Genomic DNA, 202,936 nt, shown 5'->3' on the forward strand with positions numbered 1-202,936 from the left:
AAGAAATTCTTTGAAGTTGTTTCCCAGGCTATCCCCTACTGTAAGTAGGTGCTGTTTCGTCCCTTGCTGGCGACTCTTACTACTTTAACAGGTTTCTGCAAAGCTGTCAACAGCTTTTTTCTTTTTTAAATAAATTTTGTTTTTATATAAATTACTTTTATTGCTTTTTGCAACTTTATTTGCCTCTCTCAGAGGCGACTTTTATAGAATAACATGACACCAATCTATTTTCAACTGGAATTTTTTGCTTTTATCCCTTATATTTCTCACTTATTTCTATAAGGTGTTTAATAATAACTCCTAGGGTTTCTGCGTTCATTCTAATCTTTGGTACTGCTACGGATAAAGAAGCAATGACATTGCCCTTCTCCGTGAAGAAGGGTATAGCTACCACCATGACTCCTAAAATAGTCTCATTTTCATCTATAGCGTATCCTTTTTTCCTTATTTGGTTTAATTCTCTCTCCAAAGACTCTTTATCTTTTAAACTCTTTAGTAATTCATTTTTAGTCTTTAAGGGGAGAAAAGATAATATGGCTTTATTGGCTGCTCCTATATGAAGAGAGCGTTTTGTCCCGATTTCTTCCACTGCTCTTAGGGGCTTGTCGCTATCCATCTTATCAATTATCCTTCCCCATGTCCCTTCTCTTATTGTAATAAAGCAGCTCTCCGAAGTTTTTTTGTATATAGCTTCTAAGGGTTGGGCAAGCATATTCTCAACAATATGAAATTCTTTTACCGCTTCAGCATAATGTAGAAATTCCAATCCTAAAGAATATTTTTTATTAACTGGATCCTGTGCCACAAATCCATGGCGTTTTAAGGAGGATAGTAGGCGATGTACAGTAGAAACGTGAATATCTAATTCTCTACTAATATCCGTTGTTCTCCACCATTGTCTTGATTCTATAGGAGCAAGTAGGTGTAATATTTCGCTAACCTTATCAATAACTTCCATTTCTACTATCATCCTTTCCCATTGGAGTAATGGTTATTTCACTGTTGCTGTAGATTCTCTTTCAATAATATCATGGCGCATGATAATATTTTGATTTTCTACTTCTTCTTTATTTATCATTTTAATTAACATTCTTGCACAAACCGCTCCTATATCGTACATAGGCTGAGCTACAGTGGTAATAGAAGGTTGTACCCATTCGGAAATATTAAAGTTATTAAACCCACTAATACTTATATCCTTAGGTACACTCAGGCCTTCTTCCCCTGCTCTTCTTATGGCCCCTAGGGCAACTTCATCATTGGTGGCCATCACAGCAGTAGGTCTATTGTTTTCCTTCAATAGGGCATCCATCATTTTATATCCACCCCGAATACTGATCTCCCCCATTAGCTCCCATTCTTTAGGTAGGGCTAATCCTTCTTCTTGCATGGCTCTTCTGAACCCTTCTTCCTTTTCCCTTGCAATCAAGGAGTTGTGATGGCCATCAGAGAAGTGGGCAATTTTTTTATGTCCTAAGGAAATCAAATATTTAGTCATATCATAGGCTGCTTTTTCATTATCTACCATTACGCTGGGAATGGAGTACTCGTAGTCATGTATAGCCCCAGTAACTAATGGCACTTTGCTATCTACCATTTTCTTTTTTAACTCTTGGGAAATTCCCCTGCCTATATAAAGAATACCATCACATTGTTTCTCTATTAATACATCCAAATAAGTTTGCTCTTTCTGTTCCTCAGAATCTGTGTTACACAAGATGATATTATAATCATACATATTGCAAATATCCTCAACTCCCCGTACTACCTCTGTGAAGTAGGAGCTCGCTATATCTGGAATCATAATACCAAAAGTGTTGGTTTTTTGCATTTTTAGACTTCTTGCAATAGCATTGGGTTTATAACCGGTTCTCTCTATAGCCTCTAGTACTCTTTTTTTTGTTTCTTCATTTACCAATGGCACATTATTTAATACCCTGGAAACAGTCGCCACCGAAACATTGGCTTCTTTAGCAACATCTTTAATTTTTACACTCATTTTTCCATCCTCCCGCTTTCTAATCTCTTTAACTATATCACAAAAAATTATTTATCTACATTGTTAAATGCCAATCAATGTGAAAATTGTTTTTATTATGAAAATGTTGTTAACTATTCTTATTATACCAAAATTCATAAAGTTATATCGAAAAAGACTTTTTTCTTCTTTCTACGCCAAAGGAATTAAAAATTTTGTTAGCATGAGTAAAAAGACGGTGCTTAAGTTAAAGATAAAATGCACTGTTATTGCTCCCCAAAATCCTCTTTTATGATAAATATAGCAGGCAAAAAGTCCTAATCCGAAAAAAGTAGGGATGCCTACAACATTATAATGTAGTAAAGTAAATAATGCACTACTTAAAATAGCCGCTATGATTTTCCCTGTTTTAGGGGTTAACACCTTATGAAACAACCAATGACGCATGGAGAACTCTTCATTTATTGGGGCCATAAAGACAATTAACACAAATAAAAAGATGTTTAGCAATAATTCGTTGGAACTCACAAAAATATCTACGACCTCTTGTTGTTGGATATTAACTCCAAAATTTTGGAGGATGATCATAAACACAAAATTTACTATGCCCAAAGGAAATCGGAGGAGTAGGGTAAAGAGGGCTATTTTGAAAAAATCCTTTATCCCATAGGGTTTATTCTCCTGTCCCCGAGTAAACTCTCCTGAATCTCCCTTCCTATTTTTATATTCTTTTATGATCAAGATCATAATTAATATAAAGGGTACGACCTGTTGAGTATACAAGGTACCCGCCCAATAAATAATACTCATTATTCCTAAAATAATAGGGTTTACCTCTCTAAAAGTTTTTAGGGCAACCAGAAAAGGAGGAAGGCCTATAACAATAACAATTAATAATAGCTTTAATAATTCTGTTCCTTGTACCATAAATTTAGCTCCTTTTTTATATATAATTTTATTCCTTCTAAAGTACGTGAAAATCCTTCTATTGCTTTGTCTACCCATTTCTTTATGGATTCTTTATCTTGAAGTATCCTGATGTTTTCCTGTACTCTCATATCCTTTTCTTGGGGTGTATATTCCTCATGGTTTAATTCTGTGACCATTGGTTGTTCAAAATCAATAGTTAGAATATTCGAAGAGACAATATTTCCATATTCATTCATTGTAAACACTCGAATGTCCTTTGGAGTTTCTGTAAAATGGTCTGTATAATACAGAATTTCTAGGCCTTTTTTCATTTTCACACTGCCTATCACAGCCTGTAATTTCTCCCCTGTTTTTACTGTTTTTATGGGAATAGCTTGCTGATTGTGTTCATCAAAGGCTACTACAGTATAAAGTAGTGGGGAAGTCTTTGCATCAATGCCCTCTGTCCATTCTATAATGAATTGTTTTTTATTATATCCTAGATCCTTAACCTGGGTCAAAGCTATATGGGACGTTGAAGGTATGGGATGGATTTCTAAATCTTCCAAACCTGCCAATTCACGCCAATAATCAGCTACACCAGGAATGTCCTGAGCTAGGGGAATATTAAAATTTTCCTGGGGATATACATTGAAAATATGATTGTTCCATCTTATAGTCTGATCCAATTGCTTTTTTTCTTCTCTCTTTATAATATCATCGTAAGTTTTAGGGATTTTTGCAGTGGGCGAACCAAAAATTTGAATATAATCCTCCGCTGCAATTTCACTAATATTCCATTGATGTCCATTTTCATAGTCATTGCTTACTCTTTCATCTTCCACTAATCCTCTTATGGCAGCATATTGGGTGTCCTGCCACTGATCAAATGTTTTATTTTCCCCTTTAATCAAGTAATACAAGGTAAAATGATGACCGTATTCATGGGAAAGGGTCTTTGCTATTTCTTCTATGGTATTTTTATCCTTCATACTTAATAGGTCAATCTCTGCTTTGTCCTTCATTTTATATCTAGATTTATTGATAAAATTATTTCTTTGATAAGCTCCCCGATACAATCCTTCCTCGTCCCCTCCATAGGGATTATCGGGGTAGAGGTTTATGCTAGCTAAATACTTTATCTCTTCTCCATAGGTGTTGTTTAATAATTCTTCATAGATATCCTTTAGTTTTTCCCCTGTCCAGTTGGAGGTATAGCTTTTAATTTCTATGCCCATAGGCCCCTCATACACATCATATAAAGTATCATCCCCTTTGACAGCCTGGGGAGAAATAAAAATCAACATTAATACAATGAACAATGTGATTAAAATAATGGATAGTTTCCTCATAATTTTTCCTTTTCTATTTTTTATTTTTCTAGACAATGCCTACTATACAATCCATACCCTTAGTTATATAAATATAATCTTTTATAGAAAATTATGAACACTACTATTATACATTAAATACAGACAAAAAAGAAAAGCGTGCAAAGCTCGCACGCACTTTTAAAGCCAAATATGTTGAGTAACTGATTATGCCCGTTGAATGAAGATTTTATTGTGAGTAAAAATCAACTAGCCTAATCAACTGGTTTATTCTTGGTCTATACTGGTGAGGACATCATCAAATACATCTATTTGACATCTGTTATTTTCCCAATAATGACAGTTTTCACAGGATTCACTATATTTTCCCCCAATAGTTGCTGAAAATCCTGGATTTATCGCATTATACTCAGGACAATTCGTACCGACAATCATTAATTGTTCTTTACTTACCATTTTTTCACCTCTCCCATGGAATGTATATAGTCATATTTTGCTTTTAAAATCAATATTTTATTCATCTATTTAGTAATAGGGTAGAGAGGTGTTTTCCATGTCCTTTCTATGGAAATCCTTTAAAAACTCCGATAATAGTCTCCCTAATTCCTCCAGTCCAGGAAGTATATCTTGGGTTTTAAGATTTCCGTAGGTAATCCTAAAATAGGAACTATTTTTATGCTCTAGAAAAAATTCTTTCCCTGGCGTTATGGCAATACCTCTTTTCATTGCCTCATAAAATAGGGCTTGGGAGTGATATCCTGGGGGAAGTTTTAGCCAAAAATAGAGAGTGCCTTGGGGTATAGTATAGGAAATTTCCTTAGGAATATATTTTTTTATTCCCTCCACAGTTTCATAAAAACCTTTTCTATAATACTCTTCCATTTTTATTAATTGCTTTCTCCAGAAACCTCTTCTGAAAATAAGATCAAAACTTCTTTGGACCAATCCCATAGTAAATAAGTCAGCACTTTGCTTTGCATCTATAATTCTTCTTTCATATTCCCTAGGACTTATTAAAAATCCTAATCGAAAGCCCGGCATAAAAATCTTGGAGAAACTTTTAATATAGATGACTCTATCTAATTCATCCAAGGCCTTTAGGGGTATTCTTTTTTTATATCCAAAATGAAAATCGCTTAGATAGTCATCTTCAATGATAATGCTATCGTGTTGCTCAGCCAACTCCAGCAGTCTTTTTCTTTTTTTTAGGGAATAGCTTATCCCAGTTGGATTATGAAAATTTGGCAGCACATAGATAAATTTTGGAAGGTATCTTTTCATTGCTTTTTCTAAATCATCCATATTCATTCCATCTGCTTCCATGGGAATTTCAATAAGTTTTGCCCCTCTCGCCTCAAATGCCTTTCTAGCACCAGGATAGGAAGGTCTTTCAATAATCACTACATCTCCTAATTCCAACAAGCCCTTGGTGACGATATCAATTCCCTGTTGAGCACCGGAAATAATATGTATTTCATGAATATTGCTTTTTATAGATAATTTTTTTAAGTATTGGGCAATAGATTCCCTTAGGGGATAATAACCCTCACTAGCCTGATAAGTAAAGGTATCTCCTCGATCTCTATCGAGTATTTCATTGATGATTTTTTTAAATTCTTCTACTTGGAAGGTTTCTGGATGGGGACTAGCGTTTGCAAAATCCCAGATAATATTATTTTCTCTTCTCCCTCCCTCCTTTAATTCTTTATCACTAGATTTTACATAGGTTCCTTTCCCTCTATGGCTAAGGACCAATTCCTCTTGTTCCAACAATTTATAGGCCTGTACAATGGTATCATTGTTTACTTCTAGTGTAGCTGCCAATTGCCTTATGGAGGGAAGTTTTTCATTGGCTTTCATCCTTCCCTGTAAAATCTCATTTTTTATTTGAAGAAATACTTGAAGATACAGAGGCTTGTTCCCTGTTTTATCTATAGTGATCTCCTTCATCTAAGCTCTCTCCTCACGGCTAATTTTTGGTATATTATTACATAATTGTTACAATACATATACACTTTACATATTTTCGACAAATTTTGCTGCTTTTTTCTTTGTTCTACCATAATAATATTATATACTATAAGAGTAAGGTTTTAATAATTTTAATAAAAAGGGGGCGTTTTTTTGACATTAAAAAGAAATGGTTTTAAAAGTGCAGTAGTGGCCTTCACTGTGGCAGGAATGCTATCTATTAGTGCAATACCTGCTTATGCAGCTCTAGGCGATAGAGTGCTAAAGAAGGGAATGACCCACGGGGATGTAAAAGTACTTCAACAGCATCTTAAAGACTTAGGGTTTTTCAGCTATAAGGATACAACTACATATTTTGGAGATATTACCCGAAATGCAGTTATGGATTTTCAAAAATCCAAAGGGTTAGCTGTAGATGGTTCTTTTGGCCCTGCATCATTTAAGGCATTGCAGACTTCTATTCAACCTACAAATCCAGGTTCCTCTAGTTCCTCTGTCTTAAATTATAGTCGTCCCTTAAGACTAGGACTTAGCGGAGCAGATGTTCATGGGTTGCAGGAAGCTCTTAAAAAGTTGGGCTACTTAAATATCGCTAATTGCACCAATTATTTTGGCACTCAAACCCAACAGGCAGTGAAATCCTTCCAAGCAGCCCAAGGACTTGCGGTAGATGGTTCCTTTGGGCCAGCTACATATAAAGCATTGGAATCTGCCCTAAAAGGTACTAACTCTAATCTAAAACCAACTCAGCCTACAAATCCGGCGGGTACTTTGACCTACAATCGTCTTTTGAAGTTAGGTATTAGTGGAACAGATGTCAATGCATTACAGGAAGCTCTTAAGAAATTAGGATATTTAAACATTGCTAATTGTACCAACTATTTCGGTGCACAAACCCAACAGGCTTTACGATCTTTTCAGCAGGCCCAAGGTATAGCTGTAGATGGGTTAGCCGGACCCCAAACAATTCAAACCATCAATAATGCCTTATCTGGTAAAGGCTCAAGCACTTCTCCCTCAACCCCTAACCGTGGCGATGAAAACAGAAGAATCCTTACCAGCGGCATCATTAACACAGCCAAGATATACCTTAATCCAAAGGTGCCCTATGTATTTGGCGGTTCTACCACAAAGGGCTTTGACTGTTCTGGCTACACACAATTTGTCTATAAACAAAATGGGATAAGCATACCTCGCACCTCTGAACTACAGGCCAATGCGGGTAGTTATGTATCCAGAGCCAATCTGCAACCGGGCGATTTAATTATTTTTAGCAATACCTATCGATCCGGTCCTAGTCACACAGGTATCTACCTAGGGGATGATCAATTTATCCATTCTAGTTCTAGTAATAATGGAATTACCATTTCAAGCTTGAATACTGCTTACTATAGGGATCATTTTTCCTATGGAAGAAGGGTGTATTAATATTTCTACATTAAATAGAATATAAAAGGGTTGTGCCCCATGGGGCACAACCCTTTTATATTACGAACTTTTCTCCATGTATTCTTTCCATAATATGGCCTTCCCTTCCCTGAGGGAAGAACGGATATCAATAATTCTTTGATTCTCTGAACCCCTAAAGGCTAACTGTAGATTTTTTTGTTTTATCTGAAAGGGCCCATCTACCAATACATCTCCACAACTTAAAAATTCCAACCAGTCTTTTCTTTGCTTCATCAACAAAAATTCAAAAGTATATCCAGTATAGATCCATATATTCAGCCCAATCCTCTTGGCAGCCTTTGCGATTTCTATACAAGCTTTAGCTTGCTCAAAGGGCTCTCCGCCGGAAAAGGTAATTCCTCGATGAATTCCTCTAGATTGAATCTCCTGAATAATGTCCTTGCAATCTGCCTCAAAGCCTTCCATGGGATGATGGGTTTGGGGGTTATGGCACTGAGGACAATGATGGGGACAGCCCTGGGTCCAAACCACCATACGCAAGCCCGGACCGTCTACAATGGAATTCATTTGAACCTTACTGGCCAATCTGATTTTCACACGCTCACCTTCTTGTCACTATATTCAACAAATAGTTTGCACATTTTTACAAAATAGGTACCCTACCGTGTATAATCATTAATTTAATTTGCCTTTCACTTTCGTACAGTCTGCGTAAAGTTTATGATTATACACTTTTGCTTGTTTGCCATTTTAAATTATTTCATACCATGTTTCACCCGGTCCAGAACCTCTGCTTTTTTAGCATCATTAAAACGGGTTTGATAATCCCCTACTAAGTATCCTGTTATTCTTCTAATTCTCTCAAAGGGAATGCCCTGACTTCCTTCTTTTCTGCCACATTTTGGACATTCTTCAAAAATAATGCCATTATATCCACATACAGGATCCCTATCTAGGGGATGATTGATAGATCCATATCCTATGCCTGAATCAGCCATTAGGCGTACTACATCTTCAAAGGCCTCTATATTCATAGAGGGATCTCCATCTAATTCTATGTAGCTAATATGTCCGGCATTGGTAAGAGCATGATAAGGAGCTTCCTTGGAGATTTTATCAAAGGCTGTAATAGAATAATACACAGGAATATGAAAAGAGTTGGTATAATATTCTCGATCAGTAACTCCTTCTATAGATCCAAATTCCTTCCTATCCAGTTTTACAAATCTTCCTGATAATCCCTCGGCCGGGGTTGCAATTAAGGTGAAATTCAAGCCATATTGTTGAGAATAGTCTTCCATCTTGTTTCTTAGGTAACCAATAAGCTTTATTCCTAACTCTTGGGCCTCTTGGCTTTCTCCATGATGACTACCTACAAGGGCCTTTAAAAACTCTGCTAAGCCAATAAAGCCCATACTTAAGGTACCGTGTTTAATGACCTCATCTAAGGTGTCCTCCCATTGCAAGTCCTCGCTGCCTTTCCATATACCTTGCCCCATTAAAAAGGGGAAATTCTTTACCTTTTTGGCTCTTTGTATTTCAAAACGTTCCAATAATTGTTCTGCTATAAGATCTATTGTAGGCTCCATCTGGGGGCTTAAAAGGTCTACTATTTCTTGATATATATTTTCCCTCTGGACACCAGAGGATACTAAGGCTTTTTTCCATAGTCCATGGATAGTCTTTTTAAGATCCTCCTCTTGATTTATCTTTAATGCGATCTTAGGTAAATTTAAAGAGGTAAAGCTTAAATTTCCTCTCCCATAGGTAATTTCATTGTTGGCATCATACTTATTGCCAATTACCCGGGTTCTACATCCCATATAGGTGACCTCAGTTTCTGGTCTTCCTTCTTTATAATATTGAAGGTTGAAGGGGGCATCTAGAAAACTAAAATTAGGAAATAATCTTTTAGCACTTACCCTACAGGCTAGCTTAAATAGGTCATAGTTCTTATCTTGCGAATTAAAGGATACTCCTTTTTTTACCTTAAATATACTGATGGGGAAAATAGCTGTTTCTCCATTACCTAAACCCCTTTCGGTTGCTAAAAGAAAGTTTTCGGTAACCATCCTCCCCTCAGGACTTGTATCGGTGCCTAGGTTTACACTACTAAAGGGTACCTGGGCTCCCGCTCTAGAGTGCATGGTATTTAAATTATGTATAAAGGCTTCCATTGCCTGATAGGTCTGTTCCTTTGTTTCTTCAAAAGCCTGTCTATGGGAGGTTTTTTGTACTCTTTTCCATAGATTTTCATCTATTCTATCCCCAAGTTCTTCCTTAGCTCTTATATATTCTTCTTTTAAATAAGTCTCTTCTATTTCCAGTTTTGGTGTAGTATGGGTTTCCTTTATGGTTTTATGGATAATGGTTTTTGCCCAGTTCTTTCCCTCTTGACTTCCTAAGCAAAAATCTAATCCTTTCCCTAGATTCTCTATATAATTTCTTATAAAACTCTTTGCTACGTAGTGTCCTAGGGCATAGTCAAAGTTGGGTATGGACTGACCACCGTGTTGGTCATTTTGATTTGCCTGGATGGCAATGGCTGCTAAGGCAGCGGCTGTAGTGATATTGCTGGGTTTCCTCAGAAAACCATGTCCTGTAGAAAAACCATTTTTGAATAGTCTTTCTATATCAATCTGGCAACAGGTTAAGGTGCCCATGGGTGCAAAATCCATATCATGGATGTGGATATCCCCTTGTTCATGGGCCCTTTCAAAAACTGGATTCATCATTTCCATCTTACAAAATTCCTTTGATACTGTGGATCCATAAAGTAGCATAGTGCCCATGGCAGTATTCCCGTTCACATTGGCATTTTCTCTTTTGGTGTCATTTTCCTTTGCATCATCTATTGTAATCCCTCTTATGGTTTTCATTATTCTGGTGTTTTGATCCCTGATGCGGTTCCTCTCATTGCGATAAAGTATGTAGGCCTTGGCAGTCATGGCATGCCCTGACTCAATAAGTACCTTTTCTACAACATCCTGTATTTCCTCTACCGTGGGCATTTTTCCTATGTATTTTTTACTTAAATAACCTGTAACCTCATCGGCCAATCTTTCCGCTATATCATAATCCAAATGAGACCCTTGGTTGTGAGCAACTGATTCTGCTGCCCTAAATATTGCTCTAGTAATTTTATCCTTGTTAAAAAATATTACTCTACCATCCCTTTTTTTAATCTCTTTAATCACAACGATCTCCCTTTCCTCGCAGCCTATATTGTGCTTTTATCTTATTAGTCACACAATATATAGTATCGGATTTCCACTCTGACTATTCTACCATAAAAATGTTTTTCTTTCCAAAGCCAAAAAATCATATTATAATGATCTTTTATATTTTCTCGTTGGGATAACTACTATTTTCTTTATTTCCCTTAATAATCTAAAAATATAAATACAGAATGATCATAAAGAATAACAATGCTCTAAGGAAAAGCAACGGAGGGCATAGAAAAAAGCACCTATAAGGTGCCTTATTTGTTTAGATAATCCTTATGGAATTTATCATTGTACATTATATACCTCTTGAAAATGCTTATGGAGATATCCTTTTACTGGAACATTTAATTCTTTCAACACGGTATCCAATGCCTTTAGGGTTAAATACAGCTTTTCTTCATAACAGTTTTCCCCCATGTGTCCTATACGCATGACTTTACCATTTAAATCTCCCAGGGATCCTGCAATCATAATCCTATGTTCCTCTAGCATTTTCTTATTGATTTCTTCAAAGGTAGTTTCCTCAGGGACCATCATTGCTGTTACCGTATTAGAAAAACTCTCCTTTGGATATAACTCTAAGCCGACTTCAATAATACTTTTCCTCACTGCTTCAGCAATATTTTTATGTCTTTGGAATATGCCTTTATCCTCAAGAATTCTCTCCACCGCTTTATCTAGGGCATATAAATCGCTAACAGGTTGAGTATAGGGAAACCATTTTTCCTCATACCAGTTTTTCCAGCTAGATAAATTGGTATAAAAGCCCACTATAGAGTGCTTTCTTTTTGAAATTTTATCCCAAGCTCTCTCACTTACACTTAGGATGGTTAGTCCTGGAGGTGCGGATAGACATTTCTGAGAGCCTCCTAAAAGAATGTCTACTTTCCACTGATCCGTATGTATTGCTTCTCCTCCCATAGAGGATACTGCATCTACTATACTGATTATGCCCTGATCATGGAGTAAAGGACAGATTTTGTCTATTGGATTGGTGATACCAGAAGGGGTTTCACAGTGAACTAAAGTGGCAATTTTAAAAGGTCCATTTTTTTGTATAAAATTTTCTAATTCCGCCTTATTGATGCCCTTTCTGTAATCAGCCTTAAAATAGGTAACTTGGCCTCCATAGATTTTTGCAAAATCTCCAAAGCCATTGCCAAAAATACCATTGTCTATACATAGAACCTTGTCTCCTGGTTCAATTAAAGATGCACATGCAGCTTCTAATCCTAGAATGCCTTCACCATTGAGTACCAATACTTGGTTTTGCGTATGGAGTAGTTTCTGCAATTTTCCACACAGATCATAATAGAATTCATAAAATTGCAAATCTAAATCTGGATTGATAATGGGCTTTCCCATAGCCGCCCTTACCTCTTCATGGACATAGGTAGGGCCTGGTGTCATAATCATCATTTCTTTCATGTTTTTTCCTCCCTTATCTCAATAAAGTTTTAACTTTTTCAGTGTGGCAATTAAAGGTAATCCTATGACTGCCCCTACAAGAATTTGTATGGCATTGCCAGGTATAGAGGTCACAGGTACACTCCAATTACCATATAGTATACCTTCGGTAGCATAGTATCCTGCAATCATCCAGATTCCCCCTAAAATGATTCCAATAATATTCCACCCAAGCTCCCTAGACTTTTCTCCCTTAGTATAGGCAATGCTCCCTATGATATATCCCATGACTCCCCTTACAATAAAGGTAAAGGGTGCCCAAGCTGCCCAGCCTGAAAATATATCAAATATAGCCATCCCAAAAGCTCCTGCTATAGCTCCTTTTTTCTTTCCATAAAGAATGGATGAAACAATGAGAGCACCGGTGCCTAGGTGTATCAGTCCTCCATTAATGGATATAGGTAGACGAATATTGATAAATGCAGTTGCCACAAATACTATGGCGATTAATAAAGAAGTAATGACTAAATCCTTGGTATTGTACTTTTTATTTTCTACTAGTTGATTTGTACTATTCATATCGATATCCCCCTTTGTGTAGGTCAATTGTTTTCTGTTCTTGAATATCCTCTGCAATACTCCATGACTCTCACTAGACATCCCACTGCCTTTATGTCCTTGCATCCATCTATTCTTTATTGTAATATTATCTTTTTTTCTCTACAATCATTTGCCCGTACAATTTTTATATTTTCCTAAAGTGTATGGTTACACACAAAAAAGAAAAGCAATAAACTTATAAGTTTATTGCTCTATGGACTACATATCCTTTTAGGATGAAAACAACATTTCATCAGTAAGCATTGCCTCTGGTTGGCTTTGTTGGAAATAGCTTAGGAGTTTTGGTATGGTTAAATTCTTTTTTTCCTCTCCCTTGCAATCTAGTATTACTTTCCCTCTATGGAGCATAATAATGCGATCTCCCATTTCAATAGCATGTTTTAAGTTGTGGGTAACCATTAAAGTTGTCATCTGTTTTTTCTTGACTATCTTTTCTGTTAAGGCAGATATTACTTCAGAGGTTTTAGGATCTAGAGCTGCCGTGTGTTCATCTAATAATAAAATTTCAGGACTGGTCATGGTAGACATAATTAGTGCTAAAGATTGTCTTTGTCCTCCTGAAAGTAGTCCTACCTTAGTATCTAAATTGTCTTCTAAGCCTAGGGAAAGTTCCCTAAGAATTTCTTTAAAGCCTGGGATATCTTTTTTTGAAATACCGGGAAATAAATTAAATTTCTGGCCTTTATGATTGGCCATGGATAGATTTTCTAATATGGTCATATGGGGTGCCGTTCCCCAAGTAGGATTTTGAAATACCCTCCCCATGTATTTTGTTCTTTTATGTTCTTCTAAAAAAGAGATATCCCTATCTCCAATAAGAATTTTTCCTTGGTCTTGTATTATAGATCCTGTAATGATATTTAGCAAAGTAGACTTTCCAGCTCCATTGCTTCCAATAATGGTGACAAACTCTCCTTTGTTAATTTGTATAGAAAAATCCTGAAAGATACTTTTTTCATTGATGGTACCAACGTTAAAGGTCTTAGATAGATTTTGAATGTGCAACAATGGAACCACCCCTTCTTTTTTCTACTTTCTTCCAAGGCAGGGCTATGCCCTTTCCATAAACCGATAAAATCATCACGACAATCACAGAGGTAATCAGCTTTAAGTCTGTGGAAGGTAGCTTCAAGCGCAGGGCTAAAGCCGTACTTCCTTTATATAGGATGGACCCTAGAAGAACCATTGTCGTGGGTACCATAAGAGATATTTTTTTAAATACCATTTCCCCTATAATAATTGAGGCCAAACCCATAACAATGATACCGCCACCCATGCCAACATCAGAAAATCCTTGATGTTGAGCTACAGCAGATCCCGACAAGGCTACTAAGCCATTGGAAATCATCAATCCCAAGCATTTAATCCTGCCCTTGTCTATCCCCAGGGACGTCACGAGAATAGGATTATCTCCTACGGCATTAACCAAAAAACCTAACCGCGTCTTGAAAAATAAGTCTAGAATAATTTTTATAACAATGGCGAGCATGGAAAGAATAATCAAAGGGTGAATCTTTCCGTCAAAAATAGTTTCAAACTGAAATAAAGCTACATTGGCCTTGCCCATTATTCTAAGGTTAATGGAATATATTCCTGTCATAACGAGGATTCCTGAAAGCAAATTGGTGATTTTAAGTTTTACATGAAGAAGTCCAGTAATTAATCCTGCCAGCATTCCCCCTATCAAAGCAAGCAAAGTAGCTATCCAAGGATTGACCCCAAAGGCCATAGCCGTTGCAGTAATGGAAGCACCCAGAGGGAAGGTTCCATCTACTGATAAATCCGGAAAATCCAATAATCTATAGGTAATATATACCCCCAGTACCATTATTCCGTATAGTAAACCCTGTTCTATTATATTACCTATAGCTCCCATTAGTCTTCCACACTCCCTTCTATAAACTGAGCCTTCTCTTTTATATCCTCTGGAATGCTAATGCCTAGTTTTTGGGCACTGCCTGTATTGATCAACAATTGGGTCTTTTCCCAGATGGCAATAGGTATATCCTGGGGGTTTTTCCCCGATATAATTTCTTCTGCCATCAATCCTGTTTGGAAGCCCAACTGGTAATAGTCAATGCCTTCAGTGGCCAAGGCCCCTGCTTCCACGTGAGCCTTTTCAGCCCCAATGATTGGCACTCCTTTTTTACTACATTGATTCCCTATTAAAGACATGGAGGAGGCCACTAAGTTGTCTGTAGGAACATACAATACATCCATATCTCCTATTAACGCATCTAAGGCCTGGGGCACTTCATTTACACTGGTTATCCCTGTAGGAATAATTTCCAGAGAAAATCCTTTGGCGATTTCCTCAGCCCTTTTAATCTGTATCTCTGAATTTACTTCACTACTATTGTATAAAATGCCCACCCTCTTAGCTTGAGGTAACAATTTTTTTAAAAGTTCAAATTGCTTTTCAATAGGTGCTATATCACTAGTACCAGTCACATTGGTATTGGGCTTTTCTAAGGATTGCACAAGACCTGCCTCCACAGGGTCAGTCACCGCTGTCATCAATATAGGAATATCCTTGGTGACATTATAGGCAGCCTGAGCAGAAGGTGTTGCAACAGCAAAAATTAAATCTACATCTTGAGATACAAAGTTTTGAGCAATGAGTTGGGTTGTTGCCATATCCCCTTGAGCATTTTGAAATTCAATTGATAGATTTTCTCCATCTTTATATCCTTTTGAGGCCAAAGCATCAATAAATCCTTCCCGGGCACTATCCAATGCCTGATGTTCTACAAGTTGGGATATGCCGATTTTAAAAACCTTCCCCTGCTGCACTTCTAAATTTTTCCCTTCCATACTCCCAGCATCATTAGCTGCACATCCCCACAAAAGTAAAGATACCAAAACCATACAAACTACCATAAAAACTCTTCTTTTTCCTACCATACTCCCATCCTCCATCTTGTTATTTTTCTTTTTTTCAACAAAAAAACTCTCCCTAGGAGAGTTATGTACATTGGCAAATAAACCATACCCTGATTTATAAAGATATAAAAAGGGCATAGATGCAATATTCTCCTACCATTTTACCATTCTACTTTGTCTACTACGCTACTATGGGCAAAGCCTTTTGCCCTCTACAAAATACTTAAGCTACCATTCTACAAGAAATTACAGATGATTATATACAATATTGAGTCCCTTGTCAACATCATTTTCTGATATTTCTGTATTTTTATTTCATGTCCGGTAAGGAACGATGTCCTAGCCCAATGACCACTTCATTGAGATGCAGTAGTCCAATACTCATAAAGATGCATACACTGATATGCTCCCCTGATCTTGCTATACCTATTTTTCCCCCAGCATTTAGACCTGTAGCCTTAGGAGCTACCTGCATGATTGCTTCTCTCGCCGCCCCTGCTACTGCCCCATCATGCACATGGCTCTCCTTGATAATGCCGCTTCTTTTTGCTGCCACAAGAGAGCGTTCTATAATCTTGGGAATGGAAGAAATCAAATCTCCCCCGAAATCTACTCCTGTAGCTAATATCCCCTTTTCTCTATAGTCTTTAATTAATTTTTCCTCTGCGCTTCTATTGGATATAGACATTTCTACAGCCACCTTGGCCACATCTACACTTCCCCAGTTCACTATCTCTCCTCCTCTTTGGCTCTCTTTATTTTCATTATAGCCCTGGTAAAGAAATAAGTAAAGAAGGGAAGATGTATGCAAAGAGGTTTTGCTCCTCTTTTTATAGGCAGTTTAGAGATTTTTTATTCTCCCCAGATGTGGCAGATGTATTAACAATTACCTTTAATCTTCTCATGCTGCGATATAATTCATATAGCTTTTCATATTGTTTTAAGGATAAATAGTTCTGTTCATAATAATATACTAAGACCTTTTTCTGCACATCATTTTTATTGATAATTCTCCGTTTTAATCTATGATAATATAATTGTCTTAACCACGGCTTGCTTTTGAACCATTTTGCAATATTTCTAAGCCACATCATAATTTCATCCTTGTATAAGGTTATAACCACACCTAGTATTAATCCCGGAATAAAATTCACTTTTATCCCTCCTCTTAAAATTACTAGTTATTGTATATATATGTGTATACCCTGATTAAGATTAATTAATTAGTTATCTACTGCCATAGGAAATCTTATAACTATCTTGATCTTTTTCAATTGCAAAGCCCTCATAGCCCCTTTTTAACAGATTGGATTGTTCTTTAATATCCTTGTGATCAATGGCTATAATCTCTTGATAGACTTTTTCTTGATTTTCCCTTAAATCCCTATGAAGAATATATCGCAAACTTCCCCCATATCCTCCGCTTCTTGCCTTTAGTTCTTTAATCCTCAACTGGTAATCTAAAGTGTTTTTCAAACTATGATAATTATAGGGGGAAATGGTGCTTAGGATATGCCATAGCCTTTTTTCTCTAGCTAGATTAAAAATGTATTCCAAAGTTTTTTTCTGTATGCCGTTTCCTCTATAATCAGGGTGCACTACAGTAGCCTGTAAATAAATTACTTTTCCCAATTCATTCTCTGGAAGACTTATCTCCCTTCCTATATTGTATGCTGCGTCCCCTGGAAACTTTACACTGCGATAGGCTACTAGCTCGTCCTTCACAAAAATGCCTAAAGCCAGACCTTTATTGGACTTTAACACCTCTTGTAATAAAATCTCTCTGGATGAACTGGCAAAAACCTCTGAATTTTCGATATTCTTTACCACAAAGTCCTTTAATTCCATAATTTTATCTATATCCTTTTGATTTAAATCCCTCATAAAGTATTCCACTTCTTTAAAGGTATCCCTTTCCTTTTTTTTCAATATTCCTTTTTCTATTGTATGTAGCATAAACTCCCTCCTATATTTCATTTATCCTATCTCATTAAATTAACATATGTAGATTGTTAATTCCATATTCAAAGGTGGTAGTTTTTATATTTAAACCAATATAGCTAAAGCTATGTCTCAACCATAGTCAATTCATCTACACAACTGAAGTCTCCATGTATTCTTGGCTACTTGATAAAAATCTCTTTGTAAAGGATTTACACTTAATTTCTCCTTCATGTATTTATCCTTTACATAATTTTATTATATCTTTTTTCTTAGTAGAATTTTAGCATTTATTGTCGATAAATACCTATACACACAAACTATTCATTACTACCTAAGGAGGTTCACTATGTCATTGAAAAAATCTCACCACAAAGTGAAAGACATGCGAAAAAAAGCAAAAAATAAACGTAAGAAAATGGCTTTAAGTATTGGGAATAAAATACTTGTACCTGTTCTACTTATTGTCTTCTTATCTATTTCTACCGTGTCTCTTTATTCTTATTATCTGCAAAAAGGAATTCTCCAAAGAGAAATGGAGGATATTGTTAATAATGGTTTAGATCAATTTTTAACCCTTAAAGATTCCGGAGAAAATCAATCAAAGATATTAAAAGAATCCTTAAAGGAAAATTATTTAAAACAAGCCCGGGCAGTGGCCCAACTCATTGCATCAGATCCAACCCTGCTTGAAACCCAAAATATGCATAAACTTGTATCTAAAATTGGAGTAGATGAAATTCACGTTACTGATGAAAAGGGGGTTATACGTTGGGGAAATGTGGAAGATTTCTATGGATTTGACTTTGCCCAAGATAAACAAACCTCACCTTTTTTAGAAATCTTAGAAGATGCTCATTTTGAATTGGCCCAAGACCCACAAATTCGTGGTACCACCAAAGAGCTTTTTTTATACGTAGGTGTCCACAGAATAGATAAACCTGGTATCGTACAAGTGGGCGTAAGACCCGAAGAAATAGAGACTTTACTGGAAGAAACCAGTTTAGAAAAGGTTCTTTTAAATAGCAATCCTGGCTATGATGGTTATATCTATGCTACAGATTTACAAGGCAATATTGTCATCCATCCTTCCCAGGATAAGGTAGGGGTGAAGATTGGAGATTACAAATGGGGGCAGGAAATTCTTGAAAAAGATCACGGTACCATTACTTATACCTTTGAAGAGATTGAGAAAGTTGCCTATTATCATAAATTAGAGGATAAGTTAATTATTGCCACGGTACCCACCAAGGTCTTTATGGAATCCTTGAGCACTCTTAGAAATAACATTATCATCGCCCTCATTGTTGCCATATTATTATCTATGGGTATCATTTTCCTCTTAACAAAACGTTATATTGTAAGGCCTGTAGGAGAAATGGTCGCTTTGATGGCTCAAGCAGAAGAGGGTGACTTTACCGTACGTTCTAGTAATGAGAGTGAAGATGAAATTGGACGTTTGGGGATAAGCTTTAACAAAATGATTGAAGATATTGCCCAGCTAATTCAAGAAATTATGAATACATCTTACACCCTTAAAAACTCAGCTGATACCCTAGCCAGTGTGTCTGAAGAATCTGCTGCCACCACAGAACAAGTGAGTGAGGCAATTCAAGAGGTGTCGAAGGGTGCCATTGAACAAGCCCATGATGCCGAAAACAGTTCCCATCTATTTATGAATATGGCTCAACAATTGGAAATCATCTCTCAAGAATCAGGGGATATGATAAAGGTTTCTCAAGAGGGAGAAAAGATTAATCAGGAGGGGGTAAATACTCTAGGTCAATTAATGACAGCTACAGAGACCACCAATAAATCTATGGATACTGTCTATGAGATGATATCCCAATTAAGTGATAAATCAAAACAAATCGGGGAAATCGTAGGTACCATTACCGCTATTGCTTCTCAGACCAATCTTTTAAGTTTAAATGCCAGTATAGAGGCCCAAAGAGCCGGGGAAGCTGGTAAGGGTTTTGCTGTCGTGGCTGATGAAATTAGAAAACTGGCTGAACAGTCCAGCCGTTCTGCTGACAATATTTCTAATATTGTTAAAGATATTCAAGGAGAGGTAAAAAATACAGTAAATACTATGGAAGAAATTAAAACAGTAACTGGTCAACAAAATCAGAAGGTATTCCAAACTGAAAATATGATCCATATTCTAAGCAAAACTTTTAAAGATATTATTGAAGGAATTCAGCGGGTAAATCAATCCATTGAAGGTATTTTAATACAAAAGGACAATGTTTCAGAATCCATCCAAAACATTTCCGCAGTGTCAGAAGAAACCTCTGCCTCCACCCAAGAGGTGCTGGCTTCTACTCAAGAACAAAGTGCCACAGCCCAAGAGCTTACTGCAAGTGCTCAAGAGCTAAACAATATAGCCGAAACCTTAGCAGAAGAATTGAGGCATTTTAAGGTAAAATAAAAATATCTAACAATACAAAAATGGCTCCTATTAGGGAGTCATTTTTGTATACATTCTTTTATTTAGTAAAACTTTTTCTTCTGTTCATATTCCTCTAATAGCTCTAATATCTCTCCAAAACGTTGGAAATGTACGATCTCCCTTTGTCTTAAAAATCTTAAAGTATCTGTTACTCCTGGATCATCGGACAATCGAATTAAATGCTCATAGGTGGCTCTAGCTTTCTGCTCTGCTGCCATATCTTCGTGCATATCTGCTATAGGATCTCCTTTTCCATTAAAATAAGTTACCGTGAATGGTGAACCTGCTGCATTATGGGGATAAGGATTTTTCCCATGATCCGCATAATGTCCTTCAAAGGGTGTCCCTTTAATTTGATCGACTGAAGCATTCTCTACTAATTTCCACGCTAATGTCCCCACCATCTCCCAGTGAGCAAGTTCTTCGGTACCTATATCTGTTAAGATTGCCTTAGCTTCACCTAAAGGCATATAATAACGCTGATGAAGATATCTCAAGGCCGCAGCTATTTCTCCATCGGCCCCTCCAAATTGTTCTAAGATCATTTGGGCTAAAGTCGGATTACAAGTATCTACTCTTACTGGATATTGCAATTTTTTTTCATATAACCACATTACTCATTCTCTCCTCTCTCTACATATTCCATGGCCATGGTTCTTCTACCCATTTAAATGGATATTGGCTAGGGGAATATCCAAAATTCACTAGGGGACCATATCTAGCTTCATATTTACATCTTAATCCGTACAATTGTTTAGAATAGGTGTTAAATTCCATTAAAGCCCGCTGATCTGTTGGATGTGTATCTAAATAGAGATTTAATTCTACAAGTACAAATTCTATGGCTTGGATTTCTTCCAAAGCTCTACGACGTTCCTTATCCATTATCTACACCCCTTTTCTTCTTTATATTCATATGGCCTATAAAGTTCTGGAAAAAGGGTTCCCTTTCTAAGTGCCTCCATTGGGGGATAAGCTTTGGTATAGCATTGGTAAGGTACATAAGCCCTTGCTAGCTCTGGCTTTTTATAAGGGTCTGTATACATAATCTCTCCTCCTTTTAATGCTTTCTTTCCAATATCATCCTATGCGCATTTTAAAAAAAGGTAACAAAAAAGCCTATTACTATGAAGCAATAAGCTTTTTAAGAGGTTAGTGGTTTTTATTATGTATTTTATCAATATTATATGATTTCCATTGTTTTAAAAGCCAATATAAAGATAGTCATAAAAACTACAGATAAAAGTGTCGTTACCATAACGATATTAGATGCTAGCCCCTTATCTCCATTCATAGCTGCTGCCATTGTAAAAGATACTGTAGCTGTGGGAACGCCAAATAATACATAAACTAGGAAAATATCATTATTATTGAATCCCATAAATAATGCGGTTACTACAGCAATCAAAGGGATAAGTCCTAGTTTTAAAACACTAGCAACAATAATAGGTTTAATACTATCGGTTATCTTTTCAAAATCAAAGGTCGCTCCTATAGTAATTAAAGCTAAAGGTGTAGCTAAATCTTGAAAGTATTTCATGCTACGGGATACAAAAATTGGGACTTTAAGATTTATTGCTGATGCTAATATTCCAGAAAATATTGCAATAATCAAAGGATTCTTCACAATTTTTAAAATAGTATCTCCTACATTGGTTTTCACCTCTTTACCGATACGATTGAAGGAAAAAATCATTACTCCTAAAATGTTATATAAGGGGATAATTAGTGCAACAACCATGGGTGCCTTAATACCAATAGATCCCATAACGTTTTCTAAAACAGAAAAACCTATATAGAGGAAATTCCCCCTAAAAGCCCCTTGAATAAATGAACCTCTTTGACTTTTTTCCTTTATCACTCCATAGGAAATAGCCCAGCATAAAATGGCACTAAAAATAGTTCCTAAAATAGCAAAGGAAAAAAATTGGATATCGAGAGCCTCTTTAATGGTAACCTGTCTTACATCATTAAAAAGTTTAATAGGAAGGGCTACATAAAAAACCATTTTATTTGCTACCATAATGAAGTTATCATTAATAACACCATTCTTTTTTAGCAAATATCCAATACTCATTACCAAAAATATAGGCAGGGCAACATCCAAACTAAAAATAAGATTATATATCATTTACTTTTCCTCTCATCACATATGCATAAAGTCAGTATTTAACGGTCTCTACATATTTATTTTAAAACCTAGATTCTACCTTTCTCATATTTCATCGGCATAAAACCTATCAACTTTTCATTATTATGCGCCCTAGGTAACTGGGGCTGGATTAAACAAGCACAATGCATTTTGAATACCCCAATAATCTGCCCACGCCTTTTTGTTCCCACTAGCGATTTGAAGGATTAATTCAAATATTTCTTGTCCAATTTCTTTTATAGTTGCTTCTCCTGTAGCAATTTTCCCTGCATCAACATCAATGAGATCTTTCCATTTGTTTGTCAAGGCTGTACGGCTTGCCACTTTAATCACTGGTGCCATTGCTAACCCATAGGGGGTACCCCTTCCAGTAGTAAATACCTGTAAAGTAATACCTGATGCTAACTGGCAAGTACCACATACAAAATCACTGGCAGGAGTTGCGGCATATACCAAGCCTTTTTTTCTTACTTTTTCGCCAGGGGATAAAACCTCTACTATAGTAGTACTGCCCGATTTTGCAATAGAACCTAGGGATTTTTCTACAACATTGGCCAATCCACCTTGTTTATTTCCAGGAGTGGGATTAGCATCTCTATCTACACTTCCTAAGTCCAAATAATTATCATACCAAGCCATCTCATCTTTTAATTTTTGTCCTACTTCTTCATTAATGGTTCTTGGGGTTAAAAGATGAACCCCATCTCTAACCTCTGAAACCTCAGAAAATAAAACCGTTGCCCCGGCACTGACCAGTAAATCAGCTGCATATCCCACTGCAGGATTTGCAGTAATCCCTGAAAAAGCATCACTGCCTCCACATTGCAGACCTATAACAAGATCTGATGCAGGACATACTTCTCTTACTCTGTTATTTAAACGTTCCAAACATTCTCGGGCCTTTCCTACGATTCTTTCAACCATTATTTCAAAACCATGCTCATCTTGCAGTATTACAACGTTTTCTTGCTTTATATGTGTAAAAAGCCTATTAGGAAGAAGTTTTTCACATCCCAAGCTAACTACCATTAGCTCTCCGCCGAAATTTGGATGGGTTGCAAGGTTCCTCAAGGTTCTAATAGGTACCGTTGCCTCTGGTGCATCAATCGCCACACCACACCCATAATTATGATTAATAGGCATGATACCATCTACATTTGGATAGTTGGGCAATATATCCTTCTTTATTCTCTCTACAGCAATATTCAATACCCCTTCTACACATTGAACGCTTGTGGTAATTCCCAACATATTTTTTGTTCCTACACTACTATCGGGATTTCGATATCCTAAAAAAGTATATTTCTTTTGCAGGGGCAAAGTTTTAGATATCTTTGTAGCTACAGGAAGTTCCTCTAATTTTGGGGCCACAGGCAATTTTACCTTATGCTCATCTATCCAACTTCCCTTCGGAATATCTTGCTTTGCATACCCTATAATTTCACCATATCTAATAATTTTGTCTCCTAGCTCAAAATCTACAAGAGCAATTTTATGACTCTGGGGAATGTATTCAATCGCCATTAATCCTTCCTTAACCTGGGTTCCTTTCTTTATCCCTTTATCATTAACTACAGTTTCTACATTGTCCTGTGGATGAACTTTGATCAATAAAGGGTTTGTTTCTTGAGTATTTTTCATTTTCTTACCCTCCTTCAATACTAATAGGCCATAGGACTACTAAGTTCAGTACCCTTATGGCCTATTAGCATTGTTTATACATTAATCAAGAGAAAATATATTAAAAAATCTGTTTTTTACAAACATATGATATATTTTAAGTTTTTAATTTGTCTATGTTAGTTCCTAATATTTCATTTAATAATTACCCTATCTTATTATAGGTTTATTTACCGGCCAACTGGGTATTTCCCCTGATAATACTTCATCAATACCCATAGCTGCATGTATTGCCATTCTCTGTGTAGCTTCCTTTGTATGAGAGGAATTATGTGGTGTTACTACTACATTATCTAGGCTGAATAATTCATTATTGTTCTCTGGTGGTTCTTGTTCATATACATCCAAACCAGCTCCAGCAAGTTGTCCCTCTTTTAATGCTACTATTAATTCCTTTTCATTTACGACATTTCCTCTAGAAGTATTTATTAAATATGCCGTTGTTTTCATCATTTGTAATTTTTCTCTGCCTACCATCCTCCTTGTTTTGTCCGTTAAAGGCAAATGTAGACTAATAAAATCAGCATTTTTAAATATCTCATCCAAATCTTCTACTAATTTTATATATGAATCGACGTTTTCTTGTTTTACATATGGATCATAGGCAATTACTTTCATACCTAATCCGTAAGTAGATTTTTGAGCTACAGCATTACCTATTTTTCCTAATCCTATCAAACCTAATATTTTTCCTTCTAATTCTATACCATGCAATTGGTTTCTTATTTCAAAATTGCCTTTTCTAAGCTCCTTATCACAAAAAACAGTATTTTTAGCCAAAGCAATAATGAATCCAATGGCTTGTTCTGCTACAGAGTTAGCATTAGATAAAGGAGCATTGGTGACATATATACCTAAATCAGTTGCAGCGTCTATATCAACATTGTCATATGCAACACCATGTCTTGCTATAACTTTTAATTTTTTTCCTGCTTCAAATACTTCACGAGGAAATGATGCGGTTCTAGCTAAAATTGCATCACAATCTTTGACATCCTTTTTAATATCCTCTACAGTGATTCCCGATCCCATCATTATTTCGTAACCTCTATCAATAAGATATTGCTTCCCTTCTTTTGCAATATCTTGTGGAATTAAGACCTTATACGCCATTTTTGTAATCCCTTCTTTCTCTAGCATTATTTATATTTTTTAATTAGTTAATGTTTTTTATTATCTCTTATATTCTTCTAAAAAACTCGTAAAAAACGTTTATGCTTAAACAACACTTCCGATTATATCTTCTTTTCTCTTACGAGCTTTTTTAACTTCACTAATTACATTCATCACTACCACAATAACTGTAATCACCAAAAATATTGCCGAAATAGGTTCTGTTAAAAATGGTGCATAGCTTCCTTGACTTTGCATGAGTCCTCTACGCAAATTTACTTCAAGAATAGGTCCCAAGATAAAACCTAGAATAAGAGGGGCTTTGCCGAATCCAAATTTCCCCATCAAATATCCTATTACTCCAAAGGCTAACATAGTCCATACATCAAACATCCTATTGTTCACACCAAATGATCCAATAACACAGAATGCCATAACCACTGGCAATAAAATATACTTTGGTACTGTAAGGATTCTTACAAAACCTCTCATTCCTGCAAATGCTGCAATAATCATAAAAATATTTGCAACAATAACCGCTGCGAAAATAGCATACACCAAATCCCCGTGATTGGTAAAAAGCAATGGTCCTGGTGAAATGCCATGAATCATAAACCCTGCTAAAAGTATTGCTGTTGTATTGTCCCCAGGAATTCCAAGAGTAAGTAATGGAACTAATGCCCCTCCGGTTGAAGCATTATTAGCTGTTTCTGGGGCCACGATACCATCAATGATTCCGGTGCCAAATTTTTCTGGATATTTAGAATACTTTTGTGCTGCTCCGTATGCAGCAATATTTGCTACAGACGCGCCCAAACCTGGAAGAATACCTATTCCAGTGCCTAATACAGCTGATCTAAAAGCATTTCCGATCTGACTAATAAATTCCTTCATAGAAAAACCAAAACCTTTTATTTTGTAGTCCACTACCTGAGCTTTGTTGCTATTGTCTTTATTTTTCTCTCCTGCATATTCTAATATCTGAGCGCCAGCAAATAAACCAATCAATGCTGGTAATAAGTTTATTCCAGCATCAAGTTCATAAAATCCAAAAGTAAATCGTGGAAAGCCAGTAATAGGAGCAGTACCAACAAATCCCATTGTTATGCCGAACATTCCAGCGATTAAGCCTTTTACCAATGAACCACTAGACAAACCTGCAATCATAGTTAAGGAGAATAAAGCAATAGAAAAGTATTCATAAGGACCAAATTTCAATGCAATCTTCGCTAAAAATGGTGATATAAATGCTAAAACAATTGCACTAAACAATCCTCCTATGAATGAAAACACAATTCCTACACCCAGTGCTTTTCCCGCTTCTCCTTTCTCTACCATAACAGAACCGTCAAAGGTTGTAGCAATAGATGCCGGCGTTCCAGGAATTTTCAGCAAAAGAGCTGAAATTAAACCTCCAGATGTACCTCCTATATATAAAGCAATAAGTAGGGACAACCCAAGTATAGGACTCATCCCAAAGGTAATTGGCAAAAATAAGGCAACTCCCATGGTTACCGTCATCCCTGGGATCGCACCGACAATAATCCCTATAACAACTCCACCTAAAATATACATAATAGTTTTAACCGTAAAAATTGATGCAAATCCTGCTAAAAGCATTTCCATAGTTTTCCCTCCTAACCGAGTATTCCTGATGGGATCATAATCTTAAAAACTACTGTAAATAAATAAAATACTAATACTGAAATTAATATAGCTATAATTGCAAGCTTTAATGGTTTCCTTTGTGTTCTACTAGTTAGAACAAAGAATTGTAAAAATAAATACACAGTGGTCGTAATGATAAAGCCCAGTATTTCCATCAGGGCAACGTATCCAATTAATAAAAATAGCGTAATGATTGTTGCATAGTCTTTGTTTTCTTTTTTGTCATCTAAAACATTCTGAGTTTTCTGTGTATCCAAATTCTTTTTCATTTTTAAATCCTTTTTACCCTGGAAAATTAAAGTTACTCCTAAGATTGCCAGGATTACAGCTGTTATTTTAGGTAGAAAATCTGCCCCTATCTTTACCTCGGTCATTAATTCCTGTATTCTAAAGCTAGCTGTAAAAAGTATTACGGCAAATAATAAAACAAAACTGCCCGAGTAAATATCCCTATGTTTGATATCCAATTATTTTCACCCCAATTTCAATTTAAAAGGTATGATTAGTATACTTTAGCTATATAATAGAAAATTAAAGTAAGAGTACTCTTACTTTAATTTTCTATTATATTATTTGCTTAATTACCCTTCATTTGCTCTTGAAACTTCATAAATCTATCATGATATTCCATAATATAATTAGTTGCTTCCTTTGGATTCATATAAGTAGGTGTTACAAATATATTTTCAGCTTCTTTTTGATAGTCTGGATTTTGCGTAACCTTTTCCATAGCCGCCGAGAATTTATTTACAATATCTTCAGAAGTTCCCTTCGGCATTCCGAAGAAAAAGAATTTATCCATTACAATATCAAATCCTTGTTCTAAAGCAGTGGGAATATCTGGCATCAATGGATTTCTTTCTTTAGAAAGAAGCCCTAATTGTTTGAAATCTCCAGATTCAAAATAATCTTTAGTCAAACCATATTGGGTATTAATAAAGTCAGTTCTTCCAGCCATTAATGCAACGGTTTTGTCTGCATTGCCACCCACATCAGTCATGTTTAACTCAATTCCTGCAGCATCTTCTACTGCTAATCCAACAATATGAGGATATCCCCCAGTTTGCATTCCAAAATCTATTTTCCCCGGATTTTTCTTAGCATCCTCTACCAATTCACTCAAGCTATTATAGGGTGAGTCTTTGTGAGTAGCAAGTACAGTTGTATTATCTACAACGCCTATGCCCGCTATTTCAAAGGCATCTATATGATAATCTACCATTCCCGCTACATATGGAACTAATATTTCAGGATGGAAAAACAATACAGTATGTCCGTCTGCCTTTGCGTCTTTCACTCTTCTAGTACCAACTGTGCCTCCACTACCTCCTACATTTACAACTACTACAGGCTGTCCTAATTCTTTTTCAAGATATTTACCAAAAAGTCTTGCATTCATATCAGTATCTCCCCCTGCTCCTGCTGGAACAATAAGCTCAATAGCCTTTGTGGGATAAGTAACTTCTTGATCTGATGTATCTCCCTCTGATGATGTTGACCCAGAATTACTGGCACATCCTGTTAACACTAACATTACGACAAGGATAAATGCTGCAGCTTTGAACATCTTTTTCATTTCCATAATCCCCCTTATTTTTTTCTATAATCAATTGTAGAATTCTACAATTGTTATTATTGACTTTATACTATATTTTCTGCTCCTTTAAATATCTTGTTATAAATTATAAGTTATCTAACTAAACAAGGCTTTTTATTATTAAATTCCCAACCTGAAATTAAGTATTGCATTGCTATTGCATCATCTCGAGCTCCTAAGCCCTCTTTTAAATACAGTTTATTTGCTTTCATTACCTGATCTATATCTACTTCAATACCTAAGCCTGGTTTATTTGGTATTTGAATATGTCCATCTCTAATGAGCATAGGTTCCTTTGTTAAACGTTCTGTTCCTTCCTGCCAGATCCAGTGAGTATCAATCGCAGTAATATCCCCTGGTACAGCCGCTGCTACATGGGTAAACATCGCTAAGGATATATCAAAATGATTATTAGAATGGGAACCCCAAGTGAGCCCAAATTCATTGCACATTTGTCCTACCCTAACTGATCCTGACATAGTCCAAAAATGTGGATCAGCCAATGGGATATCCACAGATTGTAATGCGACTGAATGTTGCATTTGTCTCCAATCGGTTGCTATCATATTTGTGGCTGTGGGAAGACCTGTAGCCTTTCTAAATTCTGCTAGTACTTCACGACCTGAAAATCCATCCTCAGCACCACATGGATCTTCACAATAAGTTAAAGTCCCATGCATATCCTTACATAGTTCTATAGCATCCTTTAGTAGCCATCCTCCATTGGGGTCTATGGTTATTCTTGATTCTGGAAATCTCTTTTTTAAAGCTTTGATCGCCTTGATTTCTTCTTTACCTTCTAAAACTCCGCCTTTGAGTTTGAAATCCCTAAATCCATATAAGTCCTGGGAAGCTTCGGCTAATTTTACTATTGCCTCCGGTGTCATTGCTTCTTCATGACGAATCTTATACCACTCATTTTCAGCGTTTGGTTCTCTATAATAAGGAAGATCAGTTTTATCTGGATTACCAATGTAGAATAAGTATCCTAATACCTTTACTGCTTTTCTTTGCTGTCCATCCCCTAACAATGCTGCTACTGGAACTTCTAAGTATTTACCTAGTAAGTCTAATAAAGCAGCCTCAATGGCCGTGACTACATGAATGGTAGTTCGCAAATCAAAGGTTTGTAAACCACGTCCAGCAGCATCCCTATCATTAAAGGTTTTGCGGACTATATTCATAATATTTTTATAGTTTCCAATGGATTGTCCAATGATATACTCCTTAGCATCTTCCAAGGTTTGACGAATCTTTTCTCCACCAGGTACTTCACCAATACCAGTATTTCCTGTATTATCTGTCATGATTATAATATTTCTAGTAAAGTATGGTGCATGGGCTCCACTCAAGTTTAATAACATGCTATCTCTACCAGCTACTGGTATAACCTGAATCTCCACCACTTTAGGTGTACTTCCCATCTCAAAAACCTCCTATCAGCTACCCCCATTTTTAAAATGAGGGATTATTATCAAGTGAACTTCTAGTCTCTAGTAATTTCAATATTTGCTAATTTTTCATAGTATTTTGCTATACTAGCATGGTCTTCAACACCGCAACCATCCAATTTAATTGCCTGCATAATTTCCATTACTTGTGCAGTTAATGGTAGCGGAACACCTACACCGTGGGAAGTTTCAATTACGTTATTTAAATCCTTAATGTGTAAGTCAATTCTAAATCCTGGATTAAAGTTTCTGTCCATAATCATAGGTGCTTTTGCATCCATAACCGTACTTCCTGCAAGGCCACCTCTGATAGCTCGATATACTAATTCTGGGTCAACTCCTGCTTTTTTAGCAAGAATTAAAGCCTCTGAAACTGCTGAAATATTAAGCGCTACGACGACTTGATTACAAAGTTTTGCTACATTACCAGCACCCGTTTCTCCAACATATACCACTGAGCCAGCCATTTTCATCATCACATCATGGTATTTTTCAAATACTTCTTTCTTTCCTCCTACCATAACAGCTAATGTACCATCTATAGCCTTTGGCTCTCCACCACTTACCGGTGCATCTAACATATGTACTCCTTTTTCTTCTAAGGCTGCATAAACTTTACGGCTGCTTAAAGGTGCAATGGAGCTCATGTCGATAACAACTGATCCTGGTTTTGCTCCCTCTATCACTCCACCTTCTCCCAATACTACCTCTTCAACCTGTGGTGAATTTGGAAGCATAGTAATGATGACATCACATTGCTTTGCCAATTCAACATTGTTCTCCGCTGTCTCAGCCCCCATTGCTTTTAATTCTTCTACTGATTTTTTATTTAAATCCAGCACCACTAGGTTATATCCTGCTTTTACCAAGTTTTTTGCCATTGGTTTCCCCATAATTCCCAATCCTATAAATCCTATTTTCATTTTATCTATCTCTCCTTTTTATAATTGTTTTATAGATTTTTCACTTGTGTGTCTATGCTTATTAATCTTCTACCTGACTATAAAATTTAAAAACTAATTCACTTGGAATGGCATATTATTTATGTGAGTAATATTATTTTATTAAACCTAAATCATTGAGGACTTTTTTAATTTCTTGTAGTCTTTCTTTGCTACAATGATCTATTGGCTTAACTGGGTGCCCCACATTTAGACCCATTAAGTTTAAGCAATCCTTCATGACAACAGGAAAACTTCCATAATTATAAGTATTTCTCAATGGTATTAGCTTATATTGTGCTTCCATGGCTCCCTCTAGGTCTCCTGCCATGTATTTTTCGTATATGTCTACTACTAATCTTGGAGCTACATTGGCTGTTCCTGCAACACAACCTGCCCCGCCATAGGCTAATGTTCCATAGATTAAATAATCTGATCCACTAAAGACTTTAAAGTTTGGAATGTTTTGTGTCACTCTGATGTATTCTATGGTCTGAACAAAGTCAAAGGAAGTATTTTTAATACCGATAATGTTATCAATTCTGGCCAACTTTTCCAGCAGTGGAACTGATATATTATTATTTGTCTTACCTGGGTTATTATATAGCATTATAGGTAGGTTAGTGGATTCTGCAATAGCCTTAAAATGATTGTATAGTTCATTTTCATTGGGCTGAATAAACATAGGCGTTAACACACTTAATGCGTCAGCTCCAGCTTCCTCTGCCATCTTTGCCAATTTTACACATTCCTTTGTGGTAATAGCACTGGCCCCTGCATATACTGGTACTTTTCCATTTACGTGTTTTACCGTAGTTTCTACAGCTTTTTTCTGATTTTGAAAATCTAAAGCATAGAATTCACCATTACTTCCTAAGATAAAAATACCATGAACTCCACCATCAATAACGTGATCTATAACCCTTTTCAAACCCTTTACATCAACATTTTCATTTTCATCCACTGGTGTAATAATAGGTGGAATAACTCCTTTAATATCTTTAATATTTAGCATTTTCACCCTCCATTTTAGGTGTATCGTAATATTTGTTTAACATGTGCTTGTAGCTCGAATACTTTTTAGCCCCCACATCCTCATAGCACTCTCGGCAGTTTCCTCTATTAATGCCGGTGCATTCTCCATAGCTTCACTAAGGGTCATAGGTCTAGGGATAATATCCATAATGGCATTGACACCATGCTCATATACTGCTGATGCCCCTTCCCCTACACTTCCTACAATGGCTACCACGGGTACGCTATATTTATAAGCTCTTTTTGCTACTCCTACAGGCACCTTACCATATATGGATTGACTATCAATTTTCCCTTCACCGGTTATGACTAAATCTGCATCCATTAAATGTTCATCGATATTATTAATATCCAAAATCTTCTCTATGCCAGGATAAAGCTTAGCATTGCAAAATGCCATTAAACCAGCTCCTAATCCTCCTGCTGCCCCTGAGCCAGGAGTATTTAGTATGTCTTTTCCCACCTTTTCCTTAAGCACTATGGCATAATGTTTTAGATTTTTATCTAACTCTTGTATCATTTTTGGCGTTGCCCCTTTTTGAGGTCCATATATATGGGATGCCCCATCCTTACCACATAAGGGATTGGTAACATCTGAGATTACGATGATCTCTACATCTTCTAGACGTTTATCTATTTTAGAGATATCAATATCCCATAAACCCCTAAGTTTTCCCCCACCATAACCTATTTCTTTTCCATTTTTATCCTTGAATGAAACTCCCAGGGCTTGGGCCATACCTACACCACCATCATTGGTAGCACTCCCTCCGATGCCTACAAATATCTTTTTGCATCCTTTATCTATAGCATCTTTGATCATTTGACCCGTCCCATAGGTTGTTGTCACCATAGGATCTAGCTCTTCTTCTTTAACTAATGTTAGTCCTGAAGCCGCTGCCATTTCTATTACAGCTATATTTTCCTCTAAAATCCCATACCTAGCTTTAATTTTTTTACCTCGGGGTCCTATGATTTCTATTTCTTCATATTTCCCTCCTGTACCTATTACCAATGTATCTACCGTACCTTCTCCACCATCGGCTACTGGAATTTTTACTACCTCTGCATCAGGGTGAACTTTTCTTATTCCCTTTTCTATTGCGTCCGCAACTTCTAGAGAGGAAGAACTACCTTTAAAAGAATCAGAAGCGATAACTATCTTCATTTTTATCCCTCTTTCTGTGTCAACTCTTTTTTCATAAACTCATCAGCTATTAAACTGCACAATCTTTATTTCTTCAATTTTAAAATTCATTATTTTTCATTCGCTTCTTGATAACGTTATCACGAGTAATAAAATAATAAAAAACATCTTGTCATTCTCACTATTCATTAATGTAGGATTTAAAACAATGTGAATGTTTTAAAAAATCTTGTTTTAGCTATCCTCTCACTGATAATTCTAAAGTTATTGGGAAAATTAATCTATGTTATAGCAAACAAATAACAGGGAATAATTTCCCTGTTATTTTGTTATCAATGCTAGATAGGATTTAATTTTCTAATGTATATAATGTAATGGCTAAGTACAAAATAGCTGAATCCTCGATATTTCTAGCATCATAGCCTGTTAGAGCTTTTATTCTTTTTAATTTATATTGCACTGTATTTTTGTGTATATATAATTCCTCAGCAGTTTTCGTAATTGATCCATTGTTTTGAAAATATTTGCCTAAAAATTCTATATATTCATCCATTTGATTCATATCAATATTTCTAAAAACTTTTTGGATATATTCTTGTTTTATTCTTTGAGGGATTTCATCTAAAAAAAGTTCTATATCTAGTTCAGAATATTCTATTATACATTTTGTCTGGGAAGTTAGAGCAACATCTAAGGCTTTTCTAGCCTCTAGATAGGATGTTCTCATGGCATCGGCGCTACTACTAATGCCACCAATACCAAAGCAAACTTTAATATCATATTTCTTTTCTATATTTTCATGAATACTCTGGATCAGAGAATGTATTTCCTTCAATGTATTTGTATCTAATAGCATAATGTAATTCATGCCACTTTGGATAATCAAATTTTGTTTGTTAAAGTCTACATATCCTTGTATTATATTGTATATTTTTTCATAGATGGCTGGTGTATTCAGCATTTTCTCTTCATATTTTTCTCTAATTCTAGCCACAACCACAATTCTTGGAATATTTATTTTAATATTGAGTAATTCAGAGCGTATCATTAGAGTCTTTTCATCGGTTTTATGTCTACGAAATAATAATTCTTCTACGAACTGCCTCTTGGTTTCCCTACCAATATTCTTTTGTTCCACTAGATAGGCTTCTTTAATAAGAATTTCTGTCATGCTTTGTATGATCTTTCCATATCTTCCAACTTCCTCTTCTTTACCTGTAATTCCTATGACACCAACAATATTGTTCTCAAAGTATACGGGAAGATTTATACCCTGTTTTGCCCCTGGGTATTCCTCATCATAGTGAATGATAATCTCATTCTTCCCTGATAAGACTCTCTTGGCTCCCCCATGAAAAGTTCCAATACGCTTTTCATCAGTACTAGCCATAATCACACCCTTTGTATCAATATAGTTGATATCTTGATTAATAATTTCTTTCATCCGTCCAACAATGTCCTTTGCTAAATACTGCGGTACATTCAAGTCATTCCCCCCTTAATATGACTTCATTGCCTGCAAAATTCCCTTAAAAATTTGATAGATCTGTATTAATATTCTGAATTGATATGTACTTCTACTTTTTCTTACTTCTTTCCTTCTTTATCGACAAAATTTACCCTATGGATAAACTTCCCACAAAAAAACCCACCACGATATCGTAGTAGGCTTTTTTGTGTTTTTATTTTTATGCTTCCGCTCTTGGAAGAATAAGGTTTAGTAATAATCCTGCTACAGCAGCTAGTGCCATACCAGCTAAGGAAAGTTGGAAGCTACCGATGGCAAGATCAAATTGTGCTCCACCGATTCCAAGTACTAAGATAACAGATGCGATAATCAAGTTTCTTGAGGCTTTGAAGTCTACGTTATTTTCAACTACAGTTCTTACCCCAATGGAAGCAATCATACCAAATAGGATGATGGAGATACCTCCGATAACTGGCTCAGGTACAGTTTGAATAGCAGCACCTAGTTTCCCTACAAAAGATAATCCAATGGCGATTACCGCTGCAATTCTCATAATTTGAGTATTCCATACTTTTGTTAAGGCCAATACTCCAGTATTTTCAGAATAGGTTGTTACAGGTGCTCCTCCTATAAAAGAGGAAACTGCCTTTGCAATACCATCTGCCAATACTGTTCTGTGTAATCCAGGGCTTTCCATATAATCATCTTCTACTGTAGCCGCAATAGCCAGTACGTCTCCAATATGCTCGATAATTGTAACAAGAGCTAGAGGAGCAATAAGCATGATTACCCCTACATCAAATTTAGCAATAGTAAAGGCTGGTATGCTAAACCATGGTGCTTGTCCAATGAGAGTAAAGTCTACAATTCCAAAGGCCAAAGCCGCGATATATCCTACAATAAGACCAATTAATACAGGAACTAACTGAATAAAACCTTTACCATAAATATTTACGATAGTTACAGTTACTAAACAAATTAGTGCAACTGCCCAGTTTTGAGATGCCATATCAATAGCTGTAGGTGCTAAATTAAGTCCAATAACCATAATAATAGGTCCCGTCACAATAGGTGGGAATAAGCGATTAATAAGACCTGGTCCAGCCATTTTAATAATAGCTGAGAATACGATATACAATAGACCGGCTACAACAAGTCCCCCTGCCGCATATTCTAATCCATGGGATGCACCAACTGCGATAATTGCTGGAATATATGCAAAAGATGACCCTAAAAATGCAGGTATTCTTTTCTTAGTAATAAGATGGAATATCAATGTACCTACTCCTGCACCAAATAGCGCAACTGATACATTTAACCCTGTTAGAATAGGTACCAATACTGTAGAACCAAACATTGTAAATACATGTTGTAGTCCAAGGATAAACTTTTTCCCCCCTGGGATATAATCCCCATCTCTCAATGCTCCATCAGGTGCCCTAGAAACTTTAATGTCAGCGTTTACATTATGCTCTTCTTTACGTCTTGTGTTTGCCATAATCTTTACGTCCTCCCTTTCTATAACCTTTTGTAGAATTTTAGTCTCGACATATTTCTGGTTTTTATGACCAATTTCCTTTGTCTCTTTTTAACAAATCATTTATATGTTATAGGGTTGCCCTGTCATTATAGCTTGAATTAATGAGTTTTTTCAATGGGTCAGATAACCATTTATTGAAATTTTTAGCATTTTTTCCTTTAATATTGTTTCCAATTTTCCGACAATTTTCTACAAAATCCCCTAACTTCAGTGTTTACGAAATTGTAGCCTTGTGAGTTGTGTACTTTATACAAATTTTATTTTAATCCATAATTTTTGGATTTATTTTATTTTTTAGATAACCTTCTATATTTCTTCATCTTTCTCCAAGATCCTAAGTATTTCTCCTATAACTTCAGGGTGTGTTTCCTGGGGATACCATTTTTTAATCCTTTTTCTTCCCTTATTGCCTATTTGTCCTAAAGCCCAAATAGTATATAATCTTATTTCCCATCTTGGATCTTTTAATTGTTCTTCTAAAATAGGTATTGCCTTTTCATCCATACTATTTCCTAGGGCTATAATACTGTTACGTTGTAATATTTTTTTCCCTCGCCATCCTGCAGCAGTGCTTTTATAGGTTGTCTTAAAATCCTGATTACTCATTTTTAATATTTTTTTTAGATGGGGAAATGCTAAAGAGGAAGTCGTTTTAAAGTCGTTGTTTTTTCCATAGGGAGCATTTCTATTTTGGGGACAGATTTGTTGACAGATATCACATCCATAGACCTGTTGCCCCATAACTTTTCTTTCCTCATCGGTTAATATTCCCTTCTTTTGTGTTAAATAGGAGATACATTTTTTAGCATTAAAATGAAAAGGACCTTCTATAGCTTTAGTAGGGCAGTTTTTGATACATAGATTACAATATCCACAGTGTGTTTTTTCCAGGGGGGAGTCTTCCTCAATTTCTATATTCACAAGAATATTTCCAATAAAAAGCCATGATCCAAATTGGGGATTGATAATGAATCCATTTTTCCCATAACTGCCTAATCCTGCCTGAAAGGCAATTTCTCTATCTACCAAAGGCCCTGTATCTACAAAAGTCCTATACTCCAATGGCATGATTTCTTTCTGTATAGCTTCCATTAATTCTTCCATCTTGGATATAAGTACCTTGTGATAATCTGTCCCCCATGCACTTTTAGAGATTTTCCCATAAAGGGCTTGTTCAGGGTATTTAGGCTCCTCTTGATGATAGGAGATTCCAATGGCAATAATACTTTTCGCATCCTCCCAGACTTGTAAAGGATTTATTCTTTTTTCTATATCCTTTTCTTCAAAACCTGATAAATAATCCTTTTCCTGCCGTTGACTTAGGATTTCTCTCAGATTTTCCAATGGTTTTACAGAAGCAAATCCAATGCAATCAATATGAAGTTTTTCCGCTATATTTATAATTTTTTCTTTTGTATTTACCATGGTGATCTCTTCCTTTTGATTATTCTTGCGGCTCTATTTTATTGTACACCAAAAAATAAGTCAAGAAAGCAGCTTTAGCCGCTTTCTCTGCCTGTTGAAAAAGTCTTTTTGAGTGTCATGCTGAATGTAGCAAAGTGGAGTGAAGCATCTGAAAACCCTTTAAATGCTTAGACCCTTCACTATCCTCCGGATTGACAACATAAACTGCTTTTCTATACCTCCTATTTATAAGGGAATACCTGGTATTTTAAACTGATGTTCTTTATATTTAAAATAAATATCCATGGTTTCCGCTTGAGGATCCATGGGAGAAAATTTCCCATAAAATAATTGTTTCCACCCTAAGGGTCTATCCTGAGGAAAATCATTGATGGTCTGGTAGGGTAGAGGGGTATATGTATTCCCCAAATTATCCTTTATCCATAGGGAGTTAAAGTCTTCTTTTTTTAATTTTTTCTTGTTCACATTTTCAATAAGTAATCCTATTCCAAAGTAACTTTCCTCTCCATTGACCCAACTATATTCGATAAAATATTTTTCCTTTATGATTTTCTCTAGGCTTATTTTAATGTCTTCATGAGTATCAAAATATTTTGAGTTACCATAATCCTTTTTTAGCAGTTCATCTATATTGGGAGGAAGGGGCTGTTCAGGAGGTGAAAAAAATGTAGACATAGTACGTACTGTTGATGTTTGCCCATATTGAAAAGAGACTAATGCGATACTTAAGATTAAAATTAACATAGCCAATAGTACAATTTTTCCTCTAATGATTATCATCTCCTTTTTTATAGTCTAAATACATTCTAGGATTTAAATTTACATTTATATATAATAGTATGATGAAAAGCCACATTTCATAACTTATCCTGCTGATTATCTTTTATGGCACAACAAAAAGACTGCCATGGCAGTCTTTTTGTTGTTGCTCTATCTTTATTTTTTTATTATTTTCCCTATATTGATCTGACCTTTTCCTTGGGCATAGTCTCTATCATTAACTGAGATGGCTGTATCCATCAATTTTGCTTTTACTTCATCGGGAGTTAGTTGCTCTTGATTTTCTAAAAGTAATGCAATGGCTCCTGATACTATAGGTGTAGCCATAGATGTCCCTGACATTTCTTTATAGGGTTCGGTCATCTTCTTAAATCTATATCTTTTTGTGCTCTTTTCCGGGATAAAGTCAATATCACTATTTAAAGAAGTGATATTGACACCTGGTGCAACAATATCGGGTTTCAGAATATTTTCCCCAGTAGGTCCTCGACTGGAGAATTTTGCAATGATGTCATCTTTCCTGTCTATGGTGCTCCGAGTATCAGTAGCTCCTACGGTGATGATCTTTTGACTAATGCCCGGTGAATTAATGGTCCTTTTACCAGGGCCTGAATTGCCTGCGGCAGTTACTACAACAATGCCACCATCCCATAAAGCTTCCACACCTTTTACCAATGGATCCTCTGCTGCTTTTAAATCAGGGTCTGACCCTATAGAAAGGGACACGATTCTAATATTGTATCTATTACGATTTTCCCATGCCCATTGCATTCCTGCCACAATATCTGAAGTCGTTCCACTACCATTCTTATCCATTACTTTTACCCCAAGGATATTGGCCTTGGGCGCCATTCCTTTATATTTACCCTCAGACATATAGCCATTCCCTGCTGCTATCCCAGCTACATGGGTGCCATGGCCATTATCATCATAGGGAAATTCTTTTTCATTGACAAAATCTTTAAATGCAACAATACGATTTGTTCCTAGGGATAAATCTGCATGGGGATATACACCTGTATCTAGTACAGCTATACCTATACCCTGGCCGGTTAAATTGCTTTCTTCTGCAATAGTTCCTCCCACAGTGGGTCTAGCAATATCCATTAGAGTAGAAAGTTTTGCATCATCAGCAATAAAGGTCACTCCCGGTATTCGTACAAGCTTTTCCACACATTTACAAGGTAAATCTACTGCAAAGCCCTGTATAATATCTAATCTATATTTTATTTTGCCCCCATGCTCTTTAATTGCTTCTTCCAGATGGGTATCTTTCTCATCATAAAGTAGGATTACAGATGTTTGCTCATTTTCTTGTGCATCCATAATTCTAGCTTGTAATCTTCTATCGATAAACCTTCGGTAAGAAGCTCCACTTAATATAAATAAAAAGAAGAGAGGTATCAAAAAAGACATAAAATAAACCACTCCTTTCTACACTACTACTAACATAATATGTTTAGTGTGACAAAGCGTGCAAAAATCGCACGCACTTGTGAAATAGGAAAGTTTAATCCTAGTAGGGCAAGACTAACTTTCCTATCTCAAAAAAGAGTGCTTTATCCATTTTAAAAATCCTCTTATTTTTTTAACATTCCTTTAAGAAGTTTTGCTACTTTCTGAAGTTTTTTCTGCTCTTCAGGGCTTAATTGCTCCTTCATTTCATTAATCATTTTTGCTTTTTCTTCCCTAGTTGAATTTTTATTTATCTCTTGTACCTGCTTGAACATCTCTTCAAATTTATCCTTTTTTTCTCCATCAAGATTATTATATCTCTCTTCCAATTGTTGGGATAATTTTTCTTTATCTTCACTTTTCATTTCCTTTGCTTGATTAACCAATTGTTCCATCATTTTATCATCCATGGTCTTTCCCCCTTTGTTCTATTATTTACTATTCTATGCATCCTGTTGTTCCATAGTGACAATTATCGGTGGTATTATATTTTATTCTTGCCTATCACATATATGACTTTTTATTTTCACCCTTTTTCCTGTTCACACATAGTATGGAAATAAATACAAAAGAAAAATTCTTTTTGACTCCCGTAACACCCCCGCTATAGAAAAATAATTATAATCCATAAAGGAGGGATTTGAATGGGATTCTTATCTAGTTTTAAAGGAAATGAAGAGAGTTTATTATTCTTCTTCCTGCTACTTGTTATTATCTTTGATAACGGTGGTTGGTTTGGAGATGGAGATGAAAGCTTACTGTTCTTCTTCTTGTTATTAGTCATCTTATTCCAATAAGTTAAGAAGGACTATAAAGTAAATAACTCTATAGGATGAGACACATATCTCATCCTATAGAGTTATTTACTTATGATGAGATATTCTGTTCACCAACCTAGGCATCTAAACATACTATGTAATGAGCAAAATTATATAATTAAAATAAGAGGAGGTTTCAATATGGGATTTTTTAAAGATGGCTGTGACGAAAGCTTACTGTTTTTCTTCCTGCTCCTAGTTATTCTTTTTGATAATAGCGGATGGTGTAATAATGTAGACAATGATAGCTTGTTGTTCTTCTTCTTACTGTTAGTTGTTATATTATGCAACTAGAAAATAATGAACCGGAAAAGGGTGAGAATAAAAAATTCTCACCCTTTTCCGATTCATTATTATTTTTAAATCTTTTTTGGTTTTGTTATCACCAATTATCTCCTACCTGCATAATATACCAATGAGGGTAAGGTAGAAATCCTAATCTGATTTTATTATTTTATAAGGAGGAATAAGTTCATGGCTTTAGCAAATATGTTTCGTGGAAATGAAGAAAGTTTATTATTTTTCTTCTTATTATTAGTCATTCTCTTTGATAACAGTGGATGGTGTGGTGAAGAAAATAGTGAAAGTTTATTATTCTTCTTCTTGCTATTAGTTGTTTTATTTACCAAGTAGATTAAATTATTTCTCAACAATTGATTCATTCAGGTTACAAGGTTTATATCCATAATACTTATTAAAAGGAGGATTTTAATGTCTGGATTTTTAGATGGATTTTTTAAAGGTGACAATACCATTTTGCTTATTTTAGTAGTGTTCTTTTTATTAAATGATGACGGTTGCGGTGGTGGATTTGGCGGATTATTCGGAGACGATAACATCATACTTCTGATTTTAGTCATCTTGCTCCTCAGCGGCGGGGGCGGCGGCTTCTGTTTTGGTAAATAGGTACAATTACCCCATCAATCTGATGGGGTAGTACTATTTTTTGGTCTATTTTAAAATTCAGTTATAGCCTACCTATGTGATGAATAGATATTCTAGTAAACACTAGTTGTAAATTATTTAAAGGTTAGGAGGCATATACATGGCAGATAAGAACAAGGAAGAAATCTTAGAAAATAAAGCCACTACGGATGGTCTAAGTAAAAGCAACCCTATAGGACAACATCCTGCTTTATTATTTTTTGTTTTTCTTTTGCTCATTAATAAATTTAGCAGGCGGGGAGGCGCTCTAAGAGAAATATCCTATGGCTCAGGGGATGAATTTGTTGTAGATATGGATAAAAATCCAGCTTTTCCCCTAGAAAAATCCGAGAATAAACAAAATAGGGGGAAAAAGTCAATTTTAAACATTCATGATCCTCAAGACTTTTTGGGTATGGTGGAACGAATAAAACCCTATATGGATGCTAAAAACCAATATATACTTACTATATTTGATCGGTGGAGGGGTTTACTTAGGGATATGAATAGCTTATCAGATTTTGATTCTCCCTCCAATATACAGGATTCCTCTTCAAAGAATCCTGGTGATATTCTAAATCTTCTAGAGGATTTAAGCCCCTTTATTCACCAGGACTACCATAGTGAGGTGCAACAAATTTCCAAGGGAATTAAAAATATGATGGAAATACAAACCAATATTCACAACCTGCAAAATACTTTCACCCATATCAATGGGATTCAGGACAATGCCCAAAAGATCAATCATTTAATTGATGCCATAGAGCCCTTTATGCCCAAGGAAAAAGCAAGTACCCTAAGCCAGTTTAAAAATCTCTCCAGAATGATGGACGTCATGAAAATGGCCGATGTGGTTTCTAAAAGCACCGATCAATCTAGTCAGACAACAGAAGGGAATAAAGGAGAAGGTCAAGACAAAGAATCCAATTTTATGGAGCTTTTAGACATACTGGACTCGCCACCTCATCCTGATCAGATACCGGCTCCAGCTACCATAGATCCCCCCGCTCCTGAGCATATTGAAAATCCAATAGAAGATAGAGAGCAACCACCTCAAGAAGCATCCTCTGAAGACATAGAAGATAGGGATACTATGGCAGAATTTGTAGATGCCATAGAGGGCGAAGATATAAGTCAAGACCAATCCTAAGCAGGATTGGTCTTTAATATGTCTTCAAGAAATTGCCAAATCTCTTCTTTTCCTGTTTTATCTTGGGCCGAAAAGGTAAATAAGGCATCCCCTTTATTTAATTGTAAATCCTCTTTGATCATCTTCTTATTTTTCTGGTGCTGAGACCTTTTGACTTTATCCAATTTGGTTGCAATGACAGCTGTTTTGATCTGAAAATGTTTTAACCATTGATACATAGCAATATCGTCCCTAGTAGGGGGATGACGAAAATCCACCAGTAAAAGCACACATTGTAAATTTTCCCGAATGCTTAGATATTTTTCAATCATTTGTCCCCATTTTTCCCTTTCTTTCTGAGACACCTTGGCATATCCATAGCCCGGCAAATCCACAAAACGAAACATTTCATTGATCAGGTAAAAGTTCATGGTTTGGGTTTTTCCCGGTTGGGAGCTTGTACGGGCCAAGGCTTTACGATTTATCATGGCATTGATAAAGGAGGATTTGCCCACATTGGAACGCCCTATTAGGGCAAATTCTAATAATTCATCCGAAGGATATTGGGCTTCTTCTACTGCACTTATGATGATTTCAGCCTTATTTACTTTCATCTTTTATCCCTTCCTTAAATACTTCTTGAATGACCTCATCCATATTGTCTACTAGCCTAAAGGTGAGATCTTGGCGTACATTTTTTTCGATTTCTTCCAAATCTTTTTCATTGTCCTTAGGTAAAATAATGGTGGTAATGCCAGCTCTATGGGCAGCCAACACCTTTTCTTTAATCCCCCCTACGGGAAGAACTCTACCCCTTAGGGTGATTTCTCCAGTCATGGCAATATATTGGGGCACAGGTTTCCCTGTGAGGAGGGATATAATAGCAGTAGCCATAGTGATGCCCGCTGATGGCCCATCTTTAGGAATAGCGCCCTCAGGAATGTGTAAGTGGATATCTAAGTTTTTATGAAAATCTTCACCAATATTTAATTCTTTGGTTTTAGACCGAATATAACTAACTCCTGCCTTAGCAGATTCTTTCATCACGTCTCCTAGTTGCCCTGTAAGCGCCAACTTTCCGTTACCTAGCATAGATACTGCTTCAATAGTCAAGGTATCTCCCCCTACAGGTGTCCAAGCTAGGCCTGTCACCATGCCCACCTCTGCTTGTTCTCTAATGCTTTCATAACGATACTTAGAAATTCCTAAAAACTTAGAAAGATTTTTGCTATTTACTGTGACACTTGCCTTATCCTTCTCTACAATTTCCTTAGCAATTTTACGACATACAGTAGCCAATTGTCTTTCTAGATTTCTAACTCCTGATTCTCTAGTATAAGAGATAATGATATCCCTTAGGGTTTCCTCTTTCATCCGTATATTGGATTTTTTTAATCCGTGTTCCTTTAGTTGTTTGGGCAATAGATATTTTTGGGCAATATTCAGTTTTTCCTCTTCGGTATAACCAGAAATATAAATAATTTCCATACGATCCAACAACGGTCTAGGTATAGGCTCTAGAGAATTGGCGGTGGTAATAAACATCACCTTGGATAGATCAAAGGGAAGTTCTAGATAATGGTCAGTAAAGCTGTGATTTTGCTCAGCATCTAATACTTCCAGCAGGGCTGATGCTGGATCTCCTCGAAAATCTTGACTCATTTTATCAATTTCATCCAATAGGAAAAGAGGATTTTTAGTCCCCGCTTGCTTTATTCCCGAAATAATTCTTCCAGGTATAGCGCCTACATAGGTCCTCCTATGGCCTCTAATTTCTGCTTCATCTCTTAAACCTCCCACCGACATTCTGACAAAATTTCTATTGACTGCCTTTGCAATAGAGCGAGCAATGGAGGTTTTACCTACTCCCGGTGGTCCAACTAAGCATAATATTGATCCCTTTATAGATTGGGATAGTTGAAGTATGGCCAGGTACTCTAGCACTCTTTCCTTAACTTTTTCAAGAGCATAGTGTTCTTCATCTAATATCTCTCTAGCATTTTTGATATCTAATCTATCTTCAGTTTCTTTATTCCAAGGTAGATCCAATATCCATTCCACATAATTATGAATTACTCCTGTTTCCGCTGATCCACTGGGTAATTTGGCTAAACGGTTTAATTCTCGTTCAACTTTTTCCCTTACCTCCCCCTGTAGCTCAAGTTGGTCCATTTTATTTTTATAATTTTCTATCACAGAAGTAGTCGACTCATCTTCCCCCAGCTCATCTTGGATAATTTTCATCTGTTCTCTTAAATAGTATTCTTTTTGTATTTTATCAATATGATTTTTTACTTTGTCATCGATGTTTCTCTCGATTTGCTGAATTTCTATTTCTTTTATAAGTTTACCATATAATAATTCTAAGCGTTTTTTAGGCTGAAAAGTTTCTAGTATTTCCTGCTGTTCTTCAATATCCAATTCTAGATTGGTGATGATAATATCTGCCAGCTGACCACATTGTTCTATAGTGGAGATGGTTAAAAGAGTATCGGGCAATACCTTTTTGCTTAGTTTCATATAATCTTGAAATCTATCAATAACTAATCGTATAAGGGCTTCACTTTCTTTGTCTTTTGTCTCTTCATAAACTACATTTTCAATTTCACCCATCATATAGGGTTCTTCCTGCAGGATTTCCTTTATGGAGCCTCTATTTTGTCCTTCTACTAACACTCTAATGATATTGCCAGGCATTTTCAATAATTGTTTGATTTGGGCAATGGTTCCCGTAGGATAGATATCTTCCTTTTGGGGATCATCAATTTCAGCATCTTTTTGGGTGACTAAAAATACCCTTTGGTCCCCTACCATGGCTTCCTCTAACGCTCGGATAGATTTTTCTCTCCCTACATCAAAGTGGATTACCATTTCAGGAAACACACATAATCCCCGTAGGGGAATAATCGGTAGTTTGTATTCATTGATTTCCTTTATTTTCTCCTCCATAGTTTTCACTCCGTTCTATTGATAAAATTTATCTATGTTTTGAATATTAACTTGTTAGACTAGTTCATTTCTATTTATCCTTCTTACTTTTTCTATTGCCCATTCTTTAGACACTGACTCAAATATTATAACCTTTATCCTCCCTCTTTTCAATGAAATCCATGTATATCCCAAGATTCACACCCTTTATTGATTATAAATTTCTAATCTGGTGATGATTTCTTCAATGTGTTTTATAGCTTTAAATGAATGGGAAGAAATATCCTTAGATAGGTTTTTCATGTCTTTTTCATTATCCCGGGGATAAAAAATGCTGGACCTATTCTCCTTTGCCAAGATTTTCACTAGATTATTCATGTTAGATACAGCTTGTAGTTTTCCTTTTTTATCTATCCCCCCCAGGATTAGGGTTGATGGGGGTAAAGCTTTATTGATTATTGCACTATATATAGATACAATAAGGCCAGCTTCCCATTGTCCATGATTTTCAGGTTTTTGGGGATAAAATTTTATAAAGATATCATAGTCTTTTATGAAATCTCCTAGGGGAAAAGGAGAAATATCTATCATCTCGCCAGATATTATTCTGCCTTTTCTTCTACCGACGGGGACAGCACAACATTGTATTTTGATCTTTTTTATTTCCCCTTCTATTGTTCCTAAGGTATAGATTATCCCTATTTGACTTTTATCAAAGGTAAATAAGAGAGGGGGAATATATTTTACGTCCTCCAAAACAGCAAAGGTTCTCCCCTGATTAAGTGCCCTTTGCATGAGAATGCTAAAGGAATATAATAGCTCATTAAAGTTCTTGGCCCTATGAATAAGCTCTACTTGACTATCCTCTTCCATATAAAATTCTGTTGCCTCCATAAAACTCTGCAACAAATTTCTTTTATCCTCCTGACTATGTATTTCCTTTTTCAGCTTTCCTTCTATTTTTTTGTGAAGGGGCTTGTCTAGTCTGTAAGATCTTTCTTTCCTAAGCTTTGTCATCTCTATTATTTTTTTGTTCTTCTTCCAAAATATTTTGGTTTTTTCTATATATAAGATAAAAATACTTAGAGCAAAAAAAATCAGAACAGCTATGGTTAAAGCCTTCATCAAACCATCCCCCTGTTCTTTATCCTACCCAGTCAATGTCTACTAAAACCCTTAGACTTGTATAAATAGTATTCTCTAGGTTTTAATATTTATCCTTTTCTTAGCAACAAAGAAGGCAATCATACCTAGATGATTGCCTTTTATACTTATGAAACACTTTCTTCAGGATTGCTTTCTCCATCCTTTGAAGATGTTTTGTTCTTTTTCTTTGCATTTGCTTCACTAACAACTAGTGTAGGCTCTGAAGCCTTGGTAATGGTCTCTTCGGTGATAATACATTTTTCCACTTCATCTCTAGAAGGAATTTCATACATCACTCCTAGCATGATTTCTTCTAGGATCGCTCTAAGACCTCTGGCCCCTGTTTCTCGCTCTATGGTCCTTTGGGCTATAGCTTGAAGAGCTTTTTCATCAAATTCTAACTTAACCCCATCCATTTCAAATAATTTCTTATATTGTTTTGCCAAGGCATTTTTGGGCTCAAGTAAAATCTCAACTAAAGCTTTCTCATCCAAGGAATCTAAAGTTACGATTACAGGTACTCTACCAACAAACTCTGGTATAAGGCCATATCGTAATAAATCCTGGGGCAAGATATGCTTTAATGATTCTCCTACACTTTTTTGTTGTTTACTTTTTACTTCTGCCCCAAAGCCCATGGAGTTTGTACCAATGCGCTTTTCTATAATTTTGTCTACTCCATCGAAGGCTCCACCACAAATAAATAAAATATTGCTGGTATCAATTTGGATAAATTCTTGATGGGGATGCTTTCTTCCCCCCTGAGGAGGAACACTAGCTACAGTACCTTCTAATATCTTTAAAAGAGCCTGTTGCACACCTTCACCACTAACATCTCTGGTAATAGAGGGATTTTCAGATTTTCTAGCAATCTTATCAATTTCATCAATATAGATAATTCCTCTTTCTGCTCTTTCAATATCATAATCAGCTGCTTGAATAAGCTTGAGCAGAATATTTTCTACATCTTCCCCTACGTAACCAGCTTCTGTGAGAGAAGTAGCATCCGCTATGGCAAAGGGTACATTTAATATCTTGGCTAGGGTTTGTGCTAGCAAGGTTTTCCCTGAACCTGTAGGACCTAACATAAGAATATTGCTCTTTTGTATTTCAACATCATCATTTTTTAATTCGGAATTTATTCTTTTGTAGTGATTGTATACAGCTACTGACAAAGATCGTTTCGCCCTGTCTTGGGAAACTACATATTCATCAAGAATACTTCTGATTTCCATTGGTTTTGGAATTTCCCTAGACTGGGTATCAAACTCTTCGTCAAATTCTTCCTCAATAATCTCCTGGCATAGTTCAATGCACTCATCACATATATAAACGCCAGGCCCTGCTACCAAACGTTTTACCTGATCTTGAGACTTTCCGCAGAAAGAACATTTCAATTGTTTTTTGTCATCAAATCTTGACATCGCTTCACCTCATTAATTAAGACATTATTTATTGGAGGTAATCACCTGATCAATGATACCATATTCTTTAGCTTGGTCAGCAGACATAAAGTAATCTCTTTCTGTATCTCTTTGAATTTTCTCTAAGGGTTGCCCTGTTCGGTTGCTTAGAATATCATTCAATTTGTTTTTAATTTTAAGGATTTGTTCTGCATGAATTTGGATATCTGTTGCTTGCCCTCTAGCACCTCCAAGAGGTTGGTGAATCATTATTTCGCTATTAGGTAGGGCAAATCTTTTGCCTTTTGCCCCAGCGGTCAATAGGAAAGCCCCCATAGAGGCTGCCATACCAATACAGATAGTGGATACATCACATTTGATATATTGCATGGTGTCATATATGGCAAAGCCAGCTGTTACAGAACCTCCTGGACTATTAATATACAATTGAATGTCCTTATCAGGATCTTCTGCCTCTAAAAACAACATCTGAGCAACAGCTAAACTGGCTGTAACATCATTAACCTCTGAACCTAAGAAAATAATTCTTTCCTTTAATAATCTTGAATAGATATCGTAGGATCTTTCTCCTCTATTGGTTTGCTCCACAACCATTGGTACTAAACTCATATTATCTCCTCCTTAAATACCCATTAATTATACGGTTTTACTATTTTCCATTAAAAAGGCAATAGACTTTCTTCTTTTTATAGTATCTTTCACATAATTAATTTGAGTATCTTTAAAATCTTTCTTTAATTTCTCTACTTCCTGACCATATTGTTTTGCCAAGGTTTCCATTTCTTCCTCTAATTCTTCCTCTGTAGCTTCAATATTTTCTACTTCAATAATTTTTTCCAAGGTAAGATCTGTTTTAAGTTTCTTTTCTGCATCGCCTTTTAGATTGTCTTTAAATTGACTTTCATCTACATTGGTGTATTTGAAGTAGTCATCTAGATTAATACCCTGCATCCTTAGTTGGTAATCGAAATCTTCTAACATTCTTTCTACTTCCATTTCCACCATAGCTTCGGGAATTTCCATAGAAGCATTTTCAATTACCTTGGCGATAACTTCATCTTCAATTTCATGTTTAATCCTATGTTCTTCTCTTTCTTGGATGTTTTTCTGAATATCATTCTTTAATTCATCTAAAGTATCAAATTCACTAACATCCTTTGCAAACTCATCATCTAAAGCAGGGTATTCTTTTTCTTTTACTTCATTTAACTTGACTTCAAAAACTGCTGGTTTTCCGGCTAATTCTTCTGAATGATAGCTTTCTGGGAAGTTTACTTCTACCTTAGTTTCCTCCCCTACATTTACCCCTACTAATTGTTCTTCAAACCCTGGAATAAATTGACCAGATCCAATCTCTAGAGAATAGTTATTGCCCTCTCCACCTTCAAAGGCCTCACCATCCACAAATCCTTTAAAGTCTATGATGACTGTATCTCCTTCTTTTACTGGTCTATCTTCTATAGCTACTAATCGAGCATTTTTTTCTTGCATAGCTTCTAATTCTTTCTCAACATCTTCATCTGTAACATTATACTCTTTTTTCTCTACTTCTATTCCTTTGTATTCTCCTAATTCAACTTCGGGCATTAGAGCTACAGTAGTTTTAATGACAACTCCTTCTTTTCTACTCATGGCTTCGATGTCTATATCTGGTCTTGCTACAGGCTCTAAATTATTTTCCTCTATTGCTTTTTTATAGGCTTCTGGAAAAACAAAATCAAAGGCATCTTCATAAAAAACACCTTCTCCATATTGCACTTCAATAATTTTCATAGGGGCTTTCCCTTTTCTAAAACCTGGGATATTAAATCTCTTTACGTTTTTCTTATAAGCCTTTTGCATAGCTTTCCCAAAATCTTCAGGAGATACCAAAATCTCAAGGGTAGCTACATTGTTTTCTATCTTTTCCATTTTTGAACTCATTTATGCTTTCCTCCCTATATCTTATCCTTCTGTAAAAATTTACAAAATTATATATTTTTAGCTACTACATTATAACACAAATCTTTTATTTATCCAACAATCAAGTATGTAAGGGATATATATTGTAAAATCCTTTATAGTATGCAAAAAAGACCACAATTCTATTGTGCCCTTCTCTAATGATAATAATGAAGTTTTTACCGCTCATCTGGTTTTACATAAAAAAATGGCTGGGGTAGCAGGACTCGAACCTACGAATGCCAGAGTCAAAGTCTGGTGCCTTACCGACTTGGCTATACCCCAACGTTTATGGCGCGCCCAGTAGGATTCGAACCTACGACCTCCAGATTCGAAGTCTGTAACTCTATCCAGCTGAGCTATGGGCGCATATTATATGCTTTTTATAAAAATGGAGCGGGTGAAGGGGATCGAACCCTCGCAACTGGCTTGGAAGGCCAGGGCTCTACCACTGAGCTACACCCGCGCATTATGGAGCGGAAGACGGGATTTGAACCCGCGACCCTCGCCTTGGCAAGGCGATACTCTACCACTGAGCCACTTCCGCATGTTGATTAAAATGGTGCGGGAAACAGGACTTGAACCTGCACGTCATTTGACACTAGATCCTAAGTCTAGCGCGTCTGCCAATTCCGCCACTCCCGCAGATAAAATAAATAAAGATGGTGACCCATCGGCGACTCGAACGCCGGACACCCTGATTAAAAGTCAGGTGCTCTACCGACTGAGCTAATGGGTCAGGTAGATATTAAGTGTCATTGTTACGATTTAATATGATTTTGGCTTTCTGCCCATACCAACTGGGCAAATGCGTCAAATCATAGAATAATTTTAAATAAAATGGCTGGGGTAGCAGGACTCGAACCTACGAATGCCAGAGTCAAAGTCTGGTGCCTTACCGACTTGGCTATACCCCAGCGACAAGTATAAATGGGGTGAGTAATGGGATTCGAACCCACGGCCTCCAGAGCCACAATCTGGCGCTCTAACCGACTGAGCTATACCCACCATGATAAAATTGTAATGGCGTGCCTGCAGGGATTCGAACCCCGGACCTACGGCTTAGAAGGCCGTTGCTCTATCCAGCTGAGCTACAGGCACAAATTAATGGAGCGGGTGAAGGGGATCGAACCCTCGCAACTGGCTTGGAAGGCCAGGGCTCTACCACTGAGCTACACCCGCGCATATTGTTAATGCATATCTGGGTAAGATATTTTGGATTAAATGGTCGAGGTGGAGGGATTCGAACCCCCGGCCCCATGGTCCCAAACCATGTGCGCTACCAAACTGCGCTACACCTCGATTTCATGCCGTCTTAGCGACAAGATTTAGTATAACCCATATCTATAAAGTTGTCAATAGCTTTTTTTAATATTTCTTTATTTGTTATGGGGATAACTTTCTATGGTTACCCCTAACGATATTTTATTATATACTATATCCATTGATTTGTAAACTGTAATTTTTCATCATCATAAATTTATTGTTCATATAAAATCCAAGATCCTTCACGTGCATTTTAGACAGATTATAGTTCATAGATTTGAGGGTAGATTTCCCCCTCTTCGATTTCAATAATACCATAGGTAGCATTAGACACTCCCCTTGGATATGTGGTACTCCCAGGGTTTAGAAATAATATCCCCTGATACCAAATACTTACAGGCATATGGGTATGGCCAAAGAGCACTACATCGGCATCCCATTCTAAGGCCTTATAATAGATATTATTATATCCATATTTTATATGGTATTTGTGACCATGGCTAATAAAAAACTTTTTCCCGTTGAGCTCAATGACCATTTCTTCTTCATCATCTGTAAGATCACAATTGCCTTTTACAGCAATATAGGTTTTATTCAATCTCCCAAATAACTCCTGTGCATCCTTTATATAGTCCCCTAGATGAATATATAGATCCACTTCCCCCATTTTTTCTATAGCCTGTTGAGCTAGGGTGAGATTTCCATGGCTGTCACTAATTACCCCTATCTTCAACTTGCACCCTCCCTTTCTTTTCTCTTTTCCAAAATTTTTTTTAGGTTTTTAAGTGCTATAGCTCGATGACTAATTTTATTTTTTTCTTCATCCTCTAGCTGACCAAAAGTCTTGTTGAATTCGGGAACATAAAATAAAGGATCATACCCAAAACCATTTTCTCCCTGGGGTGTATATGCGATAACACCTTCACATTTACCTGTCACCACAATTTCCCCTCCCTCAGGATAAACAACCGCTATGGCACAATAAAATCTTGCACTTCTATCTTTTAGTGGAATTCCCTCTAATTCTGTCAGTAGCTTTTCATTGTTTTTTCTGTCATTACCATGCTCTCCTGCATATCTGGCGGAATATACTCCCGGTGCCCCCTCTAATGCGTCTACCATTAGACCTGAATCATCAGCTAACACAATTTTATCTGTATATTTACTAAGAGCGTGGGCCTTGATTAGGGCATTTTCTTCAAAGGTTTGCCCCTTCTCTTCTACATCTATGCCTATTCCTTCTTCCTGCATAGATGTGACTCTAAAACCCAAGGGAGATAAAATAGATTTTACCTCTTCTACCTTATGGGCATTGCCTGAAGCTATTATTATATTTAATTCACTCATAGGCTCCTCCTGATATCATATGTTATTTATCCTAAAATTTTTGTTCTAATCATTTTTCAAGGAAAATGTATAAGGAATTTTATTCCATATGTTTTTCCTCATGAAAAATTTCACCTAAAGCACTCTTTTGTTTTTGAATGAGTTCCATTACACCCTTTTCTCCTAATTCTAATAATTTTGATAATTCATCTTTGCTAAAGGGTGCTTCTTCTCCGGTCCCCTGAATTTCGATAAACTCATTTTTATCCGTCATAATGATATTCATATCTATCTTGGCACTGGAGTCTTCCAGGTAGCAAAGATCTAGCCTCGCCTCTTCCTCCACCACACCTACACTAACTGCAGCCACAAAATTATTTATAGGTAACTTTTCTAATTTTTTCTCCTGTATCAGTTTATTTAATGCATCTACCATGGCAACAAATCCACCAGTAATAGAGGCTGTCCTAGTACCACCATCAGCTTGAATAACATCACAATCAATCCATATCGTCCGTTCTCCTAGCTCTTTTAAGTTTACCGCCGAACGCAATGCTCTACCGATTAAACGTTGAATTTCTTGAGTACGCCCTTCTACCTTTCCCCTACTGGATTCTCTTATTTTTCTATGATGGGTAGAGCTTGGCAACATACTATATTCTGCTGTTATCCATCCCTGCCCAGCTCCCTTTAAAAAAGGTGGTACCTTTTCTTCCACCATAGCCGCACATATTACCTTAGTATCCCCTGCCTCTATAAGAACAGAGCCCGTAGGGTGCTTCAAATAGTTTCTAGTAATCCTTATTTCCCTTAGTTCATCATTTTTTCTTCCATCACTTCTTACCATCTTGTCCACTCCTTTATGAATAATACAGGTAGATGATAGAGGATTTACATTTCTTTCTGCCTTCTCCCCTCTACCTTCTACCCATTATCTTTTTCTTAATAAGTATTTGCAAAAGTTGGAATTGTTATTGGATCACTACCCAATTGACTGATTGCTTTCCCTTCTACCATAAGTCTTACTCCTGTTACCCCTTCAAATTCCTTTAGAGTAAGTCCAACGGCCTTTGCTATATTTTTCATTTCCTCCACATCCTCCATTTTGGATAAATGCTCAGAAAAATTCACGTAGGCTACTCCTGATTCAATGTTCACCCCATAAACTGTAGTCCCCTCAGGAATATTCAATTGAAGTTCTGCAATTTCGCCTTTAGAAGATATTAATTCTTTTACAGCAGACTCAATATTCCTTGCGTTGGCCGCAACTTTTTTCGTCACTGGGACAAAATATGTATATTGCCCTGTGGGATTATTATATAGATATAGGGTCATCTTTGCATGTTCACCTTCTATATCATTATTAAGTGCATTGATATTTCCTCGCCCAATGGGCTGGCTTACATCTGTGCCATAGGTTAGTGTTTCTAATATCTTATTATCTACCATAATTTGTACATTATCTATTGTTTCAAATTCAGTTAAAGTATATACAACAGCCATAACCATTTTTTCTTCCTGGTCCTTACTTTCCACCTTCAATACTTCGCCAGTGAGGTTTACATTTGCTAAACCACCTTCTTTAATGGCGAGTTCAATTTCTGTATTGGCAGGCAACACGGGTTGTAGTCCTAGAGCTTTTAAATCACTTCTATTTTCTGGACTATCCACCAATGCATTTAAAGCTGCTACAGCAATTCCTTCCACTCTAGGTATCTGCCTGACAACGGGTACCACATATCCCGTGCTATCGGTATAATAAAGTGTTGTTTGGCGACTATTTTCATCCGGTACTTCCAAGTTTTCCACGTCCTCTATGGACAGGTCTTCATCCAAGGGGTTCTCTTCTTGCTCTGGTTCTCCAAAGACATAGCTTTTAAATATGTCAACAGGGTTACGACAGCCTGCAAGCAAGAGAGAAAACACCAATAGTAATAATAAAAAATAAACCCCCTTCTTCATTAACTTCCCTCCTTATATCATGCTAGGTGAAATTGCATAGTTAGAAACAAAGCAGCATGCAATATTCTTCCTTTTAACATTTATATTAAAGAGAAGTAATGAGTATGAATGAATAAGGTATTTTAAGTGTCTGTTTTATTTTACCATACCTATTTCAGGTTTCAATCAAAATATGCCTTGCAAGAAAAGGTGCGGTAGAGGTCATACTATATCACTTTGAAAAGCTCATCACTTTTAGGAGGTTGGAGAGGTATTTTTTTGCCATTCCTGACTATTACCGATTTCCCTTCTATCACCTTCCCTATCACTGTAGCCTGCAATCCTTTTTCCTTGAATTTTGCCAATAGTTTCTCAGTATGATTGGTGGTCATCACCATAACCCCACTGGATATCAGTCCTAGGGGATCAATACGAAAGTGCTGACATATTTCCCGGGTAACTTTTTTAAGGGGGATTTGTTCTTCTTGAATTTCCACCCCTACTTGAGAGGCCTCGGCTAGTTCCCAAAGAGCTCCTAATATTCCTCCCTCTGTAACATCGTGCATAGCCGTGACACCTACTTTTCCTGCCAATATTCCCTCTTGTACTGCGCTTATGTCCTCCATAAAATTCATGGCTTCTTGTAATTTTTCCTCATCAATAACATCTTCTAATTCTCTTTTCTTATCTCGGGCTAAAATAGCTGTGCCCTCTAGCCCTGCCCATTTGGTCATAATAACATCATCACCGTATTTTGCACCGTTGCTGGTGATCATATGGCGTTTTTTCCCCTTTCCTATACAGGTAGTAGAAACCACCATACGGTTTACGGCAGTGGTCACTTCTGTATGTCCACCAATGATTTCTACATTTAAAGCCCGGGCTATTTTTTTTGCATCATTTAAGACCTGGGAAATATCCTCTATATTCGAGTTCTCCGGCGCTAAAATGGTTAATAAAATCCCCAGAGGTTCCACCCCATTGGAGGCTACATCGTTACAGGAAATATGTATGGCGAGCTTTCCTATAGAATCTATTGCTCCCGTGATGGGATCAGTGGACAGAACACATATTTCTTCTCCAAAATCAATAACACTACAATCTTCCCCAACACCTGCTCCCACTAATATTTCTTTTCTTTGAGGCTGTATTTTGGAAAGTATATTTTGTTCTAATAAATGTGTAGGTAATTTCCCGATTTCCAAGATCATCATCCTTTCATGCTGTTCATGCCCTATTATACTACAAGTCCATCACTGATTACATAGTTTCTTGTTGTATAGGAAGTCAGTCCTTTTCTATTGGCTAATTTTTTTGTAGTGCTGTTGCCATTTTGAAGGTGTAAACTCACAGTGATCAGTGACTATCATCAGACATTGTATATCTCGGGGAGCAATATCATGAAAGATCATGACTTCCTCATCATAGTTCTCCCTCAAATCCCTTTTTATGGTCAGATTTTCCTTAAAGGATAGGGAATTTTCCCAATATTCCCAAGCTCGCCGATCCCCAAACTTCTCCATGTATTTTTTAGCCTGGTTGAATTGTTGGATATCCTGTAAAATAAAAGGATCATAAATTTCATTAGCTAAATTTTCATTGGCAATCCAGCATTTATCCTCCTGAATTTTCATGGCCAATAAAGCAGAATGGGAATGCCAATGAGTATCTTTTTTAAAATTCAGGGAAGCAAATATAGCTTTTTTCCTTATAACCCATGGGGGAATATTATTGGGTTTATATTGATCCAAAAACTCATTAAAATAAAAATATTTATTCCCTGAGGAATTACTTCTTCCTTCCATAGATATTCCAGTATCCAATATCTCTTGTAAATAATTAATATTTACGAGATGGTATACCATCTTTGTTTTTTCATAATGTGGAAAAATCACTGAATAACTCCTTTCTTTTTACCGTAAGTAGATGATCGATAGGGAAATAAGTTGAAATCTTAATAAAAATTACACCTTCCTTTGATTGTAGTTCCTTAGTATTTTTTATTAAAAATCCGAGTTATTTCCCTATAGATCATCCATAAGTGTTGCACATTTTTATTATTGCCTTGAAATATGGTAATATTTATAGATTTTGTAGGGTTATTATTTTTCTCATTCTGGACAAACTATTTTCATAGGAGGTGGTTTTTTTGACCATTATTAATTGTACAGCTACTTGTATTTACGAGGAGGATGGGAAATGCTCATTGGATCATGTAAAAACTACTGCATGTACAGCTGATCAGGATTGTGGTTTTTTCAAAGAACGAAGGCATAAAGAAACCTTAAAATCCCCTTCTACCCTGCCTAAGGAATCTTAAGGTCTTATACTTAGCATTTTATTTTTAGAGATAGATGATAGAAAGCAATGAAGTAAAACTGCACAATGGCTGCTGCTTATATCTATCATTGATCTAACATCTATCTTCTCTCTAATCAGGATTTAAATTAAAAACATGGCTACAATCGTGGTGACTCCTAACCCAATCATAACGGGATAGAAGTTTCTTCTAGCCAAATCCATAGGATCTACTCTACAAATCGCTGCAGCAGGAATGACACTCCAGGGTACAATGGTTCCTCCTCCTACCCAAATTGCTGCAATTTGCCCTAAAGCTCCTAGAACTGCAATACTCCCCTGAACCGCAGTGCCGAAAACCTTGGCTAGTGAACCGGCTAAGGACATCCCAGAGAATCCAGATCCATCTAATCCTGTTATACCCCCTACCACCGTTTCAGTAATGGCTACCATTGGCGTGTTTAGAGGTACGCTATTGGCCAATAAATTTCCCATATCCGAAAGGATACCCTGGCTACCGGCTGGTAATATCCCCTCTCCGAAAACGGCTTGGATGGGTTCAATTTCTCCCATATAGAAAAAGGCAGCAATGGGAATAATAGGGGCAAAGATTTCCATACCAAATTTAAAACCTTGTATAACATATGTTGATACTTTATCTAAGGACTGCTTTCCGTGGGCCAAAATGGTGAAAATAATTAATATGGCGCTAGCTGTTCCCCCTACCAAAGCTGTTGCATCTCCTCCTGTTAAGTTAAAGGCAAACATAATAACAATATCTAGGGCAAAGGCTAAGGGTACAGTATATGCCGCCCATTTTGCTACTGGTCTTATTTCTGATGGATCTATTTCTTTGAATTCATCTAGGGCTTGCTTTGTTTCTATTTTGCCGTTTTTCATATCCCTTTTTAGCAATATAAAGGCTGCTATCACCGTTACAACACCCATAACCACCACTAAAGGGATCCCCTTTACCATGATGTCAGTGACTTCTACCCCTGCAGCTGATGCTGTTATGGTAGGTGCCCCTTGAATAATGTAGTCACTGGATAAGGCTATTCCGTGACCAAAGAGATTAATGGCTACAGCTACACCAATAGCAGGTAATCCCACCTTTAATGCTACAGGTAATAATACTGCTCCTACTAGAGCCGTAGCTGGCGAAGGCCAGAAGAACCATGAGATAAGCAACATGGCAATACCAGCAAACCAAAAAGCAATATTAGGATTTTTAATAATTTTGGCAGCTGGTGCTACCATCAAGGCATTTGCTCCTATATCTTCTAACATTTTTGACATAGATACAATTATGGAGATAATAAATATTACGCCAATTAACTCAATACCTGCCACAATTAAGCCATCAAACATTCCCCTAATTCCGCCGACTATAGATTGAGTACCTATTACTCCCATAATAAATACTCCTACTATACTGGGAATTACGATATCCTTACGCATAATCATAATGGCCAATATAACCAATATTATGATGACATAGGTCCAGTGTAACATTGTAATTTGCAATATAAAGCCCTCCTTAAATAAGATTTTCTATCATCTTATGTATAAGGAGGGTAATGTGTGCTGGCTTCATCAGGCTACCAGATAGGGTGTATAGATTAAATTGGTCAGTAAAGTATCAAAGAGTATATAGAAAAGATATAACCCAATAGCGCTTATCTTTTGCCCTTTATTTCTTTCATCTCTATCAAATAAGTAAATAGGGAGTAAGGATATTATGCTTGTCACTATAGGAATAATCAACATGCTCCCTGAAAACTGAAGACTTGAAGGCATGATTTCTAAGGCTAAGGGTCTATAATAAAAATCAAAGGTAAAAATCTTAATAATGTTATAGACAAGCCCTCCCAGGCCTAAAAGTAAATATTTTTTCTCTCTTAGTTTTCCTATATTAAAAAATTCTGCTGCCCCAACAAGCATGAGGGAGGGAATCTGGTAGATAGCCCGGGTCAATAGGTATAAAAGACCATAGGCCAGTGCCATCAGGGAAATCCCCAATCCTTTTATCCAGTCCTCTTGGGTAACGCCTGAGAATTTTTCTATAGCCTGGGGATTGGTGGATGCTATCTTTACCTCATACTCTCGAGAAGCCCTAATATCTGTCCACACCAATAATGTATTGGTATCATCAGACAAAACCTTCGGATGATTTGAGGTATAGTCGGTCGAAGTTATTCTTTGGTATTCTATCATTTCACCTTTATTAAAATGTACTACAAAGACATCATTCCCATTCTCTCTACGGGTATCCGCCCATTCACTGGCTAAATATAGATCTACAGTGGAGTCATGGCCAACAGGGTTGATTTTTGTAGTATATTGACTTGCCTTTCCCCACATAATAGGTAATTCTATTTTTTGTACTTTTTTTTCTGTTAAACTATTTATCTCGGGAAAATAAATATACTCACCATAGGATTCTGCACCTCGACTATCCCATTTATTTTCGGTATACCACAGGTATAAGTCCTCAGATAAAGAGGTAATCTTTAAATCCCCCATTGTATATTTATAAAGATATTCCACAGTATGTACCTTAGTATTTTGTACGGTTTTTATGTGTTTATCCTTAACCTGCAACTGCAGGACATAGATATCATCGGTTACCTCGTCTTTTTGCAAGGAATAAGCAATATAAACATTGCCCTTTTCATCACTGGATAGAGCTATTTTTTTCATTTTATCCTTGACTTTCAAATTGAATATTTCCTCGGTGTTCTCTTGAGTTAAAATTTTCAGATTATGTTCCGTGGCTACCAATAATAGTTTCTCCTCTTGGAGGATCTCAAAGTCTATAATTCCTTTTTCTTCTACTACCTTCCTGCTTCCAAACTCAAGAGATTCTTTTGTAAAGGAGGCCTGGTATAAAGCATCTCCCTCTTGCCAAATAAGCTGATTCCCTAATATCATTTTCTTTTTTACCCTATCTATTTTCTCATAGGGTGGCTTTATCTGCTTGGTATAATCCACTTCTCCATCATCAGCCAAAACAACAGCATCCATATCCTTTTCTAAATCATAAAGAATTATGCTATGATTGTTCTTATCTGAGGTAATCAAAGGTGGTCGATTATAAAAAGTAGTGCCAATACTTTGTTCTCTACTCCATTTATCCCATGGTCTAGTACTATAAAATTCTGCCCATTGATATGTATGAAAAAATAAAATAGCAACAATCATCAGTATCACGACTATAATACCCCTGTTTTTCAACAATTTCATGATATCACCTCCACTTGAAATCTTCAGAACAGCACAAAGACCATTCTCCACAACCTATCTACTTCTAAGCTTTTACAGATATAAGAAATCACCAGCATAATGCTGGTGATTATTATTGATCCATTAAATGACAGGCTACAAAATGTCCTGGTTTCACTTCTTTATATTCAGGAGTTACCTGGTGACATATGTCCATAGCATATTTACATCTTCCTACAAATTTACAACCTTGAGGAGGATTAATAGGACTAGGTACATCTCCTTCAAGAATAACTCTTTCTCTTTTCTTCTCAATCTCAGGATCAGGAATAGGTATAGCCGAAAGTAAAGCTTGGGTATAGGGATGTAATGGATTATTGTATAACTCTTCACTGGTAGTAAGTTCCATAATATGTCCCAAATACATAACCGCTATTCGATCAGAGATATGCTTTACCATGCTAAGATCATGGGCAATAAATAAATAGGTAAGACCCATCTCTTTTTGTAATTTTATTAATAAGTTAACAACTTGAGCCTGAATAGACACATCCAGAGCGGAAATAGGCTCATCACAAATGATGAACTTAGGCTCTATGGCAAGAGCCCTTGCTATCCCGATACGTTGTCTTTGTCCACCACTAAATTCGTGGGGGAAACGACTGGCATGTTCCTTATTTAGGCCAACAATTTCTAATAATTCATATATTCTAGCCATTCTTTCTTTGCCCTTATAAAGTCCGTGAATATCTATCCCTTCCCCTACAATATCTCCTACAGTCATACGAGGATTTAAAGATGCATAGGGATCTTGGAAGATCATCTGGGTTTCCTTAGCGAAACCTTTTAATTCTTCCTTATTCATAGAATGAATATCTTTTCCGCCAAAAACAACTTGCCCTTCTGTGGCATCATATAATCGGATAATGGTTCTCCCCGCGGTGGATTTTCCACAACCGGATTCTCCAACCAGTCCCACAGTTTCTCCTTCATAAATATCAAAATTAATGCCGTCTACTGCCTTCAATACCGCATCTTTCCCAACGACAAAGTGCTTTTTCAAATTTTTTATTTCAACAAGCTTTTTTCTTCCATTCATGATTATTTGCCCCCTTTCTTTACAGGGTTTTCAACTTTTGGTGCTAGGGGGTGTTCTAACCAACAAGCCACCTTATGGTCTTTGCCTACTTCTACTGCCTCAGGCATATGCTTCTTACAGATATTCATGGCATACTCACACCGGGATGCAAAGGGGCACCCTGCTGGAGGCGCAAACAAGTCCGGTGGTGTTCCTTCAATAGGATCTAACTCTTCCTTATTTTCCAAATCCAATCTAGGCACTGATTTCATCAATCCCCAAGTATAGGGATGTCTTGGATTTTTAAATATTTCATCCACAGGACCACTTTCTACAATTTTCCCTGCATACATTACAATAACCCTTTGAACTACCTGGGCCACAACCCCTAAATCATGAGTGATCAAGATAATCGAAGTATCCAATTGTTTTTGTAGATCCTTCATTAAATCTAAGATCTGGGCTTGAATAGTTACATCAAGGGCAGTGGTAGGTTCGTCGGCAATAAGCAATTTGGGATTACTTGCCAGAGCGATAGCAATCATAGCTCTTTGTCTCATTCCTCCACTAAACTGATGAGGGAATTGCTGAGCCCTTGTTTCTGGATTGGGTATACCTACAACCTTCAACATTTCAATGGCTTTTTTTGCTGCATCAGCTTTATTCATATGCTGATGCTTCATCAATCCTTCAGTAATCTGCTTTCCCACAGACATGGTTGGGTTTAAGGAGGTCATCGGATCTTGGAAGATCATTCCTATATCAGAACCTCTAATGCCTTCCATGGCTTTATCTGAAAGCTTTGTCAAATCCTTATCACCAAACAATACCTGACCACCTTTAATTCTTCCTGGAGGCATAGGTATAAGTCTCATAATCGATTGGGCAGTTACACTTTTCCCACAGCCGGATTCTCCTACTATGGCAACCGCTTCACCTTTTTCAATATGGAAGGATACGCCACGAACTGCTTGTACTTCACCTGCATAGGTATCAAAGGATACTTGCAAGTCTTTTACTTCTAATACATTTTCCTTTTTTTCCACTTGGCTCCCTCCTTTATTTTCTTAGGCGTGGGTCTAAAGCATCTCTAAGCCCATCTCCAAATAAGTTAAATGATAACATGGTAATACTAATAAGAATCGCTGGTATAATCAATTGATAGGGATAAAATCTCATCACCCTAGCTCCGTCATTGGCTAATATCCCCCAGCTAGCATTAGGTGGTCTAACCCCTAAACCGATATAGCTTAGGAAGGCCTCCCCAAAAATAGCCGATGGTATAGTCAAAGTCATATCAACAATAATAGGTCCCAAAGTATTAGGAATTAAATGTTTCATGATAATTCTTGAAGTATTTGCCCCTAAAGTACGGGCTGCCAATATAAACTCTTGTTCTTTTAATTGTAATACTTGCCCTCTTACCAAACGAGCCATTCCCAACCAACTGGTGATACTAAAGGCAATGATGATGGTAGTCACTCCTGGATCCAAAACAATCAATAGCAAAATATTGACCAGCATTGCCGGTATGGTGAGCATGACATCTACAATTCTCATCATGATATTGTCGACTTTCCCTCCATAATATCCTGCAACACCGCCATAGATAACTCCTACAATAACTGATACAAAAGCAACGACAATTCCAATGAGTAGAGAAATTCTTCCCCCTCTCCAAGCTCGAGCGAATAAGTCTCTACCTAAACTATCTGTTCCAAAATAATGACCCTCTGTCATAGGTTTAAAATTTGTTTTTTCGATATACTGTTCAAAATAATTATATTTTGTCATATAAGGTCCCACAAGCACCATAATAGAAACAAGACATAAGATGATTAGGGAAAGCATAGCTAATTTGTTCATTTTTAACCTTCTCCAGGCATCCTGCCAATAAGTCATACTGGGTCTTATAATTTGTTGACTATCTTTAAGGTTCTTTCCAACAACTTGAAAATCATCCTTTGAAAATTCTACTGCATGATTTGCACTATTCATTCTTTCCCTCCTCCCTAACTAGCAATCTTAATTCTTGGATCAACCAATCCATAGGCGATATCTACCAAAAGATTTAGTACTACCAAGAAAGTTCCATAGAATATTGTGGTACCTAAAATAACTGGATAATCTAATGTGTTAATGCTTTGTACAAAGAATCTTCCGAGTCCTGGAATAGCAAATATATTTTCCACAACAAATGTTCCTGTTAAAAGTACGGCTACTTGAGGTCCTAATATGGTAATAATCGGAAGTATAGAGTTTCTAATCACATGTTTAAATACAATAGATAACCGATTTAAACCTTTGGCCTTTGCTGTTTTGATATAATCCTGTCCTAAAACATCTAAAGTAGTCGCTCTCATCATTCTTGCTTGGGAAGCGAGTACGCTGGTACCTAGAGCGATGGTAGGCATAATGGTGTACATAATACCCTTCCACTGTCCTACTGGGAACCACCGTAATTTTACCCCAAAGGCGTACTGGAGTAATGCCCCGATAATAAAACTAGGTACCGATACGCCGATTACTGCAATAATCATGGTGACATAATCCACCGTCTTATTATGATTGAGGGCGGCCAGAACTCCCAGAGTTAAGCCTAGTACAACCCCATAAACCAAGGCCTGCATACCAAGATGTGCAGAATAGGGGAAGGCTTGGGCAATAATTTGGTTTACTGTACGGGTTTTGTACTTAAGAGAATGTCCCAAATCTCCCTTAGTTAAGTTTTTCAGATATGTTCCATATTGAACAATTAGTGGTTTGTCTAATCCATAGTACTTTTTCATATTTTCTAATATTTGCGGTTGAACTTTCTTTTCATCTGCAAATGGATTCCCTGGCACTGCATGCATTAAGAAAAAAGTGATGGTCGCCAGCACCCAAATTGTGATTAGTGAAATTCCAACACGCTTCAAGATATATCGAAGCATATTTTTTTCCTCCATTCTTGATCATGTTGATATCCAGCAAATAAAGTGTATAAAGAATAAAATGTTTGACATACTAATAATATAGATGTATTATGCCCAATAAAAATATTTAAGGAAATTGCATAAATAATCTTTTTCTGATTGTTTGGAAAAGATATCTATACAATAGTTGGACCAATAGTATGACGTAATAGAGTGATAAAGTGTTCATCATGTCCTTCAGAAAATGGATCTTGCGATTTCCTCGAATTATTCATGAAACCCTATTTGCAATACACTTAACTTCCGGATAATCCTTATGAATACAACTTGTTTCATTGAGCTCGATTTTATAATTATACCATATTTATAATTCTTTATCTAGATTTTTATCTCCCATAACCTAGATTTACCAAAGAGTAATTGTGAACTTTTTGTGAAAATTCTATATTTAATCACAAAGGTATGTGAAGAAGCTTCTTCACATACCTTTGTCTTAAATAGTTAATATTTTTTAGTTGTTATTGTATAATTATTCTTATTGTGCTTCAATGTCTCCAAACATCCAATCTGGGTCTGGGTTGAAGGCTCCTCTTGAAATACCAGTTACTCCATCAGCTACAGTATATACTCTAACTCTATGGTATAGTGGTGCAATTGGCATACCATCCATTAAGATTTCTTCAGCTTCTGCCATTAACTTCATACGCTCAGCATTGTCAGCGCTTGCTTTCGCTGCTTTAATCTTTTCATCATAATCTTTGTTAGAGAATTTTACTTCGTTGAAAGTACCGTCAGTTACCCACATATCCATGAAAGTCATTGGATCATCATAATCTGGACCCCATCCGGATAATACTACATCATAGTCCATTTTGTCAGATCTGTCTAATCTTACTTGGAATGGAACTGGAGTAGCGTCAATTTCAACTCCTAGATTCTTTCTCCAATTTTCTTGAATGAATTCTGTAGACTTTGTGGACATTTCTCCATCATCTGTTAAGAATTCAAATTTTGGTAAAGAGTCTAATCCTAATTCTTCTAATCCCTTTGCTAAATATTCTTTAGCAGCTTCTGGATCATAAGTTTTGAAATAATCGCCTTTATATTCTTCTCTAAAGGATTTTTCATTCCCCATAAGCGCTGGGTTTACAAAGTTAGTTGCTGAAACATAAGGAATTTGCCATACATTTTTGATATAGTTATCTCTATCAATTGCTAAAGTAAGGGCTTTTCTAATGTTTTCATTCTTAAATGGTTCGTATTTCTCACCGTTGAACATCAAGTAGAAGGTACCTCCATCATGATATTCTAAGGCTTTTCCTTCTTCCATATATTTTTCAGCGAATTCTCCACTAAGACCTACCATATCTAATTCGCCAGTTTCATACATATTGATCGCTGTAGATGCATCTCGTACAATAGGTGTAATTACCTTTGTAAAGTTAACTTTTTCTTTATTCCAGTATTCTGGGTTTGGATGATATTCTAATTCACTATCATGATCCCATCTTGCAAGTACGAAAGGTCCATTATATACCATCTTGTCTGGGTCTGATGCAAAAGCATCGCCATGCTCTTCCACAACATCTTCTCTAACAGGTAGATAAGTACCAAAGGTTGTTAAAGATTTGAAGTAGGGTGTAGGTTGTTTTAAAGTAACTTCTAGAGTTTTTTCATCTAGAGCCTTAACTCCTACATCATCTGCAGAACCTTCACCAGCATTGTACTCATTTCCGCCTTTAACATAGTCTCCAATGATAAAAGCATATTTAGAAGCAGTTTCTGGATTTAAAGCTCTCTTCCAAGCATATTCGAAGTCATGGGCTGTTACAGCTTTGCCATCGCTCCATTTTGCATCTCTTAAATGGAATGTCCAAGTTAATCCATCTTCACTTACATCTGGTTCACCTTCAGCCATACCGTCTACATATTCACCATTATGATATCTGTAAAGTCCTTCAAAAATTCCTTGACCGATTGTAAAGGAAATGGTGTCTGTAGTTTTACCTGGATCTAATGCAGGTGGCTCATCAGCTTCTGGAAAACGAAATACTTTTTCCACATCAGCATCTGCACCTTTTTCGCCGCCGCCGTCACCAGCACAACCGGCAAACAATGTTGCTACCATGGTCAATACGACCAATAATACTACTAGCTTTTTCATGTTCTTTCCCCCTTCTATTCTTTTCTTTGCTTTTTTGTTCACCAGCAAAGCTGGCTAAATAGGTTTATAATTTTTAGGCAAGCACTTTCTTTATAGTATTCATTGTCCCTGGGAAATATGAAACTTATTGCTTGACTAAAAAAAAATTATAGATATCATATTACACTATTTTCAAACAATTTGCAAATATTTATTTTTTCAATAAATGGATGCATTTTACAGTGCATTCATTGATATTCATTGCACTTGAGAGATGTTTATTTGTTTTACACAAATTGTTCTTTAAACATTTGGAATAAAAACCCTCTCGCCATTCAATTGATCCAATTTTCTGTTAATTTTCTTTCTAAAAAAGAACCTCTTTTTTCTTTTTTAAAACTATGAATGCTCTAACTAAATTATGCCAACAACCTCTTCTTCTGTCACACTTTTGTAACATATTTGTTGGAAAGCTTGTAAGTTTTATTTCTATAAGAAATACTATACCACAATAAAGAAAAAAAGAATAGAGGAATTTTTCCCCTCTATTCTTCAAGTAAACGTTTCAATACCTGATTTACTACCTGAGGGTTGGCTTTTCCTCGGGATATCCGCATAGTTTGACCAACCATAAAACCAAAAGCTTTTTCTTTTCCTGCTTTATAATCTGCAACAGATTGGGGATTATCCTGGAGTATCCCCCTAATCATATCTTCTAATGCCTTCTCATCATTTATTTGCACAAGACCCTTTTCCTGTATAATATCTTCTGGACTTTTTCCTGTTTTAAACATCTCTTCTAATACTTTTTTCCCTATAGAACCGCTAATTGTCTTTTTCTCTATAAGATGAAGTAATTTAGCAAAGTTCTCAGAGGTAAAGGGAATATCTTCTATTTCTATTTCCCCTGCCCTAAGTAGTCTTAGAATATCCCCCATCATCCAGTTACTTACTGCCTTAGCATCAGAATAGCTTTTTAGGGTTTCTTCAAAATAATCTGATAAGGCTCTAGAAGTGGTGAGGATGTCTGCATCATATTCTGGCAAGCCAAGCTCTTTTACATATCTTTTTTTCCGACTATGGGGAAGTTCTGGCAGTTCTTCTCTTAATCTTTCAATATAAGAATCTTCTAATAGAATAGGCACAAGATCTGGATCAGGAAAATATCGATAATCCTGGGCCTCTTCCTTACTTCTTAGAGAATAACTAACGCCCTTTTCATCATCCCATTTTCTAGTTTCTTGGATAATTTCTTCTCCCTTCTCCAATGCTTGCATTTGTCTTTGACTCTCGTGCTCTATAGCCCGTACTAGGGAGCGGAAGGAGTTTAAGTTTTTCATTTCTGTTCTTGTACCTAAAGCCTCTTGCCCCTGAGGTCGAATAGATAAATTGACATCAAAACGCAAGGATCCCTCTTGCATTTTGCAATTGGACACTCCAGTGAATTCCAATATAGCTTTAATTTTTTCTGCATAGGCTTTAGCTTCCTCCGCACTTCTCATATCTGGATCAGATACAATCTCGATAAGGGGTATTCCTCCCCGGTTGTAATCTGCCAATGTTCCTTCTGAGGAATCATGCACTAGCTTTCCAGCATCCTCTTCAATATGAATATGATGTATCCCAATAGATTTTTTATTGCCCTCTACATCAATCTCTACACTTCCTCTGGTACATAGGGGATAGTCAAACTGGGAGATTTGATAAGCCTTAGGTAAGTCTGGATAAAAATAGTTCTTTCTATCTAATTGACTGTATTTTGCTATACCACAGTTTAGAGCCATACCTGCTTTTACTCCATACTCTACTACTTTTTCATTGAGTACCGGTAGTGTCCCCGGCATTGCCAAGCATATGGGACAGGTTTGAGTATTTTCTTCGGCGCCAAAGGCTGTGGAGCAGGAACAGAATATCTTTGTTTCAGTATCTAACTCTGCATGGATTTCCAAACCAATAACCATTTCATATTTCATCTATTCCACCTCCCTTTCTATCGTAGGTCTCCTCTTATGATAATCGGTAGCCTGTTCAAAGGCATAGGCTGCCTGTAACAATGTCTTTTCATCAAAGGCCTTTCCAATAAGTTGCAGGCCAATCGGCAAACCTTCTTTACTAAATCCTGCGGGTATAGATAGGGCTGGTAATCCTGCTAAATTTACTGGTACAGTAGCGGTATCAGTAAAATATCCTTCTAAAGGATCTTCAGTCTTTATACCTAAAGGATAGGTCGGAGACAGACTGGTAGGGGACAATAAAACATCATATTTTTCGAAGGCTCTATCAAAGTCCTCTCTAATTAAAGTTCTTATCTGCATGGCTTTTTTATAGTAAGGTTCATATTTGCCCGCACTTAAAACATAGGTTCCTAATAATATTCTTCTGACGACTTCTGGACCAAAGGCTTCCCCTCTGCTTTTTTTGTATAATTCCTCTAAGCTTTCAAAGTCTTCCGTCCTATAACCATAACGTATCCCATCATAACAAGACATATTAGAGCTTCCCTCAGCAGATGAAATAATATAATACACCCCAAGAGCATATTCACTATGGGGTAAAGACACGCTTTCCCATTGGGCTCCTAAACCTTTTAGGGTATCAAGGGCATCTTCAAATGTTTTTTTCACCTCTGGGGATAGGTCCTGTTCCATAAATTCCTTGGGTACCCCGATTTTTAAACCCTGTACACCCTTCTGAATGTCTTTAAGATAATCTATCTTTTCTCCCTTATAAGATGTAGAATCTTTTTCATCGTGGCCTACAATAGTATTTAGAACTAAGGCACTGTCCTTTACATCCTTAGTAAGAGTCCCCACTTGATCTAGGGAGGATGCAAAACTTACTACTCCATAGCGAGATACCAACCCATAGGTTGGTTTTAGACCTACTACACCACAAAAGGATGCTGGTTGTCTTACCGATCCCCCTGTATCTGTACCTAGGGTAAAATAAGCCTCCCCTGCAGCTACTGCTGCGCTAGAGCCTCCACTGGATCCTCCTGATACTTTGGTTCTATCCCAAGGGTTTTTAGTGGCATGAAATATGGAGTGTTCGGTAGAGGAGCCCATGGCAAATTCATCCATATTACATTTGCCCAATAGTATAGCGCCTGCTTCCCTTAGTCTTTGAGTAACGGTAGCATCATAGGGAGGAGTAAAGTTTTCCAACATTTTAGATGCACAGGTGGTTTTTATTCCCTCAGTGCATATATTATCCTTTAATGCCATAGGAATGCCAGCTAGAGGTCCTGGGTCCTCTCCCTTGGCAATCTTTTCATCCACCAATCTAGCCTGTTCTAAGGCCAACTCTGGGGTGAATAAGATGAAAGATTTCACTTCATCTTCTACTTGCTCAATACGTTTTATGATATTTTTTGTAACTTCTACAGCTGTAATTTCCTTTTTTAAAATACTGTCTCTTATCTCTAATGCTGTTTTTTTATATAAATCCACTAATGTAACCTCCTTATTCCTCTACGACTTTAGGGACTTTGAAATAGTTTTTCTCTTGGGACGGTGCATTGTTCAGTACTTCTTTTATATCCAAAGAAGGTTTTACTCTGTCCTTTCTTAAAACATTATGGGAATCCAATATATAGGAAGTGGGTTCCACATGAGAAGTATCTAGCTCATTTAACTTTTCCATATACCCTAAGATTACTCCTAGTTGCTGTGCATAGTTTTCTATTTCTACCTCATTAAGATGTAGCTTTGCTAAATCAGCTATGTATTTAACATCTTTTTTATCCATGGCTACTTCACCTACTTTCTTTGTTGATTTTTAAAAAATATTTAAGTCAAAAGCAAATCTTCTAGGGCATCTTTATCTATGATGGTCACTTTTCTACCTTTTTGAGCAATATATCCTTCATTTTCCATTTCACTAAAATTTCTGGAAACTACTTCCCTAGAAGTTCCTAATAATAGGGCAATTTTTTGTTTAGAATAGAGGAGTTTGACCTCTAAGCTTTGTTGCTCCTGGGATAGGGTCAATAAAAGTCTGGCAATTTTCTGTTTTATTGTTTTTAAGGAAAGCATTTCTACCTTATTATTCAGCAATTGAATCTTTTGAGTAAGTTCCCTAAAAAATGCCTTTGTAAATTCTCTATTTCTCTGGGACATTGTCAGTAGAATTTCCCGATGTATCATTCCTATTTTACAGTTGGTCTCTGCCACCACGGTGACAACATAATTTCCTCCTTCAAATACTAAGGCTTCTCCAAATATATCGTCCTTTCCTAAAAAGGAAAGGATTTGTTCTTTTCCATCGGCTGCATACTTACATAATTTTACCTGTCCTTCTATGATCATACTCAAATAATCACATTGATCTAAAGGAGAAAAAATAGTCTCTTCCTTAATATATTCTTTTATTTCCATATTCTGTTCAAAATACTCCTTGTCCGTTGGAGTTAGAACAGAAAATAGTAAAGAGTTTTTCATTGATACCCTCCTTATTCCTCTATCTCCTCCACTTTTTATCGCCTATTTTTCCTCTTAAATAGTCTTTTAAAAAAGGACTCATATTCTTCCTCCTCTTCCTCCCAATCTTCCTTATCCACAATATTTTTACTGACTATTTCAATGATTTCATCCTTTTCTTTTTGCTTTCTGTCTTCTATAAGTTTTTGTTGATTCATTTTCTCGATTAATTCAGGATTGATTTTTCGAATAAAATAATTTAATCCAGAATATATTTTTTTTAGTTCTTCATATTCCAATAGGTAACCATTGTCATCCATTATTCCTAAACCAATAAATTCTTCATTTTCTCCACTCCCCCTTACGATTTTGGTAAAGGTGAGTTTTTCTAATTCTTCCATGTTATAGTCTGAACAAGCATCCAATAAGCTATTAGTATTTTCCATTTTTTCTCCCTCTCTGTTTTGTTAGATTAGCTTATTTATAGATAAGCAATTTGATATCTAAAAAAATTAACTTCCTATTTCATTGCTTGTCTACTATTATATCAAATTTTTCATTGTGTAACTTTTATCACACCTTAATTTTATATTTTTTGTTAAAATAAGATATAAATACGTAACCTAGGAGGTTTTTATATTGCTTAGAAAAATTGTTCATATTGATGAAGATAAATGTAACGGGTGTGGTTTATGCATTCCCAACTGTGCTGAAGGCGCAATCCAAATTATTGATGGCAAGGCAAAACTACTTTCTGATAATCTTTGTGATGGATTAGGGGCTTGTCTAGGAAATTGTCCAGTAGATGCTATTAAGGTAATTGAACGAGAAGGAGATGCTTTTGATGAAGAGGCAGTGGAAATGCATCTTAAATCTTTAAAGGAACAACCTTCTTCTACTAAAAATACTATACCTCAAAATATGGGTGGGTGTCCAGGTAGCAGAATGATGATGATGGATGCGGTAGAAGAAGAAAAGAATACCCCTGCCGTAAAATCCCAATTACGACAATGGCCAGTGCAAATGCATTTGGTGCCTCCAAATGCTCCTTACTTTAAGAATTCAGATTTGCTCATCACTGCTGATTGTGTACCCGTGGCCTATGGTAATTACCATCAAGATCTTTTAAAAGGTAAAAGCGTAGTTATGGGTTGTCCAAAATTAGATGATGTAAGTGCCTATATAGAAAAATTTGTGGATATGATTCAAAGCAATGATTTCAATAGCATCACCATCGCCTTTATGGAAGTTCCCTGCTGCATGGGCATGATAAGAGCTTTAGAGCAAGCCATGGACATTGCTGGCAAGTCGGTGCCTGTACACAGAATGAAGATTACTATAGATGGACAAATGGTTGAAATGTAAATACTAAAAAGCAGGAGATTTGAACTGACCCTTGTCAAATCTCCTGCTTTTTAATATTGTCTAAATCTGTCATATTCCTCTTCTCCAATATGTAATTTTATTAGGCTTAAAGCCCGCTTTATAGATTTTCTGTAATAATAGTATCCATAAACACTTAATATCAATAAGGATATTAATGTTTTAGACATAAGAACATTTGAAAACATCCCAGTTGCCCCCTTATTTTAGTCTTCTTATTTACTATGTAAAGGGGTAGGGGAATATACCTATAAATCAACAAAGGACCCTTTCATCTTGAAAGAGTCCATTTCTATCTAGTGCTATTTTATTGGTAACCAATCTACCTTCCAAATATCTTGTTGGTTTTTTAATAATTTAAAATTCCATACAAGATCCCTTGAAATTTCATTGCTTTCTTTTAGAGTAATTTGGATATATGCTGTATCATCATCATATCTGATTTGGGATAGCTTCTTTATATTCTCCTTTAATTCTTTAATCAATAGGAGATTCTCTTTGTCCATTTTCTCTCCATCCATATCCCCTAGGAAATCTTTTTTCTTAGGTGTCCCATATACCTCTCCCTTGATATAAAAACCATAAAGGGTATTGTAGTCATGGATTTCATAGGCATGAATGTAACATTTGAAAATTTCTAAGGGAGTCAATTGTTTTAGTAGTTGCTCATCTCCTGTTTTTGCGTATTTTTCATAAATTTCTAACTGACCATGAGTCAAAGAAATATCCCTTGTTTCTAATTCTGTTGTATTCTTTATTTCATCATTTTTTAAAATTTTTACAGGATTATCTATCATTTGACAACCACTAATTAAAAGTAAAATGAAAGCTAAGCATATTGTAACAATAAATCCCTTCATGACCATGCCTCCCGTGGTAAATCCTAGTTATATTGGATGGTGTAAAAGATACTACATGATATTGATGGTAACCCATCCGGCTGACAATATCACTAAATAAATAATTGCCAGTCCCAAAAGTACGTCAGAAAATACATTTACTGTTCTCTTTTTAATATCTTTACATAGCATCTTTATGCCCAAAGTCATAAAGACCGGACTAATCATAAATAATCTAAAGGAATGGGGCTCTAGTGCAGGTATGTATTGCCTAGTGATCTTGATGAATAAAAACACTACACCTATTAAGGTAGACAATCCCCCCACCATTGTACGTAGAATGCACAACTTTCTTTTTTTACCCATAAAAGTTACCTCCAAATCATCTTACTCTATTATACAAGCAATCATTTCACAATATTGTTACATACTTTTATATATCTTGTATCAATTTGTCCCTATCATTTCTATAAATTGGTCTTCATTAATAATATTTACTCCTAATTTTTCTGCTTTTTGTAACTTGGATCCTGCTTCGGCACCTGCTACAACATAATGGGTGTTTTTACTGACACTGGAGGTAACTTTTCCTCCTCTTTCTTCTATGAGATCACCGGCTTGTTTTCGAGTAAGATGGAGTAAAGTACCCGTCAACACAAAGTTTAATCCTTCAAAGAGATCATTTCTTTTTTCCTCTGCCTGACTTATTTCCATAACCACTCCTGCCGTTTTTAATCTCTCAATGATCTTTTGATTTTCCTCTTCTGAGAAAAATGCAACAATATTTTCTGCCATTTTTTCTCCTATATCCTTTATCTGTGTTAAATCTTCTACTTTTGCTCTAAATAAATTGTCTATATTCTTATATTCCTCTGCTAAGACCTTGGCTCCTCTTTCTCCTACAAAGGGTATACCCATAGCAAAAATAAGCCTAGCCAATCCACTTTCTTTGGATTTTTCTATAGACTTTAGCAAATTGTCAGTGGATTTCTCCCCCATTCTCTCTAACTGCATAAGTTTGTTTTTCTCTAAATAATATATGTCACTGGGATCCTTAATTAGACTATTTTCTAATAATTGGGTCACCACAGCAGGTCCTAGGCCTTCAATGTCCATGGCATTGCGGGAGACAAAATGTATAATTCCCCGTCTTACCATAGCAGGACAGGCTACATTGGTACATTTAATAGCAGCTTCTCCTTCTACCCTATGGGTATGGGCACCACATACTGGGCAATGCTTTGGCATGGTAAATTTTCTTTCTTCTCCTATTCTATCCTCTATAACTACACGTACTACTTCGGGAATAATATCCCCTGCTTTTTTTACAATCACCTGATCCCCAATACGAATATCCCTAGCTTGAATATAATCTTCGTTATGAAGGGTAGCTCTGCTGACAATAGTACCGGCTAAACTTACAGGCTCTAGTATTGCTGCAGGAGTTAGGACACCAGTTCTGCCTACCTGTACCTCAACATCTAGCAATTTGGTCTTTTTTTCTTCTGCTGGAAATTTAAAGGCTATAGCCCACCTCGGGCTCTTAGAGGTGGCTCCCAGCTTCTCCCTTTGGGCTAGATTGTTCACTTTAATGACCAGTCCATCAATCTCAAAGGGCAAATCTTGCCTATGATCACTCCAGTAGTGACATTTTTCTATAATTTCATCAATTCCTTTACATAGAAAATATTCACTGACCTTTAGACCTGTGCCCTTTAAATAGTCCAAAGTTTCACTATGGGAGGTAAAACCTTTATCTTCTATATTCTCTAAATTAAAGATAAAGGCGTCTAGAGGCCTAATGGCAGCCAGCTTTGGATCCAACTGCCTGATAGATCCTGCTGCAGCATTTCTAGGGTTGGCAAAAAGGGGTTCTCCGTTCTTTTCTCTATTGGCATTTAATGTGAGAAAATCTGCTTTAGAAATAAAGATTTCTCCTCTTACTTCCAGAGTTGCTTTTTCCTTTAATCTTAAAGGTATGGAATAAATGGTTCTTAAATTGGAAGTAACATCTTCCCCTACAAAACCATCTCCCCGAGTAGCTCCTCGTACAAATCTTCCCTCTTCAAAATTTAATACCACAGTGAGCCCATCAAATTTATATTCTAGGACATATTCCACATCTTCGCCTATACTACTTACCACTCTATGGTGGAAGTTCCTTAAATCACTATCATTAAAAGCATTGGCAAGGCTTAATTTGGGAATATTGTATTCCACCTTGGGAAAAGCCTCTAGGGCTATTCCTCCTACTCTTTGGGTAGGAGAGTCAGAGGATAATAACTCGGGATATTTTTCTTCTAAGGTAATTAATTCTTGCATGAGTTGATCATATTCAAAATCCTGTATCTCCGGTTGGTCCAAAACATAATATTGATGATTGTGATGTTCTATCTCTTTCCTTAATTGTTCTACCTGCTCACTGGCTTTTTCAAATTCATTCATCATTTTTCACCTACTTTATTTTCTTTCTGCCACCACAAGTTAGTTAGCCTATAATCGTTAATGGTGCAAAGGACAAGGATAGCTTTTTGATCCCTAGGCCCGGGAAAGCAATGGATAATAAAATATCCCCCTCTTGTTCTTTTCGCTCCACCACTGTGCCAATCCCCCACTTACCATGCTTTACCTTCATCCCCACTTTTACATCACTAGATGAAATATTTTTATTTTGGGATACAGGTGTAGATTTTGTGGGCGTGCTTTTAAGAGCATTTTCTCTTCCTTGATGGTATGCAAATTTATTGGAAAAGGCTGGTTCACTCCTAAATACAGATTTTTCCTCCTCTTGTTCTAATAATTGGGATGGAATTTCATTCAAAAATCTGGATTTACTATAATAGGTAGTTTGCCCATAAATGCTTCGTTGTAGTGCATAGCTCATATACAGTTTTTCCATAGCCCTAGTAATTCCTACATAACATAATCTTCTTTCTTCTTCCATTTCTTCATAGTCGGTAAGAGATCTGGAATGGGGGAACATCCCTTCCTCCATGCCTGCTAAAAATACCACAGGGAATTCTAATCCTTTGGCGTTATGCAAGGTCATGAGTACCGCTGCTCCTTCTTCGGAATCCAGATTATCAATATCTGCCACTAAGGCAACATTTTCTAAAAATGCCTGTAGGCTGGTTTCATCACTATTGGACTCAAATTCGGCAGCTCCCGATACAAATTCCTCTAAGTTTTCCATTCGGATATCTGCCTTATCTACCTTTCCCTCTCTTAGCATATCCATATAACCCGTATCTTCTATGACCTGTCTGATTAAATCGGTTAGTCCCATAACTTCCTTTAGGGTGCTGAACTTTGCCATCATATCTGCAAAGCTTTTTATCTTTCCTTTAACTCTTTCGGTTAATCCCGGTACTTCTTCTATATTGGATATTGCACTATACATTCCTATGTCTTTAAACTCCGCATAGCCCTCTATTTTTTCCAAAGTGGTCTTTCCAATTCCTCTTTTAGGCATGTTGATAATACGCTTTAGGGCAATATCATCAAAGGGATTTTCCATTAGAGTAAGATAGGCCACAATATCCTTGATTTCCATTCGGGAGTAGAATTTTTGTCCTCCAAAAATTTGGTAGGGAATGCCTGCCCTCATTAAAGATTCTTCTATCACCCTAGACTGAGCATTGGTACGATACAATATGGCAAAATCCCTATAATTTCGTTCTTCTTGATTTCGACATTTTTCTATTTCCTGGGCAATAAAATTCCCTTCTTCGTACTCGTTATTATTCCCACATACATAAATCGAATTTCCTTCTTTTTTGTCTGTCCACAATTTCTTGCTTTTTCGACCTGTGTTGTTTTGTATGACACAATTTGCGGCATCTAAAATATTTTGGAAAGAGCGATAGTTTTGTTCTAATTTGATGATTTTCGCATTGGGGTAGTCCCGTTCAAATTCTAGGATATTACGAAGGTCAGCTCCTCTAAACCGGTAAATGGACTGGTCATCATCTCCCACAACGCAAAGATTTTTGTACAGTCGGGAAAGCATTTCAATAAGTTGATACTGGGCATGGCTAGTATCTTGGTACTCATCCACTAGAAGATATTTAAATTTTCGTTGATAATATTCTAAAACCTCGGGATTCTCTCGAAAAAGCTCTATGGTTTTAAAGATTAAATCATCAAAATCCAAAGCATTGTTTTTCTTTAACTTTCTTTGATAAAGTCGGTACACCGAACCAATCTTTTCTAGTCTATAGTTTTCTTGGTTTTGTCTTAAATATTCCTCCGGAGTCAATAGCTTGTCCTTTGCCTCAGATATGGCGGAAGTTACTCCCGGTATGGGAAATTGTTTTTCACTCATATTCAGCTCTCTTAGGCATTCTTGCATAAGACTTTTTTGATCTATGGTGTCATAGATGACAAAGTTTCTTCCATAGTCTAATTTTTCAATATCCTTTCTGAGCATTCTCACGCACATGGAGTGAAAAGTACTGACCCAGATAGAATTACTTTCTGGTCCTACCAGCTTTTCTACCCGATGTCGCATTTCCTTGGCGGCTTTATTGGTAAAAGTAATGGCTAATATTTGAGAGGGATAGGCCTTTCCCTGTTCTATAATGTAGGCAATTCTATGGGTTAGCACCCGAGTTTTTCCCGATCCAGCCCCTGCTAAAATCAGCAGGGGTCCTTCGGTATTCTCTACCCCTTGCACCTGCTGAGGATTTAGTCCCTGTAAAAGATTTGACATATTGATACTCCTTTCTTTTGTTACGATGAAATATATAAGGTTTTGATTTTTCTATGAAGTTCATGATTATCTATAGTCTTACCATAATAAACCTGAGATTTATCAAAGGATGACAATATAAAAAGAGGAATAATTTATTCCTCTTTTTATATTAGTATACCATAATTTTATTGAGAAAATATAATCCCTATTGGCCAACAGGTCATCTTTGATAAAGAAAATATTTTCACAAAGGGCCAATGAAGCAATAGAAGCCTTTGCCATAGAACACGCAAGAATCTTCCCCTCATGTGCTTTTTCTTGTCTTTTTTGTAGCATTCTATTGATTTTATCTGAAAAACGTTGTAATATGTTATTGATAATCATTATCATGAATTTATACTAGGTATTAAAGTAGAAAGGAAGATTTTTATGAATAATGTTTCCTTAGCACTTCTTAAACCCTGCGAGGTGGGGAGAATTCAGGAAATTTCTGGTGGACGTTCGGCTAAAAAAAGGTTATATGAATTAGGGTTAAATACAGGAACCCAGGTTAAAATGGTGAAAAATGATCTTGGACCTGTCATTTTAAACGTCTCAGGATTTAAATTAGCCTTGGGACGAGGTCTGGCTAATAAGATTATTGTTGAAAAATAGTTTTTATTCTATAACCATTATTGATAATGGCTATCCTTAGAAAGGAAGTATTATATGAATATAATCGCACTAGTAGGCAATCCCAATAGTGGAAAAACCACTTTATTTAATGCATTGACAGGCTCAAATCAACATGTGGGCAATTGGCCTGGAGTTACTGTAGAAAAGAAAGAAGGAAAAATCAAATACAACAACAATGAATACAATGTAGTGGACTTACCTGGTACCTATAGTCTCGGAGCCTATTCTGAAGATGAAATTGTTGCTCGAGATTATATCTTAAAGGGAAATCCTGATATCGTTATTAATGTAGTGGATGCTACCAATCTAGAAAGAAACTTATATTTAACTACACAATTATTAGAAATGGGTACAAAAGTTGTACTGGCTTTAAATATGATGGACGAAGCCAAGGCAAAAAATATTAAAATTGATTTGGAGGCTTTATCTAAAAATTTAGGAATACCGGTTGTTGCAACAGTGGCATCTAAAAGAGAAGGATTAGATGGATTACTAAAGAAAGCAATCTCCTATTTTGATAATGACTATTCTCATAAAAATATTGATTATGGTGAAAATATTCGTAGAGAATTAGATCATATAAAGAGCCTACTAAATGGCTCTACTTTTGATTATCCTACGGATTGGATTGCTATAAAGCTTCTAGAAGGTGATCAAGATGTTATAAGCCACGTGGAGAAAAAAACCTCTTCAGATCTAAAGAATAATTTTGAGCAAATCAAAGAGTTATCCAGTGATTTTGAGTTCGAAATTGTTGATAAAAGGTACAATTTCATTGGTACAGCTGTAAAGTGTAGTGTTGCTAGACCTATGGAAGATAAGGAAACTTTTACAGATAAAATTGATAAAATAGTCACCCATAAATTCTGGGGACTACCTATTTTTGCAATCATTATGTTTATGGTATTTCAATTAACCTTTGTAATAGGGCAAGATGTTTTTGGTGAATTTGTCGCTAATTTTATTGAAGGCATAGGAAATTATTTATCTATATTTTTAGAAGCTATTCATGCACCTGCTTTATTAAGCTCTTTTATCATTGAAGGAATGTTTGGAGGAATTGGTGCTGTATTTGAATTTATTCCATTAATTGTAGTCCTTTATTTCTTTATAGGTATATTGGAAGATACAGGTTATATGGCACGTGCTGCCTATGTTATGGATGGGATAATGAGAGCCCTGGGGCTTCATGGGAAAAGCTTTATCTCCATGATTGTAGGATTTGGATGTAATGTTCCAGGGATTATGGCCACGAGAACTCTAGACAGTAAAAAAGATAGAATGATTGCCATTCTAATTAATCCTTTTATGTCCTGCGGTGCAAGATTACCTATTTATCTAGTGTTTATTGCCGCTTTCTTTCCTAATCATGGAGGTATAGTGCTATTTTCATTATATGCTTTAGGAATTCTTATGGCTTTAATCATGGGTAAGGTGTTTAGCAAGACTTTATTTAAAGGGCAATCCTCAGATTTTATTATGGAATTACCACCCTATAGATTCCCTTCCTTTCGATCAGTAGTTAGAGATATGTGGGATAAGGTTTGGGATTTCCTTCACAGGGCCGGAACGGTTATCTTTGTGGTTGTTTCTTTATTATGGGTATTGTCAATATTTCCACTAGGTGTAGAACAATATAGTCAAGAGAGTTTATTAGGTAGAATTGGAACTTTAACTGCTCCTATATTTGCTCTTGCAGGATTTGGCACTTGGCAAGCTTCTGTTAGTTTATTTGCAGGAATTGCAGCCAAGGAAGCCGTAGTGGCCGTATTAGGTATGGTATATGCTGGAGTTAGTGAAGGAACAGAACTAGTTAGTGCTCTTCAAGGAATATTTACTCCATTAACCGCTATGGCCTTTATGGTTATGACCCTATTTTATACTCCATGTGCAGCTGCTTTAGCTACTGTAAAAAAAGAAACAAATTCCAATAAATGGGCTATTTTCATGGCCATTTATACCTTTGTCATAGGTTGGGTTGCCGCTGTTTTAGTTTACCAAGTGGGCACACTCTTAGGATTTTAGGAGATGAGAACATGCTCAAAGATGTACTGAGAGAAATTAATGAATTAAGTGGATTCTCTAAATCTACAATTGCTAAAAACTTAAATATTCCTCAAGGGATGGTAGATGACGTAATCAATCAATTAACTCGTATGGGATACCTAGATGAGATTGTGGGTTCACCTAGTTGTGATACCCCTTGTCATTCCTGTCCCTATTCTAGAAGTTGTAATACCCCTCCCGTTAAAATGTACAAGATTTCCCCTAAGGGGGAACAATTACTAGAAAGTACAACCTAATCCTGATTCTCTCTATCTCTATGTAAAATAAAGTGGCATTGTAAAAGCCTTTGGAAAATTTTCTTCCAAAGGCTTTTATGATTTTCAGTATAGACTTTATATATTTCTTGCTATATCATAGGCATCCCAAATGGCTTTCATTACATTTTCTGGATGGTCAGCATCTCCTATTAGATGAACATTATCGGCTTTAGCTTGATCATACAACCTGTTATCGCTAATATATCCTACAGATACTACCATATGGTCTGCTTTAATTTCTGACTGTTCTGGAATACCCTGTGGTCCAACAGCAAACATTAATTTTGCCCTATTGGCTATATTGGGATAGTTCTTTACAGTAGTTGTTATATATGCAGTGCCATCTTCGTACTTAGTTACTGTGGATGACTTCATTACATTTACTTTATAATAATCCAGCATTTCCATAAGCATATTATAGTTTGCTGCAGATAAACCAAATGAATTGAGAATGGTGTCTGAGGCTTCAACAACAGTAACTTTTTTGCCTTCTTTCCCCAGGTCGCAAGCAATTTCAATACCGGTCAATCCGCCACCTACGATGACTACATTTTCTCCCTTGATCTCTGTATTTAATAATGTATCTACGGCATATGTTACATTTTCTGAATCAAATCCAGGAGTATCTAGTTTGCGTTCTTTGGCTCCTGTAGCAATGAATACTTCATCATACTTATTTTCTGCCATAAATTGTTCTGTGATCTCTGTATTATAATGAATATCTATATCTTCAACCTGTTTAATATACCATTGTAATAAATGACGATCATCTTCTTTATAATCAAAGGCAGCTGCAGAGATGAAAGCCCCTCCTAGTTTGTCGGTTTTTTCATATAAATCTACTTTATGACCTCTTAAAGCACATACTCGAGCAGCTTCCATACCAGCAAGTCCACCGCCAATAACTAAAACTTTCTTTTGCTTCTCGCCCTTTCCAATATCATATGAAAGTTCTCTTCCACAGGCTGGATTAACCGCACATGAAATATCTTTCCCTTGGAATATTCTAGCAAGGCAACCATTATGGCAACCGATACATGGACGTATATTCTCTAAATCTCCTTGGGCGAATTTATTGGCTAACTCGGCATCTGCTAATAATGGACGGCCCATACCCATCATATCTATTTCGCCTTTTGATATCACCTCATTGGCCAAATCTGGATCATCAAATTTACCTGCACAAATTACAGGTACTGAAACATGTTTTTTAAGAGCTCTTACGTCTTCAAGATTACATGCCTTTGGCATATATACAGGTGGATGAGGCCAGAACCAGGAATCATAGGAACCATTATCACAATCAAGGGCATCATAACCTGCTTCAACAAGTTTTTGTGCAACTACAATACTTTCTTCAAAATCTCTACCAAATTCTTCAAATTCTTCCCCTGGGAGCGCTCCTCGATTAAAACCTTTCATATAGCTTCTTACACTATAGCGTAGTAATACAGGGTAGTCATCTCCACATTTTTCCTTGATGGCTTGCACAATTTCTGTGGGAAATCGCAAGCGATTCTCAAGGCTTCCCCCATATTCATCTGTTCTATGATTGGTATTGGCTATTGTAAATTGATCCAATAAATATCCTTCATGTACAGCATGTATTTCTACACCATCAATCCCCGCTAATTTACAGGCTAGAGATGCGTTTGCAAACATTTCAATATATTCATGAATCTCTTCTTTTGTCATTTCACGGTTTTTCTTTGTAGGATCCCATACATTTTGAATCTCACAGGCTGCTGGATCAGATGCATGAATACTTGAACGTCCAGATAAAGCTGTAATTTGCACTACAACTTTTGAACCATATTTATGAACTCCATCTGCTAAATATTTTTGTTGCTCTACATATTTGTTAAATCCTTCACCTTGGTCTCCAGGTCCTTTTCCCTTTGGAAACCAAGAAACTGGGAGTAATCCTGTTACAATTAATCCAGTGCCTCCCTTTGCTCTTTCAATATAATAGTCTGCACCATCTTTGGTATATGCACCATTTGGCCCCATCAATCTTGGAGAAAACACACCCATAGCCATCATTGCAATACGATTTTTCACTTCCATACTTCCAATCTTAATGGGAGAAAACAAAGCTGAATAGTGATTAGACATGATCAACACCCTTTCTAATGGTATTTAATTAAGTAACATAATCACATTCACCGAATATGATTATGTTTATATTATAACATAACATTTAAGAATATGTTATAATATTCACAACTTTTTTTAAAAATTTGCATGGATGTATAAAGTAGGATAATATAAATAATAAAATTAATTGAAGAAGGTTAGGGATTTACATGAAAAAATTAACAACAAGGGATATTCAATCTCTAAAGACCAAAACAAATATAAGAGAAGCTGCCAATTCATTATTTTCTACAAAGGATTATGATAAGGTTAAAGTTGTGGATATCTGTAAGCGTGCTGGAGTTTCAACAGGTGCCTTTTATCATTATTATCATTCTAAGGAAGATATTATTAACGATACCTATAATGAATTTGATCTATATGCAGAGGAAGAAATGAAAAATAGAACCTTTGATTCAAGAACAGCTGCCATTCTATTTTTATTATATTTTGAAGTTAAATCCATTGTAGATAGAGGTTATATTTTTACTAGCTGCTATTTTAAAAATCAATTGACCAATAAAGAAAGAAACATCATTAACAAAGATAGGTTTTTCTATAAACAATTGTTAAAAGAAGTTACAGGGGCCATAGCAAATGGTGAGATTAAATATGAAAGTGCAGAGAAACTCACTGATTTTTTACTTCGAATAACTAGAGGATCCATTTATAATTGGTGTCTTCATTCAGGAAATTATAATTTAGTTGAACAAACCACTGAAGATATCCAGTTCATATTAGAATCCATTAGATAAAGCATGGGACAAGAAGAGCGAATTAAACTCTCCTTGTCCCATGCTTTTTTTAAAAACCAATATTGATAGCAATTACTAGAGATATAAAGGCAATAACAAAGAAGATAAATAGTAAAGGGATAATAAATTTATACCATCGGTTAATGGGCACTTTCCCATAATTTAAAAATATCAATAAAGTACCATAGCTAAACCAAAACATATTGGTAATTCCATCACCAAATTGGTAAGCCAAGACAGCCGTTTGAGAGGAAAGTCCTAAACTTACAGCTATGGGTACTAAGATAGGACTGAGTAAAGCACCTTTTCCACTACCTGAAGGAATTAAGCCATTAATAAAACTTACAATAATGACAATACCGATAGCCGCGATTAGAGGAGAAGTACCCTTAAGTAGTTCAGTGGTGGAATAAATGATGGTCGCATTAATATTGCCAGCCTCTAGTATCCAATAAACCCCCCGAGCCACTCCCACAATCAGTGCTCCTGCAATGGCACTTTGGGCTCCTGTAATAAAAGCATCTGAAATATCTCCAGCTTTCATTTTTCCAATGAAGCCAGCAATAATACCCGATAAAAAGAATATAGCCGAAACATCATCTATAGACCATTGCACCCCATTGATTCCATATTTCATCCCGATAACTGTTAAAATCATTGCCCCTAGGATAGTTAGGAGAACAAGAATTTGTGGGGTAGTCATCTTATCGGAGGATACATTGCCGGCATCAATACTAATGTCGGAAACATCTATATCCGCCACCAGGCTTTTCCTTGAATCTTTACGAGCTTTATTGGCATAGATCACAATATACAAAATACTTACTGCTGTAACCACAGCCCAAACGGTTATACGAAATCCAAGCCCTACAAATACATCACTACCTTCCGGCAGGATCCCTATTTTTTGAAGAATTCCGTTACTTACCCCAACGGTATACAAATTGGTTGGTCCTGCCATAAAGCCGCCCATAACTCCAACTACACAAACGGCAACGGCCGTCATACTATCATAGCCCAATGCCAACACCACAGCAATGACAAGGGGGATAAAAGGAATCAACACCTCAATCCAACCCAAAAAGCCTCCAATTGCTGAAAATACAGTAATTAAAACTACTAAAAGCATGGTTTGGGAGGATGCACCAAATTTATTGATCATAGCGGAGATTCCAGTATCAATGGCCCCAGTTTTTTTGTAAATCTCTAAAGCTCCTCCCACAACTAAAATAAGAATCATAATATTAGCCGAGTCCTTTAGTCCATAAGGAATGGCTCTAAAGATATTAAAAAAGTTATCAAAGTTAATTTTATTTCTGGGAAGCGCTGTATATACACCATCTGTCAAGGTACCAGGTGTTATAATAAAAGTAATGAGACCACAGATAAAAACAACACAAAATATTAATACAAAGGGATTAATAGCTATAGGCTTTCTTTCTTTTTTCATATGATTTCCCCCTCCTCCTTTATTATAGGTCAGCATACATGAATCCCCTAAAATTACTAAGCTATTCATGTATACCTACCTTTTACTCTTATTTTTCTTGATTGGCAAGTTGGGTAGTCAGTGCTAAATAACCCAAAATACCTTCTTCCATCATGGATATATCAATATTATCCTCAGTAGTGTGGCAAAGCTTAATTTCTGCCGGTGAATAGCCAATACATTTAACACCTTTTTTCGCATAGTGTCCAGTGTCTGTAGCAAAGGCCCAAGGTTTCGTTTGAATAGAACGTCCTACAGTTTGCTCTAAAACCTTTTTGCATTGTTGCACATAGGGTTCATGAGCACTAACACTAAAGGGAGGTTCCCCCTGAAAACCTTCTCCTTTAAATCCGGTATATGTCGTTAAGGGAAAGTAAAGGGACTTTAGTTCCACTTGAATCCCCTCCACATGACATGCATCAACGACTTTCTGAATTTTTCCTAATACCACTTCTTCAGTATCCACAGTAGATTGACGATAGTCTATGTACACCACCACTTCATTGGGAATGATATTGGTGCCTTTTTCCGAGGAAGTGATATTGGTTACTGACATAGTAGAAGGGCCAAACAATTCATCTTTACCCATTTCCATGGTTTCTAGCTCTACTAAGAATTTCCCAAGGAAATCAAAGGGATTTTTCCCTACATGAGGAATAGAAGCATGACAGGACTTTCCTGTTATTGTTACAACTGCACAAAGTCTACCTCGACAACCGATAGCTAAATCATTTTCCGTTGCTTCACCAATGATGGCATAATCTGTAAGCTTATAATGATCTCGGGTTTGCATCATGGCACCAAACCCAGCGATTTCCTCACTGACCACACCAGCTACCACAATATCCCCTTTGGGCAAGAGTCCTGCTTCTTTCAACATAATAGGTGTATAGAGTTGTATGGCAAAAGTCCCCTTGGTATCAGAAGCACCCCGTCCCCAAATCTTTCCCTCTGCAATAGCCCCACTATAGGGAGGGTATTTCCATTTTGTAGCATCCCCTGCATCTACAACATCTAAATGACAATTTAAAGTGACAGAACTACCGCCACCAGTGCCTTTGATTGTACCAAATACACTTCCATATTTATCTACTACAACTTCGTCATAACCCAAGACTTTCATTTTGTCTACAACATATTGAGCGAACTCACCCTCTTGGGTAGATTGGGAATTAATCTGGATCATCTCTGAAGCTGTTTTGGTAATTTCATCTTTATATTGCTGAGTTAAATCCCTAAACTCTTGGTTCATTTTATAGCCCCTTTCTTTATTGTTAAGATAGCTTACTAAGCTGGATTCCTATATAAATTAAATAGTTTTCAAAGCCTTTTCAAACTCTTCAATTAAATCCTGCGTACTTTCCAGTCCTACAGAAATCCTTAATAAGCCCATAGTGATTCCTGCTTTTTCTCTTTCTTCCTCGGGCATCCCCCTATGGGAAGTCTTAGCAGGGTATGACATAGAAGTAGAGAAACTGGCCAGGCTAGGAAGGAATTTGATGCTTTCCAAGGAACGGATAAGATCAAAGGCTGCCTTTTCTCCTCCTGCTAAATCAATACTCATCATCCCTCCATATAAATTATTAAAGAAGGTTTCCTTTGCAATATCATGGGTGGAGGAGGATTGTAATCCTGGATAATATACTTTTCTTACTTGAGGCTGTTTTTCTAAAAAGGTTGCCAATTTCATAGCATTTTCTGAATGCTGTTTCATCCTAAGCTCCAAGGTTCGCAAGCTTCGAATGAGAATCCAGGCATCAAAGGGGCTCATGGTGGGACCATATATGCTAGCTGTTTGATGAATTTTCTCCATAGTGTTTTTATCTGAAACTACAACCCCTCCAATCACATCACTATGTCCACAAATATATTTCGTGGCACTATATACCACAATATCTGCCCCTAGTTTTAAAGGCTGACATATGACAGGAGTAGCAAAGGTATTGTCTACAATTAATTTTGTCCCATGGCTATGAGCCATATCGGCATATTTTTGAATATCCAAGACATTCATCAAAGGGTTAGATATAGTTTCCATGTAAACTAATGTAGTGTTTGATCGAAAATATTTCTCAATATCATCCTTCTGGAAGTCCAGAAAAGTGACTTCAATATTTAGTTTTTTCAACTCGTCTTTTAAAAACTGAAAGCTTCCTCCGTATAAAACTCGATCAGCAATAATATGATCTCCTGCTTTTACATGAGCCATGATGGACATGGTGATGGCCGCCATTCCTGAGGAATAAACTCTAGCGTCCTGCCCTTCTTCAATTGCCGCCATCATCTCTGCTAAGGAATCATGCACAGGGTTTGACATTCTAGAATAAACATATCCTTCTGCCTCTTTGGCATATACAGCATCTAAGGTTTCCACATCATCAAAGGAAAAAACAGAGCTCATATAGATGGGTAATACCTTAGGGGGAGATACGGAGTCGGGCATCTTATTCCCCAAGTGGGTAAGCTTTGTCATAAATTCTTTTCTCATCATTAAATCCTCCATTCTAACTATTAATATTATATTTTTTAATTCTATTAATCAGTAGAGTATGGCTTACTCCTAAAGCCCTAGCTGTTTCCCTAATGCTACTATGGTTTTTTAAAGCTTTTATAATCATATCCTTTTCAAAATTTTCAACACTTTCCTTTAGAGATGTCCTCTCAATGGACTCTACAGCCTCTAAATTATAATTTAAGAGAATATCTTTTTCTTCAATATCCTTCCCCCTTGTTAAGGCCACTGCTCTTTCAATGACATTTTGTAACTCTCTAATATTTCCAGGCCAGCTATAGCTCAATAATTTTTCTAAAGCCTTTCGTGTAATACCTTCAATCTGTTTATGATAATTTTGTTCATAAATCTTTTTAAAATAATCAATCAAAACCTCTAGATCCTCCTTTCGCTCTCTAAGAGGGGGAATATCTAGATTAAAAATATTAATACGATAAAGTAAGTCTAAACGAAACTTATTGGCTTTAACCATCTTTTCAATATCCTGATTGGTTGCAGATAAAACTCTTACATCAATAGGGATTTCTTCATGACCACCAATTCTCCTAATGGTCCCTTCCTGGAGTACCCGTAATAATTTAACTTGTAAATGAGGTGCCATTTCCCCTATTTCATCTAAAAAAACTGTCCCGCCATTAGCCACTTCAAATATTCCTGTCTTGCCATTTTTCTTTCCTCCTGTGAAAGCTCCACTTTCATAACCGAAAAGTTCACTTTCTAAAAGCTGATCAGGAATAGCTGCACAGTTAATAGCCACAAATAATTTTGACCATCTTCTGCTGTGGTTATGAATAGCTCTGGCAAACAACTCCTTTCCTGTTCCACTTTCCCCGGTAATAAGTACAGGAGAATCAGAGGGTGAAAAGAGTTTGGCATGATTAATCACTTCAAGTAATTTCGTACTCTTTCCTACAATATCGTCAAAGGTAATGGGATTGTCATAACGCTTACTATTAATAATTTCTCCTATTTCCTCCATATTTTGTAGGGTAATAATATAACCACAGAATATATTTTCCTGGCTTAGTACAGGATTAATGTTTAAAAAATAAGTATGATGACTTATTTGGATCTCCATATTTTCAATGCTTTTGTTTTTATCCGATAGATTGATGAAACTTTCAATTTTTTTGTTTCTAAGATATCTAGTAATTTTTTGATTAACCGCCTGTTCGGCAGACACCGAAAATATACTTTCAGCAGCATATTTATTGGCATATTTGATTTTCCCCTCTTTATTGAGCATAATAATCCCTTGGGACACGATATCCAGTACACTTTTCATTTCTACTTCCCGTTCTTCAACGGCGATTAAGTCAATTTCATCAATCTCTTTTACTGCATAAATTTCTAAAAGCTCTTTTTTCATTTTTTTCCAAAGTTCTATTTCTATTTTTGGAAACTTAATATAAATAACATAGGTATAGACTTCCATCCATGTCATACTGATATCATATTTGCGAAATACCTTTAAGATATCATGGGTAATATGGGGACGATCCATTGTGGTAACAATTTTGATTCTTTTAATTTCCATTTCTAAGCACCCACCTTTTGAACCTTTATTCCGTTAGGATGCCTCTTTTTATGCAACCAATGATAAGCTATTCCAATAAATAGGCTTCCCCCAAGGATATTGCCCAAGGTAACAGGAATGAGATTATTTAGGATAAAAGACTGCCAACTTAGATAAATTCCCAAAGACTTTTCTAAGAATATACCTGTAGGGATGAAAAACATATTGGCAACACTGTGTTCAAAGGAATTCATAACAAAGGCCCCCACCACAAAAATATACCCTAATATTTTGCCGGATACTTGTTCTGCAGCCTCTCCTACCCTAATAGCCAAGCATACAAGGAAGTTACACAATATTCCTCTTATAAAGGCCTGCATCCATGTCAATCCTAATTTGACTTTAGCAGTTTCTATGAGTGCATTGCGAATAACCTCTTGTTCATAAATCCCTGTTCCCCAGATTATAAAAACCAATAAAAGAGAACCAATAAAATTTGCTCCATATAGAATAACCCAATTTCTAAGAAGTCTGCCTACATACCTTCTATCTTTATATAGGGCAACCACATAAAGGTTACTTCCTGTAAACAGCTCACTGCCAGATAAAACAATGGTGATCAATCCAAAACTAAAAACAATCCCAGAAACTATCCTTGTAAATCCTAATCCAAAATAGTCTTTCATATCACAAGTGGCCGTGATCGTAGTAATAGCTGCAATCCCAACAAATAACCCTGCTAGAATTCCTCCAAGCATTAGTGCTCTTATGGGTCTCTCTAAGAAATAAAGACTTTTGTGATATAATGATTCAGTAATTTTTTCAGGCGTTTTCATGCTTAATCAACATTCCTTTCTGCTAAAAGATATTATTGCAATTTGCATGCCATATTTAGTTTAACCTATTTGCAGGTTTTGAGCGTAATGATTTTAAACCTTATACACGATAATGGAACATTTTCATTCCACATTATCCAATTCATTCGGTTTCCAATAAAAATAGTGGTTTACTATCGTTCCATATGGAACGATAGTAAACCACTATTTTTATTCAGTATCCTATATTCATTTATATTTTCTCTTTTTTATTCTTCTATCTCCATTATTCCTTTATTTCTACTCCATTTATCTTAAGATGATCATAGAATATTTCCTTCATAGAAGGGATGTCTACGTTTTTATCCCACTTTTCAGGGTGCCAAATATTTGAAGTTTTTAATGCTCTAGGACAATGGAAAAAACACTCTTCAATATCTACCCCTATACCCAGTGAAGGTACTTGATTTTCCCAAATCATTTCGTTTAAAATTTCTTTATTTTGAGTGATATAAGCCCGTCCATTAATACGTAATACTTCTTCTATGCCAGGAATTAAAAAAATTAGTCCAATATGAGGATTGGATACAATATTCAACATAGAATCTACCCGTCTATTCCCCAAACGATCAGGAATAACCAATTGATGGGGATTTAAAACTTTAATGGCCCCTGGTCCATCCCCTCGGGGAGATACATCGCAATTTCCTTCAGCATCAGATGTTGAAAGAAAACAAAGGGGTGACTTTGAAATGAATTGTCTACAGTGTTCGTCCATAATGGATATGGCTTTTTTGATGATGAACTCATGGGGAGCTCCAACGATTTCTCTAATTTCTTTCTCCGAAGTAATGGCTTCTTCAATAAAGTTAACTTTCTTCATATAATCCTCCCATTTCTCTTAACATTTCCTCTTATCTACTCCTGTATGAAGGACAGAATACAGACTTCCTTGAAACCTTTTGTCCCTTCCTATCCTTATTAAACTGTTTTGATTAATAAATAAATAAAATATGGGGCCCCTAATATAGAAACAACTAATCCCACGGGTAATTCCATTGGCGCCATAATGATTCTTCCTAGAGCATCAGCAGATATCAGCAATAATGCACCAATTAATGCAGTGAGTGGAAGAATTTTCTCATGCTTTGCTCCAATGAGTCGTCTTGCAATATGGGGAGCGATTAATCCTAAAAAAGTAATACCACCACCTACAGATACAGATGCACCTGCTAAAGCTACTGCCGTAAAAAGTAATATCCTTCTTTCTTTTTCAATCTGCACCCCCACCCCAATGGCAATACTGTCCCCAAGGCGTAAAACATCTAAATATCTCGACTTGTATAGGGCATAGGGTATGAGTACTAAAATCCAGGGCAGAAATGCCAGTACAAAGGTCCAATTTGTTCCCCAAATGCTGCCTGATAACCAAGTGATTGCCTTCATAAAATTAATGGGTTCCATTTTCATTTGAAAAATAATAAGTCCTGCATTAAAGGCTGCGTTTATTCCAATCCCAACTAATAACAATCGTATAGGAGTCACTGTCCCATTTTTCCAAGAAAGCATATAAATAAATAGTGCAGCGACAAAGGCACCAACTAAGGCAACAAAGGGCATCATAAAGATAGATAGCATTCCGGTTATAAAAGTTGTTCCCTGAAAGAAAAACATATATACAACAACAGCAAATCCAGCTCCAGAATTAATACCGAGAATACCTGGATCAGCTAGAGGATTCTGGGAAATTCCTTGGAGTATTGCTCCTGAAACAGAGATTCCTATTCCTACTAATAATGCTAGGGTAATCCTTGGCAACCGAAAATCAAAAATGGTTAGTTCATTTTGTGGTGTGCCTTGCCCTATCAGGGTTTCTATTACTTCCCTAAAAGGAATAGAGATAAACCCTGCATTAATGCTTAAGAAAAACACCCCAAGGGTGAATAGACTAACTGTAATCATTAAGACTTTGAATTTCTTTTGATCTTTTGATAGAGAGTTTTGCATTAAGCTTGCCTCCCTTCTTTACGTGCAAGGTAGAGGAAGAATGGAACACCGATAATGGCTGTTATGGCTCCTACAGGTGTCTCAAAGGGGCTATTTATCATTCGTCCAACAATATCTGCTAAAATTAACAAGGCTCCTCCTAGTACAGCAGAGCAAGGAATAATCCAGCGATAGTCTACACCCACTAAAAAACGAGTAATGTGGGGGATAACAATTCCCACAAATCCTACCATTCCAGCAATGGAAACTGCCGTCCCGGTCAGAAGCAAAACAGTAATCCCGCCTAAAAGTTTGACAAAGGTGGTGTTTTGTCCTAATCCCTTTGCAACCTCTTCCCCTAAACTAAGAATGGATATAGAACGCGATAAGAATAGGGCTAAAATTAATCCAATAATCACAAAAGGAAGCACATACTTAAGCTGCAACATTTGAACACCGGAAACTCCACCGGCATACCAATAACTTATGTCCTTGGAAACATCAAAGCGAATTCCGATTGCGGTTGATAAAGAACTCATCAAAGAGGTGATGGCTGATCCAGCCAGTGCCAACTTAACAGGTGTTACACCTCCCCTAGATAAAGAAGTAATTCCAAATACCAATGCCGTTCCCAATCCTGCTCCTATAAAAGAAAATGAAATTAGGCCTGTCTGTGAAATCCCTGGTAAAAAAGCGTATCCAATAGCAATAAAAAAAGATGATCCTGATGTCACTCCCATGATAGAAGGCGATGCAAGCGGGTTTCTTGTCATCCCTTGCATAATCGCACCAGATACCGCAAGAGCAGCTCCCACAATAACTGCTGCAATAGCCCTTGGAAGTCTTAATTCTCGTACAATCACGTGTAAAGAATTGTCCCCATCAAAAGCAAATAATGCTTTCCAAACCTCCTTATAACTAAGATCTGCAGCTCCAAAATGAATGGAAGAGACCACTGCAAATATCAATAGGAATAAACCACCGATTAAGATAATTGTCCCTATAAAATGATTACTATATAAACTATTTTTTGTTGATTTAATGTTCCTACTATCCCTAGTGCTCATAATAATACGACTACTTTCTTCAAAATGTACACGTCCCTTTTTTCAATTTGTTATTGACAATGTTTTGTCGTTGAATTAATATGTTAATTGATAATGATAACTATTATTAGTTATATATTAACAAACTATAAGGAGGATTTCAATGGGAAATATATCACGTAAGAAGAAATTAATGTACTTAATCGGAATTTGTTTACTGGTAACATCTATGGTCTTGTCACTGACAGCTTGTGGAGGAACCAAAGATAATCCAGATAATTCCTCAGATAAAGAAGAAATTTCCGCAGAAGAAAAAATTACAGATGCTATGGGAAATGAAGTTACTGTTCCTTCTAATCCTGAACGAGTCATTGCTTCATACCTTGAAGACCATCTCGTTGCTCTAGGAATTAAACCCGTTGCACAATGGAGTGTAAATGATGGGGCAAGTATACAGGGTTATTTGCAAGATGCTTTAGAAGGAATTCCCACAATTCCTCATGATTTACCCTTTGAAGCAGTACAACAATTTTCACCTGATTTAATTATTATGAACTCTGCAAGCATGGTTGAAGGTGGAAAATATGATCAGTATAATAAAATAGCTCCCACTTATGTCATTGGTACTGAAGAAAGTAATAACTGGCGAGATCAATTGCTTCGTGTAGGGAAAGTATTTAACAAAACAGAAGAAGCAGAAAAGGTATTAGAAGAATACGACCAAAAAGCTGAAGAATCCAAAGCCAAAATAGAAAGTGCGGTAGGAAATCCTTCTGTAGCTGCCATTTGGTTGGTAGGTGGAAACTTTTTCGTGGTTAATGAATCCCTATCCAGTGGAACAGTAATGTATGAGGATTTAGGATTGAAAGTTCCTGAAGTAGTAAAAGAAATTTCTTCTAGTGGAGAAAGCAATTGGAATGCTATTTCTTTAGAAAAATTAGTTGAACTAGATGCAGAGCATATATTTCTGATCAATAGCGATACAGCCAGTGGTTCAACAGCTTTAAGTGATACATTATGGAAGAGTATCCCTGCTGTCAAGGCTGGAAATGTTTATGAGTTCTCCCCTGACGAAAGCTGGTTATATACAGGAGCAATTGCTAATGAACAAATTATAGATAATGTTTTAGAAAGCTTAGTAGAATAATTTTAAAGAGGCTGTCTCACAATATTGAGGTAGCCTCCCTTTGATATCCTTGGATGTTACAAGAGAAGAATTTGAGAGAGAGGGTTTAGACATGAATAGTTTATCGACAAAAGATTTATATGTAGGATATTATGAAAAAAATATTATTACGCAAATGAATATACAGTTTAAAAGCAATGAGATTACAACAATTATTGGTCCCAATGGTTGTGGTAAATCCACTTTATTAAAGGCACTTACGCGACTTATTCCTCACTCTAAGGGAAGTATCTTATTAGATGGTCAATCCATTGCTAAAGAAAACACAAAAAAACTTGCTCAAAAAATGGCTATATTGCCTCAAACCCAGGATAGTGCTTCTGGATTAACTGTTGGTGAACTGGTTTCCTATGGACGATTTCCTTATCAACGGGGCTTTGGAAAGTTAACTTCTTCAGATTATGAAGTCATTGATTGGGCCTTGAAAGTAACAAATACTTTTGACTACAAATTTCGTACAGTAGACTCTCTTTCAGGGGGGCAACGACAGCGGGTATGGATAGCCATGGCCCTTGCCCAAGAAACCGAGACTATCTTTTTAGATGAGCCCACAACCTATCTTGATATGGCACATCAATTGGAAGTTCTTGAGCTATTGAAAAACTTAAACCAACGACAGCAACGGACCATTATCATGGTTCTACACGACTTAAACCATGCTGCCCGCTTTTCCCATAATATGATTGCCTTAAAAGATGGTAAGTTGATTAAAGCAGGGACAAGTGAAGATGTCATGAAAAAAGATATCCTTCAAGAGGTTTTTAATATTGATGCAGAAATTGGTCGTGATATAAGAACAGGAAAACTCACCTGTATATCCTATGATCTAATAAGAGGATAAGACTATTGTTTTAGCCTTACCCTCTTGGATTTTCTGGAAAAAACTTGACAATTATTGCCCTGTAAGGTTTTGAGTGGTGGAGAAAATTATGCGAAAGGTGGTTCCTTCTCCCACTTGGGAATCCAGTGCTATTCCATGTCCAAGATATTCTGCTACCTCCTTAATTAGATAAAGGCCCATTCCTGTTGATTCTCTAAACTTTCGTCCATTTTCTCCAGTATAGAAGGCATTGAATACACGTTTTTTATCAGAATCTGGAATACCTACCCCAAAGTCAGTCACTTCTAAAATCGCTTCTTTATCTTTTTCATAGATGGAAATCAGTATATGATTGCTCTTTCCAATAGAATATTTCACTGCATTATTGATTAGTTGGGAAAGAATAAAAAACAACCATTTTTCATCTGTCTCAACGATGATTCCCTTTTTTTCTTCCTGCAACTTTGGATATATTTTGTTGCGAATATAAAAACGTTTATTTTCTCGGTTTACTTCATGTACTATTTTTGATAGCACCACCGGTTGAATGGTAAAATCTTGTTCAATGGTTTGAAGACGTGCCATATAAAGAACGGTATTTAATCCCACTTTCATTTGTTCTGTCTCTTCTCGTATATCAGAAGAATCTGGTTCATCTAGGTTTTGTGCGATGAGTTCAATAACCGAAAGGGGTGTTTTCATCTGATGCACCCATTGATTCATAAATTTTAAATGTTTCTCTTGTCTATACTCTAATGTTTGGATTTGCTCCTGATAATATTTGTACTGATTTCTCAAGAGCTGATCAAGAGCCGCTGATATAGGGGTTTGTTCGGTCTTAATAAAAGAATCATCAAAGGATACCAGGGGTTTACTAAGTCGTTCATAAAACTTACGATGGCTATAATACTGATACAAAAGATAACAGCCAAGAAAAAAGAGACCGAGAAAAACGCCATAGAGTGCCGGTCTAATATGGCGATACCCATCCAACCAATAAATAGAAAGAATCACTAAAAATTGGAGTGCTTGAACCACAATTAGGGAAGCATGTTCTTTAATAAATAATTTCATTTTTCTTCTATTCCCAACCATGAAATGTTCAAACGATAGCCAGCACCCCTTACGGTTTCTACCCCATCTTTAATCCCTACTGCCTGGAATTTTTTCCTCACCCGTGTTATATTCACATTGAGTGTATTTTCGTCTACGTAGACCTGATCATCCCATAGTTTTTCCAGTAAGTCTTCCCGACCTGCAACTCGAGGATAACGATCCATTAGGCTTTCAATAATATCTGCTTCTTTTTTAGATAGAGGGGTGACTTTACTATTAAAGGATAATTCCAATCTTTCTGGAAAAAGCTTCAGTCCCTCTATATCTAAGACTCTCTCCTTCATCCCTCGAGCATATTCCCCATAGGCACGACGAAGCTGACTCCGTATTTTGGCCATGACAATCTCTGAATGAAAGGGCTTTGTGATAAAATCATCTCCCCCATTTTCCAAAGCCCTTACCTGATCCATTTCCCCCACTCGAGCAGATATAAAGATCACTGGACAAGTAGATTCCATGCGAATTTGTCTGCACCAATAAAAGCCATCATAACTGGGCAAATTAATATCCAACAAAACAAGATCAGGCTTATTGTTATGAAAAGTATTCAGCACATCATCAAAATCAGCAACTCTAATTACATGGTAACCATATTTATGAATATAAGACTCTAAATGTTTAGCAATCTTAGGATCATCTTCTACAATCATAATTTTTTGCATATTACACCCTCCTTCATGAAATTATTATGGCACAAATTGAGGTTTCTATAAAGGCTCTCGAAAATATATTCAATTTTTAACTCTATGATTAGCCTTATCCATGACCTACACGCAATTATAGAATAAGAAAGTTTAGTCCCTTGAGAACAAGAGAAACTTTTCTGTTTCATAAAAATAGCCCTCATTATTAAGAAGGCTATCTTTCTACCTATCTTCTATCTGAAATTCTAATATTTCCCCTTCTTCATTCCAAATATCCTTAATAGGAAACAATAAAATGTAAAATCTATTTGACATTTATATATTGTTTTGATAGTCTATAAATGTAAAGAGAGTTATACATTTATAGGAGGTGCTAAGAATGAGAAAAATGGATGAAATGGAAATGGCTATATCCTTACAATCTATTAAATGGGCATGGCTTTATACCGTACTATTTTTATTTATCTGGACTGTAATTGATTATGTAAGAGTAGGAAAGTTCAATTCTCTTGCATTTATTTTGTTAATTTCACAAAACATAATTAAACTGGGTATGGATCTTTATTTAAAAGGTAAGATGGACAAAGATGAAGAATAATATTAAAGCTCTTCGCAAACAAAAAGGTCTCAGGCAAGAAGATCTCGCAAACCAATTAGGCGTTACTCGCCAAACAATCAATGCCATAGAGAATAACAAATACAATCCTACTTTAGAATTAGCTATAAAACTTGGGAAATTATTTCGCACACCAGTGGAAGAAATTTTTCAACTGGAAGATAAATAGTTTATATATCATCGTGCTATTTCATAATAGAAAAATGCATCATGGGTTTTATTCTATATTCACAAGTAATTATCTGAAACTTTGGAATATCATTCTAGTTGATTTTTGTTAAAGATTTTTATACAACGCCACTGTATAGTATACTATAGTAAATAGTCCCACAATAGGAGGTAATGTTTTGACTTTTAGAAAAAATATGAAGGGAAATTTAGTTTATTATACCATCCCTGCCTTTGAAGATGCGGGTCTTGTAACACATGGCTTTTCCAGCAGGTTAGGTGGGGTAAGCACAGGACCTTTAAATAGTTTAAACTTAGGTATTAAAAAGAAGGATACTAAGGAAAATATATTGAAAAATTTTGAGATTTTTGGAGAAGCTTTAGATATTTCTGTAGAAAATATGGTCTTGTCCGATCAAGTTCATGATGATGTTATTTTAGAAGTAAGCAAGAAGGATAGAGGAAAGGGTTTATTGAGGGAAAGTGACCTATCCAACGTGGACGCTCTGGTGACTCAGGAAAAAGACGTAGCCTTGGTTACTTTTTATGCTGACTGTGTCCCCCTGTTTTTATTGGATCCAGTAAATAAGGCCATAGGGTTGGCCCATGCCGGTTGGAAGGGAACCATGATGAAAATCGGACAAAAGACTTTACAAAAAATGATAGATCTCTATGGTACAAATCCTCAAGATTGTTTCATCGGCATTGGCCCCTCCATCGGACTGTGTTGTTTCGAAGTAGGTGATGAAGTAATTGAGCATATTAAAGGGAATTTTGATCATCCTGATCGATATTATACAGCTCAATCCAATGGTAAGTACATAGCTGACCTCTGGAAGCTAAACCGTGATCAATTTCTTCACAGTGGAGTCCCTGAAGGAAATATTACCGATAGTGGTCTTTGTACCAAGTGTAATAAAGACATCTTCTTCTCCCATAGAGGAGATAAGGGCAATACCGGTAGTCTTGCTGCAATTTTACAATTGCTCTAAGAAAATAAGGGGCAATGAATCAATGATTCATTGCCCCTTATTTTGCTTCCTTGATAAATTTTTTTAAACTTTTATGTACAAAGTAAAATTTATAAATTTTTTCCTAAAAATGAATTATTCCAGTATGCTCAAGTAATATTTTAATGCCCATAAGAATTAAAGTAAATCCTCCTGCCAGCTCAGTTTTAGACTTATATTTTATCCCAAAGGTATTCCCTATTTTTACTCCTAAGGTACATAATATATAGGTAACAATTCCTATAATAAGAACTGCCCTAATAATATTGACTCTCAAAAAAGCTAGAGTTATCCCTACTGCTAGGGCGTCAATGCTTGTGGCAATAGCTAAGGGTAGCATATTTTTAAAGTGTAGACCATTTTCTCTAGTGGCACTACCTTCTAATTCTGCTGTTGGTTCACATGAATTATTCCTTGACTCTTTAATCATATTTATTCCTATAACTCCCAGTAAAAAGAAAGCTATCCAATGATCAATCGATGTAATTTTTTCATGAAATTGCATTCCTAAAAAATAACCGATTAGAGGCATTCCTCCTTGGAAAATACCGAAATAGGCTCCTACCGTTCTTGCTTTTTTCATCGTCATTCTTTTCATTGAAAAGCCCTTACAAATTGCCGCCGCAAAGGCATCCATTGCCAAACCAACTGAAATGATAAATAACTCCACTACACCCATATTTTCTTCTCCTTTATTTCTAAAGCATGTCAATTATCCCCATAATGACTCAGATAAGAATTTGTTCCCTTACCCCGATATTGATTATACCACATTTAGCGGTCAGAAAAATCATTAGGACAGGTTCTATCTAAACACGCCCTGTCCCATCCTATAAATTTACTCTTTTGACTTTGATTTCATTATGAAAATTTGGCTGTTTTGGAAGCATTTTATTATCTATAGCCGATAATATTCTATCTCTCTTGAATGTTCTGATGGAATGCTTATCTAAATCTAGAGCCATTATTTTATCGCCTTGAATCTTTAATACTTGAATTTTTCTTTGGGTAATTTCTTGATCTTTTATATAAATAATCGATATTACCTTGTGATGATCGAGGGAATAGAATAATGTTTTATTTAACATACTTTCACCACCTATATTTTTATTATACCGAACATACGTTTCTATGTAAAGAGGTATTCTATTCCTATTCAAAGAGAAAAATCAATAGAAAAAAGCTGTAAAATAGCTTATAGCTTTTTCCCTCCTCCACTCATTTAGCATGAATCATCAAATGATGGGTAGCAATGTATATGAGCTTGCAAGTAATCAAGGTAAGGATTTTTCCTCTCCCTGAGATGCCAGAACAGAAAAGTCATAGGGATCCACTATCTTTTTTTCATATACCTTATATTTATAGTCCTCTTCCTTGGTCCTTATGATAATTTCGTCTCCCTTATTTATTTCATTAGACGGTTAAAATATTTTCCAACTATGCTATAATTTAGAAAAGTAAAGGTGGTGACAAAGTGGACTTAGATAAGCTTTTAGAAAAATATCAAGTAGAATTGGATACACTTGTATTTGATGACTTCACCAATGAAACAGCTCTAAAAATTGGTTTGCATATCATAGAAGTGGCCAAGAAAAATAACAATAAAATCACTATAGATATTAACCGATTTAATCATCAGATCTTTCATTATTCCTTTGAGAACACAACTCCTGATAAGGATTTGTGGGTTTCCCGCAAAAGAAATGTTGTAGAGCATTTCTTTGTCAGCTCCATTTATATGGCTACCAAATTAAAAAAGGATAATACAAACCTTTGGGATAAATACGGTCTATCCCCTGCTCAATACGCCGCTGTAGGAGGCTCCTTTCCCATCATCGTGAAGAATATAGGGGTAATCGGTTCTATTACAGTTTCTGGTTTAAAGCCTGAAGAAGATCATGGTCTTGTGGTGACTTCCATCAGGAATTATCTAAATACTGCCCATTAAAAAAAGAGTAAGATTAAAATTTTAATCTTACTCTTTTTGGATTATTTAATTTCTAAAGTAATCTTGTCCCCCTGCTTAACTGGACCATAATCTGATACCCTGAGAGACTTCCCCTCCAAATTGGTGATAATCACTGGCGTTACTAGGGAAGGTACCTTGTTCTTTATGCCTTTTATATCCACGTGAACCTCTCACGACTAAAGTCGCAAGCTTCTAGCATCACTACTAGAGTTTCCTGCTTCTTGGACCGACCTTACTACATCGCATTCTCCACAGGCGTTAATTCGGATAGTTCCTACCCTAGATTTATCATTTGTTATGCTGATGCTAATATTCTAAGTCCTTCTTGTAGTATATTCCTGCTAGCATTTATATCTCTATCGTGATGACTCCCGCAATTCTTGCAAACCCATTCTCTAACCAAAAGATCCTTGGTTTCTATGTTCTTACATCCACAATCTGAACATAATTGACTTGATGGAAAGAATTTATCAATTTTGATATAATCTCTACCATACCAGTTTGCTTTATATTCTAGCTGTCTAGTAAATTCAGACCAAGATACATCGGATATTGCCTTTGCTAATTTGCAATTCTTAATCATTCCACTCACATTTAAATCTTCACTAACTACAATTTGGTTTTCATTAATAATCTGTGAAGATAGTTTATGTAAAAAATCTTTTCGGGTGTCTGATATCTTTTCGTGAAGCCTTGCTACCTTGACTCCCATCTTGCTTCTATTCTTACTTCCTTTTTGCTTCTTGGATAATTGCCTTTGTAGTTTAGTTAGTTTCCTTTCATATTTATATAGGTTTCTAGGATTAGAAATCTTGTTTCCATTGCTATCTATTAGAAAATCTCTAATACCTAAATCAACTCCTATGTTCTTATGGGTCTTAGGCAATTCTTTTATCCGGGTATCCACAAGAATACTCACAAAATGTCTCCCACTTGGACTTTGAGATACTGTTACAGACTTGATTTTTCCATCAAATTCCCTGTGGACTTTAGCTTCTACCCATTTTAGCTTTGGTAGTTTAATTTTGTTTTCTGCAAAGTTTACTTCTATATTCTTGTTTGTAAAGTTGGTTGTATAGCTAAATTGATTGCTATGCTTACTCTTGAATTTAGGAAATCCTGTTTTATCTCTTCCCTGTTTAATTCTTCTAAAGAAATTTTGATAAGCAGTATTTAAATGATAAACAGCATTGGTTAAGGCGAACTTATCTACTTCCTTGAGCCAGATAAATTCTTTCTTTAGCTCTCTATTTAAATGGTTATTACAATCTATTTTCGACAGAGTTTCTTTCTTCTCTTCGTACAATTTTATCTTTTTATCTAAATAGTAGTTATACACAAACCTAGTACATCCAAAGGTTTTTGCTAATTGCTTTTTTTGCTCGTCCTTTAGATATATTCTATATTTATAGCTCTTTAGCACCAAGGTTCGCCCCACCTTTCCTATTTAGTTTTTTGATCTCTTATATACTCTCTTATTTATTTTTCTGTGTTCTCTGATACAGTAGCTACAAAATAGCTAGGATTTTATTGCAATATCTCATGCCTATACTTCGTATACCAGACGATATGATACTGGATAGTATAAATATATCCTCTTCCATAAGTAACCTTTCCCATATGTCACCAACCCTTAGAAACATCATAACATATGGATTTATACCATTCTATACTGCATATGCTTTTTTAGCTCAATTTTTATCAACATATGTCCCCACTAACTCACGACTGAAGTCACGAGAATGCGTGGTGACAGTTTCAAAATTCCAACTCCTAGTCATCATACTGTATAGCTTTCCCACATTTTCTTAGGTAGCTATCATGCTTACAGTATAATACCCTTTGATAGTCTTAATGTAACTTATTTTATCATCTTTTTTCTGCCTATAATCTGTCCAATAATCTTATTGCTTCTCCATGATAAGGTAAATATCTTATTTTAGGGGAATTCTATTGAAAAAGTAAAGAGAAAGGAGGGGACGCAGAATGATTTCTGCGTCCCCTCCTTTCTCTTATTTATAGGAGATGATCCTTTTTGTTAAACTCATGAATTGTTTGAATAAACACTTGAGCAATCTTAGATAAATACATATCCTTTCTGGTGGCTATACAAGTATCCCAATAGGCATTTTCTATGCCCTCAATAAAATAGTAATCGGTCTCGTATTGGCCTTTAAATACCTTGGTGTATTCCATTGGCACAAAGGCAATGCCATATCCCGTACTTGCCAGTCTTCGAGCAGTTTCAAAGTTCTTTAAGGATAGACAGATGTTAGGCTTGATACCTGCCTCATGAAAGATATTGTCACTAATCTGCCTAATACGCTTCCCCTTATCCATGAGGATAAATTTTTCATCCCTAAACCATTGAATATTGATGGTGGGATAGGCATCTTTGTTCCCCTTTAGGGATGCATGTTTAGATAAGAGGTGATCCCTTTGGGTAGCCAATAAAATCGGGTCCCTATAAAGTAAATCATAATCAATAAACTTTTTCTCACTAAAGGGATGATAATGCATAATGGCAAAGTCGATGGTGGCCTCTGCCAAAGAATTCTCCAGCACAGTAGAACTTTCTTCTCGAATATAGACTTCAATTCCAGGATATCTTTGGGTAAATTGGGGGAGTAATTTGGGAAGTAAATAAGTCCCTAAAAAATTTGTTATGCCTATGGTAATTCTTCCTCTTTTTAAATCATTTATATAGGTAACTTCATTTTTAAAATCATTGTAGATATTTAATATTTCTATGGCTGTTAGATAGTACTTTTCCCCAGCTAAAGTTAATTTCATGCCATCATGATTTCGAACAAACAGCTTAGTCCCTATGTTTTCCTCAATTTTTTGTAAAGCTTGGCTTAGGGAAGGCTGGGCAATAAAAAGTTTCTTTGCTGCTTTGGAAATACTCTTTGTTTCAGCTATGGCCTTTATATACAATAACTCTCGTTCATTCACCATACTTCCCTCCTTGATATAGGAAATACCTATAGGGAATATAATAAAATAAATATTAGACTATATTCTACCTTCATTATAAACTGAATATACAATTGTTACAATATTAACTTTTAGATATGGAGGGAAAGCATTTGATTAAGATAACCAGAGAAAATGTCTTGATACGAAATGGTCGAGAAATAGTTCCCCAGGACGCAGATTATTCTACTTGGGTGAAGAACAATCTAGGAAAAAGCTTTCAAGCAAATGAGGCAAGAAAGGGAACCATTTCCTATAATATTTTAAAGGCTCATCAGCATTCTGATCAAGATGAACTTTTACGATTAAAATTTGATTCCATCACCTCCCATGATATTACCTATGTGGGTATTATTCAAACTGCAAGGGCTAGTGGTATGAAAAAGTTTCCTCTCCCCTATGTTCTTACCAACTGCCACAATAGTCTTTGTGCTGTAGGAGGAACCATCAACGAAGATGATCATAAATTTGCCCTATCGGCGGCTCAAAAATATGGTGGAATTTATGTGCCTCCTAATTTAGCTGTCATTCATTCCTATAACCGCGAAATGATGACCAAATGTGGAAATATGATTTTAGGTTCAGACAGCCATACAAGATACGGAGCCCTAGGCACTATGGCTGTGGGCGAGGGGGGCGGAGAATTAGCCAAGCAACTCCTTGAGCAAACCTATGATGTAGAATCTCCAGAGATAATCGCCATCTATCTAAAGGGCAAGCCCAATCCAGGGGTGGGTCCTCAAGACGTAGCTCTATCCATTATTAAAGCAGTATACAACAATAATTTTGTAAAAAATAAAGTTATGGAATTCATTGGAGAAGGCGTTAGCTCCTTACCCGTAGAATACAGGAATGGAATAGATGTAATGACCACAGAGGCTGCCTGCTGGAGCTCCATCTGGGAAACCGATGACAAAGTGAAAGAGTACTATGAAATCCATGGAAGAGCAGCAGACTATAAGACTCTAAAACCCGAAGAACTCGCTCTGTACGATGGCCTTGTGGAGGTTGATCTCTCTAAGATCAAGCCTTCTATTGCCCTCCCCTTCCATCCAAGCAATGTATATACCATAGAGGAATTAAAAAACAATCCTAAGGATATCTTTGCCCTAGTGGAAAAGGAAAGCAAAAAAGTTTTTGAATCCAATGATGTAGCTATTGATTTAATGAGTAAAATTGTAAATGGGAATATTCATGTAGATCAAGGAGTCATTGTAGGATGTTCTGGAGGTACCTTTGACAATATTGTTGCTGCTGCCGATATTCTTCGAGGAAAATCCACCGGAAACGGTACCTTCTCCATGAGTGTTTATGCTGGAAGTCAGCCAACTTACATGGAATTAGTAAAAAATGGAACTGTAGCCGATTTAATGGCAGCGGGTGCTGTGATGAAGCCAGCCTTCTGTGGTCCATGCTTTGGAGCAGGAGATACCCCTGCCAACAATGAGTTATCCATTAGACATGCAACAAGAAACTTCCCCAATAGGGATGGTTCCAAGCCTAACGAAGGCCAAACCTCCATGGTAGCCCTCATGGATGCTCGCTCCATTGCCGCTACAGCAGCCAATGGTGGAGTTTTAACCGGCGCCGATGAAGTAGCTGTGGAATATTCCCCTAAAAAATATTATTTTGATCAATCTATCTATGAGAAAAAGGTTTATGATAGTAAGGGTCACGCAGATGATTCTGTAGATTTAGTTTTTGGACCCAATATTAAGGATTGGCCAAAGATGCCTGCTCTAACCGACCATATGATGATCAAAGTGGTGACCCATATTACCGACCCTGTGACCACAACAGATGAATTGATTCCTTCGGGTGAAACTTCATCCTATAGATCCAATCCCATCAGACTTTCTGAATTTACCTTAAGCCGAAAGGATCCAAATTATGTTCCCAACGCAAAGGAAGTTCATGAATATGAGATATATCGAGAAGAGGGGAAAAATCCTGAAGAGAAATTTGATGAACTCAGGTCAGCTTATGAAGCCATTAGAAAGATCAAAGGTTTTGAAGCTCTCTCTCCGGAAGAAATGGGTATAGGAAGTACCCTATATGCCAATAAGCCTGGAGATGGCTCTGCAAGGGAACAAGCGGCTTCCTGTCAAAGAGTCTTGGGTGCCTGGGCCAATATTGCAACGGAATATGCTACAAAGAGATATCGTTCCAACTTGCTTAACTGGGGAATTATCCCCTTCTTGATTGAAGATGGAAATCTAATAAATAAGGATGACTTTATCTTCATTCCTCATATTAAAGAAGCGATTTCACAAGAAAGCGATAGGATAAAGGCCTATGTATTGGGAGAGTCTCTCAAGGAAATCACCTTCTCCCTTGGGCACTTAACCCATGAAGAAAGGGAGATTTTAATCTCTGGCTCATTGATTAATTATAATAAGAAGATGAACTCGTCTAGATAAAGCTGAATAACGAGACTTCAGATGGGGGCTCTACCCCACCTTGTAGAAAATGGACAAATCTGTATGAAAGAGAAAGACTATGATCTTCCTCTTTCATACAGATTTGATATACAGGAGGATAACAATATGGGATTAACTTTGACCGAAAAAGTATTATCTAAAGCCTTAGTAGAAGGCCAATTAAAAAGAGGAAGTAGAATTGGCCTTAAAGCTGATCAGACATTGACCCATGATTTAAATGGAATTATGTCCCATTTAGTTTTGGAATCCATTGGCTTAAAACAGAAAAAAGTAGATTTAGCTGTTCAATATTTGGATCATAATATTATTCAGGCAGATTTCAAAAATGCCGATGACCATAATTTTACTTTAGACATGACCTCAAGATTAGGCATTATCACAGCTAGAACCGGTAATGGAATTTGCCATCATCTTCATCTTGAACACTTTGCTGCACCAGGAAAGGTGCTTATAGGAGGAGACTCTCACACTACTGCCGCTGGTGGCATAGGCTCCTTTGCTGTAGGGGTAGGAGGATTTGATAATGCCATGTCTATAGCAGGAGAGACTTTCCATATGACAATGCCCCAAGTGGTTAAAGTCAATTTAACTGGTCGTCTACAGCCTATGGTTTCGGCAAAAAATATTATCCTAGAGCTGTTAAGAAGGGTGTCTGTGAAGGGTGGCGTTGGTAAGGTTTTTGAATTCACTGGTGAAGGGGTAACAACCCTAAATGTATCTGAACGTTCTACCATCACCAATATGGGAACAGAAACAGGAGCGACTACTTCCCTATTCCCTAGTGATGAAAATACAAGGAAATGGCTTAAAGCCTTTAATCGAGAAAAGGACTATATTCCCCTATCTGCCGATGAGGATGCCCTCTATGATGATGTCATAGAAATCAACCTAAGTGAACTAGAACCCCTCATTGCCCTTCCCTCTCAGCCTGATCGTGTGGTTAAGGTTAGGGAAGTTGCAGGTACAAAAATAGATCAGGTGATGATTGGAAGTTGTACAAATACTTCGGTACAGGATCTACTGAATGTGGGAAATATTCTTGAGGGCGAAACCATAGATAGAAATGTAGAATTAGGGGTATATCCCTCCACTAGGACAGTGATCATGGAAAGTATTGCTAGGGGTTCCTATGAAAACATTGTGGCCTCTGGTGCTAGAATATTTGAACCGGTATGTGGTGGTTGTAACGGCTGTGGATTTGCTCCTGCAACCAATGGGGTTTCTCTAAGAACTACTCCCAGAAACTTCAAGGGTAGATCGGGTACCAAATCTGATCAAGTATACCTTGTTGCTCCTGAAACAGCAGCAGCTTCAGCAATAACAGGAGTCATCACTGACCCCAGAGATTTAGGAAAGCAACCTATCCACTTTGAAATCCCTGAGAAGTTTATCTTTGATAAAAATATTTTTATTATGCCTGAAAACAATCCTGACAAACCTGTACGAAAGGGCCCTAATATTAAACCTATTCCTGAATTCTCCAGTATGGAGGATCAAACAGTAGGAGAGGTTATTCTGAAATTGGAAGATGATATTACTACCGACCATATTTGTCCCGCTGGGGCACTCTATCTCCCTATCCGATCCAATATTCCAGAAATGTCAAAACACTCCTTCCAAGGGATTGACACTACTTTCTATGACCGGGCAGTAAGGGCTAAGGGTTCCATCCTGATTGCAGGACATAATTATGGCCAAGGCTCCAGTAGGGAACAGGCGGCGATTATTCCAAGATATCTAGGAATAAACGTGGTTATCGCTAAGGGTTTTGCACGACTTCACCTAGCCAATATGGTAAACTGGGGAATACTCCCTCTGATATTTAAAAGTGACGAGGATTATGACTCCATAGACCAAGGGGATATTCTAGAGGTAGAAACCATCTCCCTTAAAGAAGGCCAAGATATAAAAGTCATCAACAAATCTAAAAATTCGGTAATGCATTTAAAATCACCTTTATTCCAAGAGGATCTAGATGCCATAAAAGAAGGTGGATTTGTGAATATCCTTAGAAATAAAAATAAAGCAGAATAAAAATAAAGCGGCCATGGCCGCTTTATTTTTATTCTAATCCTTTAGGTCTTCGAATAACATCTATAATGGTTCCATCTCTGTATTCCACAAGGGCAACTACCTGATTTTCAAATTCAATATCCCTAGGTTCTCCAACAAGTGCATAAGCTTCATTCCGTAATTCCTCAATGGTACGCAGGGGTATGTCGGTGCTGGATAGGCTATGGATCAAGTCTTGACGAGCAGGATTAATGGCAACTCCATATTCTGTAACTACAATATCTACGCTTTCTCCAGGAGTGGTGACTGAGGTCACTCTATCTCGAATGGTAGGGATTCTACTTCTTACTAAGGGGGCCACAATAATCGATACCTTGGATCCTGCTGCCGTATCTACATGTCCTCCTGGTGCCCCTTGAATGATGCCGTCAGAACCTTGTACAACGTTCACATTAAAATCTAGATCTACCTCTAAGGCCCCTAGAATGACAAAATCTAGTTGATTGACAAAGGCTCCTTTATTGAGAGGATTTGCATATTGAGAAGTCGATATTTCAAAATGTCTTGAATTGGTATTTACAGATTCTACTGAGGCCATATCAAAGGATTGACAGTCTAGTAAAGCTTTTATATAGCCTTCCTTCATGAGCTCTACCATAGGCTGGGTAATTCCTCCTAGAGCCCAACCCATTTTGATATTTTTCTCATCCATATAGGGTTTTAAAAACCGGGTTACAGCTAAGGGAGCCCCTCCTCCACCTGTTTGAAAGGTAAAACCATCTTCAAAATACTCTGTTGCCACTAGGCATTTTGTTGCTAATTCTGCAATATATAGTTCCCTGGGGTCCTGAGTCATTCTCAAAACTCCACTAGCAATTCTTCTAGGATCTCCAATCTCATCAACCTTTACCACATAGTCCACATCAACCCCCTGAATAGAGGCAGGGAAATTGGGAGTGTCTACAAGGGTATCGGTGATGACTACCACTTTATCTGCATATCTCGAATCCACCACAGAGTAAGCCAATACCCCACAGTCAGATTTTCCTCCTTTCCCCCTTGCATTGCCAAAGGCATCACTGGTAGGGGCACCAATAAAGGCTACATCAATGTGAATGTCTCCCGCTTCGACGGCTCGCACTCGTCCTCCATGGCTACGTATGATGGCAGGATTCTTTAATTTACCGCTGGAAATAGCTCGTCCGATTTCATCCCGTACTCCACTGGAGGAAATTCCTATAATGGTTCCGTCTTCAATATAAGGTACAATAGAGCTTTGAGCAGCACCCAGACTTGAAGCACATAGGGTAAGATCTTTAATTCCTAGATCATGAATAACCTCCATAACCATGCTTACAATATAATCTCCGTTTCTAAAATGATGGTGGAAAGATATACACATTCCGTCCTTTAATCCACATTTCTCAACAGCCTCTTTAATATTTTTTACTAATTTACTTTTCTGGGGACCCACAGCTCCCTTTACCCTTGGGGCAGCCTTTTTGTATTCATAATGATTCCGATAATACTGCCCTTGAAATCCTTCCTGATCTTCTTTTAAAAATTCTTCTGGAATATCTCGACCAGCTTTATTGATCATATCAAACTCCCCCTATACTTATTAGAAGCCTTAGCTAGTTCTAGTGTTCTCTTGGCGCCTTCAATCATGGCCACGTCTACCATTTTTCCATCTACAACTAAAACACCTACACCTTTTTTCTTATTCTTTTCTAGGGCAATGATTATCCTTTCGGCATGTCTAATTTCCTTCTCTGATGGTGTAAATACATCATGAATAATAGCAATTTGTCTAGGATTAATCACGGATTTTCCGTCAAAACCCATATCTCGAATAAGTTCAGTGTCTCTTTTCAAGGTTTCTACATCATCAATATCGGTATGGACAGTATCAAAAGCCATCACACCAGCTGCCCGGGCAGCCAACACAATTTGAGAACGGGCAGAGAATATCTCCGCTCCATGGGTGGTTCTTTTGGCATGCATAGTTCTTACAAAGTCTCCAGCACTTAGAGCAACTCCCATAAGTCTCCTACTGCTTTTGCATATCTCATAGGCATTCATAACCGCAAGAGGAGATTCTAAAGCAGCCATCAACATGGTAGAGCCTACTTCTCGGTCAAACTCTTTTTCTGCAGCCACAACCAATTCTTCTACATATTGCACATCAGAAGCCTGTTCTACCTTAGGGATTCGGATACCATTACATCCTCCTGCAACAGAAGCACGAATATCTTCTTTGTAATAGGGCGTGTCCAACCCATTGATTCTCACAAAAATTTCTACTCCATGATAGTCTGCATATTTTAAAGTATTAAAGAGTTGGATTCTGGCAGAATCTTTTTCCCCCTCTGCTACAGCATCTTCTAGGTCTAAAATCACGCAATCCGGCCCATATACATAAGGATCTTTTACCAAGGAAGCTCTTTGGGTATTTAAAAACATCATGGTTCTACGAATTCTATTTTTCATAGCATTTCCCCCCATGGTAAATTTTCTACTTTATCGTTAGCACGGAAAATGGCTGTTTGAACCCGAGCCCGTAGTATACAGTCCAGAGCACCCTTATCTCGGACGATAAGCCTTGCATTGGATACCCCTAAGTTTTCTAAAACCTCTCTAATGGTCTTTTCAATTTGTTCTCCGTATTGGGCAAGTACACTACTTTCTAAATGGAGTTCGATCCCATTGTTAGAGGGTTCAATCATGACTTGAACATCACTGGACTCCATTGTACCAGCAAGGGCACTATGCTTTATCTCCATTTTTATCACTCCTTTTTTATGTTTTCACACCTATTTTCTCATAGAAATTATATCATTTTTGCTCATTTACACGATCATAAAGACATGAAAAGTGCAGAACGCAGAAAAAAAGGAGCTATTCTACCAGATATCCATTTTTGCTCAAGACATCTAGTACAATAACTCCAACCCTAGCATAGCTAATTTTTATACGGGATAAATCTTATTTGTTTTATCTACAACGGTATTATCTATTTTGTATTTCTGAGCTTGACGATATTTGAAGTATTCCACTGCTACCTGTGGGAATAGACCATAACTTAGGACATCTTCTTCTTGCTCTAGATATTCTTTCATGTCATTTCGAATGTTTTCTAATTGGGGAGCAATATCATCGGCAGGTCTGTGGGTGATGACTTCCTCATCTCCAATGATCTTTTTACGAATGTCTTCTGAAATCTCTACTGGAGATTTGCCATATTCTCCCTTTACGTAGGCTTTGATTTCTTTAGGAATCATTTTGTATCTTTCCCCAAGAATAACATTAAATACTGCTTGAGTTCCTACCATTTGGCTTAATGGGGTTACCAATGGGGGATAACCTAAGTCCTCTCGTACTTTAGGTACTTCCTTGAGCACTTCTTCAAATTTATCCTCGGCATTTTGCATTTTTAGTTGGGATACTAAGTTGGATAACATTCCCCCGGGTACTTGATAAATCAAAGCGTTAACATCTACTCCTAGCACCTTTGGATCTAACTCTCTGCTTTCTAAATACTTGTTGCGTATAGGTTTAAAATACTCTGCCACTTGATTTAATAATGCAAGATCTAATCCTGTATCTTCTTTTGTACCCTGTAAGGTTGCTACTAAAGGCTCAGTAGGTGGCTGAGAGGTTCCTAGTGCCATAGGAGAGATAGCACAATCTATGATATCCGCCCCTGCCTCAGCAGCTTTTAAATAAGTCATCGAACCGGTACCACTAGTGGCATGGGTATGAACTTGAAGCGGAAGTTTTACTGTTCCCTTTATGGCCTTAACTAGTTCATAGGCATAATAAGGCGTGAGGATACCTGACATATCCTTAATACAAATAGAATCCGCTCCCATATCCTCCATTTGTTTTGCCAGTTTTAGATAATACTCTGTATTGTGTACTGGACTTGTGGTATAGGATATGGCTGCCTGGGCATGGCCCCCTTCTTTTTTCGTAGCTTCTATGGCTACCTTAATGTTTCGTACATCGTTTAGGGCATCAAAGGTTCTTATAATGTCAATTCCATTGGCAATGGATTTTTTCACAAAGTCTATTACTACATCATCGGCATAATGTTTATAACCTAATAGGTTTTGTCCTCTCAGTAGCATTTGGAGTTTTGTGTTTTTCACATGTTTTCGGATGATTCTTAATCTTTCCCAAGGGTCTTCATTTAAAAATCTTAGGGAAGCATCAAAGGTTGCTCCTCCCCACATTTCTAAGGAATGATATCCTACTTTATCTAGTGTCTCTAAAATGGGCACCATTTCCTCTGTTTTCATTCTGGTGGCAATTAAAGACTGATGGGCGTCTCGTAATACAGTCTCGGTAATTTTTACTTTGGCCATTTTACCCCTCCTTATTTTAGTTTTTTCCCATAGGGCATTCTATTTTCAATCTATATTTATCACAGATTATCAAAGTAATCTACTACAATTTCTAGAGAGGAATCTAAATGTTTCTCAATGATTTGCTCCATTTTTGTTAGGTCTTTTTTTATTAAAGTATCCAACAACATTCTGTGCTCTTGAATAGCCTGCGTTCTTCTTTCTTCTCCACCTATGGATATTCTTCTAAATCGTTTTAAATATTGATTAAGGTCATCTATCATATTCTTTAGACGATACATTTTACTCATATCATAGATGTGATTATTGAATTCTCTAAACATAGCGAATACTGTTTCAACATTCCCCGCTTGATCTTGTCTTTCGGTTTCGTCTAATAAATCCTGTATCTTTTTTACTTTATCTTTTGTTATATTTTCTGCTGCACTTTTATAAGCTAAAATCTCTAATACTTTTCTTATTTTATAAATTTCAATAACATCTTCTTTGCCGATTTTTTTCACTACTACACCTGTTCTTGGTATATATTCTACTAAGTCATCCATTTCTAGCTTTCTCAGCGCTTCTCTTACAGGGGTTCTACTAATGTTTAGTCTATCTGCAAATTCCTTTTCCACAATTCTCTCTCCTAGTGGAATTTTGCCTTCAATAATAATTTCCTTTAGGCTTTCATAGACCACGTCCCTCATGGGCTTGTTTTTAGAGAGGTCAGTATTTTTTATTAATTCTTCCATATAGTCAGACATTTTGATTCTCCTCTATTTTTCATTTTCAAAATAGGTTTGTGCTTTATCATGAATGGATGCCACTAGTTCTTCTATGGAATGTCTTCTGGATCTTCCACATTCAAAGGCATTTCCATCACATATAAAGCATCTTCTTGGGCTTTTTCCTATGTCAGTTCTGGAAATTTGTTTTCCCTCTCCATATAATACATCAAAATCAAATATTCGTCCAAGGGGATGTTGTTCCTCTATATTTGTGGTAAGTTTCTTTATTGTTGTGGCTTCTTCCTTGAAAACCATATAGCCTTCAGGACCACTGGCTTTGTAAAACTCCTCTTTGGATAAGATCTCTATAGATTTGTCCTCTGCCTGTTTTATTAATTCTTCCCATCCTTTTTTAAAAATCTTCCTATAAAGGGGAGAATCCTTTATCTCCCCTGGAATATTGATCTTATAGGATACTAGGGTATTTTTTTGATATTGTTGAAGAAGCTTTCTTTGATGTATTACCCTTTTTTCTCTGCTTTCAATAATATTTATTATAGATTGTCTAGAACTATTCATCGAATCTCACCTGTACTTCGTACTCTTTATTTTATTGCCTTTATTACATCAATGATTGTTCCATCTCTATATTCAATAAGTCCAACTACTTGGTCAGTATACTCTATAGCATCAGGAGTACCTACTGTATTAATCGCCAAATCTCTTAATTTTTCAATATCATATAGAGGTAGGTTGGCTTGTTTAAATTTTTCTACTAAATCCTGTCTTTTTGGATTGACCGCAATTCCTCGATCAGTTACCAACACATCTACGGTTTCCCCTGGAGTAATGACATGGCTTACTTTATCCACTACGGTAGGTATTCTTCCCCTAATTAAAGGTGCAACAATCATGGTCAATTTAGAACCCGCTGCGGTATCACAATGTCCTCCAGAAGCTCCTCTAATTACTCCATCAGAACCTGTAATAACATTTACATTGAAGTCCGTATCAATTTCTAGGGCACTTAATACCACAACATCCAGCTTATTGACAACAGCACCCTTATTGTGAGGATTTGCATATAGGGAAGCATCAATTTCCACATGATTATCATTTTTGGAAATAGAATTTGCGGCTACCAAATCAAAACATTGCACATCAAATAGAGATTTTACTAGGCCTTCCTCTAGCATTTCAACCATTGGTTTTGTTATGCCTCCTAGGGCAAAGCTAGCAGTAATCCCTTTGTCAATCATTTCTTTTCTAATAAATCTTGCTACAGCTAAGGAAGCTCCTCCTGTACCTGTTTGAAAGGAAAATCCATCCTTAAAGTAGCCCGAATGAACAATAGCTTTTTTAGCATTTTCTGCAATCAAAAGATCCCTTGGATTTTTGGTGTACCTGGTAGCCCCAGAGGCAATACCTGAAGGATCTCCTATTTCCTCCACAGCTACTACATAATCCACATCCTTTTGGGAAATACTTGCAGGAAGGTTTGGATATTCCACTAGATTGTCCGTAATAATAACGACCTTGTCTGCATATTGGGCATCAATCTTAGCATAACCTAGAGAACCACAAACGGCTTTTCCAACTGCTCCACTGGCATTGCCATATTCATCTGCAGCAGGTGCTCCTAAGAAGGCTACGTCAATTTTGATGTCTCCCGCTTCAATAGCTCTGGCTCTCCCACCATGGGATCTGATAATCACAGGATTTTTCATAAGTCCTCGAGAAATTTCCTCTGCCAGTTCACCCCTTAGGCCACTGGTTGTAATATTGGTAACCACTCCATTTTTAATGTGCTCAATAAGAGAGGCATGAATATTGGTTAAAGAACTTGATGCTAAAGTAAGGTTTTTTATTCCCATCTTGGCAATGGTATCTACTACCATATTTACAATATAATCTCCATTTCGGAAATGATGGTGGAAGGAAATAGTCATTCCATCCTTTAACCCAGTTTTTTTGATTATTTCTTCTATGCTGGAAACCAATTTGGAATCTCCAGGTTTTACTGCCGTTACTTTAGGTCCATGTTGTCTAATGGTAGGTTCTATAGCAAAGGGCCCTTGGTAGACATTTAACGCATTTTTTTCAATGATCTCATCAGGTATTTCTCTATTTATGACGTTTTTCATCTTACGCTTCCTCCTTATATAGACCAGCTGAAGCAGCTAAATTTAGTACTCTTTCTGCCCTTTCAACAATAGGCTTATCAATCATTTTTCCATTTAGGGCAATAACTCCTGACCCCTTTTCTTCAGCCTCTTTGATGGCTTTTTTTACATCTATGGCCTTTTGAATTTCCTTTTCTGATGGGGTAAAGATGTCATGAACTGTTTGGATCTGTCTTGGGTTAATAACAGATTTCCCGTCAAAACCTAGCTGTTTAATCAATTTGGTTTCCCTGACTAGACCTTCCTCATCATCCACGTCAGAAAAGACCGTATCTAGCGCATAGATTCCTGCTGCTCTAGCTGCCATGACAATTTGACTTCTTGCTCCCAATAACTCAATTCCCTCTGGGGATCTATTGGTTTTCATACTGGTGACATAGTCTTCAGCACCAATGGCAATTCCAATAAGTCTTTTACTAGCCTTTGCGATTTCATAGGCACTCATTGCACCTAAAGGACTTTCAATAGCCGCCATCATTTTAGTTGAGCCGATTTCTCTACCTATTTTTCTTTCCACTTCTTCAATAACTTCTTCTACATCTTTAATATCTTGAGGTGTTTCGGTTTTAGGGAGCCTTACTACATCTACTCCTGCCCTTACCACGGCTTCTATGTCATCCCGTCCATGGGGAGTATCCAATCCATTTATTCTCACTACTATTTCTGTTCCTTGATAATCTACAGTTTTAATTGCCTGATACACAAGAAATCTTGCAGTATCCTTTTCATGTAGGGATACGGAATCTTCTAGGTCAAACATCAATGAATCAGCACCATAGATATGGGCGTCCTTCAACATTCCTGCATTATTCCCTGGAACAAACATCATTGTTCTTCTTAATCTACCCATTTGTCCAATTCCTCCCAGTTAAATTTTTCTTCTCCTGCAGCTCGATAGGTAGCTGCTAATGTTCTGGCCTTTACAATACAGTCTAAGGCTCCTTTATCATTGGCTCTTACTAGGGCTTCTGAGATGCCTAACCCCTTCAAAGTGTCCGTAATTACCTTTCTAATTTGATTTCCAAATTGTTTTTCTACAGAGCTATTTAGTTGAATCTCAATTCCCTTTTGAGTATTTGGTTCAACAATTATACTAATATCACTGGATTCCATAGTTCCTGCCATACCTGCTTTAATAATTCTCATTTACTTACACCTCCTATTAATGTCGTATCCTTTGTTTTTTAATTTTTTCAATAATGGGTATTGCTTTTTCAGAAAGTAAAAAGTTATAGGTAGTTTGGGGCACCAATTTCCCTATCTCCTGGATTTTTCCTACTCTAATGAGTTCCCTTACCTTAGAAGCACTAATGATTTCATGATCTTTTTGTACCCTAGGTATTTCCACCACCTCTACCCCATATCCAGGAAGAATTTCCTTCATGACCTCATTGTAAGTTTTGGTCACAGGACAATAGGGTTCTTCCCCTATAAATCTTTTGTTTATCCCTAGGGCTGGCACCATATATTGAGCAAAAACTTCAATATCCAGCATTGCATGAAGTCTGACTACATCTCCTTCATCCTTTATGAAATAGGAAGGAAAAGTGGCATTGGAGATAATATAATCCTTGCCCTTATGGATATTCACATTTTTTAAATGGGCAATGCCTTTTTTAATCAATTCATATCTTACCTCTGAGGGAAAAAGAGATCGATCCTCCCACACCACAAAAAGATGAACAACATCGCTTTCCTGGGCCGCTTTCTCGATGAGATATTGATGACCTAGGGTAAAGGGATTGCAATTCATCACTAGAGAGGAAATAATTTTCCCCTGTTTCTTCTCCTTGGAAACTTCCCTCACAAAGTTTTCAATACCCTGAGGATTATTTTCTAGCAAAGCCACCTTATCCTCTACTTGAGCTATGGTTTTAAAACCAAAATAGGAAAAGGACTTTATGTTTTCAGGCTTTGTATAAATAAAAAGATGGGTATTCCCTCTTTGGTATTGTGCATTCATCAGCTGGGACATGAGGGAATTGATCACTCCTGTACCCTTATATTTAGGATCTACTGCGATAGATCTTAGGGTTTTCCCATGAATACCGCCCACAGCTAAAATTTGTTCTCCTTGATAAATACCAATGATCTCTTCCAAGTTCTCATCTAACCTTAGATGTTGTTGTTTTAAAAATTCTTGTATCCTAATAATCTCAGTTTTATTCTCTTTGTCTATAGTTCTATATTGAAAATTTTCATACTCCATTCGGGCTCACACTCCTGTATCCTCCAGCATGCCCAAGAAAACGGTCACCGCCATAAGATCCGCTGAGCCACCGGGACTAATATTTCTTTTAATAAAATCTCTATCCATGACTTCTATGGCTTCCTTTCCCTTTTTGGAAAAAACCCCTCCCTGGGATATTATTTTCCTAGCATATTTTTGCACATATTCTAGTCCACCTATACCCTGGCGAGAGATTACATTACTGTCTACACAGAGGGTCATGATACTTAGTAAAATTTGGATGAGGATATGGTTAATCTCTATTTCATCCTGGGAGGACAAATCTCTAAAGAGGTCTATTCCCTTTTTCCTCACCGTTTTAAATCCTGATTCTACCTCTCCGCGAATACCTGTAATTCCATACTGTAAAAAGAGTTTTTCCCCATAGGTAAACTGTTTCTTATTTTTTAGATTTTCCAATTCTGTATGAGTTATACCTTTGGTCATTTGAGCAACAACTTCACAGACCCTTTCGGCTTTGGGATTTTGTTTCTCTTCTTTCTGGTAGAGATAACCCACCGCGGCACATAAAATTCCTAGGGAAAAGATAATGCCCTTATGAGTATTTATGCCCCTAGTGCTCTTAAACATTTTCTCTTCCATTTCTATACCAATAGATCGTATCTCTCCTAAGAGTTGGGAAAGATCTAAACCTTGAAAGTTCATACCCTGTAAGGTACAGCGAAAAAAACCTTCATATAAGGATGCCCCGCTAGACATAAAGGTAAAAAAGTCCATATCCCTATGAGCTCCTGAGTTGTTTCGATCCACTAAACCTGGCTTTGGAGTAGCACTTACCTCGTACAGCACAGATTTTTGCGCTAAATAGGCCACATAGGTACAAAATGCCTTATCCACTTTAGCTCCCTCCCTTTGAGGTCATTGTATACGGTATCCCGTGCTTATCCAAAAAAATAAAACAAAACTTTGATAAAGACCTACCAGAAAATTCTAGTAGATCTTTATCCTTATAAATATTATTACATAAATAATCCAAATAGTACACTACCAATAACCAACACAAGTCCTCCCCCTAGACGGGATGAGATTTGAGCATAGGGCATTAATTCCATTCTATCAGCAGCTCCTAATACTTGGATATCACCGGAACCTCCCCTATTGGCCATACAAAGACCAGCAGTTACAGAAGAGTCTACAAAGAAGAATCCTACTAAGTGACCTACTAAACCACTACCTACTACTGCACCAATTATGATGAATACCGCTACTACAACATTTTGAAGGGTGATCGCAGCAATAATTTCTCCTAAATCTGTGAAAGCAATCCCCACACCTGCCATCATAACTAAAAGGAATTGTTTGGTAAAGAAGGTTTGTAATTTCTTTGCCCCTACCTTTAGGTTCTCAGGAATAAGATTGAAGGCATTGGCAAGAACTACGAAAATAATCATATAGGCAAACTTATGAATGACAACGCCTCCAATACTTGGAAGAATATATCCAGAGAATAAACTTCCTAGGGCATAGAACATTCCTGCCAAAACAAGACCATTGGCTATCTCTCTTAAATTTGGTTTGTAATCTACCTTATCCTCTGCATCAAGTTCAGCAGATTTTCTCATTAGGTTGGTCTTATCCCCTGTCAATGCAGGCTTTGCCTTTCCTAATTTATTTAATAAGGCGGCTGCAATAATCGCAAAGATATTTCCTATGGTTAGGATGGAAATAGCAAAGGAGTAATATTCACCCTTAGGTTGTCCTGTGGTAGCCTCCCAAATTTCACTTAAAGGCACAGCTCCTGCACCGTTACCACCACCCATAATAGGTAGTACATATTTTATAGCAACTTCTACAGGGGCAATTCCCATGAAAAGTCCTGCCACAATTCCAAAGATCATGGCAAATAATACACCCCCAAGAATGGCTGGAATATATCCTAAGAATGATCTTACCAATAATTTTCTGTCTACTGATAATACAGAACCAGTAATCAGTACCACTACGAATAGAGTTAGAAAATCAACATCATCCATAAATACCGTGGCAGACTCCACGTACTTTGCAGGTAAAATGCCTGCATAAACTAAATAGGCTGTTCCTATAAAGGCTAAAATAGGGCCACCACCGATATAGGTATTCCAAAGAGGAACTCTTTCCCCTACTTCATTAAAAATAATTCCTAGAAAATATAATAATGCAAATGAGCTCGCCATACCAGTTCCCAGAGTTTCTGTAAAGATAGATGCTACCATAATTACTGCAAAAATAACAAATAGATAAACTGGCATTCCGAATATGGTAAAACCATTATTACTCTTTAGCTGATTTGTTGTAATTTTTTCACCCATTAAGTACACCTCTTTTCATTTTTATAGAAATCCATCTTTTCCATGTTTATATTCTTTGCTTTTAAATTGGAGCTATACATCTCTTTGAAATAAATTTCTTGATTTTCACTAGATTATACTAGCATTTATTTCTTTTCTAAAAATCTCCATAAAAGCATAGAAATCATGATTGATTGTATACAGTATCCCGAGTACGGTATCCCGTATCCTCTCCAAGACTTCTACTACTATTTTAAATTTAAAGGATTACATTGCCAAGTTTTTTTGGTGTATTTGCTTGTACTTTTGATGTACTTTTTATGGGCTTTACTTTTTCTTCCTAATTGGGGATATGCTCAATGATATATCTGATCACAAGGGGCAATAGGGTAATGACAGTAATTAATCGCATCAAATGCATTAAAGCTACCTTTTTTACGTCGGCGCCATAGGCCTCTGCAATAATAGTAGTATCCGCAAGCCCACCGGGAGCTGTACTAAACAAAGCTGTTACTAAATCTAAATCAGTGAAACGGTAAACAATATATCCTGTAATTACGCATAGGGTTGTAAGCCCTATCACTAAGATAATGGTAGGAAAAATCAATTCTCTTAACTCATAAAAGGATTCTTTTGTAAATCGAAGCCCAATAAGCCCTCCAATGACCATTTGGGCTACCAGTTTAAAATTCCCAGGGATATACCCCTTATCGGTAAAGATATTTAATAGGGCTACAGCAAACATAGATCCAATCATGGCTCCAGCGGGAATCTTAAGTTTTATTCCCAACAGGCCTCCTGCCCCTGCTGCCAAAAGGGTAAGCATAAGTTTTTCCATTGTATTTATTCCTTTCTATAATAGATTTCCTCCATGAGGATAGAAAATAAAAAAACAAAAAGCCATTAAAGTCGGGAATTTTTTCCTAACTCTAATGCCTTTTGTAAATTTTTTTGTCCATCCCTTTTATCGGTTTAATTTAAAAGAGCTTTTTAGGGATACAATCCGATTAAAGACCAACTTATCCTTTGTGGTATATTTAGGATCAACATTAAAGTAACCATGACGGAAAAACTGGAATTTATCATGGAGTTTTGCGTCGGCCATAGTGGGCTCTACAAGACCTTGTAATACCTCTAAAGAATTGGGATTGATATTCTCTAGGAAATGTCTTTCTTCTTTTTGATCTTCATCAAGGATTAAAGGCTCATATAATCTCATTTCAGCTGGCATTGCTTGGCTAGCTTCCACCCAGTGAATTGTTCCTTTTACTTTTCTTCCTGTAAAACCCGTACCACTTTTGGTTTCTGGATCATAGGTACAGCGGATTTCTACCACATTGCCCTCATCATCTTTGATGACCTCATTACATTGAATAAAGTAGGCATGTTTAAGACGCACTTCATTTCCAGGAAACAGTCTGAAATATTTCTTGGGCGGATTTTCCATGAAGTCCTCCTGCTCAATATAGATTTCCCTAGAAAAAGGTATTCTTCTTTCTCCCATTTCTGGATTTTCAGGATTATTTTCCGCTGGTAAATATTCTATTTGACCTTCAGGATAGTTTGTAATAACTACCTTTAAGGGTTTTAGTATAGCCATGGTTCTTAATGCTTTTTGTTTTAAATCATCTCTAATGAAATGTTCTAACATTTGCATATCTACCATACTATAATTTCTGGCTACACCAATTTCTCGGCAGAAGTTTCTAATGGCTTCAGGAGTATACCCTTTTCTTCTAAGTCCTGAAATGGTAGGCATACGAGGATCATCCCATGAATCCACTATTCCCTCATCTACCAATTGTTTAAGTTTTCTTTTGCTCATTACCGTATTGGTCAAATTCAATCTAGCAAACTCATATTGGCGGGGTACATTCTCTGTCTCACATTCTTCTATTACCCAATTATATAAAGGCCTATGGTCTTCAAACTCTAGGGTACAAACAGAGTGGGTTACCCCTTCTATGGCATCCCCTAAAGGATGAGCGAAATCATACATAGGATAAATACACCATTTGTCTCCTGTATTGTGATGGGAAGCATGGGCAATACGATATAATACCGGATCTCTCATGTTCATGTTGGGGGAAGTCATATCTATTTTTGCTCTTAGTACTTTAGAGCCATCTTGGTATTCTCCCTTGGCCATAGCTTCAAATAATTCTAAATTTTCTTTTACAGAACGGTTTCTATAAGGACTTTCCTTACCAGGTTGAGTCAAACTTCCTCTGTATTCCCTAATCTCTTCTGAGGATAAATCATCTACATAGGCTTTTCCTTTTTGAATTAATAAGATTGCTTTTTCATACATGTATTCAAAATAATCCGAAGCAAAGTGTAGATTATCCCACTTAAATCCTAGCCACTGTACATCTTCTTTAATGGATTCCACATATTCCACATCTTCCTTCAAAGGGTTAGTATCATCAAAGCGAAGATTTGTTTTCCCTTTAAATTCACGGGCCAATTCAAAATTCAGTGTAATAGATTTTGCATGACCGATGTGTAAATATCCATTGGGCTCTGGTGGGAAACGAGTGATAATTTCCTTGTGTTTTCCTGATTCTAAATCTTCAATAACTATATTTCTAATAAAATTTGATGAAGTATTATTATCCATAGAGCACACCTTTCTTTTTTGCTATTTCCTTTTATTCATATTCTCTAAATATATCATAAAACCCGCTATTTTTCTATGGAATATTCCATGGTTATCTATCTTCCAGCTAGTTTTTCCCTATACTCTACTGATTATCCCTTTTCACTATTTGCCTCATATTTCATTCATTGTTCTCCTCAAATAGGAAAATGATCATGCCTGATGATAGGATAGATATCCATCCCCTATTCCTTGGCCACTACCCTATTTCCCCCTTCTTTTTTTCCCTGAAGGAGTAGAGAATAGGCCTCCTCTATAAATTCATCCGCATTAATATCTGGCTTTAGAGCCGTATAAACCCCTATACTGATGGTGATCTCTTTCGTAGTCTCTTTATAAGTAAAAGGGTGATTTTCTATCATTTTTCTGATTTCCTGAGCCTTTTCCTTAGTCCCTTGGGGATCTATGTCCTCTATGCAAAGGATAAACGCATCGTCAGTATATCTTGCCATCCATCCCTTTTCTTTCACTTTTCCCTGTACTTTTTGGGCTAGGGTTTTCAGTACATGATTTCCATATTCAGGACCATGGACTTTATTGATATTTCGAAAATGATCAATATCTAAGATCATGAGAGAAATATATTGATCTTGTATATGGCTATTTATGATTTCATAGGGTAGTCGTTCCTTAATATATCTGAGATTATATACATCTGTTAGGGCATCTTTAATAATGAAAGCATTTCTCTCTTCCAATAATTTATAGATATCGTTTCTAGATTCATCTACAATATCAAATAGTAGACGCTCCTCACTGATGTCCTTTAATAGCTCTAGTACGACTTCCTGCTCCATTAATGCTAAGGGGATAGCCTGCACCATATATATCTTTTCCCCATTATATTCAATCTTCATAAAGGGTTTTTTCTCTTGAAGGGCTCTTCTGGAAATACAGTTTTCACAAACCACACCCCTCTGCCAAAAATCATAACAAATTGTATTGGAAGCTAGAATATGTCCTCCAGAATAATCCAACACTTGATTTTTTATTGGATCTACTATACGGGCAATATCATATAATTTTCTTGAAAATTCTATATGTTTTACAAATTCATCTATAGATAATTGATTTTTTACCATGTTTATCCCCCTCTTTTTATTCAGCAGGCAAATATACCGATACTTTTGTTCCTTGTTGGTATTTGCTCTCTATTTCAATTTTTCCACGATGGATATCCACAATCCATTTGGCTATAGAAAGGCCTAGGCCTGTTCCACCTTGTTCTCTTGTTCTGACCTTATCGGTTCTATAAAATCGATCAAAGACCCTTTTTATCTCTTCAGCTTTCATTCCTATTCCCTGATCTATGACCTCTACCATCACACCGTTTTTAAAAGATTTTCCCTTTATCCTGATCATGCTATTTGGGCTGCTGTATTTTATGGCGTTGTCAATTAAAATGACCATAAGTTGTCTTAGTTTATTGGAGTCCGCCAAAATTTTTAGGTTTTCCTCAATATCTCCAAAAATTCTTATTTGGCTTTTTGCTGCCAAGGGCATTAGTTTTTCATTAACGTCTTGCAATAAGAAGGTAAAATCTACTTCCTGTTGTTCGAGTAAGGTCTCTCCAGAATCTACCCTCGCAAGGAACAATAAATCCTCAATTAGCTTATTCATTCTAAGGGTTTCATCATAGGCATTATTGATCCAATAGTCCTGACTAGAAACCAGTTCATTTGGACTTCCCTTTACCACCTCTAGATTGGTTTGTACCACTGCCAAAGGGGTACGCAATTCATGGGAAGCATCTGCCACAAATTCCTCTTGTCTTTTCCATGATTTTTGAATAGGGACTAAGGATCGTCCAGCTAGAATATATCCTCCAATAAAGGAAAGGGTTATCCCCACGATTACCGTTGAAAGTAAGGTAAAGGTCAGCCTATTGAGTACATCCTTTTCATTTTTTAGGGTTTTTATCGTCTGTATGGTGCGAAGATTATTTCTTTGCAAATCTGTAGAAAAGACTACGGTGCATATTCTATAATTGATTCCCTCTTGACTTATGGTTTGGAAATAAAATTCTCTATTTAAATCTCTTATTATTTTATCATTTTCCTCCAGCTGGTTCATTACGCCTTTTCGTATTCCTTTTAACAATTCATCATCTAACTCTATATAGCTCGAGTTGATATTCATACTTTGCTCTGTATCCCATACAATATAAGAAATATTGTTTCTGATCATATTATGAATGATACGGGCATATTCATTTTTCTTTTCTAAATCTATTTCTTTATCCTTTGTATTATCCTGTAGGAAATTTACATAACTTTCCACTTGATGAGAAGAAGTAATCAATGTCTCGTCAATATCACTATAGAGATTGTAATACATTAATACATAGACAAATATAGAAATGATGGATAAAATGACCGTCAGCACTAAAGTATTAAAAAAGGTAAGTCTCAGTCGTAATTTATTAAGCATCCTTTTTCTCCTTAATTACATAGCCCATACCCCGAACGGTTTCAATCATGACCTCTGCCTTATGTCCTAGTTTTTTTCTAAGATAATGGATATATATTTCCACACTATTTTCCATGGCAGTAGCATCTACTCCCCATACTCTATCGAGTATCTGTTCTTTAGATAAGACCATCCCAGGGTTTCTTAAAAATAATTCCAATAGTTGAGTTTCCTTAGTGGTCAGTCTCTTTATCTTGCCTTTTACCTCTAACTCTCCCTTATCAATGTGTAATTTTATATTAGAAAATTCTAAAATATGATCATCTATTAGATCCTTAGGTCTCCTCACCAATGCTCTAAGGCGTGCCAATAATTCCTCAGTAGCAAAGGGTTTAATCAAATAATCATCTGCCCCACTATCTAACCCCACTACCCTGTCCTGTACTGTATCTCTGGCGGTAAGAAACAAAACGGGGGTCTTATGATTGTTTGTTCTCAAATCCTTTAATATTTCTAATCCACTTTTGTTAGGAAGCATGATATCTAAAATAATTACGTCATAAATATCTTTTTCTGCTAATATTTGTCCTTCTTCCCCATCGTTGCAAATATCCACTTGGATATTATTTTTCTCTAAAATTTTAGAAAGAGCTGCCGCTAGAGCTTTTTCATCTTCCACTAAAAGTACTCTCATGCTCATCACCTCACTCCTATTATAAAATATGTTCCTTTATTTTGCATTAAAATCCTTCTTCTTTCTTTTTATCAATATATTCCCTATGTAATTGTATAAAAATTCACTGCAGTAACCAACAAACTAAAAATATTTTATAACTTTTTATATTTTTAAAGGTAATTTAAAGGTTGATCCCCTATAATAAAGACAAGAAATTAGTTTATCTAATTTTTATATAGGAACCATACCCCCTTCAACTTTCCCCTTTATAAATATAGATGAAGTTTCTAATGGTTTTTACCATTAGAAACTATGGTTCCTTTTACTTTCTTTAAGGAGGAAATTCCCATGAGATGCCCAGTTTGCGGACAAAATTACATTGGTAAGATTGGAAGAAAAAAATTCTTTTGCAGTAGCTGCTATTCAGAAGTAGTCATTTCAAAGGAAACCTGTAATGTATTTCAAATTGACGAAAACGGAAGTTTAGTAAAAATTTGCGAGAAGCTTTTAAAGGATATTTTGATTCCATCCAAAAACATAAAAGAACAGTACAATAATTAAAATAGCTGCTCAGCTATTTTTTTATTGTATAAAGTAAAGCCCAGCATCTAAATTTAGATGCTGGGCTTTATTTTCTTACAAATGACATTATTGAGGTAATATGGTAAATCTTATGATAAATAATACTGCGAGAATGTAAATAGCCGGATGCACTTCTTTTCCTTTTCCAGTAACTAGCTTGGTAATTGGATACATAATCATTCCTGCTGCAATACCATTGGCTATACTATAGGAAAAGGGCATGATTGCCATAGTGAAAAATGCTGGCATAGCTTCTGTAAAGTCTTCAAAGTTAATATTTTTTACAGAAGTCATCATGAGTACTCCCACAATCATTAATGCTGGGGCTGTAGCTTCAGCAGGTACAATACCTACCAAGGGCCAGAAAAATAAGGCCAATAGGAATAAAATACCAACCACAACAGCCGTTAAGCCTGTTCTTCCCCCTTCACTTACACCAGTTGCACTTTCTACATAGGTGGTAGTGGTAGAGGTTCCAATCAAAGCGCCTATACTGGTAGCTATGGCATCAGCATAAAGGGCTTTACCCATATTCTTCACATTTCCCTTTTCATCTACTAATCCAGCTTTTGTAGCTGTACCTACCAAAGTTCCAATGGTATCAAACATATCTACTAAACTAAAAGAAATAACAACGGTTACTACACTCATGATTGCTCCAATAATGGTCAACTCTCCACTTACATTTAATAATCCTGCAAAATCCATTTTTGCAAAAGTAGGAGCAATACTGGGAGGCATAGCCATAACACTAAAACCCTCACCTAATTGCACAACTCCTAGGGGAATTCCCACAATGGTAGTAATGGCAATACCGATTAGAATTGCTCCCTTTACTTGTTTCGCCATTAAAATTCCGGTAATAGCTAATCCAATTAGAGTAAGAGCAGTTGCCGATTGGGTAAAATCTCCAAAGCCAATTAGGGTAGCAGGGTTGTCCACAATAATATGTCCATTTTGCATCCCTACAAAAGCGATAAATAATCCTATTCCCCCAGTTATGGCTTGTTTTAATGATGCAGGTAAAGCATCTACAATACCCTTTCTAATTCCACTGGCTGATAAAATAATAAATAAGATACCAGAGATAAAAACAGCTGCCAGGGCTTGTTGCCACGTGTATCCCATTCCTAAAACAACACTATAGGTAAAGAAAGCATTTAATCCCATACCTGGAGCTAGTCCAAAGGGAAGGTTTGCATATAGACCCATGATGATAGAGCCTATAGCCCCTGCCACACAGGTGGCTACAAATACAGCACCTACTATTGGATCTCCAAGGCCAACAGCCTCTGCCTCTGCCCCCAAAAGTCCCTGGACATTCATTCCCGCCTGTTTTAGAATACTTGGATTAACAAATATAATATAGGCCATAGTAATAAAAATAGTAATACCTGCCAATATTTCAGTTTTAATGCTTGTACCGTTCTCCCTCAATTGAAATAGTCTTTCTAGGAGTCCAGTGTTTTGAAGATTTTGAGGTCCTTTATCATTTTGAAGTTTTCTTGCAAGCATAATCATACCCTCCTTTTTTGTAGTAAAAACAAAACAGATGACTCGGTCTATAAGTGAAACCAAGCCATCTGTATATTCATCCAGAGGTTATGGGCGTCGCATAGCAACGCGGTCCTTTATAAAGAATACACTCTATAAAGGTTCCTTTCACCCATAGTTGAACAATTTACGGTTGCTCGGTAGAGACACTCAGGCCATATTCCTGAATTTATATAGGTGAGTCATTCAATTTTCTAGATTCATCATAACAAATCATAGGATAGTTGTCAACAGAAAAACACGAACTTTCATTGAATAAATCTATTTATCTTACGTAATTATCCGAATATTTTATCTATTGCTTATGTTATAATCTCTATTTTATCTTATAGCTCTGATCTTTCGGTGACTTCTTGCTTTTCTTCCTCTAAATTTTCTGTAGATTCCATAAAGAAATCTAGTTGTTGAAACTCTTCTTCTTCTGCTACTGCTTCTTCTACTTTCTTTAACTCTTCTCTGGGTTCCATAAAGAAATCTAGTTGTTGAACTTCTTCCAGATTTTCTTCCTGAAAAAGCTCCTTTTCTTCTTCAATTTGTTCTCCTTCTCTCTCTGATATTTCTGAAACTTCTTCTAACTCTTCTATTCCTTCTTCGGTTTCTTCTACAACTTCTTCCCCATCTATTTGTTCTTCATCTTCCTCATTTTCTTTATTTTCCTCATTCAAAACTTCTTTCCTCATCCACCATATCAGCCCTCCAATCAGTACAGGGTATCCGATGGATACCAAAATAATATAGGGGATCTTTTGGCCTAGGGTTTTTAAAACAATCATTTGGGATAGACCAAAAAATCCCAGTAGGAAGGATCCTATATAAAAGAAAATATATGGAAACGCCTTTTTCATCATATCAACTGCCCCTTTCTTTGTGCCTAAAGCTTTACCCAGATTGATCCTTTAATAATCTATTATTCATTTCCTATCTATAAAATTCTTAATCTTTAAAATTCATAACCTTTTTGTGCTTTGCTGAATATACTGTAAGAGAAATGAGGAGGTGAAGTAAATCATGTATTATTATAATCCCAGTTGTCCTATAGGTACTCTACCCTACGTGGTCCAACCAGGAGATACTCTATACAATATATCTTTAAGATATAATACAACTGTAGAAGCCATTTTAAAGGTGAATTCTATGATCAATCCCTACTGTCTTAGGGTGGGGCAAATTCTTTGTATACCCATAGCACCCCCCACTCCTATGCCCTGTCCTGCTGGTACCTTTGCTTATACTATACAAATGGGGGATACCTTTTATTCTATTGCTGCTAGATTCCACGTTACCGTAGAGGAATTGATTGCAACAAATCCTGGAGTGAACCCAGACAATCTCATGCCAGGACAAAGAATTTGTATTCCTGAAATGGCACCACCAGTTACTTGTCCTGAGGGAACCTTTGCTCATACCATAAAGGCAGGAGATACCCTCTACAGTCTTGCACAGCTATACCATACTACAGTAGAAAATATTTTGGCCGTGAATCCCGGAATAGATCCCAACAACTTGAAAATTGGTCAAAAAGTATGCATTCCTCTTACTATACCTGCTGCCTGTCCCGAGGGAACTATTACTCATACCATTCAATCAGGAGATACTTTCTACAACCTAGCTAAGCAATACAATACAACTGTAGAAGCTATTCAGGCAGCCAACCCAGGAGTAAATCCTAATAATCTACAAATAGGAGAAAAGATTTGTATTCCAAAGGGAACCACCCCACCTAGAGTTTGTCCTACTGGTACCTTTGCTTACACCATTCGATCAGGGGATACTTTCTATAACCTCGCTAAGCAATACAATACAACGGTGGAGGCTATTCAAGCAGCAAACCCAGGGGTAGATCCTAATAATCTACAAATAGGTCAGGTCATTTGTATACCGGAAAGAACTACTCCACCTAGAGTTTGTCCTAAGGGAACTTTTGCCCATACGATAAAATCAGGGGATACTTTTTACAACTTAGCAAGACAGTACAATACTACAGTAGAAGCTATTCAAGCAGCCAATCCAGGAGTAAATCCTAATAATCTACAAATAGGTCAGGTCATTTGTATACCAGAAAGAACTACTCCACCCAGGGTTTGTCCTAGCGGCACCTTTGCCTACACCATTCGGTCAGGGGACACTTTCTACAATCTAGCTAAACGATACAATACAACGGTAGAAGCTATTCAGGCAGCCAATCCAGGAGTAAATCCTAACAATCTACAAATAGGTCAGGTCATTTGTATACCAGAAAAAACTACTCCACCCAGGGTTTGTCCTAAGGGAACTTTTGCCCATACAATAAAATCAGGGGATACTTTTTACAACTTGGCAAGACAGTACAATACTACAGTAGAAGCTATTCAAAGAGCCAACCCTAATGCCAACCCTAATAATTTAATCATAGGGGACACCCTATGTATCCCTCGAGCATAAATTTAACAGAAAACTCCTCGATCTTTAGAGATCGAGGAGTTTTCACTGAGTTTTGTGTCACATTCTCTTTGTAATGAATATATTAAAATAAGGAGGTGTAGTTTATGAAAGTAAATGTAACAAATTGTCCTCAAGGCTCAATTTCCTATACCATACGTGCTGGCGATACTCTATACAGTCTAGCTATAAGATATGGTACTACAGTAAATGCCATTATGAGTGCAAATCCTGGAATAAATCCCAATGCCTTACAAATCGGTCAGGTAATTTGCATACCAACTCAAGCTCCGCCGGCGAATTGTCCCCCTGGATCCACTTCTTATACCATTAGAGCAGGTGACACTTTTTATAATATTGCTATGAGATACAATACCACGGTGCAAGCTTTGATTAATGCTAACCCTGGAGTAAACCCTAATGCTTTAAGAATTGGTCAAATCATTTGTATCCCAGGCACAACGCCACCCCCAGGAACTTGTCCTGCTGGTACCTTTGCCTATACCGTTAGATCAGGAGACACCTTGTATTCCTTAGCCAATCGATATAACACCACAGTTCAAGGAATCATAGCAGCCAACCCCAATACAGATCTTAGTTATTTAAGAATAGGGCAAATTCTTTGTATACCTGGATCATCTCAAGGAACATGTCCTCCAAATACTATTCCTTACACCATTAGGTCAGGAGATACTTTCTATTCCTTAGCCCAAAGATATGGCACTACCGTAGCAGCAATCCAAGCAGCTAATCCAGGAGTAAATCCCAATAGACTTCAAATTGGTCAAACAATCTGTATTCCTAGATAACAAAAAAAGGCTCATCATGAGCCTTTTTTGTTATTAAAAAATTCCATAGACTATCTCTAAATAACTAAGCATCAGTGCCCCTACAAAAATAGAGACATCGGCTAGATTGAATATAGGAGCTCTTTTAAATTTTATATAGATAAAATCTATGACATACCCCTGTTTTATACGATCTATAAAGTTTCCTATGGCTCCTCCTAATAAAAAAGAAAAAGCTAGGTTATAGGACAGCATTCTTTGATTTTTTATGCCTTGATATAACAGAAAAGCACAGCCAACAATGGCAAAAAAGGTTATGATATAAAGAAGCCTTTTTTTATTTTCAAGGAGTCCATAAAAACCTCCTGGATTGTGCGCTAAGCGTAATTGAAATCTTTTGGTTATGGAGTAGAAAGATCCTCTTTGCCTTAAAAAATCCTGGGCCTTATATTTACTCCATTGGTCTAGCCCTATGATGGTTATCATTAAAAATAAATAGCTCATATTGACCTCTTTCCATTGCTGAATATTTTGTACTCCATTATACTATATTCCCAATAAAATAGTACTATGTTTTAAAAACTTTGTTGGGCACTTTCCCCTATCCCTTTACATATACTATTATGATAGAAAAGATGATATGGGGAAATTGTGTTAAATTCATTCCCTCGCCTTTACATATACTATTATGATAGAAAAGTTGAAAGAATAAGGAGGTTGAAAATTGAACTTTACACCTAATCAACCTACTAAAGAGGAAAGAAAAAAAATATTATTAGAGTTATTACAGCAGGAAAATCGAGAAGAAGACTTTCCTTATCTATTGGAAGCCTTGAGCCCTCCAGCAGATATTACCAATATCGCTCCCCTAGGTTCTGGAAAAAACATACGTATTGGGATCATTGGAGGAGGCGCTGCAGGATTATCTGCTGCTTTTGAACTGAGAAAACTCGGTTATGATATCACTATTTTCGACGCCTTGGAAGACCGTATAGGAGGCAGGATCTATACCCGCTACTTTGACTCCCAAAAAAGATATTATGGAGAATTAGGTGCCATGAGATTACCCATTTCCCATGAAACCCTATGGCATTATATTGATCTGTTTGATTTAAAAACCCGGCCCTTTATTCAATCTACTCCTGGAGACATTTTTTATATTCGCCATCGTTATGCCTGTAATGATCCAGAGGAGACTAGCGTCATGAGAAATATCTATCCTGCTTTTGACCTCACCCCCCAAGAAAAAATCACCCCTTGGCGGAAATTGTCTAACAGTGCTATTAATCCTCCCCTTCTGGCTTTACCTCCTGCCGTGCGTCAAGAGATTATTGAAATTAGAAAGGAGTATAGTCCAGAGATCGTCGCTTTGGATTCTTTGAAGATCAAGGATTTATATCAAAGAGCAGGTCTTAGCCGAGGCGCTGTAGATATGTTGGGTAATCTCTCCCCCTTAATAGGAGATTTTTATTACAATAGTACCATGGAGCTATACCAAGAAATCTATTCCTTGGATTTTGAATCTCTTTATCGTATTGAGGGCGGGACAACGGAACTTCCCCTGGCCTTTTATCATTCCTTTTGGGATGCTAATGTAGGACGCTATTATCCTAATATTCCGCCCCACTTATTAGGTGAGGTTACCTGGATGGATGGACATTGGGTAGAGCAAATTCAACAGCCCATGAGCGGTGGTCCCGTTACCCTTTGTTATAAAAGCAAGAAAAATCCTAGAACACATCAACAAACCTTTGATTATATTGTTTGTGCTATTCCTTTTTCTACTTTACGCCATGTGGAATTATGTCCTCTATTTTCCAGTGATAAAATGCAGGCTATTCAGGAGCTCACCTATGAAAATTCCTTTAAATCTGCTCATTTTTATGCTCAACGCTTTTGGGAAAATCCTGGCATACTCTGTGGTCCCAAACTAGGAGGAAATTCCGCTACTGATCGTCCTGTTACATCCCTATGGTATCCTTCAGACCATAGCCAATATATAGATGCACCTACCCTACCTCCGCAAGAACCAGGAGTATTATTGGCTACCTATAATTACGCCTTAGATGCCAATCGTCTAGGAAATCTCCCTGCTCGTAGAAGACTTCATGAGATTCAAAGACAGATTGCACAGATCCACTGCCTTCCTAAGGACTATATAGACACCCTTCTCCTTGATCATGCTAGTGTAAATTGGAATGATGAACAGTGGTTTTTAGGAGGCTTTGCCTATTACAGTCCCGGGCAAAAAAACACCTTCTCGTGGTCTGCTAAAAAACCTGAATATCAAAATAGAGTTTTCTTTGCAGGAGAACATGTTTCTGGTAAGCATGCTTGGATACAGGGTGCTCTAAAAACAGGTATGGAAGCGGCAAATAATGTTGCTATGGCTAATAAATATAAGTGATAGGATAAAAAGATATGCTCATTTAAAATGAGCATATCTTTTTAAGAATTTTTCTTTTACTATAGCATACATAAAATACCCCATCATTCCCCCTAAGGTATTTAGTATTAAATCATCTACATTAAAGCTTCTAGACATAATCAATCCCGTATAGGAAAAAATAATCTGGTACACTTCGATGGTTAAGGAAGTAAAAAACAGATGTTTCAGCGCCCTTTTCCAACTTTTCACTTCAAATAATAGATGTAGATACACGCCCAAGGGAAACAACATAATGAAGTTATAAAAGGATAACTTCACAGAGTTCCAGAAAAACCAATCAAGTCCCCTTATATGATAATGCTCTATCCACTCTATAACAAACCTAAAGGGGACCAACTGAAAAAAGCTCTTCCAATACTCCCGATAACCATTTTCTATATATGGAGGAATGTTTAGTCCTCCGGTAGTTACTTGGAAAACATTTAGCATATAGAAAATGAAACTATAAAAAACCAATCTCTTTACAATATTCTTTTTACCCTTCCTTATAAAATCTACAATGATGTAGATGAGAAGTATTATAGTAAATAACACAGGTATATCCAAATTAAAATACAAATTTCTTCCCCCTTTATCCTCAATCTCTTCTTAGTATAACTTTAACTGTCTTTATACTCCGTCAAGGCATAACATATCCTACCCAAACAACCTTTGCCCTAGATTATTACACCTATATTTCTTCTTTTATATACACTAGAAATTAACCCGATGATGGCAAAATACACAATCATAGATAATCCTCCGTAGCTAACAAAAGGCATTCCTATAGCCACTATAGGAACAAAACCAAGGGTCATGAGAATATTCCAGATATACTGAAGAGAAATAATCAAAGCAAAGCCTATGGCTAATAATTTCCCATAACTATCCTGTACTCTAGTTCCTAATTTCGCCAGCCTACAGATAAAAATAATCGCTAACGCCACCATTACAAACCCTGCTAACCATCCAAAGGCATAGACCAAATAGGTAAAGATAAAGTCAGTATGGAGCTGTGGCAATGAAATATTTTCCATGGCAAAACCCCTTCCAAAAAAACCTGCCGATAAGATAGTCTTTGAGGATTGAATGGTCATATAGCCCACTCCATTAGGGTCCCTATAAGGGTTAATAAAACTAAGCAACCGTACCAAACTATAGGAATGCCCTCCAATCTTAAACATCATAATTGCAAAAAAAGCTATCGATGTTCCTAAAACATGATATAATCTAGCACCAGAGAAATACATCATAGGCAAAGCTGCCACTAAAAACAATAAAGCAGACACCAAGGAAAATCCTATAGCAATCAGAAAAAAGGGAACAACAACAACTCCAATGCCTAAAAGAATTTTCTTAGGTTGTTGCCAATCCAAATTTGTAAATATTCCCCCTAAAGAAATAATCAACAAATAGGGGCTCATGGCTATAAAATTAACATCTCGACCAAATACATATAGATTAGGTCGTCCCTGGGACAGTTTCCCTTTGCTCAAAACAAAAATTAGCATAAGAATAGTAAACCCGTAAATATGCTTTGAATACGGTTGGATTTTTTTATAGTCTACAAAATAAAGGGCAACTCCTATACTCATTCCTACTATGATGTAAAATATACTTTTCCCTAGGGATAAATATTGATAATTGCCACCAGCTTGTCCATAACGTTGTAGAGAATAAATAGTCATCAATCCAATACCAGAAAAAAGAGAAACTAAAAGAAGGATACCCCAATCCGGTGCGGGCCTATGGATCTCATGCAGTTGTTTTCCGATGGTTTCGGCCTTTCCCATTTGTCTAATAGCCCTTTGGACTGCCTCTTCTTCCTCTATCCCTCTGTCTTGGTTTTCCTCAATGATGGCATAAAGATGATCTTCTATTTCGAGTTTAATTTGTTTATGGACATCCTTCCACTTTATATAGAAACATACCTTCCCTATGTATTCTTCAATAAGAATTCTATTTTGCTCCTTCATACAAGCCCCTCCCCTAATACCTGATCCACCGTGCGACGAAAGAGTCTCCACTCCTCCTGCTTATCCCTTAGAGAGGTCTTTCCTTTTTTGGTAATGCGATAGTATTTCCTTTTACGTCCACTATCCCCATGATCCCAAAAGGATTCCACCAATCCATCAGATTCTAGGGAATGTAAGATAGGATATAGCGTCCCTTCTTTAAAGGTAAAAACCCCACTAGATTTTTCCTCTATTTTCTTAATCATCTGATAACCATACATAGATTCCTGTTCCAATAAACTCAAAACCAGAATCATCGTACTTCCCTTCATTAATTCTTTATTAATCTTCATTACCCACCTCCTATATGCTCCACTTCAATACCTCGAATATCTATGTATAGTATAATTTATTTTTCATGGTTTATCAAGATCAAAATCAATAATATTAGGCTTAAGGCATTACGTTATATGATCTTGTACTCAATGTTATAGTTAGGGGATCCATAAACCATAATTTATTGCACAATTTAAGAAAAATACGTCGTAGACTGCCCTTCTTTTTATGATAGGAACAGCTGTATTAGTTAAATTCCGACTTGCTACGTTTGAGGTAAGAGTTTGTAAAATTTGCTTTCAGCAGCGTCAAAAACTCGCTTTGCTCAAACACTTGACTTAAAACGCTTGCAGCTGCATTAACAAACTCTAAACCCCTACACTATGTCAAGTCTCCATTTAACTAATCCAGCTGATCTGCAAACAGTGCGTTATAAAAAGGCTTGTCATCGTAAGAGAAGCGAAGAGTCTAGGGTTTTGTTTTTAGGTCTATGATCTTTTACTGAAGCTTAGATAGCAACCAGCTTTGCAACCCACTATTTATGTGTCAGCTGGGCGAGTTAAATGGAGATTTTGCTTTGTGAAGAGACTTAGGGTTTGTTAATGAAGCTAGATAGGCGCTTTAAGTCAAGTGTCTGAGCGTAGCGAGTTGTAGGCGTGTCCTAGGTAGCGAATTTACAAACCCTTGTTCTCGAACATGGGCAAAACGGAATTTAACTCGCCCAGCTGTTACTATTTATAATATGTGACATACTCTGTGACATATTTATCTCCAAAAACGAATAAAGGAAAGTCATTTGACTTCCCTTTATCCTTTCTATATCTTCAAGTGCTATATAACATCACTTAATATTTTTATAAAGTTCTATGGTATCCTCTATTTGGGCTTTATCTGGATTGGAAATATCCCTTAAGGGTGCTCCCATAACGATAACAATATATTCTTGTCCATTCTTTACTCCAAGCGTGGCCCAACATTGTCCTGCTTCCTCGGTAGTACCAGATTTCCCTCCCAGGATTTGAAAATCTTTTTCTTCTCTTCCCTGTAGTTGGGAAAGAACAGTAGAAATCAAGGTAATCCCCTGGGGATGATCAGAAGTGGAAGTGGTGTGAAAGCTTTCCTTTGTAAAGATGGCTCTAAAATCTCCATTGTCTAAGGCATAATCTAAAAGTTTTGCTATATCTTGGGCTGTGGTGTATTGATTTTTGTCATGCAATCCTTCTGGATTGGTAAAGTGGGTACCCTCCAGGCCCAATTCTACAGCTTTATCATTCATTAGAGTGACAAAATTTTCAACACTACCCCCAATATGAATGGCAAGGGAATTGGCCGCTTCTCCCCCTGAGCTTAATATGGTTCCATATAAAAGATCTCTATAGGTCACCGCTTCTCGTCCATAAAATCCTGCCATAGAAGCATTATGGGCTACCATTTTTTTATAGGTCTCCACATCTACAGGGGCTGTCTTCGATAAATCATCTAAATGTTCTAGAGCCACTATCGTTGTCATTATCTTTGTTAAGGAAGCAGGATAGACCTTTTTATCCCCCTTTTTTTCATATTCTACTTTTTTATCTCCTCTGTCCAAGACATAAATATACTTACTGGCATAATTATCTCCTTTGGGAATTCTCACTATTTCCTTTAGATGAAAACCACTAGAAACCAATTCTTTCCCTATAAAAACACATAGGAAGAAAAATATGATCAGAAGTATAGAAGTCCTAAAAAATTTCATCAGTCTTTTCAAAAAAATCACTCCATTTAGTTATTAATCCCCTTTTCCATCAAAACACCCTAATCTTTGATATCATCATATCAAAGATTAGGGTGTTATTTTTGTATTATTTATTAGCAATTCCTTACAACTTTCTTACGAAGTTTAAAGGGGAAGCTTTACATTGATTTTAATGATTTCTTTTTCACTTTCGGCTTGAATACTTCCTCCATGAGCTACTACAATAGACTTAGCAATGGCAAGTCCCAACCCAGCTCCTCCCGTTTCAGAACTTCTAGAAAAATCTAGTCTAAAGAATTCATCAAAAATATAGTCCAATTTTGCACTAGGAATAGTTGCTCCATGATTGATAACATCTATCTTTATAAACTGTCCTTCTCTTCCCATAAAAACCTTTATTTCACTATTAGGATAGGAATAATTAATAGCATTTCTAATAATATTGTCAATTACCCTTTCTATTTTATTAGGATCAATATCTAATCCAATACCTGCTTCAATATCCTTATGAATAGACAGTCCTTTTTCTTGAAGTAAGGGTATAAATTCATATATAATTTGCTCCATCATCAAACTAAAATTTACCTGTGTCTTTTCTAGAACAACATCTTTTAAATTATATCGGGTAATATCAAAGAATTCATTGATAAGATTCTCTAATCTCAAAGCCTTATCATAACTTATCTGGAGATATTTTTTTCGAAACCTCTCACTAATATCCTCTTCTTCCTTTAGGATGGTCAGATATCCTATAATAGAAGTAAGGGGAGTTTTTAAATCATGGGCCAAATAGATAATCAAATCATTTTTTCTTTTTTCCTCATCCCTAGCCAATTTTTCTTTTTCCCTCAGACTAAATTTTATATTGTTCATCTTTGTGGTAACATCCTTTAGATCTCCAGAAAGAGAAATTAACTCATCATCATCTTTATAGACATCCTCCATAGCCGTGATAATTTCATCTGTGTGCCTTAAAGACCTTTTAAATAATAGAAAACCTATAGCAAAACATCCCATGGATAAAAATAATAAGACTAAAAATGCCTTATTATTGTCTGCCCAATGATAAAAAGGATACATCATCTCATAGCCATAGTAGATCCTGTTTCCTAATGATAGACGAAAAAAATAAAAAGCTAGAAAAATAATTAGAGCATAGATAGAGAATAATAGAACAAATTCTTTAATGAATTTTTTCTTAAAATATTTATAATACTTACTCAATGATATAACCTACTCCCCAAATAGTTTTGATAAATTTTGGTTTTCTAGCATCTTCCTTCATTTTTTCCCTTAATCTTGCGATATGAGTCATGACGGTATTATTATTGTCTAGATATTTTTCTCCCCACACTTTGATAAAAAGCTCTTCAGAGGAAATAACTTTCCCTCTATTTTGAGCAAGATAGAGTAAAATATTATACTCTAGGGGAGTGAGTTCAATTTCTTTTTCATAAAGATTTACCCGATGAGAGTCTAGATTGATATGCAAGCCATGAATATCAATAAAATTGCATTTTATTTCCCTATTATATAATTTTGTTCTTCTAATTTGGGTTTTCACTCTCGCTATAATTTCTAAGGGATTAAAGGGCTTTGTAATATAATCATCTGCTCCCATGGTAAGACCCATGATCTTATCAATGTCTTCCACCCTTGCCGTGAGCATAATGACAGGAAAATAATATTTTTCTCGAATATTTTTAAGGATAGTAAATCCATCCATATCAGGAAGCATAACATCTAATATAGCTAGGTCAAAGTCTTCCCGATGAATGATATCTACTGCCTCTAAACCCCTATGGGTCTTTATTATTTGAAACCCCTCATTTTTCAAGTAAAATTCCAATAAATCTGCTATTTCTTTTTCATCTTCTACCACAAGGATTTTCGTCATGTGAATCCCCCTCCTTCTACTTACCTTTTCCTCTATGGTCATTTTACACTAATAAGCATAAATATAAAATGCTTTTGGGATTTAGATTTTTCTTAATGCTATAAATTCTTGAAACCACTAAAAAAATAGCTCATAATAAATATATACAAAGTAAAAGGGGATGAATTTTTGAAGAAAAAGAATATTTTATTTTGGGCCAAGGCTCTTAATCCAGTAATCTTATTGATTTACGGAATAGCTTGCTTTTACCTCGTCTCTCTTGCCCAATATGGAGGAGTAAAGAGAAGAGTTCCTGTAATCCTAGGATGTGTATTATTTCTATTCCTATGGTTTTTCTGGTGCATCTATAACAGAATAAAGCAAAGTAGATTGGAGAAAGCCCAAGGGGATCATACCCTTCCTATAGGGGATGATCCAATCGCAGAGGATAGAATAAAAAGAAATAAAATATGGCTCATAATGGCCTGTGTAATTTTTTTGACCACCAGCCTTTTCACTGGAATAAATCTTTATAAAAGTGGAACGGCCTTCCAAGGAAAACTGTCTTGGTTTATTCATGATCTAAAAAACAAACGAGAGATCAAATTTGTCCATAACAATCTCTATGAAGACCATCTAGAGGGAATTTTCCAAGATATTGAAAAGAAAGTCTCTCTTCCAGAGGAATTATATGTTTCTTCGGACTTTACCCTAAAGTTTAAAAAGGATGGGAAGATTACCTCCTTTGATACCTATTTATATGGCAAGGATAAAAAGGGAAAAACCCAGAGTTTCCTACTCTCCTATAACGAAAAAAAATCCGATAAAATAACCCTGTACCTAAGAGGGTATGTAAAGGACGAATTTGATGAGAAACAAAAACTGCAGCCTTTAAAAGATATGGTAAAGCGTATATCCATAAAAGAAAAAATCTCTCCCTGGAATGAAGAAACTTATGGACTTTTATATAGGGGCCTTCGCAGTTGGGGATATAATCATGAAGGAATTTATTATGTAAATGGAGAGGGAAACATCACTCCTGCAGAGCCACCTCAGGAGGAAATTATAGGATATACTTTATCTATATATGCCCCCGGAAAAGAAGATGTTTTAACCCCTCTTCGCTTTATCGATACCTCTGCTGAGGGTTTGTCCTTTTCTAAGGAAAAGAGTAAAGAAGAAAAACCTTCTTGGGATGTAGGCTATCACTATAATGAAGGAGAGGAAACCTTCTTTTTAGATGAAAATCTAGGCTATCAACTATCTATAGTAGATGCTGCATTGGGAAGTCGATTCTATGCCCTTTTAAAAACCCAAGATGGAGGTACTACTTGGGATACCATAAATCCTGATCCCTACCTAGGAGATACGGGAGTGTCTGCAGGCATCACCTTTATCGATGAAGATCTAGGATTTATCGCCTTATCCCATAGCGGTGGAGATAACGGAGAGCTCTATCGCACCGAAGACGGAGGCACTTCCTATAAGAAAGTTTCTATTCCTTCTATTGAAGTACCTTTGACAGAAGAGAAAAAATACAATCCCTTTGACTATCCTGAAATGCCCTATGAGGAAAATGGAATACTGTATCTTTTGATAGGACAGGGGCAAGACGGGGATTACAATGGAGGGATAAAGGCTTTGTATCAATCTAAGGATGATGGCAAGACATGGGAGTATGTTGAAGAAATATCGTAAAAATACCACCCCGAGATTTGAATCCCGGGGTGGTATTTAATATTTTGTTAAAATTATATTTTTTCTGCTGCAAATATTTTATTGGGTCTAATATTACTTTCTCTATTTAATCCACCCTTACTAAAATCCTTAGTTTCCAAATTTATTGAATATGAATCTGTTTTCTTTCATTCTTTTATAATCTATATAACTCGTTATATCTTCTAACAGGTAAGGTGGCATTTTCTCTATTTTTTACTATAGCTTCTTTATCAATCATCTATAGGACACTCTCTTTTATACCGATATTGTATTATATTATTCAAAAGATCAACTTATGTTTGTATAATATGACAATGATAAAGGACAGTGCTCTATCATTTCATTGATTTATTCCCATCCCAATTTTTTCTTTGAAATTTCAATGACTTTAGGATCATCAAATTCCTTTCCAGATAAATAAAAAACTTCTTTTTCCTTTCTTAAAACAACAGTGGTTTTATCAAAGTTTAAATAATAACCTTCCTCTGCATTCCAAGCTTTCGGATCTATTTTTTCTATACTCCTAGCCTTTATTCTTTTTATGGATTCACGGATAGCCGTTTTGTTATCCTTTTCTTTTAGCTCTTCATAGTCTTTCATGCTAAGCCCTATATGGAATAAATCTGTCTCTCGAACATTTCCTTCTCCATAATAATGTTCTAATTCTGGATAGTATCTCCCCTCCATAGCCCTTTCTTCTTCTTTTTTATAGAGTCTGACCAATCTTTTCCCAAGATTCTCTGTCAAGGTTTGTGCATAGTGGGTTTCTAGGTGTCCTAAACCCTCTTGTATTGAGCTTTCTGAGAAATACTCGTAGGATCTAGGAACCAATATACTCCTATTTTTTAATAAGGTTCCTTCCTCTTCCCAAGAAACCTCTCCAAAATCACTATGGAGTAAAGTTTTATATTCTTCTTGCCTAGGTGCACTTTTTTCTTCTAATGGATCCAATATAGAAAACACCCCTAAACCGATAGGAATAATGATAGCTAAAATCATCATAACCACAAAGACTCCCTTTTTATAGCTTTTTGAATGGGAAGAAGGTTTAACAAACATCCTATAGAGCTGCCCTATCACCAATCCAATGGTAGCTGGAAGTATGGCAACTAACATTACCTTATTTCCTAAAAACAATCCGTTATATAGGATATATAAAAGAAACACAAATAAAATCAAAAATATATAAAGCAACCCTAAACTGATAGGGTAGAGTTTAGAATAACTATATCGGATACCTTTTCCTAACTCTATATTTCTTTCATTTATTTTCAGAAATTTTCTTAAATGAAAGAAGTCATAGAGTACAACCAAAAGAACAATAGGCATCATAGGAGTGAGGATTTGAGCCAAACCACTTTTCATAAAATGTAAACTGTGAATATCCCCTAGTTGAAACCACATTAGCAAAAGACCCATGGGAATAAGAAAATAATAGGATTTGATCTGCTTTCTTCCTATTTTCTCTAGCATGCGAAATTCTTCTTCCTTATCTGTATGAAGTTCTAAAGCCTCGAAGTCTTTTCTCTTATAATAAATATGAAGATCAAAGGACTTGGTACAATAATTCCATCCTACAGACTCACATACACTTTCAAATTCCTTTAATTCTTCCTTACTTTTTCTAGTAAAAGCGGTTTCCACCTCATAGGGAGATATGGAGAATTCTAATTCCTCCGGTTTTATCCTTCGGAAAATAAATATCGTCCCCATCAGAATTTTCTTTAGCATCCAACCTTTGGCCGCCATTTTTTCTAAATATCTTTCTATATCAGGATAGTTTGTGATATTGATATATTTTATTTGCATTTTATAGTTCATCTTCTCCACCTCCTAAGACTTTTTGAGCATCCTCTAGTAAAAATTCCAACCTTTTGATTTCCTCCTCTAACATTTGATTACCCAGGGAAGTGATCAAATAGGTTTTTTTATTCTCCTCCTCAGATATCATTTGAATGTATTCCTCTTCCTCAAATCGAGATAGTAGGGAGTATAAAGTACCAGGGCCTATTTTTACCCGCCCTTGGGTGAGCTTTTCTACATACTGCATGATTTCATATCCATGTCTTTTTTCTTTTAGACTCAAAAGCAAGTAAAACATGGGTTGGGTTAGCGTTCTATTATTCTTCTTAGCCATCCTTCCCCTCCTTATATCGAATGTCACTATATCGAGTATCGTTATAGTTCTTAGAGCTATTGTATATCGATGCTCGATATATGTCAAGAAAAAATAAAAAAGCAGGTTTCACATATACATCTGAATAAAAGCTTACCTCATACTAGATATCTAGGCCAAGTTCTTTCTACAGAAAGTTCCTAAAACAATATGGGTCCGTATGTATTAATTTTATGGGACAGGGGAAAAACGGGGATTATGCTGGGGGAGCTAAGGCATTGTATCAATCAGAAGACAATGGGGAAACATGGGAATGTATAGAAGACTAGAGGAATACTTCCTCTATATTTGTTTATAATCATTTTATGAAGGTATACATTTAATACCTTTTAAAATACCAATTTGAAAAAATAGGAGGAAGAATGATGCCTATAGTTCTCCAATGGTTGAGGAAAAAACATGAAAACAAAAAATGGTTTAAATATATTGAACAAATGATTTATCGTTATGGAGATGACGGGGTATCAGAAATAGGAGCCCAATTGACCTATTATTTAACCCTTTCTATCTTTCCCTTTCTTATCTTCTTTTTAAATATATTAAAATTAACTCCCTTAGCCGATATGGATGTCCTCTATAAACTACTAAGTCCTTTGCCTGATCAATCTAGAGAGATTATTGTAAATATAACCATAGGGATTCTTCAACAGGGCAGCATGGCCCTTATATCCTTCGGTGCCATTGGGAGTATCTGGTCCTCTTCCAATGGAATCATGTCCCTGATTAAGGCTGTCAATCGAGCCTATGATTTAGATGAGGATAGACCCTATATTAAACTAAGAATTTTGTCTATCCTTTTGACCCTTGGCTTAGTGCTTGCCTTAGTCATCTCCTTTGGTATTCTTATTTTAGGAGAGTTAATCTTTCATTGGATGATAGGAAGTGATCATTGGCTTTCCCTACTGGTATGGAAAATTTTTAAATTCCTCACTCCCTTTTTCGCCATGGTGGTGTTGTTTTCCCTATTATACAAATTTTCTCCTTCCATCAAAAAGGGAATTCGTATTAAATGGAGAGATACTTGGCTAGGATCAATTTTTGCAGCCTTAGGGATAATCTCAGCCTCCTTTATCTTTTCCTTCTATGTCAATAATTTTAGCAACTACTCTAGGATATACGGTAGTATTGGAGGCATTATTGTATTTTTGATTTGGCTGTATATAGCCAGTATTATCGTAGTATTGGGAGCTGAACTAAATGCTACCCGTCTAGCTTTAAAACCAGGAAATAAGATGGCAAGAATAATCGTTAAAGGCAATGAAAAAAATAAGTAGTGCCCCTATATCATGATCTCTCTAACCAAAACCAAAGGACGCATATAAAAAATACCTCCAAGTAGATAATCTAATTTTAATTAATTAGACTGTCTACTTTGGAAGTATCATATCAAGGTACTTACCTTTTATTCATCAAATTTATTGGCCAAACCTTCTAACTTTTCTTCATGTACTCTATATGTAGTCCACTCATCCATTGGAATTGCCCCCATTTGTTTGTAAAACTTAATGGAGGGTTCATTCCAATCCAAACAGCACCATTCCAATCTTCCACATTTTCTCTCTAGGGCTAACTTCCCAAGAAAGGAAAGCATGATTTCTCCAATACCCTTTCCTCTCATTTCAGGCTTAACATATAGGTCTTCCAGATAAATACCAGGTTTTCCTAGAAAAGTAGAAAAGTTATGGAAAAACAGTGCAAAGGCTACAGGCTTGTTCTCATATTCTCCTATAATAACTTCTGCTACTTTTCTTTCAAACAAAGATTCCCTTAAAAGTTCTGGAGTAGCTACCATCTCCTCTAACATTTTTTCATATTCTGCCAATTCCCTAATAAATTCATAGACAAGTTCTACATCATTTTCTTGGGCAAATCTTATTTTAAAGTTCTCTAGTTTGGTATCTATAAACATTTTTCCCCTTCTTTCTCTATAATTTCCTATCCATTTTATCCTTCACCCCCCGATAAAGTTGTGAGGGGTAGCCTGGCTATAGCTTATTTAATCATCAAGTCTTTTCTTTTCATTTCTTTAAATGGATATTATCATAAGATGGACAAGGATACAAAATCTTTCTCTATGGGATAAGATACCTACCCCTATTCTATTGGGAATTGGGAAGTAAAATATGTTAAAATGGAATTTGTGGGATGAAAGGTACAAAGAGAGTGTGAAGGGTATAATAACCATTTCATGGAATAAGTAGAAAGTATTTTTAAAATTTTAGAGGGAGAGGATTTTATGAAATACAGAAATGCTACATTAAAAGATATACCTGCTATTTCAGAATTACAACAGAAATACCATGTATCTACCATAAGCGAAGAGGACAAGCCCAGTGGCTTTGTGACAACTTTATTTACTGAAGATCAATTTAAAGAACTCATTGAAAAGGAAAATGGCGTTGCCATAGCTTGTGATGGAGACAAGGTTGTAGCTTATGCTATGGCGGCATCTTGGGAATATTGGTCGGCATGGCCTTTATTTCAACATATGATTAAAGACTTACCCAATACTACATATCTAGGACAAGTGCTTTCCACAGAAAATTCCTATCAATATGGCCCAGTTTGTATTGATAAAAAATATCGTGGTTCTGAAGTTTTACCTAATCTTTTTGAATTTTCCAGAAGGGAAATGAATAAAAAATATCCTATTTTGATCACCTTTATTAATTGTATCAATCCAAGATCCTATACTGCCCATAGGAAAAAACTTGGGCTTGATGTCATTAAAAATTTTGAATTCAATAATAACCAATATTATGAATTAGGATATGATACATCCAAAAAGACTCCGGGATCCAATTTAGAGAATCTCTAATTTAATCTATTGTGCTCACTGAACTCCCATATGCCTATGCTCCGTTATGGAAGTCCAACAAATAATCTATGTAAATGGGGGGCTATTTCACTTCCAATAAAAAAGTGAAATAGCCCCCCATGTTTTAGTGCAAGAGTGCTTATGAGTTTTTTCTAAACTTTTTCCTGGCTATTTGCAATAGTTTTTCCTTATCATTAAGCTGTGGATGATCTATTACCTGTTCCAATAGATCATCCAATATCTCCCCAATGATCTTCCCTGGAACATACCCTAGCTGAATGAGATCCTTGCCGTTGATTTTAAGCTGGCTTTTTTCATAGGCTTCTGCACTTTCTAAAATCCTTCTGATTTCCTTTTCCCTCTGGGTTAAAACATCCATCTTTATCTCCCCAGCCGAACATATTCTATCGGATTTTTGTAGGGTAATGAGTTGAAATATTCTGTCTTTGCCTACTCTTTTGATTAATCGCTTTAGTCCCTTATCCTTGTAATTAGCATATTGGGTCATATGTTCTCTAATGAGTATGGCTACACTATAGATAAGTTCATTAGGGCATTTCAGCCGTTGTAGGATTTTTTTTGCCTTCTCTGCCCCTACTTTATCATGACCATAGAAATGACCTATACCTTCTTTGTCCTGACTGAAGGTATCAGGTTTTCCTATATCGTGCAAAAGGGCTGCTAACCTTACCTCCAATATGGGTGGGCTATGATCCACTACACAGAGGATATGATCAAAGACATCTTTGTCATGGTGGGGATTGTGTTGTTCAAATCCTATGGTATCTACAAGTTCAGGTAGAATAACTTTTAATAAGTCTAAATCCTTTAATAAGTTTAACCCGTAGGAGGGCTTTTCAGATAGGAGTATTTTAAATAGCTCTTCCCTAATTCTTTCCATACTTATTTTTTGTAGTAAATAACCCATATCTTTACAGGCCCTATAGGTATTTACTTCTATGGTAAAGCCCAATTGGACTGCAAATCTAACTGCCCTCAGAATTCTAAGATGGTCTTCTTCAAAACGCTCTTTGGGATTTCCAACGCTTTTTATTCTTTTTTCTTGCAAATCTTCCCTTCCCTGAAAAGGGTCTACTAGACCTGTATTTGCATTATATGCCATTGCATTGACGGTGAAATCTCGACGTTTTAGATCCTCAACAAGATGATTTGAAAACATTACCTCCGAGGGTCTTCTTCCATCTAAATATTCACCTTCTACTCTATAAGTAGTGACTTCTAGATTGCCTTCTTTTTGCACCACAATAATGGTACCAAAGGCTTTTCCCACAGAAAGAGTCTTATATTCCTGAAACACTTCCTCTATTTCTTCAGGTCTTGCATTGGTGGTGACATCAAAGTCAGAGGGTGCTCTCCCCAAGATTAAGTCTCGGATACTTCCTCCTACTACAAAGGCTTCATAGTTTTTTTCTTCTAGTTTTTCAATCACATTTTTTACATAAGATGGTATATTAAATTTCATAATTTTCCTCCAGACCTCTATAGTAAAGATAGCTATTGTTATATTTCATAAGTAGATTTCTTCATAGTATCAAGCCTATTTCCCATGGTGTCAAATCTGTTTTCTATGGCTTCATACTTTTCACTTGTGGTCTTTTCCAAGGAGGGAATCTGTTTCTGAAGATTTTCTAAGATCATCAGAGTTTTTTCTTCATTATTCATCTCTATAATCTCTCTCTAGTTTTTATAATAAACTTGTTTAAATTATATCATAAAAAATAATTTCACTTAGTACTTTCCAACTTAAAAATCCTCTCTGCTATTATTTATATATTCTCTATAGTAAATAGATTTCCCGTGCGATTATTTTTAAATTTTTCTCCCAATTGCTCTCTGAGCATGGTCTCTCCATTTTTTCCTGTACAATGGCAGGCACCTACGACTTGGATATCCTTTTCTTGGATATATTGTATCACTCTATTTATTTTTTCTTCCTCTTCTGTGACCAAATGGGTGCCTCCTAGAAAGGTATGGATATTTTTATTGGTTCTTTGGATGACGGTATCTAGGATATTAACGATGCCCACATGGGAACAGCCTACTAAAAGGACGAACCCTTCTTTGGATGGTATTCCCAAAGAAATTTCATCAAGAAAAAGATCTTTTTTATATTTATTTTTCTCTTTGATGAACATGTTTTGGTTACTATTTTCAAATTCCTCATTTCTATGGAAATTGGTAAATGCAATAAGATTTTCTGTAATATTCATGCTATTCTCTTGGATATACTCTACCGGGATATGATTGCTCCTTAAAAAATCTTCATCAAAATCATTTCCTACATACTCATAATCTTCTTGATGCAAATTATATTTTTCATGAAAGAAGCCCTTGCCCACATATAGCTTGATCTTGGGATTGATCTCCTGGATCAATCTAACAAATCCCCCACTATGATCATAATGGCCATGACTGAGAATGGCATAGTCTAAATCCTTTAGATCAATATTCAATTTCTTTGCATTATCTATAAACTTTCCACTCTGACCTGTATCAAATAAGATGTTTTTTCCGTCTATTTCAATATACATGGATAATCCATGTTCAGTATTCAGTTCCTCTTTCCCACCAGATTTATTCTCTATTAATGTGGTTATGTTCATTTGGCTCACCTCTAGAATTAGTATTGCCAAATGGCTAAATTTTTCATCAGGTTTTTCCTATATAAAAGGTCCCATGAATGATCATGGAACCCCTGATAAGTTAAGATTTAGTTTCAATTCTTACATAAAGCTTTAATATCTCTGTTAAGATGAGCTTATCCATATATACTCTGTATTCTTTATCTTCTATTTTAAAAATTCTTTTATCAATCACTTCTACTAATATTTCTGTATCAATGGTTTTTATTTCTTTTCCAAATAATGCATTATATTTTTCTCTGATGGTTTTTTCAATGGTGATCTTGTCCATTTCATTCATTTCTTCCTCATGAATGAGCTCAATCTCGATGTCTTGAAGGACAATATTTTGGGCATTGATGGAGTCCTCTAATTTATTTAGCTTAATATCTTTTTCTTCTATAATATTTGTCAGGTTTTCTATTGTCTCATAATGTTTATCCATTCTATGGCTAATAAGAAGGGTGAAGGAAAGGGTACCTACTAAAATACCTATGAATAATCCTGTAGTAAAACTAATCATCCATCCAAGATTCTTCTTTTTTATTTTCCCCATAGTTCACTACACCTTTGAATAAGTCGAATAAAGCTATATCCTGCATTTGCTCCTAATAGTGCGATAAATATATAGATGATTTGTTTTATAAAGGCTTTTATTTCTCCCTCAAATAACCCTTTATCAAGTACAGAAAAGGAAGAAATACTCCCGCCCAGGGCTATGGCCATAGCCCATGTTTTAATGGAGCTTGCCATGTTCATCATGGCCCTGACCGGAGGAGTATCGGTGATAATTGCACTTATCCCGGCAAATAGACTCCCACCTAATACCACACCAAAAGCAATAAAAAAGATTTGCACTATGTTCATGATAAAATTAGGCATATGATCACATCCAATAGTAAAGTATATGATCGTGCCCAGGAGTTAATGATATTGTGTTAAGTTAGAAGTTTATTTAACTTTCACCCAGCGGTTTAAATTACTTCATTAGCTGGCTGCCTGATCTTTGTATGATGGGTTTATTCTCCTAGCTTTTATTCACTGCATATATCCACCCATATGCCCTTTGTGATTTCGGCTAGATAATCTACTCCCACTTTTACACAGGTATTGACTCCTCCTGCTGCAGGATAGACAAAGTCAAATGCTTTTAAGGATGTATCCAGATAGATATCTAAGGGCTTAATGAGTCCCAATGGACATACACCTCCCACTGGATGACCTGTGGCTTCTTCTATATCTTCCGCTTTAATAAATTTAGCTTTTTCTGTAAAGTAGTCTTTAAATTTTCGATTATCTATTCTTCCATCTCCTTTAACCACAATCAATATGTCCCTCTCCTTCAGCCTTAGAGCCATAGTCTTTGCGATCATGGCTGGTGCAATTCCTAAAGCTTCTGCTGCTAATTCCACTGTTGCAGTACTGGTATCCATCTCTATGAGATCTAGAGTGAACCTCTCACGACTAAAGTCGCGAGCTTCTAGCATCACTACTAGAGTTTCCTGCTTCTTGGACCGACCTTACTGCATCGCATTCTCCACAGGCGTTAATTCGGATAGTTCCTACCCTAGATTTATCATTTCTTATGCTGATGCTAATATTCTAAGTCCTTCTTGTAGTATATTCCTGCTAGCATTTATATCTCTATCGTGATGGCTCCCGCAATTCTTGCAAACCCATTCTCTAACCAAAAGATCCTTGGTTTCTATGTTCTTATATCCACACTCCGAACATAATTGACTTGATGGAAAGAATTTATCAATTTTGATATAATCTCTACCATACCAGTTTGCTTTATATTCTAGCTGTCTAGTAAATTCAGACCAAGATACATCGGATATTGCCTTTGCTAATTTGCGATTCTTAATCATTCCACTCACATTTAAATCTTCACTAACTACAATTTGGTTTTCATTAATAATCTGTGAAGATAGTTTATGTAAAAAATCTTTTCGGGTGTCTGATATCTTTTCGTGAAGCCTTGCTACCTTGACTCTCATCTTGCTTCTATTCTTACTTCCTTTTTGCTTCTTGGATAATTGCCTTTGTAGTTTAGTTAGTTTCCTTTCATATTTATATAGGTTTCTAGGATTAGAAATCTTGTTTCCATTGCTATCTATTAGAAAATCCCTAATACCTAAATCAACTCCTATGTTCTTATGGGTCTTAGGCAATTCTTTTATCCGGGTATCCACAAGAATACTCACAAAATGTCTCCCACTTGGACTTTGAGATACTGTTACAGACTTGATTTTTCCATCAAATTCCCTGTGGACTTTAGCTTCTACCCATTTTAGCTTTGGTAGTTTAATTCTGTTTTCTGCAAAGTTTACTTCTATATTCTTGTTTGTAAAGTTGGTTGTATAGCTAAATTGATTGCTATGCTTACTCTTGAATTTAGGAAATCCTGTTTTATCTCTTCCCTGTTTAATTCTTCTAAAGAAATTTTGATAAGCAGTATCTAAATGATAAACAGCATTGGTTAAGGCGAACTTATCTACTTCCTTGAGCCAGATAAATTCTTTCTTTAGCTCTCTATTTAAATGGTTATTACAATCTATTTTCGACAGAGTTTCTTTCTTCTCTTCGTACAGTTTTACCTTTTTATCTAAATAGTAGTTATACACAAACCTAGTACATCCAAAAGTTTTTGCTAATTGCTTTTTTTGCTCGTCCTTTGGATATATTCTATATTTATAGCTCTTTAGCACCAAAGTTCGCCCCACCTTTCCTATTTAGTTTTTTGATCTCTTACATACTCTCTTATTTGTTTTTCTGTGTTCTCTGATACAGTAGCTACAAAATAGCTAGGATTTCATTTCTAGTATTGTGAATTGATTGCTTTGGCTATTTGCTTTATTATTTCTTTAAGATTAGACTCTATCTTTCCTTGCAATATCTCATGCCTATACTTCGTACACCAGACGATATGATACTGGATAGTATAAATATATCCTCTTCCATAAGTAACCTTTCCCCTATGTCACCAACCTTTAGAAACATCATAACATATGGATTTATATCATTCTATACTGTATATGCTTTTTTAGCTCAATTTTTATCAACATATGTCCCCACTAACTCACGACTGAAGTCACGAGAATGCGTGGTGGCAGTTTCAATATGTTTTTTTACGCTTTCTATAGTCACTTTTTACAGCTCCCTTATCTCAAACTCTCTATTTGTTCAATATTTCTTCCCATTCCTCTTCTTTAAAACCTACTAAAACCTTATCTTCTCCTATTAAAATTGGTCTTTTCACTAGCATTCCATCGGTAGCTAATAGTTTTATTATTTCGTCCTGGGACATATTCTCTAATCTATCCTTCAATCCCAGTTCTCGATAGATTTTTCCTCTACTATTGAAATAATTCTTTATAGGGTAATGGCCTTTGTCTATCCAGCTTTTTAATTCTTCTTCTGTAGGATTTTCTGTTTTGATATTCCGCTCATGATAGGAAATACTGTGTTTATCTAGAAAACTTCTAGCTTTTTTACAAGTACTTCATCCCGTATAACAGATAAATAAGCAATCCATTTTTTGTTATCCTCCTTTGTGTAAATTCATCTTTTAAAGAACAAAACTAAAGTTCCTTTTTCATTTCAATAAATTCATATACACTTCCATTTGTTGCTTGTTCATAAATTTTTGTCTGCCTGAATCCAACTTTCTCATAAACTTTTTTTGCCCGGTGGTTAAATGAGGCAACACCCAATCGAATAATTTTAGCTGAATGATTTTTATAAATATAGTTAAGAATTTCTAGCAGAAATTTCTGTCCTAATCCCTTCCCTGTTAATTCTGGTTTTATCCCTAGACCCATATCTACAATATCATCACTATCTGAAGCTTTCTCTACAACAAAAAAACCAAATAACTTATTCTCTTTAATAACCTGAAAATAGTTATTCTTTCTTAGGTTTGGAGTAATTATTTCCTTATAATCCTCTGGATCAGAAGTCATATTGTAGAATTCATAAACCCCTGGATATTTCCATTCATTTGCAATGACCTCAGCATTATTCTGACTAAGTCTTTGAATATCAAAAGTCATAGTGTCCACTCCTTTCTCTTAGCCTTGTTAATGCATCAATAGTTTCATCTTTATACAGTCATCATCACCTCTAGTATTTTTCAAAGCCGGTCAGATAAAGATTCCTATTTTATTGTACCATATTCCTTCTCTATACTTCCTCAATGCAATCTCCTTATGATAATGGGAAAATTATTAAATAAGAATTAATTATTCTGTAGTTTATTTTTCATGTTACAAAGATTCAAATACTATAAGAATAATAAAGGACTATAGATAATCTTTTTTATTTTCCTTAGGAGAAAACCCAGTTCTTTAAAGAGCAAAATTTGTTGTAATGTTTTAAGGTTTTCTTCTAAGTATAGTCGATAGCCAGAGCGGATAATTTCTTTTGGAGTCACAATCCAATCTGGTCATAATGGTGCAGTGTACGAGTACTAATCTCGATTAAATCAACCACCTCTTTTACTCTCATTAACAGCTTTTAGCACCTCCTTCATTTAGTACTATAAAGCACTACGCTACGTAAGAGTCAATAAAAATACTATTTATAGAAGCTTCTTTGTCACTCAAGCTGTTAAAGACTTTTTTATTAGAGGCATAAAATGTAAATCGTAATATCAGATTTGTTTGAAAATATTCTTCATAGGTTACTCTATTTTTTGTACTTTTTAAATATTGCACTTAATTTTATAATTTATCATATAAAAAAGAAAAAAGTGTGGCAAGAACACCCCACCTTTTCTATTTAAAACCACCCCACCATTTATTAAATTTTCAATTTCACTTTTAAGGGGGGGCGGTTCATCTTGTACTACCTATGCCCTTTATCGCCTATTTTACTTTTGATTTTTGTACTTCATAACCTACTTTGGTAATTGCATTTTCGATATCATCGATTGAAATCTTATCTTCATCAAAGTCTAGTTTTGCTTTGCTTGAGTTAAATAATACTTTTACTGTATCTTTGTCAACACCCTCTAGTGCTTTCACTGCACCTTCAATTTTTTGCATGCATGATGGACATGCTAAAGCTTCTAATTGGATTGTTGCTGATTTCATTATTATCGTCTCCTCTCATTCATTTATTATTTTAAACTGAATTTCTTTTGAATCTTCTCTTCTCATTTAATTGTACCCTTTTTTATTTTGTAAAACCTTGATTTCAGTCAAGATTTCTTTTTTCTTATCTTCTTTGGCGGAAGCTTAGTAGTCTCATCCCATTAAGGATAACAACTAAGATACTGGCTTCATGGACTAACATACCGATTGACATATTCATCCATTGGCTAAAGAATACATTGGCTAGTAAGAATAATACAACACCTACAGCAATAATAATGTTTTGAAGCATATTTCTTGCCGTAGCTTTGGTGAGCCCAAGAGCATGGGGCAAGCGACTAAAGTCAGAGTTCATTAAGACAACATCAGATGTTTCAATGGCTACATCTGTACCACTTCCCATGGCAATACCAATATCAGCTAGTGCTAGGGAAGGACTGTCATTTACACCATCTCCAACAAAAGCAACAACTCGGCCTTCTTCTTTTATCTTCTTAACATATTCAGCTTTATCTCCAGGTAACATGTTTCCATAGGCCTTAGTTAAGCCTAGTTCACGGCTAACAACGTCAACTGTTCCTTGATTGTCACCAGAAAGCATAATAAGATTTTTTACTCCTAGGGCCTTTAGCCTTTGAAGATCTTCTTTCACCTCTGGTCGAATTTGATCTCGAACACCCATCATCACCTTCAATTGGCCATCAACAGAAGTCAATACAAGGGAATTTCCGTCTCTTTCCAAACGGGCTATATCGGCTTTGGCTTCTCCAGTCAGCTTTACATTTTCTTTTTCCATTAGGGCAACATTGCCAACAGCTATTCTATGGCCATCTACGTTGGCTACAATTCCGCCACCTTTAACGACTTCTGTATTTTCAACCGGTAAGAATGTAATTTCTCCGATTTCTTGCAAAACTGCTTTTGCTAGCGGGTGATCGGACTCTTGCTCAATACTTGCAAGAGAACGCAATACTTCGCTAGGATCATTTACATAATATCTTGTTTCTGAAACTGCTGGATTTCCTACAGTCAATGTGCCCGTTTTATCGAATACCATGGTGTCTATGCGGCTAAAATCATGAATGACTTCACTACCTTTTAGCAATACGCCGTGACGGGCTCCATTTCCAATGCCAGCAACGTTGGATACGGGTACCCCGATAACCAATGCACCAGGACAACCAAGAACTAAAATAGTAATGGCTAGTTCGATATCCTGTGAGATGAACCATACTATAAAGGACAGAACTAAAACAGCTGGTGTATAGTATTTGGAGAAGCGGTCGATAAAGCGTTCGGCTTCTGATTTTGAATCTTGAGCTTCTTCTACCAATTCAATGATTTTCCCAAAGGTTGTGTCTTCACCAACACGATCAGCAACAATTTTAAGGGTTCCGTTTTCTAAGATTGTACCGGCAAAAACTTTGGAATCTTTTTCTTTCCCCACAGGAACAGCTTCTCCTGTAATGCTTGCTTCATTAATATGACCCTCTCCGCTTAAAACTGTACCATCCACAGGCACTTTTGCCCCTGTTTTCACCAGTAAGATATCCCCTTCATCTACATCATCTACTTCTACTTCTTCAAACTCTCCCTTTTCCATTTGTTTTAGGGCACTCTCCGGTGCCATTTCAGTTAATTCTTTAATGGCAGACCGAGTTTGATTCAGTGTCCGTTGCTCTAAATAAGCACCAAATAAGAATAAGAAGGTAACAATTGCTGATTCCTCATAATTTTGAATCAAAAATGCCCCTAGAACAGCAATGGTAACTAAAACATCAATACTGACTACTTTTACTCGCAGGGCTTGATAGGCTTGAATGGCAATAGGTAATGCACCTAGAATGGAAGCGATAATCAATGCCCATTCAAAAATATCCATATTGCCTGTTGCCCACTTGGTGATAAAGGCAAAGGCAATCAAAATACCACTAATTAATGTGATCTGATTTTTCTTTCTTAAAATATACCGCTGCATACGCCTTCTTAACCCCCTATTCTACATTATTTCCTGGCTTTTCAGCTTTAATAAATAATAATCCTTCTCCTTATGCGTGATAGGCTTCATCTAATTCAGCTAGCATAGTGTATACCGCTTCATAGCTTTCACATACATCTCCTGGCACAGTATAGTTATCTGTGATTTCCCGTAACTGTTTAAATTCATGATTTAATTCTGGTTTTTTGGGCTCTGCTTCTTTTGCTTTTGTATAGATGTCGTCATACACTTTACGCACATCATGGAATTCAGGATGACTGCTGCCATGAACACGAGCTACTACCGGTACATATAATTCTAATCTTTCAAAATTTCTTTCTTTTGCTTCATTAAATCTTGTCATTATTTATTTCTCTCCTTTTTGTTTATTCTTTCTTAACTTTGTAACTATATTCTAGCATAGCTTTGTAAAATAAAAATTGATCTATATCACGTTCTATGATATTTATTCTTTTTATATTTATTCTTTTAAACTATCACTGAAAAATAGGTAGTGATGTGCATTCATCATCACCTATTTGAATTGATGGAAAAGAATAATTAGCAGGGTATTAACAAATCATCCATATGCTTGATAGCCTCTATATACAACGTATATGAAAAGAAACTATAATACTCTTTGACCTGCTCCCTGCCCAGTAGATCATGTATATAGCAAAAAAGGGGTGTAAATAAATCTGTGCCTAAGGAAGATTTATTTACACCCCTTTTATTCGCGTTTTTCTAGGATAACTAATTATAAAAAATAAAGTGAAATTATTTTCGCTATAAGAATCTTTCATTTGTAAAATTTGAATTTTTATCTAATTCTCCTCTTGAAAGCCCTATTTGGTATGGAATAAATGATTCATAATATCCCTTCTCGAAACAATTCCCACCAGATTCCCTTTTTCATCTATAACAGGAAGCCTTTTTATTTTTTCATGAACTAATATTGTTGCTGCATCTTCTATTTTTTTATCTGGATTTATCGTAATGACTTTTTCTGTCATCACATCCTTTGCCAGTTGACCCATAGTTTTCTTTATCTCATTCATTAAATCTTTAGGGCTGTCTAGGTAAATAATGCCTCCAAGTATTTGCAAGTATGTGGGCGCTTTTAGTTTTGCCGCCCTTTTTATTAGATCTCCCTCGGTAATGATTCCTGTAACTTTACCTTGTTCATCTAAAACAGGTAATCCACTTAATCGATGTGTACTAAGTAGCTTTGCACATTTTTCAACTGTATCACTCTCTTTTACTGTTATAACATCCTTAATCATAATATCTTTAATATACATCAGCGTCACTCCTTTTAAGTTTGTATATTTATTTGCTTCTCTTTAAAAATTTTGTATGAATAACCATATGATCAAGGTGATTATGATCCTCACATTTTATGTGATGATTTTTCTTATTTTTCATCCAATCCTATATCTAAATAATACCCCTAAAATAAGATTTAATCTCATTTTTATATTTTTTCTATTTTAATATATATATATATCCTCCTAATATATGTTTTAGTCGCGAGCTTCTAGCATCACTACTAGAGTTTCCTGCTTCTTGGACCGACCTTACTGCATCGCATTCTCCAAATGATTCCTAGCACTATGAAAAACTTGTATAATTGTATAAAAGGTTACGTTTCCTACGAGAAACACCAAGAATGGTAAGGAATATGCCAAGTATGAATGACATGATCATTGTATAGAATCCCATTTTATTCATTCCTTTCGAGAGTAATTATTCGTTCATGACGATTGGCTAAATCTAAATCATGAGTCACTGTAATAACAGTAGTATTAAACTCTTTATTCATATCAAAAAGTAGATTGATCATTTTTTCTTTATTTGCTAAGTCTAAAGACGCAGTTGGTTCATCTGATAAAATTATTTGGGGATTCATAATTACAGCCCTAGCAAAAACAGCTCTAGATCGTTGGCCACCAGAACACTCAAGCGGTTTTTTTTTCAAAATGGGCTCAATTCCAATTTTATTAATAATTCGTTTAAAGTGATCTTGGACAGTTAGGTCTTTTTCAATGTTAGCATACATAAGGGGCAATTTAATATTATCCTCTATGGTCAAAGAATTAATTAGTGCGGACTCCTGAAGAACAAAACCAATTTTTTGATTACGCCACTCAGCTAGTTTATTTCGTGATAAATCCTTAACAGATGAATCAAAAAGCTTATAGCTCCCTTGATATTGTACATCAAGTAGACCAATAATATTAAGCAAAGAAGTTTTTCCAACTCCAGACTCCCCTATAATAGACAGTCTTTCCCCAGGTTCAACTTCCAACTCAAAATCATTTAAAATAGAAAAACCTTTCTTCTTGAATGTTTTTTTCTGAATTTCTAGTTTAATTATACGATTCATTTTAACACCCCCACGGAGATCGGAATATTTTTAACTTTTCTTATCGTAAGTTCAACAATCGTAAATCCAATAATAAAATCTATAAAAAGAACAATAAGTAAAGCCAACCAATCCATACTTATTAAGCCAAATATTCCGTAAGTAGCAAAAATTGAGTCTTTTCTTAACCAAAAGCCGTATCTATTGAAAGCGGTTATCACAAATAATATGACTAAATTAATAGAAAACAATATTCCAAAATAACTATAAAAAATTGCTCTTAGTTTTGAATAACTTAATCCAACTAATAAATTGATTGTAAAATCTTTTATCATTAATCGAATACTTATCAAAGTATTCCAGGTAGCTAGACAAACAATGATTATGAGTAAAATAAAGGTGATAGTACAGATGATTATTAATGGATTAACATAATAATCTTCAAAGTAATTAAAGTTTTCTTGTTGATTAAAAAAGTTAAATTCTAAACCTAGATTTTCTTGGATATGTTCATTTAAATTCATTGCTTTCTCTTTTGTCGAATCAAGAAGTACAATATCCATCAAACCATTAACCTGTAGGTCCAAATCTGCACTTTGAATAAATTCTTCATTAACAGGTAGAAAAATCGAAAAATTGAAATAATTCTTTGAATTGGGAGCATAAAAATTAGAACGATGAGTATTCTCCTTCAAGACTCCTTGAACTTTTAAATTGACTAATTGTTGGGTGACAGGATCTGTAATCTCAATATTTGACCCTACAGGATATGTTGTGGCTAGACCTGCACCTACTAAAACAGGTATTTTTTCTTTATTAAATTTATAATTGAAGTTTAATTGGTTTCCTTGAGATAATCTAAATTGATTTATCTTATAAGCCTCTTCGTTGATATAATTGAAAGAAACTTCCATCTTATATTTATTATATAATGAAGTGACAAAACCATCGGCTTGCAGAGCATAAGTATAATTGTTGTTTAAATATTCATATACTTTTTGTGTATCATCTATTTCAATTTTATCAAAATCAGCTTCACTATTCGGGTCTAGATTAGCAACAAAAGTTCCTTCTTGATTCAGAGTTTCTATTTCTTGATAACCTTGAAAAGTTGAAATAATTGAACGAGCAACCGAAAAAGAAAGATAATTAGCTAAAAAAAGTAATATTATCATACCCAAAACAAGTATCCATCTTTTCAAAAATATTCTAGTTATAAAAAAACGTAAAATTCTCATTCTTTTTTCACCTGACCTGCACTAATTAATATATATATAATAAAAATAAAAACTAAATAGAGATTGCTGGTTACATTCAGCTCTAAATAGAAGTTTAATGAGAGTGATAGTAAAAAGCTAAACATTAATATACCTAGACTATTCAAGATATATCGGATTATAATATTTACCATTGTATCTCCTACAAGTATTCGGCAGAATATTTCTGTTTTCCTACGGTTTAAAAATTGATAGTGAAATACTATTATAATAAATGTAAGAAAAATATTTATTATAACTTGATAATCTGTAATACTTTTTAAAAAAGACTTTAAAATAAAAGAACCTTCTAAATTCAAAGTTTGTACATAAATAAATATTAAGTTTGAAGCAAAACAGATTAGATAGATAGCAAACGCCTCAAAAACGTCGATAAATCTAAATAAAGAATATTTCATAAACTACTCCTTAAAGTTGGCATGGAGTAAGCTAAATTATCTATTCGTAAGATACGTTTTGAAATATCCATATCTCTCCCCCTAAAAATTAAATCTATTCTTTGGTATTTGAAGACGATTCACTCTGGTATTCAAGAATATCACCAGGTTGACACTCCAAAGCTTTACAAATAGCTTCTAAAGTTGATAATCGAATCGCCTTCGCCTTTCCATTTTTCAAAACAGAAAGGTTAGCCATTGTTATTCCAACTCTTTCAGATAATTCTGTTACACTCATTTTTCTTTTCGCTAGCATCACATCGATATTGATTATAATCGCCACTGTTTCCATCTCAGACCGTTAAATCGTTTTCTGATTTTATATCTAAAGCATTTTTTAATAATTTCTCAAGAACCGCAGTGAAAACTGCAATAATAACAGAAGTAAAAATAATTGTTAATGCGATAATTGCTATTCCTGGATGTAAAGCATTTTGTGACAAAAGACATACTGCTCCTACCACATACAAGATACTGATTGAAATCGCACAGTATTTTATAGATTTTAAAGCTTTTACAGACAATTCCGAGAAAGTATTGTTGTTTTCAATATAATTTAAAATTTCTAAAGCCTGATATAACGCAATAAAAAACGGGATCGCTGTTACATACAAACCGATTAAAACGGGATATTGCCAATCAGCAAACTCTGGATACATTTCTGCGGTATAATTTGCTAACCAAGGCAACAAAAATATACACAAAGCAAGTACCGTAATTCCAATAAGAAAAACAGTTACCTTTAAAAAGAGTGTTGTTCCTCGTTTCATAAAAAGTACCTCACTTATTTATAATAAATTTAATTTTAATACTTATTTTATCGTTTGTCAATAAAAAATTACCTATTCACATTATATTATTATTGTTTATTATCTAAAACCTTTTTTAAAGAATATTTAGGTGAAAAGGAAAGAAACGGTTAATTTCGAGCATTATAGCCCGCTGTTCTAGCTCAAGTAAATCAATAATTTTTATTAATTCAGGAATTGCTTGTTCTATTGTGTATACATTATCTTCCATCAAACCATAGGTGACTTTAACTAATTTTCCCTCTATCTCCGAAAAGCACAATTTCCGATTCAATTCATTTCTTAATAAATATTCTTTCTTGCTATTTTTATCCACACTAACCCTCCTTTTACTAAATCTAATTCCTTACTTGTACATATCTGTCCGAGAAAAATGCCTAACAATCCTCCTATTTTTCCTACTGAAAATGTTCCCTACCAAAATTCAATGAAAAAACAAAAAACCCTACCAAAATTTTTTCTTGGTAGGGTTTTTGATAGGGAACTATATTATTTTTAATACATTTTCTTCATTTTAGCTTAGGACAAATACCGTTAAATAGGCATTCCCACTTCAAATCAAGTTAGCACCTTACTCCCACTCTATAGTAGCAGGTGGTTTATCCGTAATATCATAGACTACTCTATTGACTTGTTTCATTTCATCAGTAATTCTTGTAGAGATCTTTCCTAATAAATCTAGAGGGATGGGGTACCATTTTGCTTCCATAGCGTCCTTTGTGGTGATTGCTCTTAAGCCTATAGTATGGCAATAGGTTCTCTTTCCATCTACAACCCCTACAGATTTGATATTAGGAAGAATAGCAAAATATTGCCAAATTTCTTTATCTAAACCTGCTTTTTTGATTTCATCTCTATAGATATAGTCTGCATCTCGAAGAATATCTAGTTTTTCCTTAGTGAGTTCTCCTAATACCCTGACGCCTAGACCAGGTCCTGGAAATGGTTGTCTGTTTACAACTTCCTCGGCGATTCCTAATTCTCTCCCTACTTCTCTTACCCCATCTTTATAAAGGGTTTTTAAAGGCTCAATAAGGGTGAAATCTAGATCCTCAGGTAATCCCCCAACATTGTGATGACTCTTTACAAGATGATCTTTTTCAGTACCACTTTCTACAATATCAGGATAGATGGTTCCTTGAACTAAAAATTCAATACCCTCTAATTTTTTTGCCTCTTCTTCAAAAACCCGAATAAATTCATCTCCGATGATTTTTCTTTTTTCTTCAGGGTCTATGACACCGGCTAGTCTGTCCAGAAATCTCTTTTCTGCATCTACTTTAATAAAGTTCATATGAAATTGATCTTTAAAAACCTGTTCTACTTCCTTGGCTTCATTTTTTCGTAACAGCCCATGATCTACAAAAATACAAGTAAGTTGATCTCCAATAGCTTTATGCACTAATACTGCTGCTACTGAAGAATCCACTCCACCACTTAGGGCACAGATTACCTTTCTATTGCCTACTTGTTCTTTTATTTCCTTTATTTGCTCGTCAATAAAGTTCTTCATGATATCACTCTTCCTTTTGGTTTATACATCTGGAATCTGGAGAATGAATTCTCCTCTACTATAGGTGGACGACCAAAGGTCATCCATACCACTATGATTTAGGTTTTCCCTACCCCATTTCCCTTATCCACTATCTCTATTTTTACAGACTATAGTTTGGAGGTTCTTTGGTCATGGACACATCATGGGGATGGCTTTCCTTTAGTCCTGCCGCTGTTATTTTGATAAAACGACCATTTTCTCTCAAATCTTCAATGGTAGGTGTACCACAATAACCCATACCTGCCCTTAGCCCTCCAATAAGTTGGAAAATGGTATCGGCTAGAGGTCCTTTGTAAGGTACCTTCCCTTCTACTCCCTCGGGTACTAATTTCCTTTGGCCTTCTTGGAAATATCTATCAGAACTGCCAGCTTCCATGGCCGCCATGGAACCCATACCTCGATATACTTTATAGCTTCGTCCTTGATAAATGATGGTTTCCCCTGGACTTTCTTCTGTACCAGCCAGTAGACTTCCCACCATTACAGTGCTCGCTCCTGCTGCAATGGCTTTGGGAATATCTCCAGAATATTTAATACCCCCATCTGCAATAATCGGAACATCATATTGATTGGCGACTTTAGCACAATCATAAACCGCAGTGATTTGAGGCACTCCAATTCCTGCAACTACTCTAGTCGTACATATAGAACCAGGTCCAATGCCTACCTTTACCGCATCTGCTCCTGCTTCAATAAGATCTTTTGTAGCCTCCCCAGTAGCCACATTGCCTGCAATCACTTGGAGTTCTGGGTATTTGCCCTTAATTGTTTTTACCATATCTACGACTCCCTTAGAGTGTCCATGGGCAGTGTCTATTACAATAACATCCACTTGGGCCTTCACTAAGGCTTCTATTCTTTCCTGAGTATTTTTCCCGATTCCTACAGCTGCTCCTACCAATAGTCTTCCTCTAGAGTCCTTTGCAGAATTAGGATATTGAATGGCTTTTTCTATATCCTTAATGGTAATTAACCCCTTTAGGTTATTCTCTTGGTCTACAATAGGAAGTTTTTCTATTTTATGCTTTTTCAAAATAGCTTCAGCCTTGGGTAGATCTGTACCCTCTGGAGCAGTAACTAGGTTATCTTTCGTCATAGCTTCTTCTATTTTTTTACTCATATCCGTTTCAAAACGCAAATCCCTATTTGTAATAATTCCTACCAATTTTCCTCGTTCAGTAATAGGAACACCAGAAATACGATATCTTTCCATTAACTCTAGGGCATCTCCTACTAGGTGGTAAGGAGATAAATAAAAGGGATCCACAATAACACCATTTTCAGAACGCTTTACCTTGTCCACTTCTAAAACCTGCTCCTCTATGGACATATTCTTATGAATAATTCCAATCCCACCTTCTCTAGCTATGGCTATAGCTAGTCTCCCTTCTGTAACGGTATCCATTCCCGCACTTAAGATAGGCATATTTAATCGTATCTTTTTTGTTAAGCGTGTAGCAAGGCTTACCTGATTGGGTAATATCTCAGATTTAGCTGGAATTAATAATACGTCATCAAATGTAATGCCTTCTTTTACTATTTTATCCATTGTGTGCACTTCCTTTCCAAAATATATGTGATCATGAGAAAGCAGCATGGCCGCTATGATTTGATAAAAAATTCTTTGTGTCTAAGTATAACCTTTCCTTCCTCTTTACAACAAAAAAACAGATAAGTGGTTTCTGAGTGAAACTTACTCATCTGTTTATTTTCAATAAGAGGATTGAAAAATATACAGGATATATGAAATATTTCCTGTGGAGTAATTTTCACCCATAGTCAAACAATTTATGGTTGTTTGGTAGAGACTCTCAAGCCTTATTCTTGAGGATATATGAGGAAAGTTCTATATTTTTCAAATAGTATAGTTGATTTTTATTCCTTTGTCAATGAATATATGGTTTTCGCAATATTCTGTATCCCTTTTTCTTACTTTAATGCCTTAGGCTGATTGAATTCAAGTTTATCTATATTGTGAATCTCTTTTTAACTTTTTTCATAATTATTCCCTTTGGAGGTAATAATAAGAACATTCATCCACCTATGGTGGAGTCATTTTACCCTGAAAGGAGAAAGGCTATGCCTACTTTAGTGAGTATCTTTACCTCTCAACAGGATGCACAAAACTGTGCAAAACAAATAAAACAAGAGCGATTATCTTCTCATGTAGATATTATCTCCCCTAACCAATGGGATGATAAAATGTCTCCTAATGATTGTACAGGAAACAATATCGACTGTGAAGACACCAATGTTGTCATGATGAATATTTATGATGCGGAACCTGGCAATATGTCCATGACATTGATGAGCCAAGGTGTACCTCAACCTCAGGTCCTTATGTATCAAAACGCGATTCAACATGGGAATGTGCTCTGTGTGGTAAAGGATATTAAAAATACCCACCAAGATCCTATCCTAAATATCGCCAAACAGTATGGTGCTCTATCCAATGAAATCTACCCCTATAGTTATCCTACCCAAAGCTAAAGACCATGCTTGCATGGTCTTTAGCTTTGGGTAATAAAGTGAGTTTTATACAAAAATGGCAAAATGCCCTTAAGAAATTAGTTTTTCCCTAGGACTGTAAATATTATTTTTTCTTTTCTAATTTCTTCATATGTATCTTTATCTATGATTCCATCTTGTAACCATTTTTCAGTATGTGCTAAGAACGTTTCTATCAAATCCTTCAGTGCACTTAATTCCTTAGTTTGATTACCGTCCAAGTAATTTCCCTCCCCTTTATTATCGTGAAAAAGTTTTTAATCATCTATTGGATAGTGTATATGAAAAACCTTTGTGAACCTCTCACGACTAAAGTCGCGAGCTTCTAGCATCACTACTAGAGTTTCCTGCTTCTTGGACCGACCTTACTGCATCGCATTCTCCACAGGCGTTAATTCGGATAGTTCCTACCCTAGATTTATCATTTGTTATGCTGATGCTAATATTCTAAGTCCTTCTTGTAGTATATTCCTGCTAGCATTTATATCTCTATCGTGATGGCTTCCGCAATTCGTGCAAACCCATTCTCTAACCAAAAGATCCTTGGTTTCTATGTTCTTATATCCACAATCTGAACATAATTGACTTGATGGAAAGAATTTATCAATTTTGATATAATCTCTACCATACCAGTTTGCTTTATATTCTAGCTGTCTAGTAAATTCAGACCAAGATACATCGGATATTGCCTTTGCTAATTTGCGATTCTTAATCATTCCACTCACATTTAAATCTTCACTAACTACAATTTGGTTTTCATTAATAATCTGTGAAGATCGTTTATGTAAAAAATCTTTTCGGATGTCTGATATCTTTTCGTGAAGCCTTGCTACCTTGACTCTCATCTTGCTTCTATTCTTACTTCCCTTTTGCTTCTTGGATAATTGCCTTTGTAGTTTAGTTAGTTTCCTTTCATATTTATATAGGTTTCTAGGATTAGAAATCTTGTTTCCATTGCTATCTATTAGAAAATCTCTAATACCTAAATCAACTCCTATGTTCTTATGGGTCTTAGGCAATTCTTTTATCCGGGTATCCACAAGAATACTCACAAAATGTCTCCCACTTGGACTTTGAGATACTGTTACAGACTTGATTTTTCCATCAAATTCCCTATGGACTTTAGCTTCTACCCATTTTAGCTTTGGTAGTTTAATTTTGTTTTCTGCAAAGTTTACTTCTATATTCTTGTTTGTAAAGTTGGTTGTATAGCTAAATTGATTGCTATGCTTACTCTTGAATTTAGGAAATCCGGTTTTATCTCTTCCCTGTTTAATTCTTCTAAAGAAATTTTGATAAGCAGTATCTAAATGATAAACAGCATTGGTTAGGGCGAACTTATCTACTTCCTTGAGCCAGATAAATTCTTTCTTTAGCTCTCTATTTAAATGGTTATTACAATCTATTTTCGACAGAGTTTCTTTCTTCTCTTCGTACAATTTTATCTTTTTATCTAAATAGTAGTTATACACAAACCTAGTACATCCAAAAGTTTTTGCTAATTGCTTTCTTTGCTGGTCCTTTGGATATATTCTATATTTATAGCTCTTTAGCACCAAGGTTCGCCCCACCTTTCCTATTTAGTTTTTTGATCTCTTATATACTCTCTTATTTGTTTTTCTGTGTTCTCTGATACAGTAGCTACAAAATAGCTAGGATTCCATTTCTAGTATTGTGAATTGATTGTCTTTGGCTATCTGCTTTATTATTTCTTTAAGATTAGACTCTATCTTTCCTTGCAATATCTCATGCCTATACTTTGTACACCAGACGATATGATACTGGATAGTATAAATATATCCTCTTCCATAAGTAACCTTTCCCATATGTCACCGACCTTTAGAAACATCATAACATATGGATTTATACCATTCTATACTGCATATGCTTTTTTAGCTCAATTTTTATCAACATATGTCTCCACTAACTCACGACTGAAGTCTCGAGAATGCGTGGCGACAGTTTCAAAATTCCTTACAAGGCAAAATGCTATGCTCTTAACCCAAATTGTATAAACCCCCTCCTATATAATTGGTTATCCACCGCCATAGTATATACCCACTTTTCTAATTTTCTAACAAAAAAACCTTTAGGAAAACATTCCTAAAGGTTTTTGCTGATTTTATTACATCATTGGCATTCCGCCGCCCATGCCCCCTGGCATGCCACCCATTGCTGGCTCTTCTTCTGGAAGATCAGCTACTACAGATTCTGTAGTTAACATCATTGCTGCAATACTGCTTGCATTTTGGATAGCAGAACGAGTTACTTTAGTTGGGTCTACAATACCTGCTTCAATCATATCTACATATTTTTCATTGTAGGCATCAAAACCAACTCCTGGTTTTTCCCCTCTTACTTTTTCTACAATAATAGATCCTTCTAATCCAGCATTGATCGCGATTTGTCTAACAGGCTCTTCAATAGCTCTTCTGATGATATTGGCACCAGTTTTTTCGTCACCTTCTAAGGTTTCTACTAAAGCTTCTACGGCTGGTACAGCACTAATATAAGCAGTACCACCCCCGGCTACAATACCTTCTTCTACAGCTGCTCTTGTAGCTGCTAGAGCATCTTCGATTCTATATTTCTTTTCTTTTAGTTCAGTTTCTGTAGCTGCACCTACTTTTACTACTGCTACTCCACCGGCTAATTTTGCCAATCTTTCTTGAAGTTTTTCTTTGTCAAATTCAGATTGAGTGTCTTCAATTTGAGCTTTTAATTGATGTACTCTATCCTTGATAGTTTGTTGATCTCCCGCACCTTCAACAATAATGGTATTTTCCTTGTCTACTTTGATTTGTCTTGCTCGCCCTAATTGGTCTAATTCAACAGTTTTAAGATCCAATCCTAGGTCCTCAGTGATTACTGTACCACCAGTTAAGATAGCGATATCTTCTAGCATTTCTTTTCTTCTATCTCCAAAGCCTGGAGCTTTTACTGCTACGCAGTTAAAGGTTCCTCTTAATTTATTTAAAACTAAAGTAGCTAAAGCTTCGCCTTCAACATCTTCAGCCACTAATAATAGTTTTCCACCTTGTTGTACGATTTGCTCAAGTACAGGTAGGATTTCTTGAATGTTGGAGATTTTTTTATCTGTAATTAAAATATATGGATCATCTAAAACCGCTTCCATTTTTTCTGTATCAGTTACCATATATGGAGAAAGATATCCACGATCAAATTGCATTCCCTCTACTACTTCTAGCTCAACGCCCATGGTTCTTCCTTCTTCAACAGTGATTACACCATCATTCCCTACTTTTTCCATTGCATCAGAAATCAATTGACCTATGTTTTCATCAGCTGCTGAATTCGCCGCAACTTGTCTTACTGCTTCTTTACTTTCAATAGACTTACTGGACTTTTTAATTTCCTCTATTACCGTTTCCACTGCCTTTTCAATTCCTCTTTTTAATACCATTGGGTTTGCGCCAGCAGCTACGTTTTTAAGTCCTTCACGAACAATGGCTTGAGCAAGTAGAGTAGCTGTTGTGGTACCGTCTCCGGCAATATCATTCGTCTTAGTAGCTACCTCTTTTACTAATTGGGCACCCATGTTTTCATAGGCATCTTCTAATTCAATATCTCTAGCGATAGTCACTCCATCATTTGTAATAACAGGAGAACCAAACTTTTTATCTAAAACAACATTTCTTCCCTTTGGTCCTAAGGTAACTTTTACTGTATCTGCTAATTTATTTACTCCAGATTCCAAGGCTCTTCTGGCCTCTTCACCAAATTTAATTTCCTTTGCCATATTAATAACCTCCTCAAATTTTCTTTTTAGAGCATATTTATGTAAAGCTCTCTATTATTTTTCAACAATAGCCAAAATATCATTTTGTTTTAAAATGAGATACTCTTCTTCTCCTACTTTTACTTCTGTACCTGCATATTTGGAGAAAATAACATTATCTCCTTCTTTTACTTCTAAAGGAAGCTTTTTACCATCAACAATTTCTCCACTACCTACAGCTACAATAGTCCCTTCTTGAGGCTTTTCTTTTGCTGTTCCTGGAAGAACAATACCACTTTTGGTCATTTCCTCTTCTTCTCTTACCTTAATTACTACTCTGTCTCCTAATGGTCTAATATCCATGTTTTACCCTCCTTAATAATGATTTTATATAAGTTTTGTTTTTTTCATATTATTAGCACTCAATTAAGGTGAGTGCTAATATATTTATATCATATAAAAAGCAAATTTAGATATCAACTATTATACTTCTATTTTTACGGGGTATTTCATCCATATTTTGAGATTAATTGAAAATATCACTATATTTCTAATAATTCCTCCTAATTACTACCTTTTTTATTCTGTTCATTTTTTCTCCCTCTTCATTATTACCCAACATAAGGAAAAATATTCGCTTTTTTTGGTATATCTTACCACTTCTTTTTATGGCTCTTTCTCTATAAGGTTAAGACATCTCCCCCCTTTTTTTCTTGCAGGAAAACCTTACACCTTAGCTAAAGGGATGAATCATGTAGAGAATAATAGGTAAAAAAACCGCTGGGAGTAAATTTCCCAATCTGATCTTTACGATGTCCAACATATTGATGCCAATGCCAAATATTAAGACACCCCCGATGGCAGACATCTCCCGTATAACGGGATCGGATAGAAGGGGTTTTATCACCGAAGCCAATAGGGTTATTGACCCTTGATAAAGAAAAACAGAAATTCCGGATAATATCACTCCTATACCTAAAGTAGAACTAAATATAATTGCTGACACTCCATCGATTATAGATTTTGCATATAAGGTAGTATGATCATTTTGCAGTCCACTTTGAATAGGTCCCATAATGGCCATGGCCCCTATGCAGAAAATTAGAGAGGTAGTGACAAAAGCCTGGGCAACATTACCTCCTTTATTCTTTAATAGTTTCTGGAATTGATGTCCAAAATCCTCTAATCTTTTTTCAATACCGATAAATTCTCCTAGAATCCCTCCTAATACGACACATCCAAAGACTATAATCGGATTGGTAGATTTGATTCCTTCGCTTAATCCCAGGACCATTATACCCAAAGCTAATCCCTGCATGATGGTTTTGTTCATTCTCTCGGGAATACCCTTTCGGAGTATAAATCCAATAAGTGTCCCCCCGATAATCGCTGCTGTATTGACTATTGTTCCTAGTAATTGCATTTTGTCTTCTCCCCTTTTGTCTATAATACTATCTTTATTCTCCTTAGATCCATCAAGAAAGTGGCTATCGCCGCTTTAGTGAAATAAGAAAATTTGATCTCTTGCTAAAAAGACCAGCTTTCCTATATCAAAATAGAAATTTGTTTTGTGAAAGGGCTTAATGGACAAATTGAAATTCAGTTAATTCAAGGAAAGAATAGCTATCCTCTCTGTCGCCCTATTTTATCCCTTGCATAGTAAAACAAATATTGTTGGGCAAAGCCTGCCCATTCTCCCCATTTTTCCCTAGCCAGTTGTTGAATTTCTCCCATGGTAGCTGATTCTTCAAAGTAAAAAAACTCCATTACCCTCTTCACCCACACATCTGTGGGGAAAGCTCCATATTTACCCATGGAAAATAAGAGTATACAATCAGCAATTTTGGGTCCGATACCATAAAAAGTCAAAAGCTCTTTTCTAGCCTCAGGTTGGGAAAGATTTTTTAGTTTATAAAGATCAAAGCCCTCCTTTCCTACTTTTTCTATAGCCCTATGGATATACTTTGCCCTATAGCCACATTTGGTCTGGGCTATTTCATCCACCGAAAGATGCAGAAGGTCCTGGGCTCTGGGAAAGGAATAGTAGATTTTGCCCTTATATTCTATGGGTTGTCCATAATTTTCGCATAGACGATTAATAATAATTTTTATATGGGGTATATTTTTATTGGCGGATATAATAAAGGAAACCAAGGTCTCCCATTCATCCTGGTTGAGTAGCCTAATGCCTCGGCCGTGGGGAATGGCCTTTTTTAAGGTCTTGTCCTTTGCTAGTTCTCTTTGAATGGCTCCATAATCTCTTCTTAAATCAAAATAATCTATCCATAAATGGTTAAATTCTTCTAGATTGATATTATAAATATGTAGGTCCTTGTCTCGCAATGCTACTTCCAATACGCGATCATGGGCTACTCCGATATAGCTATCTTCCTCTGTCTTATCCCACCGAAAACATTGTCCACATTCAAAGGTGTGGATGGGGTGAAAATACTTAATATTTTTTATGATGACCCCTTCATCAAATTCCTTTATATGCATTATTCTGCTCCTTATTAATCTTGATTTCTATATTTATCTAAACTACTTCCTTACATATATGTTTACTTCTAATATATTTTGTCCCGTCATATAATCTAATTTTTTTGTAATTTTCCTTTGTAGCTCCTCTACAACCTCAGGTATAATCACTCCATAATGAAGCGTAATGTCTGCTTGAATAATCATCCCATTGCTCTGGCTGTGAATATAGATTCTCCCTATTTTTTTGATGGCTTCATTCTCTAGGGCAATATATTGCACTACTGAACTAATCACAGTGTCTGCAATAGTGTAGTTTCCTAGATAGCTAAAGGTGGGACGTACCACTGTTTTTTCCTCTACTTCTTCCCGCTTATTTCCAGAATTTTTCCTAAAAATTTTTAAGGGATCTAAAAAATAGCCTGAAAAATGTTTTTTCACCTCAAAGGCAGGTACGGGAATAACATGTTTTCCCTCTCTTTTTCTAATATCCCTCGCCTTTTCCATCTCCCATTTTTGGGATATTTCCTCAATAAAAATAAATTTTCCGATGGGAGGTAATTCTAATTTCTCTTGAATCTTTTTTACCATGCCCTGAGATGTTCCTAAGATCAGGATGGATGTTGGACGATATTGAGCTATTGCTTTCTGGGCATCTTTTATATGATCTTCTTCAGAGAAAAGGGCTCTCTTAATTGCCCCAATCTTTGTTCTTTCTTTTTTTGCTGAGGAACCCGCTACCACCTTTGTTCCTAAGATCAATAGTCCATCATCTATAATCATATCTATATCGTGTTCTTTTAATACCCTCATAGCTTTATAGCTTTTTCCTGTTCCACTGGATCCTACCAATGCATAAACTTTCATAATTGCCTCCACTTTTTTATTCTATTTTACCACAATACTATGGATTATCATCATTGGAATTGCTTCTCTCTCTTTACAAATATAGAAAAATTTTTCCCTTGGCAAACAAGACAAACTTTCCCATTTCATGATATAATTTTATAGGTTTATGTCGTTCTTAACTGATTATATACAGGAGGCTTAAAAATGGCTCAACTTTATTTTCGCTATTCTACTATGAATGCAGGAAAATCTATTGAGATATTAAAGATAGCTCATAATTATGAAGAGCAGGGAAAAAGCGTTATCCTCTTTACCTCTTCTCTAGACAATCGTTTTGGCGAAGGATATATTGCTTCCCGTATAGGTCTGAAACGTAAGGCCTATACCTTTGGAAAGGGTACCAGCCTTAGAAAAACCATAGAAGCCAATCCACCCCACTGCGTCCTAGTGGATGAAGGACAATTTTTGACTAAGGATCAAGTGCTTGAGCTAACGCAAATTGTAGATTATATGGATATTCCTGTCATTGTTTATGGTCTAAAAAATGATTTTCAAAACCATCTATTTGAAGGTAGTGAAACCTTACTGCTTTATGCAGACAAAATAGAAGAAATTAAAACCATTTGTTGGTTTTGCAATAAAAAGGCCACTATGGTTCTTCGGGTACTGGATGGAAAGCCCCTTTATACTGGGGAACAAATCCAAATAGGAGGAAATGATCATTACATCCCAGTATGTAGAAAATGCTATGGAAATCCCCAATTATAAGGTGAATAATCCTTGGCTTATAGGTAAGTATTCCTTCCTTTTTCCTTTACAGGCTACTTTGAATCTTAACAAATCATTATCAATTTAATATTGCTTATAAAAGGTATGCAAAATCCCGGTTTATTTTTCAAATAAACCGGGATTTTCTCATAGAACAATAATAAATCGTTGATTTTTTTAATCCAACTAAACATATATATTTTCTTATATATTTTTTCAAAAAACCTATTGATTTTATTATATATTGTATATATAATAACAATTGAGCCAAACAAAATAATACCTTTGAGGGGGAAAATCATGAAAAAAGCTTTAATGTTATTAGCAGTATTGGCATTAGTATTTTCATTTGTAGTAGGATGCTCTTCTAAGCCTGCTGATACAGAAGAACCAGCAAATAATGAAGAACAACAACCAGCAGAAGAAACTGCAAAAGTAGACGTTTCTTCATTAGAAGATGGTACATACCATGCTGAAGAAGCTGATTTTGGCGATTCCGGTTGGAAATATGTAGTAGATGTAGAAGTTAAAGATGGAAAAATCGTTGACGCTACATGGAATGGTCTTTTCAAAGATGGTGGAGATGACAAAATCACTCAATCCAAATCTGGTGAATATGGTATGGTAGAAAATGGCGGAGCTAGTGCTGAGTGGCATGAACAAGCTGAATTAGTTGAAAAATATTTAGTTGAAATTCAAGACCCAACAGCTGTCGAATATACTAGCGAAGAAGGCCATGCTGATGCAATTACTGGTGCATCCATTCATGTCAAAGAATTCTTTGACTTAGCAACAAAAGCTTTATCTTCTGATCCAGTAAAATAATTTAATTGTAAATCATCAGGAACCTAGAATATAGGTTCCTTTTTTAATGGAAGTAAGAAGCAATTAAAAAAGTATGGTTCTGAAGGTCAGGACCATACTTTTTTTAAAATATTAATCTTTTTTTTCTAAGATATCTTTTTCATTTAATAAATAAGTAAGAGTATATAAGCTCTCACTTAAGTGAACATGTTCAATCTCCACATTTTCAGGCACTTTCACATCAAAGGGTGCAAAATTCCAAATTCCTTTTACTCCCCCTGCTACTAGCTTATCTGCAATATCCTGAGCATTTTCTAAAGGTACGGCGATGATTCCTATTTCAATATCGTTTTCTCTGACAAAACCTTCTATATTGTCTATATCATGGATTTCTACGTCCCTAATACGCAATCCAATGAGCTTAGGATTAATATCAAACATTCCCTTTAATTCAAAACCCTGTCTCTGGAAGTTTGAATAATTGGCAATTGCTTGCCCTAAGTTACCTGCTCCTACAATAACCGATGAATAGTGTTTATTCAGCCCAAGTATCTTTGCGATCTCATTATGTAATTCTGCCACATTATATCCATATCCCTGTTGCCCAAATCCTCCAAAACAGTTTAAATCCTGTCTTATTTGGGAAGCGGTCAATCCCATAATTCTACTTAATTCCTTTGAGGAAATACGATTTATATCTTTTTTTAGAAGTCCCTCAAGATATCTATAATATTTTGGCAGTCTTCTAATGACAGCCATTGAAACTTTGTGTGATGATCTTTCCATATTGTTCCCCCCCATATTATGACGTGGTTGGTATATTTTTCCATCCATTTTGTTTTTAATAAAACTTTAACGATTTTATTATATCATTTGTTAAAGTTCGTGTCAATTTTTCAGCTTTTTCATTCTATTTATTTATACCCTATTTTTTGATACAATATGAATAATATTTGTGAATATTTCTGGAGGAATTTCCTATGATACTAAGCTGCAAAAATATTAAAAAAAATTATGGAATAAATACAATTTTAGATGATATTAGTTTTCAAATTAATGGGGGTGAACGTATAGCCCTGGTAGGAAGAAATGGAGCCGGTAAATCCACGCTCTTCAAAATCATTGCCGGCGAGCTTGCCCCTGACGAAGGAAGTTGCACTACTCCTCGGAATACCTCTATGGGCTATCTCTCTCAGCACCTTGATTTAAATGAGAAAAATACTCTTTGGGAAGAGATCATGGAGATCTTTGTCCCCCTCATCGCCATGGAAAAACAGCTTCGTCAACTGGAACAAGACATTTCCTCTGCTGGTAAAAATGAAGAAGATGAAAAGATGCACATTCTCATGGAAGAGTATGGACATTTGCAAGAGGATTTTGAAAAACAAAACGGTTATGGCTATCCCAGTCAAATTCGTGGGATATTAAAGGGATTAGGCTTTGAAGAACAAGACTATGACAAACAAATTGTCCAGTTTAGTGGGGGTCAAAAAACCAGGATTGCTCTAGGAAAGCTCCTATTACAAGAGCCTGATATTCTGCTACTAGATGAGCCTACAAATTTTCTAGATTTGGAAACCGTAGAATGGTTAGAGGGATTTTTATCAAGTTATGCCAGCACATTATTTATTATTTCCCATGACCGCTATTTTTTAGATGCCCTTGTCACCCAAGTATTTGAAATTGAAAATCATAAATTATACACCTACAATGGAAACTATTCCCAATACGTAAAAGAAAAGGGAAAAACCCTTGAGGTTCTCTCCCATCAATATGAACAGCAACAAAAAGAAATCAAAAGGCAGGAGGAAATCATTCAACGATTTCGTTCTTTCAACCGAGAAAAGAGCATAAAAAAAGCAGAAAGCCGACAAAAAATGTTAGATAAAATGGAGAGAATAGATTCCCCTGTGACCCAGCTGCCTACCCTTCATCTTACCCTTGAACCCCAAGTAAAGAGTGGTAGAGATGTTCTCAAAGTAGAGGGGCTTTCTAAATCCTTTGGAGAACTTAAACTTTTTTCTGATCTAAACTTTCAGATTTTTATAGGGGATCACATTGGTATCATTGGCCCTAACGGTGTGGGCAAATCTACTCTTTTTAAGATTATTTTGGGAGAATTGACTGGTGATGAAGGAGAGGTTATCCTCGGTTCCCACGTCTATCCAGCCTATTATGATCAATTGCAAACCTCTTTGGATGAAAATAATACCATAATCGAAGAAGTATGGCAGGTAAAACCTACTGCCCTTCAGACAGAGATTAGAAATGTCTTAGGTGCCTTTTTATTCTCAGGGGACGATGTTTTCAAAAGTATTTCCACCCTTTCCGGGGGAGAAAAAAGCAGAGTAGCTTTGGCCAAACTCATGCTATCCCAGGCCAATCTCCTCCTTATGGATGAGCCTACCAATCATATTGATATTGCGACTAAGGAAGTCTTGGAAGATGCCCTCATGCAGTATAAAGGCACTTTATTGGTCATCTCCCATGATCGGTATTTTTTAAATAAGGTGACCAATAAAATCTTTGAAATGAAGGAAGAAAAAATTCAAGAGTATCTAGGGAACTACCAATATTATCTTGAAAAGAAAAAACAACAACAGTTATTACAGGAGGCTCAGGAAATTCAGCCTATAATCAATAAAACCCAATTAAAACAAGAACGAAAAAAAGAACGGGCAAATCAAAAATTACTCAAAGAACAAAGACAAAAAATTAGTGGACTGGAAAAAGAAATTGAATCCTTAGAAGGCCAAATAGAAGATTTTGAATCCCTGATGTGTCAACCAAATTTTTATGAGGATGGGGACAATGCTCTTACAGTAACTAAGGAATATGAAGATGCTAAACTTCGTCTGAAAGAATATATAGCCAATTGGGAAGAAGATATGATAATTCTAGAAGAAATGCAGGAAGGATAAAAATATACATTGGAAAACTATGGAAATTAGGTTAAATTGACTTGCGTTGTGATAGCTGAATGAAAAATTTGTTTTGTGTAGAGGCTTAGGGTTTATTCGTGAAGTAAAAGATAGGCCTAGTCAAGTATTCGAGTGAAACGAGTTTTGACTAGGCCTGTAATGAGCTTACAAACTCTTAGCCTTATAACAGGGACAAATGGGAATCCACCGATCACAACCCTGCTTTTACCGGGCTTAGACTTTTTCTAATATAAGATAAATCCCGCAACCCCTGCACCAATCGTCATTAAAATAGGATCTATTTTATATTTATAAGAAAGTAAAAAAGCTATGGCAAATAGGATCAAACTCTTTATATCAATAAAGGCACCCTCTGCCACAAGAATAGCTGCTGCTGCAACAAGACCTATCGTCGTGGGTCTGAGTCCTAGAAAGGCATTTTCCACATAGGGATTGTTTTGAAACTTAAAAAAGAAGCGGGTGATAATCAACATAATGATCACAGAAGGAGCTATACAGCCAAGGGTCGCTATAGCAGAACCTAGGACTCCTGCTATCTTATATCCCACATAGGTAGACATATTTATAGCAATAGGTCCTGGGGTTACTTGGGATATGGCTACCATATCCACAAATTCTGGAACACTGGTCCATTGATTTATGCTGACCACTTCCTGCTGCATCATGCTCAGCATAGCATATCCCCCTCCAAAGCTAAATAGTCCTATTTTGAAAAAGGTTAGAAATAATTGTATAAAGATCACCTATGCTTCTCTCCTTTCCTTTCCCTCTTATACAGGTTTCCTGCAACAGCAGCTACCATAATGAGAATAACCGGCGTAACATCTAAAAAAGCCACCAACAGAGCAACTACTATGGGGATAAATATGGTCTTTCTATTTAGTTTTTCACTCTTTACCATTCTCACTACAGGAGCCGCAATCAGAGCTACCACAGCTGGTCTTATTCCCTTAAAGACTCTCTCTACTACCACACTATCCTTTATCCCAACAAAAATAGAGGCAATAATCAGTATAATGAGAAAGGATGGCAAAACAGAGCCAAGGACAGTGGCCACTACTCCGGGCATACCAGCAATTTTATAGCCTACAAACACCGAGGTGTTTACCGCCACGGGGCCGGGGGAAGACTGGGCAAGGGCAAGCATATCTAAATATTCATTTCTTTCAATCCATTTCTTTTTGTCTACAATTTCCTTTTCTATAAGGGGCAACATAGCATAGCCTCCACCAATGGTGAAGGCCCCTATTCTAAAAAAGGATAAAAACATCTCTAGGTATTTTTTCATTTATACACCGCCTTAGAATAATCAATAGTCTTGATTATTCAAGTATTCCTTTTATGGTTGTTACCTCTAGTCCCTTCTCCCTTAAAGCTTTTACAAAGGGGTTAATGCCCAAAGAGTCGCTAGCTATATGGCCAGATACAATAAGATTGCCTTTTTTCTCTTTCTTTAGCTTTACATAATCAGCATAGGCGATATGAATATAGACAACAGTATCAATACCATTTTCAAAATAAGTATTGGCCACATCGTATCCTCCATTGGTATAGGTACCATGGGCAATAACGGTTTTCCCTGCCCTATCCTTTTCCTCTCCTATCAACAACTCTACATTAGTCCTTGCTATCTGCATTTCTTTAAAGCTACTTAGAGCTTTTACAACCTCCATAAGAGTCGCATTCCCATTGCTACAAACCTCATCTACCCTTTGTTGCATTAATCGTCGCCCTATTTCATCTAGGGGCTGATGAATATTTAAAAAGGGCATATCTAGCATTTTTGCCACCGAAATCGTGTTCTCATAGTTACTGCTCTGTACAGATATCTTTAGTATACCATATTTTTCTTCTATTGTATTTCTAGCAACTTCTTCTGGTACACCAAATTGCTTCATCACCTTTATGTGATCCTGATAAACTTCATAGGCATTGATGATACTTCCTTGGGGGTGGTGAGCAATCACTGCATCATATCCATTCTCCTTGGCATAATATAGATCCGAACTATCTATATCCACACCAAAGAGTATTTTTTTGATTTCCCCTCCTTCTACATAGATTTCAGAGTCAGCAGGAATATCATCAAACCCTGCCATATCTAAAGCTAGCTGCATAATGTCTCTTGTATTCAAAATTTTTCCTCCTTATATTATGGCAGGCTACCTGATGACCGCCTCCAATGTCTTTTAATGTTGGTTCTATTTCCCTACATGAACTACTCTTTTTAAAACATCGATCATAAAATCTACATCCTGGGGGGATATCAATGGGGCTAGGTACATCCCCTTGTAATTTTATTCTTTCTTTCTTTCCCCTTGGATTAGGGGGCAAAATAGCTGATAATAAGGCATTGGTATAGGGGTGCTCAGGCTTTTTAAATAAATCATCTTTTTTGGCCATTTCAACAATTTTCCCTAGATACATCACAGCAATGTGGTCACTAATATGTTTGACGACCGCTAAATTATGGGCAATAAATAAATAGGTGAGGCCAAACTCATCCTGAATATCCTGCAAAAGATTGATAATCTGGGATTGGATGGACACATCTAGGGCAGAGATAGGTTCATCACATACAATCAATTTAGGGTTACAGGCAAGGGCCCTAGCAATACCAATCCTCTGCCTTTGACCTCCACTAAATTCATTAGGATAGCGGTGGTACACCTTGGCACCTAGTCCCACAGTATCTAGGAGCTTATGAATTCTTTCTTCCCTTTCCTTCCCCTTTGTTAGATGATTCACATCAATAGCTCTCCCTATAATTTCTCCAGCAGTGAGCCTGGGATTGAGGGAGGAATAGGGATCTTGAAAGATGATTTGCATATCCTTTCTTTTTTGCCTTAATTGAGTTTTATGAAGAGCAGTCATATCTTCTCCATTGAATTTTATCCTACCATCCGTTGGCTCAATTAATCTTAATACCGTTCTCCCGGTTGTAGATTTTCCACAACCTGATTCCCCTACTAAACCCAAGGTCTCTCCCTTTGCTATATCAAAGGAAACTCCATCTATGGCCTTTACAACATTTTTTTCTTTAGATAAAAATCCTTTTTTTACTGGAAAGTACTTCTTTAAATCTTTAACTTCCAGCAAAATCTCCCTTGAATTATTCATTGGCTCACCTCCTACTGTGTATATTTATGACATCGTACATATGCATTCTTTATTTTCACTAACTCAGGTTCTATCCTTAGACATTTTTCACTTTTTTCCTTACATCTTTCAGCGAATCTGCAGCCTTTAAAGTCTAGATTTACATTGGGCAGATTCCCTTCTATAGATTTTAACCTCTCCCCCTCCATATCCAGGGTGGGAATAGCGTCTAAAAGTCCTTTGGTATAGGGATGAAGGGGATTGTCAAATAAATCTATGACTGTACCGTATTCCATCACCTTCCCGGCGTACATGACAATAACCTTATCTGCAATATCCGCTACTACCCCTAGATCATGGGTAATGATGAGAACAGACATATGAAATTTTCCCTTTATCTCTTTTACTAGATCTAATATTTGAGCCTGTATGGTCACATCCAAAGCTGTGGTTGGTTCATCGGCAATTAAAAGTTCTGGATGACAAGATAGGGCCATAGCAATCATTACCCTTTGACGCATTCCTCCGCTCATGTTGTGAGGATAATTATTCATCCTTGCTTCTGGCGAAGGGATACCCACCATCTTTAAACTCTCTATGGCTTTTATCCTAGCTTCTTTCTTTCCTACTTTTTGATGAATGACGATGGCTTCCATCATTTGATTGCCAATGGTAAAAAGAGGGTTGAGAGAGGTCATAGGATCTTGAAAAATCATCCCTATTTTTCTGCCCCTAATCTCTCTCATTTCACTTTCCTTCTTAGAAAGCAAATCCTCTCCATTAAATTTTATAGATCCTGACACAATTTTACCCGGTGGATAGGGAACTAGTTTCATGATGGAGCGGGCAGTGACACTTTTGCCACTGCCTGACTCCCCCACAATACCTAAGGTCTCTCCTTTATCTAGAGCAAAACTGACTCCATCCACTGCGGGAATCACTCCATTTGTAGTAAAAAAATGTGTATTTAAGTCTTTTACTTCCAATAGTGTATTTGACATATGATCACCTATTCCATATATGCTTTATTTAATAAGAACTGGTCTGTTGATTCAAGGATTATGCCCTTTAGATTTTTCTTAGTAGCCATGGTTACATTCCCGTGATACATAGGTGCCCAAAGAACTTCATCCGTAAACTTAATATTTGCTTCTCTTAAATAGGCTTCTCTCTGGGTTTGATCTACAGTTTCTCTAGTCTTTAGGATAAGAGCATCTCCTTCAGGGTTATTGTATCCAGTACGGTTGGAAGCTCCAATATTGGCTGAATGGAACTGAGGATATAACAACTCTGCCCCGTCTCCTGTTACATTGGCCCATCCTCCCAGCATCATTTCATGCTTGCCTTCCTTTGTATAAGTTAAATAGGAAGCCCAATCCATTGTGTTTAAAGTAACATTGATACCAATTGCCTTGAGTTGGGCTTGCACAAAGGGGGCTAATTTAGTATAGGTATCGGTATTTCCTACCGTAAGGGAAATATCAAATCCATTGGGATATCCCGCTTCTGCTAATAATTCTTTAGCCTTTTCTACATCATAATCAAAACCATGATCTTCTATTTCTTTGTTGTAGCCAATAAGTTTTGGTCCAATAATTCCCTTGGACTTGTAACCTAGTCCATTTAATGTAGGGATATATTCATCTACATCAATAGCACTGGCAATCGCTTGCCTAACTTTTATATTATTCAGGGGTTCTACCTCTTGATTAAATCCTAAATAAGTAATATAGGTTCCTTCCATTTCAGTGACTGTAATATCGGAGTTGTTCTTTAGTCTATCTAGATGTTCTGCTGGAATTCTGGTTAGCATATCTGCTTCCCCAGTCTCTAACATAGACACAGCTGTAGACATCTCTGGCACCACTTTAAAGACTACACTTTCTAATTTAGGAGTGCCTCCCCAATAATTCTCATTTTTCTCTAAAGTAATCTGATCACCGGCAACCCATTCTTTAAAGATAAAGGGGCCTGTTCCTGCACCGGTTGCATCCCTATTGATATCCCCTGCCTGATCAGCTTTAGGGCTTACAATGGATAGATTGGGATGGGCAAGAGCTGTAAGCATAATTCCATAGGGTGTAGAAGTGTGTAAAACCACCGTATAATCATCTGGTGTTTCTATCTTATCAATAGATTGTATGAGGCTGGCCCTTGGGGAAGCCGTAGCTGGATCAAGAATCTTCTCAAAGGTATATTTTACAGCTTCTGCATTAAAAGGAGTTCCATCTTGAAATTGAATATCTTTCTTTAATTTAATTATCCAAGTGTTTTCATCTGGATTTTCAAATCCTTCTGCCAGTAGCGGTTTTAACTCCCCACTGGCTTCATCCTTTATAAAAAGAGTTTCAAAGATAGCTCTAAAAACATTAGTTGAAGCAGAATCATTGGTAAGTATAGGAGATAATCCTACAGCATCTGTAGCTGAGACAAAGGTCATCTTGTGATCAGCTGTTTTCCCTGAGGTTTCATCAGCCTTTGATCCGCAACCAGTAAACAAAGCTATCCCCATAGAGAGCAATAATAAATAAATGGTTATTTTCCCTAATAATTTTTTCTTCAATTTCCTTCCTCCTCATTTTTCTAGACATTTTTAAGATTTGGGTCCATAGCATCCCTTAGTCCATCTCCAAGAGAGTTAAATCCATAAACAATAAGTATAATGGCAAAGCCTGGCAGCAAGGTTAAATGGGGGGCCTCAAAAATAAATGTTCTCCCGGTAGAGGCCATGGCTCCCCATTCAGCCGAAGGGGGTTGTGCTCCCAGACCAAGAAAGCTTAAAGTTGACGCTGAAAGAATAGCTGTTGCCAATCTCATAGTAGAATAAACAATAATTTCTGACATGCAATTGGGAAGAATCTCCCTAAATAAAATCATGGTATCAGATTGGCCTAAGGCTCTAGCCGCTGTAATATAATCCATCTCCTTTGTAGAAAGAACTGTGCTTCTTACTACCCTAGCTATGGTGGGAATGGACCATATGCCCACAGCAAGAATGACATTTTGAATCCCTGTACCCAATATTGTGACAATCGCAAGGGCCAAAAGTACTCCCGGAAAGGCCAGCAGGACATCAATAATGCCCATGATTACCCCGTCAAGTTTGGCGTAGTAACCCGATAAAAGTCCTAACAAAACACCAAAGGCCAATCCAAAGCCTACCGAACAAAATCCTACCATTAGGGACAATCTTGCTCCATAGACCAATCTGCTTAACATATCTCTGCCATACTCGTCTGTTCCCAATAAATGTCCTTGAGAACCTATTTTCACAAGCCTATTTCCCATGCTTTGTTCATAGGGGTCATAGGGGGATACTAAAGGAGCAAATATGGCTACTAGCATGATAAAAACCACAATCCCTAAACCTATAACCGCTATTTTATTTCTTTTAAATCTTCTCCAGGTCTCTTTTATTTTACTGCTTTTCTTTGTCTTCCTCTCTGCAGAAGTATGCCCTAGGGCACCAACCATCTCAGGCATAATCAACACCTCCTCTAGCTATATTGAATTCTTGGATCTATGGCTGCATATAAAATATCTACAATCAAATTGATGATTATAAAAGTCGTGGCTACCACTAGTACTGTTCCCTGTACCATAGGGAAATCCCTGGCACTAATAGCCTGTAACATGAGTCTGCCTATGCCGTTTATGGCAAATACAGATTCCACAACTACCGCCCCCCCTAAAAGGCTTCCAAAATTTAGTCCCACTATGGTGATAATAGGAATGAGTGCATTTTTAAGCGCATGTTTAAGAATAACTATCCTTTCCTTTACTCCCTTGGCTCTAGCTGTTTGAATATAATCTTGATGAATAATTTCTAGCATAGAGGAACGGGTCATTCTAGAAGTCATGGCTGCTGAACCAAAGCCTAGGGTTACAGCTGGTAAAATCAAACTAGAAAATCCTTCCTTTGTCCAAATCATTCCATTAAACCCTGAAATAGGTAGCCACTTTAATTTCATACTAAAAATAATCATAAATAAAAGTCCTATCCAAAAACTTGGAGCCGATATGCCCAAGGTGGAAATACCCATACTCAACCGATCAAAGAAAGAATTTCTCTTGGCTGAGGCAACAATCCCTGTTCCTACACCCACAATAGTGGCTACTAATGCACTGAATAATGCAAGGCTAAAGGTGTTGGCATATCTTGTGGAAATAGCCTCGGCTACCGACTGACCTGTCTGATAAGAATAGCCCAGATCTCCTTTTAAAACTCCGCCCATATACCTGAGGTATTGAACATAGGCTGGTTGATCTAGCCCAAGTTTAACAGCAATATTGTGAATCTCTTCTGGGGTTGCCGTAGGGCCAGCAACAACTTCTGCTGCATTGCCAGGTATAAGGTAAATCATTAAAAATACAGCGATAGAAACTCCAAATAATACCGGGATCAGTTTAAATAGTCTTTTGATCATATATTTTGTCATTCTCTTTTTGTCCTCCTTTCCAAAATCAATCTGTTCTGTTAGAGAATTGTCAAAAACACTTTTACATTTATCCCATGAAAGGGATAGGATTCATGATTTTTTATTCCATAGGGATTTGTATACAAGATATATTAAGCAATATTTGTGCCAAGATTTTTAAAAACAACTTTTTTTCACAAATATCCTCTAAATCTCTTAGAAAATCTTCTGAAAATTCTATAATTTTACATCGCAAAGGATTACATATTTATAAATTTTACCTAAATATTATTCATTGGTTTCTTTGCTTTCGAAGCAAATACATTTTCATTGCCCTAAAAAAGGGTTATTGGGGTATATTTGGTTGGTTCCAACCAAATATACCCCAATAACCCCCTAATTTTTGCATTCATTTTCTTTTAAAAATATTTTTCCCTTTTCATTTATTCGTGTGCCTTGTTTTGTTTTGCCTATATCAACCAACCCAAGTTCTTCTAATTTATTCAATTTCGTTCGAATTTGTTCTGTAGAAAAATTCAAACCTTTTGTTTTTAAAATCTCTGTAATTTTATTTCTTCCGATCTTCAGATCTAATCTATTGGCCCTTTCCAGTATCTTTAATATTTCAATATAAACATCCATTTTCTCTACAAAAAATAGGTTTTTAGAGGCATGTTCCCCCTCCCATTGAGGGAGTTCGTTAAAGGGAGTAAGTTGTGCTATCAATTCCTCGGGCAAATCCCTTAGGGTTACTCTTTGTTTTTCTACAATACTGTCTAAATAGTAGATTAGATTTTCCAGTTCACGAATATTCCCTGGCCATGAATAATGATTGAAGGCTTGTATGACTTCGTCACTAAGATATTTATTGCTATTTAATTTCTCAAAAAAATACTGAGCAAGTGAAGGGATATCTTCTATTCTTTCTCTTAGGGTAGGGACTTTAAAATGTAATACTTTTAGTCTGTAGTATAGATCTTTTCGAAATTTACCCTTTAATACTAAATCATAAAGATCTTGATTGGTGGCGGCAATAACTCGAACGTCGATAGGAATAATTTTAGAGCCCCCTACTCTTATAATGCTCTTTTCCTGTAGTACCCGTAATAAGCTCATTTGAATTTTAGAAGAGGCATCTCCTATTTCATCAATAAATATAGTCCCTCCATGGGCTTGTTCAAAAAATCCTGCCTTTCCCCTCTTGGCAGCTCCTGTAAAAGAACCTCCCTCATAACCAAAAAGCTCACTTTCCACAAGGTTTTCTGATAGGGCAGCCATATTTACCGCTACAAAGGTTTCATTTTTTCTTTTGGAACAATTGTGGATGCCATTGGCAAAAATCTCTTTTCCTGTGCCATCTTCTCCTTGGATAAGTACAGTTAAATCTTTACTGGCAATTTTCTTGGCCAGTGCGATTTTATTTTGTAATTCTTCACTATTTCCCACTAAATCCTTAAAATCATATTTTGCAATAAAGCCTTTATCCACTAACTTCTTTCTTACTTCCTTCTCTAGGTTCTGGATATAAAGTAGCTCTTGTATGCCAATGACATGACCCCTTAACTTATTTCCTTGATAAAGTAGCCTTTTATTTAATATAATCTCCTTTCTGTGGATATTCACGATTTCATGATTTCTGTCCTGTACATCCAGCAGGATATCAATAATACTTTCATCTTCTATTAAATCCATAATATTTCTAAAGATAAGTCGCCTGCCCTTATATCCTATTAATTCGGCGAATTTATGATTATAGAAAAATATACTCCCCTCTGTGTCCAAGGCAGCAATGCCATCATTAGAAACCTGAAACATAGCCTTTAACATATTATTCATTTCATTGTGATAGGCATTTAGATGAATCATTTCTTTACTGTATTTTTCAGATAAAATATGCAATTCTTTGGTAGGCAAGTCTAATTTTAAAAAAATTTCTATAATGGAAGAAGTATCTATCACCCTCAGACCAATATCAATAATTCTTTTTACCCCCTGGGGAACTAAATGTTTTCCCCCTGCCGTCACTGCAATATCATAAACAGGACCATTGTAGCCAGGGTAATGGGGAACAAATTCTACATGCTCAATCCCCAACTCCTTTAAGAGTTTTATGGTTTCCTGGGCTATAGAGGGAAGATTACTCACCAATAAAACCTTTTCCTCACGGTCAAGACTAAAAAGTTCCAATACATTCATTACATTTATGGTTCTTTTGACCGATACCAAGGGCACTTCTTGATTGATTTTGGCCCGCACGCTTTTTTCAATAAGTTCACTGGAACAAACAATCAGATCCATCCCCTCTGTATCTATGACATCGCAGTCATGTAAAAGCACAGGGACGACCTCTACTTGGTCTCCAAAGGCCTCCCTTAGCTGCTGGCTTAAAACAATGTTTGCATGAAAATCCACAGTTACCATTGCCATTTTTTTCTTCTCTCTCATATCCATCACCTTTTATCCATTCCATAAATATTCAGAATATTAATTAAATATTGTATCATAATGGGGGATCAGGGACAATAAATAAAAAACAGAGGACGATTAAAGAAAAGCTAACCGTTTTTCTTTAATCGTCCTCTGTTTCCTTTGGGATTGTTTATGGGAATTGATATTGTCCTAAAAGGGTATGGAAAATGCTCTAAAAATAAATTTCTTCCGATTCTATTTTTCTTCTATAAGATCTATTTAGATGGCCCCATAGATTGTGAATAAACTTTCAATAGGCACTAATCAATCCTTCTTTCTTGCTCAATTTCTCGAAATAGTTAAACGTAATGATTCCTATGATAACCCATGCTAGAGACGTTGAAAATAATTGGACGTATTCTAATGTAGGTATAGCTTGATTGCTAATCGCCTTCCTGATGAGATCATTCCCTATTGTTAAAGGAATAAGTTTTGTTACACTTATGCTATTGGATGCCATGGATATGGTATTGGAAATAAAAAGTAATATGATCTGTAGGATAAAAATTATCTGTCCTAATTTTTTTACTTTTAAAGTAATTCCTCCAAAAATCAAGCCTATACCATACATCCCCATTACGGTTATAAAAAATATGATAATGCTCTGAAGATTTATGATTAGAGGAACATCAAAAATAAAAATAGAGATGGCCAATATGATAGCGATTTCTAAGAACTGAACAAGCAATGATGAGATAAGTTGCCCTAAAATTAAGGTATACATAGGTATTATAGAGGTGAATTTTTGCTCTAATGTCCCTGTAGATGCTTCAGTCTGTATATTGGAGCTTATTGTATTTATGGCCATTATTGAAAAAGTCCATAAGATATATCCTACCAGTAATAGTTCTTTCGATTGAGCTTCTAAACCATAATAGATTCCTAAGCTTTCTCCTGCATCCATAAATAATAGACTAATATATAAAATAGCTATTGTTATTATTTCACTTATAAAACTAGTTTTATAAGACCATGATAGTTCTAAATCTAATTTTATTTCAGCGAATAGCCCATTTAAATATTTCAATAATACTCATCTCCTCTTCTTATTTTCATATGCTGTTATAAATAAACAAGTGGAAATCTTAATAAAAAGTACATGTTCCTTTTATTACAACTTCGTATTTTTTATTAAGAAATGAAATTGCTTCTCTTTATGAAGACACAATTTTTAAATACTCTTCTTCAATTAGAGTATTGGTAATATTATCGTTAATTAGAATTTTTTTCACTTCTCCACTATGAATAATCATAACCCTATCGACTATTTTTCTAATAAAATCTGAATCATGAGAGGCTATTAAAATTGTAGTATTTAACTGTTTCTTTATTTTCTCCAGCATTTTTATTAGCATATCTTTAGAATCGATATCTAATCCATTAGAGGGTTCATCCAGTATTAATATCCTTGGTTCCAATAGAATACTTGATACTATGGCAACCTTTTGTTTTTGCCCTAAGGATAGAGTATTTACTTGTCGATTGAGAATTTCATCTATACCAAATAGTTTGCTATATTTGTCAATGTTTTCATTTACTTCTATTGCTTTTTTTCCCTTCAATGCAGCAAAATAATGAAAATTACTTCTTACAGTGGCTCTCCAATATAAGTTTCGAGCACCTTCTAGCACAACTGCTACGTCTTTCATATACATATTCTTGGTCAATAGAATATTTTCATCCTGTATATAAATCTCACCGCTATCCGGAAGAATAAGACCGGTCAAACATTTTATTAAGGTGGTCTTTCCCGCTCCGTTAGGCCCTAATAAGCAAACAACTTCATTATCTTGAATATCCACTGTCAATGAATTCAATGCTAAAACTTTTGATTTTTTATACCTTTTGGTAACATTTTTAAATTGAATCATAAAATCCACCTCTTTATCATGGAATATAAATCATTCTTTGAAGTTCTTAAAGCTTTTTCAAATCCTGAGCTTTTATAGATACACCCTTTTAAAGGATAAGATAGTAACAACTATATGAAAAGTTTTAGGAATTTTTGTGACTTCTATGATATGGATATCTTCATGAAAACCATTGGTTTCCACAAAAAAGCGGCTATAGCCGCTCTGGTGATATAGGAGTCCCGCAGGACTCTAACTTTTCCTATTATCTGGTTCAGTGTTTTATTTTTGTGATAATCCTAAAGGTATCTATTCCATAAGTATTCAGAATATTTATTAAATATTATACCATAATTGGAGGGAATAAAGGAATATGGATAAATGAAAATTTAACTTCTCCAAGGGTATAATGCTAGGGTAAGATCAACTTCAATACCCCTTCTTAGGATCTACAACATTCATCATTTTTTCCTTCTCTATTCCATCCCTATTCTTTATATATATTTCTAAATTATATTTAAAAATATCATTGGACCTTTTGATATAATCGGGAAATAATCCTGCGGTATGGGGAGTAATTACTATATTTTCTAAAGACCATAGAGGGTGATCCTTGGGAAGAGGTTCTTCTTCAAATACATCCAAGGCTGCCCCTGCAATGATATTTTCCTCTATAGCCCACATTAAATCTGGAGTATTCACTACTTCTCCTCGAGCAATATTGACAAAGTATCCATTCCTTTTCATGGCCTTAAAGGCATCTTTGTCCATAATATGCTTTGTTTCCAGGGTCAAGGGTAAAACCATGATGACATAGTCACTTAAGCTTAATACTTGATGAAATTTTTCTAAGGAATACATTTCATCCATATATTCTGTATCTTTAGGGGTTTTCCGTACTCCAATGGTCCTCATATCAAAGGCCTTGGCCTTACGGGCAATTTCTTGTCCAATAGCTCCTGTTCCAATAATGCCCATCCTTTTACCGTATAAACTTCCAGGTTTGATCTGTCTATCCCAGACATTATTTTTTTGTTGCTCCTGCTGCTGTATTAATTTTCTTTCATGGGATAATACATAGGCAAATACCTGTTCTGCTATACAATGCCTATGTATTCCCCGTACATTGGTAACAAAAATATTTCTATTCTGCACTTCTGTCCAAGGTAGTTTATCTACCCCTGCACTATAGACCGCAATCCATTTTAAATTTTTGGCTAGATCTATATGTTCTTTTTTCACGTTCATACCGTAAGTAACCCAAATATCTATTGCTGGCAGTAGATCTTCTACAGATTCCTCTGAATTTCTCCTTATAAATTCTACATTGGGAAAATCCTTCTCTAACTCCTTCAACTGCTCCTCCCTTATGGGCACATGAAATAATACCTTAGTCATAAAATACCTCCTTTTTTCTCCTTACCCTTTTTTACCCCTTATTTTGGGATTTATGCAAAATATACAAAGACCTTATGACTTTTACGTAAACTTTTATATCTAAATAGGTTGACTATACTTTTTCTTCTTTATATAATGGTTTGGTAAACCAAATAAATTAAAATGTTAACTAAGGAGGATATGATGAAAATTAAAGAAATGGTATTAGTTGGAATGTTCGCAGCACTACTGGCAATAATCTCTCCCCTGCAGATTATTGTGCCCTTTTCCCCTGTTCCCATTACCTTGCAAGTTATTGGAATTACCTTAGCAGCTACTATTTTAGGTAGTCGATTGGGCACTCTATCAGTTGTGATGTATATTTTATTGGGTATAGTAGGATTACCAGTCTTTGCAGGTTTTACCAGCGGTATTCCTAAATTAATTGGTCCTACAGGAGGCTTTATTACAGGTTTTATTCTTTCAGCTTTTATTATGGGAAAATTAATAGAACTGAAGAAAGATGTCCATATTTTTTATATGTTTTTTATCAATATTATTGGATTGATCATTGTCTATAGTATTGGGGCAATACAACTTTCAATTGTTTATACCCACTCTATTTCAAAAGCCTTGGCAGCAGGGGTCATTCCCTTTATTATTCCTGATTTGATCAAATTGGTATTTTGCTCTATTGTCACTATACAGGTTAGAAAGGTCTTAGAAAAAAGTGGATACCTCATGGGCAATAAAAGTCTAAAGGCTAACCCAAAAGATCATGCCTAAGGATATCGACAATATCTGCACCTACTTCCTCTGAAAAAAGCTCAAATTTTGTCATCAGGAGATTAAGATCTTAAATAAAGCACTGTAAACTCCTGATGCCACCATCATTAATCGGTTGACCATAAATTATTACAAAATCCACTATTTTTTTTATTTATTTTGTCTAACTTCGTTTAGTTAAAAGTTTTGTACAGGCTGTCCACACATTATCCACAGTGTCCACAGAGTTATCCACAGCTTTTTCGTAATAAAATTGGGGATACTCTTGGCATTTCTAAAAACTTGTCCACAATGTCCACATAAATTCTCCTATGGACACTCCACAGGTTGATAAAATAATAATTTTCCTTTTTAAAATTGTTTTAAAATGTTTTTGTTTACATAAATGCCAAAATAAATAGAAGGTAGATTTTCACACCTACCTTCTATCCCTTCCTATCCAATATTCTTTTTTAAGATTAATGGTAAATTAGGTACTGCATTTAAATAAAGATCTTTAAGATTGCCTTGTCTATATTGATAGTAACCGGCAGCTCCTATCATGGCTGCATTGTCTGTACATAAAATAGGTGAGGGATAACCTAGCTCTAACCCATTTTTTCCTGCTAAGTCCTTCATCGCCCGCCTTAAAGCACTATTGGCAGCTACTCCCCCCGCAAGGCATACCTTATCCACCTTTTTCTCTAGGGCAGCTTTAATGGTCTTGTTGGCCAATACTTCTACCACAGCCTGTTGGAAACTTGCCGCTACATCCTCTACCACAATTTCTTTGCCCTTCATTTTACAGCTATTTAAATAATTAAGCACAGAGGATTTAAGTCCACTAAAGCTAAAATCATAGCTATCCCCTTCCAAATAAGACCTGGGAAATTCTATGGCATGGGAATTTCCTTCTTTGGCTTTCTGATCAATCAATGGTCCACCAGGATAACCTAGTTTTAAGGCTCTTGCTATCTTATCAAAGGCTTCTCCCGCTGCATCATCCCTAGTTCTTCCTAAGACTTCATATTCCCCATAATCTTTTACGTAAACTAGATGGCTGTGCCCTCCCGATGCCACTAAGCAAACAAAGGGTGGCTCCAGATGGGGATCTTCTATATAATTGGCTGCAATATGTCCATCAATATGATGTACTCCTATGAGGGGGATATGTAAACCATAGGCTATCGCTTTCGCTGTGGATAGCCCCACCAATAAGGCTCCCACCAGCCCTGGACCATAGGTTACGGCAATGCCATCTAAGTCTTCATAGGAAACCTTTGATTCTTCTAAGGCCGCTTCAATAATATGAGGAATCTTTTCAAGATGATTTCGGGATGCCACCTCGGGTACCACTCCCCCAAATTGTTGGTGGATATCTATTTGAGAATATATTTGATTGGATAAAACTTCTCGTCCATTTTTTACTATAGCAACAGAGGTTTCATCACAGGAGGTTTCAATAGCCATTAGTATAATCTCTTTATCCCGATTTTTATTTTCTTCTATAGTATCTTTCATTTCTCCTATGGAATATTTCATGAACTTCTCTCCCTTTTCCTTATATTCTAATTTCTTTGCACAAAAATTCAATTTTTATAAAAAACAATAAAGCGGCTAACGCCGCCTTTGTGAAATAGAAAAGTTTGCTTCCTAACAAGTATGTCCAACTTTTCTGTTTCAAAATAAAGGGTGTCCCTTTATTTTTTATATTTTCTTTGATAATATTCATCTATTAATGTATCTAACTGTTGGCTCATAGTAATAAGTTCGGAGGTAACTTGTCCATCATAGTTCTTCATTAATTCATTTAGCTTTTCTTTCAGTCCATTAATCCTCTTTTCAAATGGTAGCTTTTCGTCTTTATACAAAATTCCTCCCCCTTTATTTAGGATTTATATAGTATATACCACGGTTCTCCATGGTTAAACAGGCCTATTGCAAACATAACCCCTAAGTTATGTTTAATGGAATTTTGTCCTTTTATTTATTTTTCTTAGATAAAAACCACTAAGGGCTATACAACTGCCCATAGCAAGGAAAAAATATATAGCGATTCTCCCTGCTATATTTATGAAAAATTCTAGGGGAACCAAATTGATCAGGATACTTTGCCCCGGATCTAGACGCCAAAGATCATTGGAAAAGAATATATAATGAAACATATCAAAATATCTAGAAAAATCCGTGGTAATAATAAGACCCATTAAAAGGATTGTTCCCAGGGCAATAACCCCTGAGAGAAATACTCCCCTAGCAAAAGTTTTTTTATCTTTTTTTATGAGCAATAAATAAAGTGCGGCTAGAAGAACGATAATAGCACAGGTATTTCGTAAACTAAAACCTTGTAAAAAGAGTTTTTGCACATCCACCATATGTAATTGGTCTCTTTCATCGAAAATCAATTGCTGATTTCCCCTTACCTCTCCATGGATAATCAAATCCTCCCGTTTTCCCTTTAAATAATCCAGCATTTCCTCGGTAATATCCATTAATTCAACCTTTTCTATACCGGTATTTTCCATAACTTGGTGTTTCTCATATTCATTCCAATAAAAACTTCTATTAAAAGTTGCGATTTCCACACAGGTCAGTAATATCACTATAGGCAAAGTAATGATGATTAATCCTAGGGAAATTTTATTCAATATTTTATTCATAGTTTCCCCCTTTATACCCCTTTTTTCCACATGACTAGGGCATCCTCTCCATCATCCTCATAATAGCCCTTTCTCCTGCCTACCACTTCAAAACCATATTTATAATAGAGTTGTATAGCAGGATAATTACTGGGGCGTACTTCCAGAGTTAATTGAAAAATCCCTTCTCTTTCAGCTACTTCTATTAATGCTCTTAGCAATAAATCCCCTATTCCTTGCCCCCTATAATCAGGATGAACAGCTATATTGGTAATATGGGCCTCGTCCATAATGAGCCACATACCCCCAAAGGCTATAACTTCATCTCCATGGGTAATGATCCTATACCTAGCCAATTGATTATATTCTATTTCTTGGATAAGGGCTTTCTCAGACCATGGATTGGGGAAGCATAGTTTTTCAATATTCATTACCTCTTCAATATGTTCTATGGTCATGAGCATAATTTTTATATCTTCCATCACTTTACCTACTTTCTACTTTTCTCCTCATTCTCCATGGAAAGCTCCCCTTTTCTCTTGGACCATCTACCTTCTATCTATTGTGCAAATTCTGTTCTGCTTGAGATTTTCTGAGGTATTGGGGGCTAATGTCTTTGAAATGTTGAGCTTTTCCTTCTTGCACTCTCTGCAAGGCAAGACTGCCAATGGAAGATGCCCTGGGCATTCTCACTGGAGGAGGGGCTATCATTATTTTTCCCTGTAGATTTTCTTGAAATAAGGCTCCAAATTTGGCCACACCATCACCCACAAGGATTATAGGTTTTTCTCGATCCTTTAATTTTTCAATCCATTCTTCTGCTCCTATGGCTTGATCTTTTTCAAGGGCAATCAATTCTTTATTCTTCCATTGATAAAGACCCGTATAGATCTGATTTCTTTGAGCATCTAGTATGGGACAAATACTCCCTTGGCTAAAGGGGAGATTGTAGGCTAATGCCTCTAGGGTGGATATGCCCACCATAGGTTTATCTGCTACCTGGGCCAAAGCCTTAGCTGTAGCCATCCCTATACGAAGACCCGTAAAGGAACCTGGGCCTATACATACCCCAAAGGCATCTATTTCTTTTATTTCTACTTCCACTTCTTCCAATAAATTTTGAATAATGGGCATTAGTTTTTCCGAATGATTTTTCTTATGATTAATGATCATCTCACCAATCACTCTATCTTCATCCACTAGGGCTGCAGTAGCCACAATAGATGAGGTGTCTAGGGCCAATACTTTCATTTTTACAACTCCTCTATTTGTTTTTCATAGGACTTTCCCTGGGCTGTTAGCTTTAGAATTCTTTGATCTTCCTTTTCACCCTTATCTATAGAAATCCATAAATATTCTTTAGGTAGGCTCTCCAAAATCTGGGAAGGCCATTCAATAATCACTACACCCTGTCCATAAAGATATTCATCAAAGCCTATTTCATCCAGCTCTTCTACATCTTCTATTCGAAAGACATCAAAATGATAAACCGGTATATCTCCGTAATATTCATTAACTAGGGTATAAGTAGGACTGGTGACATAATCTTCTATACCTATACCTTTTACAATGCCCTGGGTAAGGGCGGTTTTTCCTGCTCCCATTTCTCCTGAAAGGCAAATCACAGTGCCGGGTAAGGACTTTTCTCCTATCCTTTGTCCTAATTCAAAGGTTTGCTGTGGACTATATGTAATAAATTCTTTCAATTCTTTCATCCTTTTCTTCATATGCTATTTTATATTATATAATGTCTCCTTAATCCTTACAAGAATGTAGTTTTTTTGTAGCCCTCCCTATTTTCCATTTTTAGGAGAATATCGGTGTACTTTTGCATAAAAATGAGACAATAGATATCTCGCTGGTAAAATACTAAAGGATATTTGACCGGGGATATCTATTGTCCCACTATACTTTTGTACTGATTTTTTATGGAATAGCTACCAAAGGTAAAAATCCATAGTTTTTCTTTCATTGGCTATCCTGTATCTATACTTTGCTTGTATCTTTTATACAGAATAATTATATGGGGCATTGAAACTTAGCAAAGAATCTCTAACTCTTCCATTAGGGATTTAATTTTTGAAGATTGTTCTTGATTAACTTGTGCAAGAGGAAGTATGCAATAATCTTTTATTTCCACTCCCCTTAGCATCACAGCCTTTTTGAGAGTAGAAACAAAAGGATTGGCTATGTCATAGATTGCCATCATTTTATTAATAAACTTTTGCATTTTTTCCACTTCATGAAATTCTTTTTTATTAATGGCTTCAACCCATTTTGCACAAATCTCTGGAATGATATTGGATAAACCACCTATAGCTCCTGCACCACCACTTAAAACATTATGGGCAAAATTTTCATCATAACTTGAATAAATTTCAAACTCAGGAAAGTCTTTGGTTATTTTATTAATAAGTTCCCTAGTATGATTCATTTCTGTTACGGTATCCTTATATCCTATAATATTACTATGTTTGTTTAATAGGTTTAGGGTTATTTCTGGAGTAATATTATATCCTGTTATTGCTGGAAAGTTATACATATATATTTTTGCCTTAGTGTTTTTGGCTACTTCATCATAAAATAACTGGATATCTTTTTCAGCTAATTTGAAATAATAGGGGCTTATCACCATAACTGCATCTGCCCCTAAATCATATACATAATTTGAGAGTTCTATGGTTTCTTTAACTAACATTCCTCCCGTTCCTACAATTACTTTTGTTCTATTATGAATATGTTCTATGGCCAGTTGTGCTAATTCTTTTTTCTGCTCTAGATTCATTGCAAAGAATTCCCCAATGCTACCCATTACAACGATTCCATCGCTATTGTTTTTAATTAAATGATCATACATGTTTTTATTTGCTTGATGATCAATATTCCCTTCTTTATCAAATGCTGTAATTACTGGTGTTAACCATTTTGCCCTCATCATTTGACACTCCTTCTATCTTTATTGGATTGTAACCTCTATTTCTACTTATAATAAATATCAGATGGTTGCCCTCCAGCATCTAATTTCTATACCATCAGATATTTTGTATTCTAATTATCCCATTGCGTTTGCGCTAATTTTAGACATAATTGCATGCCCGCATTATCGCTATTTCCATATAGCCTAGTTGTTCTGCTTTTGTTTGTTTTCCACTGGCTACTTCTTGTACTTCCTTTAGCAATATATTGCCTAATTCATCTAATGTTTGTTCCCCATATATAAATCCCGAACAATCAATATCTATATTATCTTCCATCTTATTGTAGGTTTCTCTATTCCCTGTAATCTTAATGACTGGTGCAACTGGGTTTCCAGTTGGAGTACCTCTTCCTGTGGAGAATACAACGATTTGTGCTCCACCTGCAACCATTCCCGCTATAGATGATGGATCATTTCCTGGTGTATCCATAATAACAAGTCCTTTTTCTATAACATCTTTGGCATAATCATAGACTTCATTTATTGTAGTCGTTCCTCCTTTATGAATACAACCAAGGGACTTTTCTTCTAAAGTGGTTAATCCTCCAGTTTTATTTCCAGGAGATGGATTTCCATCCCTTACCCTTTCTCCTATTAATTCTAAACTTTCCTCATATCTTTCTATAATCTCATAGATTCTCTCTTTGACTGCCTCGTTCTTTGCTCTTTTTGCTAAAATATGTTCTGCACCTATTAATTCAGTAGTTTCACTTAGAATGGATGTACCACCCAAATCAACTATTTTATCACTGAGACTGCCTATAGCTGGATTGGATGCAAGACCACTTGTAGTATCCGACCCACCACACTCTGTGGCTATAATCAATTCAGACATGGGAAATTCTTCCTTTTGGAGCATACTGGCCTCTGCTAATAAATTTTTAGCATATCTTACAGCTTTTTCGATGGTTTTTAAAGTCCCACCTTCTTCTTGAATAATCAAGGATTTAACTGGTTTATTGGTTCTTTTGCTAATTTCCTTTAATAATAGATCCATCTGCGCATTTTCACACCCTAATGACACTACAACCGTTCCATATATGTTGGGATTTGCAGCAAAGCCACTCATTACATCTACAGTGAGTTGTAAATCTTTTGGAGGTTGTGAACATCCATTTTGATTATTAAATGTTATGGCTCCATTCACTTGATTTGCGATAATTCTAGTGGTGTCAGAAGCACATACACTAGCAGGTAAAATCAAGATATGATTTCTAATACCAACTTTTCCATCCGGACGTTTATATCCCCAAAAATTCATATTTTTATTAGACATGTAGATCCTCCCTTACACTTTCGACATTATGTTCATGTACATGGCTCCCTTTCTCAATATCCTCAGAAGCTTGTCCTATATGCTCCCCATATTTTAAAATAGGCTGACCTTCTTTAATCGGTTTAAGAGCGATTTTATGATACATAGGTATGTCGTTAAGTGCTTCAAAAAGCATATCCTTTTTATCCAAAGTTTTAAGGGATACCATTTCACCCTTTGCGATTTCTTCTATGGCAATAGCTACCGAATCATTTTCATGAATAATTACAGCATTTAGCACTGAATTTACCCCCTTTATCTATATTCTTTCTATCTATAAATGTAAGTTACCCTCTTCATCAAATGGCCATTTTTCAGGTTTACCTACGACCTCAATATCTGGATTTCGTGTCGCTTCTTCTAGCATTGCTTCTGAGATATAAATGTATTCCAGATGCATGGTGTCTTGTATTCTCACAATCCTTGAATTTAATTTATCAGCGTGATTGCATGTCTTTAATGCTAAACGAATTGCTTCTTTATCGGTTTTTAGATATAGGGGTATCTTAACCATATTGATTAGTGTAGATGTGATGGCATTGGGATAGGTTATTTCTAAATTCATCTTATCCACTAAACGCTGAGTGGTAATATCCGCCATTCCTATACCATTGGCATTGCCATGGGTTTCATTGGTCAAGTCTAAGACAACTACCCTTTCAGACTGTATGCCACCGGAGGCATAGGGAGTGCCAAACCTACCTGAAACATTGGGGTCCATACCATCTCCACTACAGTTTTTTCCAATTTTATCTACAATCAATACATCTGCGGATTCAAAAAGAATCCTTCCCATCATTCTTTTTGCTTCTAGGAGAAGCTCAGGTTCTTTTTCAAGGATTTCCTCATTGGTCAGACCTATAAGTTTGTAGGTTTGATCAAAGGCATTCTCAATAATTCCTAATCCACAGATTATATTTGCATTCTTGCGAATTGCATTACCAAATAGGGGGACTAAATGAGCCATTTTACCAAATCCTGCTTCATGGGTTACCTCTGCTCCATGCTGTTTACCTAATCCAATGGTCATCATTTTCATTAATCCACTTTCATAAGAGCCTTGAAAAGCAGTATGCGCTTTAATTCTTCCGCATACAATAATGGCATCTGCTTCTGCTGCATGTTTATCAATAAGTACTGGATGCCCCTCAGCTGTTGACCCAATTTGTTTGGTTTCCATAGAAGAAATCACTGGACAATCTAGAAACTCCTCTGTAACACCATAATCATTGAGAATTTGTTTTTGTCCCTCTGGGGTTGCACCTCCATGGCTGCCCATAGCAGGAATGACAAAAGGTTGCCCTTGACATTGTTTAACAAAATCTACAATAGCTTTTATAATGATATTTATATTGGCAATGCCTCTGCTTCCACAGGTAATCGCTACTTTCATACCCGGTTTAATTTGTAATTTGATTTCTTCCCGTTGAAGTTGGTCGTAGACCACTTGGGGGATTTTTTCCTCTGATATGTGGGATCTGTCAAAGTTTTGCTTAATTTTCACCATTTTGGGAAGTTCTACACCTTGAGTAAGTTTTGATACTACTGACATTTTAACCCCTCCTCGATTATTCAAAATATTTTCGTCCTTCTTGTCCTTTGAAACAAGAATTTAAACAGAAGTTTTCATCTTTCCCTAAAACTTCTGTACAATTGCTTTTTTATTATGATATAGAGCAAAGCATAGATATTCATTCCACCATCATTTCTGATTAGACAATTTTCATATCTATGCTTTACTTTTGGCATAGGCAGCTCTTGATTATTTATATTTTTAAAAGAATAAATTTTTTTATGCCATAGGGAATAATAGTGCTGCAGTAATTACACATATCATTTCTATAATGGTGGAAATACCTATTGCTGTGGTATAAGTTTTCAACCCTCCAGTAACAGATAAACCTGAAAGATTTGTTGCTACCCAGAAACCACTATCATTCACATGGCCTATACTATTTCCTCCAGCTAGACAAGCAATAGCTATGTAAACAGGATGAACTGGAACGGCTACTGCGATAGGTGCTAAAATAGCCATGGAAGTAAGTCCTGCAACTGTACCAGAACCTTGTGCAACTCTGAAGATAAAACCTATGAAATAAGCAAATAAGAGAACCATAACTACATTATTTGTATCTATTCCCAATGCAGAGATTAGGTGATTTCCAATGTCCGTGGCTTTAATAATGGCACCAAAGGACCCACCTGCTCCTGTAACCAATAATACAATTCCAGCCGTTTTTAATCCTTCATTGGCACACTCATCCACACCTTTTTTACCTAGATATTTATATCCGATTAAATAAGCAACTATAGTCCCAAGTAAGATAGCAATTAATTTATTACTCATAAATTCGATGAATTGGGGTAAGTTTTCCCCATAAATCGCAACTCCAATGGTTCCTGAAAGAATACAAAGAACAGGGATTACAATTGGGCACATGGAGAATAAGAATCCTGGTTTATCACTAGAAGTTCTTATCCTATTTTCATCCGAAGCAGCTATTTCTTCTGTAGCAAGCGATGCTAGCTTTTCAGTAACGGGTGAACTATGATTAATATCTTTTTCTGGATTCCAGTATTTTGTCTTAGTCAAGATCTTCGAATAGATAAATACCGTTGCCGTCACAGCAATCGCTCCAACAATAAGTCCTACAATCAACATGGTTCCGGTACTAAATCCGAAAATATCCCCTGCAGCCAATGGAGTAGGGGTGGGTGGAACAAGGCTATGGGCGATGGCAGCACCTGCAGAAAGAGCTCCTGTTATAAAGGGTATTGGCTTGTTTAATTCCTTCGCAATAGCAATACCGATGGGGATTAAAATAATAAAGGTTACATCAAAGAATACCGGTATGGATAATACAAATCCTGCTACCCCAACGGCATAAATAGCTATTTCTTTTTTAAACTTACTAACAATGCTTTCAGCTATCACTTGAGCTGCACCCGTATCCGATAATAATTGACCTAAAATAACACCAAGACCTATGGGTAAACCTATATCTGTCATCATATTCCCAAAACCAGTGCTAATTATGCCAGCAGACTCAGCCCAAGTGAATCCTGAACTTACACCCATATATAAACTGGCTAAAACCATAGATAATGCTGGGTTTGCCTTTAGTAAAACAATACCGATAAGGATAATTGCTATGGAGATGACTAAGTTAAAAACCAACAATGTACTCGACATATTTAATGCCTCCCCGACTAAATTTTTGTAAATAATAAACTATCCAATGTTATACATCATCATCATAAACCTTATGCCTGTTCATATGAATAATGATCTTACTAAATGCAAGACATTCATTATGCTCTTTGTATATAGCTACAGTGTATATCACCCATAATATGGAAATGACTTTCTAAAAATCGTTCCTAGCAATCAAATGATGTATAATAGTATGATATGTTTTTTCCATCTTTGCTATAGGTTATATGACGTTAATATAATGTATAAGCTTTTTTATATACCTTTTGCTTCTCTTTTGTGTACTGCTAAAGCTTGCCATGAATCAAATTCCATAATCTAAGGTTTTACACTCTTCCCCCTTTCTAATTTCATTTTGTTCGTATTTATACACATCGTACCCATATACGTACTACACCCTTATTTTATCACTGGCTGTCGACATTGTCAATAAAATTACAATGTTTCGGCAATCGTTTTCATTACCACAATTTCCCTCATTCATTCTTCTCTAAAGTCAATACGGACAATGAAAATAATCGTCTCATATCCTTTATGCCGTCTAAGGAGACACTCCTATGTTCTAGATATAGAAAAAAGATGTTCATTTATCATAAACATCTTTTTCCTATGAGTTGTCTATCTTTCCACCACTAAAGCGGTTCCTTGACCTCCACCTATGCAAAGGGTGGCCAAACCTGTTTTTGCCTCTCTCTTTTCCATTTCATAAAGAAGGGTAACTAAAATTCTTGCTCCAGAGGCTCCGATAGGATGACCTAGAGCAATGGCTCCACCATTTACATTGACTTTTTCAGTATCTAGGCCCAAATCCTTTACTACGGCTAAGGACTGGGCAGCAAAAGCTTCATTAGCCTCTACAAGGTCTAAGTCTTTTGCCTCTAGTCCTGCTCTTTGAAGGGCTAATTTGGTGGCAGGTACAGGTCCATAACCCATAATTTTTGGATCAAGGGCTGCTGATGCGTAAGATCTTATAATAGCTAAGGGTTTAATCCCCAATTCATCTGCCTTTTCTTTGGACATGACGATAATGGCCGCTGCACCATCATTGATCCCCGATGCATTTCCTGCGGTCACTGTCCCATCCTTTTTAAAGGCAGGTCTTAATTTAGCGAGTTTTTCTATCGTGGCGCCATGTCTTGGATGTTCATCTGTATCTACAATGATTGGATCTCCTTTTCTTTGGGGAACTTCTACAGGGACAATTTCTTCTTTAAATCTTCCTTCTTTTTGTGCTTTTTCTGCCCTTAGCTGGCTCTTTAAGGAAAATTCATCTTGTTGCTCCCTTGTGATATTCCACTTTTCTGCCACATTTTCTGCGGTTATGCCCATGTGATAGTCATTAAAAATATCCCATAGTCCATCATGTACCATGTAGTCTACAATTTTCCCATCGCCCATTCTTTGGCCCCATCTAGCGGAAGGGAGTATATAGGGAGCATTGCTCATGCTTTCTGTTCCTCCTGCAAGGACGATGTCTGCATCTCCTAGCATAATGAATTGAGCCGCCATGCTCACAGCTCTAAGGCCAGAACCACAGACTTTATTGATGGTCATCGCTGGCACAGATTCAGGAATGCCTGACTTTATCGCTACCTGTCTGGCTGTGTTTTGTCCCAATCCTGCAGATAAAACATTTCCTAAAACCACTTCATCAATCATTTCAGATTGAATCCCTGCTCTTTTGATGGCTTCCTTTGCTGCAACAGCTCCTAAATCAATGGCTGATACTTTAGATAAAGCTCCTCCAAAACTTCCCACTGGTGTTCTCGCTGCACTGGCAATAACTACTTCTCTCATAGTTTATCCCCCTATTTACATTGTTTACTTTGGTGGCATCACCAAAGCATATCCTTCTAATACCACTGTTCCCTCTTGATTGGTACAATCTGTTTTTAGTCTTACCATTTTGTTTTTTATAAACTCTACTACCTCAACTTCAGCAGTGATGGTATCTCCAAATCTTACAGGAGATACAAATTTTAATTCCTGTCCCATATATATTGTGCCCGGTCCTGGCAGCTGCATAGCAAGAACAGCAGATACTAATCCCGCAGTAAGCATCCCATGGGCTATTCTTCCTTTAAACATAGTTTGTTTAGCTACTTCTTCATTAATATGCATAGGATTTAGATCGCCGGTTATTCCTGCATACATATAGACATCTGTTTCAGTTATTGTCTTACTCACAGATGCTCTATCCCCTATTTTTAATTCCTTTATGGTTTTTCCTTTCACCCTCTACACCCCTTCCTAATTATCTTTCCTAATGAATAAACCTACACCACCATCTTAGATAATCACAAATTACTTTTTAGCATCCATTTCTACTTTAATCTTTTCCGTAAGTATGGGAAGGATTTTCGTTGCATCCCCCACAATTCCATAATCTGCTACTTCAAATATGGGGGCTGAATCATCCTTGTTGATGGCAATGATAATATCGGATTCTTCCATGCCTGCTAAATGCTGGATGGCACCGGAAATTCCACAGGCAATATATAGATTGGGACGTACAGTTTTTCCCGTTTGACCCACTTGAATGTCTTTTTCTACCCAACCAGCATCCACACTTGCTCTAGAGGCACTGACTTCTCCTCCTAAAACCTCTGCCAGTTTTCTTAACAGTTCAAAGTTTTCAGGACTTCCCATTCCCCGTCCTCCAGATACCAAGACCTTGGCTTCTTGTATATCGATTTTATCGCTTACTTTCTTGATTACATCCATTACTTCTACGTACTTGGCATTTGCCTTAAATTCATGAGCAAATTCTTCCACAAGGGCTTTTGCCCCTTTGATCGGTGTAATCTTTTGCATAACCCCTGGACGCACGGTGGCCATTTGTGGGCGATAATCTGGGCAAAGTATGGTGGCCATGATGTTTCCCCCAAAGGCGGGTCTAGTCATTCTCAGGTTTTTGCTCTCTTCATCGATTTCTAGTTTTGTACAATCTGCCGTTAGTCCTGTATGTACTCTTGCCGATACCCGAGGGGCTAGATCACGACCGATGGCTGTGGCTCCATAGAGTA

At 36.2% G+C, this 202,936-nt stretch carries 194 protein-coding genes, 11 tRNA genes, 4 pseudogenes and 2 riboswitches; of the genes and pseudogenes, 32 read left to right on the forward strand and 177 right to left on the reverse strand.

The window, feature by feature from the left end; genetic code table 11:
- Positions 1-250 precede the first annotated feature (250 nt).
- The 6 genes from NSA47_RS06915 to pdxR all read right to left on the reverse strand — a co-directional run bounded on the left by NSA47_RS06915 (position 251) and on the right by pdxR (position 6,168).
- Positions 251-958 (reverse strand): IclR family transcriptional regulator, encoded by a 708-nt coding sequence (locus tag NSA47_RS06915; RefSeq protein ID WP_257530350.1) that lies wholly within the window; start codon positions 956-958, stop codon positions 251-253.
- 33 nt (positions 959-991) lie between these two features.
- Positions 992-1,999, reverse strand: coding sequence for a LacI family DNA-binding transcriptional regulator (locus NSA47_RS06920; RefSeq protein WP_257530352.1), 1,008 nt, complete (start codon positions 1,997-1,999; stop codon positions 992-994).
- Positions 2,000-2,170: 171 nt separating this feature from the next.
- On the reverse strand, positions 2,171-2,905 hold the full coding sequence (locus NSA47_RS06925; protein ID WP_257530354.1) for a CPBP family intramembrane glutamic endopeptidase: 735 nt from the start codon (positions 2,903-2,905) through the stop codon (positions 2,171-2,173).
- Positions 2,881-4,239: a hypothetical protein gene (locus tag NSA47_RS06930; protein WP_257530356.1), complete on the reverse strand. Its 1,359-nt coding sequence runs from the start codon at positions 4,237-4,239 to the stop codon at positions 2,881-2,883. The genes NSA47_RS06925 and NSA47_RS06930 overlap by 25 nt, the downstream gene beginning before the upstream one ends.
- Before the next feature lie 246 nt (positions 4,240-4,485).
- Entirely contained in the window at positions 4,486-4,674 is a 189-nt protein-coding gene (locus NSA47_RS06935) for a hypothetical protein (protein ID WP_257530358.1), read from the reverse strand.
- Between the two features lie 69 nt (positions 4,675-4,743).
- Entirely contained in the window at positions 4,744-6,168 is a 1,425-nt protein-coding gene (gene pdxR / locus NSA47_RS06940; RefSeq protein WP_257530360.1) for a MocR-like pyridoxine biosynthesis transcription factor PdxR, read from the reverse strand.
- A 174-nt stretch (positions 6,169-6,342) separates the two neighbouring features.
- On the opposite strand from pdxR, the gene NSA47_RS06945 reads away from it, so the two are divergent.
- Positions 6,343-7,617 (forward strand): C40 family peptidase, encoded by a 1,275-nt coding sequence (locus tag NSA47_RS06945; protein WP_257530362.1) that lies wholly within the window; start codon positions 6,343-6,345, stop codon positions 7,615-7,617.
- A gap of 60 nt (positions 7,618-7,677) precedes the next feature.
- Here the strand turns inward: NSA47_RS06945 and nrdG are convergent, their stop codons facing one another.
- From nrdG to NSA47_RS06995, 10 genes are all read right to left on the reverse strand, one after another.
- Complete coding sequence (gene nrdG / locus NSA47_RS06950; RefSeq protein WP_257530364.1) at positions 7,678-8,196, reverse strand: anaerobic ribonucleoside-triphosphate reductase activating protein; 519 nt, start codon at positions 8,194-8,196, stop codon at positions 7,678-7,680.
- Positions 8,197-8,354: 158 nt separating this feature from the next.
- Positions 8,355-10,796: an anaerobic ribonucleoside triphosphate reductase gene (locus tag NSA47_RS06955; protein WP_257530366.1), complete on the reverse strand. Its 2,442-nt coding sequence runs from the start codon at positions 10,794-10,796 to the stop codon at positions 8,355-8,357.
- A 315-nt stretch (positions 10,797-11,111) separates the two neighbouring features.
- Positions 11,112-12,254, reverse strand: a complete 1,143-nt coding sequence (locus tag NSA47_RS06960) for a pyridoxal-phosphate-dependent aminotransferase family protein (RefSeq protein WP_257530368.1) — start codon at positions 12,252-12,254, stop codon at positions 11,112-11,114.
- 18 nt (positions 12,255-12,272) lie between these two features.
- Positions 12,273-12,812, reverse strand: a complete 540-nt coding sequence (locus NSA47_RS06965; protein ID WP_257530370.1) for an ECF transporter S component — start codon at positions 12,810-12,812, stop codon at positions 12,273-12,275.
- Positions 12,813-13,064: 252 nt separating this feature from the next.
- Complete coding sequence (locus NSA47_RS06970; RefSeq protein WP_257530372.1) at positions 13,065-13,862, reverse strand: ABC transporter ATP-binding protein; 798 nt, start codon at positions 13,860-13,862, stop codon at positions 13,065-13,067.
- Positions 13,837-14,730: an ABC transporter permease gene (locus NSA47_RS06975; RefSeq protein ID WP_257530374.1), complete on the reverse strand. Its 894-nt coding sequence runs from the start codon at positions 14,728-14,730 to the stop codon at positions 13,837-13,839. Before NSA47_RS06975 ends, NSA47_RS06970 begins: the two co-directional genes overlap by 26 nt.
- Complete coding sequence (locus tag NSA47_RS06980; protein ID WP_257530376.1) at positions 14,730-15,758, reverse strand: ABC transporter substrate-binding protein; 1,029 nt, start codon at positions 15,756-15,758, stop codon at positions 14,730-14,732. The genes NSA47_RS06975 and NSA47_RS06980 overlap by 1 nt, the downstream gene beginning before the upstream one ends.
- A gap of 289 nt (positions 15,759-16,047) precedes the next feature.
- Positions 16,048-16,467 (reverse strand): HutP family protein, encoded by a 420-nt coding sequence (locus tag NSA47_RS06985; protein ID WP_257530378.1) that lies wholly within the window; start codon positions 16,465-16,467, stop codon positions 16,048-16,050.
- A 100-nt stretch (positions 16,468-16,567) separates the two neighbouring features.
- Positions 16,568-16,891: a hypothetical protein gene (locus tag NSA47_RS06990; RefSeq protein WP_257530380.1), complete on the reverse strand. Its 324-nt coding sequence runs from the start codon at positions 16,889-16,891 to the stop codon at positions 16,568-16,570.
- A gap of 73 nt (positions 16,892-16,964) precedes the next feature.
- Positions 16,965-17,693, reverse strand: a complete 729-nt coding sequence (locus tag NSA47_RS06995; RefSeq protein ID WP_257530382.1) for a GNAT family N-acetyltransferase — start codon at positions 17,691-17,693, stop codon at positions 16,965-16,967.
- Between the two features lie 334 nt (positions 17,694-18,027).
- On the opposite strand from NSA47_RS06995, the gene NSA47_RS07000 reads away from it, so the two are divergent.
- Positions 18,028-20,109: a methyl-accepting chemotaxis protein gene (locus NSA47_RS07000; protein ID WP_257530384.1), complete on the forward strand. Its 2,082-nt coding sequence runs from the start codon at positions 18,028-18,030 to the stop codon at positions 20,107-20,109.
- A gap of 62 nt (positions 20,110-20,171) precedes the next feature.
- Here NSA47_RS07000 and NSA47_RS07005 read toward each other — a convergent pair whose 3' ends face one another.
- From NSA47_RS07005 to NSA47_RS07095, 19 genes are all read right to left on the reverse strand, one after another.
- Positions 20,172-20,744, reverse strand: coding sequence for a manganese catalase family protein (locus NSA47_RS07005; protein WP_257530386.1), 573 nt, complete (start codon positions 20,742-20,744; stop codon positions 20,172-20,174).
- Positions 20,745-20,763: 19 nt separating this feature from the next.
- Positions 20,764-21,015 (reverse strand): spore coat protein CotJB, encoded by a 252-nt coding sequence (locus NSA47_RS07010; RefSeq protein ID WP_257530388.1) that lies wholly within the window; start codon positions 21,013-21,015, stop codon positions 20,764-20,766.
- Positions 21,015-21,176: a spore coat associated protein CotJA gene (locus tag NSA47_RS07015; RefSeq protein ID WP_257530389.1), complete on the reverse strand. Its 162-nt coding sequence runs from the start codon at positions 21,174-21,176 to the stop codon at positions 21,015-21,017. Before NSA47_RS07015 ends, NSA47_RS07010 begins: the two co-directional genes overlap by 1 nt.
- Before the next feature lie 137 nt (positions 21,177-21,313).
- Entirely contained in the window at positions 21,314-22,261 is a 948-nt protein-coding gene (locus NSA47_RS07020; protein ID WP_257530391.1) for an AEC family transporter, read from the reverse strand.
- A 132-nt stretch (positions 22,262-22,393) separates the two neighbouring features.
- Complete coding sequence (gene garD, locus NSA47_RS07025) at positions 22,394-23,923, reverse strand: galactarate dehydratase (protein ID WP_257530393.1); 1,530 nt, start codon at positions 23,921-23,923, stop codon at positions 22,394-22,396.
- Positions 23,924-24,112: 189 nt separating this feature from the next.
- The gene (locus NSA47_RS07030; RefSeq protein WP_257530395.1) at positions 24,113-25,075 is read right to left on the reverse strand and encodes a hydroxyacid dehydrogenase; all 963 of its coding nucleotides are present in this window, start codon (positions 25,073-25,075) and stop codon (positions 24,113-24,115) included.
- A 105-nt stretch (positions 25,076-25,180) separates the two neighbouring features.
- A complete protein-coding gene (locus NSA47_RS07035; protein WP_257530397.1) occupies positions 25,181-26,701 on the reverse strand; it encodes a tripartite tricarboxylate transporter permease in 1,521 nt (506 codons plus the stop codon).
- Between the two features lie 11 nt (positions 26,702-26,712).
- Positions 26,713-27,210 (reverse strand): tripartite tricarboxylate transporter TctB family protein, encoded by a 498-nt coding sequence (locus NSA47_RS07040; RefSeq protein WP_257530399.1) that lies wholly within the window; start codon positions 27,208-27,210, stop codon positions 26,713-26,715.
- Between the two features lie 110 nt (positions 27,211-27,320).
- Entirely contained in the window at positions 27,321-28,319 is a 999-nt protein-coding gene (locus NSA47_RS07045) for a tripartite tricarboxylate transporter substrate binding protein (RefSeq protein ID WP_257530401.1), read from the reverse strand.
- 113 nt (positions 28,320-28,432) lie between these two features.
- Positions 28,433-29,764, reverse strand: a complete 1,332-nt coding sequence (gene gudD, locus NSA47_RS07050; protein ID WP_257530403.1) for a glucarate dehydratase — start codon at positions 29,762-29,764, stop codon at positions 28,433-28,435.
- A 62-nt stretch (positions 29,765-29,826) separates the two neighbouring features.
- On the reverse strand, positions 29,827-30,714 hold the full coding sequence (gene garR, locus NSA47_RS07055; RefSeq protein ID WP_257530405.1) for a 2-hydroxy-3-oxopropionate reductase: 888 nt from the start codon (positions 30,712-30,714) through the stop codon (positions 29,827-29,829).
- A gap of 133 nt (positions 30,715-30,847) precedes the next feature.
- On the reverse strand, positions 30,848-31,747 hold the full coding sequence (gene dapA, locus NSA47_RS07060) for a 4-hydroxy-tetrahydrodipicolinate synthase (RefSeq protein WP_257530407.1): 900 nt from the start codon (positions 31,745-31,747) through the stop codon (positions 30,848-30,850).
- A 36-nt stretch (positions 31,748-31,783) separates the two neighbouring features.
- Positions 31,784-32,935 (reverse strand): glycerate kinase family protein, encoded by a 1,152-nt coding sequence (locus NSA47_RS07065; protein WP_257530410.1) that lies wholly within the window; start codon positions 32,933-32,935, stop codon positions 31,784-31,786.
- A 328-nt stretch (positions 32,936-33,263) separates the two neighbouring features.
- A complete protein-coding gene (locus NSA47_RS07070; protein WP_257530412.1) occupies positions 33,264-34,400 on the reverse strand; it encodes a CdaR family transcriptional regulator in 1,137 nt (378 codons plus the stop codon).
- Positions 34,401-34,602: 202 nt separating this feature from the next.
- Positions 34,603-35,880, reverse strand: a complete 1,278-nt coding sequence (locus NSA47_RS07075) for a uracil-xanthine permease family protein (protein WP_257530413.1) — start codon at positions 35,878-35,880, stop codon at positions 34,603-34,605.
- 348 nt (positions 35,881-36,228) lie between these two features.
- Positions 36,229-37,347, reverse strand: coding sequence for a tRNA epoxyqueuosine(34) reductase QueG (queG, locus tag NSA47_RS07080; protein WP_257530414.1), 1,119 nt, complete (start codon positions 37,345-37,347; stop codon positions 36,229-36,231).
- A gap of 225 nt (positions 37,348-37,572) precedes the next feature.
- Positions 37,573-38,097, reverse strand: coding sequence for a hypothetical protein (locus tag NSA47_RS07085; protein ID WP_257530416.1), 525 nt, complete (start codon positions 38,095-38,097; stop codon positions 37,573-37,575).
- 186 nt (positions 38,098-38,283) lie between these two features.
- On the reverse strand, positions 38,284-39,543 hold the full coding sequence (locus NSA47_RS07090; RefSeq protein WP_257530418.1) for a S8 family peptidase: 1,260 nt from the start codon (positions 39,541-39,543) through the stop codon (positions 38,284-38,286).
- A gap of 164 nt (positions 39,544-39,707) precedes the next feature.
- Positions 39,708-39,992, reverse strand: a complete 285-nt coding sequence (locus NSA47_RS07095; RefSeq protein WP_257530420.1) for a hypothetical protein — start codon at positions 39,990-39,992, stop codon at positions 39,708-39,710.
- A gap of 234 nt (positions 39,993-40,226) precedes the next feature.
- Here NSA47_RS07095 and NSA47_RS07100 point away from each other — a divergent pair, with 234 nt between their 5' ends.
- From NSA47_RS07100 to NSA47_RS07115, 4 genes are all read left to right on the forward strand, one after another.
- Positions 40,227-40,379 (forward strand): hypothetical protein, encoded by a 153-nt coding sequence (locus NSA47_RS07100; RefSeq protein WP_257530422.1) that lies wholly within the window; start codon positions 40,227-40,229, stop codon positions 40,377-40,379.
- A gap of 495 nt (positions 40,380-40,874) precedes the next feature.
- Complete coding sequence (locus NSA47_RS07105; protein ID WP_257530424.1) at positions 40,875-41,033, forward strand: hypothetical protein; 159 nt, start codon at positions 40,875-40,877, stop codon at positions 41,031-41,033.
- Positions 41,034-41,111: 78 nt separating this feature from the next.
- Positions 41,112-41,306: a hypothetical protein gene (locus NSA47_RS07110; RefSeq protein WP_257530426.1), complete on the forward strand. Its 195-nt coding sequence runs from the start codon at positions 41,112-41,114 to the stop codon at positions 41,304-41,306.
- 139 nt (positions 41,307-41,445) lie between these two features.
- Positions 41,446-42,474, forward strand: coding sequence for a hypothetical protein (locus NSA47_RS07115; protein WP_257530428.1), 1,029 nt, complete (start codon positions 41,446-41,448; stop codon positions 42,472-42,474).
- Here the strand turns inward: NSA47_RS07115 and yihA are convergent.
- From yihA to NSA47_RS07230, 23 genes are all read right to left on the reverse strand, one after another.
- Positions 42,471-43,067: a ribosome biogenesis GTP-binding protein YihA/YsxC gene (yihA, locus tag NSA47_RS07120; RefSeq protein WP_257530430.1), complete on the reverse strand. Its 597-nt coding sequence runs from the start codon at positions 43,065-43,067 to the stop codon at positions 42,471-42,473. The genes NSA47_RS07115 and yihA overlap by 4 nt on opposite strands.
- The gene (gene lon, locus NSA47_RS07125) at positions 43,054-45,402 is read right to left on the reverse strand and encodes an endopeptidase La (protein ID WP_257530432.1); all 2,349 of its coding nucleotides are present in this window, start codon (positions 45,400-45,402) and stop codon (positions 43,054-43,056) included. Before lon ends, yihA begins: the two co-directional genes overlap by 14 nt.
- A gap of 186 nt (positions 45,403-45,588) precedes the next feature.
- Positions 45,589-46,506 (reverse strand): hypothetical protein, encoded by a 918-nt coding sequence (locus NSA47_RS07130; RefSeq protein WP_257530434.1) that lies wholly within the window; start codon positions 46,504-46,506, stop codon positions 45,589-45,591.
- A gap of 146 nt (positions 46,507-46,652) precedes the next feature.
- Positions 46,653-47,951, reverse strand: a complete 1,299-nt coding sequence (clpX, locus tag NSA47_RS07135) for an ATP-dependent Clp protease ATP-binding subunit ClpX (RefSeq protein WP_257530436.1) — start codon at positions 47,949-47,951, stop codon at positions 46,653-46,655.
- A 24-nt stretch (positions 47,952-47,975) separates the two neighbouring features.
- Positions 47,976-48,560 carry an ATP-dependent Clp endopeptidase proteolytic subunit ClpP gene (gene clpP, locus NSA47_RS07140; RefSeq protein WP_257530438.1) on the reverse strand — a complete coding sequence of 195 codons (585 nt, stop codon included), beginning with the start codon at positions 48,558-48,560 and terminating at the stop codon, positions 47,976-47,978.
- A gap of 27 nt (positions 48,561-48,587) precedes the next feature.
- Positions 48,588-49,874 carry a trigger factor gene (gene tig, locus NSA47_RS07145; RefSeq protein WP_257530440.1) on the reverse strand — a complete coding sequence of 429 codons (1,287 nt, stop codon included), beginning with the start codon at positions 49,872-49,874 and terminating at the stop codon, positions 48,588-48,590.
- Positions 49,875-50,101: 227 nt separating this feature from the next.
- Positions 50,102-50,177: transfer RNA gene (locus NSA47_RS07150), tRNA-Gln, on the reverse strand.
- A gap of 7 nt (positions 50,178-50,184) precedes the next feature.
- A tRNA-Arg gene (locus tag NSA47_RS07155) sits at positions 50,185-50,261 on the reverse strand.
- Positions 50,262-50,284: 23 nt separating this feature from the next.
- Positions 50,285-50,358, reverse strand: a tRNA-Gly gene (locus tag NSA47_RS07160).
- 6 nt (positions 50,359-50,364) lie between these two features.
- A tRNA-Gly gene (locus NSA47_RS07165) sits at positions 50,365-50,439 on the reverse strand.
- Between the two features lie 13 nt (positions 50,440-50,452).
- Positions 50,453-50,537: transfer RNA gene (locus NSA47_RS07170), tRNA-Leu, on the reverse strand.
- A gap of 18 nt (positions 50,538-50,555) precedes the next feature.
- Positions 50,556-50,631 (reverse strand) — tRNA-Lys (locus tag NSA47_RS07175).
- 102 nt (positions 50,632-50,733) lie between these two features.
- Positions 50,734-50,809 (reverse strand) — tRNA-Gln (locus NSA47_RS07180).
- A gap of 14 nt (positions 50,810-50,823) precedes the next feature.
- A tRNA-His gene (locus tag NSA47_RS07185) sits at positions 50,824-50,900 on the reverse strand.
- A 16-nt stretch (positions 50,901-50,916) separates the two neighbouring features.
- Positions 50,917-50,993, reverse strand: a tRNA-Arg gene (locus tag NSA47_RS07190).
- A 7-nt stretch (positions 50,994-51,000) separates the two neighbouring features.
- Positions 51,001-51,074, reverse strand: a tRNA-Gly gene (locus NSA47_RS07195).
- A gap of 43 nt (positions 51,075-51,117) precedes the next feature.
- Positions 51,118-51,194: transfer RNA gene (locus tag NSA47_RS07200), tRNA-Pro, on the reverse strand.
- Between the two features lie 226 nt (positions 51,195-51,420).
- On the reverse strand, positions 51,421-51,891 hold the full coding sequence (locus tag NSA47_RS07205; RefSeq protein ID WP_257530442.1) for a metallophosphoesterase: 471 nt from the start codon (positions 51,889-51,891) through the stop codon (positions 51,421-51,423).
- A complete protein-coding gene (locus tag NSA47_RS07210; protein ID WP_257530444.1) occupies positions 51,888-52,505 on the reverse strand; it encodes an XTP/dITP diphosphatase in 618 nt (205 codons plus the stop codon). The genes NSA47_RS07205 and NSA47_RS07210 overlap by 4 nt, the downstream gene beginning before the upstream one ends.
- 79 nt (positions 52,506-52,584) lie before the next feature.
- Complete coding sequence (gene rph, locus NSA47_RS07215) at positions 52,585-53,331, reverse strand: ribonuclease PH (RefSeq protein WP_257530446.1); 747 nt, start codon at positions 53,329-53,331, stop codon at positions 52,585-52,587.
- A gap of 95 nt (positions 53,332-53,426) precedes the next feature.
- Positions 53,427-54,446 (reverse strand): GerMN domain-containing protein, encoded by a 1,020-nt coding sequence (locus NSA47_RS07220; protein WP_257530448.1) that lies wholly within the window; start codon positions 54,444-54,446, stop codon positions 53,427-53,429.
- Positions 54,447-54,652: 206 nt separating this feature from the next.
- Positions 54,653-55,636: an AIR synthase family protein gene (locus NSA47_RS07225; protein ID WP_257530450.1), complete on the reverse strand. Its 984-nt coding sequence runs from the start codon at positions 55,634-55,636 to the stop codon at positions 54,653-54,655.
- Between the two features lie 87 nt (positions 55,637-55,723).
- Complete coding sequence (locus NSA47_RS07230; RefSeq protein ID WP_257530452.1) at positions 55,724-56,320, reverse strand: hypothetical protein; 597 nt, start codon at positions 56,318-56,320, stop codon at positions 55,724-55,726.
- A gap of 254 nt (positions 56,321-56,574) precedes the next feature.
- Between NSA47_RS07230 and NSA47_RS07235 the strand changes: the two genes are divergently transcribed.
- Positions 56,575-56,745 carry a hypothetical protein gene (locus NSA47_RS07235; protein ID WP_257530454.1) on the forward strand — a complete coding sequence of 57 codons (171 nt, stop codon included), beginning with the start codon at positions 56,575-56,577 and terminating at the stop codon, positions 56,743-56,745.
- 122 nt (positions 56,746-56,867) lie between these two features.
- Here NSA47_RS07235 and NSA47_RS07240 read toward each other — a convergent pair whose 3' ends face one another.
- The 12 genes from NSA47_RS07240 to NSA47_RS07295 form a co-directional block, all read right to left on the reverse strand.
- Positions 56,868-58,250, reverse strand: a complete 1,383-nt coding sequence (locus NSA47_RS07240) for a hypothetical protein (protein ID WP_257530456.1) — start codon at positions 58,248-58,250, stop codon at positions 56,868-56,870.
- A gap of 69 nt (positions 58,251-58,319) precedes the next feature.
- Positions 58,320-59,969, reverse strand: coding sequence for a hypothetical protein (locus NSA47_RS07245; protein WP_257530458.1), 1,650 nt, complete (start codon positions 59,967-59,969; stop codon positions 58,320-58,322).
- Between the two features lie 112 nt (positions 59,970-60,081).
- Positions 60,082-61,047, reverse strand: coding sequence for an ABC transporter ATP-binding protein (locus NSA47_RS07250; protein WP_257530460.1), 966 nt, complete (start codon positions 61,045-61,047; stop codon positions 60,082-60,084).
- 2 nt (positions 61,048-61,049) lie between these two features.
- Positions 61,050-62,072, reverse strand: coding sequence for an ABC transporter ATP-binding protein (locus NSA47_RS07255; RefSeq protein WP_257530461.1), 1,023 nt, complete (start codon positions 62,070-62,072; stop codon positions 61,050-61,052).
- Between the two features lie 13 nt (positions 62,073-62,085).
- Complete coding sequence (locus NSA47_RS07260) at positions 62,086-63,024, reverse strand: ABC transporter permease (protein ID WP_257530463.1); 939 nt, start codon at positions 63,022-63,024, stop codon at positions 62,086-62,088.
- 14 nt (positions 63,025-63,038) lie between these two features.
- A complete protein-coding gene (locus NSA47_RS07265; RefSeq protein ID WP_257530465.1) occupies positions 63,039-63,959 on the reverse strand; it encodes an ABC transporter permease in 921 nt (306 codons plus the stop codon).
- Between the two features lie 517 nt (positions 63,960-64,476).
- Positions 64,477-66,105 carry a peptide ABC transporter substrate-binding protein gene (locus NSA47_RS07270; protein WP_257530466.1) on the reverse strand — a complete coding sequence of 543 codons (1,629 nt, stop codon included), beginning with the start codon at positions 66,103-66,105 and terminating at the stop codon, positions 64,477-64,479.
- 524 nt (positions 66,106-66,629) lie between these two features.
- Positions 66,630-68,057 (reverse strand): Asp-tRNA(Asn)/Glu-tRNA(Gln) amidotransferase subunit GatB, encoded by a 1,428-nt coding sequence (gene gatB, locus NSA47_RS07275; RefSeq protein ID WP_257530469.1) that lies wholly within the window; start codon positions 68,055-68,057, stop codon positions 66,630-66,632.
- Entirely contained in the window at positions 68,058-69,533 is a 1,476-nt protein-coding gene (gene gatA, locus NSA47_RS07280) for an Asp-tRNA(Asn)/Glu-tRNA(Gln) amidotransferase subunit GatA (RefSeq protein ID WP_257530471.1), read from the reverse strand. It lies immediately after the preceding gene.
- 13 nt (positions 69,534-69,546) lie between these two features.
- Positions 69,547-69,831 (reverse strand): Asp-tRNA(Asn)/Glu-tRNA(Gln) amidotransferase subunit GatC, encoded by a 285-nt coding sequence (gene gatC, locus NSA47_RS07285; protein ID WP_257530473.1) that lies wholly within the window; start codon positions 69,829-69,831, stop codon positions 69,547-69,549.
- Positions 69,832-69,872: 41 nt separating this feature from the next.
- A complete protein-coding gene (locus tag NSA47_RS07290; RefSeq protein ID WP_257530475.1) occupies positions 69,873-70,523 on the reverse strand; it encodes a Crp/Fnr family transcriptional regulator in 651 nt (216 codons plus the stop codon).
- Positions 70,524-70,558: 35 nt separating this feature from the next.
- Positions 70,559-70,948, reverse strand: coding sequence for a hypothetical protein (locus NSA47_RS07295; protein ID WP_257530477.1), 390 nt, complete (start codon positions 70,946-70,948; stop codon positions 70,559-70,561).
- A gap of 193 nt (positions 70,949-71,141) precedes the next feature.
- Between NSA47_RS07295 and NSA47_RS07300 the strand changes: the two genes are divergently transcribed.
- Positions 71,142-71,867, forward strand: a complete 726-nt coding sequence (locus NSA47_RS07300; protein ID WP_257530479.1) for an ATP-binding protein — start codon at positions 71,142-71,144, stop codon at positions 71,865-71,867.
- Between the two features lie 320 nt (positions 71,868-72,187).
- On the opposite strand, the gene NSA47_RS07305 is transcribed toward NSA47_RS07300, so the two are convergent.
- From NSA47_RS07305 to pcrA, 4 genes are all read right to left on the reverse strand, one after another.
- Entirely contained in the window at positions 72,188-72,745 is a 558-nt protein-coding gene (locus NSA47_RS07305; protein ID WP_257530481.1) for a hypothetical protein, read from the reverse strand.
- A 51-nt stretch (positions 72,746-72,796) separates the two neighbouring features.
- Positions 72,797-73,090, reverse strand: coding sequence for a hypothetical protein (locus tag NSA47_RS07310; protein WP_257530483.1), 294 nt, complete (start codon positions 73,088-73,090; stop codon positions 72,797-72,799).
- A gap of 81 nt (positions 73,091-73,171) precedes the next feature.
- Entirely contained in the window at positions 73,172-75,172 is a 2,001-nt protein-coding gene (ligA, locus tag NSA47_RS07315) for an NAD-dependent DNA ligase LigA (protein WP_257530485.1), read from the reverse strand.
- Positions 75,173-75,212: 40 nt separating this feature from the next.
- Positions 75,213-77,435 (reverse strand): DNA helicase PcrA, encoded by a 2,223-nt coding sequence (gene pcrA, locus NSA47_RS07320; RefSeq protein WP_257530487.1) that lies wholly within the window; start codon positions 77,433-77,435, stop codon positions 75,213-75,215.
- A gap of 411 nt (positions 77,436-77,846) precedes the next feature.
- Here pcrA and NSA47_RS07325 point away from each other — a divergent pair, with 411 nt between their 5' ends.
- From NSA47_RS07325 to NSA47_RS07335, 3 genes are read left to right on the forward strand one after another with little or no spacing between them, the layout of a single operon-like run.
- Positions 77,847-78,071, forward strand: coding sequence for a FeoA family protein (locus NSA47_RS07325; protein WP_257530489.1), 225 nt, complete (start codon positions 77,847-77,849; stop codon positions 78,069-78,071).
- A 54-nt stretch (positions 78,072-78,125) separates the two neighbouring features.
- Positions 78,126-80,117 (forward strand): ferrous iron transport protein B, encoded by a 1,992-nt coding sequence (feoB, locus tag NSA47_RS07330; protein ID WP_257530492.1) that lies wholly within the window; start codon positions 78,126-78,128, stop codon positions 80,115-80,117.
- Between the two features lie 11 nt (positions 80,118-80,128).
- A complete protein-coding gene (locus NSA47_RS07335; RefSeq protein WP_257530494.1) occupies positions 80,129-80,395 on the forward strand; it encodes a FeoC-like transcriptional regulator in 267 nt (88 codons plus the stop codon).
- Between the two features lie 96 nt (positions 80,396-80,491).
- Here the strand turns inward: NSA47_RS07335 and NSA47_RS07340 are convergent, their stop codons facing one another.
- Positions 80,492-82,531 (reverse strand): oxidoreductase, encoded by a 2,040-nt coding sequence (locus NSA47_RS07340; protein ID WP_257530496.1) that lies wholly within the window; start codon positions 82,529-82,531, stop codon positions 80,492-80,494.
- Positions 82,532-82,722: 191 nt separating this feature from the next.
- Between NSA47_RS07340 and NSA47_RS07345 the strand changes: the two genes are divergently transcribed.
- A complete protein-coding gene (locus NSA47_RS07345) occupies positions 82,723-83,307 on the forward strand; it encodes a TetR/AcrR family transcriptional regulator (protein WP_257530498.1) in 585 nt (194 codons plus the stop codon).
- 49 nt (positions 83,308-83,356) lie between these two features.
- On the opposite strand, the gene NSA47_RS07350 is transcribed toward NSA47_RS07345, so the two are convergent.
- The 8 genes from NSA47_RS07350 to NSA47_RS07385 form a co-directional block, all read right to left on the reverse strand.
- Positions 83,357-84,757, reverse strand: coding sequence for a YfcC family protein (locus tag NSA47_RS07350; RefSeq protein WP_257530500.1), 1,401 nt, complete (start codon positions 84,755-84,757; stop codon positions 83,357-83,359).
- 88 nt (positions 84,758-84,845) lie between these two features.
- The gene (locus NSA47_RS07355; protein ID WP_257530502.1) at positions 84,846-86,048 is read right to left on the reverse strand and encodes a M20 family metallopeptidase; all 1,203 of its coding nucleotides are present in this window, start codon (positions 86,046-86,048) and stop codon (positions 84,846-84,848) included.
- A gap of 57 nt (positions 86,049-86,105) precedes the next feature.
- Positions 86,106-87,284 carry a trans-sulfuration enzyme family protein gene (locus NSA47_RS07360; RefSeq protein WP_257530504.1) on the reverse strand — a complete coding sequence of 393 codons (1,179 nt, stop codon included), beginning with the start codon at positions 87,282-87,284 and terminating at the stop codon, positions 86,106-86,108.
- A 16-nt stretch (positions 87,285-87,300) separates the two neighbouring features.
- A complete protein-coding gene (locus NSA47_RS07365) occupies positions 87,301-88,845 on the reverse strand; it encodes a sigma 54-interacting transcriptional regulator (protein WP_257530506.1) in 1,545 nt (514 codons plus the stop codon).
- Positions 88,846-88,847: 2 nt separating this feature from the next.
- Positions 88,848-89,660, reverse strand: a complete 813-nt coding sequence (locus NSA47_RS07370) for a formate/nitrite transporter family protein (RefSeq protein WP_257530507.1) — start codon at positions 89,658-89,660, stop codon at positions 88,848-88,850.
- 265 nt (positions 89,661-89,925) lie between these two features.
- Complete coding sequence (locus NSA47_RS07375; protein ID WP_257530509.1) at positions 89,926-90,522, reverse strand: MSMEG_1061 family FMN-dependent PPOX-type flavoprotein; 597 nt, start codon at positions 90,520-90,522, stop codon at positions 89,926-89,928.
- 98 nt (positions 90,523-90,620) lie between these two features.
- On the reverse strand, positions 90,621-91,646 hold the full coding sequence (locus tag NSA47_RS07380) for a FecCD family ABC transporter permease (protein WP_257530511.1): 1,026 nt from the start codon (positions 91,644-91,646) through the stop codon (positions 90,621-90,623).
- Positions 91,646-92,692, reverse strand: coding sequence for a FecCD family ABC transporter permease (locus tag NSA47_RS07385; protein WP_257530513.1), 1,047 nt, complete (start codon positions 92,690-92,692; stop codon positions 91,646-91,648). Before NSA47_RS07385 ends, NSA47_RS07380 begins: the two co-directional genes overlap by 1 nt.
- A 142-nt stretch (positions 92,693-92,834) precedes the next feature.
- On the opposite strand from NSA47_RS07385, the gene NSA47_RS07390 reads away from it, so the two are divergent.
- Positions 92,835-93,818, forward strand: coding sequence for an ABC transporter substrate-binding protein (locus NSA47_RS07390; protein ID WP_257530515.1), 984 nt, complete (start codon positions 92,835-92,837; stop codon positions 93,816-93,818).
- A 91-nt stretch (positions 93,819-93,909) separates the two neighbouring features.
- Positions 93,910-94,698, forward strand: coding sequence for an ABC transporter ATP-binding protein (locus tag NSA47_RS07395; RefSeq protein ID WP_257530516.1), 789 nt, complete (start codon positions 93,910-93,912; stop codon positions 94,696-94,698).
- Positions 94,699-94,749: 51 nt separating this feature from the next.
- Here the strand turns inward: NSA47_RS07395 and NSA47_RS07400 are convergent, their stop codons facing one another.
- Together NSA47_RS07400 and NSA47_RS07405 are read right to left on the reverse strand one after the other, a co-directional pair.
- The gene (locus NSA47_RS07400) at positions 94,750-95,772 is read right to left on the reverse strand and encodes a sensor histidine kinase (RefSeq protein ID WP_257530518.1); all 1,023 of its coding nucleotides are present in this window, start codon (positions 95,770-95,772) and stop codon (positions 94,750-94,752) included.
- Complete coding sequence (locus NSA47_RS07405) at positions 95,748-96,455, reverse strand: response regulator transcription factor (RefSeq protein WP_257530520.1); 708 nt, start codon at positions 96,453-96,455, stop codon at positions 95,748-95,750. Before NSA47_RS07405 ends, NSA47_RS07400 begins: the two co-directional genes overlap by 25 nt.
- 361 nt (positions 96,456-96,816) lie before the next feature.
- Here NSA47_RS07405 and NSA47_RS07410 point away from each other — a divergent pair, with 361 nt between their 5' ends.
- From NSA47_RS07410 to pgeF, 3 genes are all read left to right on the forward strand, one after another.
- Complete coding sequence (locus tag NSA47_RS07410) at positions 96,817-97,035, forward strand: hypothetical protein (protein WP_257530522.1); 219 nt, start codon at positions 96,817-96,819, stop codon at positions 97,033-97,035.
- Positions 97,025-97,222: a helix-turn-helix transcriptional regulator gene (locus NSA47_RS07415; RefSeq protein WP_257530523.1), complete on the forward strand. Its 198-nt coding sequence runs from the start codon at positions 97,025-97,027 to the stop codon at positions 97,220-97,222. Before NSA47_RS07410 ends, NSA47_RS07415 begins: the two co-directional genes overlap by 11 nt.
- Before the next feature lie 178 nt (positions 97,223-97,400).
- A complete protein-coding gene (gene pgeF, locus NSA47_RS07420; protein WP_257530524.1) occupies positions 97,401-98,213 on the forward strand; it encodes a peptidoglycan editing factor PgeF in 813 nt (270 codons plus the stop codon).
- A 103-nt stretch (positions 98,214-98,316) separates the two neighbouring features.
- On the opposite strand, the gene NSA47_RS07425 is transcribed toward pgeF, so the two are convergent.
- The 3 genes from NSA47_RS07425 to NSA47_RS15490 all read right to left on the reverse strand — a co-directional run bounded on the left by NSA47_RS07425 (position 98,317) and on the right by NSA47_RS15490 (position 99,640).
- A complete protein-coding gene (locus tag NSA47_RS07425; RefSeq protein ID WP_257530525.1) occupies positions 98,317-98,910 on the reverse strand; it encodes a manganese efflux pump MntP in 594 nt (197 codons plus the stop codon).
- Between the two features lie 151 nt (positions 98,911-99,061).
- A complete protein-coding gene (locus tag NSA47_RS07430; protein ID WP_257530526.1) occupies positions 99,062-99,319 on the reverse strand; it encodes a hypothetical protein in 258 nt (85 codons plus the stop codon).
- Between the two features lie 186 nt (positions 99,320-99,505).
- The gene (locus tag NSA47_RS15490) at positions 99,506-99,640 is read right to left on the reverse strand and encodes a sortase domain-containing protein (protein ID WP_373370314.1); all 135 of its coding nucleotides are present in this window, start codon (positions 99,638-99,640) and stop codon (positions 99,506-99,508) included.
- 65 nt (positions 99,641-99,705) lie between these two features.
- Between NSA47_RS15490 and NSA47_RS07435 the strand changes: the two genes are divergently transcribed.
- On the forward strand, positions 99,706-100,179 hold the full coding sequence (locus NSA47_RS07435) for a heme-degrading domain-containing protein (RefSeq protein WP_257530528.1): 474 nt from the start codon (positions 99,706-99,708) through the stop codon (positions 100,177-100,179).
- A gap of 41 nt (positions 100,180-100,220) precedes the next feature.
- Here NSA47_RS07435 and NSA47_RS07440 read toward each other — a convergent pair whose 3' ends face one another.
- From NSA47_RS07440 to NSA47_RS07450, 3 genes are all read right to left on the reverse strand, one after another.
- On the reverse strand, positions 100,221-100,361 hold the full coding sequence (locus tag NSA47_RS07440) for a hypothetical protein (protein ID WP_257530530.1): 141 nt from the start codon (positions 100,359-100,361) through the stop codon (positions 100,221-100,223).
- 134 nt (positions 100,362-100,495) lie between these two features.
- The gene (tnpB, locus tag NSA47_RS07445; RefSeq protein WP_257530532.1) at positions 100,496-101,623 is read right to left on the reverse strand and encodes an IS200/IS605 family element RNA-guided endonuclease TnpB; all 1,128 of its coding nucleotides are present in this window, start codon (positions 101,621-101,623) and stop codon (positions 100,496-100,498) included.
- 593 nt (positions 101,624-102,216) lie between these two features.
- The gene (locus NSA47_RS07450; protein WP_257530534.1) at positions 102,217-103,158 is read right to left on the reverse strand and encodes a LysR family transcriptional regulator; all 942 of its coding nucleotides are present in this window, start codon (positions 103,156-103,158) and stop codon (positions 102,217-102,219) included.
- A gap of 131 nt (positions 103,159-103,289) precedes the next feature.
- Between NSA47_RS07450 and NSA47_RS07455 the strand changes: the two genes are divergently transcribed.
- Both NSA47_RS07455 and NSA47_RS07460 read left to right on the forward strand, forming a co-directional pair.
- Positions 103,290-105,596: a hydratase gene (locus NSA47_RS07455; protein WP_257530536.1), complete on the forward strand. Its 2,307-nt coding sequence runs from the start codon at positions 103,290-103,292 to the stop codon at positions 105,594-105,596.
- A gap of 126 nt (positions 105,597-105,722) precedes the next feature.
- Positions 105,723-107,651 (forward strand): aconitate hydratase, encoded by a 1,929-nt coding sequence (locus NSA47_RS07460; protein WP_257530539.1) that lies wholly within the window; start codon positions 105,723-105,725, stop codon positions 107,649-107,651.
- A gap of 28 nt (positions 107,652-107,679) precedes the next feature.
- Here NSA47_RS07460 and citF (NSA47_RS07465) read toward each other — a convergent pair whose 3' ends face one another.
- From citF (NSA47_RS07465) to NSA47_RS07545, 17 genes are all read right to left on the reverse strand, one after another.
- Positions 107,680-109,230, reverse strand: coding sequence for a citrate lyase subunit alpha (gene citF, locus NSA47_RS07465; RefSeq protein ID WP_257530541.1), 1,551 nt, complete (start codon positions 109,228-109,230; stop codon positions 107,680-107,682).
- A complete protein-coding gene (locus NSA47_RS07470) occupies positions 109,227-110,120 on the reverse strand; it encodes an aldolase/citrate lyase family protein (RefSeq protein ID WP_257530543.1) in 894 nt (297 codons plus the stop codon). Before NSA47_RS07470 ends, citF (NSA47_RS07465) begins: the two co-directional genes overlap by 4 nt.
- Complete coding sequence (gene citD / locus NSA47_RS07475; protein ID WP_257530545.1) at positions 110,117-110,413, reverse strand: citrate lyase acyl carrier protein; 297 nt, start codon at positions 110,411-110,413, stop codon at positions 110,117-110,119. Before citD (NSA47_RS07475) ends, NSA47_RS07470 begins: the two co-directional genes overlap by 4 nt.
- A gap of 186 nt (positions 110,414-110,599) precedes the next feature.
- Positions 110,600-111,997, reverse strand: coding sequence for an oxaloacetate decarboxylase subunit alpha (locus tag NSA47_RS07480; protein WP_257530547.1), 1,398 nt, complete (start codon positions 111,995-111,997; stop codon positions 110,600-110,602).
- A gap of 59 nt (positions 111,998-112,056) precedes the next feature.
- A complete protein-coding gene (locus tag NSA47_RS07485; protein ID WP_257530549.1) occupies positions 112,057-112,743 on the reverse strand; it encodes a GntR family transcriptional regulator in 687 nt (228 codons plus the stop codon).
- Between the two features lie 12 nt (positions 112,744-112,755).
- The gene (citX, locus tag NSA47_RS07490; RefSeq protein WP_257530551.1) at positions 112,756-113,286 is read right to left on the reverse strand and encodes a citrate lyase holo-[acyl-carrier protein] synthase; all 531 of its coding nucleotides are present in this window, start codon (positions 113,284-113,286) and stop codon (positions 112,756-112,758) included.
- 26 nt (positions 113,287-113,312) lie between these two features.
- The gene (citF, locus tag NSA47_RS07495; RefSeq protein ID WP_257530553.1) at positions 113,313-114,851 is read right to left on the reverse strand and encodes a citrate lyase subunit alpha; all 1,539 of its coding nucleotides are present in this window, start codon (positions 114,849-114,851) and stop codon (positions 113,313-113,315) included.
- A gap of 1 nt (position 114,852) precedes the next feature.
- Entirely contained in the window at positions 114,853-115,740 is an 888-nt protein-coding gene (gene citE, locus NSA47_RS07500) for a citrate (pro-3S)-lyase subunit beta (protein ID WP_257530555.1), read from the reverse strand.
- Entirely contained in the window at positions 115,728-116,036 is a 309-nt protein-coding gene (gene citD, locus NSA47_RS07505; protein WP_257530557.1) for a citrate lyase acyl carrier protein, read from the reverse strand. Before citD (NSA47_RS07505) ends, citE begins: the two co-directional genes overlap by 13 nt.
- Positions 116,037-116,052: 16 nt before the next feature.
- Complete coding sequence (citC, locus tag NSA47_RS07510) at positions 116,053-117,099, reverse strand: [citrate (pro-3S)-lyase] ligase (RefSeq protein ID WP_257530559.1); 1,047 nt, start codon at positions 117,097-117,099, stop codon at positions 116,053-116,055.
- A 6-nt stretch (positions 117,100-117,105) separates the two neighbouring features.
- Positions 117,106-117,978 carry a triphosphoribosyl-dephospho-CoA synthase CitG gene (gene citG, locus NSA47_RS07515; RefSeq protein ID WP_257530561.1) on the reverse strand — a complete coding sequence of 291 codons (873 nt, stop codon included), beginning with the start codon at positions 117,976-117,978 and terminating at the stop codon, positions 117,106-117,108.
- Positions 117,979-118,100: 122 nt separating this feature from the next.
- Positions 118,101-119,429 (reverse strand): 2-hydroxycarboxylate transporter family protein, encoded by a 1,329-nt coding sequence (locus NSA47_RS07520; RefSeq protein ID WP_257530563.1) that lies wholly within the window; start codon positions 119,427-119,429, stop codon positions 118,101-118,103.
- Positions 119,430-119,748: 319 nt separating this feature from the next.
- Positions 119,749-120,246 (reverse strand): AbrB family transcriptional regulator, encoded by a 498-nt coding sequence (locus NSA47_RS07525; protein WP_257530565.1) that lies wholly within the window; start codon positions 120,244-120,246, stop codon positions 119,749-119,751.
- A 126-nt stretch (positions 120,247-120,372) separates the two neighbouring features.
- Positions 120,373-122,028 (reverse strand): glutamine--tRNA ligase/YqeY domain fusion protein, encoded by a 1,656-nt coding sequence (locus NSA47_RS07530; RefSeq protein WP_257530567.1) that lies wholly within the window; start codon positions 122,026-122,028, stop codon positions 120,373-120,375.
- Between the two features lie 224 nt (positions 122,029-122,252).
- Complete coding sequence (locus NSA47_RS07535) at positions 122,253-123,149, reverse strand: GGDEF domain-containing protein (RefSeq protein WP_257530569.1); 897 nt, start codon at positions 123,147-123,149, stop codon at positions 122,253-122,255.
- A 16-nt stretch (positions 123,150-123,165) separates the two neighbouring features.
- On the reverse strand, positions 123,166-124,497 hold the full coding sequence (locus tag NSA47_RS07540) for a sensor histidine kinase (protein ID WP_257530571.1): 1,332 nt from the start codon (positions 124,495-124,497) through the stop codon (positions 123,166-123,168).
- The gene (locus NSA47_RS07545) at positions 124,490-125,170 is read right to left on the reverse strand and encodes a response regulator transcription factor (protein WP_257530717.1); all 681 of its coding nucleotides are present in this window, start codon (positions 125,168-125,170) and stop codon (positions 124,490-124,492) included. The genes NSA47_RS07540 and NSA47_RS07545 overlap by 8 nt, the downstream gene beginning before the upstream one ends.
- A 330-nt stretch (positions 125,171-125,500) precedes the next feature.
- Between NSA47_RS07545 and NSA47_RS07550 the strand changes: the two genes are divergently transcribed.
- Complete coding sequence (locus tag NSA47_RS07550; protein WP_257530573.1) at positions 125,501-125,713, forward strand: YrzR-like zinc ribbon domain; 213 nt, start codon at positions 125,501-125,503, stop codon at positions 125,711-125,713.
- Positions 125,714-125,800: 87 nt separating this feature from the next.
- Here the strand turns inward: NSA47_RS07550 and NSA47_RS07555 are convergent, their stop codons facing one another.
- Both NSA47_RS07555 and NSA47_RS07560 read right to left on the reverse strand, forming a co-directional pair.
- Positions 125,801-127,249: an NCS2 family permease gene (locus tag NSA47_RS07555; RefSeq protein WP_257530575.1), complete on the reverse strand. Its 1,449-nt coding sequence runs from the start codon at positions 127,247-127,249 to the stop codon at positions 125,801-125,803.
- Between the two features lie 134 nt (positions 127,250-127,383).
- Positions 127,384-127,485, reverse strand: a riboswitch (purine riboswitch).
- A gap of 129 nt (positions 127,486-127,614) precedes the next feature.
- Entirely contained in the window at positions 127,615-128,136 is a 522-nt protein-coding gene (locus tag NSA47_RS07560) for a hypothetical protein (RefSeq protein WP_257530577.1), read from the reverse strand.
- 160 nt (positions 128,137-128,296) lie between these two features.
- Between NSA47_RS07560 and NSA47_RS07565 the strand changes: the two genes are divergently transcribed.
- Positions 128,297-129,709 carry a LysM peptidoglycan-binding domain-containing protein gene (locus tag NSA47_RS07565; RefSeq protein WP_257530579.1) on the forward strand — a complete coding sequence of 471 codons (1,413 nt, stop codon included), beginning with the start codon at positions 128,297-128,299 and terminating at the stop codon, positions 129,707-129,709.
- Between the two features lie 104 nt (positions 129,710-129,813).
- Complete coding sequence (locus NSA47_RS07570; protein ID WP_257530581.1) at positions 129,814-130,515, forward strand: LysM peptidoglycan-binding domain-containing protein; 702 nt, start codon at positions 129,814-129,816, stop codon at positions 130,513-130,515.
- Positions 130,516-130,548: 33 nt separating this feature from the next.
- Here NSA47_RS07570 and lspA read toward each other — a convergent pair whose 3' ends face one another.
- Positions 130,549-130,998: a signal peptidase II gene (lspA, locus tag NSA47_RS07575; protein WP_257530582.1), complete on the reverse strand. Its 450-nt coding sequence runs from the start codon at positions 130,996-130,998 to the stop codon at positions 130,549-130,551.
- 220 nt (positions 130,999-131,218) lie between these two features.
- Between lspA and NSA47_RS07580 the strand changes: the two genes are divergently transcribed.
- Entirely contained in the window at positions 131,219-132,901 is a 1,683-nt protein-coding gene (locus NSA47_RS07580) for a flavin monoamine oxidase family protein (protein WP_257530584.1), read from the forward strand.
- An 18-nt stretch (positions 132,902-132,919) separates the two neighbouring features.
- Here the strand turns inward: NSA47_RS07580 and NSA47_RS07585 are convergent, their stop codons facing one another.
- The 6 genes from NSA47_RS07585 to vanR form a co-directional block, all read right to left on the reverse strand.
- Positions 132,920-133,372: a VanZ family protein gene (locus NSA47_RS07585; RefSeq protein WP_257530719.1), complete on the reverse strand. Its 453-nt coding sequence runs from the start codon at positions 133,370-133,372 to the stop codon at positions 132,920-132,922.
- A 227-nt stretch (positions 133,373-133,599) separates the two neighbouring features.
- Complete coding sequence (locus NSA47_RS07590; protein ID WP_257530586.1) at positions 133,600-134,898, reverse strand: FtsW/RodA/SpoVE family cell cycle protein; 1,299 nt, start codon at positions 134,896-134,898, stop codon at positions 133,600-133,602.
- Positions 134,895-135,230: a PadR family transcriptional regulator gene (locus NSA47_RS07595; RefSeq protein WP_257530588.1), complete on the reverse strand. Its 336-nt coding sequence runs from the start codon at positions 135,228-135,230 to the stop codon at positions 134,895-134,897. Before NSA47_RS07595 ends, NSA47_RS07590 begins: the two co-directional genes overlap by 4 nt.
- An 824-nt stretch (positions 135,231-136,054) precedes the next feature.
- Positions 136,055-136,951 carry a D-alanyl-D-alanine carboxypeptidase family protein gene (locus NSA47_RS07600; protein ID WP_257530590.1) on the reverse strand — a complete coding sequence of 299 codons (897 nt, stop codon included), beginning with the start codon at positions 136,949-136,951 and terminating at the stop codon, positions 136,055-136,057.
- Between the two features lie 144 nt (positions 136,952-137,095).
- Positions 137,096-138,175 carry a sensor histidine kinase gene (locus NSA47_RS07605; protein ID WP_257530592.1) on the reverse strand — a complete coding sequence of 360 codons (1,080 nt, stop codon included), beginning with the start codon at positions 138,173-138,175 and terminating at the stop codon, positions 137,096-137,098.
- The gene (gene vanR, locus NSA47_RS07610) at positions 138,168-138,848 is read right to left on the reverse strand and encodes a VanR-ABDEGLN family response regulator transcription factor (protein WP_257530593.1); all 681 of its coding nucleotides are present in this window, start codon (positions 138,846-138,848) and stop codon (positions 138,168-138,170) included. The genes NSA47_RS07605 and vanR overlap by 8 nt, the downstream gene beginning before the upstream one ends.
- A 168-nt stretch (positions 138,849-139,016) precedes the next feature.
- Between vanR and NSA47_RS07615 the strand changes: the two genes are divergently transcribed.
- Positions 139,017-140,525, forward strand: coding sequence for a WD40/YVTN/BNR-like repeat-containing protein (locus NSA47_RS07615; protein WP_257530595.1), 1,509 nt, complete (start codon positions 139,017-139,019; stop codon positions 140,523-140,525).
- 369 nt (positions 140,526-140,894) lie between these two features.
- Here NSA47_RS07615 and NSA47_RS07620 read toward each other — a convergent pair whose 3' ends face one another.
- Positions 140,895-142,367, reverse strand: a complete 1,473-nt coding sequence (locus NSA47_RS07620; RefSeq protein WP_257530597.1) for a DUF2812 domain-containing protein — start codon at positions 142,365-142,367, stop codon at positions 140,895-140,897.
- A complete protein-coding gene (locus NSA47_RS07625; protein ID WP_257530598.1) occupies positions 142,357-142,683 on the reverse strand; it encodes a PadR family transcriptional regulator in 327 nt (108 codons plus the stop codon). Before NSA47_RS07625 ends, NSA47_RS07620 begins: the two co-directional genes overlap by 11 nt.
- Positions 142,684-143,087: 404 nt before the next feature.
- Between NSA47_RS07625 and NSA47_RS07630 the strand changes: the two genes are divergently transcribed.
- Entirely contained in the window at positions 143,088-143,996 is a 909-nt protein-coding gene (locus tag NSA47_RS07630) for a YihY/virulence factor BrkB family protein (RefSeq protein WP_257530600.1), read from the forward strand.
- 128 nt (positions 143,997-144,124) lie between these two features.
- Here NSA47_RS07630 and NSA47_RS07635 read toward each other — a convergent pair whose 3' ends face one another.
- Complete coding sequence (locus NSA47_RS07635) at positions 144,125-144,631, reverse strand: GNAT family N-acetyltransferase (RefSeq protein WP_257530602.1); 507 nt, start codon at positions 144,629-144,631, stop codon at positions 144,125-144,127.
- 327 nt (positions 144,632-144,958) lie between these two features.
- Here NSA47_RS07635 and NSA47_RS07640 point away from each other — a divergent pair, with 327 nt between their 5' ends.
- A complete protein-coding gene (locus NSA47_RS07640) occupies positions 144,959-145,540 on the forward strand; it encodes a GNAT family N-acetyltransferase (RefSeq protein ID WP_257530604.1) in 582 nt (193 codons plus the stop codon).
- A 139-nt stretch (positions 145,541-145,679) separates the two neighbouring features.
- Here NSA47_RS07640 and NSA47_RS07645 read toward each other — a convergent pair whose 3' ends face one another.
- The 22 genes and pseudogenes from NSA47_RS07645 to guaB all read right to left on the reverse strand — a co-directional run bounded on the left by NSA47_RS07645 (position 145,680) and on the right by guaB (position 163,248).
- Positions 145,680-147,023, reverse strand: coding sequence for a CCA tRNA nucleotidyltransferase (locus NSA47_RS07645; protein WP_257530606.1), 1,344 nt, complete (start codon positions 147,021-147,023; stop codon positions 145,680-145,682).
- 38 nt (positions 147,024-147,061) lie between these two features.
- Positions 147,062-147,223: a hypothetical protein gene (locus NSA47_RS07650; RefSeq protein ID WP_257530608.1), complete on the reverse strand. Its 162-nt coding sequence runs from the start codon at positions 147,221-147,223 to the stop codon at positions 147,062-147,064.
- Positions 147,224-147,327: 104 nt separating this feature from the next.
- Positions 147,328-148,194, reverse strand: coding sequence for an MBL fold metallo-hydrolase (locus NSA47_RS07655; protein WP_257530610.1), 867 nt, complete (start codon positions 148,192-148,194; stop codon positions 147,328-147,330).
- Positions 148,195-148,264: 70 nt separating this feature from the next.
- Positions 148,265-148,738 carry a sporulation membrane protein YtrI gene (locus NSA47_RS07660; RefSeq protein ID WP_257530612.1) on the reverse strand — a complete coding sequence of 158 codons (474 nt, stop codon included), beginning with the start codon at positions 148,736-148,738 and terminating at the stop codon, positions 148,265-148,267.
- The gene (locus NSA47_RS07665; RefSeq protein WP_257530614.1) at positions 148,726-149,064 is read right to left on the reverse strand and encodes a YtrH family sporulation protein; all 339 of its coding nucleotides are present in this window, start codon (positions 149,062-149,064) and stop codon (positions 148,726-148,728) included. The genes NSA47_RS07660 and NSA47_RS07665 overlap by 13 nt, the downstream gene beginning before the upstream one ends.
- Before the next feature lie 152 nt (positions 149,065-149,216).
- Complete coding sequence (locus tag NSA47_RS07670; protein ID WP_257530616.1) at positions 149,217-149,669, reverse strand: YbaK/EbsC family protein; 453 nt, start codon at positions 149,667-149,669, stop codon at positions 149,217-149,219.
- Positions 149,670-149,765: 96 nt separating this feature from the next.
- Positions 149,766-150,893, reverse strand: a complete 1,128-nt coding sequence (tnpB, locus tag NSA47_RS07675; protein ID WP_257530618.1) for an IS200/IS605 family element RNA-guided endonuclease TnpB — start codon at positions 150,891-150,893, stop codon at positions 149,766-149,768.
- Positions 150,894-150,913: 20 nt separating this feature from the next.
- Positions 150,914-151,132, reverse strand: a pseudogene (locus NSA47_RS07680) (transposase).
- 228 nt (positions 151,133-151,360) lie between these two features.
- A pseudogene (locus tag NSA47_RS07685) lies at positions 151,361-151,675 on the reverse strand (Spx/MgsR family RNA polymerase-binding regulatory protein); the annotation flags it as partial.
- A gap of 91 nt (positions 151,676-151,766) precedes the next feature.
- Entirely contained in the window at positions 151,767-152,237 is a 471-nt protein-coding gene (locus NSA47_RS07690; protein ID WP_257530622.1) for a GNAT family N-acetyltransferase, read from the reverse strand.
- Between the two features lie 230 nt (positions 152,238-152,467).
- On the reverse strand, positions 152,468-152,617 hold the full coding sequence (locus tag NSA47_RS15495) for a MerR family transcriptional regulator (RefSeq protein ID WP_373370313.1): 150 nt from the start codon (positions 152,615-152,617) through the stop codon (positions 152,468-152,470).
- Between the two features lie 433 nt (positions 152,618-153,050).
- A complete protein-coding gene (locus NSA47_RS07695) occupies positions 153,051-153,278 on the reverse strand; it encodes a heavy-metal-associated domain-containing protein (protein ID WP_257530624.1) in 228 nt (75 codons plus the stop codon).
- A gap of 124 nt (positions 153,279-153,402) precedes the next feature.
- Positions 153,403-155,256: a heavy metal translocating P-type ATPase gene (locus tag NSA47_RS07700; protein ID WP_257530626.1), complete on the reverse strand. Its 1,854-nt coding sequence runs from the start codon at positions 155,254-155,256 to the stop codon at positions 153,403-153,405.
- A 70-nt stretch (positions 155,257-155,326) separates the two neighbouring features.
- Complete coding sequence (locus NSA47_RS07705) at positions 155,327-155,620, reverse strand: iron-sulfur cluster repair di-iron protein, ric (RefSeq protein WP_257530628.1); 294 nt, start codon at positions 155,618-155,620, stop codon at positions 155,327-155,329.
- 481 nt (positions 155,621-156,101) lie between these two features.
- Positions 156,102-156,557, reverse strand: coding sequence for a CBS domain-containing protein (locus NSA47_RS07710; protein WP_257530630.1), 456 nt, complete (start codon positions 156,555-156,557; stop codon positions 156,102-156,104).
- Positions 156,558-156,979: 422 nt separating this feature from the next.
- Positions 156,980-157,642 (reverse strand): ABC transporter ATP-binding protein, encoded by a 663-nt coding sequence (locus NSA47_RS07715; RefSeq protein ID WP_257530633.1) that lies wholly within the window; start codon positions 157,640-157,642, stop codon positions 156,980-156,982.
- Positions 157,639-158,859, reverse strand: coding sequence for an ABC transporter permease (locus tag NSA47_RS07720; RefSeq protein ID WP_257530635.1), 1,221 nt, complete (start codon positions 158,857-158,859; stop codon positions 157,639-157,641). Before NSA47_RS07720 ends, NSA47_RS07715 begins: the two co-directional genes overlap by 4 nt.
- A 531-nt stretch (positions 158,860-159,390) precedes the next feature.
- Positions 159,391-159,618: a helix-turn-helix domain-containing protein gene (locus tag NSA47_RS07725; protein WP_257530721.1), complete on the reverse strand. Its 228-nt coding sequence runs from the start codon at positions 159,616-159,618 to the stop codon at positions 159,391-159,393.
- A 10-nt stretch (positions 159,619-159,628) separates the two neighbouring features.
- A complete protein-coding gene (locus NSA47_RS07730; RefSeq protein WP_257530637.1) occupies positions 159,629-160,105 on the reverse strand; it encodes a DUF2975 domain-containing protein in 477 nt (158 codons plus the stop codon).
- Positions 160,106-160,220: 115 nt separating this feature from the next.
- Complete coding sequence (locus tag NSA47_RS07735) at positions 160,221-160,460, reverse strand: hypothetical protein (RefSeq protein WP_257530639.1); 240 nt, start codon at positions 160,458-160,460, stop codon at positions 160,221-160,223.
- A 255-nt stretch (positions 160,461-160,715) separates the two neighbouring features.
- A pseudogene (gene guaA, locus NSA47_RS07740) lies at positions 160,716-161,657 on the reverse strand (glutamine-hydrolyzing GMP synthase); the annotation flags it as partial.
- A gap of 142 nt (positions 161,658-161,799) precedes the next feature.
- A complete protein-coding gene (gene guaB / locus NSA47_RS07745; RefSeq protein WP_257530641.1) occupies positions 161,800-163,248 on the reverse strand; it encodes an IMP dehydrogenase in 1,449 nt (482 codons plus the stop codon).
- 207 nt (positions 163,249-163,455) lie between these two features.
- Positions 163,456-163,557: riboswitch (purine riboswitch) on the reverse strand.
- Positions 163,558-163,742: 185 nt separating this feature from the next.
- On the opposite strand from guaB, the gene NSA47_RS07750 reads away from it, so the two are divergent.
- Positions 163,743-164,189, forward strand: coding sequence for a hypothetical protein (locus tag NSA47_RS07750; protein WP_257530643.1), 447 nt, complete (start codon positions 163,743-163,745; stop codon positions 164,187-164,189).
- Positions 164,190-164,266: 77 nt separating this feature from the next.
- On the opposite strand, the gene NSA47_RS07755 is transcribed toward NSA47_RS07750, so the two are convergent.
- From NSA47_RS07755 to NSA47_RS07790, 8 genes and pseudogenes are all read right to left on the reverse strand, one after another.
- Positions 164,267-164,428: a hypothetical protein gene (locus NSA47_RS07755; protein ID WP_257530645.1), complete on the reverse strand. Its 162-nt coding sequence runs from the start codon at positions 164,426-164,428 to the stop codon at positions 164,267-164,269.
- A gap of 207 nt (positions 164,429-164,635) precedes the next feature.
- Entirely contained in the window at positions 164,636-165,763 is a 1,128-nt protein-coding gene (gene tnpB, locus NSA47_RS07760; RefSeq protein WP_257530647.1) for an IS200/IS605 family element RNA-guided endonuclease TnpB, read from the reverse strand.
- A 20-nt stretch (positions 165,764-165,783) separates the two neighbouring features.
- A pseudogene (locus NSA47_RS07765) lies at positions 165,784-166,033 on the reverse strand (transposase).
- Positions 166,034-166,332: 299 nt separating this feature from the next.
- Positions 166,333-167,967, reverse strand: a complete 1,635-nt coding sequence (groL, locus tag NSA47_RS07770) for a chaperonin GroEL (RefSeq protein WP_257530649.1) — start codon at positions 167,965-167,967, stop codon at positions 166,333-166,335.
- Between the two features lie 54 nt (positions 167,968-168,021).
- Positions 168,022-168,309, reverse strand: a complete 288-nt coding sequence (gene groES / locus NSA47_RS07775; protein ID WP_257530651.1) for a co-chaperone GroES — start codon at positions 168,307-168,309, stop codon at positions 168,022-168,024.
- 370 nt (positions 168,310-168,679) lie between these two features.
- Positions 168,680-169,369, reverse strand: coding sequence for a DUF554 domain-containing protein (locus NSA47_RS07780; protein ID WP_257530653.1), 690 nt, complete (start codon positions 169,367-169,369; stop codon positions 168,680-168,682).
- Between the two features lie 200 nt (positions 169,370-169,569).
- Positions 169,570-170,445 carry a DNA-3-methyladenine glycosylase family protein gene (locus tag NSA47_RS07785; RefSeq protein ID WP_257530655.1) on the reverse strand — a complete coding sequence of 292 codons (876 nt, stop codon included), beginning with the start codon at positions 170,443-170,445 and terminating at the stop codon, positions 169,570-169,572.
- 42 nt (positions 170,446-170,487) lie between these two features.
- Positions 170,488-171,291: an Asp23/Gls24 family envelope stress response protein gene (locus tag NSA47_RS07790; protein WP_257530657.1), complete on the reverse strand. Its 804-nt coding sequence runs from the start codon at positions 171,289-171,291 to the stop codon at positions 170,488-170,490.
- A 186-nt stretch (positions 171,292-171,477) separates the two neighbouring features.
- Here NSA47_RS07790 and NSA47_RS07795 point away from each other — a divergent pair, with 186 nt between their 5' ends.
- Positions 171,478-172,041: a thymidine kinase gene (locus NSA47_RS07795; RefSeq protein ID WP_257530659.1), complete on the forward strand. Its 564-nt coding sequence runs from the start codon at positions 171,478-171,480 to the stop codon at positions 172,039-172,041.
- A gap of 300 nt (positions 172,042-172,341) precedes the next feature.
- The gene (locus NSA47_RS07800; RefSeq protein WP_257530661.1) at positions 172,342-172,866 is read left to right on the forward strand and encodes an FMN-binding protein; all 525 of its coding nucleotides are present in this window, start codon (positions 172,342-172,344) and stop codon (positions 172,864-172,866) included.
- Positions 172,867-172,977: 111 nt separating this feature from the next.
- Here the strand turns inward: NSA47_RS07800 and NSA47_RS07805 are convergent, their stop codons facing one another.
- The gene (locus NSA47_RS07805) at positions 172,978-173,631 is read right to left on the reverse strand and encodes a redox-sensing transcriptional repressor Rex (RefSeq protein WP_257530662.1); all 654 of its coding nucleotides are present in this window, start codon (positions 173,629-173,631) and stop codon (positions 172,978-172,980) included.
- Positions 173,632-173,825: 194 nt separating this feature from the next.
- Here NSA47_RS07805 and NSA47_RS07810 point away from each other — a divergent pair, with 194 nt between their 5' ends.
- Entirely contained in the window at positions 173,826-175,766 is a 1,941-nt protein-coding gene (locus NSA47_RS07810; RefSeq protein ID WP_257530663.1) for an ABC-F family ATP-binding cassette domain-containing protein, read from the forward strand.
- Positions 175,767-176,011: 245 nt separating this feature from the next.
- Here NSA47_RS07810 and NSA47_RS07815 read toward each other — a convergent pair whose 3' ends face one another.
- The 12 genes from NSA47_RS07815 to NSA47_RS07870 all read right to left on the reverse strand — a co-directional run bounded on the left by NSA47_RS07815 (position 176,012) and on the right by NSA47_RS07870 (position 189,021).
- Positions 176,012-176,530, reverse strand: coding sequence for a chromate transporter (locus NSA47_RS07815; protein ID WP_257530665.1), 519 nt, complete (start codon positions 176,528-176,530; stop codon positions 176,012-176,014).
- On the reverse strand, positions 176,527-177,075 hold the full coding sequence (locus NSA47_RS07820) for a chromate transporter (protein WP_257530667.1): 549 nt from the start codon (positions 177,073-177,075) through the stop codon (positions 176,527-176,529). The genes NSA47_RS07815 and NSA47_RS07820 overlap by 4 nt, the downstream gene beginning before the upstream one ends.
- A 34-nt stretch (positions 177,076-177,109) precedes the next feature.
- A complete protein-coding gene (locus NSA47_RS07825; RefSeq protein WP_257530669.1) occupies positions 177,110-177,922 on the reverse strand; it encodes a Nif3-like dinuclear metal center hexameric protein in 813 nt (270 codons plus the stop codon).
- Positions 177,873-178,907, reverse strand: a complete 1,035-nt coding sequence (locus NSA47_RS07830; RefSeq protein WP_257530671.1) for an ABC transporter ATP-binding protein — start codon at positions 178,905-178,907, stop codon at positions 177,873-177,875. The genes NSA47_RS07825 and NSA47_RS07830 overlap by 50 nt, the downstream gene beginning before the upstream one ends.
- A gap of 11 nt (positions 178,908-178,918) precedes the next feature.
- Entirely contained in the window at positions 178,919-179,887 is a 969-nt protein-coding gene (locus NSA47_RS07835) for an ABC transporter ATP-binding protein (RefSeq protein ID WP_257530673.1), read from the reverse strand.
- Positions 179,888-179,895: 8 nt separating this feature from the next.
- Positions 179,896-181,449 (reverse strand): ABC transporter substrate-binding protein, encoded by a 1,554-nt coding sequence (locus NSA47_RS07840; RefSeq protein ID WP_257530675.1) that lies wholly within the window; start codon positions 181,447-181,449, stop codon positions 179,896-179,898.
- A 20-nt stretch (positions 181,450-181,469) separates the two neighbouring features.
- Positions 181,470-182,369 carry an ABC transporter permease gene (locus tag NSA47_RS07845; RefSeq protein WP_257530677.1) on the reverse strand — a complete coding sequence of 300 codons (900 nt, stop codon included), beginning with the start codon at positions 182,367-182,369 and terminating at the stop codon, positions 181,470-181,472.
- Positions 182,370-182,383: 14 nt separating this feature from the next.
- Positions 182,384-183,325 carry an ABC transporter permease gene (locus tag NSA47_RS07850; RefSeq protein ID WP_257530679.1) on the reverse strand — a complete coding sequence of 314 codons (942 nt, stop codon included), beginning with the start codon at positions 183,323-183,325 and terminating at the stop codon, positions 182,384-182,386.
- Between the two features lie 375 nt (positions 183,326-183,700).
- Positions 183,701-185,749 (reverse strand): sigma 54-interacting transcriptional regulator, encoded by a 2,049-nt coding sequence (locus NSA47_RS07855; RefSeq protein WP_257530681.1) that lies wholly within the window; start codon positions 185,747-185,749, stop codon positions 183,701-183,703.
- Positions 185,750-186,023: 274 nt separating this feature from the next.
- Positions 186,024-186,800, reverse strand: coding sequence for an ABC transporter permease (locus tag NSA47_RS07860; protein ID WP_257530683.1), 777 nt, complete (start codon positions 186,798-186,800; stop codon positions 186,024-186,026).
- Between the two features lie 127 nt (positions 186,801-186,927).
- Positions 186,928-187,644 carry an ABC transporter ATP-binding protein gene (locus NSA47_RS07865; protein WP_257530685.1) on the reverse strand — a complete coding sequence of 239 codons (717 nt, stop codon included), beginning with the start codon at positions 187,642-187,644 and terminating at the stop codon, positions 186,928-186,930.
- A gap of 408 nt (positions 187,645-188,052) precedes the next feature.
- The gene (locus NSA47_RS07870) at positions 188,053-189,021 is read right to left on the reverse strand and encodes a D-2-hydroxyacid dehydrogenase (RefSeq protein WP_257530687.1); all 969 of its coding nucleotides are present in this window, start codon (positions 189,019-189,021) and stop codon (positions 188,053-188,055) included.
- Between the two features lie 183 nt (positions 189,022-189,204).
- Between NSA47_RS07870 and NSA47_RS07875 the strand changes: the two genes are divergently transcribed.
- Positions 189,205-189,786 carry a biotin transporter BioY gene (locus NSA47_RS07875; protein WP_257530689.1) on the forward strand — a complete coding sequence of 194 codons (582 nt, stop codon included), beginning with the start codon at positions 189,205-189,207 and terminating at the stop codon, positions 189,784-189,786.
- A 435-nt stretch (positions 189,787-190,221) separates the two neighbouring features.
- Here NSA47_RS07875 and tsaD read toward each other — a convergent pair whose 3' ends face one another.
- The 14 genes from tsaD to NSA47_RS07945 all read right to left on the reverse strand — a co-directional run.
- The gene (gene tsaD / locus NSA47_RS07880; protein ID WP_257530691.1) at positions 190,222-191,307 is read right to left on the reverse strand and encodes a tRNA (adenosine(37)-N6)-threonylcarbamoyltransferase complex transferase subunit TsaD; all 1,086 of its coding nucleotides are present in this window, start codon (positions 191,305-191,307) and stop codon (positions 190,222-190,224) included.
- A gap of 158 nt (positions 191,308-191,465) precedes the next feature.
- Entirely contained in the window at positions 191,466-191,636 is a 171-nt protein-coding gene (locus NSA47_RS07885) for an aspartyl-phosphate phosphatase Spo0E family protein (RefSeq protein WP_257530693.1), read from the reverse strand.
- A gap of 93 nt (positions 191,637-191,729) precedes the next feature.
- Complete coding sequence (locus tag NSA47_RS07890; RefSeq protein WP_257530695.1) at positions 191,730-192,425, reverse strand: TIGR01906 family membrane protein; 696 nt, start codon at positions 192,423-192,425, stop codon at positions 191,730-191,732.
- An 11-nt stretch (positions 192,426-192,436) separates the two neighbouring features.
- On the reverse strand, positions 192,437-192,886 hold the full coding sequence (gene rimI, locus NSA47_RS07895) for a ribosomal protein S18-alanine N-acetyltransferase (protein ID WP_257530697.1): 450 nt from the start codon (positions 192,884-192,886) through the stop codon (positions 192,437-192,439).
- Positions 192,887-192,959: 73 nt separating this feature from the next.
- The gene (gene tsaB / locus NSA47_RS07900) at positions 192,960-193,655 is read right to left on the reverse strand and encodes a tRNA (adenosine(37)-N6)-threonylcarbamoyltransferase complex dimerization subunit type 1 TsaB (RefSeq protein ID WP_257530699.1); all 696 of its coding nucleotides are present in this window, start codon (positions 193,653-193,655) and stop codon (positions 192,960-192,962) included.
- Positions 193,656-193,657: 2 nt separating this feature from the next.
- The gene (gene tsaE / locus NSA47_RS07905; RefSeq protein WP_257530701.1) at positions 193,658-194,131 is read right to left on the reverse strand and encodes a tRNA (adenosine(37)-N6)-threonylcarbamoyltransferase complex ATPase subunit type 1 TsaE; all 474 of its coding nucleotides are present in this window, start codon (positions 194,129-194,131) and stop codon (positions 193,658-193,660) included.
- A gap of 311 nt (positions 194,132-194,442) precedes the next feature.
- Entirely contained in the window at positions 194,443-195,339 is an 897-nt protein-coding gene (locus NSA47_RS07910) for a dihydrodipicolinate synthase family protein (RefSeq protein WP_257530703.1), read from the reverse strand.
- A 142-nt stretch (positions 195,340-195,481) separates the two neighbouring features.
- A complete protein-coding gene (locus tag NSA47_RS07915; protein WP_257530723.1) occupies positions 195,482-196,642 on the reverse strand; it encodes a UxaA family hydrolase in 1,161 nt (386 codons plus the stop codon).
- A 7-nt stretch (positions 196,643-196,649) separates the two neighbouring features.
- Positions 196,650-196,937: a UxaA family hydrolase gene (locus NSA47_RS07920; protein WP_257530705.1), complete on the reverse strand. Its 288-nt coding sequence runs from the start codon at positions 196,935-196,937 to the stop codon at positions 196,650-196,652.
- A gap of 33 nt (positions 196,938-196,970) precedes the next feature.
- Entirely contained in the window at positions 196,971-198,248 is a 1,278-nt protein-coding gene (locus NSA47_RS07925; protein WP_257530707.1) for a nickel pincer cofactor-dependent isomerase, group 22, read from the reverse strand.
- Positions 198,249-198,488: 240 nt separating this feature from the next.
- Positions 198,489-199,889 (reverse strand): GntP family permease, encoded by a 1,401-nt coding sequence (locus NSA47_RS07930; protein ID WP_257530709.1) that lies wholly within the window; start codon positions 199,887-199,889, stop codon positions 198,489-198,491.
- A 639-nt stretch (positions 199,890-200,528) separates the two neighbouring features.
- Positions 200,529-201,707, reverse strand: a complete 1,179-nt coding sequence (locus tag NSA47_RS07935; RefSeq protein ID WP_257530711.1) for an acetyl-CoA C-acetyltransferase — start codon at positions 201,705-201,707, stop codon at positions 200,529-200,531.
- A 24-nt stretch (positions 201,708-201,731) separates the two neighbouring features.
- Positions 201,732-202,145, reverse strand: coding sequence for a MaoC family dehydratase (locus tag NSA47_RS07940; protein ID WP_257530713.1), 414 nt, complete (start codon positions 202,143-202,145; stop codon positions 201,732-201,734).
- Positions 202,146-202,214: 69 nt separating this feature from the next.
- The coding region (locus tag NSA47_RS07945; RefSeq protein WP_257530715.1) for an electron transfer flavoprotein subunit alpha/FixB family protein at positions 202,215-202,936 on the reverse strand (722 nt) is incomplete at its 5' end.

This window comes from Irregularibacter muris, from assembly GCF_024622505.1.
In the GTDB taxonomy this organism is placed as follows: Bacteria; Bacillota; Clostridia; order Eubacteriales; family Garciellaceae; genus Irregularibacter; species Irregularibacter muris.

Bases quoted from the DNA above. Each gene is read 5' to 3' on its own strand.
- queG (WP_257530414.1), bottom strand. From the start codon at position 37,347: ATGGTAAATACAAAAGAAAAAATTATAAATATAGCGGAAAAACTTCAT.
- NSA47_RS07350 (WP_257530500.1), bottom strand. From the start codon at position 84,757: ATGAAAAAAGAAAGAAAGCCTATAGCTATTAATCCCTTTGTATTAATA.
- NSA47_RS07260 (WP_257530463.1), bottom strand. From the start codon at position 63,024: ATGAATAGTGCAAATCATGCAGTAGAATTTTCAAAGGATGATTTTCAA.
- dapA (WP_257530407.1), bottom strand. From the start codon at position 31,747: ATGCTAAATATTAAAGATATTAAAGGAGTTATTCCACCTATTATTACA.
- NSA47_RS07005 (WP_257530386.1), bottom strand. From the start codon at position 20,744: ATGTGGTTATATGAAAAAAAATTGCAATATCCAGTAAGAGTAGATACT.
- NSA47_RS07450 (WP_257530534.1), bottom strand. From the start codon at position 103,158: ATGGTGAATGAACGAGAGTTATTGTATATAAAGGCCATAGCTGAAACA.
- NSA47_RS07365 (WP_257530506.1), bottom strand. From the start codon at position 88,845: ATGGAAATTAAAAGAATCAAAATTGTTACCACAATGGATCGTCCCCAT.
- NSA47_RS07340 (WP_257530496.1), bottom strand. From the start codon at position 82,531: ATGTCTAATCACTATTCAGCTTTGTTTTCTCCCATTAAGATTGGAAGT.
- NSA47_RS07525 (WP_257530565.1), bottom strand. From the start codon at position 120,246: ATGGAAAAACTTATGCTTACCCTTTTGGCAGCAGGGGCAGGAGGCCTG.
- NSA47_RS07400 (WP_257530518.1), bottom strand. From the start codon at position 95,772: ATGGTTGGGAATAGAAGAAAAATGAAATTATTTATTAAAGAACATGCT.
- garD (WP_257530393.1), bottom strand. From the start codon at position 23,923: ATGAAAAATACTCAAGAAACAAACCCTTTATTGATCAAAGTTCATCCA.
- NSA47_RS07250 (WP_257530460.1), bottom strand. From the start codon at position 61,047: ATGAATGGAAGAAAAAAGCTTGTTGAAATAAAAAATTTGAAAAAGCAC.
- NSA47_RS06935 (WP_257530358.1), bottom strand. From the start codon at position 4,674: ATGGTAAGTAAAGAACAATTAATGATTGTCGGTACGAATTGTCCTGAG.
- NSA47_RS07245 (WP_257530458.1), bottom strand. From the start codon at position 59,969: ATGAAATTGTTGAAAAACAGGGGTATTATAGTCGTGATACTGATGATT.
- NSA47_RS07095 (WP_257530420.1), bottom strand. From the start codon at position 39,992: ATGGATGATAAAATGATGGAACAATTGGTTAATCAAGCAAAGGAAATG.
- groL (WP_257530649.1), bottom strand. From the start codon at position 167,967: ATGGCAAAGGAAATTAAATTTGGTGAAGAGGCCAGAAGAGCCTTGGAA.
- tsaB (WP_257530699.1), bottom strand. From the start codon at position 193,655: ATGAAAGTATTGGCCCTAGACACCTCATCTATTGTGGCTACTGCAGCC.
- NSA47_RS06960 (WP_257530368.1), bottom strand. From the start codon at position 12,254: ATGAAAGAAATGATGATTATGACACCAGGCCCTACCTATGTCCATGAA.
- citD (WP_257530545.1), bottom strand. From the start codon at position 110,413: ATGGAGATAAAGCATAGTGCCCTTGCTGGTACAATGGAGTCCAGTGAT.
- citX (WP_257530551.1), bottom strand. From the start codon at position 113,286: ATGAATAGTTCTAGACAATCTATAATAAATATTATTGAAAGCAGAGAA.
- NSA47_RS07545 (WP_257530717.1), bottom strand. From the start codon at position 125,170: ATGAGAGTACTTTTAGTGGAAGATGAAAAAGCTCTAGCGGCAGCTCTT.
- NSA47_RS07460 (WP_257530539.1), top strand. From the start codon at position 105,723: ATGGGATTAACTTTGACCGAAAAAGTATTATCTAAAGCCTTAGTAGAA.
- citC (WP_257530559.1), bottom strand. From the start codon at position 117,099: ATGGAGTATGAAAATTTTCAATATAGAACTATAGACAAAGAGAATAAA.
- NSA47_RS06965 (WP_257530370.1), bottom strand. From the start codon at position 12,812: ATGAATAGTACAAATCAACTAGTAGAAAATAAAAAGTACAATACCAAG.
- NSA47_RS07335 (WP_257530494.1), top strand. From the start codon at position 80,129: ATGCTCAAAGATGTACTGAGAGAAATTAATGAATTAAGTGGATTCTCT.
- NSA47_RS07030 (WP_257530395.1), bottom strand. From the start codon at position 25,075: ATGGCGTATAAGGTCTTAATTCCACAAGATATTGCAAAAGAAGGGAAG.
- NSA47_RS07785 (WP_257530655.1), bottom strand. From the start codon at position 170,445: ATGCATATAAAGGAATTTGATGAAGGGGTCATCATAAAAAATATTAAG.
- NSA47_RS07375 (WP_257530509.1), bottom strand. From the start codon at position 90,522: ATGAAGAAAGTTAACTTTATTGAAGAAGCCATTACTTCGGAGAAAGAA.
- pdxR (WP_257530360.1), bottom strand. From the start codon at position 6,168: ATGAAGGAGATCACTATAGATAAAACAGGGAACAAGCCTCTGTATCTT.
- NSA47_RS07265 (WP_257530465.1), bottom strand. From the start codon at position 63,959: ATGCTTCGATATATCTTGAAGCGTGTTGGAATTTCACTAATCACAATT.
- NSA47_RS07540 (WP_257530571.1), bottom strand. From the start codon at position 124,497: ATGCTTAATAAATTACGACTGAGACTTACCTTTTTTAATACTTTAGTG.
- pcrA (WP_257530487.1), bottom strand. From the start codon at position 77,435: ATGTCAAATCTTTTACAGGGACTAAATCCTCAGCAGGTGCAAGGGGTA.
- NSA47_RS07890 (WP_257530695.1), bottom strand. From the start codon at position 192,425: ATGAATAAAATATTGAATAAAATTTCCCTAGGATTAATCATCATTACT.
- NSA47_RS07915 (WP_257530723.1), bottom strand. From the start codon at position 196,642: ATGAATTTTTGGGGATATAAACGTCCGGATGGAAAAGTTGGTATTAGA.
- NSA47_RS07630 (WP_257530600.1), top strand. From the start codon at position 143,088: ATGCCTATAGTTCTCCAATGGTTGAGGAAAAAACATGAAAACAAAAAA.
- NSA47_RS07065 (WP_257530410.1), bottom strand. From the start codon at position 32,935: ATGAAGATAGTTATCGCTTCTGATTCTTTTAAAGGTAGTTCTTCCTCT.
- NSA47_RS07355 (WP_257530502.1), bottom strand. From the start codon at position 86,048: ATGAACCAAGAGTTTAGGGATTTAACTCAGCAATATAAAGATGAAATT.
- NSA47_RS07790 (WP_257530657.1), bottom strand. From the start codon at position 171,291: ATGAAAGTTTATGCATTGGTAGGATCCAGTGGAACAGGAAAAAGCTAT.
- NSA47_RS07345 (WP_257530498.1), top strand. From the start codon at position 82,723: ATGAAAAAATTAACAACAAGGGATATTCAATCTCTAAAGACCAAAACA.
- NSA47_RS07410 (WP_257530522.1), top strand. From the start codon at position 96,817: ATGAGAAAAATGGATGAAATGGAAATGGCTATATCCTTACAATCTATT.
- NSA47_RS07380 (WP_257530511.1), bottom strand. From the start codon at position 91,646: ATGCAAAACTCTCTATCAAAAGATCAAAAGAAATTCAAAGTCTTAATG.
- lspA (WP_257530582.1), bottom strand. From the start codon at position 130,998: ATGAGCTATTTATTTTTAATGATAACCATCATAGGGCTAGACCAATGG.
- lon (WP_257530432.1), bottom strand. From the start codon at position 45,402: ATGGAGGAGAAAATAAAGGAAATCAATGAATACAAACTACCGATTATT.
- rimI (WP_257530697.1), bottom strand. From the start codon at position 192,886: ATGGAAGATATAAAAATTATGCTCATGACCATAGAACATATTGAAGAG.
- NSA47_RS07665 (WP_257530614.1), bottom strand. From the start codon at position 149,064: ATGCCTAATTTTATCATGAACATAGTGCAAATCTTTTTTATTGCTTTT.
- NSA47_RS07670 (WP_257530616.1), bottom strand. From the start codon at position 149,669: ATGCTAGAAGCTCGCGACTTTAGTCGTGAGAGGTTCACTCTAGATCTC.
- NSA47_RS06980 (WP_257530376.1), bottom strand. From the start codon at position 15,758: ATGGTAGGAAAAAGAAGAGTTTTTATGGTAGTTTGTATGGTTTTGGTA.
- NSA47_RS07650 (WP_257530608.1), bottom strand. From the start codon at position 147,223: ATGAATAATGAAGAAAAAACTCTGATGATCTTAGAAAATCTTCAGAAA.
- NSA47_RS07360 (WP_257530504.1), bottom strand. From the start codon at position 87,284: ATGAGAAAAGAATTTATGACAAAGCTTACCCACTTGGGGAATAAGATG.
- NSA47_RS07780 (WP_257530653.1), bottom strand. From the start codon at position 169,369: ATGCAATTACTAGGAACAATAGTCAATACAGCAGCGATTATCGGGGGG.
- NSA47_RS07830 (WP_257530671.1), bottom strand. From the start codon at position 178,907: ATGAATAATTCAAGGGAGATTTTGCTGGAAGTTAAAGATTTAAAGAAG.
- NSA47_RS06920 (WP_257530352.1), bottom strand. From the start codon at position 1,999: ATGAGTGTAAAAATTAAAGATGTTGCTAAAGAAGCCAATGTTTCGGTG.
- citF (WP_257530541.1), bottom strand. From the start codon at position 109,230: ATGATCAATAAAGCTGGTCGAGATATTCCAGAAGAATTTTTAAAAGAA.
- NSA47_RS07565 (WP_257530579.1), top strand. From the start codon at position 128,297: ATGTATTATTATAATCCCAGTTGTCCTATAGGTACTCTACCCTACGTG.
- NSA47_RS07110 (WP_257530426.1), top strand. From the start codon at position 41,112: ATGTCTGGATTTTTAGATGGATTTTTTAAAGGTGACAATACCATTTTG.
- tig (WP_257530440.1), bottom strand. From the start codon at position 49,874: ATGAGTTCAAAAATGGAAAAGATAGAAAACAATGTAGCTACCCTTGAG.
- NSA47_RS07845 (WP_257530677.1), bottom strand. From the start codon at position 182,369: ATGCCTGAGATGGTTGGTGCCCTAGGGCATACTTCTGCAGAGAGGAAG.
- NSA47_RS07925 (WP_257530707.1), bottom strand. From the start codon at position 198,248: ATGTCAGTAGTATCAAAACTTACTCAAGGTGTAGAACTTCCCAAAATG.
- guaB (WP_257530641.1), bottom strand. From the start codon at position 163,248: ATGGATAAAATAGTAAAAGAAGGCATTACATTTGATGACGTATTATTA.
- NSA47_RS07555 (WP_257530575.1), bottom strand. From the start codon at position 127,249: ATGCTTGCAAGAAAACTTCAAAATGATAAAGGACCTCAAAATCTTCAA.
- NSA47_RS07370 (WP_257530507.1), bottom strand. From the start codon at position 89,660: ATGAAAACGCCTGAAAAAATTACTGAATCATTATATCACAAAAGTCTT.
- NSA47_RS07660 (WP_257530612.1), bottom strand. From the start codon at position 148,738: ATGGGGAAAATAAAAAAGAAGAATCTTGGATGGATGATTAGTTTTACT.
- NSA47_RS07835 (WP_257530673.1), bottom strand. From the start codon at position 179,887: ATGTCAAATACACTATTGGAAGTAAAAGACTTAAATACACATTTTTTT.
- NSA47_RS07720 (WP_257530635.1), bottom strand. From the start codon at position 158,859: ATGAGAATTTTACGTTTTTTTATAACTAGAATATTTTTGAAAAGATGG.
- NSA47_RS07430 (WP_257530526.1), bottom strand. From the start codon at position 99,319: ATGTTAAATAAAACATTATTCTATTCCCTCGATCATCACAAGGTAATA.
- NSA47_RS06925 (WP_257530354.1), bottom strand. From the start codon at position 2,905: ATGGTACAAGGAACAGAATTATTAAAGCTATTATTAATTGTTATTGTT.
- tsaD (WP_257530691.1), bottom strand. From the start codon at position 191,307: ATGAAATATTCCATAGGAGAAATGAAAGATACTATAGAAGAAAATAAA.
- NSA47_RS07090 (WP_257530418.1), bottom strand. From the start codon at position 39,543: ATGTCTTTTTTGATACCTCTCTTCTTTTTATTTATATTAAGTGGAGCT.
- NSA47_RS06995 (WP_257530382.1), bottom strand. From the start codon at position 17,693: ATGCTACATACAATAGAAAAAGGAATATTGAAAAAAAAGGAAAGGGAT.
- NSA47_RS07130 (WP_257530434.1), bottom strand. From the start codon at position 46,506: ATGAAGGCTTTAACCATAGCTGTTCTGATTTTTTTTGCTCTAAGTATT.
- NSA47_RS07635 (WP_257530602.1), bottom strand. From the start codon at position 144,631: ATGTTTATAGATACCAAACTAGAGAACTTTAAAATAAGATTTGCCCAA.
- NSA47_RS07715 (WP_257530633.1), bottom strand. From the start codon at position 157,642: ATGAATCGTATAATTAAACTAGAAATTCAGAAAAAAACATTCAAGAAG.
- citF (WP_257530553.1), bottom strand. From the start codon at position 114,851: ATGAAAAACGTCATAAATAGAGAAATACCTGATGAGATCATTGAAAAA.
- NSA47_RS07870 (WP_257530687.1), bottom strand. From the start codon at position 189,021: ATGACTAAGGTATTATTTCATGTGCCCATAAGGGAGGAGCAGTTGAAG.
- NSA47_RS07850 (WP_257530679.1), bottom strand. From the start codon at position 183,325: ATGACAAAATATATGATCAAAAGACTATTTAAACTGATCCCGGTATTA.
- NSA47_RS07270 (WP_257530466.1), bottom strand. From the start codon at position 66,105: ATGAAAAAGCTAGTAGTATTATTGGTCGTATTGACCATGGTAGCAACA.
- NSA47_RS07820 (WP_257530667.1), bottom strand. From the start codon at position 177,075: ATGAAAAAATACCTAGAGATGTTTTTATCCTTTTTTAGAATAGGGGCC.
- NSA47_RS06975 (WP_257530374.1), bottom strand. From the start codon at position 14,730: ATGGGAGCTATAGGTAATATAATAGAACAGGGTTTACTATACGGAATA.
- NSA47_RS07805 (WP_257530662.1), bottom strand. From the start codon at position 173,631: ATGGAAAGATCATCACACAAAGTTTCAATGGCTGTCATTAGAAGACTG.
- NSA47_RS07395 (WP_257530516.1), top strand. From the start codon at position 93,910: ATGAATAGTTTATCGACAAAAGATTTATATGTAGGATATTATGAAAAA.
- NSA47_RS07390 (WP_257530515.1), top strand. From the start codon at position 92,835: ATGGGAAATATATCACGTAAGAAGAAATTAATGTACTTAATCGGAATT.
- NSA47_RS07865 (WP_257530685.1), bottom strand. From the start codon at position 187,644: ATGATTCAATTTAAAAATGTTACCAAAAGGTATAAAAAATCAAAAGTT.
- NSA47_RS07480 (WP_257530547.1), bottom strand. From the start codon at position 111,997: ATGGCCAAAGTAAAAATTACCGAGACTGTATTACGAGACGCCCATCAG.
- NSA47_RS07020 (WP_257530391.1), bottom strand. From the start codon at position 22,261: ATGATATATAATCTTATTTTTAGTTTGGATGTTGCCCTGCCTATATTT.
- NSA47_RS07590 (WP_257530586.1), bottom strand. From the start codon at position 134,898: ATGAAGGAGCAAAATAGAATTCTTATTGAAGAATACATAGGGAAGGTA.
- NSA47_RS07470 (WP_257530543.1), bottom strand. From the start codon at position 110,120: ATGAAAAATAGAATTCGTAGAACCATGATGTTTTTAAATACCCAAAGA.
- garR (WP_257530405.1), bottom strand. From the start codon at position 30,714: ATGAAAATAGGATTTATAGGATTGGGAATTATGGGGAAACCAATGGCA.
- NSA47_RS07115 (WP_257530428.1), top strand. From the start codon at position 41,446: ATGGCAGATAAGAACAAGGAAGAAATCTTAGAAAATAAAGCCACTACG.
- NSA47_RS07415 (WP_257530523.1), top strand. From the start codon at position 97,025: ATGAAGAATAATATTAAAGCTCTTCGCAAACAAAAAGGTCTCAGGCAA.
- NSA47_RS07750 (WP_257530643.1), top strand. From the start codon at position 163,743: ATGGTGGAGTCATTTTACCCTGAAAGGAGAAAGGCTATGCCTACTTTA.
- NSA47_RS07485 (WP_257530549.1), bottom strand. From the start codon at position 112,743: ATGTCTGACTATATGGAAGAATTAATAAAAAATACTGACCTCTCTAAA.
- NSA47_RS07560 (WP_257530577.1), bottom strand. From the start codon at position 128,136: ATGATGAAAAAGGCGTTTCCATATATTTTCTTTTATATAGGATCCTTC.
- citE (WP_257530555.1), bottom strand. From the start codon at position 115,740: ATGGGTAGATTAAGAAGAACAATGATGTTTGTTCCAGGGAATAATGCA.
- NSA47_RS07600 (WP_257530590.1), bottom strand. From the start codon at position 136,951: ATGAAATTTTTTAGGACTTCTATACTTCTGATCATATTTTTCTTCCTA.
- NSA47_RS07310 (WP_257530483.1), bottom strand. From the start codon at position 73,090: ATGGGTAAAAAAAGAAAGTTGTGCATTCTACGTACAATGGTGGGGGGA.
- NSA47_RS07425 (WP_257530525.1), bottom strand. From the start codon at position 98,910: ATGGGTGTAGTGGAGTTATTTATCATTTCAGTTGGTTTGGCAATGGAT.
- NSA47_RS07105 (WP_257530424.1), top strand. From the start codon at position 40,875: ATGGCTTTAGCAAATATGTTTCGTGGAAATGAAGAAAGTTTATTATTT.
- NSA47_RS07795 (WP_257530659.1), top strand. From the start codon at position 171,478: ATGGCTCAACTTTATTTTCGCTATTCTACTATGAATGCAGGAAAATCT.
- NSA47_RS07730 (WP_257530637.1), bottom strand. From the start codon at position 160,105: ATGAAACGAGGAACAACACTCTTTTTAAAGGTAACTGTTTTTCTTATT.
- NSA47_RS07225 (WP_257530450.1), bottom strand. From the start codon at position 55,636: ATGATCTTGGAAATCGGGAAATTACCTACACATTTATTAGAACAAAAT.
- NSA47_RS07100 (WP_257530422.1), top strand. From the start codon at position 40,227: ATGGGATTCTTATCTAGTTTTAAAGGAAATGAAGAGAGTTTATTATTC.
- clpP (WP_257530438.1), bottom strand. From the start codon at position 48,560: ATGAGTTTAGTACCAATGGTTGTGGAGCAAACCAATAGAGGAGAAAGA.
- gudD (WP_257530403.1), bottom strand. From the start codon at position 29,764: ATGGGAAGTACACCTAAAGTGGTGGAGATTCAGGTTATACCAGTAGCT.
- NSA47_RS07695 (WP_257530624.1), bottom strand. From the start codon at position 153,278: ATGAAATCAGCAACAATCCAATTAGAAGCTTTAGCATGTCCATCATGC.
- NSA47_RS07705 (WP_257530628.1), bottom strand. From the start codon at position 155,620: ATGACAAGATTTAATGAAGCAAAAGAAAGAAATTTTGAAAGATTAGAA.
- NSA47_RS07645 (WP_257530606.1), bottom strand. From the start codon at position 147,023: ATGAAATTTAATATACCATCTTATGTAAAAAATGTGATTGAAAAACTA.
- NSA47_RS07810 (WP_257530663.1), top strand. From the start codon at position 173,826: ATGATACTAAGCTGCAAAAATATTAAAAAAAATTATGGAATAAATACA.
- tsaE (WP_257530701.1), bottom strand. From the start codon at position 194,131: ATGAAGAAAAGGATGAAAGAATTGAAAGAATTTATTACATATAGTCCA.
- NSA47_RS07930 (WP_257530709.1), bottom strand. From the start codon at position 199,889: ATGTCGAGTACATTGTTGGTTTTTAACTTAGTCATCTCCATAGCAATT.
- rph (WP_257530446.1), bottom strand. From the start codon at position 53,331: ATGGTAAGAAGTGATGGAAGAAAAAATGATGAACTAAGGGAAATAAGG.
- NSA47_RS07295 (WP_257530477.1), bottom strand. From the start codon at position 70,948: ATGGAAAATACTAATAGCTTATTGGATGCTTGTTCAGACTATAACATG.
- NSA47_RS07520 (WP_257530563.1), bottom strand. From the start codon at position 119,429: ATGGGTGAAAAAATTACAACAAATCAGCTAAAGAGTAATAATGGTTTT.
- NSA47_RS07535 (WP_257530569.1), bottom strand. From the start codon at position 123,149: ATGGTAAAAAATCAATTATCTATAGATGAATTTGTAAAACATATAGAA.
- vanR (WP_257530593.1), bottom strand. From the start codon at position 138,848: ATGACGAAAATCCTTGTGGTAGAAGATGAAAAAGAAATAGCAGATTTA.
- gatB (WP_257530469.1), bottom strand. From the start codon at position 68,057: ATGAAATATGAAATGGTTATTGGTTTGGAAATCCATGCAGAGTTAGAT.
- NSA47_RS07385 (WP_257530513.1), bottom strand. From the start codon at position 92,692: ATGAGCACTAGGGATAGTAGGAACATTAAATCAACAAAAAATAGTTTA.
- gatC (WP_257530473.1), bottom strand. From the start codon at position 69,831: ATGGATAAAAAAGATGTTAAATACATAGCTGATTTAGCAAAGCTACAT.
- NSA47_RS07075 (WP_257530413.1), bottom strand. From the start codon at position 35,880: ATGGCAAACACAAGACGTAAAGAAGAGCATAATGTAAACGCTGACATT.
- feoB (WP_257530492.1), top strand. From the start codon at position 78,126: ATGAATATAATCGCACTAGTAGGCAATCCCAATAGTGGAAAAACCACT.
- NSA47_RS07640 (WP_257530604.1), top strand. From the start codon at position 144,959: ATGAAATACAGAAATGCTACATTAAAAGATATACCTGCTATTTCAGAA.
- NSA47_RS07875 (WP_257530689.1), top strand. From the start codon at position 189,205: ATGAAAATTAAAGAAATGGTATTAGTTGGAATGTTCGCAGCACTACTG.
- NSA47_RS07015 (WP_257530389.1), bottom strand. From the start codon at position 21,176: ATGTATACAGACCCTTATAAAAAGCCAGAGCTAGCAAGGGCTTATGTA.
- citD (WP_257530557.1), bottom strand. From the start codon at position 116,036: ATGAGAATTATTAAAGCAGGTATGGCAGGAACTATGGAATCCAGTGAT.
- NSA47_RS07700 (WP_257530626.1), bottom strand. From the start codon at position 155,256: ATGCAGCGGTATATTTTAAGAAAGAAAAATCAGATCACATTAATTAGT.
- NSA47_RS07625 (WP_257530598.1), bottom strand. From the start codon at position 142,683: ATGGCTAAGAAGAATAATAGAACGCTAACCCAACCCATGTTTTACTTG.
- NSA47_RS07210 (WP_257530444.1), bottom strand. From the start codon at position 52,505: ATGAGTGAATTAAATATAATAATAGCTTCAGGCAATGCCCATAAGGTA.
- NSA47_RS06930 (WP_257530356.1), bottom strand. From the start codon at position 4,239: ATGAGGAAACTATCCATTATTTTAATCACATTGTTCATTGTATTAATG.
- NSA47_RS07305 (WP_257530481.1), bottom strand. From the start codon at position 72,745: ATGAAGGGATTTATTGTTACAATATGCTTAGCTTTCATTTTACTTTTA.
- groES (WP_257530651.1), bottom strand. From the start codon at position 168,309: ATGGATATTAGACCATTAGGAGACAGAGTAGTAATTAAGGTAAGAGAA.
- clpX (WP_257530436.1), bottom strand. From the start codon at position 47,951: ATGTCAAGATTTGATGACAAAAAACAATTGAAATGTTCTTTCTGCGGA.
- NSA47_RS07595 (WP_257530588.1), bottom strand. From the start codon at position 135,230: ATGAAGATTAATAAAGAATTAATGAAGGGAAGTACGATGATTCTGGTT.
- NSA47_RS07405 (WP_257530520.1), bottom strand. From the start codon at position 96,455: ATGCAAAAAATTATGATTGTAGAAGATGATCCTAAGATTGCTAAACAT.
- NSA47_RS07220 (WP_257530448.1), bottom strand. From the start codon at position 54,446: ATGAAGAAGGGGGTTTATTTTTTATTATTACTATTGGTGTTTTCTCTC.
- ligA (WP_257530485.1), bottom strand. From the start codon at position 75,172: ATGATGAATGAATTTGAAAAAGCCAGTGAGCAGGTAGAACAATTAAGG.
- NSA47_RS07290 (WP_257530475.1), bottom strand. From the start codon at position 70,523: ATGAAAAACTCTTTACTATTTTCTGTTCTAACTCCAACGGACAAGGAG.
- NSA47_RS07035 (WP_257530397.1), bottom strand. From the start codon at position 26,701: ATGGAAATGCTTTTAGCAGGATTTGCATCAATTTTTACGGTTAAAACT.
- NSA47_RS07045 (WP_257530401.1), bottom strand. From the start codon at position 28,319: ATGAAAAAGATGTTCAAAGCTGCAGCATTTATCCTTGTCGTAATGTTA.
- yihA (WP_257530430.1), bottom strand. From the start codon at position 43,067: ATGAAAGTAAATAAGGCTGAAATCATCATAAGTGCAGTAGAAGAAGCC.
- NSA47_RS07550 (WP_257530573.1), top strand. From the start codon at position 125,501: ATGAGATGCCCAGTTTGCGGACAAAATTACATTGGTAAGATTGGAAGA.
- NSA47_RS06915 (WP_257530350.1), bottom strand. From the start codon at position 958: ATGGAAGTTATTGATAAGGTTAGCGAAATATTACACCTACTTGCTCCT.
- NSA47_RS07325 (WP_257530489.1), top strand. From the start codon at position 77,847: ATGAATAATGTTTCCTTAGCACTTCTTAAACCCTGCGAGGTGGGGAGA.
- NSA47_RS07570 (WP_257530581.1), top strand. From the start codon at position 129,814: ATGAAAGTAAATGTAACAAATTGTCCTCAAGGCTCAATTTCCTATACC.
- NSA47_RS07935 (WP_257530711.1), bottom strand. From the start codon at position 201,707: ATGAGAGAAGTAGTTATTGCCAGTGCAGCGAGAACACCAGTGGGAAGT.
- NSA47_RS07585 (WP_257530719.1), bottom strand. From the start codon at position 133,372: ATGCTAAATGTTTTCCAAGTAACTACCGGAGGACTAAACATTCCTCCA.
- NSA47_RS07855 (WP_257530681.1), bottom strand. From the start codon at position 185,749: ATGAGAGAGAAGAAAAAAATGGCAATGGTAACTGTGGATTTTCATGCA.
- NSA47_RS07530 (WP_257530567.1), bottom strand. From the start codon at position 122,028: ATGGATAATAATACTTCATCAAATTTTATTAGAAATATAGTTATTGAA.
- NSA47_RS07800 (WP_257530661.1), top strand. From the start codon at position 172,342: ATGAAAAAAGCTTTAATGTTATTAGCAGTATTGGCATTAGTATTTTCA.
- NSA47_RS07690 (WP_257530622.1), bottom strand. From the start codon at position 152,237: ATGACTTTTGATATTCAAAGACTTAGTCAGAATAATGCTGAGGTCATT.
- NSA47_RS07620 (WP_257530597.1), bottom strand. From the start codon at position 142,367: ATGAACTATAAAATGCAAATAAAATATATCAATATCACAAACTATCCT.
- NSA47_RS07010 (WP_257530388.1), bottom strand. From the start codon at position 21,015: ATGGATAAGGAACGTCGTAGAGCTTTGGAAGAAATCCAAGCCATAGAA.
- NSA47_RS07000 (WP_257530384.1), top strand. From the start codon at position 18,028: ATGTCATTGAAAAAATCTCACCACAAAGTGAAAGACATGCGAAAAAAA.
- NSA47_RS07710 (WP_257530630.1), bottom strand. From the start codon at position 156,557: ATGTATATTAAAGATATTATGATTAAGGATGTTATAACAGTAAAAGAG.
- NSA47_RS07910 (WP_257530703.1), bottom strand. From the start codon at position 195,339: ATGAGGGCAAAATGGTTAACACCAGTAATTACAGCATTTGATAAAGAA.